This window comes from Nonomuraea sp. bgisy101, assembly GCF_057708945.1.
On sequence record NZ_JBYITD010000018.1, the window covers coordinates 1 to 230,686 of the forward strand.

The window sequence follows — 230,686 nt, forward strand, 5'->3', positions numbered from 1 at the left end:
TCGACATCGAGCCGCAGCTTGGGCATGTGGCCGTGGGCATCGCTGAGCCGACTGTGAACACGACCGCACTCTTCTCGACCTGCACGGACTCCACCCGGGCTGATGCAAGGTGCGGCAGAAGTAACTCAAACTCCTGATTTGTGCACGCGAATCAGCATCGCCAACCTGCGCACCTCGATGCGGGAGCGACACGAACCTGACCGGCACCGCAACAAGATCAGCGCCAGAGCCGGAACCTGTCAGTGGTCGGCGACATCAGTGACTCGCTGTGGCGGGCCCGAGTTTGTAGCAGGTCACGACGGCGGCAAGGCTTCCCCCCTGTGGGGGGAAACATTCCCTCGCACAGGGGATGAGCGGCATTCGGGGCAAGGGCGATCCTCAAAGGCACCAACCCGTGACGTTCGTTTGAGGAGAGCCCCCCATGGCCACTCACACCCTCTGGAGCAGACTCCATGGCCGGACCGCAGCAGGTGTGCCGCGCTGGGCCGTGCTGGCCGCCTACGCCATCCCGCTGGCGGTGCTGCCCTCCAGCCTGTGGCGTATAGCCGCCTTCCTCTTCAACGCGCCGCTGCTGGAATTCGGTCCCACATCCGCCGGAGGATTGGAGGGCCTGGCAGGTGGCTGGTGGTACATCCTGCTGCTCAGCGTGGTCAGCGAGGCGGCGGCCTTCCTCGCCGTCGGCCTGGTGAGCGAGTGGGGCGAGGTGTGGCCGCGTTGGGTGCCGGTCTTGCGCGGCCGTCGGGTGCCGGTCATGGCTGCGGTCATCCCCGCCGGTCTAGGTGCGCTCGCATTGCTGATCTTTCCGTACGCGATGACCATGATCAGCCTCGGACTGAAGATCAACGGCGATCCCGTCGAGTTGGTCACGCACGGCTGGCAGACGGTGATCTTCAACATCATGTACTGGCCACTGGCAGCCTGGAGCCCTCTGCTCGCTCTGGTGGCCGCGCACTACTACCGCCGCCGCACCGCCTCACCCCGCGACCTCTCCGTAGGGTCGCGTCGCTAAGGCCTGTACAGAGTTCGGATCTTCAGGCGGGATGGAGACTTCGGATCCACATGACGGCTCCGCGGAGATGAAGGCCGGCGAGGTAGTTGTCGGAAGTCTTGTCGAAGTGGAAGGCCAGGCCCGCGCTTCTTGCGGTTGGCCGCCTGGTCTGCATGTCTGGGATGACGGCTTTGACCCCGCGTTGTCGTAGATAGGCGCGGTTGCCGCGGGAGGAGTACGCCTTGTCGGCGGCCACCGCATCCGGGCGGGTGCACGGGCGGCCGATGGGATGGAGCGTCCACCCTTGCCGGTTCGGGTCGATCGCCTGGGTGGCCTGCTTCAACAGGTACTCGGCGCGCGGGTACGACAGCAGGCCCCGTCCCGTGGCCGGGCACAGGTCGGCGACTGCGGGGCGCGGGAGCCTGAGTTGGGGCGGGCCGGTCGGCCAGGAAGAGCGGACCGGAGGTGCGGCCCTTGATCAGGCGGGGCAGCAGCCGGGCGGTGCCGGTGCCCCAGCGCACGTACTCGGTGGCGCCGCCCTTGGAGACCACGCGGCCGCGGCGGACTCCGGGGCCAGATCCTCGATGTCCAGGCTCAGCACCTCTCGGCGTGCGGGTCCCCAGCCTGGTCCGGGGTCTGCGACCCGTGAGTCTACGGGCCCTGCCTCCTGTGGATGGAGTCCTCAAGGGCCGTGCCGAGTCGCTTATGTGAGGCTGAGCGGGGCCGGTTCCACATCGAGCTCCCTCATCGCCTCGGCATAGAGCCGGTAGCGTCGACGCGCCTCACCATGGCGGCGAGCCCCGGTCAACGTTCGAACCAGGTCCAGGTGGGCCGCCTCGTCGTAGGCATCCCGCTCGAGCAATCGAAGCAGGTAGCGAACCGCTCTGTCGGGGTCATCGGCCTCCTCCGCGAGTGAAGCCAGTTCTCGAAGCAGGGCCTGGTGTACGGCACGGGCCTCTTCACGAAGAGGCTCCAGCCACTCGGCATAAGGAGAGTCCTCGCAGACATCCCCGGTGTAGCGAGCTTCAGCCGCGACAAGGAGATCCTCATCTTGAGAGGCGAGCGCCTCAGCGGCAGCGGAGAGGAACTCCTCGACATCGGTACGGAGTCCGACCAGCTGGATGCTGTACTTGTCGGCGCGAACGAACTCCCCCGGGCCGAACTTCCGTTGCGGATCCAGGACCGAGCGCACGGTGGACAGCGCGACCGAAAGCCGGTTGGAGCAGGACGCGGGGTCCTCGCCCGGCCAGAGGATCTCCATCGCCGCTTCCCGGGCGACAGGGCGGCCGCGCTGGCACGCCAGCCAGGCCAGCAGGTCACGCGCCTTACGGGACTGCCATTCGACAGCGCTGCCGCGGCGGCTGAGCCGTACTCCACCCAGCATGCAGAACCGCACAGCGCCATGGTCGAGCAGCGTGATCCCGCGAAGCAGGCCGGCGCCGGAGCTGTGCGGCCCGCGGATGCCGACGCGACGGAGCTCCTGCTCCGCCTCGTGAAGGCCGAAGCCGTTGAGCCGCGCCCGGGCGAAAGCGTTACGCGCGATGTTCACAGGGTTGCCGATCTGCGCCCAGATCTCGGCTGCGGACGCTAGCAGGTCTACTCGCTCGTCAGGGGATTCGGCCACAGTGAAGGCCGATAATTCCAAGGCTTCCGCCATCATGGCCCGGTCGCGGCGGCCGACGGCCGCCTCGCGGGCGGATTGGGCGTAGGCGCCGGCTTTGGTCCGGTCGCCGGTCTCTGTCCAGACCCAGCCGGCGGCCAGGAGCGCGTCCACCCGGCTGGAGCCGCCGCCTGCCGCGACCGCGCGTTCGGCCAGCTGTACGGCGAGCGCCGGATCGTCGACCGCGTGGACACGGGCCAGTCCGGCTAGGGCTGTCTGGGTTAGATGGGCGTTCTGGAGTTGTTCGGCGTGCTTCAGGGAGTTTTCGAAGCTGATTCGTGCATGCATCAGCTCCCCGCGCTCCAGATAGACCTTGCCGAGCCCGGCCAGTGGGTGGCCGAGCTTGTCGCTGCCTACTCGGCTGAAGATGTCGCGTGCCCGTTGGAAGTCGGCCAGGGCTTCGTCGAGTCTGCCCAGGCCCATGAGTGCCTCGGCACGGTTGTGCAGGGCGATCGCGGCGTTGACGGGGGCTCCGACCAGGTCCGCTCGCCGTACCGAGAGGTCCGAGTCGGCGATGGCCTCTTCGTAGCGGGCCTCCTCCGCGCGGCTCGCGGCGCGGTTGGCCAGGACGCGGGCGGACAGCAACAGGTCTCCTGAGCTCTCCGCGGCGGCGAGAGCGAGGGCGCTGTGCCGCTCGCTTCCCGCCCCGTCGCCGGCGTCGTGGGTGACCATGGCCAGCGCGGTGTGGGCGCATGCGGCAGCGCGTTCGTCCTTGCAGAGGGTGGCCATCGCCAGGGCTTGTTCGGCCAGCCGGGTCGCCTCCGCGCTTTCGCCGACCAGCCAGCGAGCGCTGGCGGACCAGGCAAGCAACATCGCCCGGTCGGAGGTGCGAGAAGAGGGTGAAGGGGAGTGGGTGAGGGTGGGCGATGGAGGAGGCGAGAGGGAGGGGGTCGACGTGGGCAAGGGTAACCCTGAGCTGTCAAAGCCGCCAGCCAGCTCAAAAGCCGACAACGCCGCCTTGTAGTCCCCCCGCTGGTAATAGATCATCCCCATCCGCCAAGCCACCGCAGGGTCAGTGGCATCGGCATGGCGAAGGCATTCCAACGCGCCAGCCCAATCACCCTGAACCTGGCGAGCCTGACCCTCGGCCAGATCCACGGCACACGTCCGCGACTCCTCTGGTACGGCAGCGCAAGCCCGAACAAGCTCAGCCGCGTGACCCTCGGCAAGCAGCGATGCATGCCACCTTTCGATCATCCCCACCCGATGGCCGGGATCCTCACAAACCGCCAGTGCCTCCCGGACAAACCCCTGCGACTCATACCAATGGGCCGCCACCGACACCCGGCCGACATCACCCATGAACTCCCGGACCAAGGTCGACACCACATAACCTTGATCGCAGGGCGTGATCAAGATGTGCTGGGCGGCCAGAGCGCGGAGCTCCTCGCGGGAGACAGCGACCCCCATCGCCTGGCACAGCTCGTAGGTGAACCAAGGCAGCCGAGCGGTCGCGCGAAGGAATTTCTCATGCTCATCCTTCACCACCTCCTCGACCAGGTAGTCGAACAGCGGCGTGGCAGCGACCCGCTTGGCACGGTCCGACAAGGGCAAGCCGCTCAGCCAGCTCAGCGTGAGCCGTACGGCGACCGGCCACCCCTTGGTGAGCTCGTGAACCTCCTCCGCCAGGTCATCCGACCCCAGAACGATCGAGGAGAGTGAGCGAGTCTCGGCACGTGTGAAGGCCAGTTGTTCCGCCGACACCTGGAAGACGTGCCCCAGGCCGCGCAGGCGTTGGATCGGGAAGGGCACGGCGGAGCGTGAGATCAACACCAGGTGAAGGTCGTCGCCGCCGTGGTGACAGAGCTCTTCGAGCAGGCGCGCCCCAGGGGTGCCCGGCTCGATCCGCTCCACCTCGTCGATGACGAGGATGGTCGGCCGGGAGACGGCGGCGGCCAGCTCGGCGGCGAGTCCGGCGGAGCGGATCCACCCAGTCGGCGCGCCCAGGGCTTGGCAGATCTCTTCGATGAGGGTGGCGTCGTCAGCCCATGTCAGCCACGCCACCGGATGATCAGGCCTGGCTCGCGTCCAGCCGCGTACGGCCGAAGTTTTGCCGCCACCCGGGCCGGCGGTCACCACGGTGAGCCGGTGTCGCAGGATCTGATCGAAAAGGCCGGTGAGTTGCGCTCGTGGCAGCAGAGGCTCGGTCGCCTTCACAGCGAGAGTATCCGCCGAGCTGGACTCTAAGGCAACTCAAAGATCCATTTTTAACGTTGCCCTCAGTCCCGAACAACGAGGAGAAAATCAGCCGCGGATGAGTACAACTGGGTGAAGCCTGTCTGCGCGGGCGGGCAGATTCCCGTCGGCGGCCCGGTCGCGCGCACTGTGGCACAAGGGGATGAGCAGGGCATGACGGTTGCGAAGCCGGTGGTGACCTTGGAGCATCTCCTTACCGACGCGTGCGACGTTCTAGGAGTGTTCTGTGATCATCGAGGATCTGTCCGAACCGGAACTCGCCCTCTGGGAGGCGTTTCCCGCAGCGCGCCCTGTAGATCTTCCCGACGCCCCCGTTCGGGCTTCGGTCATCGCAAGGATGCTGCTCGGCGCCCGGGAACGGGCTGAAGGGCAGACGCCCCGCATGTACCTGTCCGGAGCCCGGATCACCGGCCGGTTGGACCTGTCGTACGCCGAGGTACAACACCCACTGATCCTGACCAGGTGCGATTTCGAGGAAGCGCCGGTCTTCACCGGAGCCCGCACCGGCCTGGTCGACCTCGCGGCCTCCCGGGCGCCTGGACTGCAGGCCGTAGACGCCGAGATCGGCGGAGGCCTGCGTCTGGAAGGCTGCGTGATGGATGGCCCGATTCGGCTTGGTGGAGCCCACGTGTCCGGGACGATGAATCTCAGCGGCACGGTGATCCACGCAGATCTGGCCGTCCATGCCGACGGCCTGATCGTCGACCGCGATCTTCTGTTTGCGAACGCCGTCATCGACGGCGAGATACGCGTCGCAGGCGCCAGGATCGGCGGGACGATGACCCTCGATGGCGCGCGTGTCGGGCGGTCAGGCGGCTTGAGCCTCACCGCCGAGGGGATCGTCGTCGACGGCGGGCTGTCGTGTGGACACGGCTTCCACTCCTACGGCGAGCTGAGCGTGCAGGACGCCCGGGTGGGACGTCGGTGCGTGTTCAGCGGAGCCCGGCTGTCCAACCCCGACGGCATCGCCCTGAACGCGGAAAGACTCACCGTCGAAGGCGGGCTGCTCATCAATGGCGGCTTCACGGCCGAGGGCGAAGTCCTCTTGCGCGGAGCCCACATGACAGGTTCGCTCTCCTTCGCTCATGCGACCCTCACCAATCCGGGAGGACGCGCGCTGAACGCGTCGCTGATGGAGATCGGCAGCGGACTGCGAGCCACCCCGGGCTTCGTGGCGACCGGAGAGGTCTTCCTGGACTCCACGCAGGTCCGCGGATCGGTCAACCTTGACGGCGGGCGACTGTCCAACCCGGGTGCGACGGCGCTTTCCCTGCGGCGGCTGGGGGTAACCGGCAGGCTCAGCTGTAGTGAGGGCTTCAGCGCCGATGGGGAGATCGTGCTCATCAACGCCAAAGTCGAGGGCAGCGTGGAGTTTCACGGTGCTGCCCTCAGCAATCCCGGGGGGCGGGTTCTGGCCCTGTGGGAGGTGATCACGGGCGGTGGCGTCGACTGCTGCGAAGGCTTCACGGCCAAGGGAACCCTCTCCATCAGAAATACCCGGATCGCCGCCACACTGTGCTTCGCGGAGACCACCATCGACGGTGACCTTCACCTTCGTGGTGTCGAAGCGGCTTCGCTGAAGATCGGGCCACAGACCGTACTGCTCCGCGCCGTCGACCTTCGCCACACCCGAGTCGGCGTGCTTGATGACATCCCTGACCGGTGGCCTGCTCAACTGCAGACAAATGGGTTCACCTACGACAGCCTGGAGGCTCCCCTGCCTGTCCAGGAGCGTCTTGGCTGGCTGGCCAAGGAGGCCTACCAGCCCCAACCGTATGAGCAGTTGGCCGCCGTCTACCGCAGGCATGGTCACGATGAGGCCGCTCGGGACGTGCTGCTGGCCAAACAGCGTCGCCGCCGGTCGGGGCAACGGCTCGGGGTCCGGCTGTGGGGGTACATGCAGGACTTGACCGTCGGGTACGGCTACCGCCCCTACCGTGCCGCGCTCTGGCTCGCAGCCCTTCTCCTCATGGGCGCGGTCGTTTTCACCGTCCACCAGCCACCGGCCTTCAAGCCGGGCGAGGCGCCACCCTTCAACGCCTTCCTCTACACCCTGGACCTGCTCCTCCCGATCATCAGCTTCGGCCAGGAGACCGCCTTCGGCCCGCGCGGCTTACAACAGTGGCTCGCCGCCGCGATGATCACTGCAGGGTGGATCCTTGCAACGACCATCCTTGCAGGCCTCACTCGCGCACTCTCCCGCCAATAACCCCGACCAGAAGCGTTCACCTCGGCACCCTCAGCAGCCAGGCCGCCACCGTCAGGTTGATCTACTTCGGGGCCGGGGTCACGGTCGGGAGAGCACCGCGTAACCGTCGTCACTCAAAGTTACTTTGCCCCTGGTGACGGGGCCCGTGGTGGCAGCGGCATGGCCCCCAGACCCACTACGAGGATCTCCACAGCGCGCTCCAGCGCCTTCTCCAGGTCCTTGCCCGAGGTCGCCGCCGGGCCCTTGCGCCGACTGCCGTACCGGATTATCGATCATCACGCTGGCCGGCATCCGCACCCGGGCGCTCTTTCTGAGCCGGCAGACCGGAACGGACGTCGCTCCCGAGGCACCTGTCACGGCCACGTTCGGCGAGCCGGTCACAGGCCCGCAGATCACCGTCAAGGACGCCTCCGGCACCGCGGTGGCCCGAGAGTGCGCCGGTCTGGGCACGGACCATCCGCGCGTACCACCCGTGCCGGTCGCCGAGCAGGTCGAGGCGATCTCCGTGTTCCGCTACCCGGCCCTCGTCCAGGGCCACGACGGTGTCGAAGGACTCGAACACGCCGAACCTGTGGGTGATCATCACCGTCGTCCGTCCCGCCCGTTCGGCCAGGAGCGCCTCGACGACCTCCAGCTCGGTCATCGGGTCGAGCGCGGAGGTGGCCTCGTCGAGTACCAGCACTGACGCGTCGGCCAGAAGCGCGCGGGCCAGGGCGATGCGCTGCCGTTCGCCGCCGGACAGCAGCGCCCCCCGCTCCCCCACCAGCGAGTCGTAGCCGTCCGGGAGTGCCATGATCCGCTCGTGGATGCGGGTGAGCCGGCAAGCGCGCACGAGATCGTCCGCGGTGGCGTCGGGGGCGGCGTATCGGAGGTTGTCGGCGATCGACCCCTGGAAGAGGAAGGGCTCCTGCGTGGCGATGCAGACCTGCCCGGGTGACGGACGGCCGATCTTCGCCCCGTCGATCAGGACCGACCCCTCGATGGGCGCGTGCAGGCCGACGAGCAGGTGGCCGAGTGTCGTCTTGCCCGAGCCGCTCGGGCCGACGACCAGCGTGGTGGATCCGGCCGGGAGGGTGAGGTTCACGCCGTCCAACGCCGGACGGTCCCGCTCCCCTGCGGCGTACCGGAACGTGGCCTCGCGGACGGCGAGCGCGCCGGGCCCGGGGACGGGGACGGGGTCCGGCCGCGGATCAGGCCCGGGCTCCGGCCCGGGCCCGGGCTCCATGTCGAGGTAGTCGAAGACCCTCTCGAAGGCTCCCTGGGCGGAGCGGAACTCGGTGGAGATGTGCAGGAGCTGCCACAGGGGCTGGTAGAGCCTGGCCTGCAGCACGGTGAAGGCGACCAGTGTGCCTGGGGTGATCCCGTCGGACAGTCCCGCCGCCACGAACACCAGGTAGGGGGTCAGCACGAAGAAGACGTGTCCCGCGCTCAGCACCCCTTGGGCCACCAGTCCGGAGCGCACCCCGAGCCGGATCAGCCGCCGGCTTTCCGCGGCGAACCCGGTGGCCTCGTCCGCGCTTCTGCCGTGGACTCTGGCAAGGATGACGGCGCCCAGGCACAGCCGCTCCGCCACGATGGACGACAGTTGCGCGCGGGAGCGCTGGCTGACCTCCGACAGGTTCTTGAGCGCTCGCCCGGATCGGGAGGCCACCCAGACGACGATCGGCGCGAGGATCAGGGCGGCACCCGCGAGCAGGGGTGACAGTGCCGCCATTGCGCCGGCGGCGGCCACGAATCCGATGACGCCGGACAGCGTGCTGGGCAGGGTGTCCTTGACGGCGTGCTCGATCTGAGCGGTGTCGTTGGCCAGCCGCGACTGGATCTCGCCGCCGCGTGTGGCGGCGAAGAAGGCCAGCGACATGCGCTGGAGACGCCCGAACAGCTCCACGCGCAGCGCGTGCACCACGTGCTGCGCGACGCGGGCCGACACCCACGTCTGGCCGAGGTCCACCACGCCCACCGCGCAGGCGGTGGCCGCCGCCAGGCCGGCGATCAGCGCGAGCAGCGGCAGGTCGGGGCCGCCCGCGCCGAACAGCGCCCGATCGAAGACCAGCTGGGTCAGCAACGGGACGGCGGCGTTCAGAGCGGAGTAGGCCACGACGAGCAGGACGACGAAGCAGATGGCGAGCCGGTGCGGCATGAACAGCCGCACGACCCTGCGCCAGGTCCCGGGGGCGGGAGGCTTCTCCGAGGCGGAGAGGGGACGATCGTGCACGGGCCTGGCCTGTCCTTGTCATGGTCGAACACCTGCTGATCGAACGCTTGGTGATCGACGCCTGGATCGAACGTGATCGAACAGAGCCCCGCCCGCCCGTGTCCGGGCGGGCGGGTTCGGCTGTCAGCCGTCGGTGCAGCCGAAGTGCTTGATGCAGTGGGTCAGCCGGAGCGCCTCGTTGGCGCCGGGCTCGAGCTCCTGGAGCGCCTGCAGGTCCTGAACGTCGAAGGACATGGTCGTTCACCTCCTTGTGAATGCCGGGGCCGCCCGTGGTGCGGCCGTCTGTCATCGCCGTCCCGCTGCGGGAGCGGCGAGCCTGGGGGCCTCCTCCGGCATCCACAACCGGGCGGACCGGTCGCGCATCCGGAGGAGGAAGGCGACGATCCCCGCCGTGCCGGCGAGAAAGGTCGGTGGGAAGTCTCCATGGGGTCCGGGGACGAGCAGGCGGCCGCGACGGTCGACCGCGCGGATCTCCAGGCATCCGGCCAGATCTCGCGCCCACCGCCGGTAGCGGTCCTCACCGGTGAGGTCGGCCATGTCGAGCAGGAATTCACCGTCTCCGGGCAGCCCGTGACACGGCACCGGCCCTGACTGCCATCGGGTACGGTGCACGGCCGCCGCGGCCTTGCGCGCCAGGTCCAGCGCGGGCGGGTCGCCGGTGGCGCGCCAGTACCTCACGAGGAAGGAGCCGATCCCTGAGGAGCCGCTGCACCAGTACGGCCGGCGCGGGCGCACCGTCGACAGGTCGCCGCGCTGCGTCGGCCACCAGGCGGTGTCGCCGTCCACTTCGGCGTGTTCGTAGAGGGTGCGGGCGATCTCGTGGACGGTCGCCGTCCAGTCCGGCTGGTGGAGGGCCCGGCCCGCCTGGAGCAACGCGGTCCCGATGCCGGCGATGCCGTGCGCGAAGCCGAAGTGGTTGGCCCCGGCCAGGCCCGAGTCGAACGTCTGCGGCGTCGGCCACTGCGGGTGGCCGTCGCCGTATGACCGCGCCTGGTGCAGGTTCTGGAAGGTCTCGGCGGCGCGGTCTCGCAGCGCGAGATCACCCGAGGCCAGCGCGATGTGCAAGAGCGCCATGCCGCATCCGGCCAGTCCGTGCGTCACGTCGGAGCTAGGGTGGTCGGTCGGCAACTGCCGCGCTGTCCGCACCGCGAACCGTGCCAGCTCGGCGTCGCCCATGGCCCTCGCCGCGTCGTACAGCGCCCACACCGCGCCGGAGCGCCCGAAGTGAAGGCCGGGCGGCCAGACGTCCTCGGTCGCCAGCCGCCGCCTCAGCCAGCGGGCGAGTTCGGCGACCGCTTTCGCCTGCGGGTCGGCCCGCGTCAGGACGCCGAGGATTCCCGCCGCGCCGCCGTTGATCGAGCACGGATCGGCCTCGATGCCGTCGGCGGCGTTGGGCCACGGCGACGGGGCGTCCTCGCTCGTGTCCATTGTCTCCACCAGGTGCGCGGTCCCATCGTCGATCAGGCGGTCGATCCGCTGCGGTGGCCGGGCCCGGTGGTGGGGGGCGGCCCGCTCCGGTGTGAGCGCGGCGAGGAAGCGCCGGCATCTGTCCAGCGACCAGCGCCGCTCCGGGTCTGTCGCCAGCAGGCCTTCCACGAGCGGCCGCAGCAGAGCGAGCGTGGGGTTGGCCGCTGCCACCGCTGCCACCCCGGCCGCCCGGTCGGGGGCCGGCGGGTCCAGGTGGGCGCCGACCGCCAGGAAGTACACCATCGCGCCGAGGCTGTAGAGGTCGGCGCCCGTGTGCGGGGCGGGCCTGAACTCCCCCGTGTGGCCCGCCAGCTCCGGGGCGAGGTAGCCCGGAGTCCCGCCCACCATGACGGTGGTGCCCGGCACGGTCGCGTGTTCCAGGTCGATGAGCCGTAGTTCGCCGCCGGGCGAGAGCATCACGTTGTTCGGCGACAGGTCGCCGAACACGTAGCCCCGGCTGTGCAGAGCCTTCAGCAACTCGGTCAGGCGGCTGACGACGGGCAGGACCTGAGCCGCCGCGTTGCCGAACCCGTCCTCGCCCAGCGGTCCTGCGTTCTCGTCCGACCAGCGCTGCAGCGTGATCCCTGGCACGAACTCTTCGACGAGGAAGGTGTGGCCGCCCTGCTCGAAGAAGTCCACCACGGCCGGCGTGATCCCGGCCGTGGCGAGGTCTTCCAGGCAGGAACGTTCGGCCGCGATCCGATCTCGCGCGTCGCGGCCGCTCAGATCGGCGCACGCGTGCGGACGCCCCTCTTTGACGACCACGTCGTGACCGGTGGTGGTGTCCTCGGCGAGGTAGACGCCGCCGCGGTTCGCATGCCGTACGGCTTCGCGGACGACGAACCGGTCGTTGAGCATGACCGCGGCCGCCCGCCGGCGCGGGCTCGCCGCCTGAACCTCGAACGGGCAGGTCGCGAACGATGGCGGGGAGAAGCTCGGCCGCCTTTCGTCTGGAACGAGCCTGCCCTGCGGCGAACGCAGCCGGATCTCGTAGAACCCGTCGTTGCCGAGCACGCGGTGCCCGCTGAAGGCGCCGTAGCGGTAGTGGACGATCCCACCTGTCCGGTACGGACGGTCGGAAAGGATCAACGGGCCGGGAAGTCCCCGGGTGGCGTCGTCGAGCAGGGCGGCCAGGCGCACCGACTCGGCGTCGTCGAGGGGATAGACGGTGATGAACTTCCCGGCCTGCGCACGGCTGCAGTGCGGTTCGAGGAGTTTCCAGTAGTCGCTCAGCCGGGCGGGGAACTTGAAGGCGCAACGGGCCTCGGTGAGTACCCGTGAGACGCGGGCGAGCGCCAGCGGGGCGGAGAGCATCGTCGCGGAGACGTGCAGCTTCCATCCCTGGTCGGGCATCCGGTAGGCGTCGGGGGTGACCTTGCACCAGAGGTCGTCCTCGGCGATCGACCAGTCCTGCGCGCCCGCGCGCCCGAGTTCGGCGGTCACGATGTCGCGCAGAATGGCCGCGTCTTCCGAACGCATACCCACGTGAACCCGCTTCCGCTCGTCGCCGCTTTCCTGCGGAACCGAGAGTCGCGAAGCGCCCTTGCAAATGAATGGAAAATGAATTGAATGCGAGGTGAAAGCGGGTTTCCCGATCGAAGTGGGGCGTCGTCCCATTTATCGGTCATGTTTCTCCGCTTTTTTGTTCCGCCCGTTGAATGGTCCGGAAATCGGGTTCACGGACGTGTGTATGAAGCGGTCCCTCGCCGAGACGCGCATGCTGACGTTGACAAGCGGAGCAAACTGCCGGGGAGCCCGATGAGGCCGGTGTTCGTCAGAGAAAGTCTCGAACTCGCGCAGCGCATACAGAAGGTGGCGCCGATCCAGATCAAGGTTCGATCCAGCAGCTCGCGTCGACAGGTCCGGATCCATCGCTCCATGACGGAGTTCATTTGCGCCGGTTCATCGCCCGGTCCCAACGGCACGCGCCGATGTTGGCCGGTCCGACAGACCCGCGCCCGCCGCGCTTCGCCATGCTGGAGCGATGCGTCGATCAGGAAATGAAGATCCCGCCGCGGCCGCGATGATCGCCGACATCGATCGGCTCGTGCGCTGCGAGTCCCCGTCCGAGGACCTGGCCGCGGTCGCCCGCAGCGCGGAGGCGGTCGCCGAGGTCGGCGCCCGGCTCCTGGGCGCGGAGCCGGAGCGGGAGGTGGTGGACGGCTGCACCCACGTGCGCTGGCGGTTCGGCGGCGAGCCCCGGGTGCTGCTGCTCGGGCACCATGACACGGTGTGGCCGGTCGGCTCGCTGCGGACGCATCCCTTCGAGGTCAGCGACGGGCTGCTGCGCGGGCCCGGGTGCTTCGACATGAAGGCCGGGCTGGTGATGGCCTTCCACGCGCTGGCGGCGCTGGACGACCTGGACGGCCTGACCCTGCTCGTCACCGGCGACGAGGAGACCGGGTCCGCCTCCTCCCGCGAGCTCATCGAGGACGAGGCCCGCGGGTGCTCCGCCGCGCTGGTCCTGGAGGCCGCCGGGCCCGGCGGAGCCCTGAAGACCGCACGCAAGGGCGTCTCGCGCTACGAGGTGCTGGTACGGGGACGGGCCGCGCACGCGGGACTGGAGCCGGAGCGCGGCGTCAACGCCTCGGTGGAACTGGCCCGCCAGGTCGTCGCCGTGGCCGGGCTGGGCGATCCCAGTCTGGGCACGACCGTCACGCCGACCCGCCTGGAGGCGGGCACCACGGTGAACACCGTGCCCGGGTCGGCGCGCTTCGAGGTCGACGCCCGGGTTTGGGAGAACGCCGAGCAGATCCGCGTCCACGCCGCGATGCTCGGCCTGCGACCCGCGCTGGAAGGCGCCGAGCTGGAGATCAGGGGCGGTCCGAACCGGCCGCCGCTCCCGGCCAAGGCGTCGGTGGAGCTGTTCGAGCGGGCCCGCCGGCTCGCGGCGACGCTCGAGCTCGGCCGGCTCGCCTCGGTCGCCGTCGGCGGCGCCTCCGACGGAAACTTCACCGCGGGAGTGGGCACGCCGACCCTCGACGGGCTGGGCGCGGTCGGCGGCGGGGCGCACGCCGACGACGAGCACGTGGTCATAGCGGAGCTGCCGGGGCGGACGCGGCTGCTCACGGCCCTGGTCGCCGAGCTGCTCGGGGCGCGAGGTTGTCCGCCCGGACGAACCGGAGCCCGTCCTCCCGTGCTCGCCGACCAGCTACAGGGCCCGACCGGCTGGAACCATGACCGGCGTGACTGATCTCATCCGCGACCGTCGCGGGTCCCGGCCCGTCGACCTGGCGTACGGCGCAGCCGAGGCGGCCGCGCGCAGCGCGGGCATCGACATCCGCCCCCTGGACAGCGTCGCCGAGCTCGAGGCCGTCCGCAGCCTGTACGAGCGCATCTGGCGTACTGGTGACAACAACCCGCCGGTGACGGCCGACCTGCTGCGGGCGATGGCGAAGGCGGGCAGCTATGTCAGCGGCGCCTTCGACGGCGACGAACTGGTGGGCGCCTGCTTCGGCTTCTTCTCCCCGCCCGCGCGCGAGGCCCTGCACAGTCACATCGCCGGGGTGCTGCCGCGCGTGCAGGGACGCAACGTCGGCTTCGCGCTGAAACTGCACCAGCGCGCCTGGGCCATGTCGCGCGGCGTCGGCGAGGTCTGCTGGACCTACGATCCGCTGATCCGGCGCAACGCCTATTTCAACATCACCAAGCTGGCCGCCGACCCGGACGAGTATCTCCCGAACTTCTACGGCCCGATGGACGACGACATCAACCGCAGCGACGACACCGACCGGGTTCTGGTGCGGTGGCGGCTGGAGTCGCCCGCCGCCGTGGCGGCCTGCGCGGGCGCGCCCAGGCCGGCCGACGCCGCCTCCGCCCGCGCGGCGAAGGCGGCCGTGGCGCTGGACGTCTCGCCCAGGGGCGGGCCGGTCGCCGGCCGCGCCGGCACGCGCACCGTGCTGGTCGGCGTCCCCGGGGACGTCGAGACCATGCGCGAGCACGACCCGGGGTTGGCCGCGCAGTGGCGTACGGCGCTGCGGGACGTGCTTGGTGACCTGCTCGCCGAGGGCGCGCGGGTGCGCGGTTTCGACCGCGCGGGTTGGTACATCGTGGACAGGCGGGAGTCGCTGTGAAGCTCATCGGGGTAGAGATCCGCACCATCCGGATGCCACTCGTGTCGCCCTTCCGAACATCGTTCGGGACGGAGACCGTGCGGGAGGCGCTGGTGCTGCGCGCCGTCACCGCCGAGGCCGAGGGGTGGGGCGAGTGCGGTGCGGGGAGCGCGCCGCTGTACTCCTCGGAGTACACGCACGCCTCGGCCGACGTACTGCGCCGCTATCTGATCCCGGCGCTGGCCGGGGTGGCCGACCTGGACGCGCACCGGGTCGCTCCGGTGCTGGCCGGGTTCAAGGGCCACCGGATGGCCAAGGCCGCGCTGGAGACGGCGGTGCTGGACACCGAACTGCGCGCGGCCGGGGTCTCGTTCGGCCGGGCCCTCGGCGCTGTCCGCGAGAGCGTGCCGTGCGGGGTGTCCGTGGGGATCACCGGGTCGATCCCCGAACTGCTCGACACCGTGGCCGGCTACCTGGAGGCAGGCTACCTGCGGATCAAGCTGAAGATCGAGCCCGGCTGGGACGTCGAGCCGGTCCGCGCGGTGCGCGAGCGCTTCGGCGACATCCTGCTGCAGGTGGACGCCAACACCGCCTACGGGCGCGGCGACGCGCGGCACCTGGCAGGGCTCGACCCGTTCGGGCTGCTCCTGCTGGAACAGCCGCTGGCGGAGGACGACCTGCTCGGGCACGCGGAGCTCGCCGGGCGGATCAGCACACCCATCTGCCTCGACGAGTCGATCGTCTCGGCTCGCGCCGCCGCCGACGCCATCGCGATGGGTGCCTGCCAGGTGGTCAACATCAAGCCGGGCCGGGTGGGCGGATACCTGGAGGCCAGGCGGATCCACGACGTCTGCGCGGCGCACGGCGTGCCGGTGTGGTGCGGCGGCATGCTGGAGACGGGGCTGGGCCGCGCCGCCAACGTGGCGCTCGCCGCGCTGCCCGGGTTCACCCTGCCCGGCGACACCTCGGCGTCCACGCGCTACTACCGGACCGACCTCACGCCGCCGTTCGTCCTGGAGGACGGGCACCTCTCGGTGCCGGCCGGCCCAGGGCTGGGCGTCACCCCGATCCCCGAGGTCCTGGACGAGGTGACGGTCGCCACGGAGTGGGTACCCCTGCCCTGAGATCGGTCCGGGCCGACGAACCGGGTAGCATCCTTTCGTCATGCAGAACGAACGCCGACCCTCCCGCGCTGCGCTAGCTTCGGGCGCGTGCTTGTCCCCGTGACCAGCCTCCCGCGAGCCAGCCTCGCCCGCGTCCTGGAGGAACTCGGCTCCACCCTGCTCGATGTCGTCTGCGGCGACGTCGAGCAGGCCGGTGACGTCGGCGGCGTCGTCATCTACGACCCACTCGACGAGCCCGAGCTGCCGAGCCGCGCGCTGGTGTTCGGCGTCGGCCTGCACGACTCGGCCGACCTCGCCCAGGTGGTGACCCAGCTCGGCCGGCACGACGCCGTCGGCCTCGTGGTCCGTGCGCCGGTCGTACCCGACGAGGGTCTGGTCGCGGCGGCGCGCGAGGCGGGGGTGACGGTCCTTTCCTTTGCGCGCGGCGCGTCATGGACGCACCTGGCGGGGATGCTCCGGTCGCTGACCGCCGAGGGCGGCGCGCTGGACGACCGGGACGCGCACACGGTCGGCCGGATCAGATCCGGCGACCTGTTCGCGGTCGCCAATGCCATCGCCGCGCTGCTCGACGCGCCCGTCACCATCGAGGACCGCAACTCGCGGCTGCTGGCCTTCTCCAGCCGTCAGGAGGAGGCCGACCGCTCGCGTGTCCAGACGATCCTGGGCCGCCAGGTCCCGGAGCACTACACGCGCATCCTGGAGGAACGCGGGGTGTTCCAGGCGATCTACCGCAGCGACCGGCCGATCTACGTGGCGCCCCTTCCCGAGCCGGTCGACCCGTCGCTGCCGCCGGAGCTGCCCCGGGCGGCGATCGCGGTGCGGGCCGGGGACGAGATCCTCGGCACGATCTGGGTGGTCGTTCCCGAACCGTTGGACGAGGAGCGCAGTGAGGCGCTGTACGAGGCGTCCAAGCTGGTCGCGATGCACATGGTGTGGCAGCGCGCCGACGCCGACATGGAACGGCGGCTGCGGGCCGAGTTGCTGAGCAATGCCCTGGAGAGTGGGCCGTGGTCGCTGGAGGCGGTCCGCCGCCTCGGACTGAAGGACGAGCCCGCGGTCGTCCTGGCGCTGACCGTCGTCGGCTCGGCGGCCGAGCACCCGCTGCCCGCCCAGCTGGCCACCGAGCGCAAGCGGCTGGCCGATGCCTTCGCCATGCACCTGTCCGCGGCGCACCCGAGGGCCGCCGCGGCGCTCATCGGCGACGTCGCCTTCGGCGTACTGCCCCTGCCGCAGAACCGGGAGCAGAACCGCGAGGACGCCGAGGAGCGCGCGATGTGGGTCGCCACCGAGTTCCTGGCGCGCGTCGGCTCGCGGCTGCGCCCGCTGATCGGGGTCGGGCCGCTCGCCGCTGACAGCTCGGCGCTCGTCCGGTCGCGGACGGGGGCAGAGCGCGCCCTGCGCGTGCTGCGCTCAGGGGTCGGCGGGCAGCAGGTGGCCTGCCTGGACGACGTGCACGTCGAGGCGCTGCTGCTCGAACTCGCCGATCTCGTCCCGCGCGGCGACATCCCCAGCGGGGCCGTCGCCCGCATCGTCACCTACGACAGGGAGCACCAGACCAGCCTGGTCGAGACGCTCCGGGCCTGGCTCGACGCCTTCGGCGACGTCGTGGTGGCCGCGGGCGCGATGTACGTGCACCCCAACACCTTCCGCTACCGGCTGCGCCGCGCCGCCGAGGTCGGCCGGCTCGACCTCGGCGATCCGGGCGCGCGGCTGTCGGCCATGTTGCAGCTGCGCCTGATGTCGATCAGGTCGGCCCCGGACGGCTGACGCCCCGCAGGCCGAGCGTGCCGATCAGGAACGCCAGCCACTCGGCGTCCTGCGCGACAGCGACGTCGCGGGCGGTCGCCGCGCCGTGGCCGGCGTCCTCGAAGACGTGCAGCAGGATCGGCGCCTCCCCCCGCTGCGCGGCCTGCAGGCGAGCGGCGAACTTGCGCGCGTGCCAGGGCCGGCACCGTGGGTCGGTCGCCCCGGCCTGCAGGTAGACCGCCGGGAAGACGCCGGGCTCGACCAGCTGGTACGGCGAGAGCCCGAGGAGCCGCCGCACCTCGGCGGGGTCGTCAGGGTCCCCCCACGCCTTGCGTATGACGAAGTCGAGGTAGGGGTCGCGGGTGCCGCCGATGAGGTCGAGCAGCGGGGCCCTCGGCAGGACCGCACGCCACAGCTCGGGCCGCCGGGTGACGGCGATCCCGCACATGAGGCCGCCGTCGGAGCCACCGGTCAGCGCGAGCCGGTCGGGGCTGGTCAGGCCGGTGGCGAGGAGATGCTCGGCGACCGCGACGAGGTCGGCGTCGCGGACGTGCTTGCGCTCCCGGTGCGCGGCCAGGTACCAGTCGCGGCCGAACTCGCCGCCGCCACGCAGGTACGCCTGGACCAGCACACCTCCGGCGGCGACGAAGGCGGCCAGGTCGGGCTGGTACTGCGGCAGGAGCGGCACGTTGGCCGCGCCGTACGCGGAGATCAGCACCGGCGCCGGATCACCGCCGGCGCCGCGCACCACGTGGTACGGCACGGCGACGCCGTCGGGCGCGATGGCCTCGCCCTCCTCCAGCACGGCGTCGAGGACGATCGCGGGGGGCGTCAGCGTCTCCGGTTCCGACTCGCCTGGCCGGTGCCGGTAGACGCCCCAGGAGCTGGTGAGGGTGGAGAAGGCGAAGACGAAGTCGGCCGCGGGCGTGCCGGTGGCCAGGGCGGTCAGCGGGAAGAAGGGCGCGGCGAGCGCTCCCCGGCCGGGGAGGGGGACCTCGCCGGTGACGGCTCCCGAGCGGTCGAGGATGCGCACCCTGGCGAAGGTCCGGTCGAACTCGCTGAGGTAGAGGTGCTCGCCGACGGGGGTGAGGGAGCGCAGCACCGTGTCCCCCTCCGGGACGAGCTCGGTCCACCCGGCAGGGTCGCCGGGGTCGGCCGCGTCGAACGGGATGGCGACCACCCTGCCGCGCGGGGCGTCGACGTCGGTCACCGCGATGTAGCGGTCGCCCACGACGTGCCCGGCGATCGTCCCCGTGCACCCGGTGACGAAGGGCCGCCAGGCCGTATCGGGGTCGGACAGGTCGCGCACCGCGACCGGGACGGGGCTGCCCACCCGGTGGGCGGCGACGGCCCAGCGGCTGCCGGTCGACATCTGGACGAGCGTGTACTCGCGGGAGCCCTCGCCGACCGGGATCGGCTCCGGTTCGGTTCCGCCGCCGAGCCGGTGGAGGAAGACCGCCTGCCGGAACTCCTCCGGCGTGCCGGTGAGCGCGAAGAAGTAGAAGCCCGTGCTGTCCGGCAGCCACGAGACGCCGCCCGCCCACGCGCTGTGCAAAACCTGCTCGGGCGCGCCGTCGAACTGCCTCCCTGAGGCGACGTCGACGAGCCGGATGGTGTTGTGCTCGCTGCCGTCGGTGCACAGGCCGAGTGCCAGGACGCGGCCGTCGGGCGCGGGCGCCAGCCAGGACACGACCGGCGGGTGCTCGCCCTCGCCTGATCCGGCCAGGGCGACGACCTTCCGCCCGTCTCCGAGGGGCTCGTCGGAGACGACCACCACGGGCGCCGAGCCCCCGGGCGGGGTCACGACGCGGAACCAGCGGCCGGAGGCGTACTTCGGCAGGTCCGGGCGGGAGCCGGCGTCGCAGGCGCGGATCAGGTCGCGGACGGCCTCCGGATCCTGGCCGGCGTAGACGGCGGCGGTGGCGAGCTCGGCCTGCCGCCGCTGCCACTGCCGCACCTCCTGGGTCTCCTTCTCCAGCCAGCGGTAGGGGTCGGGCACGCGCACGCCTGCGACGTCCTCGAAGACCTCGACGGTGCGGGCGGGCGGGTAGGCGGCGGTCACGGTGACTCCGGCTCTTCTGGGGGCTGGGCTACGGACTCGAACTCCGCGCGGAGCCGTTCGAACGCGCCGGGGACCCTGGTCACCCGGCGGACGTGGATGAGCGCGTCGTAGGCGGCGGGGAAATCGTCGACGGGTTCGAGGCCGCCGGCGGCCAGCGTGCCGTCCACCCCGTCGAACAGCCCGGCCGGCGCGTGGCGCAGGTCTACAGCGGCGACGGGCGGGCCGAGGCGCTCCAGCCGCGACTCGATGGCGTTGGGCGGCAGGGTGCGCTCGTGGAGGGAGACGTCGCAGTCGAACGGGCGTGGCGAGCGCTGTGTGAAGCGCACCTCGGGGCCGGAGCCGTACGTCATCCCGATGACGACGGACCCCTCGCCGAGCAGGCCGCCGAGCATCGGCCGGCCGTGCAGCGGCGTGCGCCTGACATGCGCGTTGTGCGCGCTCACGACGATCCGCTCCTCGCGCTCCAGGATCCAGCGCACAGTGTCGGCCATGAACACGTCGCGCGGGTACGGCCCGGCCCGCGGCACGTCCAGCTCGGCGAGGAAGGCCCCGATCGAGGCCCCGCACCGGCGCACGACCCCGTCGTCGTGCGCCGCCGTACGCTCCACCAGGTGGCGGAGGCCGTCGAGCAGCCGGGCCCGCTCGGCGGCGGGCATGGCCCGGTAGCGGATCGCCGCCTCGGTCCGGCCGCCCAGGTCGCTGAGGCGACGGAGCTCCTCGTCGCCAGGGAGCTCCGGCAGCCGGTCGAGGCAAGCGCGCACGGCCGGTCCTGGCGAGGTGGAGGAGCCGGGCAGGTCCATGCCGTAGAAGCTGACCTTCGCGAGGTTCGCGGCGTTCCACCCGCGCATCCACGTCAGCTGCCGCCGCATCGGCTCGCACTCGCCGAACCGGTAGGTGATGCCGTCGCGGGCGACCGTCTCGACCTTGCCGGGCCCGCCGTGGATCCACGCGTCGACGGCCAGCCCCTCGGCGAAGCCCGACTCCATCACGAAGGCGGTGAACCCGTGCTCCTCGACGAGCAGGCGGAACAGCTCGTCCTTGAGCTCGTAGAACTCCGTGACGTTGTGCGCGCCCTCGCCGAGGGCCACCACCCTGGCGTCGCCGGCCAGGTCTCGCGCTAGCCGTGGAAGTACCATAGTTCCGGCGTGTACAGGAAGCTGATCAGGGCGTTGAACGACGACTGCGGGCCCGACAGGGTGTTCTTCCACACCACCAGCGTGTGCGGGGTCGGGAGGAAGAGCACCGGCAGGTCCTGGGCGAGGCTGGTCACCTCGGCCGAAAGCGACTTCTCGTCCGCCCCGAAGGTCGAGGCGCCGATCAGCTTGTCCACCTCGGCGTTCTTGTAGCTGCCGAGATTGAAGCTGCCCTCGGTGTTGAACACCGTGTTGCTGCTCGGGTAGCCGGCCGCCAGGTAGAGAGGGCCGTAGTCCTGCATCGCCCACTCGTTCTTGGTGGCGGGAGCGAAGGTGTTGCCGTAGTTGGCGTACATGTAGTTGAGCGACTTGGTCACGATCTTGACGTCGATGCCAAGCTTCTTGGCCGCCGAGGCGAAGGCGACGTCACGCGCGCCGACGAAGGCCGGCGAGCTGGCGGAGGCCAGGGTGAAGCTGATCTTCTGCCCCTGCGGGATGTCCGCGCCGCACTGGCCGGGCCCGGTGCCGGGACGCTGGCAGGTGGTGGAGCCGTTCGGCGCCACCTTCCAGCCGTTGTCGGTGAGCAGCTTCTCGGCGGCGGCCGGGTCGTAGGGGTAGGGCGGCTGGTCGCCGAAGGCGGGCGGGTAGGGGGATCCGGTGCCCGCGGTGCTGTAGTTCGGGGAGCCGGCGCCGTTGTAGATGCCGCGGCCGGCGATGTAGCCCTGCTGGTCGATCAGCCGCTGCAGGGCCTGGCGAACGTACGGCTGTGCGATCACCTTGTCGAAGTTGTCGACGGTGTTCGCGAAGTTGATGACGAGCGAGTCGAACCGGGCGGGGGCGGGCGCGCCGTACACGTTGTAGCCCTTGGCCTTCAGCTCGCCGATCTGGGTGGCGAAGCTGGAGTCCAGCGTGCCGACGGTCAGGTTGCCGGCCTTGAACTGGTTGAGCACGGCGGCGGCGGAGGTGAAGGCCTTGAAGTCGATCTGGTCGAGCCGCGACTCCCCCGGTCCGCTGTAGGACTCGTTGCGCGCCAGGGAGAACGAGCCGGTCGTCGGGTCGAAGCTCTTGAGCCGGTAGGGGCCGTTGACGACCTGCCAGAGCGGGTTGCCGGCGAAGGTGGCCTGCGACTCCGACTCCTTGGTGAGGTACTTGTAGATCGCCTTGGCGTTCTTCGGCTGCTTGTAGTCGAGGTGCGGGCCGCCGGTTGCGGCGATGTTCCACTCGGTGGAGGGCAGCACGTACAGCAGCGTCAGCATGGACAGCAGGTACGACGGGTTGTACGCGGTCTCCAGCTTGAGGGTGAGCGTGTCGGGCGCGGCGGCCTCGGCGCTCACGCCGTCGGGGAACTGGCCGGGGGTGTAGAAGCTCCAGTTGGCCGGGCTCTCCGCGAGGGCGGCTTTGAGCAGGGCGAGGGAGAAGACGACGTCATCGGCCGTGACCGGCTTGCCGTTGGACCACTTGTAGTCCTTCATCTTGATGGTCACGGTGTCGCGGCCGGGGTTGTAGACGGGCGGCTCGGCCAGGCTCAGCTCGGCGTCGGCGACCTGGTCGCCCTCGCCGCTGGGCCGGTAGAGGGAGCGCCACAGCTGGCCGCGGGCGATGACGGTGCCGTTGGCGGCCGCCGGCGGGTAGGGGTAGATGTAGTTGGGGCTGAGCCCGGGGGTCAGCGCGACCGTGGCGGTCCCGCCCTGCTTGGGGGTGCCGGTCTGCGTGGGCTTGGCGGTGTAGCTGTCGGCGATGTCCTTCGTCGTTCCCCCGCCGCCGCTGCACGCTGTGGCCAGCACGGCGACGGCGGCGACGAGGGCCACGGAGAGGCGGCCTCGGTGCTTCATAGATGGCTCCCTGAAGAGGTGTGCGGGGTGCGTCGACGATGCACCAGCGGCTTCGGCCCGTGTTCGGCGGTGCGGACAATTCCGCGCGCCCGCCTCCGTCCTGGTGAACAGGTCATCAGTCGGCCCGCCGCCCGACCGCGTCGCGGAGCGCGTCGGCGAGCAGGTTGAGCGCGAGCACGGTGAGGATGATGCAGCCGCCGACCGGGTAGATCAGCCACCAGTAGTCGGCGGAGATGTAGGTGACGCCGCTGGCCAGCTGGCTGCCCCAGTCGGCGGTGGGGTAGGTCAGGCCGAAGCCCAGGAAGCCCAGGGCGGCGACGACCAGGACGGCGTCGGCGACCTGGAAGGTGATGTTGACGATGATGACGCCGAGCGCGTTCGGGATCAGGTGGGTGAGGATGATCCGCCGACGGGAGGCGCCCATCAGCTTGGCGGCCAGCACGAACTCCCTCACCCGTAGGGTCAGCACCTCGCCGCGCACCAACCGGGCGGAGACCAGCCAGGAGAACCCGCCGATGACGAGGCTCAGCGACAGCGCGTCGGCGTGGAAGCGGGCCGACAGGATCAGTACGAAGAACAGGAACGGGATCGACAGCATGACGTCGACCAGCCGCATCATGAACCCGTCGACCACGCCCCCGGCCAGCCCTGCCACGGCCCCGTAGACGGTGCCGATCGTGGTGGCGAAGAGCGCGGCCAGCAGCCCGATCTGCAGCGACACCTGGCCGCCGGACATCAGCCGGCCCAGCACGTCGAAGCCGTTGGTGTCGGTCCCGAGCGGGTAGCCGGGGCCGGGCGGCAGGGCCGCGTTGACCAGGTCCACGTCGGTCTGGTTGGTCTGGTAGAACAGCGGCCCGAGGAAGCAGAACCCGGCGATGAGCAGCAGGAGCAGCCCGCCGGCCAGGCCGAGCGGATGCCGGCGCAGCCCGCGCAGGACCGACCTGATCGAGACCGGATTCCTCTCCGCCGGCGTCTCGGCCTCGAGGGATGGCGCGGCGGTCACGTCTGGTGCGGTCATGTGCTCAGCTCGATTCGGCGGTCGGCGGCCGCCACCACGACGTCGGCGATGAAGTTGCCGGCCACGGTCAGCACGCCGCCGATGAGGGTGTAGGCCAGGAGCACCGGGTAGTCCTCGCGCTGCAGGCTGTTGAGGAACAGCAGGCCCAGGCCGGGATAGTTGAAGAGAGACTCGACGATCAGATTGCCCGCCAGCAGCGTGGGGACGAGCGTGCCGACCAGCATGACCAGCGGCAGGCAGGCGTTGCGCAGCAGATGGCGGGTGAGGATCAGCCGCTCCGGCAGGCCCTTGGCGCGCGCGACCCGGATGTAGTCCTGGCCGAGCTGGTCGAGGGCGGCGGAACGCTGGTACTGCGCGAAGACCGCGACGCTGGTGACGGCTAGCGTGATGACCGGCAGCGCCATCGCCCGCGGATCGGTGAAGACCACCCACGGCGAGTGCGACTGCGACGCCTCCGCCGGGAAGATCGGGATCGTCTGGCTGAAGACGGCGATCAGCAGCAGCCCGACCAGGAACGACGGCGTCGCGTAGAGCACGTACGACGCGGCGGTGGCGACCCGGTCGACGACGCTGTTGCGCCGGACCGCCTGCAGGACGCCGAGCGGGACCGCGATCAGCAGCGCCAGCACCAGCCCGGCCAGCGACACCATCGCGCTGCGGCCGGCGTTCAGGGCCAGTAGCGTGCCCACGTTCTCGTTCAGCTTGTACGACCGGCCCAGGTCGCCCTGGAGCAGCTGGCCGAGGTAGCTGACGTACTGCACGACGACCGGACGGTCGAAGCCGTGCGCCCGGTTGAAGTCCGACACGGCCTCCGGCGAGGCGCGCTGCCCGAGGACGACGCGTCCCGGGCTGTCCGACACCAGGTGCAGCATGAGGAAGACGACCGCGGAGATCCCGAGCAGGACGAGGAGCGAGACCGCCAGGCGGCGGAGCACGTACCAGGTCATGAGCGCGACTCCTCTCGGCGCAGTGGGTGGTGGCAGGCGACGTGATGGGTGCCGGTGACCGGCGTCAAGGGGGGCTCCTTCTGGGCGCACAACTCGCTCGCCAAGGCGCACCGGGTGCGGAACCGGCAGCCGCTCGGCGGGTCTATGGGGCTCGGCAGCTCGCCGCGCACCCTCGCGGCCGCCGGGGCTCGCGGCGCCTCGGGGTCGGCGTCCGGGATCGCCGCCAGCAGCCCCGCGGTATAGGGGTGCGCGGCTGAGCCGTACACCTCCTCGGTGGTGCCGGTCTCGACCAGCTTGCCCAGGTACATGACGCCGACGCGGTCGGCGAGGTACCGCACCACCGCGAGGTCGTGCGAAATCACCACGCTGCTGAGCCCGCGTTCGAGCTGGATGCGGCGCATCAGGTTGAGGACCTGCGAGCGGATGGAGACGTCCAGCGCGCTGACCGGCTCGTCGGCGACCAGCACCTTCGGGTCCAGGGCGAGCGCGCGGGCCAGGCCCACCCGCTGCCGCTGCCCACCGGACAGCTCGTAGGGGTAGCGCTCCAGCACGCTCGCCGGCAGGCCCACGTCCCGCAGCAGCTCGCCGGCGCGGGCGGTGCGCTGGGCGCGGGTGCCAACCCCCTGGATGGCCAGGGGTTCGCGCAGGATCGCGCCGATGCGCATGCGGGGGTCGAGGGAGGCGTTGGAGTCCTGGAACATCATCTGCAGCTGGGTACGGCGGGGCCCCAGCGCACGGGCGCTCATCCGGGTGACCGGCTCGCCGTCGAAGATCACCTCGCCGTAGGTGGGCCGGTCGAGAGCGACGAGCATGCGGCCCAGGGAGGACTTGCCGCAGCCCGACTCGCCGACGAGCCCGAAGGTCTCCCCCGCCGCCACCTCGAAGCTCACGCCCGAGACCGCCTTGACGGTACGGCGGCCGCCGAGCAGGCCCGCGCTGCCCGCCGGGTACTCGCGCCGGAGGTCGACCACGCGCAGGCGCGGCTCCGTGACGGCCGGCGCCGGGACGACCAGCCGCGCGCGGCCCCTGACGGCCGGGCCGTCGGCGGGGTGCCAGCAGGCGTAGGCGTGGTCATCGGCCTCGGCCGCGGGCGGCGGGGGCTCCTCGCGGCACCGGTCGGTCACGGCGGCGCAGCGTGGCGCGAAAGGGCAGCCCGCCTGGACCACGGTCAGGTCCGGCGGCGCCCCGGGGATGCTGTAAAGCTCCTCGCGGCGGTCCTGCGTGAGCGACGGGATCGAGGAGAGCAGCGCCTGGGTGTAGCGGTGCCGCGTCCGGCCGAACAACACGGGAGTCGGCCCTGTCTCGGCCACGCGCCCGGCGTACATCACCCCGACGCGGTCGGCGTGCCGGGCGATCACCCCCATGTCGTGGGTTACCAGGATCATCGACATGCCCAGCCGGGACCTGAGGTCGTCGAGGAGGTCGAGGATCTCCGCCTGGATGGTGACGTCGAGCGCGGTGGTCGGCTCGTCGGCGATGACGAGCCGGGGCTCGCAGACCAGCGCCATCGCGATCATCACGCGCTGCCGCATGCCGCCGGAGAGCTGGTGCGGGAAGTCGTCCAGCCGCTCGGCCGGCCGCGGCAGCCCCACGAGGGCCAGCATCTCCTCGGCGCGGGCGCGCGCCTCCCGCTTCGAGGCGCCCCGGTGCAGCCGCACCGGCTCGGCGACCTGCTCGCCGATGCGCTTGGTCGGGTTCAGCGCGGTCATCGAGTCCTGGAAGACCATCGCCACGTCGTTGCCCCTGATCACGCGGTACTGCGCGGCGGCCAGCCCGACGAGTTCCCTGCCGTCCAGGTCGATCGAGCCGGCGGTGACCCGGCCGCCGGCCGGCAGCATGCCCATGATCGCCAGACCGGTCATCGACTTGCCGGACCCGGTCTCGCCGACGATCCCCAGCGTCTCGCCGCGGTCGAGCGTCAGGCTGACGCCGGAGACGGGGCGGACGACCCGATCGCCCCGCCGGATCTCGACCGACAGGTCACGGATCGTCAGCACGCGACCGGCATCCGCTTTCCTGGAACCATCGGCCGTGCTCAGGGCCGTGCTCTCCCAATCCATTCGACGATAGTGGGGCGCGATCACCTGGCGGTGTTCGTCGCTTCGATCGAACCTTGAAGTCCGCGTTCGTCCAGTTCGACGAACTGATCGCCGGGAGCCGTCGCGGCGGAGCGGGAACCGTGAACGGCTGGACGACTGATTCCAAGACAGACGGCTGAGCGTCAACGGTCATAGGCGGTGAGGGGTCGGGGCGGTGGGCCGGCCGGTCTTGTCGTGTGCCGGATCGCGGTAGTCAGAGCATGATCCGGATGATCACTCTGATGGAGACGCCGGCTGGAGTGTGTGCGGAGACCTGACCGTCGGCCCCGGGTGGACACACCGTCGTCCTGGGGCGGCCGCAAGCCGGCGGCACCCGAATCGCGCGGTTCAAGAAGTAGCGCAGGTCAAGAAACGGTGCATCGAATGCCCGCTGCGGGCCGATACACCACCACCACGAGCGGACGCGGCGTCACCGACGAGGCCTGGTTACACACCCGCCGCACGCCGTCCACCGTGGACTCACCCACACGGCGGCGTCTGGACCCTCGAGCCAACCACCGTCTGACGGCAGGACGCCGATCCCACCTCTTCAGCGATCCTTCTACGCGTTCAGGACGGCACGCGCCGGTCGGCCCGGCCGGTGTGCAGGTAGAGGGCGCGCCCTTGCCCGTCGTCTCCGAGGAAGGCGAGCGGCGCGCCGACGCCCCCTTCGGATTCGGTCGGGAGCACCGAGTCGCCGCGCCAGGCGACCAGCTCAGTGCGGTACGGCGCCTCGTCCAGGTCGGCGGTGACGCCGAGGGGGACGCGGTCCAGCCACAGCCGCCCTTCGGCGTCCTGGCTCACCGTGGTCCGCGAGGTGCTCGACAGGTAGGTGCCGACGTAGCGGGCGGCGTCCAGCAGGCGCGCGGCCAGGTCCGGCCGGGGCACCTCGCCCGGCTCAACTTCGGCGAGTTCGCCGAGCAGACGTCCGGCGAGCTCGCGGAAGACCGGCTTCGGGGAGCCGCCGTTGGTGAGGATCACCAGCGCCACGTCGCGCTCCGGGACCACGCGCAGGAACGCTGACTGGCCGATGGTGTTGCCGTCGTGACCGAAGATCGCCCGGTCGGGGCGGTAAAAGAGCTCCCAGCCGAGGCCCCAGCCGGTGCCCTGGTCGAGGTCGGGCTGTGCGACCTGCGGCTGCCGCATGGCCCGGACGCTCTCCTGGCTGAGCACGGCGCGGCCGTCCGGTCCCCGGCCGCCGGCCAGGTGCATGCGGGCGAAGGCCAGCAGGTCGCGGGCGCGCATCGCCAGCATCGAGCCGGCCGGCGCGTTCGATCGGGCCAGCGCCCAGACGCGGGTGGGTGCGAGCGGGCCTCCGGGCTCCTGCTCGATGTGCCCGACCGCGGTGCGGTGGAGGATCGCGTCGTACGGGTCGTTCGCAGCGTGCGTCAGGCCCAGGGGCTCGAACAGGTGCGCCCGCATGCAGTCGTCGAACGGCCTGCCCCGGACAACCTCGACGATTCGCCCCAAGACGCAGAAGCCGGCGTTGTTGTAGGAGAACATCTCCCCTGGCTCGAACAGCTGCGGCACGTCGTGCAAGAGGTCGACGTACTTCTCGAGGCAGTCGTCACCCTTGCCGGTGTCGGTGAAGATGTCGCCCTCGAAGCCCGAGACGTGGCACAGCAGCTGCCGCACGGTGATCCGCGCGGCCGCGCGCTCATCGGCGATCACGAAGCCGGGCAGGTAGGCGCGCACCGGTGCGTCGAGGTCGAGCCTGCCCTCGTCGACCAGCTGCATGGCCAGCGTCGCGGTCAGCACCTTGGTGATCGAGCCGATCTGGAAGAGCGAGCCGGTCGTGGCCTCGACGCCGGTGGCCGTGTTCAGCACCCCGGCCGCGACGTCCACCGACTCGTCGCCGGCGCAGACCGCCACCGCCGCCCCTGGCACCCGGTTCTCGGCGAGCAGGTCCGGCAGCCGGCTTCGCAGCCATGCGCTGACCTCATCGAACTTCGACACCGGCATCCCTCCTGACTCCATCTCCGCTGGAGCATAGGCCAGGGCGAACGGACCGCGTTCGTCCGCTTCCACCACAGGCGGCCCGCCGGTTCGTCCCGGCGGACGATCAACCGTCGAGATCGCCCACCCGAAGCACCCCGTGGGACAGGTCATAGCCGGCCGCGACCCTAGACCTGGCCGGCGGCCACGGTGTAAGCACGCCGACCGCTGGGCCCGTCTTGCGGCATGACGCCACACCGCATATCGTGCCGATGTATCAACTCGATATATCGGGCCGATTGCCATAGCCCGGATGACGCGGCGGGAGCTGCGATGAGGCGGATCGACTACAACACGGAGCAGTACCAGGACTACGCGCGTGGCCGCGCGCTTGCCGAGCAGCAGCTGCAGGCATGGATCAGCGCCTTCGGAGCGGTACTGCCCGAGCGGCGTCCGCTGGCCGGGCTGGACGTCGGCTCAGGGACCGGCAGGTTCACCCCCGCGCTGGCGCGAGCGTTCGGGCCGGTCACCGGCGTCGAGCCGTCGGTCCGCATGCGCGAGACAGCGCAGGCGCAGTCCCTGCATCCCGATGTGCGGTATCTGGCAGGCTCGGCGGAGGACATGCCAGTGCCGTCCAGAAGCGCCGACTACGCTCTCATGTTCTTGTCCTGGCACCACGTCCAGGACAAGCCGCGGGCGGCCCGGGAGCTGGCCAGGGTGCTCAGGCCCGGCGGGCGGCTGCTCCTGCGCGCGAACTTCAGCGACCACCATCCCAGGCCGTGGTGGCTGGAGCACTTCCCCCGCGGCTTCGAGGCGGACGCCTCGCTGTTTCAGCCGCTGCACGAGGTCATCGCGATGTTCACGTCGGCCGGCTGGCGCGTTGCCGGCTTCGGCACGGTTACCGAGCCGTCCTCCGGCACCCGCGGTGACATGCTCGAACGGCTGCGCCTGCGCACTCTTTCGTTCTTCGCTCAGCTCAGTCCCGACGAGCTGGAGACCGGCTTCCGCCGGCTGGAGCAGGCTGTCGCCGCAGATCCCGACGCACCGGCGCCCGTGTTCTCTGAGCCGCTGCTCACGCTCGAACGGAGCTGGTAACGCCAACGGCGCCTCGTTGACAGGCGTTGCGACGAACCAGCCGACGCGTGCGGGTCCGGACCCTTGTTCCAGCCGGCGGGGATGACGACCTTGCGAGCGAGGTCGGCCACGGCTGCACCGCGCTCGCGCGCCCCGTCATGCAGCCGGGTCAAACCGATATCGAGGTGAGATTCGCAGGCGGCCGCCGTCCGCGGCCACGGGGGTGCTGCCGTTCCCCCACGCCTGGGACATGTCCAGCCGGGCGTGCGCGTTGACCACGTCCGCGACCGCCTCGTTCGGCTTGCCCGATGGAAAAGTACCGGCTGGCGGCCATGGACAGCTCGCGCCCGCCCACCCAGGGGATGTGCCGGGCACCCTCGTACGGGCTCATGTTGCCACGAACGTGGTGATGGCCGAGGGCATACACGTTGGGGCCGGGTCGGGACAGGTCCCCGTTGCCGGGACAGCCGCCGTCAGCCGCGGCCGGCGGTAGGCGCGTGATCGCCAGATCCGTTCCCGGCATCGTGCGCGTCCGGCACAGAACCCGCCCAGGAGGCGGTAGTTCGTCCCACGAATTTGTTACTCTGGCCAAGTGAGTAAGCATGATGACGGTCAGATCGGGACGGTGGCCGCGCTGGTGCGGTCCACGTTCCTGGTGAATGCCGTGTACGCAGATTCCGCCCGCGAGTACGGCCTCACCCAGCAGCAGGGCCAGTTGCTGTGCGTCCTGATGGCGCAGCCGTACGGCATGAGCGAGCTGGGCGCGGTGCTCGGCCTGGCCAAGTCGAGCCTGACCGGCCTGGTGGACCGCACCGAGCGCAACGGTCTGGTCCAGCGCGCATCCGACCCGCAGGACTCGCGTGCGGTACGAGTGGCGCTCACCAGGCGGGGCGCCAAGCTCGCCGACGAGTTCTACACCGAGACCTGCCGCCGCGTCGAAGAACTGACCTCGGGGTTCGCCCCAGCGGAGCGCGACGCACTCGCCGCCCTGCTCGGCCGCGTCGTGACGGACAACAAGGTTCCCACCGTCTTCCTGGAACCGGATCCCGCACGCTGAATCAAAGAAGGAGTTGCAGTTCGTGCTACGAACCAATATTGTTCGTGACACGAACTGCAACCCTTTTTGTTGGAGCGTGCATCATGAGTCGTACAGTCGTGGTCATCGGCGGAGGTTACGGTGGTTCCGCAGTCGCCAAGGCGCTGGACCCCGAGGCCGACGTCGTCCTCATCGATCCGCGTGACTCGTTCATCAACTCGGCCGGCTCGCTGCGGGCGCTGACCCAGCCCGACTGGGCGCACAACATGTTCTTCCCCTACGACCAGTGGCTCAGGCACGGCACGGTGGTGCGCGACCGCGCGGTCTCGGTGGACCCCGGCGGCGTCACCCTGGCCTCAGGCCGGCGGGTCGAGGCCGACTACCTGGTCCTGGCCACCGGCTCCAGCTACGCCTACCCCGCCAAGCCCACCTCTGACTCCACGGACGGCGTTCTGGACGACCTGCTCAGGACGCACAAGGAACTGGCGGGTTCCGAGCGGGTGCTGATCCTCGGCGCCGGGCCGGTAGGCCTGGAACTGGCCGGGGAGATCAAGGAGGTCTGGCCGCACAAGCACGTGACCCTCGTCGACCCGGCCGAGCGACTGATGGACACCTTCCCTGCGGAGATGCGCGAGGAACTGCACCGCCAGCTCGACGAGCTGGACATTCACCTGCGGCTGGGCACAGGCCTGACCACGCCTCCGGCGACCGAGCCCGGCCAGGCGGCGACGTTCACCGTCACGACGACCGGAGGGGAGGAGATCACCGCCGACATCTGGTTCCGCGCGCACGGGGTGCGCGTCAACAGCGACTACCTCGCCGGCGGCCGGCTGACGACTCGTACGCCGCAGGGGCAGGTTCCCGTCAGCGAGACCCTCAACGTGCACGGATACGACCACGTCTACGCCATCGGCGACATCACCGACGTGGCCGAGGCCAAGATGGCCGGGTACGCGATGCAGCATGCGGAGGTGGTGGCCCAGAACATCATCGCCCAGCTGCGCGGCGAGCAGCCGACGGCCACCTACCAGCCGCTCCCCCACCCCATGATCCTGCTGCCCCTCGGCCCGCGTAGGGGTGTCGGCCAGTTGCCCACCCCCGACGGACCGGCCGTCGTCCCGGCCGAGACCGTCTCGGCGTACAAGGGGGCCGACCTGTTCACCGGCCGCTTCACCGAGCAGTTCGGCGCCGCCTGACATGGACTACACCCGGCTCGGCCGCAGCGGCCTCTCCGTGTCCAGGCTCGTCCTGGGCACGATGAACTTCGGGACGGAAACGTCCGAACAAGACAGCCACACGATCATGAACCGTGCGCACGAGCACGGCATCAACTTCTTCGACACCGCCGACGTGTACGGCGAAGGCCGCACCGAGCAGATCATCGGCCGGTGGTTCGCCACCGGGGGCGGCAGGCGCGACAGGACCGTCCTGGCCACCAAGCTCTACCTCCCGACGGGCGAGTGGCCCAACGACAGCCGCCTGTCCGCGCTGCACATCCGGCGCGCGTGCGACGCCTCGCTCCAGCGGATGGGCACCGACCACATCGACGTGTACCAGATGCACCACATCGACAGGAGCACGCCGTGGGAGGAGATCTGGGAGGCCTTCAGCGTCCTGCGCCAGCAGGGCAAGGTGCTCTACTTCGGCTCGTCCAACTTCGCCGGCTGGCACCTGGCACAGGCGCAGGAGGCGGCGCGCTCGCGGCACATGCTCGGTCTGGTCGCCGAGCAGTCGATCTACAACCTGATGAACCGCTGGGCCGAACTGGAGGTGCTGCCCGCGGCGCGGCACTATGGGCTGGGCGTGATCCCGTGGTCGCCGCTGCACGGCGGTGTTCTCGGCGGCGTCCTGCGCAAGCAGAAGGAGGGTGGCGCCTCCCGCGGCGATTCCGGGCGGTCGGCCCGCACCCTCGCCGAACACCTCGAAAAGATCGAGGCGTACGAGAAGATGTGCGCCGCCATCGGCGAGGATCCCGCTGACGTCGGGCTGGCCTGGTTGCTCACGCGGGACGGCGTGACCGGGCCGATCATCGGGCCGCGCACGGTCGGGCAGCTCGACGGCTCGCTCAGGGCCCTGGCGATCACCCTTGACGAGGGCACGCTGGCCAGGCTGGACGAGCTGTTCCCGCCGCCCGGGCCGAACGGCGCCAAGCCCGCGCCGGAAGCGTACGCCTGGTGAACATCTCCCTTTGCACAGAAAGGCAGAACATTGTCCGCGCATAACGTCGTCTTCGGCCTTGGCACGCATCCCGGCATCGACGACATACCCGAGCTGCTGCGCATGGCCCAGCAGGCCGACCGGGACGGGCTCGACATCTTCACCCTGTCGGACCATCCCTACATCGGCGGGCGCCTGGACGCTTACGCCGCGCTCGGCTTCATCCTCGGGCGTACGGAGCACATCGCCGGCTTCGCCAACGTCACCAACCTGCCGACCCGGCCTCCTGCCATGCTGGCCAGGACGGTGACCTCGCTGTCGGCACTGTCGGGCGGCCGCGTCGTGCTCGGCATGGGCGCCGGCGGGCTGTGGGATCGCATCGCCGACATGGGAGTGCCGCGGCTGACGCCCGGCGAGGCCGTGGACGCCTTCGAGGAGGCCATCGTCCTGGTCAAGCTGCTGTCGGGCGGCGGCCCTCCGGTCACCTACGAGGGCAACCACTACCGGGTGAACCAGATCGAGCCCGCTCCCGTCGCCGCGCCTCCCGTATGGACAGGATCGGTCGGCTCGAAATCACTGGCCGCCACCGGCCGCGTGGCCGACGGCTGGATCCCCGGCCATGCGGCCGACTGGCTCAGCGAACGCTACTGGGCCTCGCGGCCCATCATCGACGAGGCCGCAGCGTCCGTCGGCCGCGATCCGAGCGAGATCCGCACGGTCTTCAACCTCCCCGGCCGCATCACCGACCGGCCGCTGCCCGCCACCCGCGACCGCGACGGCCGCTGGCTCGGCGGCTCCGTCGACCAGTGGGTCGAGGAACTGACCGGAGCCGTGCTGGAGCACGGCGCGTCCGGCTTCACGCTCTTCTCCGCCGGCCACGGCGCCCCGGACCTCACCGTCCTGGCCCGCTGGGCCCAGGAGATCGTCCCGTCCGTACGCGAGGCGATCGCGAAGTAGCGCGACACCGGACCGACTGGGACATCCGGTCCGCCGGTCAGCGGGTGCCCGTCCCCGGCCGACGGCCGGACCGGTGGCCAACGTGGCGGCGCGCTGCTGGGAGATCGCCCTGGCGCTCGCCGAGGAGCGCCCCGGCTTCCACGCCGCCGCGCGCCATCACCCACCGGGTACTCGCACCCGCCGAGCAGCGCTTCGCGACCTACCTGACCACCACCCTGGCCACGATGGTCCACGACATGGACGCCTCCGGCTTCTTCGCCGGCGGCTGGTGGCGCAACGGTCACCGGTGTGCACGTACAGGGCACCATCGAAGGCGTCAGCGTCCGCGTGGCCCAGCGGTGCCTCGACGTCATCGAGCCGCTATCGCGCGACTTCCACCTGGTGACCCTCCATCCCGGGGTACGGCTTCTCCGGGCCGACCCACGAGCGCGGCTGGGACATCGTCCGGGTCGCGCGGGCCTGGGCCGAGCTGACGCGCCGTCTCGGGTACGAGCGCTACGGCGCGCGGGGCGGCGACTTCGGCTCGGGCGCCTCAATGGCGCTCGGCGCGGTGGCACCCGAGCGGCTTGTCGGGGCGCACGTCAACTTCCTGCCGACCCGGCCGGTCCCGGACGCCGATATCGACCTGTCCGCAACGCACGAGTTCCCGGCTGAACAAGGTCAGACAACTGATGGCGAACCGGCCGCCGTTCCAGGCTTTGCAGGCCCTCACCCCGCAGACCATCGGCTACGCGCTGACCGACTCGCCGGTCGGCCAACTGGCCTGTATCGCCGACGGCTCCGCGCAGTGGACCGGCCCTCGCTCGCCGATCAGTGACGAGCGGATGCTCACCAACATCTCGCTGTACTGGCTGACCGCCACCGCGGCCTCCTCGGCGCGGCTGCACCACGACACCTCGCGGGCGCTCGAGCCGTACCCGGTACCGGTCGGCGTGGCGGTGTTCACGCACGACATCACGCAGCCGGTGCGACCACTGGCCGAGCTGCTGTACGACATCAGCCACTGGTCGGAGAACCATCGAAACCCTCCCTTTCCAGTGCAGAACGTGATGACACGCCCTACCAGGGCCGAACGTCACACTGATGTCAGGACTATGGCCGTGACCAGGTGGATCGCAACGGTATCCCTGCGGGACCGTGGTCGAGGGGTTCGTCGTGACAGCATCGGCTGACCGCGCAGCATGTGGCGCGGCACCAGGCCTTGGGGCGAACGACCCGTATGTGAGGGACCAATGGCTCTTCGAGCGATCCGCGCTGACCGTCACTGTGGAGGGGTGGGGAGGGCATGCACTCGGGGCCACGGGGTTCGCGCTGTCCCACGCCGCTGCCTGACCTGCCGCGCCGATGGTCATGCCGGTTTCGCCGTTAGAGATCTGCTCGGTGGGGCCGCCATGACCGTCATCTGGGCGACACCGGCCTTGCGATGGTCCGGTTAGGGGGAGGACATGAAGATCAAGAGCGTGATGTCCACGCCGGTGGTCGTGGTGCCGCCATACACGGCGGTGTGTGACATCGCCCGGCAGATGGACCATTCCGGGGTCGGCAGCGTCGTCATCAGCGACGGACGGGAGGTCATCGGCATCGTGACCGACCGCGACCTGGTGCTGCGGGTGCTCGCACAGGGAGGGGACGACCAGGCCCAGGTGCAGGAGGTCATGACCAGGGATCCGGCCACCGTGCGGCCTGATGACGACCTGGACGTGGCGGTCGAGATGTTCCGGCGGAGCGCTTTCCGCCGATTGCCCGTGGTGGAGGCAGGCACGGTGGTCGGCGTCCTGAGCGTGGACGACCTGCTGCTGCGGGTCAACCAGCTCACAGCCAATCTGCTCGGGCCGCTGGCCAGGGAGATCAGCACGCCCGAACACTTCCAGGAAGGATAGTGCGGTTTCCACGAACGTTCACGGCTTGAGTGATCAGGCAGCTCGGGCGAGCGGCCGGCCCGGCATCGCTGTTTCTCGCTGCGGGCACGGCACGTTCGCGGCGTGGGCGGCCAGTTCCTCGAGCCGGTGAACCTATGTGGTCCCCGCACTGGCAACCGTGCGACTCGGGCACGTTATCGCCGGAAGTCTCCTGGGATCGGACGGCCAGCGAATCGACGGCAAGATCCCGGTGTCGGTATCGCGTCAGAAACAGGCCGCCGGAAGCGTCGGCGGGGCCGGCGGAGGAGTACGCGGCCAGCACGTCAGGTGGTCTTGGCGGTGTACCGCTCACGCCATCGCGGCGCAGGGCCGGACGGTTCGCTTCGGAGGGCCTTCGACTTCTTCAGTCCAGGACCTCCGTCAAGGAACGGCGCACTCCCCGGCTGTCGTCGAAGACGACCCCCAGGCGCATGATCATCTGGGGATAGTCGCCCGAGCATAGCTCGTGTCGGAGGAACTCGCGCAGCTGGTGCATCTCGAGCGCCTGGGTGTGGAAGGCAGCGCTGACGCCGTAGGCGGAGGCGTGCAGCAGGACCCGCTGCAACGCCTGGCCTGTGGCGATCCACTCCTCGCGGCTGTCGCCTGGCGTCGTCATGATCGTCACGATGCCGGTCGAGGTCGCCATGCTCTGGTCGGTGTTGGCGCCCCAGTCGTGTCCGTGCGCGTAGTCACGCTGTGGGAAGCGACAGACCGCCTTACGTGGGTAGGCATCGGCGGGCACCCCGTCGCGGCGGGAGCTGCCCGGCGGGCGGGACCATCGGATCACCTCCAGGTCGAATGTCCGGTCCCGTCTTTGCACGCTCTGCGCGGCCTGTGTGAGTGCGACGAGCACGTCCACTCCCTCGGGGGAGCGGATCTGCGCCAGCCTGACCTTCTCGGCCGCCGCCTGCTGGACCAGTCGCTCGATCACCCGGTCAGGCACGGGCAGATTGGTGAAGCCGCCGCGATGGGTACGACGCCGCTTGATCTCGCCGGCCAGCATTGTGACGGTCTCGTCCGGCGTCACCGAATCGCCGAGCCGTACGGTGGCCAGCAGCGACGGGCGGTCGAGGTCTGGCAGGATCCGGACGACGGGCTCATAGCCTGCGGCCCGCACCGCCATCCGGAGGGTGTAGAGCGCGGCGCCGCAACTGATGATCAGTTCACGAGCGGACGGGTCGCTCACGGGGAGCTTGCGTTCGACGTCGGCGCGCAGACTGATCTCGTCCCCGAACACGCCGAAGGTCCAGGGCTGCGTGTTGTGGACCGAGGGGGCCCAGGTGGCGGCCTCGATCGCCGCATGGATCGCCTTATCCTTCATGGCGGTACACCTCCAGCATGGATGAGACCAGCGGACCATGCTGGAAAATCCCTTGCCAGGGCCGAAAGCCCCCTGTGGCAGGCCGTCGGCCCTCTTGTCTGGTTGCCGGGAGATGTCTGCGCCAGAACCAAGGCCCTCCCTCATTCGGGTTCTCCGGCCCCAGAGTGATCCATCCATTGATGCAACGCTTGTCATTTTTCTCGTACATACGAAAGGACCCGACGCCATGGGAGTCATGCAATGAAACGGTCTAAGCCCGTGAAACCCTGCGTTCGCGGAGGATCTACCCCGGATAGGTCAGCGCCACGGGAATAAAGAAGATGGCCGCCCGAGTGATCGATTGATCGTCAACTTGTTGCCATTGAGGTTTCTCAATGAAGACTTGCGCCAGTACTTACATCAGCAAGGCGTAGGGACATCGAAGACCCGGACAAGGTCAGCATCATGTCCAGCTACCCGCAGGGCTGTAGCGTTTGATGCATGCGCGATGACCCAACCGCCGTCCTCCTCGAGCCGGGTGCCACCCAGGAGGAGCTTCTCCGGGCCGTTGAGGAGGTCCCCGTCGGCCGCCTCATCTACCACGGTCCATTGAGGGTTCGCCAGATCTCCCCAGAGGTGTCCGACCATACCGCTGTGCTGCGGTTCGAGCGCCGTCACATCTCAGCACTCATTAAGATTCTCTCCAGCATGGACGTAAGGGTCAGGGGGCTTTTCTGGCTTCACCAGGAACCCGAGTCCTTTGTCCGGGTTCATACCGACTGCGTGTACCACCCCTACCAAGACTATGTGCGATGTATTGCCGCATTGGCTCCGTTTCTCGCCGACGCTGACTTCTTCCTGTGCCTCCGGTACGAAGATGATGACGGGGACTGGACTTACCTCGTCGACCGTTACCGCATCACCGATGGGAAGCTGCGGTGGTTGCGCAGCCGGACGCCGGACGACGACCTGGATACGTACCTTGCGTCGGCCCGATGACGACTTCGGCCCTCGGCAACGGCGTCCGGTGTCTGCCGCGATCACCGGTTTGCCAGCCGCGTCATCCTCGCAGAGTGCCCGGTTGACAAGTAATCAATTGGTGAGCGGAGCGTGCCCGGCGACGCCTTCTCGGGGTAGCCATCTGCGCGAAGCTCCGGAGCACGCGAAGCGCCTGGTAGGAACAGGTCTGCCAAGATCATGTCCGCTGAACCAGAGGCTTCACGTTGGTTACCTACGCTGCGCTGCTTGACGTCCCGCGCCATGTCGTGGAGCATCTCGCCCGGCTGCTAGTGCTGTGACCGGGATGGTTCACCGTGATCGGGAGACGGCTCACGGGCCGACCGCGTTTCGCGAAGCGACTGGTATTACTGGCATATGCAGGAAGAGACCGCGCGGTCCGCGATCGACACGTTCATCTCCGCGTTCAACGCCTCGGACGACAGCTATGTGACTGCGCTGCTCTCCCAGGCCCTGACCTCGGACGTGATCTTCTGGGGGCCGTTGGGCCGCAGCGAAGGGATCGAGGCGGTCGAGCGGTTCGTGCTGGACATCCGGCGCCACCCGGCGGGGACCGGCACGATGGTGCGCTGCTCGGCGGTAGACATGCCTGACGAGTGGGCCCGGTACCAGTGGGTCTTCACCACGCCGGATGGAGGTCCCCGCCTGGCGGGAACGGACGTCGTCCATCTGCGGCGGAGCCTCATCGACCAGGTCATCGTCTTCGCGGGGGAGATCGAGCCGTCCGCCTCCTAAGTCATCCTTCTCTGGCGCCGTCCTTCTCCTGAACCGGCCCGTTCGGCGCTCCGGGGCTGCGGTTCGCGGTTGGCCAGGCTGCGGTATTGAGGGGGCGTCCGCCCCAGCGGATGCCTTTCTCGCTGCGGATGCGGGCGCGTTCTTTGCGTTCGGCGGCCAGGACGTCGCGGTGGCGGGCGTTGGCGTTGCGCCAGCGCAGGTAGGCGTGCAGGGCTCGGGTCTGCACGGTGTGGTTGGGGTGGTTGGAGTTGGCGATGGTGAACTGCCTCAGGGGTCCGAAGTGCGCCTCGATCGGGTTGGCCCAGGACGCGTAGGTCGGGGCGAAGCACAGCTCGACCTTGTTCGTCTTCGCCCAGCGGCGGACGTCGGCGCCTTTGTGGGCGGACAGGTTGTCCAAGATCACGTAGATTGGGGCACCGTCCGGGCGGGCGGCGCGGATCGACTTCAGCGCGGTCAGCGTGTTCGCGGCACCCTTCCTGCGGTGGTTGACGCCCCACAGCCGGTTGTCGCCGATCGAGTAGCAGCCGTGGAAATACCGGACGCCATGGGTGCGGTGGTAGGTGGCGGGCAGTCGGTCGGGGCGTTTGCGCTCGGCCCAGCCCAAGCCCGCGGTGGGACGGATCCCCAGTGGCCCGAACTCGTCGAAGGCGAACACCCGGTCGGGGAAGCGGTCAAGGACCTCCTCGATCCGGTCCAGCTTCGCCTCGCGGTCGGGGTCGGGAGATTCCTTCCAGGTCTTGGTGCGCTGGAAGGTGATGCCGCGGCGGGCGAGTAGGCAGCGTAACGCCTCGCGGCCGATCCGGATGATCCGGCCGTGGACTTTGCGCAGGTAGGCGACGAGCTTGCGCAGGGACCAGCGGGTAAAGGGCTGGCCGAGCTTGGTGAGGCGGGTGGTGGCCGTCTGGATGACGAAGTCCTCCTCGTCAGAGCTGAGTTGGCGGGGACGGCCTCCCGCCCACCGAGGGTCCAGGCAGGCCAGGCCGATCTCGTTGAAGCGGTGGATCACATCCCGGACGGTGTCCTCGTCGGCCTGCACCAGCTGGGCAATCACAGGCACCCCGGTTCCCGCCAGCCGAGGCCAGCAGCATCATCGCGCGCCGGTAGCGCACCGAGCTGGTGCTGCCCCGACGCACGATCTGCTGCAGCTTCTGCCCCTCCTGGTCGGTCAGTCTGCGCACACGGACAGGCTCGGCCACCGCGCCTCCAGCGGTCGGATCGGACGTCACCGCCCATCAAACCGCCACGATCACCAAACCGGCGAACCTATGCGGTCAGAGCACTAGCCTCCCGCCGGCGCCGGATCGGGACGCCGAAGGGCTCGCGGGCGCTGGGCCCGTTCCGGCAGGCGGTGCTGGTGCTGCGCTGGTTCTGCGAGCGTGGCTGCGTGCACTGCCTGGCCCGCGACGCCGGGATCTCCCAGGCCACCGCCTACCGATACCTGCACGAGGGCATCGACGTCCTGGCCGAGCGGGCCCCCCGACCTGCACCAGGTCCTGGACCGCTGCCGGCAGGAGGGCATGATCCACGTGATCCTGGACGGGACGCTGATCGAGTGCGACCGGGTGGCCGGGGTCCGGGACAACGGCAACGACCTGTGGTTCAGCCAGAGACACAAGGCATTCGGCGGGAACGTGCAGTTCCTGTCCGCTCCCGACGGCACGTCGCTGTGGGTCTCCGACGCCGAGCCCGGCTCCACCCCGGACATCACCGCAGCCCACCTGCACGCGCTGCCAGCCCTGTACAAGGCGGCGGCCGACGGCCTGCCCACCCTGGCGGACAAGGGCTACATCGGCGCGGGCATCGGCATCCTCGTTCCCCACCGACGCCCCAAGGGCCAGTCCGAAAAGGCACTCCACACCGACAACCGCGCCTTCAACACACTCGTACGACACATCCGGGCCCTGGGCGAGCGCGCCGCCGCCGAACTCAAGCAACGCTGGCGCAGCCTGCAGCACATCACCCTCAGCCCGAAGCGGATCGGCGACATCGCCCGCGCCGCCCTCGTCCTCAACAGAATCTGGAAATGATCAACGCTGAGAAAACCTCATTGACCAGGGCTGAAAGCAAGGGATCTTCTGGTCGCACTGGCCATACGGATGCGGGCGTCAGGGCGGACGGTCCGATGGCGGCCAGATATCGGCGAACGCGTCGTACGACGCGCTCATACGAGGCTTTACCGGCCATCGGCCCCGGATCATAGGACATCGGCCCTGCCGTACAGCGGGCTATGAGCGAAGGCTGACCGCAAGCGAACCTCAACTCTGCCCTTTTCGGCGGAACGGGACCGTCACCGGCAGTACGTTCCTCCTTGAGCGCCCAAGTGGCGAGCGACTCCTGCTGTACTGCGCCCTTCTTCAAGGTCACCGCGCATCGGGGGCCGTGGATGCGCCTTGCGGCGTCTCGGCGGCATGATCACGACGGTCATGTGCCGTGGCGAGGTCGATATCGCCACGGCAGAACAACTTGAGCGGCTTCTCGTCGACGTGCTCAGCCGGTCGCGTCCCGATGTCGTTCTCGACCTGCGTGAGGTCACCTTCCTGGATGCCGGCGGTTTGACCGCGCTGATCCGCGCCGACGATCGGGCGCGCCGCCTCGGCGGGCGGTCGAGCAGAACGCGGACATCTCGTCGTTCGGGAAAGGTCATTTCAGCCTCCTCCTGCGAGGTCGGTTGCAGGCCTCTCCAGCACACGCCCTGAACGGATGCGGGGTCAGGGTCACGCTCCGGTAAAGGACCGATGTCACCTGTCGGTGCGCGTCCAGGGCGGGCGTCGATCAGTCCACCAAGGGTTGCGGCATATCCGGGGGACAGTGTCGTTGGTCGCCCTCCACCGGGCCTTTCGACCCTGCTCTTTCTTCTCGAACGGCCGCACTGTGGAGACTGAAGGAGGACGTGACATGGACACGAAGATCGTTGTCGGGACGGACGGATCACCAGAGGCGAACGTCGCTGTCGACTGGGCCGCCGAGGACGCCGAGCGCAAGGGATCATCGCTGCGCGTCGTCCACGTCGTCGACCACGCCCGCTACAGCGTGCCTCGCTTGTCGCCCTTGGACCTCAAAGACCAGTTGATCAAGGCTGGCCAGGAACTGCTCGAGCACACCGCCCAAGGTGTGCGCGAGGCTCGGCCCGGTCTCAAGGTGATGACCCAGTTGATGGTCGGTCACCCCGTGGCCGGACTACGGGTGATGTCCGAGGACGCGATCGAACTCGTGGTGGGCACGCGCGGGTTGAGCGGCCTCACCGGCGCCGTCCTCGGCTCCGTAAGCGTGGGGGTCGCGGGCCATGCGAACGGAGTAGTGGTCGTGGCGCGCCAAGCGCCTGCGGGCGAAGAAGTCGTGGTCGGGGTGGACGGCTCGCGGGCCGGCGGGCCCGCGCTGGCGCATGCCTTCGCCGAGGCCGAGCTGCGCGGCCGGCCGCTGCGTGTCGTGCACGCATGGGAGGTCCCCATCCACTTCATCTCCTTCGACAGGGACGCGGCGCTCGACGCCCACAGCCGCACCCTGCGAGAACTGCTCGCCCCATGGCGAGAGGAACGGCCCGGCGTCGACGTGATCGAAGACCTTGCGTGTGCCCCGCCGACCTCTGCCTTGGTCACCGCGTCCAAGCGGGCAAGCCTGCTTGTGGTGGGCAGCAGAGGTCGTGGCGGCGTGAAGTCGGCGGTGCTCGGCTCGGTGAGCCATGGCGTCCTGCACCATGTGCCCACTGTCCGGTGGCCGTGGTCCGCTGACCGTGGCTGCGAGGCAGCCGGTTCACCGGCATGCCGGCAGGCCCACCCTCTTCAGTCGAGAACCTCGGACAACGGACGCCGGACGCTGCGGCTGACGTCGAACGTGAACCCCAACCGCATGATCATCTGCGGGTACGCGCCCGAGCACAGTTCCTCACGCAGGAACTCGCGCAAATGCGGCAGCTCCAGCGCCTGGGTGTGGAAGGTAGCGCTCACCCCATAGGCGCACGCGTACAGCAGCACTCGCTGCAAGGCCTGACCGGTCGCGATCCACTCTTCCCTGGAATCCCCTCGTGTCGTCATGATCGCCACCACGCCCGTCGCGGCATTGGACTGATCCGTTTCGGTCCCCCAGGCGTAGTCGCGCTGAGGGAAACCGGTATCGGCCGGCTCACGCGGATAGGAGTCGGCCGGCACCCCGTCTTTGCGAGGACTGTCCGGCGGGCGTGCCCACCGGCGGACCTCGGGGTCCTGGGGTCTCGCACCCTGGGCTACCTGCGTGGCGGCGGCGAGCATGCGGAGAGCCGCCTCGTCTCCGGCGGGCACGAGCTTGACGTTCTCGGCGGCCGCCTGCCGTACCAGGGCCTCGATCAGCTTGTCGGGGACCGGCAGGGTGGTGAACCCCGCGCGGTGGGTGCGCCTGCGCTCGATCTCGCCGCTGAGCAGGCGGGTGGTCTCGTCCGGTGTCACCGCCTCGCCCGACCGTACGGTCGCCAGCAGGTTCGGCCTGTCGGGGTCGGGCAGGATCCGCGTCACCGGGGCCCATCCCCTGTCTCGCAGCACAGTGCGGATGTTGAACAGCGCCGCGCCGCAGCCGATCAGCATCTCCCTGCCCGCGTGGTCGCCAACGCGCAGCTTGCGATCGGCGTCCGCACGGACGCAGATCTCCTCGCCCGCCACGGCGAACGTCCACGGCTGGCTGTTGTGCACGGACGGAGCCCAGGTCGCGGCCTTCAACGCCGCGTGTATCGCCTCTGACCGCATGGCGATCACCTCCAACGGTGTCCACTCCAGCGAATCACCCGGCTCTCGCCTCCGGTCAGGGCCAAAAGTCCCGTGCCATCAAGGCGTTGGCCCCATGCACAACCCGTGCAGCACCTCAGGATGCGACTCGCGGGTCCTCTGCCCAGCGGTGCGACCGCCCCGTCCACTTCCGCTTCAGGGTGGTCGTGATGGTGTCGGCGCTCTCGCCGGTCTGGGCGTTTCAACTCGGGGCAGCCGGCCTGACGTGATCGAACGGGCTTGCGAGGGCTGCACCCGCTTGTGCCCCCGATGGGAGGAAAGCGCTGGCTAGGGCCGCTGGTGCCCGCCCACAGCGCTACAACCCCATCTTCAGGTTGATGAATTGCGCATCTACGCAATTCATTACATCATGGACGTGGACGGTTGGGGATCGGGACCAAGGGGTGTTGTGAGCGGGTCTTTCGCTGCGGCGGTCAGGGAACGGGCACTTCGGGCGGGCATGGCGTTGGAGGCGGCCCGCCATGACGATGACGCCGACGCGCTGGCGCTGGCCCAAGCCGAATGGGAGCACGTGACCCGGCTGGCGCGCACGCATGGCGTGCAGATCAGCCTGGGCGAGATCGAACCGGATGAGCCCGAGGGGCGCGAAGGGACGGCGCTGTGATGTCGGTGCCGTTGTACGAGGCCAAGGCTGAGCTGTTCCGTCTACTGGGCCACCCGGTCCGGATCCGTGTGCTGGAGCTGCTGCAGGACGGGCCGAGACCGGTGCGCGACCTGCTGGCCGCCATCGAGGTGGAGCCGACGGGCATGTCACAGCATCTGGCAGTACTGCGCCGCTCGGGGATGGTCAGCGCCCACCGCGACGGTTCCACCATGGTCTACGCCCTGGCCGGCGGAGACGTGGCCGACCTGCTGCGCGCGGCCCGCAAGCTGCTCACCCAGAAACTCACCGAGCAGCACGAGCTGCTGAGTGAACTGATGCAGGCGGAGGCCGGCTCCTCGTGACCTCCCTGTTGTCCTCGGGCTGGGCCCGTCTTGTTTCGGTGCTGCCCGAGCGTGGGGAACTGACCGCGATGGTCCGTCGCCCCCGGCGTGACCTGCTGGCCGGGCTCACGGTGGCGATCGTGGCGTTGCCACTGGCGCTGGGCTTCGGCATCTCCTCCGGTTTGGGCGCGGAAGCGGGTCTGGCCACCGCGGTGGTCGCAGGTGCGCTGGCGGCGTTGTTCGGCGGCTCGAGTCTGCAGGTGTCGGGCCCGACCGGTGCGATGACGGTGGTGCTGGTGCCGATCATGCACGCCCATGGCGCGTCGGGGGTGCTGACGGTCGGCGTGCTCGCCGGGCTGCTACTGATCGCGCTGGCACTGGGTCATGCGGGCAAGTACATGGCCCTGGTACCGGCCCCGGTGGTGGAGGGCTTCACCATCGGCATCGCCTGCGTGATCGGCCTGCAGCAGATCCCGGCCGCGCTGGGAGTGCCGACCCCGGACGGGGACAAGGTCATCGGTGTGGCCTGGCGGGCCATGCAGGACTTTCTCGCCAGTCCACGGTGGTGGGCGCCGGCGATCACGCTGGTCGTGGCTGTGGCGATGCTGCTGGGCGCACGCTGGCGGCCCACCGTGCCGTTCTCGCTGCTGGCCGTCGCGGCGGCCACACTCGCCGTCGAGCTGGCCGGCCTGCCGGTGGCGCGGATCGGCGACCTGCCCGCCGGGCTGCCCGCGCCGTCTGTGGCCTTCCTCGATGTGAGCGCACTGGGTTCGCTGATCGCCCCGGCGATCGCGGTCGCCGCCCTGGCCGCGCTGGAGTCGTTGCTGTCGGCTGCGGTGGCCGACGGCATGAGCGTCAACCACAGGCACAACCCGGATCGGGAGCTGTTCGGTCAGGGGTTGGCCAACCTCGTCGCGCCGCTGTTCGGCGGGGTGCCGGCCACCGGCGCCATCGCCCGCACCGCGGTCAACGTCCGCTCCGGCGCCTCCTCGCGGCTGGCCGCGCTGGCGCACGCGGGCATCTTGGCCGTCATCGTCTTCACCGCCGCCGGCGTGGTGGCCCGCATTCCGCTGGCCGCGCTGGCCGGCGTTCTGCTGGCCACCTCGGTCCGCATGGTGGAGGTCGGCTCGGTGAAGGCGATGATGCGCTCGACCCGCGGCGACGCCGTGGTCCTGGTCCTGACCGCGATCGCGACGCTGGCGCTCGACCTGGTCCAAGCCGTCATCCTGGGTCTGATCGTGGCCGGGGCGCTGGCTCTTCGTGCCGTCGCCCGCAACGTCCGCCTCGATGAGATGCCGCTCACCCACGACCTGCCCGGCGACCACAACCGGCAGGAACACGACCTGCTCGCCGAGCACATCGTCGCCTACCGGCTGGACGGGCCATTGTTCTTCGCCGCCGCCCACCGCTTCCTGCTGGAGCTCTCAGAGGTCGCCGCCGTCTCCGCGGTGATCTTGCGCATGTCCCGCGTCACCACCATCGACGCCAGCGGCGCCCTGGTCCTGGGCGACGCCATCGAACGTCTGCAGCGCCGCGGCATCACCGTCTATGTCTCCGGCATCCGCGACGGCCACCACCAGCCCCTGCACGCCCTTGGCGTCATCGCTCACCTAGACCAGGCGGGTCGCGTCTTCGCCACCACCCCCGAAGCCATCGCCGCCGCCCGCGACCAACTCCGCCATGCTGGAATCCTGCCGGTCCCCGCCGGCCCCCCAGCTGCGCCCCGCTGAGGAGAGTCCCGAAAGCGCACGGACCTGCCGGCCCGGGGTGGTCTCAACTCTCAGGCGGCCTACGGAGTCCACCATCGGGACGCGCAGATCGGCCTTCTTGCTGAAGTAGACCTTGCCGGTCTTGGCGTCGATCACATGGGCGGCACGGCCGAGCACCGCGGGGGCGTCAGCGGAGGGGGCGGGAACGTGGGCGCGGGGGCCGGCGAAACAACCGAACCGGCCGGTGGGGCGGCCTGTGCGACAGAGGCGACGGCGGTCACGGCGCCTGCGGTGATGGCGACGCCGAGCAGCGCGCGGCCCAGCCGGTTCTTGAGGTACGTGGGCATGAAGGGGTTTGCTCCTAGCTTCCATTCGGCCTACCGGGTTAGCCGCTGGTCACCGTCGGCGCCTCCGACGGCGGCGGCCGCAGCGGCTGAAAGCAGGGATCGACATGTCAGACGGATACCCGACCGCGGCTCAGAAGGAGGCCTTGCGCCTCATCTGCGACCACGGCCGGTTGCACACAGAAGAGTTGGGCCGTCAGTTGGTCAGCGCCCGGCGATCCAGCACCAACCCCGGCTTCGCGTCCGCCATCGCCCGCATGGCCGGAACCCTGACCTGACGGCTGGAGGCCCACGGCTTCATCGCCGAGGCCGGGAATGAGTGGACGACGACCGCGGACGGCCGTCGCCTGATCGCCTGCTCCAGCGAGCCCGAGTGAGCGCAGACCTGGGGCCACGGCTGGCGGATCATCGCCGCACTGGCCGGCCAGCTCGTCGTAGATGCCGTACGGGATAGCCCCTGCCCAGGTGCGGGTCGGGGAGTCATGGGTGGCGACCGCGACCGGCTGACCCGCAGGGCGCCACTCCCGGCCGGCGTTCTTGAACGCGCCGATGAGCTCCTTCTTCTTGGTATCGACGCTCACCATGGGATCCCCGGCCGCCTGGTGCTGCTTGACCTGTTCGTTGATGTATCGGAACTGGGCGTCTCGATCCGGGTGCCGACGGCCCTCCAACGTCTTGGCGTTGCCCTGCAGGCTGAATCCCTCCAAGCGCGGTAAATCCCCGACGGTATCGGCGCTCACCTTGCGCCCTTGGCGGGTGAGCTCCACTGCGAGCTTGCGAGTCGAGATGGTCGTCCACCGCAACGGCGACATCGGATCGCCACGGGTGTCCGGCTCCACCAGAGCCGGCAGCGCCGGCCGCAGTCCGGGATTGACGTCGGCCACCCGCTTACGTCCCCCACCGGGGCGGCGAATCCAGCCCAGCGGCTCGGGCCCCGACTCCAGCTCATTCACCCCGGTGGCTACCATGGCCTCACGAACTTCGGCAGCACGAGCCACCGCGCGGATCCCGCCATGCCCCAGCGCGCGGGCTTCAGCCCCCATCAGCAACCGCCGCTGCCGCTCATCCAGATGGGGAAAGACCGCCTCGAACGTCGCTGCCCAGCATGGTCACAGTCCCGGCCGCCATGCCCGTACCACAGCAACGAGAGCCATCCTTGATCGTCTGCAATCCCTAAGTCTCGCCGAGGGTGTGAGCGACGGTGTGGTCGGCGCTGCCCCACACGTCCTCTTCTTCGACCAGCCAAGTCGAGTGATCCTTCTGCCGCTCCTCCTGTCCGCCCATGCCGGTCATGGGCATTATCGGCATGCCGGCCGTCCCCTGCGAGCCCAGGAGGTCAGCCGTAAGGTCGCCCGACCGGCTCAAGCTGCCCCGCTCGGCACCAGCGCGCGGCCCCGTGCCGATGCTGACGCCGTCCCCGGGGCCGAGGCCGCTACCGATCGGCAGCCCGGACTTGGTGTCGATCGGCAGATTCACCGAGTTGTCGATCTTCGGCGGCTGGTGGTCGGAGAGGCGCGTGGTGCCCGCGTCTGGGGTGTTCACTCCGGGCGCCCGAGCCGACCTCGCGTCGTCACGATGAGGGCGACGGCCAGTGCGCCGAACACAACGTCCTGCACCACCAGATAGCTCAACGAGTTGTCGACGCCGGGGAAGAACACCGGCAGCAGTGAGGCGTTGAGGAAGGTGTGGGCGAGGATGGCCAGCACACCGCTGCGGGTGTGGTTGGCCAGCCAGGCCAATGGGATGCTGATGGCGATGGTGAAGATCAGGAACGCCGCGAACGGCACGGCCATGCCGATCAAGTCGGCACCGGCGTGGTTGTAGCCCTCGATCAACGACAGCGGCGCGTGCCACAGGCCCCAGAGCAGGCCCAGCAGCAGCGCTCCCCGAACCGGTCCGAACCGCTGCTGCAGGTGCTGATGGGCGAAGCATCGCCACCCGGGTTCCTCGCCCAGCGGGCCGCCCAGCACAAGCACGATCCCGAAGCCGAGCAGCCACGGGAGTACCTCGCTGCCGACCGGTCCGGCGTGCTGCCATGCCCCGGGCAGCGGCAGGACACAGGCCATCAGGATCACCGGGAGACCGAGACAGACCGCCAGGTACCAGCGGCCGGGCACCCGCCATCGCACTACCTCGCCGAACAGCGCGCGTACTCCCGCGCGACCCCGTCCGGCCCAGGTGACCAGGACCGCGGCGAGGGTCGGCCCGAGGAAGGGTGTCACGAACATCCAGGGGGCTACGGGCAGGTCGAAGACCAAGATGCCCACCAGCTCATAGGCCCACACAGGGACGAAACACAGTCCGAAGAACGCGATGAGCGGATGGCGGGTAAGCAGTGCGCGCGCTCGGGAGGGCGGATGGGGCGCGGCGAGGGTCATGACAGCTCCTGTCCTGAAGGGATTCGGTCGTCAGGAAGGGTGGGCCAGCGGCGGGTAAAGCCGGTATCGGCCGAAGGACGGATCCGGGGCCGTGGTCGGGCGCTTTCCGACTTTGGTAGGGCGCTTTCCGACTTTCGGATGAGGGTGCGGCGACGCCGTGCTGCACTAGCCTCGCCGGCATGTCCGAGATGGCCGCACAGCGGCAGCAAGCACAGTCCTGGGCGTCCGCACTCATGCTGGCCTCGGTGGCCGCCTCGTCCGTGGTCGTGGTGAGCGGTGCGGGTCCCGTTCAGGGTCTGTGGGGGGCCTGGCCGCTGGTGGAAGGGGTGATTCTGCTCATGCTGACCGCCTCCGTCGTGCGCCGCGCACCCCGGGAGCGGGCAGTACTCGGCGGTGTGCTCGGACCGGCTGCCCTGCTTGCGCTGCCGCTGCGCATGCTCGTCGGCTCCGACGCGAGCGGGACCGAGTGGGCGTTCTTCGAGATCGCGTCCGTGCTTGCAGCTGCGGGCGCGACGGGGTGGGGCGCGCTGCGCCGCGCTCGGGATGCAAGCCGGGTGCGCCGCGAGGCCGAGATCCGGCGCGGTGAGCGGATCGCGCTGGCCGGGGAGCTGCACGACGTCATCGCCCAGGACCTCACCGGCATGGTCCTGGAGGCCCAGGCCAGCCGCGCGGAAGGGGAGACCATCGGACCCGAGACGCTCGACCGGATCGAGCGCGCCGGATTGTCGGCGCTCACCTCCATGGACCGGACGGTGGCCATGCTCCGCTCGGCGAACGGATTCCCGGCCCGGGTCGCGCACGTCGACGAACTCGACGAACTGCTAGACCGGTTCGAGGCGACCGGGCGGGTTACCGTACGGCGCACCTTCGAAGTCTCCCCGGCCGCACTGCGCGGGTCGATCGGCGACGAGGTCGGGGACACTGTGTACCGAGTGGTCGACGAGGCGCTGACCAACGTCCGCCGGCACGCGGCCGGTGCCCGGACGGTGCAGGTCGGCCTGCGGTACGCGGCCGAAGCTGTGCAGGTCCGGGTGACCGACGACGGCGGCACGGCGGCGATGTGCCGCGCCACCGGGGGATCGGGCCTGCTCGCGATCACAGCCCGGGTGGAGGCCCTGGGCGGCACGGTGCAGGCCGGACGGCACGGGCCGGGATGGCGAGTCCAGGCGCAGTTGCCCGCGCGGGAGGAAGCGTGACCATACGAGTGGTCGTCGCTGACGACCAGGATCGGGTGCGCCGTGGACTGCGCCGGATCGTGGACGCGAGTTCGGGGATGAGGGTCGTCGGAGAGGCTGCGGACGGGGTGCAAGCCGTGATGATGTGCCGTGCGCTGCGGCCCGACGTCGCGCTGGTCGACATTCGGATGCCCCGCCGCAACGGGCTGGAGGTCACCCGGCTGCTCGCCGGGGCCACGGTCGCCGAGCCCATCCGAGTCGTCATCGTCACCACTTTCGACGACGACGAGTACGTGCATGCCGCCTTGCGGGCCGGGGCGTGCGGGTTCCTGCTCAAGCGGTCCGGTCAGGCGATGATCACCGAGGCGATCCGAGCCGCTGTAGCCGGTGAGGCACTGGTGAGCCCGGCGATCACGGTCCGGCTGCTCGATCAGTTCGCGGCCCGATCGCCGGTCGCAGCCGCGGCATCGGACGCCTCTCCGCTGTCGCCGCGCGAAACAGAGATCGCTGGGCTGGTCGCACGCGGGCTGTCGAACACCGACATCGCCGCCGAGCTGGTCATCTCGCTCGGCACCGTCAAGACGCACCTGACGAACATCACCGGCAAGCTCGGCGTTGCCAACCGGGTCGGCATCGCCGTGTGGGCCTGGGACCGCGGACTCCTCGCCGACCGTGAACGTTTCTGGGCCGGCGACGCCGAGCGCTGAAATGAATGGATCATGATGTGGAAAGGTGCTTCATGCGCAAGATTCTTCGGGTTCTTGGCTTCATCGTCGGCGCCTATCTGATCGCCCGCGCCCTCGCCGAACCGTTCGTCATCGATATGTTCGATTCAACGACATACCGAAATGATTGGGGTGGCCCCAGCCTGGCCGGCGTTCTCCTGGTGCATTGTGGTCCAGGTGCCGTTGCAGCCGTGTTGATGGCCCGCGCTTTGATACGCCGTCGGAGAATTCGCGGCCAGGAATATTGAAACAGCTGCCGCCGGTCGACCGCGTTCGGCTTGTGTCGCGAAAGTCATGTGGTTATTGAATGTGCTCCGATCATGATTTGTCATGGAAAGGTGGGTCATGGACGCCTTGTCGCCAGGAGACCCTGAGCGCTTCGGGGACCACGCCATCGTCGGACGCCTTGGCGTGGGCCCGCGCGGCGCGGTCTACTTGGGGCGCGACTCCGATGATGGAGAACTGCGCGCCATCAAACCGCTGACGGATGAGTCCGCGGATGACAGCGAGACCCTGGATCGGCTGCGCAGCGTCAAGCGCGTCTCCAGCTCCTATGTGGCCCGCGTGTTCGACGTGGGCGTCGAGGACGGCACGCCGTACGTCGTGCGCGAGCACGTCGAGGGCCGCAGCCTCGCCGAGACCGTCGAGGCCGACGGTCCGCTCACCGACGACGCGCTGGAGCGCGTCGCCGTCGGTGTGCTCACCGCGCTCACCTCCGCGCATCTGGCGGGGGTGACCCACAGGGGCCTCACTCCGCACAACGTGATCCTCGGCGCGGACGGCCCGAGGGTGACCGGGCGCCGCTGGGCACGCAGCAGGGCCAGGCCAAGGTGGCGGTGCCGTGGGCCAAGACGCCGGGGCCCGAGTCGACCGACGTCATGCCGTTCGAGCAGCCGACCGAGACCAGGACCGTCGATCCAACCCCCGGTCAGCGGGCACCAACACCGCCCCTCACCGGCTGCAGGCGTGCCACCCGCGTCGTCGTCGATCCACATGTCCCTGACCTGCGCCAGCGGACGATGCTGTGCAATGTCTTTCGGCCTACCGTCATTTTCACCGATCCGAGCACTGAGTCACCCGCTGGGAGTCCTCAGCCCGGGTTCGGCGCTGGACTCTCCTGGTTCATTTGCCAACGTCAAGGTGGCGAAAATCCTCATGCGGAAACCCGCTCGGGGTTCATAGCTCGATAAATACTGGCTGCGAACCATGGGCGACAACGGAACGTGGGGCTGGGCCCCTGCCACGCACGTCTCGGGCGGTGATAACTATGCGCCGATACCAAACTTGCCCGACTGCGGCAACGGGCCATTTCCCGCCTAACCTCGATCCGATGAGAGCCAGTGCCGCATCAGGCAACGTTAGCCTCATATCGGGCCTCGGAGTGTTCTTCGCCGGCGTTGTCATCGGGGCGAGATGTCCGTTGGCGAACTCGAAGCGGCGATCAGAGGTCAGGGGCGCCAGCCGCCTTCGACTGACCGGCGGCATTGTGCGGGATTGTCGCCTGCGCTGATGAACCGAGCGGTCAGCGGCGGCACGCCATGGGCTAGCGACTGACGGGGTAGGGGGCCGGTGGCGACCAGGGATGCCAGTCCGTGTCCGGTGATCCAGCTCGATGTGCCCACCCGACACCTGGAGGCACTGGCACCAGGTGCGCGTCGTGTGCACCTTCATCGTCGGCGTCGAGCAGCACGGACCCCTGGTGGACGGGACCAGCGTGTCACAGGTCCTCTACCCCAAGAACACCCAGACCCTGACGAGTGACCGCACGGGCTCCGGGACCGCCATCTCGATCAACACGCTAAGCATCCTTGTGATTACAATGCGTTGTGCCGTTCGAGTTCCGGATTCTGGGGCCCGTCGAGGTGGTGCGCGATGGTCTTCCTCTGGCCGTCCCCGCGGCCAAGCTCAGGACCTTGCTCGCCGCCCTGCTCGTCGACGCCAACGACGTCGTCACCGTCGACACGCTGATCGACCGCCTGTGGGGCGCGAGGCCGCCCGACGGCGCCCGCAACACGCTGCAGAACTACGTGCTGCGCCTGCGCCGCCTGCTCGGCGCGGGCAAGGAGTGCCCCCTGGTGACGCGTCCTCTGGGGTATGTGATCGACGTCGACCCCGAGGCGCTGGATCTGCTCAGATTCGACGTCCTGGTACGGCGCGCCAGGATCGCCGCCACCGCCGATGAGGCCGACCATGCCGCCACACTGCTGCGGGAGGCGCTGCGGCTGTGGCGGGGAGAGGCGCTTGCGGACATCAGCTCGGCCGTCCTGTGCCGCGACGTCGCCCCCGCGCTGAACGAGCGGCGACTGGACGCGCTGGAGTTGCGGATCGAGACGGATCTCGCACTCGGCCTGCACCAGAGTCTGCTGACCGAACTGCACGAGCTGACCGCTGCCCACTCCCTGCGCGAGCGGTTCTGGGCCCAGCGCATGCTGGCTCTGTACCGGTCGGGACGGCAGAGCGAGAGTTTGCGCTGCTACCACACGATCAGGCGGCTGCTGGCTGCGGAGCTCGGCGTGGATCCGGGCGCTGAGCTGCGCGAGCTGCACCGGCAGCTGCTCGCAGGCGACCTCGCGACGGTCTGCCCGAGCCGCCCGCGGGCGCGCGGCAACCTGCCTGCTGAGGTGACCACGTTCGTCGGCCGGAAGCGGCAGCTGACCGAGGTCGGCAGGCTGCTCGCGACCAAGCGGCTGATCACGCTGACCGGCGTGGGCGGCGTGGGCAAGACCAGGCTGGCGCTGCGGGCGGGGGCCGAGCTGTCCGGCGAGTTTCCGGACGGGGTCTGGCTGGCCGATCTGGCCGCGCTGTCGGAGCCGCGGCTGCTGGATCGGTTTGTGGCGCAGGCGCTCGGGATGCGCGACCAGTCGACGCGCCGTCCCACCGACATCCTGACCGAGTTTCTGCGGGATAAGCGGCTGCTGCTGGTGCTGGACAACTGCGAGCACGTGGTGACGGCGGTGGCGGCGCTGGTGGACGTGCTGCTGAAAGCCTGTCCGGGGTTGAGGGTGCTGACGACCAGCCGCCATCGGTTGAGCCTGGCCTGTGAGCACGTCCTGCTGGTCCCCTCGCTCGCCCTTCCTCCCGCACCCGCCTCCGATCTCTCCCCGACGCCCACCGGCCTTCCCCGTGCGCCCGCCGCCGAGGGAGACGCTCTCCGGCCGCTGACCGATTACGACGCCGTCGCGCTGCTGGTCGACCGCGCTGCCGCAGCGGCGCCCGAGTTCGCCGTCACGAGGGACAACGGGGAGCGCGTCGCGCAGCTGTGCAGGCGGCTGGACGGCATCCCGCTGGCGATCGAGCTGGCCGCCGTACGGCTGGGCACACTGTCCGTCGACGAGATCCTGGAGCGCCTCGGCGACAGGTTCAGGTTCCTGGCCACGCCCGCCATGACCACACCCCCCTACCACCAGACGCTCAACGACGTGATCGAATGGAGCTACGGGCTGTGCACCGAGCCCGAACGCCTGCTGTGGGAGCGGCTTTCGGTCTTCGCCGGCGGGTTCGATCTGGAGGCGGCAGAAGCCGTGTGCAGCGGTACCGGCATCGCTCGGACGGACGTCTGGGACCTGCTGGCCGGGCTGGTGCACAAGTCGGTGCTGCTGGCGCGCGCCCATGGGCGCCGCACCCGCTACCGGCTGCTGGAGACCCTGCGCCAGTACGGCAGGCAGCGGCTTGCCGAGGCCGGCATGGAGGAGCCGCTGCGCCGCCGCCACCGCGATCACTACCAGTGGATGGCCGCCGAGGCCGCGGACCGCTGGTGCGGCGAGCAGGAGATCGAATGGCTGTCCAGGCTCCGGCGTGAGCTGCCGAACTTCCAGGAGGCGCTGAACTTCTCGCTCGCCGATCCTGGCGAAGCCGTCCACGGGCTTGACATCGCCGTCAACCTCACCAGGACACGCGTCTGGTTCTTCGCGAAGATCATCGGTGAGGGGCGGCACTGGCTGAAACGGGCCTATGACGCGGTTCCCCCGCACCCGCCCTCCTACCGCGCCAGCGCCGCCGCTCTGCTGGCGTGGAGCGCGCTGGTCCAGGGTGACCGTTCGACGGCCGAGGCCTACATGCCCGCCGTCGAGCGGCACGCGGCGGATCCGGCCGTGTCAGCGATCACAGCCTACGTCGAGGGCAGCCACGCGCTGCTGGTGCACAGCGACCCGCACGCCATCCCGACGCTGGCGCGGGCCAGGGCCGCCTTCCATCACGCAGGCAGGTACGGCGACGCCCACATGGCCACCATGATGTGGGCGATGAGCTGCGCCGTTCTCGGCGACGTCGAGCAGGCCCGCACCGCCACCGGCGAGTATGTGGCTGAGGCGGAGACCAACGGCGCCGGATGGGCCTACTCGTGGGCTCTGTGGACGCTCGGCCTGGCCGAGCTCCGGCACGGCGACGTCGGCAGGTCGGCCGGGTTGTTCCGCGAGGCGCTGCGCAGGCAGTACGACATCGACGACTGCTGGGGCCCCACCTGGGCCATGGAGGCACTCGCCTGGTCCACCGCGGCGGCCGGGCACCACCACCAGGCGGCCGAGCTGCTGGGCGTCGCGCACCGGCTGCGGCAGGTCACCGGCGTCTCACTGACCGCGCTGCGGCCCTTCCACGACCTGCACACCGCCGCCGAGCAACGGACGCGGGCCGTCCTCGGTGAGGAGGCCTACACGGCGGGCTTCACGCGCGGAAGCCGGATCGAGGACATCCAACGGTTCGCCCTCACCGACGCGTGAGCTTACTCCCGGGCGACGGCGGGCGAACGACGGTCCCGATTGGACGGCCACCGGCGGTGGCCGTCCAGCTGGACCGCGAATACATCCGCGAAAGGACGCTGTGAGGCCGGCAGGCCACCGCCGCCAGGGGCGACTGCGGGGAACAGGCCATCACCCTGTGGGGTGATGGTGGCGCTGTCCGCTGTCGTTCGGGCCGGGGCGGGATCCACATCGGCGCTCAGCGCGGGCGACCATGGTGCCGAACGGGATCCGCCGGTCCAGAGCACCGTGGATCGACAGGGTCTCGGTCCGATCGAGCGCGCCTGTCACCTCGGGTTCCCGCCGACTGTCGTGAGCCAGTCCGCCAGGCTCGCGTAGGCAAGCGCGGCCCCGGTATCGGTGATGATCCCGTGTCCTTCGCCTGCCAGTTCAACCAGCGTGTAAGCGGGGTGATCGCCTGCGTCGGCGACGATCTGCGATATGGGGATGCGGTCGTCGGCTCGCCCGTGGATGGCAAGCAGCGGGATGCGTGCGAGACGCTCCTGACGCGGTTCAGGAAGCGGGAGTGCCTCACGGAACGCCTTGACCGCCTGGTGCGACGACGCCTCCAAGCTCTTCGGGCTCAGGAAACCCGACAGCGAGACCAGGCCCGCGTACTGGCCACCCGCGGACACCGCCCTTCCCGCCAGATACGCACCATAGCTCCAACCGGCCAGCACCACGGGGAGTCCGTCGTCGGCGGAGTCCACCAGGTTCACCACATCAAGCGCGTCGTCGACGCCGTGACGGCACGAGTTCGGCAAGAACCTGGACCCCAGGGAACTGCTGCGCGGATTGACCGCGACGACCTCCCAACCGAGGCGGCAGAGGAAGGCGACGAGCGGCGAATAGACGGGCCACACCGAGGAGTGCGGCCCGCCGTGCAGCATCACGATTCTGCCGGTCGGGCTGCCCAGCGGCGTGTGCACGATCGCGCAGGCATCTTCGACGAAGGCGGTGCGCGCGGTGTACGGCTGGTCGGCCGGGCACGGGCAGTGGCGGTTCAGCTCCGCGACGAGCTTCGGCACGCTGTCCGCTGTGACGACAGACGAGGGGGTGTACGCGTCGCTCCACACGGCGACGGCCCGCCCCGGAGACACGGTCAGGTTCGAGAGGGCCCCCTCGGGAAGGGGCAGTCGTTCAGTGACCTCGCGAGAGCGGAGGGACCAGCCCACCACCTCCTGTCGCGGCCAGGCCTCGTACAGGAGCCAGAGCGTCTCGTCCTCCCACGCCGGGTCTCCCATGGTCGGGGCCCGCCATCTCCCGATGACCTCGTCGCTCTTGGTGTCGCTGACCTCGCAGACACTCATCCCGGGATAGGAGCGCCGCGCACGGTAGGCGAACGGCGCGTCCGGGTGGAGGATCAGCGGCGGCCGAGGTTGCGCGGCCACAGCCGAGGCCGTCCAGCTTTGGCCGTCATAGGCGGACCCCGACAGGACGTTCCCCGAGATGGGATCGCCGTCCCATGCCTGCAGCGAGGCGCCGCCCTCGAGGTGATGGAGCCAGCTGCCGGCCCGCGTGTGTCGCCGCCATCCGCCGGGCGTGTGCTCGTAGAGCCAACGGCCGGAGTGACGGTCTCCGACGGCGAACAACCGTCCCTGGAAGACCGTCAGGCAGCGTTCCGCGCCCGAGAGCGCCCCCACCCGGGCCCGGTCGAAGTCGGGACCGAGCGAGGACGCGGCGTTGGGTGCGCGCTGTCCCAGGGACAGGATCATGGACACCTGGCCGTGGGCGCGTGGGCGGCCGCGGCCAAGCCGGCGATCGCGGCCGCCAGCTCGTGGCGCAGTTCCTCCGAGGAGCCAGGCCGGTCCGTCGTGGCCACGATTCTCTCGACCGAGCCCACCGTGCCCGTGCCTCCGACGAAGGTCATGCCGACCGTTGCGATCGCCGCTTCGGTGATCAGCCCGCATCGCGCCGCGTTCGTCGTGATGTCGCGCCACGTGCCGGGGTCGTCCGGGTCGATGGACAGCATCGTCGTCGCCCACCTCACCACCCCCGAGGTGTCGCCGACACCGCCGGCGGCTTTGAGGTGCGACTCCGCGACGATCTTCATGTTCTCGGCGCTGACGAGCCGGTTGTACCGGGAGCGCCTCCGGCTGATCCGTTCCAGCTCCAGGGCCGTCTCCAGCGAGCGTTCCATGGCGGCCGACTGGCCGTCCGTGTCTCCTACGCGCATCGCGACCAGCGCGGTGAGGCGGGAGGCGCGGCTCTGCAGCAGAAGGCGCAGGAAGCCGTCGAAGCAGGCCTCCGCCTCCGCGTATTCGCTCCACGTGGCGCTCACGTGTGCGGTCGCGCTGTCCATGTCTCCCTGCAGACGTACGGCCATCGCGCCGAGCTGGACGCGGGCCAGGACTCGCAGCATGGGTTCTTCGCTCAGGTCAGCGATACGCTCGAAGACCTGGCGCGCCTGCGGGTTGTACATGCGGAGAAGGACTCTTCCCACCTCGTACAGGACTCGGCATCCAGGAACGGTCAGCAGATGGTCGGACCTCAACTGACGGACAAGAGAGACGGCGACCGCCTGCTCCGTCAGGCAGTTGAGGCAGGCGAGCACCTCCGCCTGTCTCGACAGGGCCAGGTCGTCGAAGGCGGCGATGTCGGCTCGCAGGGTCGAAAGCCCCGTGCTCGTCCCGCCGCGTGCTTCCTCGGGGCGCAGCCCGACGTCAGCGTCCGCGAGCCTGAGGGACCGTACGAGCGACGCCCGCAGCCCCGAGGGCATCAGGATGGACGACATCGGGACACCGCCGCGGAGATCTCCGGAGGCGAGGAGCGGCGCGTGCCGGACGTGCAGGGGGCCGCGCTCGCTCTCGCGAAGGGTGATCATCGTCTCCCAGACCCTGTGGACGACCGCTGGCGGCGGTGCCTCGACGATCGTGCCGACGGCGTCCGGGGCGCTCACCGTCTGAGCGTCCACTGGTCCCCCTGCTTGATCAGCAACCGGTTGCGAGCGTCCTCGACGCTCTCGACCGTCACCTTCACCGTGCGGTCGGCCAGCTCGAACTCGCCGCTCTCGCCTGGCTTGCGCTCGTCGATCCAGTCGTGGAAGTCGTCGAGGGAGTGCAACGCCATCCCCTCGACGGACCTGATGATGTCGTTGGGACGAATGCCGGCCTGCTCAGCGGGCGAGCCCTGGATGACGTCGTAGACCAGCAGCCCCAGGTCGGGTGCGCCGCCGACGAACTGCAGTCCCGCTAGCGCGTACGGAGTCGGCTTGCCCGGGCGCTCCTCGAGGTGGGCGGCCAGGTCGCCGACGCCTTGCCGCCAGTGACGCGAGTGACCGTCGAACTCGAAGAACCCGACGCCCTGTGTGGGAAATCCGGAGTGGATGAGCCACAGGTCGCATTCCGGCCCGACGTCCACCCCGAACATCGAGAACGAGGGTTGGACCTGCAGGGACAGGTGCGTGACGTCTCCCCCGAAGGGGAGGATCCAGTCGAGGGCCAGCAGACGGTTGGGGATCACTTTGCGGACCGTGCCGGTGAAGCGGAGGAACTTCTCGCCGCTGACCTTGCCGCGAGCCTCCCAGGTCAGGTGGAACGGCGCGCCCTCCTCCAGCGGCATGCTCGCGCTGGTCAGGCCGAGCCACCGTGTCAGCCCCTCCTCGGTGGTGAGCTCGCGCCAGATGACCTCTGGGGCCACCCGAATGTGTTGGATGAAGTCGATGGTGTTCTCTGTGCGCGGCCATGGGTGCAGATTCGCCATGTGAGCCTCCTCAGGGTTGTTTTGTTCGGCAGGTGGTCGTCTGGTAGGCATGCCAGCCTTCCGGTCGGATGGCCGGTGAGCCGGTACCGGTCTGATGGCGGAATCCCGTCGTGCCGCCACCGGGCAACCGGCCTCGGATGATCCTGGGGCCAGTGATGGGTGACTGCGTCCGGACGCCGAGGGCCACCACGTCGCCTTCGGCGACCGCGATCCAGTCGGCGTCGGAGTCATCGAGACGGACCCAGCGCCGGGCGGCAGCGACGCATATCTCCGTCCGGCAGGCGCGGGCCGGCAGGTCGAGGCGCAGGCCGTACTCCAGGTGAAGGGTCCAGTCCATGGGGTGCCCGCCCGCGACCGCGTCATCGATGAAGGCGTCCGTCGAAGGCTCCAACTGGTCGGCTAGCGCGGCCCTGATGTTGGGGCATGCGCCGTACAGCTCGTGCCGGAGTATGCGCAGGGCTGAGAGCGCCAGGACACGCTCTCGCGAGTCCTGCAACGCCGTGATCCGGCCGGGGGTGGGGAATGTGGCCTGCGCGCTCATGCCGTGGCCGCCACGCCGCGCGCCCGTCGCAGGTCCGAGCGCCACTCGTCCAGGTCCTCCACGCGGTCTCGCTCCACGGTCAGCGTCGCGATGCGCCCGCCCTCGGTCCACGCCCGCTCCAGCAGCAGCCACGACTCCACGGAGACGGGCTGGTCGTGGGAGTCGATGATGAATGAGGGATCCAGGTCGGACGGGCGGTATCCGCTGATGTGGCAGTGGGCGATCTCCATGCCGGCGGTCAGCCATTCCGCAGCGGCGTCACCGCCGTTGCGCTCGGCGACGATCGCGTTCGACAGGTCGAGGAGGGGCCGGACTTCGATGGCGCGCGCCATTTCAGCGAAGAAGGCGGCTTGCCCCTTGCCCGACGAGGAGCATGACGGGAAGTTCTCCAGCAGGAGGTCGTACCCGATGAGGTCGCGCCACTGCTCGATCGCGGTGATGAGCGGCCGGGGCCGGTCGTAGTCAACCTCCACCATGTCGGGCAAGAACTGGCTGTCGACCATGTGCAAGCCGAGGTGGTCGGATACGTAGACGGGTTGGATGGCCGCGAGAACGCGGCGCATCCTGCCGGCCAGCTCGGATAGTTCGTCCTGGGTGCGGTGCAAGAACCGTGACGACATGATGTGGATCCCCGTGGGCCGACCGTCCATCTTGCGCGCGAGCAGATCGGGATCCACTCTCAGGAAGTTGTCGAGCATCAGCTCGAAGTAGTCGACCAATCCCTCGGCCCAGTAGGCCTCCGCGTGGTCGAATCCTCGTGGCGAGGTGACGTTGACACCGATGATCACTTCTGCTCCTTGGACATCGACAGGACGTATCTGCGCGCGGTCCGACGCAACGCGCCGTCACTCAGCAGCCAGAGGCTCAGCGTCACCAACAGCAGCACGCCGGCCAGCAGGAAGGGCCTGGCCCCCGCCACGGCAACGACGGGCGCCATGATCAGCGGGCCGACCGGCATCAGGCCGCGGATGAGCATGCGGTACGCGCCGACAGCCGTGGCCTTGGTCTCCGGCTCGAAACTGGCCTCCAGGTAGGACATGCGCGCAATTCGGGCCATCCCTTGGGGGAGGTAGAAGAGCACGATCCCCGCCAGAAGGCCGGACGTCGTCTGGGACAGCGCCAAGATCACCAAACCGACGGATCGCAGGGCCGGCTCCAGGACGACGGAAACCAGGAGCCGGCGCCCATGGCGGGCGTACGTCCCCAGGATCGAGCCCACGAGTGTGGCGGCGATGCCTGCCGAACCGGCCCAGGCGATGCGGTCGAGCGGCAGGCCGCGTTCGACCACCAGGAGCGGGATGGCGAAGAGGACAGCGACAGCGAGAAAGTTCATGATCGCCAGGGCCAGCGCCGGTGATCGGATCAAGGGCGCGCGAAGCACCATGCCCAGCCCCATGGACCGCGATAGGCGCGCGGGCCTCTGGCTCGGGCTCTCTCCTGCGGTCGCCTTCAGCCGCCAGGCGATCGGGATCATGAGGGCGAGCCCTGCACCGAAGCTGAGGGCATCGAAGAGGATCAGAGTACGGTGACCCCATGCCCCGACGAGGATGCTCGCCAGGACGGGTCCGACCGCGAGGCCGGCGCTCATCAGCGTGCTCGTCCAGCTCAATACCCGGGCGACGAGCGCTGGTCTGCCCGGCGGCACGAGTTGGGACACGCGTGCCTGCCAGATGACGGCGATCGCCAGGCCCAGCACACCCAGAGCGAATGCGGCGACATAGGCTGCGATCGCCGCGTACTCCGACGTCCATGACGCCCACAGGGCAAAGCAGCAGGCGGCGGAGCCGGCGAAGGAGCCGAGCAGGACGTGGTGGTTACGCGCGCGGTGGCGGTCCAGCCAGCCGCCGACGAGGCCCCCGAACGATGGCGGCAGGGCGATGAGAAAGCCGAGCAACCCGATGGAAAGCGGATGATCTCCGTTTACGGCTTGCACGAGAAAGACGTAGTGCAGCAGCTCGTCGCCAACCACCGAAATCGTCAGCGCCGCCGAGCCGAAAGCGATGTACGGCGGAAAGGCGCGCAGCATCGATTTTCCTCCGGGTGCGCAAGATAAGGGGAAAGGAAAGCCCGGGCCGCGGTGCGGCCCGGGCATCACCTCAACCGGTACGGCGAGCCTTTACCGATTCAGTAGTGCCTCATGCAGATGACGACGTTGAACTCGTCCTCGACGACTTCCTCGGTGATGATGACGGCGTCCATGGCGATTACCTCCATTGGTTGTCGCCGGGCGCCCGGCACGTGCTCTTGCGTTCCGGCGGACCCGACTTCCGACAGGGAAGACATTGCCATGGACGTTGCGCCGAGTCACCATCTTTCGACTGGCATCAACCTGCGGGCAACATGCTGCCAGGAACACGGCACTGAGCTGCCAGGACCATTCCTGCCACTACCGGTGCGGCGATTCACTCGACACAACGTGTAGTGTTCACGCGAAAGATCCGCGACAACCATCACGAGGTGAAGGAAATGCCCTTCCACTACGCGCACGAACTCATCGCGCCCTGCTCGCGGTTCACCGACGGATTTTCCTGGGGATGGTGCCGGCGTGCATTTAGTGCTGATCAATCTGACATCTGAGGGCGTGCATCCCATGACGCCTCCGATTCAGCAGATGACGGACGCGTTCTGGGCGCACTCCCGCGCCGACGACCTCCTCGGGCACGTCTCCGTCAATGTCGGCGGCAGCGTGCTCGGCATCGCGATGTACCTGTCCCATCCGGATTGGTGAGGGGCACGTACGGCTGCCGTCACCGTATGCAACCGGGTATTCGAGCACTGCCCGATGCTGTCACCGTGGACCCTCGACTGAAGGAGCCCTCATGACCCATGCGTACTCCGTCCGGCCCGGGGTGGTGTGGATGGACGGCGAGCGCTACCGTCGCTTGCTGCGGGATCATCCGGCCGGCGTGGTGATCGTGAGCTTCCAGCACGGCGGGCGGCCGCACGGATTCACCGCGACGTCGTTCACCTCCCTCTCCCTCGACCCGCCCCTCGCGGCAGTCGCCGTACGGGAGGGCAGCGCGTCGAGCAAGGCGCTTGCTGCGGCCCCGAGCTTCGCCGTCAACTTCCTGGCCGCAGGGCAGGAGCGGCTGGCGCGGACCTTCGCGTCGTCCGTCACCGACCGGTTCTCCCCGCCCACGCTCGCCCGGCGCCTGGCCAACGGCGATCCGGTCATCCTCGGCACTCGCGGATGGCTGTCGTGCGCGACGCACGACAGGATCGCCGTGGGGGATCACTTGCTCGTCATCGGCGTCACCCTGGACGGCGAGCAGAACGACCTGCGGCCTCTGCTCTACGGCGGCCGCCGGTATCAGACGATGGCACCTCTCGATCCGGGACCGGCGGGGTGAGCCACCGTCACAGCCACTTGTTCTGGGTCGCGCGAACCCCGGCCTCAAAGCGGCTGCGGGCGTTCAGCTTGACCATGAGGCCGGCGGCAAGCCGGCGCACCGAGCGCAGCGAGATGCCCAGTGCCCGCCCCGCCGCCTCGTCCGTCATCCCGTTGGACAGCAGCCGTAACAGCTCGCGCTCCTGCGTCGTCAGCCCATCGGCGTCGAGCCTGTGCTCGCCCCACGGTGTGGCCGTGTCCCACAGCAGCTCGAACAGCACCCGAGCCACCGCGACCGCGCCAGGGCTGCTCAGCGACATAGCGCCGCGCCGGCTCTCCTTGACGTCGATCGGCACGAGGGCCACCTTCTCATCGACGATGACGAGCGGCAGGGGCAACGTCGGCAACGTCCTGTTCTCGCCACCGCGCGAGGCCAGCCACTCCACGTAGGCGCGCGTGGCAGTGTCGTTGCGGCAGCTGCTCTGGTAAATGGTCCGCAGGCTTATCCCTCGATCAAGGGCGCCCTTGTCGAGCGGGCGGCTGGATTCCAGCGCGTCCGAGCTCTGCGGCCCGCCGGGAAGCAGGGACCAGCAACTCTCGCGCACGGACGCTGCGAGCTCCCGCAGCCGGGCCCTGACCGCCACAAGACTGTCGAGACGCTCGGACTCGCCAACCTCCTTGTGGGACAGCTCGCTGGCCAAGGTGTTGATCGCCGCCCTGGCGGCGTCGAGCTCACGCTGCCGGTTGATCAGATCCGTCTCGCGTTGAAGAAGGAGCGAGCGCAGCGCTATGCCGGGGTCGATGACCTTGATCGGCCCAGCCTCCGACTTGCATGTGACCAGATGCAGCTCCGCCAAGTGATCGAGGTCGGCCCTTACCCGAGTCTCGGGCAGGCCGAGATGGTTGGCCAACTGGGCCACTCCCCAGGCCGGACGCTCACAAATCGTCCGGTAGATCACTTCGCTGGTGGCGTTGAGCCCGATGACTTCAAACAATACGGCCTAACCTCCGCTCATGTCGGGCGACGTCGCCGCGCCCTCATCCGAAAGTCGCAACCTGTTGCCAGCCCCGGCTCAGGTACTTGCTGTGGTTCTTCTTCTCGCAGTCATGGGGAAGGGGCAGTCGGGATCGGCGTGCGCCGGCAGCCCGCTCAGCGGCGCCGCTCCAGCCGCCGAGACGCCAGTGACTCTCAGGCGTGCGTTCATACGGATCTCCTTTGCCCGTGTCGGGTTCACATGGCGGCGGACGATCACTCGGACCGCAGCGGCGTCCGCCGTCACCCCGATACGGTGCGGCACGGCGCTCACTTCTCGTTCGCCGCCCGGTCACGTGCGGCGTCATCGCTCCGGACCGATCCAAGCGAACCGTCGGCACCCTTGACGGTGCCGATCGGGGCGTGGCTGAAGAGTCGTGCTGCCGGGAGATGTCGCCTATTTCGCGCGAGCGATTCTTTTCCGGCGAGGCGGTGGTCTGCATAGGTGAGGGCCCGAGGACGGAAGGGGGAGCACCATGACCGCCGGACGTTGCGCTCCCTACCGGTCGGCACCGCCACCGCAGTCGACTATGTCGCCCAGCACGATGCGGACAAATCCGCCGACCAAGTGATCGAGGACGACATGACGCTGGCCGGTCCCCGCTAGAAGGACCCCATCGTGCGGCTGCGGCGCGCATTCGTGCACTCCTCGGCCCGGGCCCAGGCCGCAGCCACCACCAGGGCCAAGCAACCCGACCGCGCTCGCGACGACCTGCGGCGATGGGACCGACCTCCAACTCCGTCTCCTGACTCTCCTCGATATCGATCCTCGAGACCTCCGCTGACGATCACTCACGTGCGGAAGACAGGGCTGGCGCGAGGCCGGCCCCGCCACGTTCTCAGCGTGTGGGCACGGTGACCGCGTTCATGATCAGCGGGAGGAACAGCCGCTCGAGCCGCCCCGCAGGCAACACGTCGGGCTCGACGTAACTCTGCGCCCTGGCCCCGTCGATCACCGCGATGACCAGGCGGGCGAGCTCGTCGAGCGGCACCGTCGCCGTGACGCCGACGGCGGCGAACAGTTCGCCCAGCAGGCCCGCCAGCGCCTCACGCACCCGCGCCTCGTGCGCGGCCAGCGCTCGGGCGGCGTCGGAGTGGCGGATGGCGTACAGGTTGAACTCCGCCGACACCAGGTGCCAGCGCCGCTCGTCCTCTGAGGTCTCCACGGCGGCCTCGACCACGCGGGTGAAGGCGTCGTCGCCGCTCGGCGGATCGATCCGGCGCAACCGGTCGAGCACGCGCTGCCCCTGCAGGTCGAACAGGGCGAGGAAGAGCTCGTCCTTACTCGCGAAGTTCGAGTAGAAGGCCCCTCGGGTGAAGCCCGCCTGGGTGCAGATGTCCTCGATCGAGGTGCTCTGGAACCCACGCTCAGCGAACGCGGTGAAAGCCGCTTCGAGCAGCCTGGCCCTGGTCTGCGGGCGGCGTTTTGTCGGTCCTCGCGGCACTCGTCACTCCCTCTTCGCTGTTGACAGGCTCGCGCCTCTGCGTAAATGATACAGGAACGTATCCGATACATAGATGTATCCGTTTGAAGGGGAACGTATGAGCAACGACGAAAGACTTCAGCGCAAGCGCGAGCTCGCCGCCGCCTTCCGGATCTTCGGCAGTTTCGGCTTCTCCGAAGGCGTCGCGGGCCACATCACCGCCCGCGACCCCGAGAACCCGTCGACCTTCTGGGTCAACCCGTTCGGGATGAGCTTCTCGAGGATCAAGGTCTCCGACCTGATCCTGGTGAACCACGAGGGCACCGTGCTGGCCGGCGACGGCCCGGTGAACAGGGCCGCCTTCGCCATCCACTCCCAGGTGCACGCCGCACGCCCCGACGTCATGGCGGCCGCCCACGCGCACTCCCTGTACGGCAAGGCCTTCGCCGGCCTCGGCGTACAGCTCGATCCGATCACCCAGGACGCCTGCGCGTTCTTCGAGGACCACCACCTCTACGCCGAGTACGGCGGGGTGGCCGACGACCTCGAAGAGGGCAAGCGCATCGCGGTGGCCCTGGGCGCGGCCAAGGCGGCCATACTGCAGAACCACGGCCTGCTCACCGTCGGGCGGTCGGTGGCCGAGGCCGCCTGGTGGTTCGTCACCTTGGAACGTTCCTGTCAGGCGCAACTGCTGGCGATGGCGGCCGGGACGCCGAAGCACATCGACAGGGCGACAGCACTGGACGTGCGCGAGCAACTCGGCACCCCGATGGCCGGGTGGTTCCAGTTCCAGCCGCTGTGGGACCAGATCCAGGCCACCGACCCAGACCTCTTCGACTGATGGAGGACCCAGGAATGAACGCGCGAGCGAGCTTCCACGCGATGACCGACTCGACCGCCGCTGACTACGAGATCATCGTGAGCGAGACGATCGAGCACATGGCGGGCCTGCCCGAGCGGATCCTGGCCCACCTGCGCTTGCTCTCCGGCGACCACGGCGGCTTCGCCGTAGACCGGCTGACCCACTGCCTCCAGGCCGCCACCCGCGCCCAGCGCGCCGGCAAGGACGACGAATACGTGCTCTGCGCGCTGATCCATGACATCGGCGACACGCTCGGCTCGTTCAACCACGCCGACGTCACCGCGGCCGTGCTCAAGCCGTTCGTCAGCGAGCGCAACCACTGGATGGTCGCCAACCACGACGTCTTCCAGGGCCGCTACTTCTTCCACCACCTCGGCCTCGACCCCGAGTTGCGGGAGAGGTTCAGAGGGCACGAGCACTTCGAGCACACCGTGGAGTTCTGCCATGAGTTCGACCAGACCTCCTTCGACCCCGGCTACGACACGCTGCCTCTCGAGCACTTCGCCCCGCTCGTGCGCGAGCTGATGAATCAGCCCAGACGCAGCCTCTATCTGGGGTCGGGATGAGCGCGCAGGTCCTGACCACGCTGCTGCCGATCGCGGTGGTGATGTTCGGGCTCGGCCTGACGCTCACGCCGCGGGACTTCCTGAGGGTGGTCGAGGCGCCGAGGGCGGTGGCCGTCGCACTCGCCGTCCAGGTGCTGGTCCTTCCGGCGCTCTGCTTCGCCCTTGTCGTCGCCTTCGACCTGGCCCCGGCACTGGCGGTCGGCATGATGCTGCTGGCCGCCTCGCCGGGCGGTACGGTCGCCAACCTGTTCAGCCATCTGGCCGGCGGGAACGTCGCGCTGAACGTCACCCTGACCGCGATCAACTCGGTCCTGGCCGTCGTCACCATGCCGCTCGTCGTCAACCTCGCCGTCGGCCACTTCCTGGGCGGACATCCGAGCCTGGGCCTCCAGCCGGGTGAGACGCTGCAGGTCTTCGCGTTCGTGCTGGTGCCTGTGGCGATCGGAATGGCGCTACGGCGTCGCGCTCCCGGCTTCGCCGAGCTCATGAAGCGGCCGGTGAAGGTGGCCTCGGCCGTCCTCCTGGTGGTGTTCGTCGTGGTCGCGCTGGCGGCCAACCACCGGATGCTGCTCGGCCACTTCGTCACGGTCGGCCCGGTGGCGCTCCTGCTCAGCGTGGCCGGCCTGGCCCTCGGCTACTGGGCGCCGCGGCTGGCGCGGATCGGTCACGCCGAGGCCGTCGCATCGGCGTTCGAGATCGGGCTGCACAACGTCACGATCGCCCTCGCCGTCGCGGTCACCCTGCTGCCCGATCCGGACATCGTGATCCCGGCCGCGATCTACGGGGTGGTGATGTACGTGCCGGCGCTGGTCTGCTACCGATTGCTCGCACGCCGTGGCGGCGGGTCCGGCGGACGGCGGGCCGGGCCGCTTGCCGTAAACGCTAGGAGAGCTCTTCGAAGAGCGTCAGTCGGAGTCCGACGGGACCCTCCAGGTGGGAGCTCAGCGAGTTCCCCGGCGTGCGGGTCGGCTCGGCGATCAGCGTGGCGCCCGCGCCGGTGAGCTCACCTGTGACGGCGGCCGAGTCGTCCACCTCGAAGGCCAACCGGATGCGGCCGGCGCCCCTGCGCCCGACCTCCACCTCGTCGATACTCGACTCCCCTGCCCGGTGTTCACCCGGGCGTCGTCCCTGCTTGCTCAAGTCTGCCCCGCACACGACCCACGCCCCGCGGACAGGGTGGCCGTATATTCTTCGTGATCTATCTCTGACACGGCTCCGCGACGCGCTTCGCGGCCGTGCCGCCGTTCCTTTCCCAGCATGACCTTTCAGAGGGAAGATCAGCATGTCCGAACACTCGACCTTCGTCTTCGTCCATGGCTCGGGAAGCAACTCTTTCCTGTGGACGCCGCTGATGCGCGAGCTCGCGCTGCTCGGGCACCGCACGCTCGCCGTGGACCTGCCCGGCCACGGTTTCGGCGCGCAGTACCCCGCCTCCTACCAGGCGCCCCAGGACCTGGACGCGCTGGCTACCGAGCCCTCCACGCTCGCGTCGGTCACGCTCGCCGACAACGTGAACCACGTCGTCGACATCGTACGGCGGGTGGCTGAGCACGGTCCGGTAATCCTGGTGGGCGCCAGCCTCGGCGGCCTCACGATCAGCGGCGTCGGCAACATGGTGCCCGAGCTGATCGGCCGGATCGTCTACATCTCGGCTTGGTGCTGCGTGGAGCTCCCGAGCCTGGCGGCCTACGTGCAGACGCCGGAGTTCAGCGAGCAGATGACCGTGGCCGTGCCGCCAGTCGGTGACCCGGTCGCGCTCGGCGCGGTCCGCGTCAACTGGCGTACGGCGGACGCCGACTTCCTCGCCGACGCCAAGCACCTGTTCATGGCCGACGCCACGGACGATGAGTTTCGCGTCTTTCTCAACACCCTGCAGCCCGACTCGTCGATGGCGGTGCTCACCGCCGACGCACGGGTGGACGCGGCGACCTGGGGCACGATCCCGCGCAGCTACATCCGGCTGACCAAGGACCGCACGACCCCGGTGGTCTTCCAGGACCGGATGATCGCCGAAGCCGACGCCCTGACTCCGGACAATCCGTTCGACGTGCACAGCGTCGAGTCGAGCCATGCCGGGTTCGTCCTTAGATCGGCCGAGGTCGCGAAGATCCTCGCCGGTCTCGCCTGATTCAGAATGTGCTGGGCCGAGATGCCAAGGACGCCTGGGACAGGTCGGTCTTGACCGTCGCCCGGGTGACGTGCCCGAAGCTAGTCGAGGCCCCTGACCGCGGAGAGAGTGTCGAGCGTGGCCAAGGCCGCGGTCACACTAGGGCGTGCATCGGTGCCCGAGCGGATGGCTGCTTCGATGACACGTCCCGCCCCTGGCAGGGGCAGTATCGCCGTTCCCGCGGGCCGATCCCCGCAGAGCATCCTTGGCAGGATCATCACCCCGAGCCCGGTCGAGACCAGGGACAACGCCGCGCGAAGGTCGCGAAAGCTGTGCTCGATCACGGGGGTGAACCCGGCGCTGCGGCACGTGTGCAGCAAGACCTGGCGACACCGGCTCGGCTCCGGGCTGGCGATCCAGGGAAATTCCCGAACACCGGCGGGTCCCTGCTGTTCGACCGCTGAGCGCAGTCGTTCGGGTACGGCCAGCACCAGGGGATCGTCGAACAGGTGGCGGATCGTCACGCCAGCGGGCAGGGGGATGCCCAACTGGTTGTATCGGTAGATCACCGCCAGGTCGAGGTCACGTCGTTTGAGGAGGGGAAGGCTTTCCTCGGGTTCGGCTTCGATGATGCGGGGACGTAGCCGCGGGTATCGCTCGTGCAGTGCGGCGGCGAGTGGGATCGCGATGTGATTCAGCGCGCTCGGGAAACAGCCGATGACGAAGTCGCCGCTGATCTGATCATCCAGCGCCCGGACGGTGCTGTGGGCGCGTTCCAGCGCGGCCAGCACATGCTCGCACTCGGCGGCCAGAGCGACGCCGGCAGCGGTGAGCCTGACCGTGCGGCCTTCCCTGATCAGCAGCTCAGCTCCCGCTTCGGCTTCCAGCGCCCGCAGCTGCTGGGATACCGCCGACGGCGTGACCCTGTGGATGCCGGCCACGGCGGTGACGGTGCCGTATTCGGCCAGATCCCGCAGCAGCACCAGCCGGTTCACATCAAGCATAAGTACATCTTAAAAGCATTGAAAATATAGGTAGCTGGACTTGGCAAAGACAGGCCGGTCATAGTTGGCCTGGCGGTCGGGTCTCGGGTACGCCACCGCCCGGTTGGGCCTGGCAGTGCCGGACACGGGTCTCTGGCGCAGGAGACATGCGCGCCACGTCGGCCGCTAAGGAAGGAATGTCATCGTGCACCACCCAGCATCAGAAGCCTTCGACACGCAAAGGCGACGGACCCGGAGAATCGGCACGTGCGTTGTCCATGCTCTCTGTGACGGAGCCGGCACATTCTTCGAGCCGCTCTCGTCGGCTTTCCCTGACGCCGGCGCCACCGACCTGGCCTCGGCCGCAGCGCTCGATCCGGATGCGTTTCTCCCTGACGATCGCTGGCGATTGCACTTTCACGCGTTCCTGATACGTCCCCGTGAGGGCGGCGCCATCCTCATCGACGCCGGGATCGGTCCTGCGAACGCGCCCGCGGCGGCCTGGGCGCCGACACCTGGGCGGATGCCCGAGAACCTGACGTCATGGGGAGTGGCCCCCGACGACGTGGACGTGGTGCTGCTCACACACCTGCATTCCGACCATGTTGGTTGGTCGGTGGTCGAAGGCCGGCCCTATTTCCCCAACGCCCGTTACGTGGTTCCCAAGGCCGACCATGACGCTGTGGAAAAACTCAACCCGCGCGTACGTGAGGCGATCCTGATGCCATTGGCCGCAACGGGGCAGCTCGATCTGGTCGAGGAGAGCGTACGGCTCGGCCCCGGAGTCACCACCGTGCCAACGCCCGGTCATACGCCCGGCCACACCTCGGCCCTCCTGCAATCGGGCAACGACGCGGTCCTGTTCTCGGGCGATGCCGTACTGAACGCACTGCAATTGGTCGCACCGCGAGTGGCCTACCTCTTCGATGACGCCCCTGAGGCCGCCCGCGCCGCCCGCCTCGCCCTTCTCGAGCAGGCGCGTTTGCGTGGCGCATGGCTCGCCACCTCGCATCTGACGGATCCGTTCGTCCGGGTGTGATTCTCGTACATGAGCAAAGATCAGCAGGAAGGAGATGAGATGGTGAGCACGTCTGAAGCGCGCGTCCTGGATGCCATTGACGACGCCGAGGTTGTGAACCTGTTGGCCGAGGCCGTGCGGATCCCGAGCATCACGGGGACCGCCGCCGAGTCCGAGCTCCAGCACTGGTGCGCCCGCCTGCTCACCGAGGCCGGCCTCGACGTCGACCTCTGGAAACTCGACCTCGCCGCGCTGAAGAGCATGGACGGTTTCCCCGGAACCGAGGCGCCACGCGTCGAAGGGTACGGCGTGGTCGGCGTCACCGAGGGAGAGGGACGGCCCGCCCTCATCCTGCAGGGACACGTCGACGTGGTCCCCACAGGCGATCTGGCCCAGTGGGAAGGGGGCGCCCCCTTCACGCCGAGGTTCACCGGAGACACGCTCCACGGCCGGGGCACGTGTGACATGAAGGCAGGCCTGATCGCGAACCTTGCCGTGGTCCGTGCGTTGAAAAGATCGGGGGTACGGCTGGCCCGCCCCATGGCCGTGCACTGCGTGGTGGGCGAGGAGGACGGGGGCCTCGGTGCGTTCGCCACCCTGGCCAGGGGCCACACCGGCGAGGCCGCGGTCATCACCGAGCCCACCAGCGGCAAGGTGATCATCGCCAACGCGGGGGCGTTGACCTTCCGCGTCGAGATCGCCGGCCGGGCAGCGCATGGTGCCACCCGGCAGGAAGGCGTCAGCGCCGTCGAGATGTTCTGGCCCGTCTTCGAAGCGATCAGGAAGCTGGAAGCGAGGCGGAACATCAGGCCGCCTGCCGTCTTCGACCGCAACGCCCTGCCCTATCCGATCGAGATCGGCACCGTACGCGCCGGAGATTGGCCCAGTAGCGTGCCGGATCTGCTGGTGGCCGAGGGCCGGATCGGAGTGCAGTTGGATGAGGACCCCGCCGACGCCCGCGCCGCGTTCGAGGAGGCGGTCCAGACAATCGACCATCCATGGCTCCGGGCGAACCCGCCCGCCGTCTCTTGGCCAGGCGGCCAGTTCGCGAGCGGAAGCCTGGCGGCGGATCATCCGCTGCTCGACGAGATCACCAGGGCGGTGGTCGACACCACCGGGGGCACGCCCGCGGCGGGGGCCGCGCCGTACGGAAGCGACCTGCGGCTGTACACGGCGGGAGGGATTCCGTCGTTGCACTATGGACCAGGCGACGTGCGGTTCGCGCACGCGCCCAGGGAGCAGGTCGACCTGCGGGAGTTGAGGGAGACCACCCGCGCTCTCGCGGTGCTCGCCGTGCGACGCTGTGGGGAGCGCTGAACGGTCGGGACGCGAGACCGCCGACCGCGGCGGCGCGCCACCATCGACCTGGACGCCCATCCCGGTCACCTGCCCTGCCGGGGCAACTGTGACCATCCGCTCCAGCGGCACGCCGCCACAGTTATGTCGAGCGGCACGTGCAGCGCGCCGTCCTTCTGGTGAACGAGCCGGCCGTCGACCGGGGGAACGCGCCGTCTCCGTGATCGAAGGTCTCAATCAGCTCCTGGTACGGCATGCGGCCGTCCCCAACCTGCACGGCCATCCGGACGAGCCCCGTCCTGGCCTTCCATCGCGCGGACGTGAGGCTGGTCGACGTCTGGACCGCGGACGCCCTTGCGTGCGACGTCCACAGGACCGCCACCCGAACCGCGGTCGCCGCCCACGTGGTCGTCGATCCGTTCGAGGTCCAGCTCCAGCACTTCGGTAAGAAGAGGGCGCGGAGGACGCCCATGACTCCAGCTCGGCTGACAACGAAGGTAGCGGGCTCGATTCCGAACAGGTCCGTGGCGCGGGTCCGTACAGGGCGACCCGCGCCCACAAAACTGTAATGCGTTCTACTCTGGAACCTATACTTGTACTGGCGGGTAACAAATTTCTAGAACTCGTTCTCATTAGGTACGGCGACGACTGCCGGCGGGCATGAAAGAAGGGGCCCACTAAGGCGTGGGCCCCTTCCAGAAGGAATGCTCAGGCGGCCCGGCGGCGGGCCACCAAAACGCCGGCCAGGACGAGGGCCACCCCGACGATGAGCAGCACCAGCGGGATGATGTTGCGCAGCAGGTTGATCTGGCTCTTGCTCTTCTCCGCGGTGGAGACCAGGTCCTTGACCGTCTGGTCCGTCATCTTGGCGGTGGCGACGAAGGCGACCGAGCGCTCCACCCCGTCCTGAGTCTTGAGCACCTCGTGCCGCTGCTGCTCCTGGCGGACCGGCGCCCCGCTTACCGGCTCGATCCAGTACGTCGTCTTCCCGTCGTACCACCGGTCCACCTGGACCTCGCCGGTCTGCGTCATGCCCAGCACGGCGGCGGGCACGCTCCGCGTCGAGACCTTCGTCGGCGGCACGTCCTGCTCGAAGACGTAGACGGGCAGCCCGTTCACCTTCTCCTCGCGGACGAACCGGGCGTCGAAGGCCTTCCGGGCACTGGAGTTGAACACCTTGTAGGTCTTCCGCTCCACGTCGAACGGGAACTTGTAGATCTGCCCCTCGAGCTGCACCGGAGTCTTCTGGATGTTGACGCCGCAGCAGTTCACGCCGACCCCGGTGTACTTGTCGAAGGCGCTGCGCCGCTCGGACATGTCGATCTGCGGCCGCCTGTTGGTGATGTCGTTGACCACCGTGCCCTCGTTCCACACGACCCGGTTCTCGGTGGCCTCCTTCACGTCACCTTGGGTGGTGACGATGATGTCGAGGTCGGCCGTGAGCACCTTCAGGTCCTGCGTCGAGAAGTACTGCGCACCCGCGGCGTGCAGTCGCGAGATGCCGTACTGGTCCGCCGGCGCGGCGATGATCTTTTCTGCCGCCCAGAATTTGAGCAGCGGCGCGAGCGCGATACAGAACGCGCCGACCCCGATGAGAACGAGCGTGGAGATGCGACCCATCCAAGGCCTCCGCGATCTAGAACCTGTTATGTAATGTCCGAGCATCCGGCAACAAAGTATGACAATGAGTGACATGCGTCACTGGCCGGTATGGAGCCGCAATCAAATCGATAGAAACAGGTTCTATCGTGGGTTCGCCTATGGAAGCGGAGAAAATGCCTATGCGTGCGGACCTGGCGCGGTCGATCAGGTTGTTCCGCGCGTTCCGGTCGGAGCAGGCCGACCAGCGGGCCTACTACACGACACTGGCCACCGACACGGCCGCGCAGCTCATGGAGCACGTCGACCTCGACGGCAAGGTCGTGCTCGACGTGGGCGGCGGCCCAGGCTACTTCGCCACAGAGTTCCGCCGTCACGGCGCGCGGTGCGTCTGCGTCGATGTCAACGCGGGTGAACTGGCGGGCGGCGGGCTGCTGGGCAGCGCGCTCGAGCTGCCGTTCCTGGACGACGGCGTGGACGTGTGCTTCTCTTCCAACGTGCTCGAGCACGTTCCTGAGCCGTGGCGGATGGCCTCCGAGATGGTCAGGGTGACCAAGCCCGGCGGCCTGATCTTCCTGGCCTACACCAACTGGCTGTCGCCCTGGGGCGGGCACGAGACCTCGCCCTGGCATTACCTGGGCGGCGAACGAGCTGCCCGAAAATATCACGACAAGCATGGCAAGCCGCCCAAGAACCGCTACGGCGCGAGCCTCTATCCGGTCTCCGTCGCCGCGGGCCTGCGCTGGGCGCGGACCACCCCCGAGGTCGAGCTGGTCGACGCGCTGCCGCGTTACCTGCCGTGGTGGTACCGCCCGATGCTGAAGATCCCGATCGTCAGGGAGTTCGCCACGTGGAACCTGGTGCTGGTGCTCAGGAAACGCAAGTGAAGAACAGGGATGCCGCCCTCGACGGCATCCGCGGGCTGGCCGCGCTCGGCGTGTGGCTGCTGCATGTGGGCGGCAACACCGGCGTGATCTACGGCGACGGTATGTTCGCCTGGATGGCGGCCCGGCTGGGCATCGCCGTACCGATCTTCTTTCTGCTGTCCGGGCTGCTGCTCTACCGGCCGTGGGCCGAGGCGGTCATCGAGGACACCGACCCGCCGAAGGCCGGGAGGTATCTGTGGCGGCGCGTGCTGCGGGTCATGCCCGCCTACTGGGTGGTCACGGCGGTCGCGCTGTGGGCGTGGAGCTCGCTCGACGTCTACGGCTGGGCGAAATGGCTGCTGCTGCTCCAGAACTACACCGAGCAGACCCGCGCCCCCGACGGCCTGTACCAGATGTGGACGATGCCCATCGAGATGGCGTTCTACGTGGCGCTGCCCGTGCTCGCCTGGCTGCTCGGCCGCTGTGCGCGCGGCGGCAACCGGCCGGTCAGGCTGCTGGCGGGCATCGCCGTGCTGCCGGTGGTCTCGATCGCCACGGTCGTGCTGAGCCACGTCTACGACCAGCCGCAACTGGCCCTGTGGCTGCCGTACCATCTGATCTTCTTCGCCGCCGGCATGGCGATGGCGGTGCTGTCCGTCTGGATCAGGCAGTCGGAGGTGGTCGATGCGCTGGCCTCCCAGTTGCTGGTCCTGGCGGTGCTGCTCTATGCGGTGCTGAGCACCGAGCTGGCCGGGCCGCGCACGCTGACGCTGCCGACCATGTCCCAGTCGCTGTGGCGGATGGTGCTGGAGGCGACGGTGGCCGTGCTGGTCGTCGCGCCGTTCGCGCTCGCGCCCAGGCACGGCACGCTCAGGTACCGGGTGCTCGGCAACCCGGTCTCCGCCTATCTCGGCCGCATCTCCTACAGCGTGTTCCTCTGGCACGCCGCGGTGATCACGCTCTTCTACAAGGTCACCGGCAGTGCCCCGTTCGCGGGCAACTTCGTGCAGGTCGCCGTCTTCACATTCGTCGGCACGATCCTGGTGAGCATCGCCAGCCACCACCTCGTCGAGGAGAGCGCGCAGCGGCTCAGCGGGCGCCGGTCAGCACCTGCCGGTCAGCTCCCTGAGGCTCCGGTGCCGCAGCCGGCCCCTCCGGGTCCGTGACCAACTGCCCGAACAGCGCGCCCATGGCCGCGCACGAGACCAGCTGCGGCACCTGATCGGTCAGCCACCCGGCATCGAGCGCCTGCCCCACGGCCATCGACACCGCCGAGGCGCCGAACAGCCCGGCGGCTGTCCACGGCGAGGCAAGCGCCCGCGCCCGCCGTACGCGTGCCCAGAGCACGATCACGGTGGCGGCGAGCATCACGAGCATGCCCGGCCAACCCGCGGTCCAGCCGCCGAAGCCGAACCCGAGCACGATCACGTACGGCACGCGCCACCGGGACAGGCGTGCGCCGCCGGCCGGTGCGCTCTGTCGCACGTTCTCGGGGAGCGGGCCGCGCAGCAGCAGACCGAGCAGCCCGAGCAGGCCGATGCAGGCCAGCCCGAGGGCGAGCGCCAGCCAGTAGGGCCGGTCGGGCGCGTACTCCAGACGCACGATGCCATCCGTGCCCGCGGGCAGGTCCCAGGCCTGCTTCCAGCCGTCGAGGCGGACCGGGGTCAGCGTCCGCCCGTTCACGGTGGCCCGCCAACCCTCGTTGAAGTTCTCGTTGACGACGAGGAAGGAGTCCTGAGGCGCGCTCACCCGCACCTCGCGCGTGGACCCCGTCCAGGCGCCCATCACGGCCGAGCCCGCTTCCCGCGGGGGTGCGGGCGCGAGCGCGCCGACCACGAGGTTCGAGACCGCGAACGGCTCCCAGCCTGCGGCCCTGACCCGGTTGTCCCCCGCGGCGAGGGGCGCCTTGGCGCAGCCGGTGAACCGCACGGGCCGCTGCTCGAGCAGGTCGGCGTAGGTGCCGGTGACGCGGGACTCGATGGTGGTGCCGTTCACGTGCAACCGCGGCCCCTGCCCGCAGGGCAGCCCGAACGGGATGCCCTCCGGCCGGCTCGCGGGGGCGATACCGGGAATGAGCAGCTCGGTGACCTGCAGCCGCCGCGACGTGGGAAAGAAGCGGATCTTGAGCTTGCGCGTGGTCATCGGCGCGAACCTGAAGTGGCCGCCCGCCTCGACCCTGCTGCCTCGGGCCACTCCCTTGTCGCCGGTCACGATCACGTCGAGCGGCTGCTTGTCGCCGCCCGGCCGGGCGATCTGGATCTGGGACACGCGGTGCGGACGCTTCCAGTCAATCGTGAGAGTGGGCTCGGGGTCGCTCGGGGAGGCGATCCAGGTGGTGGAGGCGTCGGCGTCGAAGGCCGACCTGGGCGCGGCTACCGGGTCCTTCGCCACCTGGGAGGATCCGGTGACGGCGGGCAGGTCGCCGGTGAGCCGCGTGTAGCGGTCGACGAGCGTGGAGTCGCGCAGCACGGCCGATCCGCGCACCTCCGCCTTCATCGCCGCCCCGGCGGTGAAGGTGCGGTCGAAGCTCGCGCCCTCCTCGCCCGGCCTGGCCAGCAGCGGGTTGCAGATCCAGCGTGCCTGGTTGCGCATGCACCACGGGCGCTCATCCAGGCCGCGGTCCATCACGTACGCGTCGCCGCGCTCGTCGGGGAGCTTGATCGTACGACCGGGCAGCACCCCCGGGATGGTGATCTCGGTGATGCCGACCCGCTGGACGAAGCTCCAGGTAGGGCTCACGGTCGCCACGATCTTGATGCGCACCCAGCTGGTGGCCCCGGCGGGCACGCGCAGCGGCTGCGGTTCGTCCGTCCGCCGCACGTCCTGCACCAGCCGCCCAGCCTCGGTTTCCACGGCCACCCGCCGGGGCGACTGGCCGAGCAGCACGTTGTCGGTGAACGTCACCTTGAGGCCGGGGATCTCGCGCTGGCTGGGCAGGTCGACGCGGAGCCACTCACCCACCGGGCTGGTCCAACCGCCGCTCTCCCAGTTCGTCTCGTAGTCGCCGTCGATGGCCGCCCATGGGCTGCGGCCGGTGGTGCTGAGGCCGGGCACGGCGTCGGCGTCCGCGACGGAGGAGGAGGCGGTGACCGCGGAGACGCCGTCGAACTCGGCGGTGGCGGTGTTCTCCAGCCAGCCGTCCTCGAGCAGGTCCAGGGCTCTGACCCCGGTGAAGTCCTCGCGCCTGTCCGCGGTGAGGGTCTGCGTCCAGTTGGATCTGAGCTCGCCGAAGTTCCTCTCGCGCAGCCGGAGCGCGTCGGTCACCACGGTCGGGGCCTCGCGGCGGCCGGCGTCACCGTTCACCAGCACCGGCCCCTCGCCGAGCAGGCCGAGATCGCCCATGGTGAGCAGGGAGTCGGGGCCGCCGGTGACCCGTAGCGCGTCGCCCGCCGACTGCACGCCGACCATCGGCGCGTTGCCCGTCACCTCGTAGAGCTCGAGGGCGGGGAAGGGCCAGTCCACCGAGTCGATCACGTCGTCGGTGAAGCCGTCGCCCACCTCGCCGCCGAACGACCGCAGCTTGGTGATGCCCGGCGACTCGAGCAGCGCCTCGTGGATCCGGGCCGGCCAGGCGCCCTCCAGGTTCGCCCGGATGAGGTCGTTGCGGACGACCAGGTAGCGCACGCCCATCCTGCGCAGTACCTCGGTCAGCCCCTGCGAGCCGTGTCCCGCGGCGAGCCGCTGGTCGATCGCATCGAGCAGCCGGCTCAGGCCGACCGAGCCCGCTGCGGTCACCTGCCGGGTGGTCCAGCGCGCGGTGAACATCGGCTGCATGGGGTCGTCCATCGGCCTGCCCCAGAGGTACTCGCCGAACTTGGCGCCCGGCACGACCAGCACGCCGTCGTCGCCGGCGTTCTTGTTCAGCCAGGCGGCCGCCTCGCGCCAGTAGGTCGGCACGTCCTTGAACTCGCCGGGCGCGGCCAGCCCCTGGTTGAAGGCCGGCAGCACGAGCGCGGCGAACGCCACCAGGGTCACCGAGCGCAGCGCCGGCCTCGGCCGGGGCAGGCGCACCATGGTCAGCAGGTGGGCCAGTCCGAGCACGAGCGGCAGTCGTACCAGGGGGTCGAACTTGCGCAGGTTGCGCAGCGGCGCGAGCGGGCCGTCGAGCAGCCATCGCACGGGCTCGGCCACGACGGGCTCAAGGGCGCTCACGTGCCCGGCTGCCATCGCGGCCGTGCCCACCAGGAACAGCACGATCAGGAAGCCCTTCGCGGGCAGGTCATGGCGGGCCAGCCCGGCCAGGCAGAGCGCGGCGAGCACGCCGGTGACCACGATCATCGCGGTGGAGGTGGCGATCGTATGGCCGACCGGCTGCGTGGTCACGCCGTTCACCGTCAGGTAGCGCACCCAGTCGGCGGCGCCGCGCAGCACGTTCGTCAGCGAGGTGACCTGCGTGGTGACCGAGGAGGTCTCGGTGTACGGCAGGAACGAGAACGCGTAGCGGCCGACCAGCAGCAGCGGCAGCCACCAGAACAGGGTGGCCAGCGAGACCGCGGCCGCCCACCAGCCGAGCATCCGCCAACGGGGCACCGGCCGGGGCCGGCTGAGGATGTAGATCACCGGGGCGACCAGGACGGCGAGCACGGCGACCGCGTTCACCCCGCCGCACAGCGCCACGGCCAGCCCGGACCTGACGGCGGCCCTGGCCCGCTGGCCGGTCTCCGACGCGGTCAGCAGTGGGATGAGGATCCACGGCAGCATCGCCGCGGGCAGCCACTCGGCGGAGGTCTCACCTATGATCGACAGCGTCCGCGGCGCGAGGGCGTAGGCCAGTGCGCCGACGATCCTGGTGGCCGGCGCGCCGATGCCGAGCTGCCTGGCCAGCCGTTCCACACCAAGGAACGCCACGCAGAGGAGCAGCGTGAGCCAGAGCCGCTGGGTCACCCAGGGCGCCATGCCCACCAGGTCGCCGAGCGCGAAGAACGGCCCCATCGGGAAGAGGTAGCCGGCCACCTGGTTCTGCAGCTGGCCGAAGTGCTGCAGGTCCCACAGAAAGGCGGCGCGCTCAAGGAAGCCGATCGGGTTCAGCGCGAGGTCGATCTTGGTGTCCGAGATGATGCTGCCCGGCCTGGTCGTGAACGACATCACGGCGAAGCCGAGCAAGCAGATCACCAGCCACAGCCGGTGCCGTGCCCGCTCGCTCACCTTTCCTCCCGACCAGAGCTCACGGGCCGTCCTCCCAACCGGAGCTCACGGGCAGGCCGAGCAGCAGGCGGGCAAGCCGCTCGGCGCTGTGGTCCCAGTCGAACCCAGCAGCCCATTCCCGGCATCTGTCGCTACAGGTTTCGGTCAGCTCGTCCAGCGCGGTGGCGATGCCCTTGGCCAGCTCCGTGCCCTCGGGCAACAGCCAGCCCGTCTCGCCGTGCCGTACCGCGTCGCGCAGCCCGTCCACGTCGAAGGCCACCGTCGGCACGCCCAGCGCGGCGGCCTCGAGCACGCACAGCCCCCAGCCCTCCCCCTGCGAGGCGTTCACCTGGAGCCAGGCGGCGGCGATCAGCCGCTCCTTGTCCCCCACCTGCAGGTAGCCGTGGAAGGTGACGCCTTCGGGCAGCCTGGCCCGCAGCCGCTCCTCCTCCGGTCCCCTGCCGATGATGTCCACGGTCAGGTCGGGCCACCGCTCGCGCAGGTCGCCGACCGCGTCGAGCAGCAGGTCGACCCGCTTGTGCGCGACTAGCCTGCCCACGCAGACCAGCCGCGGCGACGGGCTGCGCGGCTCCCGTGGCCGCGTGGCGAGCGAGACGCCGTTGGGCACGATGTGGATCGCACCGGTCCAGCCGAGACGCTCCCGCATCGCCAGCACGGTCGACGGCGAGACGGCCACGCTGGCGCACCGGCGGTAGGTCCACCGGGAGACCGGCCCTTCGAGGAAGCACCCGAGCACGGCCAGCCAGTGCGGCAGGTGCACGGCGAACTGCCGGTCGTGGACATGGTGCACGACACAGAAGACCTCGGTACGGCGGGGCAGCACCCACGGCGTGAAGAACGGGATGCCGTTCTGGCAGTCCAGCACCGCGTCGAAGCGGCCACGCCTGCGCAGCAGCCACCACAGCACCAGGATGTAGACGGAGAACGTCCCGCCCATGCGCGCGAGCCGTACCGCGTCGATGGTCTCCGCCCGTTTCTGCCCCGGCGCCCGTGCGGTGACGAAGTGCACACGGGCGCCGGCGGAGGCGAACCTGGTGGCCATTTCCCAGGCGTATGTCTCCGCGCCGCCGGCGGCGGGATGCCATGGATCACGCCAGTTGACGACGGCGATACGCCGACCGGACAGTTCCGCAGGGATCACGGGTATCCGATGGGGTTGAGCAGCGGGTCCCAGGCTGGCTCCGCGCCCGCGCGTGACTCCGCCCGCAGCCGTATCCAGATGCTGCCGAGCTCCAGCAGGATGCCGACGCCGTGCCTGGCAAGCGAGAAGCGGGAGCCGGGCACGTCCCGCCACTGGACGGGGATCTCCAGCACCGCCGCGCCCAGCCCCACGCAGCGGGCGAGCAGCTCGACGTCGAAGGCGAACCCCGGCGTGCGCAGCCCGGCTACGGCCTGCCTGACGAGCGCGCCGTCGAAGAACTTGAAGCCGCACTGCGTGTCGCTCACCCCGCGCACGATCATCCTGGCCAGCGCGCGGAACCCGACGGCGCCCAGCTCGCGCGCGGTGCTGTGCCTGTTCTCCACGTCGGAGCAGGCGTGCGCACGTGAGCCGATGACCACCTGCTCACCGGCGATCAGCAGGCCGACGGCCGCGTCCAGGGCGTCGAGGCCGGTCGCCATGTCCGCGTCGCAGAACCCGACCAGCGACGCCTTGGTCGCGAGCAATCCCGCTCGCACCGCGGCCCCCTTGCCTGGGGTGGCGCAGTGGATGAGCCGGACCGGGACCGCGCCCTGCGGCCAGGCACTGACAATTTCGGAGGTGAAGTCCGTGCTGTTGTTGTCGACGACGATGACGGCGGTCGGGAACGGCATGCGGGCAAGCTTCGCGCACAGCTGCAGGAGGCCCCCGGGGAGTCGCTCTTCCTCGTTGAACGCAGGAATGACGATCTCAAGCAGTGGTGTTCGGCTCGTCCTCTCGTCCCCTCGGGGGGAGGGCGGCATGGCAGCCGGTTACCGGTCGCCGTAGTTGTAGAGCGGCTTGTTGACCGGCGTGGCAGTGGCGCCGGTGAGGGAGACGGTGGTGACCGTCGCAACCAGTGCGGCCACGGCGACGCCGATGATCGCGGCCAAGAGGATCTTGATCACGGGGGGCTCCTCCTCGGACGGACAGATGTGGTGGCCGTCACAAAGTTAGAACCAATTCTTGCTACTCGGAAGTAGCTACATGAAATTTTATAAATCCACCGATCGGGTGACTTAGTGTGACGCAACCGACGCTACTGGACCCTCGAATCGATACAGTCGCAGCTCGCGACGGTCAAGCAGGAGGCTGGCAGCGCCCAGTCGGGCCGCGAAGCCCGCCCACTCCTCCGGGGTTCCGGCATCGACGACGACGTACCGAAACCCTGCTGTAGCAAGGCTTTCCGACGGCCTTTTTAGTACGCGTTCTACTTGTTCCGCACGGGGATCTTCCGCGGCGACCACCATCGAGCCGACCCGCACGGAGTCGTCGGCGACCACCTCCCGGCCCGGCGTGGCGAAGAACCGCTGCGCGGGATCGAGCACCGCGCGCCCCCCGTTCCAGGAGAACCTGCGATACGACTCGAACGGCAGCACCAACACGTCCCCCGGCTCCCGGTCCTGCTGGATGATCGCCCGCGCCTCCATCCAGGCCCTCGGGTACGGCACGGCGTCCAGCGCGCCCCACGTCAGCGTCGGCAGCGCGGCCAGCGGCGCCACCACCATGAGTGCCGCCCATCTCGCTGTGACCCTGGCGGTCAGCTGACCGAGGCCGATGGCGACGAGCAGCGCGAGCGGCGCGACGAACTGCTGCGCGTCACGCAGGACGGCGAACCCGCCCCAGACCCCGACCAACCACCTGAGCAGGTCGCGCCCCGGCTGGAACACCCCGAGGCAGGCGATCACGAACCCGGCGACGGCCGCGACCCCCAGCCCCCTCCTCAAGGCCACCCCCTCTCTCGCCGCGCCGGAGGGGGGCGTGGCGAGACAGAATCCGGCGATACCCGCCAAGGCCAGCGACAGCCTGGCCACCGCGCCCAGCCAGGTGTCGTAGCCCGCCGGGACCGCGTTGGCGTTCCATACCCCGCCAAGAGACAGCAGGCTCCCTACGGCCCCGAACGGCCCGTCCGCCCTGGCGGCGAACGCGTCCACTCCCACCGGATCACCGGCGAGCACCCTCGGCCGCACCACCGCGAGCATCAGCCACGGCAGGCTGAACAGCAGGACAAGCGCCCCCACGCGCACCCACCGGCGGCACTGCGCGGCGACGGGCAGGACCGTCAGCGCGGAGATCGACATCGCGGCGAAGCCCCCCACGGCGGCGGGCACCAGAGCGAGCGCGAGGCGCCGGCCGCAGGCGGCACGCACCACCCACGGCAGGCCCGCGTATCCGAGCAGCAGCGCCCACTGTCCCATCAGCAGGCGCTCGGCGACGTACGGGTTCCAGGCGTAGCAGGCGCCCGCCACCAGACGCGGCACCACCGACTCCGACGGCACGAGGCGGGCCGCGCCGGAGCAGCCCAGCACGAAGATCCCCAACAGGATCGCCTTCTGCACCAGCTCGGCGGGAAGCACCTGCGCCAGCGCGGTGACGACCGCGTCGCTCGGCACCACCCGCGGCGCCCCGCCCGACAGCCCGAACGTGAACGTGGAGAACACTGGGTCCGGCACGAACACCATGTCCTGCACCAGCACGAAACCCCAGCCCAGGGCCGGCCCGAGCGCGAGCGCACCGAGCGCGAGCCCGAGCAGGGCGGGGAGCAGCGACCGGTGCATCCCGATATGACACCACAACCAGACCACCGGTCCCGACCGGGCACTTCGCGGTGCAGGGTTGGCCGCCGCACGGCGTGTGGCTAATGTTCGCTTGAATCAAGGGGGCGCGCAGTGGCGGCGGTGACCGAGAAGAGCGTGGTGGCCGAGTGGAGACACTGGCTCCGCGGCGACGTCGTGGTAGGTGCCGCGCTGGCGATGATCGCCGCCCAGCTCGTCTGGAAGTACGATCTGGTCCGGCGGACATACTTCAGGCAGGACGACTTCACGTTCATCGCCAGGGGCCTGGACAACGACCTGACCTGGGACTACCTGATGCGGGTCGACTATGGCCACCTGATGCCGGGCCCGTTCGCGATCCAGTGGGCGATGGGACGGCTGGGCGTCTACAACGACGTGCTGGCCCATGTGATCGTCATCGGGCTCCAGGGCGCGGCGGGCCTGGCTCTGCTGCGGTTCCTCCGACTGCTGTTCGGCTCGCGACCCGCGATCCTGGTGCCGCTCGGGTTCTACTTGATCACGCCGATGACGATCTCGGCGTTGTCGTGGTGGGCGGTGGCCATCGAGATGCTGCCGTTCCAGATAGCGCTGCCGATGGCGTTGAGTTCGCACGTCCTGTTCGTCAGGACCGGCCGCTACCGGCACGCCGTGGCCGCCGCGGCCTGGGCGGTGTTCGCGATGACCTTCTACGTGAAGGCGCCGTTCATCCTGGTGCTGGCGTTCGTGCTCACCGCGTGGCTGGGGTTCGACAGACGGCAGTGGCGGGCTTGGCTCCTCTACGCGGGCGTCCTCGCCGCCTACTCGGCGATCTTCTTCCGTCAGCTGTTCACCTCCGTGCAGCTGACCAACGACACTGTGCGGCCGACGCTGCCCGACGCCGCGCTGGCGGCGCGCTTCGCCTGGAACCTGCTGTCCGGCTCGCTGGTGCCGACCTCACTCGGCGGCCCGTGGCGATGGCTCCCCATCGGCGACGACTACGCGATCGCCGCTCCGCTCGGGGCGCTGGTCTGGGTCTGCGTGGCAGTGGCGGCCGTGGTGGTGCTCTTCTCCGCGTTCTACCGGCGGCGAGCCTGGCTGGCATGGCTGACCCTGCTGGCCTACGTCGCGCTGGCCGACGTCGTGCCCGTGATGATCGGCCGGATCCAGCAGATGGGACCCGACCTCGGCGGCTTCGAGTTGCGCTACGTCGCCTCCAGCGCGTGCGTGCTCGCCATCGTCATCGGGCTGGCGTTCGTCCCCCTGGCCGGTGAGGAGCGGCCTTGGCGGCGGCGCCCGCCGACGCTCGCCAAGGTCGCCGCCGCGGCGCTGGCGTGCGCGTTCGTGGCCGGCTCCGTCTGGTCGGTCGCCGCCTACGCGCGAAGGCCGCTTGGCGAGCCCGTGGAGAGCTACATCGAAACCGCCAGGCTGGCGCTGAAGCGGGCGCCGGGCGACGCGGTCGTCCTCGACCGGTATGTGCCCGGCAAGGTGGTCTATCCGATCTTCTTCTATGACTACGCGCTCGCCTCGCGCGTGCTCGGCCCGATCGCGCCGCAGGGAACGGCCTGGGCGAGACGGCTGAACGGGCCGATGCGGAACGTGCTGGCCTTCGACGACGCGGGCCGGTTACGCCCGGTGAACATCGAGGGCCTGACGATCCCGCGGCCCACCGCGTGCCAGGAGGTCGGAGCCAGGGAAGTGCGCTTCCGCCTTCCGCTGTCGCTGCCGAAGGGCGAGTGGACCGTGCAGGCGGCATACCTGAACCCTGCCCCTGCGCGCCTTGCCATACGACTTGGGAGCGCCGAGGCCAACGTCGAGGCGGGCAAGGACTTCGGCTGGACGTTCGCCACCATCATCGGCGAGGCCACTGAGGTCGGCATCCGCGCGCTCGGCGGGAGCAGTGCGTGCGTGGGCGAGATCAAGGTGGGCGTGCCGACGCCCGCGAAGAACGGCACGCCCGTTCCGCTCCAGCCGGTCGAGCCCTGACGGCTGCGCGGGCGAGATCTTCTGAACGCGTATCTGTACGTGAGCAGGCAGCGGCTGTCTCGACGGCTCCGGTGCTCTGTTCGACGTGGCATGGCCGACACTCGCTCCCGCGCTGGGCGTGCTCGCAGCTGCGCGCGCTGGTGGCGGCCGTGGCCGTGTACGCGATCATGTCGGTCACACCGGTGGTCGACACGATGACGCACTATCCGTACCACGTCATCAGGTGCGGCGGCCTGCCCGTCGTCGCCAGCGGCTTCGCTGCGGCCATGAGCTACAACGTCCCCGGGGACAGGGACTACGCGGTGACGCCGTTCGACGGGCCGTTCTTCTGCACGGAGAAGGAGGCCAAGGCCGCCGACTTCCACCACTACGACGACGACTTCCGACCCGGGGAGTCCGCGCCGACCCGCGGCCGGAGACAACCTGTCGACGCTAGCCCTGGTGCACGCCCTGTACCGCTCCTTTTGATCCGTAGGTTCCGGATTCGAGCCCCGGGCGCCCCGGTAAGGCAGCGCCCCGCGCCGGCAGTAGCGCGGGGCACCCGAACCGGTCAGCGCACCTCGAACCGGAACAGCGAGTAGCCGAAGGTGGTGGCCCGTCTGAGACCCAGCATCCGCACGTAGCGCGCGGAGATGGGGGCGAAGGCGAGGCTGTCCACGCCGACCCCGGTCTTGCCGCGCACTTGCGAGACGGTCTGCCAGGTCGTGCCGTCGCCGGAGACCTGGACGTCGTAGTCCTGGCCGCGCGCGGCCTCCCAGTCCAGCAGCACCCGGCTGATCTGCTGTGTCGAGCCCAGGTCCACCTGGAGCCACTGGTTGTCGCTGTACTGCGAGGCCCAGCGCGTCTTCGGGTCGCCGTCGGTGGCGTTGGCGGGTCCGAAGTAGTCGACCTCACTGGAGGACGCGGTGGTGGGTTTGCCCTTGGCCAGGTCGGGCGCGTCGAAGACCTGCACGCTCCACAGGGCCGAAGCGCCGGAGACGCGGACGTAGCGCGCCGTGACGCCGGGACTCGCCTTCACCCAGTTGCCGCCCGTGGTCGAGACGGTGACCTGGTAGTCGTCGTCGCCGTCGACCGCGATCCGCTGGACCGGCATCGCCTTGCCCAGGTCGAGCTGGACCCAGGGAGCACGGTCGCGGCGATCGGCCTGCCAGCGCGTCAGCCGCGAACCGTCGGTCAGGACGGTGGGGTCACCGCCGGATGAGGCGGTGACCGAGGCGCCGAAGGACAGCTCGTCCGGCTCGGGCGCGCCGATCGTGGAGCCGAGGCTGGTCAGCCCCGGGCCGGGGGCGAGCTCCCGCAGCTGCTTCATGAAGGTCCCGTAGGGCACGCCGGTCCCGGCACCGCTCCACATCTTCTGCCCGAGCAGGCCGAAGGTCGGCTCCACCAGCCGGTGTACGTCGCCCTCGGTGTAGGTGGCGCGCACCAGGTCGTTCCAGACCGCCGACATGGCGCCCTTCAGCAGCGGCTCGCCCGGCTGGACGCTCTTGCCGCCGGGGAAGACGTGCGGCTCCCAGTTGTCGTAGAGCCACTGCCCGCTGAGGCCGTTGCCGTGGTAGTAGTCCGCGAACGGGACGATGTAGAGGTAGGCGTCGTTGGTGTTGATGAAGGAGTAGCCGTCGCGCACTGCGGCGTCTGGTCCGTACCAGCCGTTGTTCCAGCTGTTGATCGTCACGTCTCGGTCGTAACCGTCGGCGGTTCCGGTCATGGCGGTGGCGCTGCCCCAGGCGCGCGGGTGCTTGCCCAGCGTGCGTAGGTGTGCGGCCATGTCGTTGAAGAACGTGCGGTACAGCTGCCGGTCGGCGGTGTACTCGTCGGTCCCGTAGTGCACGTCCTTGCCGCGGAACCAGGGCGTGAACTCGTCGAAGACCGACTTCATGAAGGCCGTGGACTCCGGCTTGGACAGGTCCAGGTGGTCGGAGTCGCCGCCGTTCAGGCCGAGCTCCGGTTTGAAGGCGATGAAGGCTCTCGCGTGTCCCGGCGCATCGATCTCGGGGACGAGCGTCACCCCGTTGGCGGCGGCGGTCTCCTCGAAGGAGTCCCAGTCGGCCCGGGTGTAGGCGCCGTCCTGGGCGGCCAGCCCTGCGAACGCGGGGTTGTCGCTGGCCAGCCGGAAGGCCGAGTAGGCCTTGCTCCAGTCGTCGCCGGGCGCCTTGATCTCGTTGTCGTTGAGGTGCAGCTGCAGCTCGTTGACCTTGTACCAGCCCATCATGCGGATGTAGTCGCGGATGAACTCGGGGGTGAAGTAGCGCCGGCCGACGTCGAGCATGAAGCCGCGCGAGGGGTAGTTGGGCCAGTCGGCGGCGGTCCCGACCGGGAGGCTGGACCGGTCGGCGTCCCTGGCGAGGATCTGCAGCATGCTGCGGCTGCCGTAGAACAGGCCCCTGGCGGTGGGCGCGGTGATCCGGACCCCGTCCGTGGAGACGTCGAGCCGGTAGCTCTCCGGCCCGGTCGTCAGCGAGGGGTCGAGCTCCAACTCGACATCGGCCCGGCCGCTGGTGGCCCTGGCCTCCTTGCCGGTGACCTCGCTCAGGTCGGCGGCGACCTGCTCGGCCAGCTCGCCCGAGACCTTGGGCCGGTCGGGCAGCTCGAAGGTGCCCGTCCCGCCGCTCCAGCTCTGCAGGGCCGGCACGACGACGGGCGGAGGGTTGGCCCCATCGGAGGCAGCGACCCTCGATGAGGCGGCGGAGGCGGGGAGGGGGGCGATGACGCTCAGTGCGAGCGCCATGGAAATCACAACACGCATGCCCATTGTCTACCGAACCCGGACCAGACCGGTCTAGACCCCCTCTTGCCGAATTTTGTCGCGCCACCATACGGTGTGAGCACAAACGCGCAGCACTCACCCCCCGGAGGCATCGCGAATGCGCAAACCCGCGACCTGGTTAGCCGCCCTGGTCCTGGGCGCGTCGGCCGTCGTGGCCATCCCTGCCACGGCCCACGCCGATACCCTCGACTCCATCACCGGATTCGGCGCCGACGACGGCGCCTACACGATCACGGCGGGCAGCGCCAAGCTCCGCCTCACCTTCCAGCGTGACGACGTCTTCCGCCTCGAACTGGCCCCCGACGGGGTCTTCACCGACCCGGCCAACACCGGCGAGGGAGCCAAGCTGGTCGTCAAGACCGACTACCCGGCGGTCCAGAGCAGCAGCAAGGAGCTGGACGACCGCTACGAGATCTCCACCGGAGCGCTCACCGTCGCCGTCACCCGCAAGCCTGTCCGGTTCAGCGTCAGGAGAGCCGACGGCAGCCTGGTCTGGGCCGAGAGTGCCCCGCTGAGCTGGGACGCCACGGGCGCGCGCCAGGCCCTCGAGCCCGCGGAGGGTGAGCGTTTCTTCGGCGGTGGCATGCAGAACGGCCGCCTGGAGCACACCGGCAGCACGATCCGGATCACCCGCGACTTCGACTGGGACGACGGCGGCAACCCCAACGCGGCGCCGTACTACATGAGCACCGCCGGCTACGGCGCCTTCCGCAACACCTTCGCCCCTGGCGGCTACGACTTCCGCCGCCCGAGCGTCCTGACCCACCAGGAGCAGCGCTTCGACGCCTACTACTTCGTCGCGGCGCAGCCGTACGACCTGAAGACCCCGCTTGACCGCTACACCGAGCTGACCGGCCGGCCCATGATGCCGCCGATCTACGGCCTGGAGCTGGGCGACGCCGACTGCTATCACAAGAACGCCAACCGCGGTCAGCGCACGCCGGAGGATGCGGTCAAGGTCGCCCAAGGCTACGTCGACCACGACATGCCGCGCGGCTGGATGCTGGTCAACGACGGCTACGGCTGCGGCTACGAGCGGCTGGACTGGACCGGGCAGCAGCTGCGCGAGCGCGGCATCCAGCTCGGGCTGTGGACCGAGTCGAGGCTGGACAACCAGCAGTACGAGGTCGGTACGGCGGGCGTGCGCGTGCGCAAGCTGGACGTGGCCTGGGTCGGCGCCGGATACCGGCACGCCCTGACCGCCTGCGAGGACGCGCACGGCGGCATCGAGCGCTACTCCGATGCGCGCGGTTACGCGTGGATGGTCGAGGGTTGGGCGGGGTCGCAGCGGTGCGCCGTGCAGTGGACCGGCGACCACGACGGCACGCTCGACGCGATCCGCTGGCAGATCCCAGCGATCACCGGCGCCGGGATGTCCGGCATGCCGTTCACCGCGGGTGACATCGATGGCATCTTCGGCGGCACGGACGAGTCCTACGTGCGTGACCTGCAGTGGAAGGCCTTCACCCCGGTGCTGATGAGCATGTCCGGGTGGGCGGCCAAGGACAAGCAGCCCTGGGCCCGCGGCGAGCCGTACACCTCGATCAACCGGCGCTACCTGAAGCTGCGCGAGCGGCTCCTGCCGTACCTGTACACCTACGCCGCCGAGGCGCACCGCACCGGTCTGCCGGTCAACCGGGCGCTGGCCCTGGAGTACCCGCGCGACGAGAAGGCCGCCGCAGCCAAGGACCAGTTCCTGGCCGGGCGGGACTTCCTGGTCGCGCCCGTCTCCACTGCGGGGCAGGTGCGCAACGGCATCTACCTGCCCGAGGGGCGCTGGGTGGACTACTGGAGCGGCCAGGTCCACGACGGGCCGAAGACGATCGACGGCTACCACGCGCCGCTCGACCGGCTGCCGCTCTTCGTCCGGGCCGGGGCGATCGTGCCCATGCACCGCGCCGGGATCAACAACCACTCCGAGGTCAAGCCGGGCGACCCGCTCACCCTCGACATCTATCCGCTCGGCGACTCCGCCTTCGACCTCTACCTTGACGACGGCAAGACGCGTGCCTACCGCGAGGGCGTCTCCGCCACGCAGCGCTTCACCGTGGACGCGCCGGACAAGGGGATCGGCGTCATCAAGATCGGCATTGCCGCGGCGACTGGTCCCTACCAGGTCGCGGCGAAGCCGTACGAGCTGGTGGTCCACACCGGACGGGCGCCGGCCGCGATCCTGTACGGCAAGCGGCCCTACGAGAAGATCACCAAGGCGGCCTACGAGGACGGGACGCCGGGCTGGTACGCCGAGGGCACCCTGGTGAAGATCAGGCTGGCGGCGGTGGAGCCGGCCGAGGTCGAGCTGATCGGCGCGGGCGTGGTCGGCGGGCTCTTCCCTGGCGACGGCGACGTCACGGTCGCCGCGGAGCTGCCCGCGCTGATCGCCCCGGGCAGCACCGTCGAGGTGCCGGTCACCTTCACCAACCGGACTGGGCTGCCGGCCCGCGACGTCGAGCTCGGGCTGACCTGGAGCAGTCCTACCAAGGTGGGCATCGTAGGCGACAGCGTCACTCGCAGGATGGCTGTGACGGTGCCCGAGAACGCCAAGCCGGGTGCGGTCACGCTGATCGCGTCGGCCTCCTACAAGGCCCATGTCGAGCAGCGCACGGCCACGGCCGCTGTCGCCTCGCGCGTGCCGCACCGGAACCTGGCCGCGGCCTTCGACAACGCCGGCATCACCGACGACGCGGACACCGCGAAGGGCAACATCGACGGCGGCGGCTCCAGCTTCTCCTGGCAGCGGCTGGCAACGATCGGGCTCACCCCCGGCGCGCGCGTCCAAGCTCAGGGCGTCTCCTTCACCTGGCCCAACGGCTCCCCCGACAACGTGACCGGGCGCGGGCAGACCATCGCCGTCGAGGGGCAGGGCAACACCCTGGCCTTCCTGGGCACCGGCACCAGCGGCTCGGCGGCGGGCACCTTGACCCTGCACTACGCCGACGGGAGTGTTTCGACGGCCCAGCTCGGCTTCGCCAACTGGTGCTGCCTCAACCCCAGTGCCTACGGCTCCGTGACCGCCTTCGCCACCATGGGGAAGAACACCGCGGCCGGTCCCAACCAGTACCCGACAGTGGAGTACCGGATCTTCTACCAGCAGGTCCGGTTGAACCCCGACAAGCAGGTCGTGGCCATCACGATGCCGGACAACGGGGCGATCCACGTCTTCGCCGCGACCGTCGCCACCAAGCAGTTGCCCGCGCCTCCCCAGGGGGAGGTCTGGGCCTCCGACCACCCGTGGTTGTCGGCCACCAACGGGTGGGGGCCGGTGGAGAAGGACCTCAGCAACGGCGACAGCGGCGCCGGCGACGGCCGCGTGCTGAGCCTCGGCGGCGTCGTCCACGCCAAGGGCCTGGGAACGCACGCGCCCTCCACTGTCTCCTACTACGCGGGCGGCCGCTGCGGCTCCCTCACCGCGACGGTCGGTGTGGACGACGAGATCCCCGACTACGGGTCGGTGGTCTTCAAAGTGGTGGCCGACGGCAAGGCCGTCTACACCTCACCGGTCCTCACCGGTACCTCCGTGCCTGTCCCCGTCACCGCCGAGCTGACCGGAGCCCAGTACGTCGACCTGGTCGTCGAGGACGCGGGCAACGGCAACACCGGTGACCACGCAGACTGGGCCTCGGCCCGCTTCACCTGCTGACCCCCTAGCGCAGGACACGCACCGGCGTGTCCCGCGCTGATACTGCAACGGCACTTGTTCCGCTTCGCCCTCTTCATGATCATTGATCCCTGTGACAGCGGTAGATCCCGAGACGTGGTCGGCGGGTCTGGCGGAAGTGCACCACCCAACCATGACACCCGTACGGCCGAGGCCGATGTGGTGATCGCCGGTGCGCGCAACCGACCTGGGCGCGACATGGGCCTCGCCGCATGGGTCAGGGTCGACGGAAGACGAGGACGGTGATGTTCTCCTGGCCGCCGTTGTCGTCCCGCTTGGGGTCGTTGACCTGGAACCGGAGGCGACCGCTCGACGAGCCCTGGTAGATGTAGCAGGGGCTGTTGGACCCGACGGGCCGCCACGCGGTCGTGCTGAGCTCGCCGTCGTCGAGCCGGATCGGCCGGTTCGTGACCCGCGAGAACGCCTTCACCATCAGCATGTACGGTGCGAGCGTCGGCGCCGGCCAGCCGGGCCCGGCGATCCGGCCCTCGTCGCCGTCCGGGTCCTTCGTGGTGCCCCACCAGTCGATGCGCAGGATGGAGAAGTTGTCGGTGCTCGCGGAGAAGACGTCGCCGGGGAGGAGCGTGCCGACACTCACTCCCCGCGGGTCCTCCCCGTCGAGGGTGGCGTGCAGGACGCGGTCCGGGGCGTCCCCGCCGTCGCAGTGATCGAACGGGGTGCGGACGGTCGCGCTCGCCGGCATCGTGGCGAACCCGGCCGCCAGGGGCAGCGCGAGAGCCAGCGCGGCGGCGAGCAGTCGGCGTGCTTTCATGGTGATCTCCTTGCCTGTCTTGGAAAAGTCGATAGGTGGTACGGGGCGGGGGCGGAGCAGAGGGCGGCCACGAGCGCGCTCAGGAGCCTCATCCGCCGACAGGGTTGGGGACGACGTCGTCGCGCAGGGACACGCAGCGAACCGAGACGTCGACCGGGTTGGAGTAGTGGACGCCGTCGTCGTAGTGGACGGCCGCGCTGATGCGCCGGACGCTCTGGTGGACGATCAGGTTGGTCTGGGGCGCCATGCGCTGGCCGCCGCCTTCCAGCGTGAAGTCGAGCTGGTGCCACCGGTAGGCGCGGTTGGCCGCGTAGAGCCGCCAGCGCAGCGAGACCGGCGCCCGCCGCACCTCGACCGAGAGCGTGAACCGGAACGGCACGCGCCGCCCGGTGCTGTCCGCCGGGTAGCCGTTGACGCAACGGCCGGTGAAAGAGGTGCGGTCGGCGCTGAGCCAGAGCCGGCTGATCGGGCTCGGGTCGGCCGTCGCCTGCGCCCGAGCCGGTACGGCAGGCAGCAGCACGCTCGCTGCGACGGCCGCGGCCACCATCTTCGTCGTTTTCATGGTCCCCCTTACGGAGTGAGGTGATACGACCATGAGTGAGAGGCGGGCGAAAAACCTTGAAGAATCCTTGAATGGGAGAGCGCGTGGAATTCAGGCTGCTCGGCTGGGTCGGACTGGAGGACGGTGGCCGCGAGATCGACACTGGGCACAGCCGGCAGCGCTGCGTTCTTGCGGCGCTGCTGATCGACGCCCGCGAGCCGGTGATGACCGCCGAACTGGTGTCCCGCGTGTGGGGCAGCGACCCGCCCGACTCGGCGCTCAACGTGCTCTACGGCTACGTCACCCGGCTGCGCAAGATCCTCGCCCCCTCCGGGGTCCGGCTCCTACGCCGCGGCGGCGGCTACCTCATCGACGTCGAACCCGCCCTCGTCGACGCGCTGCGATTCAAGCGCCTGCAGGCCACGGACCCCGCCGCGGCGCTGGAGGCCTGGCGGGGCAAGCCGCTACCCGGCATCGAGGGCGAGTGGGCGGATCAGGTCCGTGCTGGTCTGATCGCGCTCCACCTGTCGGCGCAGCTCCGGCTCGCCGAGGAGGAGACCGCGCGGGGCCGTCACACCGCCGCCGTGGACAGGCTGACTGGTGTGCTCGCCGAGCATCCGCTGGAGGAGCGAGTCGTGACGGTGCTGATGACCGCGCTGTTCCGCGCCGGGAACACGCCGCAGGCCCTGGACTGCTACCTGGCCTTCCGCCGGCGTCTGTCCGACGAGCTCGGCATCGGGCCGGGACCGCGGTTGCGCCGGCTCCATCAGCGCATACTCGAAGGTGACAGCGCGCTGGACCGGCAGGAGGCCGCGCCCGTTCCTGCCGGCCTGCCGTACGACGTGCCGGGATTCGTCGGGCGCGCCAGGGAGTTGACGGCGATGAACCAGGTGCTGGGCAGCCGGACGCCGCTGGTGATCTCCGCGATCGAGGGCATGGCGGGCGTCGGCAAGTCGGCGCTCGCCGTGCGCTGGGCGCACCGGGTGCGCGAGCGTTTTCCCGACGGCAGCCTCTACGCCGATCTCGGCGGCCACGCACCGACCGGCCCCGCGGACCCGGCCCGCGTGCTCGGCGACTTCCTCGCCGCACTCGGCACCGCACCGGCCCGCATCCCCGGCGGGCTCGACGCCCGTTCGGCGCTCTTCCGCGCCCTGCTTGACCAGCGCAGGATGCTCATCATCCTCGACAACGCCCGCTCCGAGCAGCAGGTGAGGCCGCTACTCCCGACGGCGGACAGCTGCGCCACGGTGATCACCAGCCGCGTGCCGCTCCATGGCCTGGTCGTCCGCGAGCGCGCACAACGCATCGTCATCGGCACGCTCACCCCGGCCGAGGCCGAGTCACTGCTGCGGACCTTCGTCCCGTACGGCGACGCCGCATCGTTACGAGAGCTGGCGCGGCTGTGCGCCCACCTCCCGGTGGCGCTGTGCGTCGCGGGCGAGAGGGCAGCGCGTGGCGACCGCCCGTTGCCTGACCTGGTGGCCGAGCTCCGATCGGCGAGCAACAGGCTGGACCTGCTCGAGGTGGCGGGCGATCCGCTCAGCAGCGTGCGGGCCGTGTTCTCCTGGTCCTACCGCACGCTGCCGGAGCCGGTGGCCTTGATGTTCCGCCGGCTGGGCGCGCACCCGGGTCCCGACATCGAGCCGGGCGCCGCGGCGGTGCTGACAGGCTGCTCGACCGGCGAGGCCGCCGACCTGCTCGGAGCGCTCGCCGAGGCGCGGCTGATCGAGCCGTACCAGCCCGGCCGCTGGCGCATGCACGATCTGCTGCGCGCCTACTCGGCCGAGTGCGGCGGCGAGCAGGACGAGGCCGTGACGCGGCTGCTCGACCACTACCTCGACCGCCTGTCCTCCGCCATCAGTCTCGCTCTGCCGGGAGAGGTCGTCATCCGGCCCGACGCCGAACCGTTCCCCGATCCGGCGCAGGCGCAGGCATGGATGGAGGCCGAGCGCTCCAACCTGGTGGCAGCCGCCGACATGGCGCTCATCCGGTCACCCGCGCTCGGCAGGGATCTCGGCCGGATGCTGGTGCGGCACCTCGACATGGCCGGGCAGCAGGAGGAGGCCAGGCGTCTCTACCGCAGTGCGGCACGTGCCGCGCACGCCACGGGCGACCTGATGGGAGAGGCGTCGGCGCTCACCGCGCTCGGCGTGGCGCTGATCCGCAACGGCGAACTGGACGAGGCGCACGAGAGCTTCCGCCGTGCCGTTGAGCTCTGGGAGACCCTGGACGACCCACACGGCCAGGGCCGCGCGCTGGGCAACCTCGCGATAGTCGAGGTGTTCCGGGGGCAGTACGCCGCCGCGCTGACGAATCTGGAGCGGGCGGCCGCCCTGTTCGAGCGCAGCGGCCACCTGTCCGGGCAGGCCAACGTGCTCAACCACATCGGCGAGATCCACTGGCGCACCGGCGCCTACCGACTCGCCGTCCCCCTGCACGAGAGGGCGATGGAGATCACCGCCGAGATCGGAGACCGGGCGGGCGTGGTCGTCTCGCACGGCGGCATCGGCAACGCCCTGTTCAGGCTCGGCGAGTACGGCGAGGCCCTGGAGCACCTGGAAGCCGGCCGGGACCTGGCCAGGTCGATCTCCTACGTCTACTCCGCGCTGAACTCCATGGTCAACATCGGCCGCGTGCATGCCGCGACCGGCGACCTCCAGGCCGCCTACGACCTCTACCAGGAGGTGCTCCTCGCGCTACGCGAGACGGAGGACCGTGACATGGAGGCGGAGACGCTCGACTGTCTCGGCGAGATCTACCTGGCCTGGGGGGAACACGAGCGCGCACTCGACCACCATCAACGCGCCCTGGAGCTGCTCCGCGCGTCAGGCAGCCGCACGTTCGAGGCAAGCGCGCTCAACGGGCTCGGCGAGGTGGAGCGCGCGCTCGGGCATCCGAAGGAGGCAGGTGCCCGGCATCAGGAGGCGCTGGAGCTCACGCAGGCCATGGGTGACCGGTTCCAGCAGGCCCGTGCGCTGGTCGGCCTGGCCAGGCTCCGCGCCGACCAGGGGCTGCCGGCGGAGGAGTGGCGGGAGGCTCTGCGGCTCATGGACGACATGGAGGTCCCCGAGGCGGCCCAGCTACGAGGGGAGCTGAACGCCCCGCTCTGAGGCGGCGGGACGGACAGCAGCCCGCGTGAGCCGACGCCGCCTGGTTCGGCCCGGCCCGCTGGAGTACCGGCGCGCGCTGTCCGAGGTTCGCAGCCTCGTCGCTGATGAAGTGCTGAGCATCCCCCAAGGCGAGCCGTTCCCGCACGAACGCTTCACCGAAGCCATCTCGTTCGCCTGCGGGGTGAGCGAGCCGTCCGCGAGCCGAGCTATGGATCCGTGAGTTTGGCGCGGACCTGATCGGCGTCGGGGTGACCGAGCACCTCGAGGATGACCAGCGCCTCGCGCCAGACATGGCGGGCGACGTCGAGATCGCCGGCGGCGTCATGGGTGTCGCCGAGCCGGGTAAGGGTGTCGGCTTCGTGATAGTGGTGGCCCGCCTCGCGGAACAGCTCCCTGGCGTGCTGATAGCAGCCGATGGCCCGCTGGTGGCGGCCCAGATGGTGGTGGACGTAGCCGAGGCTGTCCCACACGTGCGCCTGCCCGCGGCGGTCGCCGAGTTCCTCGAGCACGGCGAGTGCCTGCTCGCAGTAGTCGAGCGCCCGGTGGTGGTCGCCGAGCAGCGCGTAGTGCCAGCCGACCGCGTTCAGTGCCCTGGCCTGACCGGCTCGGTGGCCGGTGGCCCGGCACAGCGCGAGGGCCTGCTGCGCGTGGTCGAGGGCCTCCTCGTAGCGGCCCTGCATGTCGAGCGCGCTGGACAGGTTGCCGTGGGTGTGGGCCTGGCCGCCGCGGTCGCCGAGCTGGCCGTACAGTTCGAGCGCAAGCTGGAAGTGGGCGTGGCCGTCGTCGTGGCGGCCCAGCCGGGTGTATGCCCAGCCGAGGTCTCGGTGGGCCTGCGCCTGTCCGAGCCGGTCGCGCCGACGTCGCGCGGCGTCCAGGGCGGCCTCCTGGGTCAGTGCCTGATCGTGCCAGCGGCCCCGGCGGTCCAGATAGTCGGCGAGTGTCCAGGCCAGGTGCCAGGTGTGGCCGTCGAACCCGGCGCTCGAGGCGTGAGTGATCGCGGCGAGCAGTACGGCGTGCTCAGTGGTGAACCAGGCCAGGGCCTGATCGTGATCGGCGAGCTCCGCGCAGACGGCCCCGGACAGGGGTGGGGTGGGATCGACCCCATCTCGGTGCGGGTTGAGCAGCCGAGTGGCGGCATGCGCGGAGTGCACGTAGTGGTCGAGCATCCGGTGCACCGCCGCCTGCCGTTCGACCTCCGGCTCGCGGGCGCCGGCCAGTTCGGCGGCGTACGCACGGAGCAGGTCGTGAAGGGCGTAGCGGCCCGGAACGTGTTGCACGACCAGGTGGGCGTGGATCAGCTCCGCCAGCAGCGGGCGCAGCTGCCGCCCGGGGACATCGGCCAGGCTCTGCGCGGCCGGCAGGGCCAGGTCCGGGCCCGGGTGCAGGCCCAGCAGCCGGAAGAGCCGGGCGGCGCCAGGGGTGAGCGCGTTGTACGACCAGGAGAACATCGCCCTGACCTGCGTGGCCGGATCCCCGCAGTCGAACACGTCCAAACCACCGCCCGCCTCACGCAGCTCGGCGGCGAGGGCGGCGAGCGGGAACCCCGGGTAGGTGGCGGCGCGGGCGGCCACGATCGTCAGCGCCAGCGGCAGCCGTGCACACCTGGCGATGATCTCCTCCACCGCGTCCGGTTCTGCCGCGACCCGCTCGGCGCCCAGGCGGCGGGCAAGCAGCTCACCGGCCTCGGCCACCGGCAGCAGGTCCAGCGGTAGCGGGTGTGCGCCTTCCGCGGCGACCAGTCCCGCCAGCTGGTTGCGACTGGTCACCAGGACCAGGCAGCCGGGAGAGCTGGGCAGCAGCGGGCGGACCTGCTCGGCGTCACGCGCGTTGTCCAGCACGATCAGGACCCGCTGACCGGCCAGCAGGCCGCGGTACAGGCCGACCTGGGCCTCCAGCGTGGCAGGGATCCGTTCCGCCGCTACCCCGAGCGCGTCCAGGAACCCGCGTACCGCCTCCGCCGCCGACATCGGAGATCCGCAGGGGTCGAAGCCACGCAGGTTCACGTACAGCTGGCCGTCGGAGAAGCGGTCGCGGACCCGGTGAGCCCAGTGCACGGCCAGTGCGGTCTTGCCCACTCCGGCGGTGCCCAGCAGGGCGGAGATGACCACCGCGGTGGGCTGCCGCCCGGCAGCGGCGAGGATCGCGTCGAGCCGGGCGAGTTCGCCTTCTCTGCCGACGAAGCCGTACACGTCCAGCGGCAACAGGGCCGCGGCCGGCCCAGGCAGCGGTGGCGGTGGCGGTTCCGGACGCGTGTCGGCGCCGAGTATCTGCTCGTGGATCAGCCTCAGCTGTCGGCCCGGCTCGATACCCAGCTCGACCACCATCAGCTTGCGGGCCTCGTCATACTCCCGCAGCGCCTCGGCCCGTTGCCCACAGGCGCTCAGGGCGGTCATCAACTGCCCGCGGAAGCCTTCGTGCAGGGGATGCGAGGCCACCAGGGACCGCAGGGTGCCCAGGAGTTCGACGTGACGTTCCATCGCCAGCTCGGCGCGGACGTGGCATTCCATGGTCTGGAGCCAGACGTCCTCCCATGCTCTGACGTGCCGCGAACGCAGGACCGCGGAGTTGACGTCGGCCAACATCGGCCCCCGCCACAGGTCGAGCGCCTCCCTCAAGATCGTGGCGGCGCCCTCGGGACTCCGGCCCTCCGCCTGGCTGCGCAGTGCCTGCACCCGGTGTAGGTCGATGCCGTCCGGCTCGATGTCGAGAAGATAGCCGGGCGCGCGGGTGAGCAGCGGCATCCGCCCGCTCCCGGCCAGCGCCTTGCGCAGCCGCATGACATGACTGTGCACGGTCTCCCGCGCGGTCGCCGGTGGGGACTCGTCCCACAGACAGTCGATCAGCTCCTCGACCTGCACCACCTGCCTGACCCGAAGCGCGAGCGCGGCGAGCACCACCCGCTGCTTGGCCGAGGTGACCGGGATGAGCGCACCCTGCTGATCCCGCACCTCCAGCGGGCCCAACAGCCGGATTTCCAACCCTGCCGCTCCTTCGTGACCTGTATCGGTGCTGTGGCGGCCGCCAGGGTCCTTCCAGCGGCCTGCCATCCGTCTGCCAGGCGCTCGTGGCAGCCTGCAGATGTCATCGGGGACTAACAGCGCAAAGCCGACCTCCTGATGAAGCTGTGACGAATCGCAGCGACCGATGGGCCGTCTCCGCGCATCCCCCCAGCAGAAGGAGACCAGGATAATGATCAAGAAGCTGGCCGTCACGTTATTCCTGACAACATCCCTGGCCGCCACAGGAATTGGCCAGGCGTTCGCCGCCGATTCACCCGCCGGCGACCCGACCGCACCTCCCCCTGCCGCATCCCCCGAAGAATTCAAGAACCAGTTGCTCGGCAAGCTGGAAAAGCAGGCGATCAGGGACATCGAAGTCATCAACAAGACAGCCGCGGCCGACCCCCGTTATGCCAAGGCCGTCGCCACCGAGATGAAGGTCGAGAAGGGGACCGGGCCCGCCGATCCCCGCACCACCCTGGCCAACCCCGACGGGGCTCTGGCGGGCTGCAACGCGGCCTGGGTCACCGTCTACATGAACAACGTGAGTGGAAGCACCATCTGGCGCTACCGCCAGCAGGTCGACTGGTGCTCCAACGGTAGCCAGGTGACGTCCATCAGCCCGGCCCAGATCAGCGGATACGTCTATGGATGGGCTGCCGCCCTGGGTTGGTCCTACGAGGGCGTCCGGAACAACGCGCAGTGGGACTACTACGGCAACCGGTGGGTGTACCGGACCTACACCCAGGGCGCCTTCCACTACTGCCCGCCGCGGGTCATCTGCGTCCAGAAGGTGTACCCCAACATCACCATCGACACGTACGGCAACGGCAACTGGGACTACTACTGGAGCAGGGGCTGATCTCCCGACCATCTAGATAGGTGAGGACCCCTGGAATCCAGGGGTCCTTTCGTTGCCCCGATCGCCGCTACAGCCGACCTGTGAGTGAAACCGGCGCGGCCCTCGAGGAGGGCGAAGAGGTCCTGCAGCGGGCTGCTTTCGGCGGCAAGCAGATCGGGGGCGACGGCGGCCTCGTGGTGGTCGGCGCCCGATCCAGGCCGTAACGTCACCGCGGTGAACAGGCCGGTCTCCGGTACGACGGCCAGGTGGGCTTTGTAGCCGTCGTCGCTACTGCCGGCTCTGGTGAATATGGCGGGCCTCGGGGTCGACGGTGGAGATGATCCGGTCGGGTGCGGTGCGGCGGGCAATCTGCCCACCGCCCGTCGCTGCCGTCGGCGGGTTCGACGTCTTGGCCGGCGATCAAGGCCGGCAGGCCGACCGCGCGGGCAGCGGACTCGTCCAGGTCCTGGCCGACCAGATGGTCCAGCAGGGTGAGCGCGTCGGTGACCAGGGCGCTGACCAATTCTGGCGAGCTGGTGCGTGCGCAACCCGCGGCTGGTATGCCGACCCGCCGCCGTCTCGGCCCAGCCCGGTGCCGCGCGGGCCGCGCCACCCGCTGATCGACTACGACGGCGTCGAACCCGCCTGAGCCGCCCAGGTCCGGAGGCCGGGAGCGGCGGCCGCCGTGACGTTGATCTAAGACTTCCGGTGCAGTTGAATGAGCGGGTGCGTGCAGGGCGGGTGGTCTCCCCGGTTCTGGTGGGGCGGGAGAGGGAGCTCGCCCGGCTCGTCGCGCTGGTCGCCGGGGCGCCCGCCGTGGCCGTCGTCGAGGGCGAGGCCGGCATCGGCAAGTCCAGGCTGACGGCCGAGCTGCTCGGCGGTCCCGCGGTGGCGGGCCTGCGGGTGCTGAGCGGAGCCTGCGTGCAGATCAGGGAGCCGTTCCCGCTGGGGCCCGTCGTCGAGGCGTTACGCGGACGCGCGCCCGAGCTGGCCGGGGCGGCCTTGTCACCGGTCGCGGGGGCGCTGCGCGAGCTGCTGCCCGAGCTGGCCGGGGTGCTGCCGGAGACGCCGCCGCCGCTCGACGACCGGGCGGCCGAGCGGCACCGGGTCTTCCGGGGGCTCGCCGAGGTGCTGACCGCGCTCGGCCCCGCCGTCCTGGCGGTGGAGGACCTCCACTGGGCCGACGGGCAGACGGTCGAGTTCCTGACGTACCTGATGTCCGTGCTGCCGGGCACGTTGCGGGTGGTGCTGACGTACCGGAGCGAGGAGGCGTCCGGGGCGGTACGCGCGATCACGGCGCGCGCCCCCGACACGATCACGGCCGAGCATCTGGTGCTGCCGCCGCTCGACGCCGCCCAGACGCGGGTGATGGCCTCGGCGATCCTCGGGGCCGAGGAGGTGACGGCCGAGTTCGCCGAGCACCTGTGCCTGCGGGCCTCCGGCCTGCCGCTCGCCGTGCAGGAGCTGCTGGCGCTGCTGCGCGACCGCGGCACGCTCATCCGGTGGGAGGGCGGCTGGGCGCGGCGGGCGCTGGAGGACCTGGACGTGCCGAGCGGCGTGCGCGCCTCGGTGCAGGAACGGGTGGCCCGGCTCTCCCCCGACGCCAAGGAGGTGGCGGAACGCGCCGCCGTGCTGCAGCTCCCCGTGCCCGTCGCCCTGCTGTCGGGGCCCGACGTTGGGGCGATCGACGAGGTGCTCGGCGCCGGGTTGTTCGCCGACACCGGCGGGCTGGTGGGGTTCCGTCACGTGCTGGCGGCGCAGGCGGTCTACGAGGCAATCCCGCTCGGCCGCCGGCAGGCCCTGCACGCCGCCGCCGCCGACACCGTACGCGGGCTGCGCCCGGTGCCGCTGGGACGCCTGGCGCACCACCTGCGCCAGGCGGGCCAGGCCGGACAGTGGGTGGAGGCCGCGATCGAGGCGGCCGAGCAGGCCTCGAGGCTGGGCGACGACGCCGAGGCCGCGCGCCTGCTGGAGGACGTGCTGCGCGATACAGACCTGCCCGCGCCCCGGCGGGCCGAGCTGACGGTGAAGCTCGGCTGGGCCGCTCTGGAGCTGCTACGCCCACCGCCGGTCGCCGACCTGGTCACCGGCGCGCTGGAGCAGGACGTGCCGCCCCCGCTCCGCGGCCACCTGCGCCTGCTGCTCGCGCTGCACCTGGAGCGCACCCGCACCGACGGCGCCCGCATCGGCGAGGCCTTCGCGCGGGCCGCCGACGACCTCGCGGGCGAGCCGGGGCTGGCCGCGTGGGCCATGGCCGGGGTCGGCCGCCCGCCGAGCGACCTGCCGCCCGAGGAGAGCAGGTCCTGGCTGGAGCGGGCGCTCGCGACCCTGCCCGCCGTCGCCGACCCGGCCATGCGGATGCTGGTGCTCGGCAAGATCGCGATGATCTTCGTGGTGATGGGCGATCCGCGCTGGGCCGCGCTCGCCGGCGACCTGCTGCGGGAGACCGGCGGGCGGCGGCTGCTGCGCCGCGAGGTCAACGCCTACCGCTCCATCGGGGGCGCGGCCCTGTTCAGCGGGCACCACCGCCAGGGCCGCCGCCTGCTGACCGCGGCCGTCGAGGACGGCGCCGAACCCGACCTGCGCGAGCGGCTCGAACTGCGCTGCCTGGTCAACCTGGCCGCGGCCGACTACTTCGAGGGCTCCTGGCACGGGCTGCCGGCCAGGCTCCAGGAGCTGCGCGACCACTTCGGCGACGAGCCGCACGAGCGCATCCTCGTCGACATCGTGACCGCCTGCCTGGCCGCGGTGCAGGGCCGCCAGGAGGCCGCGCTGCCGCCGCTGCTCGACGCCGCCGCCGAGGCCCGTACCCGGAGGCAGTTCGACGATCTTGTGCTGCCGCTGGCCATGCTGCTCAGGCTGGCCGCCGCGCGGGGCGAGCCGGAGCCGGCGATCGAGGCGGCCGTCGAGGCGGGCCTCCGCTGGGAGGCGAGCGAGCTGTGGCCGGTGGCGGTCCGCGCACTGCCCGCGCTGACCGAGGCGCTGCTGGCGGCGGGCCGTCCGGACGAGGCCGCCGACGTCGTCGCGCGGCACGCCGCCCGGCTGGCCGGGCTCGACGCGCCGCTGGCCACGCCCGCGCTCGCGCAGGCCCGCGGTCTGCTGGCCGCCGCCGACGGGCAGTGGGCGCGGGCCGCGGCGGAGTTCGCCGCCGCGGCCGACGCCTTCGAGCTGATCCCTGCGCGGTACGAGGCCGCGCAGGCCGGCGAGCAGGCCGCCGCCTGCCTGTTCGCCCTCGACGACCCCGAGGCCGCCGGGCGGCTCGGCCGGGCCGTCGCGGTGTACGCCGACCTCGGGGCGCGCTGGGACCTCGACCGCGCGACCGGGCTGGGCCGCAGGTGGGGCGTCCGCCCTGCGGCGCAGAGCGCGCCCGCGCAGGCGGGGAACGACCACGCGCTGTCGGCCCGGCAGGAGCAGGTGGCCCGGCTGGCGGCCGAGGGGCTGACCAACCAGGAGATCGCAAGGGAGCTGTTCCTGTCGCCGAAGACGGTGGACAAGCACGTGAGCGCGGCCATGCGCAAGGTCGGGGCGCGGTCGCGGACGGAGCTGGCCCGCCACCTCCCCCCCGGCGGCTGAATCCCCAAATTGGGGATTTTTCCCCATAGGGCACCCCATACCCCACCCCATACGGCTGCCGCGACACTTTCGGCATGTCCGAAACCACCGAAGATCCCGGCCCGCCGGAGGACCCCGTTCCCGGTGGCCCCTCCCTTCACCATGAGCCCCCGGAGCCCCCTCGCCCCCCGGACGGCTTCGAACCCGTCTGACCCCCTCTCCCCGCCAGAAAGGCCACCATGGCACTGCCCCGCCCCCCGCTGGCACGCCGGACAGGCGTCCTGCTGACCGCGGTCACCGTACTCGCCGGCGTGCTGACCGCCGGACCGGCGACCGCCGCGGCGCCCGGCACCCCCGCCCCCTCCCCTGCCGCTCCCGCCGCCCCCTCGCAGGCCGCCAAGGACGTCACCCTGTCCGGGGTGCGCGCCCAGAAGGTCGTCGTCACGCTGATCACGGGCGACAAGGTCCAGCTCACCCGGTCCGCCGCCGGCCAGTACCGCGTCGAGACGGCCCCCGGCACGCGCCAGGACGGCCGCCGGATCAACCTGTTCACCCAGTTCACCCCGGACGGCGTTTTCGTGCTACCGGACGACGTGGTCGCCGCCGTCCAGGCGGGGCTGGTGGACAGGCGGCTGTTCGACGTCAAGTACCTGGCCGAGAACGGCTACTCCGACGACGTCGCCAAGCGGCTGCCGGTCATCGTGCAATACCCGAGCGACCAGCCCGAGGCCGCGGTCAAACGCTCGGCCGCCGCCGTCCCCGCCAGCGACCCCACCCGGACGTTGGAGAGCATCCACGCCTCCGCCCTCGACGTCACCAAGGCCGAGGCGGGCACGTTCTGGGAGGCCGTACGCGGCGCGCGGACCGCCGGGCAGGGCCTGGCCAAGGCACCCGGCACGCTGCGCGGCGGCATCGCCAGGCTCTGGCTGGACGCCAAGGTCAAGGCCGACCTGGACGTCAGCGTCCCCATGATCGGCGCCCATCAGGCGTGGGAGCGCGGCCAGGACGGGACCGGCGTCAAGATCGCCGTCCTGGACACCGGCGCCGACACCGGCCACCCCGACCTGGCCGGGAAGATCGCCGACAGCAAGTCGTTCGTCCCCGACCTGCCCGTCCAGGACGGGCACGGACACGGCACGCACGTCGCCTCGACCATCGCCGGCACCGGCGCGGCCTCGGGCGGCAAGTACAAGGGCGTCGCCCCCGGCGCGCAGCTCATCGTCGGCAAGGTGCTCGACGACACCGGCTCCGGACAGGAGTCGTGGATCATCGAAGGCATGGAGTGGGCTGCGCGCAGCGGTGCCAAGGCCGTCAGCATGAGCCTGGGCGGCCCGCCCAGCGACGGCACCGACCCGCTCAGCCAGGCCGTGAACGACCTGACCGCCGAGACCGGCACGCTGTTCGTGGTCGCCGCGGGCAACCTGTACGAGACGGAGACGATCAGCATGCCCGGCGCGGCCGACGCCGCGCTGACAGTGGCCGCGGTGGACAAGAAGGACCAGCTCGCCGGGTTCTCCAGCCGCGGGCCGCGCCCCGGCGGCGGGCTCAAGCCCGACATCGCCGCGCCCGGCGTGGACATCGTGGCCGCGCGGGCGGCCGGCACCGCCATGGGCTCCCCGGTGGACGAGCACTACACCGGCGCCTCCGGCACCTCCATGGCCACGCCGCACGTGGCCGGCGCCGTCGCGATCCTGGCCCAGCAGCACCCGGACTGGACGGGCCGGCAGCTCAAGACCGCCCTGATGTCCACCTCCAAGGACGACGGCTTCACGGTCTACGAGCAGGGCGCCGGCCGGGTGGACCTGGACCGCGCGACCCGGCAGCAGGTGTTCGCCGACAGCGGCGGCGTCGACTTCGGCCTGCTGGAGGGCGGCAGCGCGCCGAAGACCGGCCAGATCTCCTACCGCAACCTGGGCGACCAGCCCGCCACGCTCACGCTGAAGGCCGCGATGAACGGCGGTGCGAAGCCGGTCCTCGCCGACGCGACGCTGACCGTCCCCGCCGGCGGCACGGCCGGCACCACCGTCACCCTCGACCCGGCCGAGCTCTCCGTCGGGACCTACAGCGGGGCCGTGACGGCCGAGGCCGACGGCGTGCGGCTCACCACGCCGCTCGGCGCGGTACGTGACGTCCCCACGTACGACCTGACCATCCGCACCCTGGACCGGGACGGCAGGCCGCGCACCCCGACGGCCATGAGCGTGCTCGACGTCGAGGGCGCCAAGGGCGAACTCGGCCCCAGCCGCATCGACGACGAGGGCCTGGTCGTCACCCGGGTCCCGGCGGGCACCGTCAGCCTGCTGCAGGTGCTCGACTGGGTGGACGGCGACGACCGCGCCAACCGGGCCTGGCTGTTCGAGCCCGAGCTGACCGTCACCGGCGACACCGAAATCACTCTCGACGCCCGCAAGGCCACCGAGATCAGCTTCAGCGCCCCGAAGACCGCGCAGCCGCTGAACAACACCTACGACGTCTTCTTCCAGCGCACCCTGCCGAACGGCAAGGTCTTCGGCGGCACGCTCCTGGCGGGCCGCCCGCTCGGCGGATGGGAGAAGGTGTGGGCGCTGCCGACCAAGAAGGTCACCAAGGGCGGCTTCCGCTTCACCGGCCAGTGGGAGCTGGGCGTGCCCGAGGTCACCATGACCATGCGCACGCCCAGGCGCACGACCCTGCACCCGGTCTCCCGGGTCCACACGATCGACGCGGGCGAGATACACCCCGGGTACGTCCCGTTCGAGGGCACCAAGGACCTGCGGGTGGTCGACGCCGGCAAGGGCCGTCCCGAGGACCTCGCGGGCAAGGACCTGCGCGGCGCGCTCGTGCTGATCGACGCCGAGCCCGCCGAGGGGATCTTCGGGACGGCGTGCGGCCTGCAGATCGAGCGCGTGGGCCCGATCAGGGACGCGGGCGCCGCCGGCGTCCTGGTCTTCAACGAGCGGGCCTCCGCCTGCCCGATCCCGTTGCAGATCACGCAGAAGCCGTTCAGCGGGCCGTTCAAGCCGGTCAACATCCCCGTGGCCTACGTCTCCAACGCCGAAGGCACGAAGATCCGCCAGGAGGCCGGTCGCGGCCCGGTGACCATCCGGGTCGAGGGCACGCCGAACACGCCGTACTCCTACGTGTTCAAGCCGTACGCCAACGGGCGCGTCCCGGACTCGATGCGGTACAAGGTGACCGAGCGCCAGTTGCACCGGGTCGATTTCGATGTGCACGCCGGGCCGTACACGAAGTACATGAACTGGCGCAGCACGTGGAAGACCGACGACATCTCCTACGCGGTGACCAACACCAACATCCTGCAATGGGCCTCCCCCATGCCGGAGCGCAGGTCGCAGTGGGTCTGGCCGCTCGACCCCAAGATCGTGAGCGAGGCGGGCATGTCCGCTCTCGTCACGTCCGAACCCGGCGCGGAGGTCCAGGAGACCCGATACCGCGCCGACGTCTTCGACCGGCCGGGCAGCACCCGCCAGCAGTGGTTCGCCACCCCGAGCACGCCGGGCGCCTCGACGGCCTCCGACAAGCTGTACGCGCTCGGCGGCGACCCGGACGCGGCCCCGCTCCAGCAGCTCGTCATCGGGGTGCCGTGCGCGATCTGCATGCACGACGGCAACCTGTGGGTGACCCCGTCCATGGTCAGCGGGGTCGGGGAACGGCGCGACGACGGCGTCGCGTTCGGCGACCTGGCGCCCCGGTACGACCTGCACCTGTACCGCGACGGCAAGGAGATCCCGAACGCCCCTCTGCCGGGGTTCGACACGCTGCCGCGCTACCCTCTGCCCAAGGAGCAGGGCGTCTACCGGCTGACGGCCAAGAACGACCTGCAGGACATCGAGTGGACGTTCACCGCCCCGCCGGCAAAGGAGCAGCTGAGGCCGGGCTCCAACTGCTACGCCTGGTTCGTGGACGGGCTGGTCGAGCAGTGCCGCACCACCCCGGCGGTCTACGTCAGCTACGACCTCGGTGACAGCCTGTCCGCCGCGAACACGGTCGCGGCCGGGCGCAGGCACACGTTCGAGCTGGAGGCCTACCACGGGCCGTCGGCGGCGAAGATGCCGGCGATCTCGGGCGTGCGGCTGTGGACCAGCACCGACGACGGCGCCACCTGGCAGCCCGCCGACCTCAAGCGGAGCCGGGATGGCGTCTACACCGCCGGCGCGGGATACCCGGCCTACCGCGCCACCAAGGGCGCGGTGAGCCTGAAGGTGGAGGCGTGGGACGCGGCGGGCAACCGCGTCAGGCAGACCACCCTCCGCGCGTTCAACCTCCGCTGACCGAGGTGACCGCGGCCACCCGCCCGGCGGCCGCGGTCACCAGCCCAGCGTGACGGGCGATCCGCAAGAATCCGGGTTGTCAAGAACAACAAAACCGGGAAAGTGATCTCGGTCGGCCGAAACAGCAGTAGCAAGAAGAAGCGGTAGACGCTGAATGGGTCTCGGCGTCGCCGTAGCCGGCGGGCTACTCGCCGCAGTTACTGTCGGGTCAGTCGCACCTGTCGGCGTCACATACACAACCGCACTCGCCGTGTGCATGATCGTGCAGGCCGCCTTCGCCGTCGCCTTCGCGCTTTGCGCCCTCGCCCTTCCACGCCGCTGATCCCACGGCTCCCTGAGCGGGCGCGCAACACGGCAGTCCGAGCCCGCTCGCGCACGGTCGGCGTCCGCGAGCGGCACCGAGGCGCTTCCACAACCCAGCCACGTCCGGGGCCACGACCTGACCGCCGACGCGTATCGGGCGGCCTCGGACTGTTCGCCACCAAGGCGTTTGTCTGACGAGCACTCCGGCGCGCGCAGCGCCACGCAACGACGCGTCTACCGGAGTTCACCTCGCACCCGCGACAACCTCGAACCCGGTCGCCGGCTGGCCCGCACCGGCGCGCTCAACGCTCGCCCGCCGGACAAGCCCGCAGGGCCGTACCGCCCAACTGGATGACCTGCAAGCCGGTAGGGCACGTAGCGGGAAAGCATTATTATTCGACGCGTTTATCGCTCAATCCCGCGTCTTTCCGGATACGCGCGCTCATGTGTTGAAGTAAAGGGCAGTACTCCCTTTACGCGAACAATGGCCGCACCGGCGAGTCGCGGCTACCCGAGGCGACGGCGCGACAGCGAGTCGGGGTGCTGGTAAGAACCGAGTCACGCGCCCCAAACGAGCGGCATCTTCGCAGGTGACTGCACGTGACCCGTGACCGGTATCCCGACCGAGATCCCCAGGCCGGTGGTGCCAGGCGTTTTCACGCCCGGTCTGGGGCACGTCATCCGCCCGCGGGGTCCTCGGCCTCCCAGCGCAGCAGGTCGCCCGGCTGGCACCTGAGTACCTCGCAGAGCGCGGCGAGCGTCGTGAAGCGCACCGCCTTGGCGCGCCCGTTCTTGAGTACCGCCAGGTTGGCGGGCGTGATCCCCACGCGGTCCGCGAGGTCGCCCACGGACATCTTCCGCCTGGCCAGCATCACGTCGATGTCGACGACGATCGGCATCAGATCACCTCGTCCAGCTCGGCCTGCATCTGCGCCGCTTCGACGTCGCGCGCGACAGCCTGGGCGAGCAGCATCCGCAGCACCATCACGATGAGCGCGACCCCCAGGATGGCCAGGCCAATCCCGCCCATGATGACGGTGACGCCCGGGTCGGCCCGCTGGCCCGGCGCGTTGAGGGCCGTGACCGCGAACCACAGGAGGGCAGCCGCCACGATCGCGCCGATCACGGCGTCCACGTACCGGAAGGCGGCGTGGGAGAACACGGTTCCGCGTCGCACCATCGTCACCAGCCGCCATACGCTGACCAGGGCGACCTGGACCGAGACCATGCCCAGGATCGCGATCACGCGCAGCGGGGTCAGCGGGAGCGACCCGTCCTCCGGGTCGCTCCCGCTGACCAACACCCACACCATCAATGCCTGTACGAACACGGTGCCGGCGAGCACCACCACGAGCACAGCGCGAAGCGCACGCACTGCCAGCTTTCCCATGACCTACCCTTCCATCGAGTTACGATGAGAATCTATCGAATCTCGATAGGTAAAACAAGGGCGAGGCCAGACACCTAGCCCTCCGGAGCCCTGGTAGCAATGAGGAATTTCCAACGGATATCCAGGTCAGAGCCCCAGTCGAGGGTCACTGAGAGTCTGGAAGACGGGCCACCGACCTGGATAGCCGTTGTTCCCTGCACCGTTGCTACCGATGTTCCTCAGACCCCTGACCCGCGACGATGCCGCGCGCTTGGGGCGTGTGACTCGGTTCTTACCAGCACCCCGAGTCACACCGCCGCAAGATCACGTAGCGTACCGGGGGCGCGGGAATTTCCGGGGCGAGCACCTTGTCGGGTGCCAAAACTCGCTCATAGCGCTGGCCTGCGGTTTCACGCGGTGTCAGGCGGCTCTGCGATACTCGTGGATCAGGCCGCAGACGGCGCTCGGTCGCTTTATTCGAGCCGTGAGATCGACCACTTCGGCCGGATCGTGCGTGGGTTTACGGAGTGACAGGGCCTGATGCGGCCTGTGCCAGACGTAGTGGCGCTCATACTCGGCCAGCAGTCGTCGCAGATGACGCTCACCCGTGAACCAGAAGGTGATCGAGGCATTCGCGCTGAAGTGTCCCGACGAACCGCTCGGCGAACGCGTTCGCCCGCGGTGAGCGCGGCGCCCCTTGAGGACCCGCACACCTGCACCGGCGAACACCGTGTCTAAGCCTCCGGTGAACTTGGCGTCGCGGTCGCGGATCGAAACCGAAATCGATCGGATCGTGCGCCCAGCTCCATCAGTAGGTTGCGCGCCTGCCGCGCCGTCCAGGCACCGGTCGGATCAGCCGTGACACCGAGAATGTGCACGCGCCGCGTTTCGATCTCCATGATGAACAACACTTCAAACTCATCGAGTCCGCCCAGGCCCGCTGGCGCGTGGTCAACGCACCCCACCTCGTCGAACGCGAGCCGGCGACCGCAGCCTGACGTGCGGTGCTAAACAGAGACACCGTGAGAGAGGCAGCAATGGACCAAGGCACCCGCGGCGAGCTCATCAGTCGGCTGGCCGAGGCGATCGGGTCCGTCACGGCCGCGCACCCGCTGCGGGTCGCCATCGACGGGCCGCCCGCCGCCGGTAAGACCACGCTGGCCGACGAGCTCGCTGTCGTCCTGCGCGCGCAGGACCGCGACGTCATCCGCGCGACCATCGACGACTTTCTCTTCCCCCGTGCACAGCGCTACCGACGCGGCCAGTACTCGGCCGAAGGCTGCTACTTCGACGCCCACGACCACGTCGCGCTGTGCCGGGTCCTGCTCGATCCGCTGGGCCCAGGCGGAGACCGAAGGTTCCAGCACGCGGTCTACGACAGAGACGCCGACACCCCATCGTCCCCGCCGGCCACGACCGCCCTCGCAGATGCGGTACTGCTCTTCGACGGCGTCTTCCTCCTGCGCCCAGAACTCATCGACCGGTGGGACCTGCGCATCTTCGTGTCCGTCCCATTCGAGCAGACGGTAGATCGCGCCCGGGACCGAGGCACAGCGCTGGCCGGATCCACCGCCGACACCGCCGACATCGAACGGTCCTGGCGCAACCGCTATATCCCCTCCCAACAGCTCTACTTCGCCACAGCTCGCCCAACCGACCATGCCGACATCATCGTGTACAACGATCAGCTCCAACGGCCGACCTGGGAAGTCCGACCACACTCATCGATACACAGGATTTGACAATCGCTCTCACCGGTCGTGAGGCAACGAGACAACCGGCTGGGCGGGCTTCGAGCCCCCGGGTCATCTCGTGTCGCTCCGACCGCGCAGGATTTCGACGCCGTCACCGTCAAGTTCATCGCAGTACACCGAGCGTCCGGTCGTGGCCATCACCAGTGCCAGGGTGGTGCCGGACACCAGCGGGCCGGAACCCGTGGCGAAAGGGGCGTCGGTGGCAACGAGTCGCAGGCCGACGATCCGTCTCTTCGCGGCGACGACCAGGTCCGAGCCCCGGTAGTACTCGGCTACCCGAGTGAGGGTCTCGATCGGGTAGTCATGACGAATACCCAGCGGTCGCCGAATGTCCTCGGCATGCACGATCGTCTCACCCAGCATCGCGATGACCGGGAGAGGCGGTTTGGTGGTGCTCGCGACGACACTGCGGAACCCGTCATACGTCTCGGCCGCAGTCGCGCCCAACTGCTCGGCCAGCCGCATGGCGACCTGCTTGTCGAAGTCGAACCGGCAGCAGATCACCCCCGCCAGCCACCGCACACCGTTAAGGCTCGCCCCTGCGGCGAGATGTGACCGGGCACGAACCGCTCTGGTACCGCAACCTACCGCCGACTGGCGATGGCTGCGCCGCTGGGCGCTCGACCCGGGCAGGCAACCAGTGCGCACGATCATGCCAGCCGCGTCCCCCCGCGCCCCCAGCCGATGAGGGGTCGGCCTCCTTGAGCAGGGGTCTGGCGAGCGGCCTGCGCCGTACTGGACGCTGGCGCACAATCTGAGCACTGGCGCTCCTTAGCACTGTGACCTCTTACGGCGGTCGAAGCGGGTGAGAGCGGGACCGTAGACGAAGTCGCGTGACATCTCGATGAAGTCCTGGGGAAAACCGAGCTCGATCTGGCTGACCTGATCCAGGCGCCGCACCGCGTCCTCGGGGAGTTCCAGCTCGAAGGCGGCAAGGTTGTCGGTGAGCTGGTCCAGGGTGCGGGCGCCGAGGATCGGGTGCACCCACGGGTGATGGGCCTGGATCCAGGCGAGCGCGACCTGGGCGGAGGTGATACCGAGGTCGTCGGCGACGATGTCGACCTGCCGCGCGATCTCCATGCCTTGCTCGGTGACGGCGTCGCGGTTGATTCGGGATCCGGTGGTGGCGTCGGTGCGGGTGAACTTCCCCGAGAGGATGCCGCGGGCCAGCGGCGCCCAGGCCGCGACCGACAGGTCGAGCGCGTCGGCCATGGGTAGCAGCTCACGTTCGATGTCGCGCTGGATGAGGCTGTAGGACAGCTGCACGCCGACGAAGGAAGTCCAGCCGCGCAACTCCGCCAGGGTGTTGGCCCGGGACACCACCCAGGCGGGGGCGTCGGAGATGCCGAGGTAGAGCACCTTGCCGGCCCGAACCATGTCGTCAAGGGCGCGCATCGTCTCCTCGATGGGGGTGTCCTGATCCCAGATGTGCACCCACAGCAGGTCGATGTAGTCGGTGTTCAGCCGCCGCAGGCTCTGCTCCAGCGAATGCGTCAGGTTCTTGCGATGGTTGCCGGAGGCGTTCGGGTCATTGCCGTCCATCGACACCGTGTACTTGGTGCTCACGACAAACCGGTCGCGATCGGCCCCGAGCAGCTCACCGATGATGCGTTCGCTGGATCCCTCGGTGTACTTGTTCGCCGTGTCGATCACGTTGCCGCCCGCTTCCGCGTAGGCGGTGAGCATCTTGCGGCACTCCTCCGGTGACGCGCCCCAGCCCCAATCCTCCCCGAAGGTCATCGTGCCCAGAAACGCCTGCGAGACCCGCAGCCCGCTGCGGCCGAAAGTGGTGTATCTCATGAGACGACCATACATAGTGTTTATACATAGTGTCTATATGAGATGTATAGACGATGCGTTCAGGGCTTGCGTTACGATGAACGCCATGAGAGACCGGCGTGCCAACCGTCCCGCGCGCGACGATCGCGACCTGCGCGAGGTGATCCTGGACGCCACCCGCCGGCTGCTGGACGAGCGTCGCTTCGACGAGGTCAGCGTCGCCGACATCCTGAGTGCGGCTCAGATATCGCGGGGCAGCTTCTACTTCTACTTCGCCGGCAAACACCAGGTCCTCGCCGAGCTGGTCCGCCGGGCCGTCGACCGAGGGCACAAGGCGGCCCAACCATGGCTCGGCCACTCCGGGGAGCAGGAGCAGCGGGCCACCGTACGGCACGGCATCGCCGAAGGAGCCAGGCTCTGGCGCGACGAGGCGCCCGTGCTGCGCGCGATCGTGGAGAACTGGCGCAGCGACCCCGAGCTGAGCGAGCTCTGGCTCCAGTTGATGAACGGCTACACCGGCGTCACCGCCGAACGCATCGGCACCGACCGCGCCTCGGGCGTCGCCCCGCACACCGCGGTCGACGCCACCGCACTGGCGACCGCCCTGACCTGGCTCGGAGAGCGCCTCTACTACCTCGCCGCCATCGACGTGGCCCCCTTCGACGACCAGGACACGCTCGTCGACGTCCTCACCCACATCTGGATGACCTCCCTCTACTCCACTCCGCAGGCCATCGAGGACTCAGGCGCCTGAAGCCGTCCGCACCCTACGGGCGAGGGCGCTCCGTCATGCCGGGCCTGATGCTCGCCGCCGCCATGGCGGCATCGCGTATCAAGGCGTCCCACTGATAGAGCTTGTCACCTGAAGCGTGTAAAGATCGTTCCTGGTAGACAGGTAGGCGATGTCGAGTTCGTTGAGGCTTCGCGCCATCCCACCAGGTCGTTGGGCGGAAGGTCGTCAGAGTCGGCCGCAGCTCGTCGTCGGACATGATCCCCGCCGCGATCACGACCCTCCTCCGTAGGAGTGGCCCCGCCGTAGGGCGAAGTCGTCCACGCCGAGCACCCGCGGGCCCGCCGCGAGAGCAGGGTCGGGCAGGGCGCGAATCAGCCTGATCAGCGTCATCCGACTCACCGAGGCCGCCAGCCGATCCGCGAGCCGGGCACCGGCGCGGCCGCCCAGGGCAAGTGCGATGGCCTTCAACGCCTGTGCCGCTCGGATGCTGCGGCGGCCGTATCGGACGGTCAGCCCCGGGATCTGCTCGGCGAACGTCGTCTTCGCGCAGGTGTCAGCACGGCGAAAGAATCGGTGCACCCGCAGGTGGATGAGCAGTTCTTGGCCCCCGACCGCGGTATCGGACAGCCGCCGGTTCATAGTCCCGCTGCGACGGTGTTCCACAGTCCGGACATGTGGCCTCCACGGTGCCGGTCCTGGCTCGGATCCGCACCGTCCCGACCGGAACACCTGGTCAACGCACACGCTGGCCAGGTGAGGGAACAAGACGGCGACCAGCTCCTTGATCAACACGCTGCAGATGTTCGTGATCAAGGAGCCGGCTACCGGCCAGGTGGTGAGTGGCAGGGCCCGTCTTGTCTGCTGTTCGGCAGGGGTCTGCGTGGCGACCCGCCTTCTCTCAGTCAGCCCGCGCGTCGCCATACGTCATCAGCTCAGCGGCCTGCACATGATCGACGGTTTGCCCCCTGGCCGCAGAGTTCTTACTAACGCCCCAGGTGGCTCGCTAGAGGCGGCGGCAGTTTCCGGGCCGCTTCGGGCGGTCGTCAGTCCAACGTGTCACGGAGGTCCAGACCTCGGAGTCCATGGTCCCGCCTTTGGCGAGGCCCACGGTGCTCTCTCCCGCCTTCGTGACCTTGGCCAGGATCTCACCGGTCAAGGGGTCCAGGATGGTCGTGTGGTCCTCGGCCACCTCGTCGTCCTCACCGAACTCCCTGAAGTACTCGCTGCCCTTGTCGAAATCCACAGCGAGGCCGCTGCGGCCCAGAGGGTCTTTAGCCAGCCCTCGAACGCTGGTCGTGGGCAGGTCGGCGAGCAGGCGCAGGACGGCGGCCCTGGCCGCCGGGGTGAGAGGCGTCGCCAGCAGGGTGTCGGAATTGGCAATAGCCTCCTCCAGCGTTCGCGCCGTCTCCGTCTTGGTCCGGTTGGACTCCCAGCGGGCACGCAACCACACGCGCAGCCCCTTGTCATCGGCGGGCAGCGCCGAGATCTCGGCCAGCGTGTACGGACCGAGCGGGTGAGCGCCGGGCCCGTGGTCCGGCGTGACCCCGTGGGTGAACTGGCAGTCTCTGCTCTCCGCACGTATCTGCAGCTTCACGCAGTCGGCCGCTGTCGTGCCGGGGGTGCACACACGCTGAACCTTGGCGGGCGATCCCGCGGCCCGCCAGGCGCGTTCGTCGGCCGGAGTCGCCGGGCGCAAACTCGGTTCCCCGCCCTGTGTCTGCACAGGATCCTTGAGATCGCGCGGCAGCCAGAGTTCTGTCCTCGACGAGAGCACCGCGTTGAAGGCGCGCCCCCCGGCCTGCACCCGTATCAGATGGTCGTTCTCCAGCGACCTGCGCCAGTACGCGCCGCGATCGTCCGGCAACCGCGCGACCTGGGCGGCCAACTGGCGCAGTGCCTCGTTCCCCTCAGAGGGCACGAGCATGGGAGGAGACACGGGGGCGGGCACGGCGATCATTTTCGAGACAAGCGCGACCATCGCGAGGATGACGACGACCGCCGCGGCCGTCAACATCGGCAGCCCTCGAAAGCCCCGACGCGGACGGATCGCAACAGGATCCGCGACAGACCCTAGGCTCTCCGGGGCCACCAGTTCCGCGCCGGCGGAGAAAGCGTCGCGGAGTCGGTCTTCAACGCTTCGAGTCATCGCTCCTCCTGCAATTTCACGGCGAGCACCTTCAGCGCCCGGGATGCTGTCGATTTGACCGTTCCGCGGCTGACCCCCAGCACCTGGGCGATCTCTACTTCCGACAGGTCGAGGTAAAAACGCAGCACTAACACCTCGCGCTGGCGTCGCGGCAGAGCACGGACGGCCAGGAAAACCTGTCGCCGGGTCTCCCCGAGCAACGCCGCCGCCTCTGCTGACCAGAAGGGGACCTCAGGTCGACCGCGGAAACGCCCGATGATCGCTCTGCGCCGCAGGATCATCCGGCACCCATTGACCACTGCTGTGCGCAGGTACGGCAGCACCTGCCCTCGGTCGGCCAGCTTGCTCCACCTGCGATACACCGCGGCGAACGCGTCCTGGACGACGTCCTCGGCAGTTCCCTGGTCACCCAACAGCAGGAATGCCAACCGCACAAGGGCGAGCCGGTGGACGACGAATAGCTCGGTCACGACCGTATCGGCCGATGCCTCGGCGCCCGGGGAACCGGGTGGAGCGTGGATGATCTCGGATTTCATGTCTTCTACATGCACAAGCCATCGAGGAGGTTGCGTCACGCCACCACCTTCTTCTCCGCCCGAGCTCGGCACTGCCCTGCTCCAGCACCCTTGAGGTGTCTTCGATCTATGAGAAGCGCGTGCGGATCAGGCTGCCCTGGCTGCCACGCCTATCTCCCCCGTGTGGCCGGCATCAGCGTCTTCATAGCGGTGCTCGCCGCCACGCCGCCATCACTCGCATCAACACAGGCGCCGGCCTACGACGGCCGCTCCTGGCCGGGGCCGTCGCCACACTTTCCACCGGCACGCTCTGGCGCCTGATCGACGAAGGTGTGAGCGTTACCGAGGCCGCCCGCACGTTGAAGAAGGCCGACCCACCGCTTACGACCCCTCCGGCGCGGTGTCGCCTGACGCTGTCTTTCGACGCGCGAAGTCGCGCCGGACGGCGCCCGGGCTCGCTGGACGCGAGGGACTCGACCGTAAGCTGGGCCGCCATCGGTTACAACGCGCTCAGCCGACCCTGCCGCCACTGGCCGTACGGTTGCTGCTCAGCCCCGCTTCCTGTCGCGGCCGATGCCCCAGTCGCCCTCGGTTGCGGCAGGGCCCGGTGCCGCTGCCCCCTTTCCTGAATTTTCTTCGGCGCGGATGTCAAGACTGACGCTGTTGTTACGACTCTGCTGTGAGGCGCTCCCATCAGGGGAGCGGCCGATGGCAAGGAGTCGACATGGGAACGCTGGAGAAGAAGACGGCTCTGGTGACCGGCGGGTCGCGGGGGATCGGGCGAGCGATCGTGGTGAGGCTGGCTCGTGAGGGCGCGGCAGTGATGTTCAGCTTCAACCGCGACCAGGCGGCGGCTGAGGACGTGGTGGCTGAAGTGGCGGCCTTTGGCGGGCAGGCGATCGCGGTACGAGCGGACCAGGGGCGATTGGAGGACGTGAAGTACCTGTTCGGTGAGGTCGACCGGAGCCTGGCCGGTTTGGACGTGGTGGTCAACAACGCGGCGATCAATCCGATGGGGAACATCTGCGACGCCGCTGAGAGCGACTTCGACGAGGTGATGGCCGTCAACGCCAAGGGGCCGTTCTTCGTTATCCAAGCCGCTGTCGAAAGGCTCGGCGAGGGTGGGCGAATCATCAACATCTCCTCTGCCGGTGCGGTGCCGGGTCTGGCCTTGTACTTCGCCAGCAAGGCGGCGCTGGAGTCGATCACCTCGGTCGCCGCCCGCGAGTTCGGTCCCAGGGGCATCACGGTCAACAGCGTGTCCCCTGGTGCCACCGACACAGACATGATGCGCGCCGCAGCCGGGGAAAATCTGGAGCAGGCCATCGAGCACGTCGTGGCCCTGACGCCACTGCAACGGCTGGGACGCCCGGAGGACATCGCCAACGTCGTTGCCTTCCTGGCCGGGCCCGACTCGCAATGGATCACAGGTCAGAACCTGCGTGTCTCTGGTGGCCTGATGATCTGACCGGCGGTCGGCGGCGAGCCGGACGCATCATGGGGCCACTACGCCCTGAACAAGCCCTGCCGTCCGTCGATCCGTCGCCCCGCGGCGCGCATCGCGTCCACGACCAGGCCGGCGGCAGGGCCAGACGCCAGATCGCGGCTGGTGAGCATGTCGAGCCGCGCTGGCGGTCACGGCGGCGCGAACCAGCGTCGGCCGACCCGCGCGATCATCCACCGCCGCCTTGTCGGCGCGCCTCCCGCAGCGAGCCCCGGTGATTCGCGAACGGCCGTGTACACGAGTCGGGAAATCGATTACTTTCTTGGCAAGGAGGCTGTCATGAGAGCTGCGTTAGCGGGAGTGTTAGTCGCGGCCGGACTGGCGGGGATCTCCTCGCCGGCCGCGGCCGCCACCTGCGACACCAAGATGATCTTCGAGGTGGGTGGCCACCTCGATCCGGACGCGAACGTCTACGACCGGACGAACGCCACCCTGCCCCCCGGCGTCGGCTTCACGAAGATCCACTATTCGGCGTCCATCGCCCCTTACCCGGGCGACCCGGTCGCGCTGGACGACTCGGTCGCCGAGGGCATCGCCACCCTCGACCGGGCGGTGCGGGCCTTCCACGCGGCCTGCCCCGGCAGCCGCATCACGATCTCGGGCTACTCCCAGGGCGCGATCGTCGCGGGCGACGTGCTCCACGCCCTGTCCGGGTCCGGCGACATCCCGGACGACCTGATCAACGGCGTCCTGTACGGCGATCCGCGCAGAACCGGTGTCAACGGCGGGCCCGGCGGCATCGCGACCAACCTGCCCACCGTGGTGCCCGGCATCACCATGAAGGGCCCGCGCGGCTTCGGCGGCCTGCGGGTGAAGGAGATCTGCAACCAGAACGACGGCATCTGCCACTCCGAGAACCCGATCACCAACCTGCTGGGCTTCGCCAACGGCGTCGCCGGCTACTTCCTCGGCGACCACGCCTACGACATCGACCCCGACGCGGTGACCGGCTCCGGTGACGTCGTCATCGCCCAACCCCCGAGGGTTCCGTACGGTCCCCCGCTCCCGCTGCCGATCCCCACCCCGTACGAGCTGTTCAACGGCGATCACCGGCGGGCCACGGACGCCGTGGCCGGTTACCGGGCGGCGATCGGGCCCGTCCTTCCGCCGGCGGTCCGGGACCGCCTCCACGAGTTCCCCTGGTTGCCGGTCTCCTAGGAGTCGCTCATGCGTTCCGCGCGTCTCGTCCTGTCGGCGGTCGCCCTGCTGCTGGGGCTGTTACCCGCCCTTCCCGCCCACGCGGCGCCGCTGTTCAAGGCGCCCTTCCCCTGCGGTCAGACCTGGACGTACAGCCACCACTCCACCGAGGTGCGCCTCGCGCTCGACTTCGTCAGGTCGGACGGCGGCGCGACGGGCGGCACCCCGGTGCTGGCCTCGGCCTCGGGCACCGCCTACCGCTACTGGGAGGCCGGGGGTGCAGGCAACTACGTGGTGATCGATCACGGCGGTGGCTGGAAGACGTACTACTTCCACCTGGCCTCCTTCTCGGTGCCGCACGGCGCCTTCGTGTCGCAGGGCCAGCAGGTCGGCGTGACGGGCACGACCGGCGGCTCCAGCGGCCCGCACATCCACTACGAGCAGCTCTACAACGGGGCCGGGCAGACGATCGTGATCAACGGCCAGTCGCTGGCGCCCTACCCCCCGTACTACAACCAGCGCTACCTCACCAGCGACAACGGGTGCTCGGGCGGTGGCCGGTCCTGGGTGGACACGTTCGCCGACGCCACCGGCTACGCGGAGCCGAACACCGCCGACGCGCAGGGCGTGCTCAAGGCGGGCACCAACTACGTGTACTGCAAAGTCTGGGGCCAGGAGATCCGCGACGGCTCGGGCAACTACAACCACTGGTGGCTGAAGACCGACCTCGACATCGTGTACGCGGGCAAGAACGGCTGGGGCGCCTATGTGTCGGCCTACTACCTCAGCCGGTGGGGCAACGACGAGGCCAAGGACAACAGCGGCGCCGTCATCCCCGACTGCTGACCGTGAGGAGCCGCTCGGCCATCCGGGTCAGCGGCTCCTCCAGCGCCACCAGGCCGTCGAGGTCGTCTGCCATGAGGTGCGCGGTGACGAGCTGGGCGACGGCGGCCACCAGGGTCACGCAGGCGAACGTGTCGTCGTCGGTCCGCGCCTCGAAGATGTCGCCGATCTCGGCGGCGAAGCGCCGCTGGATCGCCATGCGCCTGGCCACCGCCTCGGGACCGGCGGCGTAGACCTCGATGAGGAAGAACCGGGCGCGGGCCGGCTCGGCGGCCAGGGCACGCAGATACGTCCGCAGCAGCACGCGGAAGCGTTCGAGCGGCTGGAGCCGGGGATCGCGCGCGGCGTCGAGCAGCGCGGCCAGCAGGTCTATCGCCTCGTCGAGGCCCTGGACGAAGCAGACCTGTTTGGAGGCGAACTGCTGGTAGAACGTCTCCCGCGACACCCCGGCGCGGCGCACGATGTCGGTCACCGACGTGCCGGCGTAGCCGCGTTCGAGCATCGACTCGCGCATCGCTTTCAACATGCGGGCGCGCTGGGAGGACACGACCTCCTCGCGGGTCAGCTGATGCCGTCCGCTGGGCAGGGGCCGCAGGTCAGTCACGAACGCTCCGTTGCGCGCCGGGCGCGATGCGCAGGTCCCGATGAACGTCGCCAGCATCTCATAGCGGCCGACCGGCATCACCGCGATCCCGTGCCTCATCACTCAGAGGCCGGCAATCACGAACACTCCTGTACATGAACCTTCAGGTCCCCGTGGGAGCATGAGACGCGAACGCCGTCGTCGTCGCGGATGAGGGTCCCCCATCCCGTCGGAAGCAGCAGTGGCCACCGTCCGTGCCCGCGGGGCGTCACGGTGAGCCGCTGGGTGGCGGCGTCGTAGGTGGCGCCGGCCAGCGCGTCGAGCACCGACCAGCCGGCCATGGCGCGCACGTAGTGGTCGCCGCACTCGATCTCGTTGTACGGGTTGCGCCGCCGGCCGTCGTATCGGGCCCACACCCCGTCGAGGATCGCGCCGGCCTCCTCCTCCAGCCCCTCCCACAGGCAGTGGGCCGCGACCTGGTACTCGCTGCCGGTCCACACCTCGTCGCAGTAGCGGGTCGGCACCCGCGGCCTTCCGCCGCGCGGCCAGGTGCACATGAGCAGGCCGGTGTCGGCGCCGTCGGCGAACACCCGGTACGGGTGGCCGAAGCCGTCGAACCCGGTACGCAGGTTGTGCCTGACGACCGCGCGCAGCGCGCTCACCACGTGCTCGCGCGGCAGCACGTGGCCGAGGCCGAGCTGGTGCGCCCACCACTGGCCGATCAGCTGGTCGGCCAGGCAGCCCTCCAGCCACTGGAACTCGGCCGAGTCGCCCTCCTCCAGCACCTGCGCGTAGTACTCCCCGTTGAACAGCGCCTCGTCGTAGCGCGCGCCGCCCTTGGTGAACAGCTCGCGCAGCTCCGCCGCCATGGCGGGCTCCCCCATCAGGATCGCCATCTCCTCCGCGGCGCGCAGCGCCGCCAGCCAGAGCGTGCCCATGAACGGGTTGAGCCCGCACAGGTCGATGTCGTGGGTGGAAGGCTGGACGCCACGCAGCACACCGCTGCCGTCCGGGTCCCATTTCTCCCTGACATGGGCCAGCAGGCGCTTGACCTGCGGCCAGTACCGCTCCAGCCAGTCCGCGCCGTGCCGTACCTCTCTGTAGGTCTTGAGTATCGTGCCGAGCATGCCGTCGAGTGCGGGTTCGACCGGGCCGCCGATGGGCACCTCCCAGAGCTGGCGCAGGTAGGTGGGCGCGATCACCCGGTGCGGGAGGTAGCCCTCCGGTGCCTGCATGACGTCGAACTCGGTGGTGCGCATGCTCCTTTCGAGCGATGGGAAGAGCCTGGCCACCGCCTGCGCGTAGTTCCACACGTGGGTGCAGTTGAGCGGGCAGGAGCCGCCGACGTCGCCCGACCACATCACGGTCGAGGCCCCGAGGACTCCCTCGAAGCCGAAGAACGCGCCGTCGGCCGTGCGGAAGCAGGACGGGCTGCGTGGGATCGCCGCCTGCGCGGCCAGGTGCTCGACCGCGGTCGGGGACAGACTGCTGCCGGCCAGCGTGTCCACCCAGCTCAGCGACGTGTCACGCAGCCGCGCCCACTGCTCGCGCACGTGTCCTGCGACGTCGACGGCGTCGGCGAACCTGGTCGCGTAGGCGTTGCCCAGCCAGAACCTGGTCGGCCCCCACTGCGGGTTCGGCGGCCCGAACTGCACGAAGTTCGCGTAGCGATTGGGGAAATACCACGCCAGACAAATCCGGATATTTCGGGACTCGCCGGGTTGGAGGATCATCGGGGCGACCACGCCCCCGTTCCACGTCTGACCGGCCGGGCTGGGGCCGTACCCCTGCTGCGGCCCGCTGCCCTGGTAGTCCGCCGGCCACGGCGCGTGCCGCGCCTTCTCGGCGTCGGCGTAGACCGCGCGCCCGGCCAGGAAGGCGAGGAACTCGTCCGGATGCGTCCACTGCGGCAGCGCGGCGACATCCGCCGCGTCCACGGCCAGCACCGCCTGACCGGCGCCGGGCGCCGCCGGGTCGATCGCGGTGTTGTCCATGACCAGCGAGGTCCACCCGCGCTCGCGGCGCACCCGGTTGGTGTTGCCGCCGTAGCCGAGCGCGCGCACGCCGTCGACAGGGGTGGTGCCGTCGTGCCCGACCGGGTTCTGCACGGCCGCCGCCAGCCACACCTGCGCGGGAAGCGGCCCCGGGTTGGCGATCGTGAAGGTGAACAGCGCGGCGGGCAGCGAGCTGTCGTCCACGTCCAGCGGGATCAGCGGGTTGAACGCCTCCAGCCCGACCTCGACGGGCAGCCCGTGGTACTCCACGTGGGCGAAGGGGTAGAGCCCGCGGAAGGTCGTCCCGGCCGCCCCCCGATGCCTGCGCAGCAGCTCGCGCTGCCACTCCGGCACATGGTCGTCGTCGACCAGCGGCGTCGCCGGGGCGTCGACAGCCTGCGCCTGCAGGACGAACACCTCGTTCGCGGGCGGCTCCCACGTGCTCACCCGCAGGGCGAAGAAGGTGTACGGCAGGGCGCCGCGATGGTTGCCGGCGTTCTGCAGCTGCCACTGCCGGAGCGCGCCGTCGGCGCAGATTGCCAGATTGCCGGTGCCGATCCCGCCCAGGGGCATGGCGACATGCCTGCCCTCGTCGTGGGGTATCGGCCGGGCGTTGCCGAGGTTGGCGTTCACTTGAGTCCCGAGATGCGCACGCCGCGGATGATGTGCCGCTGGAAGATCAGGAACAGGATGACGACGGGCAGGGCGGCCAGTGTGGATCCGGCCATGAGCAGGCCCTGCTCGCTGGTTCTCTCGGAGCGGAAGGTGGCCAGGTACTGCTGGATCGGGAACAGCTCAGGGTCGGTGATGGTGAGCACCGGCCAGACGTAGGAGTTCCAGAACAGCAGGAACGAGGTGGCGCCGACCACCACGAACGCGCCCTTGGACAGCGGGACGAAGATGTGGCGGAAGGTCCGCCACGGCCCCGCGCCGTCGAGCTGCGCCGCCTCCTCGAGGGCGGTCGGCACCGCCAGGAAGAACTGGCGCAGGAAGAAGACCTGGACGGCCGAGGCCGCGCCGGGGACCACCAGGACCGCCATGCTGTCCAGCATGCCCAGCTCGGTGACCACGATGAACGAGGTCAGCATGATCGCGATGCCGGGGATGAACATGGTGGTGATCACGATGGCCCAGATCGTCCGCTTGAACGCGAACTCCAGCCGGGCGAAGGCGTAGGCGCCGAGCGCGTTGACCACCAGGCTCAGCGCCGCGAACAGGGCGGCCCCGGCGAAGGTCACCCCGAGCGCGCGCACGAACGCCTCGTCGGCCAGCAGCCGGGCGTAGTTGTCCCAGCGCCACACCTCGGGGAAGAACTGGAACGGTGTGGCCACCACCTCGGTCTTGGCCTTGAAGCCTGCCACCGCCAGCCAGGCCAGGGGGAACAGCGCGGCGACGATGATCGCCACGGCCAGGCCGTACCGGGTGATCCAGCCGAGCGCGCCTCTCATGCGCCCATCGCCTTCTCTGATCTGACCAGCCGGAAGATGACCGCCGACACCGCGCCGAGCACACCGAACAGCAGCAGCGCCGCGGCGATCGAGTAGCCGACGTACAGGTCGGTGTTGAAGTGCTGGAGGATGAACAGGTTCGGCAGGTTGGTGGAGTTCACCGGCCCGCCCTGTGTCATGAGCCACGGCAGGATGAGGAACTGCAGCGACGCGGCGAAGCCGGTGACCAGCAGGAACAGGATGACGTTCTTCATCAGCGGCAGCGTGATCCGCCACATCTTGGTCCACGGCCCCGCCCCGTCCAGCGAGGCGCACTCGTAGTACGCCTCCGGGATGTCGAGCAGGCCGGCCAGCATGATCAGGGACGCCACGCCCATGCCGATCCAGATCGCCGGGATCGCCACCGCCGGCAGCGCGGTGGCGGCGTCGCCGAGCCAGGGGATCGCCTCGATGCCGAAGAAGTCGAGGAACCAGTTCAGCAGGCCGCCGCGATGGGTGTAGATGAGCGCGAACACGATGGCGGCGATCACCTCGGAGATCACGGCCGGGACGTAGATCGTCACCTTCATGACGGCGGCCATCCGGCGGCTGACCGTCTTGACCAGGTTGGCGAAGACGAACGCGATCGTGACCTGGACGGGGACCACCATGGCGGAGAACAGCAGACCGCGCACCACCGAGTTGACGAACTCCTCGTCGGTGACCACGTTGATGTAGTTCGTCAGCCCGACGAACACCGCAGGGTCGTAGAAGCTCCAGGTGAAGAAGCTGATGTAGACCGCGTGAATCAGCGGCCAGATCACGAAGACCGCGAGAAGGACGAGCAGCGGCGCCAGCATGATGAACGCCGCCCTGCTCTCCCGCCTCGGGCGGGCGCGGACGCCGGCGCGGCGTTCCACGCGTGCGGCCCGCAGTGACGTGACAGCCACGGGCGCTCCTTTCTCCGCCGCCGGTCCTGTGCGGGACCGGCAGCGGGCTCACTCGTCAGGAACCCTGTCCGGCCAGGTTGTTCTTGGCGATCACGTCCTTGATCTCGGCGTCGGCCGCCTGGAGCGCCTGGTCGATGTCCTTGCCCTGCAGCGCCTTCTCGATGGCCTTGCCGAAGGCCAGGCTGATGGCCCAGTCGTAGGCGGGCTCCGGCTTGGCGTACTTCACGACCTGCTCCTCGATCGTCCGGGCCCAGGGGTTGTCCGCCGCGGCCGGGTCGTTCTTGATCGCGTCGGCCACGGCCGCCCGCGGCGAGTACTTGGAGAACTTGGTGTTCTTGAAGAACTCGACCAGCAGCGTGGGGTCGCCGGCCAGCAGCCAGGAGACGAAGTCGGCCGAGGCCTTGGCGTTCTTGGACTTGGCGTCGACGACCAGCGTCCAGCCGCCGAGCGTGGCGGTGGGCTTGGTGGCATCGCCGTCGAAGGAGGGCAGCGCGGCGGCGCCGATGTTGGCGACCAGCTTCGGGTAGTCCTGGAGCAACACGCTGGCCGCCCACGAACCGCAGACCATCATCGCGGTCTTGCCCTGGCCCAGCGGGTTGGCGTCGGCATAGGGCGCCAGCGGCTGCTTGGGCATGATCCCCTGCTGGTACAGCGTCTGGTAGACCTGCAGCAGTTGCTTGTACTTCGCGTCGGTCGCCTGCGGGGTGGACCAGTCGTCGCTGATCGGCAGGTGCCCGGCGGCGTTCCACTGCAGACCCCAGCTCGACCAGGCCATGTCGATCTGGTTGGCGGCGGTGACGACACCCGCGACGTCCTTGGTGGTCAGCTTCTTGCCGTAGTCGATGAGCTCCTGCCAGGTGGCCGGCGGCTTGTTCGGGTCGAGCCCTGCCTTGGCGAACAGGTCCTTGCGGTAGTAGAGCACCGCCGAGGGCTCGACCAGCATGGGGTAGCCGTACTTCTTGCCCTTGTGCTCCACCGAGCCGACCACCGACTCCTGCAGCCCGGCCCACTTGTCGGCCGGGATGAGCGGGTCGAGCGCCTGGATCTGACCGGTGCGGGCGAAGCCGGGCACCTTGCTGTAGTTGACGGTGTAGACGTCGGGCGCCTTGCCGGCGGCCTGGGCGGCCTTCATCTTCTGGTCCCACACGTCGGCCGGCACGATCACGTGCTTGAGCACGACCTTGTCCTGCGACTTGTTGAACGCGGCGACCGCCTTCTTGTACCAGGTGTCCTCCTGGTCGGTGAACTTCTGCTGCCACAGCGTGATCTCGGCCTTGCCGCCTGCCGCGCCCTGGCCCGTGCCGCCCGACCCGCAGCCGACGGCCAGTACCGCGGTGCCGGCCACGGCCGCGATCAGCCGGATGAGTTGTGTGCGCACGTCGTCTCCTTCGGTGACGTGGGGGGTGAGCCCTGTCGATGCGCCGCGGATCGAGGTACGGCTCGCAGAGCGACAGGTTGGAGGACACCCGGCCGCCGGTGTAGGAACGGCGCCGGGTGCGGGAAGCGCGCGGCCCGGGTGATCACAAGATGGGCAGCCGCGCGCTCACGGGTGGGAGCGTGAACGGCCGGTGCGGGAGTTCCTGGTACCAGTAGGCGACCGAGGACAGGTCGTCCTGGCGGCGGTTGGCGTGGCCGTGCTCGATGGTGACCTTGATCGAGGTGGTGAACGGCACCGGGTCCTCGATGTGGAAGCGGTACATCGAGATCTGTCCCGACCAGTTCTCGCCGCCCTGCAGGGTGAGCCCGTGGTAGGGGGCGTGGTAGGGCTGGCTGGGACACCACGCGGTGTTGAAGTAGTCCTCGGTCCCTGTGCCGTGCAGGCTCGGCGGGAACGCCTCGCCGTCGATGAAGATCATGTCGTCGCCCTCGCCGTACCAATTCCAGTCGGAGGTGCGGCGGAGGTTGGTGACGTTCAGGACGCAGCCGACGTAGTGGCCGCGGCCCTCGGCCTCGAGGATGACGTAGTTGCCGTCGCCGTCGAGGTTGGTCCCGCCGAACAGGTATTCGGCGTTGGACATCTGCCCCTGGTCGAGACCGTCAGCGGGGCATTCGCGCCGCCACTGGGCGTGGAAGCGGCCCAGCCCTTCACCGAGCTCGTCGAACTCGTCGTAGTCGATGTAGTAGTAGAACCAGAGCACCTCCTCCTCGCACTCGCTCGTCAGCTCGAACCTGGCCCGGCTGCCGAACGGCATGTGGAACCAGCAGTTGAAGGCCTTGCCGTCCTGCGGGCTCATCTGGAGCGGGGCCGAGACGAAGTTGGCGGTGCGGGCGTGGCCCATGCCGAAGAAGTCGCCCAGCGGCACGAGCACGCTGGGGTGCTCGTTATCGTCCCAGAAGACCCGCAGGACGAGCTTGCGGAGGAAGTCCCGGTCGTGGGTCTCGGGCGTTCCGGGATCGCGGGGCGCCACGGTCATCCAGATGTGGTTGATCGAGCCGGCGCCACGGATGTCGGCGAGGGTGACCGTCTCCCCCGGCGCGACCGTCACACGGTCGTCGTTGCCGCCCGAACGGTCCCAGCTCGACGCCCTCCTGCGGCGGTGCGAACGCAGGCGCGGAAGGTCGCGCAGGCTGCTGCCGTGCTGACCGTAGGTCACGGGTCCTCCTATGAGAAGCGAGATGATGACTGTTACGTCGACGAGTTCAGGTCCTGGTCAGGGCGAAGTCGTCCAGTTGGAGCCACATGTCGCCGTTGTCGGTCCAGATTCCGGCGAAGACCTCGACGGAGCTGCGGCTGCCGCTGTTGAAGGTGACGGTGAACTTCGTCCAGCCGCCGACGGCCCCGAAGTTGACCTCGGCGAACGGCGGGCCGCCCGGGTTGCGCACGCCGAAGAACCCGTTGTCGTTGTCGGGCGAGGTCCTGAGCCAGCCGCTCAGCGTGTAGGCCGTGTGCGGGGTGACGGGGACGGTCTGGTGCAGGTCGTGCCAGCCGCGGTCGTACCTGACGAAGCCGTTGCGATCCGCGGTGAAGGCCCAAGTCGCCTGGTCGATGCCGCCGTTGCCGTGCACCGCCCACGGCGCTGACACCGTGCCCGTGGTCTGGCGTTCGAAGCTCGGATCCCGGACGAGGTTCGGGTTGGTGATGCTTCCGTCGCGGTTCAGCGTGACGCGGATCAGATAGACGTTGTACGGCGTCCACTCCGACAGCGCCAGATACAGGTTCGGCCCCGACGACCAGGGATGCATGAAGCCGCCGTACAGGCCGGGGAAGTCGGCGAAGCCGGCCACCACCGCGGGGCCGCTCCACGGACCGGTGGGCGCGGGAGCGGTCCTCAGCACCACGTCGCTGCCCTTCAGATAGGTCATCAGCCACCTGCCGGTGAAGGCGTTGAACTGCACCGACAACTCAGACACGGGCGCCGCGACCACCGGGGAGGCCAGCGTGTCAGGGCCCGGCTGCCAGGCGCTTCCCGTCCAGTACCGGTAGGCGGCCTTGTCCAGCACGGCGGCCTCGGGGACCCTGGCCAGGTAGGCGGCGCCGTTGCGGCCGTTCGGCGTGCCGTACATGTAGACGAAGCCGTCACGCCGGACGAACGCCGCCATCTGGAAGTGGTTGTCACCGCCGAGGTTGTCCCATCGGGGGCCGCCGGTGACCCAGTTCTGGCCGTTGTCGTCGGAGTAGGCGATCGAGGAGTGGTTCGTGGTCCAGACTCCGGGCTCGCCCCAGTGCCGTACCGACATGTAGGCGAGGTACTGCCGCGTCCCCACCGACACGCCTGCCGTGGGGATCACGGTGATCTCGTCACCGTCGATCTTCTTGCTCGGGATGAGCTCCTTGGCGTGGCCGGGAGCGTCGGTGGCCGCGCTGCTGAACGACATGCCGTCGGCGAGGTTGCGGTCCGTGCTGCGCAGGAGCACCTGGCTGCGCCAGTCATCGCCGTTGGCGCCAGGAGGTTGCCAGGTGTCGCCGAACGTGTCGCCGAACGCGGCGAGGATCTCGCCGCTGCCGTTGTCCCACATGACGCCGAGATCGGTGGCCTTGATCTTCCAGTTCGTGTCGGTGGCGCTGACGGAGCCCGGTCCGGTCATCTTGCTCACCACGATGGCCGGTGAGTGGGCCGACGAAGCCTGGGCGGGTCCGGCCGACACCAGACCGGACAGCAGAACCATGACGATCGGGACGCGTAAGAGCTTCACCGCTCTTCCCCTCCTGGGACTGGCGCGGAGATTCCGCACAGGTGCACGTGCACGCCGAGCTCGGCGAAGGCCGCGGCCTTGGCCGCCAGCGCCCTGTCGGCGCTGTCCGCGTCGTGGGCGTAGGCCACGTTGAGGTGGTTGGCCCGGTGGCGGGCCATGAACTGGTTGCGGGTGACGCCGTGCAGCACCGCGTGCATGATCGGCCACTGCGGGGTGGTGGCGTCGAGCCTGCGCCTGGTCTCCTCCTCCGGCAGCTCCACCACGCTCGCCCGGCCGAGGTCGACGTGCAGCTCGCCGTCCATGATGAACACCCGCGACCAGACGATCTCGCCGGGCTTGGAGACGCCGCTCAGCGTGCCGCCGCCGAGGGGGAAGTACATCGGCGGCTGCCGCATGCTCCACGACTTGTCGTAACCGCCGTTGTGCGACGCCGGCACCGACCCCGAAATCTCCAGAACCCAGATGAACCGCCCCTCGTACTCCTCGCCCCATCGAATGTCGTGCAGCGTGGTGGCCGGGTCGAGGCCCATCGCGGTCCACACCCTGTTGGTGATCAGCGAGTCGACCGCGACCCCCTCGTCCACCTCGTTGAAGTGCGGCAGCGGACGGCCGGCGTAGAGCTCGCGGGAGCCGTCGCGGCTGCGCACCGGCGGGCGCTCGACGTTGTTGAGCAGCCCCTCCACCAGGTCGCTGGCCGGGACCACGTCCTTGAGGCCCTGCTGGTACTGGATGCCCACGGCGTCCAGGCCGAAGTCGTCGGCGATGCGCAGCGCCGCGACGTACATCTTGAACTGGCTGATCAGCTGCGACTCGGTCAGCTCGGTGGCCTCGTCGGCGCCGGTGTGGAAGGTCAGGCCCGCCTCGTCGAGCCACGCGCGCACCGCGAGCGCCTCGGCGTCGCCGACCCGGTGCATCTCGGCGACGAGCGCGCTCTGCGACAGCCGCTCCTTGTAGATGCCCAGCGGGTTGAGCAACTCGTCGTCGATGATGGCGTTGTACATCCCCATGCAGCCCTCGTCGAAGACGCCGATGATCGCCTTCTCCGTGGCGAGCCGGCGGGCGAGCGCCCGGCCCAGCTCGGACTCGGGGGTCGAGGGCAGTTCGCCGAGCCTGGTGACGTGGCTGGTGTCGTGGGTCAGCTCGCCGCTCTCCAGCCAGGTCTTGAGCCCGTGCCTGGCCCACTCGTCGGTGAAGTCCTCGCTCCACAGCACCGAGTACGGCCTGCCCGCCTTGGTCAGGCTGCCGGCCAGGTTCAGCAGGCCGACCAGGCCCGGCCACTGACCGCTCCAGTTGGCCACGATGAGGATCGGTCCGCGGTGGCTGCGCAGCCCGGCCAGCACGTGGTGGCTGTACTGCCAGACCGCCTCCACCACGATCAGCGGCGCGTCCGGCGGCAGGCCCTTGAACACCTCGATGCCGGCCCGCTGGCTGTCGATGAAGCCGTGTCCCTTGGCGGGATCGACGTCGTGGCCACGCCGGACCGACCAGCCCAGGTCGCGCAGCGTGGCCGCGAGATCGTTCTCCAGTTTCTCCTGCACCGGCCAGCAGGTCTGGTTGGCGCCCTGACGCAGGTCGCCGCTGGCTACGGTGTAGACGACGCCGGGCTCCGCCGCGGGCGGTTCGATGAGCTCGGGGAATCGGTACATGGGCTGCCCTTCACGTGGGGGGATCAACGATGCTGACGGCCGGCCAGGGCGTGCGCGATGCCGGCCGTGCTCGGGTAGAGCTGCCGGTAGAGGCGGTAGAGCTGGTCGTACTGGGTGACCGCGTCCGGCCGCGGGTTCACCAGGTGCCGGACGGGGTTCCACGTGTCGATCGACGCCTCACCGACGAGCCGGGCGGCCAGGAAGGCGCTGCCGTACGAGGCTCCGATCGAGGTGGCGCGCACTTCCTGGGGTGTGCCGGTGATGTCGGAGACGATCTGCGTCCACAGACCGCCCTGGGTGCCGCCGCCGACGGCGACGATGCGCCGGATGTCGCCACCGGCCGCCCGCATGGTCTCGATGTTGTGTCGTACGGCGAAGCCGGTGGCCTCCAGCGCCGCCCGGTAGAGGTCGCCTCGGGTGTGGGAGAGGGTGAGCCCGGCGATCACGCCTCTGGCCTGGGGGTCCATGACCGGGGTGCGCTCTCCGGCGAAGTAGGGCAGCATCAGCAGCCCGTTGGCGCCGATGCCGGACGCGTCGGCCTCCTGGAGCAGCTCCTGGTAGGCGCCGCCGAACAGGTCGCGCAGCCAGGCGGTGATCGCGCCGGAGGTGGCCATGCCGCCGGCCAGGTTGTAGGTGCCGGGCAGGGCGCCGACGGTCCCCCACAGGCCGGGCCAGGTCCGGTGTTCCGGCGTGGTGTGGACCAGGAACATGGTCGTGCCGTACATGAGCATGAGATCTCCCGGGTGGTGGGCGTCGACGCTGAGCGCCTCGGCCCAGGCGTCGACCGTCCCGGTGATCACGGGGATGCCTTCCGGGAGATCGGTTTCCCGGGCGGCCTGCCGGGTGAGCGTCCCCGCGGGCTCGCCCGGCCAGCGCAGCGGGGGCAGCTCGATGCCCGGCGCGATCGTGTCCGCCCACGGCCGGTGCCAGTCGAGGCGGCCGACGTCGTAGAGCGGCGTGCACTGGCTGGCCGAGTGGTGGTCGAGCACGTACGCCCCGGTGAGCCTGCGCACCAGCCACGAGCTGGGCATGTACAGCCGCCGCGCCTTCGTGTAGAGCTCGGGCTCCTCGTCGGCCACCCATGCGATCTTCGCGCCTGCCGCCTGGCTCGACAGGTCGGAGCCGCCCCTGCTGCGGATCTCCTCCGCTCCGAGCTCGCGTTCGAGCCTGGCGATCTGGGCGGTGGAGCGGGTGTCGACGCCGTAGAGGATGGCGGGCCGCACCGGGAGGTCGTTGGAGTCGGCGAGCAGGACGCAGGGCCCCATCCCGCTCACCCCGACCGCGACCACCTCGGCGTCCTGGCCCAGTTCGCGGGCCAGCTCGCGGAACTCCTCCCACCAGAGCCGCCCGTCCATCTCGAAGCGCCCGGGGCCAGGGCAGTCCACCGCGTGCTCACGGACCGCTGACCGCATCAGCGTGCCGTCCAGGCCGACCAGCACTCCCTTGCTGCTGGACGTCCCGATGTCGACCCCGAGCACGACGGGCACAGACATGCGCACCCCTGAGAAATCGATTGCTGATTGCCCAGAAGGTAATGAACGCAGCCACCGGAGTCAATGGTGTCGGCGGCAGTTCGCTGGGGTCAGCGACAGTTCGCTGGTGCAGCGACAGTCGATGGGGTCAGCGGCGGGAGCTCTCGCGGACGTGCAGCTGGGTGTGCAGGGTGACGCTGCTGGCCGGGCGGGACGGCTCGGCGATCCGCTCGGCCAGCAGCAGGGCGGCGGTACGGCCCAGCTCGTAGGTGGGCTGCCCCACGGTCGTCAGCGACGGCCTGACCAGATGCGCCCACGGGATGTTGTCGAAGCCGACCACGCCGACCTCCTCGGGGATGCGCACCCCCTGGTCGACCAGGCACTCCACGGCGCCGACCGTCATCAGGTTGTTGGCGGCGAACACGGCGTCCGGCGGGGAGTCCTGCCGCAGCAACGCCTCCATCGCCGCATACCCGCCTTCCTCCCGGAAGTCGGCATATCTGATCAGCTCTTCCCGTACGGCACGGCGGTGCCCGCGCAGCGCACGCTGGTAGCCGCGCAGCCGCTGGGCGGCCGTCGACAGCCTGCGCGGCCCCGTGATGCAGGCGATGCGCTCGTACCCCGAGTCGATGAGGTGAGCGGTGGCCAGCTCGGCGCCGTGCTCGTTGTCCACCAGCACGGTGTCGACGGCGATGCCGCGCAGCTGCCGGTCGATGACCACCACCGGCACCCGGGCGTCGACCAGCCGGTTGACATGCGTGGCCCGCCCGGACGGTGAGATGATCACACCGGCCATCTGGTCGTCCAGCGCGGCGGAGACGTACTTGCCCTCCTTGGTGGGGTCCTCGTCGCTGTTGCACAGCACGACCGAGAAACCGGCTTTCTGAGCGACGTCCTCCACGCCCCTGACCATCGCGGTGAAGAACGGGTTGCCCACGTCGGAGATGATGACGGCCCACAGCGTGGTCCGGCTCTTGCGCAGGTTGCGCGCCACGGCGTTGGGGCGGTACTCGAGCTCGGTCAGGGCCCGCCTGACCCGCTCGGCCAGCACCGGATCCACGTTCGGCCGGCCGTTCACCACCCGCGAGACCGTCGCGGCGGACACCCCCGCGTGCCGAGCCACATCGTAGATCGTCGTCATCCTGTCCCCGTTTCGGATCCTCTGGAGGGAAAGAGTAGCTGCAATCGATTCCTCACAGCAGATCCGTGCGCTCTCCGGGACTTGGGGAGGCCCCGTGCGGCCCCATCGGGCCCGGGACGCGGAGGTGCCGGAGGTCCTCAGCGGGCCCGGGGTCGCCGGAGGTTGCGGGTGCCAAGAACTCGGCCGCCCTATGCGACCTGCGCGTATTCGTGGATCAGCCCGCCGAGGCGGTCACGTCGGATGACCTTGATATCGCCCTCGACCAGGTCGGTAAGGGCAGGGCTCGCAGCGGAGCGGCCTGGCCCAGGGAGCGATACGGGCGATGCTCATTGAAGTGGGTCTCGTAGATGGCCCCGCTCCCCGTCACCGGATCAGCCTCACCTGGCCCGGCCTCGGGCGAGCCGATCGTTATGCCGTGGGTGCGCGCCAGCCGTGTCACGTGCTCCCATTCGGCTTCGGCCAACGCGAGCGCGTCGGCGTCATCGCCATGGCGGGCCGTCTCCAACGCCATGCTCGCCCGGCGTGCCCGCTGTCTGACCGCCGCAGCGAAAGACCCGCTCACAGCACCCCTATCCGTCGAGCAGCCCTATCCGTCGAACGGTGAGCTTTGATCCGGCCGTGGCGGCGGAGTTAGGCTGAAGGTTCTCCCAGTAACTGGGAGGTGCGGCCAGAATGACACAGCAGTACCTCGCCGGCGAACTGTCGCTGCTCTTGGGGCGCTTGCAGACCGCCACCGCGAACGACGTGTCCGCGCGGGCGGTGGGTCGGCTGCGCCACGAGGCCGAGACCCAGCCGATCATCGCCCTGACGCTGGTAGCACGCCGAGCCTTGGCGCTGACCGACACACTGTGCTGGGAATCGCTGGCGCGTCAGGACCCTGCGGCCTTCATCCGACAGGCGGAGATCAGCGCGGCCCTGCACGAACTCGGCGTCTGCGCCGGCTGGCTGGAGCAGGACTGACCGCTGATCACGATGCGACAGATGCCGGCCCTAGTTTCAACGGAGGTTCAGCGATGACGACACAGCAGCCCTCCGAGTCCCAGATCGCCGTGCACTGGCGAGAGGAGGAGTACTACCAGCCCCCGAGCAGGTTCATCGGGCAGGCCAACGCCTCTGATCCGGTCATCATCGAGCGTTTCAGCGAAGCGCATTTCCCCGAGTGCTTCAAGGAATACGCCGACCTGCTGGACTGGGACACCTACTGGCACACCACGCTGGACACAGCCAATCCGCCGTTCTGGAAGTGGTTCGTCGGTGGGCGGCTGAACGCCTGCTACAACTGCGTCGACCGGCACCTGGCCATCGACCGCAACAAGTCCGCGCTCATCTGGGTGCCCGAACCGGAGTCCGAGCAAACGCAGGCGATCACCTACCAGGAGCTGTACCAGCGGGTCAACGAGTTCGCCGCGCTCCTTCGCGACTTCTGCGGGCTGAACGTCGGCGACCGTGTCACCTTCCACCTGCCGATGGTGCCCGAGCTGCCGGTCTCCATGTTGTCGTGCGCCCGCGTCGGTGTGATCCACTCGGAAGTGTTCGGTGGTTTCAGTGGCGTGGCGTGCGGGGACAGGATCGCCGATTCCGGCAGCCGCGTCCTGGTGACGATGGACGCCTACCATCGCAACGGCGAACTGGTCGACCACAAGGCCAAAGCCGACGAGGCTGTCGAGGCGGCGAGCAAGCTCGGCGTCCAGGTCGACAAGGTGCTCGTCTGGCGCCGCTACCCAGGCCGCAGTTCCTCGCCGACGCCCATGGTGGCCGGGCGTGACTTCTTCGTCGACGAGCTGCTGGCAGCCTTCCACCGGCAGCGGGTCGAGCCCGTCTCCATGCCCGCCGAGGCACCGCTGTTTCTCATGTACACCAGCGGCACCACCGCCCGCCCCAAAGGCTGCCAGCACAGCACCGGCGGCTACCTGGCCTACGTGACCGGCACCGCGAAGTACTACCAGGACATCCATCCCGAGGACACCTACTGGTGTATGGCCGACATCGGGTGGATCACCGGCCACTCCTACATCGTCTACGGCCCGCTGTCCCTCGGGACGACCAGCGTGATCTACGAAGGCGTGCCGACCTACCCGGACGCGGGACGCCCGTGGCGCATCGCCGAGCAGCTCGGTGTCACCATCTTCCACACCGCGCCCACCGCGATCCGCATGCTGCGCAAGCTCGGCCCGGACGAGCCGCACAAGTACGGCTACCGCTTCAAGCACATGACCACCGTCGGTGAGCCGATCGAACCGGACGTATGGCGATGGTATTTCCACACCGTCGGCAAGGGCGAAGCGGTCATCGTCGACACCTGGTGGCAGACGGAGAACGGCGGCTTCCTGGCCAGCACGCTGCCCGCCGTCCATCCGATGAAGCCCGGCAGCTGCGGACCCGGCGTCCTGGGCATCTACCCGGTCATCTACGACGAGGACCGCAACGTGATCGAAGCGGGCAGCGGGACAGCGGGCAACATCTGCATCCGCAACCCCTGGCCCGGCATCTTCCAGACGATCTGGGGCCAGCCCGAACGGTTCGTCGAGCTCTACTACAGCAAGTACAACACCGATCCCGAAAGCAAGGACTGGCGCGACTGGCCCTACCTTGCCGGGGACGGCGCCACGCTCGGCGCCGACGGCTACTTCCGCATCCTGGGCCGCATCGACGACGTTATCAACGTGGCCGGGCACCGGCTCGGTACCAAGGAGCTGGAATCGGCAGCCATCACCGTCGCACAGGTTGCCGAGGCGGCCGCCGTCCCCGTCATGGACGAGTTGCGCGGGCGGGCGGTGGAAATCTATATCGCCCTCAAGCCCGGCATCACCAGCAGCAAGGAGATAGAGGAGAAGGTCGTCGAGGCGATCGAGAACCAGATCGGCAAGATCGCCCGGCCGAAGAACGTGTGGATCGTCGCCGACATGCCCAAGACCCGCTCTGGCAAGATCATGCGCCGAGTCATCGCGTCGATCTCCAACTTCGCTGACGTCGGTGACATCACCACGCTGGCCAACCCGGAGATCGTCGACGACATCCGCCACCAGGTCCAGCGCGCGAAGAGCGAACGCGGGGAAGCACCCCGCGAACTGTCAGCAGAGGAGCTGGAAGAGCTGAACGCCTTCGGGCAGAGCGGCTGAGGTTGTCACCGACCCCCGGATCGGGTGGGGGATCCGTGTCAGGGGGTTCACGAATGGCGCCGGTCCGGGGTGGAGTGAACCCAGGGAGGATCGCTTCCCGCGATTCCTGTGTGGTCCTTTCCCGGTCTTTGGAGGTTGCCTCTATCCCCCCTTCCGGCGATCTTGCGGCCGTCTCCCACCCGAGCGGCACCACGTAGATCAAAGAGACGTCGGCGCCCCGCAGGTAGCGCACCGTCGAACGTCGCCACCACTGATCAAGCGAGGATACGCAGGCTTGCAGCCCAGCCACGGTCGTCACCGCGGTGGAGGCCACGGGCCGACGCATCCAGTCCACCTGACCGTCCAGATCCGACACGAGCTCACCGGGAGTGGACGGCCTCCGGCATGTCCGGCGGGCCCGCCGGTTCTTGCGGCTCTTTCCTGCCGGAGATCTGTCAGCACGGGCATCCAGGGACTTTCGTCCCTGGAACGACGGCCTTCGGCCCCATCCCCGACGCGCCGCCGCCGATTAGCGTGAAGCGAACCAGCCCCCGTGACGACTTGCGGAGAGAACGGTCGTGTCCGCAGAACAGACGACGGTGCGCTCCCCGAGTCACCGCCCGCTCCCGAAGCCGGGTCCCAGCGCCGCGCGGCTGCGAGCCCGCCCGGCCGCGTGGCGGTTGCCCATGCTGGCCGGCGCCGCCTGCGCCCTGCTCGCCGGCCTCTACGGGGGTCTTGCACTCTTGCTGCCCGCATCCCCCGCGCCCGAGGCGCTGACCCGCGAGCACGGGCCGCTGATGGCGTTGGGTTTCCTGGGCACGCTGATCAGTCTGGAACGCGCGGTGGCGCTGCGCCGATCGTGGGGCTACCTCGCCCCAGCGCTGTCGGCGCTGGGTGCGCTCTGCCTGGCCGCCGGCGCCGAGCTGCCAGGACGGCTGGCGCTGACCACCGGCGCGGGCTGGCTGGCGGGGGTCTACCTGACGCTGCTGCGGCGGCGGCTGAGCCGTGAGACGCTCATGCAGCTGGGCGGCGCGCTGGCCTGGTACGCCGGTGGGCTGCTGTGGCTGGCCGGCCGCCCGGTGCCTGAGCTGGTCGCCTGGTTCGCCGCCTTCCACGTTCTGACGATCGCCGGGGAGCGGCTGGAACTGGCCCACGTGGGCGATCTGCGGCCCGGCGCGGCACACGCTTTGACCGCCGCGGCTGCGCTGCTCGGCGCCGGTGCTGCCTGCTCGGTGTGGCAGCCCGCCGCGGGCGCGCGGGTCACCGGGACGGGCCTGCTGGTGGTGGCCGGCTGGCTGGCCTGGCACGACGTCGCCCGGCGTACGGTGCGCGGGCGGGGGCTGCCCCGGTATGCGGCCGTGTGCCTGCTGGCCGGGTACGGCCGGAGCGCTGTGGGCGACCACGGGCCTGGCGGCCGGCTCGTACCTGTACGACGCGGCGCTGCACGCGCTGTTCCTGGGCTTCGTCATGTCGATGGTGTTCGGGCACGCCCCGGTGATCCTTCCCGCCGTGCTGCGGATCCGCCTGCCGTACCACCCGGTGCTGTACGCGCCGGTGGCGCTGCTGCACGCATCCGTGGCGGTCCGCGTGGGGGGCGACCTCGCCGCCGCCGGCCGCATGCGCACGGCGGGGGGACTGCTCGCCGAGGTCGCCCTGCTCATGTTCGCCGGCTGCGCCGCCGCAATGGCGCTCCGCCATACGACTGGAAGGAAACCGCGGTGACACCGGTCGAGGTACATATCGAGAAGGGCCCGCCCGAACGACCCGCTGTGCCCGTGCGCCGCCGCTCCTCCTGGCATCTGCGGGCCAACGCGCTGGTGGTGGCCTGGCTGGCCCTGACGGTCGCCGCCGCCTTGATGGGGGAAGCGCTGCCGGCGCCGCGCTGGCTGCTGGTCCACGTCTTCCTGCTGGGGGCGGTGAGCACCGCCATCCTGATCTGGAGCGAGCACTTCACCATCGCGCTGCTGCGCGCCCGCACCCCGGAGCCGCGCTGGAGCCTGACCCGGCTGGGCCTGCTCAACGCCGCCACCGTGGCCGTGCTGTTCGGGGTGGCGGCCGGACCCTGGCCGGTGGCGGCGGGCGGAGCGGCCGTGGTCGTGGCGGTCGCGGTGTGGCACGCCGCCGCCATGGTCGGGATGGTACGGCGGGCGCTGCCTGGCCGGTTCGGCCACGTCATCGCCTGGTACGTGTGCGCGGCCGGCGCGCTGGCGGCCGGCGCCGCCCTGGGAGGGCTGCTGGTCTCCCCCGCCGGCGGCGGTCTCCTGCACGAGCGGCTGCACGCCGCGCACGCCCAGGTGAACCTGCTCGGTTGGGTCGGCCTGACCGTGCTCGGCACCCTGTTCACGCTCTGGCCGACGGTGCTGCGCACTCGCATGTCGGACCGGACCCGCAGCGCCTCCCTCGCCGGCCTGCGGCTGGCCGTACCCGGCCTGGTGCTGATGACCGGCGGCCTGCTGGCGGACCTACGCTGGGTCGCCGCGGCGGGACTGGCGGCGTACGCGGCCGGCGCGCTCGCGGCGCTGCTACCGCTGGCCGAGGCCCTGCGCCGACGCCGCCCGCACACCGGCGCGGCCTGGATGCTGGGGGCCGGCGTCGTCTGGTTCGAGATCACTCTCACAGCCGACGTGGTGATCGTCGCCACCCGGCCGACGAGCGCGGTGGCCCCCGCGCTGGAACCGCTGCTGCCGCTGGTGCTGGCCGGGTTCGTCGCCCAGGTGCTGCTGGGATCGCTGCTCCACCTGCTCCCCGCCGTGCTGGGCGGCGGACCGGCCCGTTTCAAGCAGAACATGGCACTGCTGGAACGCGGCTGGCCGGTCCGGCTGGCGGCGTTCAACCTCGGCGTGCCGCTGCTGGCGCTGCCGGTGCCGGAGCCGCTGAATCTGCTGGGCTGGGCGCTGGTACTGGCACCGGCCGCGGTGTTCGTCGTGCTGGCCGTGGCGGCGCTGCTCCGGACCTGGGCCGCCGAGCACCCGACGTCCCGGGCAGGCAGAGCGATCGCCTCGCCCGTGCTGGCCGGAGTGGCCGCCGGATGCCTGCTGACGGCCGCCGCGGTCGTCGTGGCGACGGCCGGCGGCTCCCAGGCGGGACAGACCGTCACCGCCACGGGCGCCAGAACGGTCGAGGTGACCCTGTCGGGCATGCGCGTGCGACCGGCCGTGATCGAGGCCCCGCCTGGCACCGTGCTGACGCTGCGCGTCACCAACACCGACGCCCAGCGGCACGACCTGCGGCTGGCCACCGGCGAGCGCACCCCGACGCTGGCGGCAGGGCAGCGCGCCACGCTGAGGCTCGCCCCGCTCGGTGGGACGGTCGACGGCTGGTGCACCGTGGCAGGGCACCGCGCCGCGGGCATGACGATGCGCATCGTCCCGGCCGGTGCCGTGGCCGGTTCAGACCATGGCACCGGCGTCGGGCACGGGGCACACGGCGCCACAGGGCAGTCGCCGACCGGCACCGGGCACAGCTCGGCGACCGGTGACGGCCGGCCCGGGCTGGACCTGGCCGCGCCGATGTCGCCGACGTGGAAGCCGTACGACGCGGCGCTGAGGCCCGCACCCGGCGGCAGCGAGCACGCCGTTGAGATCCGCGTCGACGACCGCGTGGTCGAGGTCGCGCCCGGGGTGCGGCAGCGGATGTGGACGTTCGGCGGGACCGTGCCAGGACCGGTACTGCGCGGCAGGGTCGGTGACGTGTTCACCGTCACGTTCGTCAACGGCGGCACCATGGGGCACGGCATCGACTTCCACGCCGGCGCCAACGCCCCCGACAAGGTGATGCGCACCATCGAGCCGGGGCAGCGCCTAACCTACCGGTTCCGGGCCGAGCACGCCGGGGCCTGGCTGTATCACTGCTCGACCATGCCGATGAGCCAGCACATCGCGAACGGCATGTACGGGGCGGTGGTCATCGACCCGCCCGACCTGGCACGTGTCGACCGCGAGTACCTGCTGGTCTCCGGAGAGCTGTACCTCGGTGAGCCGGGAACCGACGCCCAGGTCGTCAAACTGCGCGAGGGACGTCCCGACGGCTGGATGTTCAACGGCACCGCCGCCGGCTACGACCATGCCCCGCTGGCGGCCAAGGCCGGCGAGCGGGTGCGGATCTGGGCCGTGGCGGCCGGACCGAGCTCCGGTACGGCGCTGCACGTCGTCGGCACGCCGTTCGACACCGTCTACAAGGAGGGCGCCTACCTGCTGCGCGCCGGCGATCCGGGCGGGGCGCAGGTGCTGGACCTGGCGCCGGCGCAGGGCGGCTTCGCCGAGTTGGTCTTCCCCGAGCCGGGCAGCTACCCGGTTGTCGACCACACGATGCGCCACGCCGAGGCCGGCGCGCACGGCCTGTTCACGGTGGGCACGCGGTGACCTGGTGGACGGGGGTGCGTTTCCCCCACGTGCTGTCGGCGGCGCTGTGGGTCGGCGGGCAATTGACGGTGTCGCCGGTGGTGCTGCCGCCGGCCCGGTCCCGGCAGACTTCGGGCCTTTCGGAACCCGAGAGTGGGACCAAAGACCCTGACAGGTCCCTGATGTCGGCCGCAAGGATCGAGATGTCCCACTGGGCATCCGGCGCCGACACGGATCGGCGGGTAGTGCACCGGGTCGAACAGGCGCATGGTTTCCCGCGCGGATCAATGGTCACGAAAACGCCGATGGAGGGCATGTCCGGTTCGACATGTGAGATGAGGAGTCATGCGTATGGCGGGTATGGACGGTCCGGTCAGTGACGCCCTGCTGAAACTGGGCCGGCATCTGCGGTCCGGCTCCGTCTCTGACGATCTGAGGACCCTGCACCAGATCGGCGGCCGCCAAGGCGACGTTTTCTACCGCGACCGGTGGAGTCACGACAAGGTGGTGCGCTCCACCCACGGCGTCAACTGCACGGGCTCGTGCTCGTGGAAGGTGTACGTCAAGGACGGTGTGATCACCTGGGAGGCGCAGCAGACCGACTACCCGAGTGTGGGCGGCGACCGGCCGGAGTACGAGCCGCGCGGCTGCCCGCGCGGCGCCGCGTTCTCCTGGTACACCTACTCCCCCACCCGGGTGCGCTTCCCGTACGCCCGCGGCGTGCTGGTGGAGATGTACCGCGAGGCGAAGGGGCGGCTGGGCGACCCGGTCGCGGCCTGGGCGGAGATCACCACGGACCCGGGCAAGCGCCGCCGCTACCAGTCGGCGCGCGGCAAGGGCGGCTTGGTGCGCGTCACCTGGGACGAGGCATGCGAGATCATCGCCGCGGCGCACGTGCACACCATCAAGACCTACGGTCCCGACCGGGTGGCCGGCTTCTCGCCGATCCCGGCCATGTCGATGGCCTCGCACGCGGTGGGCGCCCGGTTCATCTCGCTGATCGGCGGGGCGATGCTGTCGTTCTACGACTGGTACGCCGACCTACCGGTGGCCTCCCCGCAGGTGTTCGGCGACCAGACCGATGTGCCGGAGTCGGCCGACTGGTGGGATGCCGCCTACCTGATGCTGTGGGGCTCGAACGTGCCGGTCACCCGCACGCCCGACGCCCATTACATGGCCGAGGCTCGCTACCGGGGCCAGAAGGTGGTCGTGCTCTCCCCTGACTTCAACGACGCCGCCAAGTTCGCCGACGAATGGCTGGCCCCGCACCCGGGCACTGACGGCGCGCTGGCCATGGCCATGGGACACGTGATCCTCAAGGAGTTCTTCGTCGACCGACCGACGGCGTACTTCACCGACTACGTCAAGCGCTTCACCGACCTGCCGTTCCTGGTGCGGCTGCGCGAGCGGGACGACGGCGGATACGTGCCGGACAAGTTCCTCACAGCGGCCGATCTCGGCCAGGACGGGCAGGAGGCGGCGTTCGCCACGGTGCTACTGGACGCGCGGACCGGCGAGCCAGTCGTGCCGAACGGCTCGCTCGGCTTCCGCTACTCCGAGCAAGGCCAGGGCCGCTGGAACCTCGACCTCGGCGACGTGGACCCACTGCTCACCGCCATGGGACAGGAGGCAGTGCCGGTCGCGCTGCCTCGCTTCGACGGCCACGGCGACGGCGTGCTGGAGCGCGGCGTGCCGGTGCGACAGGTCGGCGGTCACCTGGTCACCACGGTGTTCGACCTGATGCTCGCCCAGTACGGCGTGGCCCGCGGAGGGCTACCGGGCCGATGGCCGTCCGGCTACGGCGACGCGGCCGAGCCGTACACGCCCGCCTGGCAGGAGGCCATCACCTCCGTCCCGGCCGCCGCGGCGACCCGCATCGCGCGGGAGTTCGCCCGTAACGCCGAGGAGTCAGGCGGCCGATCCATGATCATCATGGGGGCGGGGACGAACCACTGGTTCCACTCCGACACGATCTACCGCTCGTTCCTCGCGTTGACCACGCTGACCGGCTGCCAGGGCGTCAACGGCGGCGGCTGGGCGCACTACGTCGGCCAGGAGAAGTGCCGGCCGATCACCGGCTGGGCTCAGCTCGGCTTCGGCCTGGACTGGTCGCGCCCGCCACGGCAGATGATCGGCACCGCCTACTGGTACCTGCACACCGACCAGTGGCGCTATGACACCTACTCGGCCGACGTCGTCTCCTCGCCGCTCGGCGACGGCGCGTTCGCAGGCAAGGCCACCGCCGATCTGCTGTCGCAGTCGGCGCGGCTGGGCTGGATGCCGTCGTACCCGACGTTCGACCGCAACCCGCTGGACCTGGCCGACGAGGCCGCGGCCGAGGGCCGGGAAGCCGGACCGTACATCGCCGAGCAGGTCGCCGCAGGCCGGCTCGGGTTCGCCTGCGAGGATCCCGACGCGCCGGCGAACTGGCCACGCGTGCTGACGGTGTGGCGGGCCAACCTGCTCGGCTCCTCAGCCAAAGGCAACGAGTACTTCCTGCGCCATCTGCTGGGCACCGACTCGGCCGTCCGCGCCGAGGAGGCTGCGCCCGGGCAGCGGCCGGAGAGCCTGGCCTGGCCGCAGGAGGCGCCCAGGGGCAAGCTCGACCTGCTGCTGTCGCTGGACTTCCGGATGACCTCCACCACGCTGTTCTCCGACATCGTGCTGCCGGCCGCCACGTGGTACGAGAAGCACGACCTGTCCTCCACCGACATGCACCCCTTCGTGCACGCCTTCACCCCGGCGATCGACCCGCCCTGGCAGACCCGCACCGACTTCGTCGCCTTCCACGCCATCGCTCGCGCCTTCAGCGACCTCGCGAAGACCCACCTGGGCACCCGCACGGACGTGGTGGCCGTGCCGCTGCTGCACGACACGCCCGACGAGCTGGCCACCCCGCACGGGCGGGTGCGTGACTGGCGCGCGACGGGCCAGGCACCCACGCCGGGCGGTGACTTCCCCAAACTCGTCACGGTGGAGCGCGACTACGGGGCGATCGCGGAGAAGATGGCCGCCCTCGGCCCGCTGCTGGAACAGCTCGGCGCCACCACCAAGGGGCTGACGTTCGACGTCTCCGGCGAGATCGAACGGCTGGGCCGGATGAACGGCATCGTCCGCGGCGGCGTCGCCGAGGGCCGTCCATCCCTGGTCCGCGACGTCGACATGTGCGAGGCCATCTTGGCCCTGTCGGGCACCACGAACGGGCACCTGGCCGCCCAGGGGTTCGCCACGCTGGCTCGCCGCACCGGGACGGCCTTCGACGGGCTGGCCGACGAGCACAAGCAGATCACCTTCGCCGACACACAGGCCCGCCCGGTCCCGGTGGTCACATCGCCGGAATGGTCGGGCAGCGAGAGCGGCGGGCGCCGCTATTCGGCGTTCACCATCAACGTCGAGCACCGCAAGCCCTGGCACACGCTCACCGGGCGCCAGCACTTCTACCTCGACCACGACTGGATCCACGAGGCAGGGGAGGCGCTGCCGGTCTACCGGCCGCCACTCAACATGACGGCGCTGTTCGGCGAGCCCGGCATCGGTGAGGGCGGCGAGCAGGGCATCACGGTGCGTTATCTCACCCCGCACTCCAAGTGGTCCATCCACTCCGAATACCAGGACAACCTCCTGATGCTGACCCTGTCACGGGGCGGGCCGACCATCTGGATGTCCCCGGCCGACGCGGCCAAGGCGAAGATCGGCGACAACGACTGGGTGGAGGCGGTCAACCGCAACGGCGTGGTGGTGGCCCGTGCGGTCGTCTCGCACCGGATGCCCGAAGGGACCGTGTACATGTACCACGCCCAGGAACGCGTCGTTGACGTGCCCAAAGCCGAGGCTTCCGGGCGGCGCGGCGGCATCCACAACTCGCTCACCCGGCTCCTGGTCAAACCCACCCACCTCATCGGTGGGTACGCCCAGCTGAGCTTCGCCTTCAACTACCTCGGGCCCACCGGCAACCAGCGCGACGAGGTCACCGTGATCCGCCGTCGCAGCCAGGAGGTGGATTACTGATGCGGATCATGGCGCAGCTGGCCATGGTGATGAACCTGGACAAGTGCATCGGCTGCCATACCTGCTCGGTCACCTGCAAGCAGGCCTGGACCAACCGGGCCGGAACCGAGTACGTCTGGTTCAACAACGTCGAGACCCGCCCCGGCCAGGGCTATCCGCGCACCTACCAGGACCAGGACAAGTGGAAGGGCGGCTGGGAGCTGAACCGGCGCGGCCGGCTGCGACTGAAGGCGGGCGGGCGGCTGCGCAAGCTGCTCACCATCTTCGCCAACCCGCTCATGCCCTCGATCCAGGACTACTACGAGCCCTGGACCTACGACTACGACCGGCTGTTCTCCGCGCCCGCCACCGAGGACACGCCCGTCGCCCGTCCGAAGTCGCTGATCAGCGGCGAGCCGACGAAGATCAGCTGGAGTGCGAACTGGGACGACAACCTGGCCGGCGCCCCGGAGCTGGCCCCGGCCGACCCGGTGCTGCGCAAGGTGTCGGACCAGGTGAAGCTGGAGTTCGAGCGGGCGTTCATGTTCTACCTGCCGCGCATCTGCGAACACTGCCTCAACCCTTCATGCGTGGCCTCCTGCCCGTCCGGCGCGATGTACAAGCGCTCCGAGGACGGAATCGTCCTGGTCGACCAGGACCGCTGCCGCGGCTGGCGGATGTGCGTGACCGGCTGCCCGTACAAGAAGGTCTACTTCAACCACCGCACCGGCAAGGCCGAGAAGTGCACCTTCTGCTACCCGCGGGTCGAGGTCGGCATCCCGACCGTCTGCTCGGAGACGTGCGTGGGCCGGCTGCGCTACATCGGGCTGATCCTCTACGACGCCGACCGCGTCGCCGAGGCCGCCTCCGTCCCGGACGAGAAGGACCTGTACGAGGCGCACAAGAGCGTGCTGCTGGACCCGCACGACCCCGAGGTGATCGCCGCCGCCCGCGCCGCCGGCATCCCCGAGGACTGGCTGGAGGCGGCACGCGACTCCCCCATCCACAAGCTGATCTTCGAGTACGGCGTGGCCCTGCCGCTGCATCCGGAGTACCGCACGATGCCGATGGTCTGGTACATCCCGCCGCTGTCGCCCGTGGTGGACGTGCTCGCCGGTACCGGCCACGACGGCGAGGACGCCGCGAACCTGTTCGGCGCGATCGACGCCCTGCGGATCCCGATCGGCTACCTGGCCGAACTGTTCACCGCCGGCGATGCCGAGCCGGTGCGGGCTGTGCTGCGCCGTCTGGCCGCGATGCGCTCCTACATGCGCCGCCTCAACCTCGGCCAGGACGCCGACGAGTCGATCGCCGCCGCCGTGGGGATGAGCGGCAGGCAGGTCGAGGGCATGCACCGGCTGCTCGCCCTTGCCCCCTACGGCGAGCGGTACGTCATCCCCAAGGCGCACGCCGAGCAGGGCGCGGAGCTGGAGGAACTGGCCACCGGCTGCAGCCTCGACTACGAGGGCGGCCCGGGCATGGGCGGCCCGTTCGGCGAGGCGTCCGGCATGCCCGCTCCGGTGGCGGTGGAGAACTTCCACGCGCTGCGAGAACGGCAGTCCGGTGAGGACCTGAGCGACGCCGGCGAGCTGCGCGGCCGGATCAACCTCCTCAACTGGGATGGCAAGGGCACCCCCGACGGACTGTTCCCGAAGAGGAACGGGGGTCCTTCCTCCGACCACGGAACGAAGGGGCGATCATGAAGGCTCTGGACGAGGGCCGGCTGCGCACCGCCCACATGATCGCGTCGGTGCTGCTCGGCTACCCCGACGACCGGTTGTACGGCTCCCGGCAGGTGTTGACCGAGGCGGTGGCCGCGCTCCCCGCCGGAGAGGTCCGCGACCGGCTGACCGCCTTCCTCGACCACGCCGCCGTGACCGCCCAGGCCGACCTGGCCGCCCACTACGTGGCGACCTTCGACCTCAAGCGGCGCTGCTGCCCCTACCTGACGTACTACGCCTACGGCGACACCCGCAAGCGCGGCGGGGCGCTGCTGCGCTTCAAGCACGCACTGCGTGCAGCAGGTTTCGAGCTTGCCGACGGCGAGCTGCCCGACCATGTGGCGGTGGTGTGCGAGCTGTCGGCCCGCGGCGCCGTGCGGGAGGCCCGGCGCCTGCTGCAGGAACACCGGTCCGGCCTGGAGCTGCTGCGCACGGCGCTGGAGGACGAGCGCTCGCCGTACGCCGACGTGGTGGCCGCCGTTGCGGCCACGCTGCCCCCGGCCGGGCGGCGCGAGAAGGAAGCCGCACTGCGCCTGGCGGCCGAAGGACCGCCGGTCGAAGAGGTCGGACTGGAACCCTACGCCGTCATGGAGGCATCCCGGTGAACGCCATCGACATTCTGCTGTGGGTGGTGGCACCGTACGTGGCGCTCACCGTGTTCGTGCTCGGGCACATCTGGCGCTACCGCTACGACAAGTTCGGCTGGACCACCCGCTCCTCGCAGATGTACGAGTCGCGGCTGCTGCGCATCGGCAGCCCGCTGTTCCACTTCGGCATCCTGGTCGTGCTGCTCGGCCACATCGGCGGCCTTGTGATCCCCAAGAGCTGGACCGAGGCTGCGGGCGTGAGCGAGCACACCTACCACATCGCCGCTGTCGTGCTGGGCACCATCGCCGGCATCGCCACCCTCGGCGGCCTGGCGATCCTCATCTACCGCCGCCGCACCGTCGGCCCGGTGTTCACCGCCACCACCCGCAACGACAAGCTCATGTACGCCGTCCTCGCCCTGGTCATCGTGCTCGGCCTGGCCGCCACCGTCGCCGCCAACATCATCGGCGGCGGGTACGACTACCGCACCACCATCTCGCCCTGGTTCCGCTCGATCTTCTACCTCCAGCCCGACCCCGAGCTGATGGCCGGGGCGCCGCCACTGTTCCAGCTGCACGCGCTCAGCGCCCTGCTGCTGTTCGCCCTCTGGCCCTTCACCCGGCTGGTGCACATGCTCACCGCCCCGATCGGCTACCTGACCCGGCCCTACATCGTCTACCGCAGCCGAGACCAGCACCCCAGAACCCGGCCGATCCGACGAGGCTGGGAACCCACCAGCCGTCCATGAACCCCGTCCATGAACCAAGGTCGTGAGGGCATCGCCTGCGCACGGCCTGCTACTTGCTCCTCTTCCAGGTGCTCACCGAACGCGAGGAGAAGAACAGCGTGGCCATCGTCTCCAACGAGTCCTTCTCTGGCTGGACCCGCACCTTCACCGACCCACGTCTCTGCGCCGCGATCGTCGACCGCCTCACCTTCGCCGGCAACCTCCTCGAAACCGGCACCGACTCCTACCGCCTGGCCCAGACCCGTGCCCGAGCAGAACAGACAGGCTGACCCGAGCTCGGTCCGTCCCGATCGCGGATTCCCCTCCCCGTCACAACCGCGCGATCATGCAGCCAGGGAGGGGCCTGCAACAGCCTCGAAATCAGGACGTGTGCGGCCGATGAGCTCGAATGGCTAGGACCCAGGGGACGGGTTCGGTTCTGGGCTCGGTCACGCGGCTAATGGCCAGGCCGGCTTCGAGGAAAGCATTCAACAGGTCGGGCAGAGTCTGGTGGCGCATGCCGACGCGGCGCCTGATGTTGTTGCCCCACCACGGTGCGTCGTGGTGCCAGCCCGTCGCCCGATAGACCGGATGGACGATGCGGGCGCCGTCCTCGCGGGTCTGGGTGTGGGGGCCGTTGAAGCACGGATGGACGCCGTAGTAGGCCAGCAGGCCCCCGGGGGTCAGCACTCGCGCTGCTTCCTTCACGACAGCGGCGAAGTCGTCGACGTCGCTGGAGACCCACAGCGCCGTGACGGCCGAAAAGACCCCATCGCCGAACGGCAGCGCGGCGGCGTCTGCCCTGACCAGCAGGTCGGCATCTCTACCTCGAGCGATCCGTAGCTGATCAGCGGAGTAGTCCAAGCCGACGACCTTACGGCCCGTCGACCGGATCGTCTCGAAATACTGGCCACCGCCACAGCCCAGGTCCAGGCAGAGACCATCACCAGGACCCATGAGCTCGCGGATCGCGTCCTGGTTCGCTGCCGCCGCGGGCGCGTTGTACTCCTCGTACCAGTCAGCCAGCCCGTCATACCGTGCGAAGGATGCCACTCCCAAGTGAACCTCCAAGAGGGCGTACAGGGCCTGGCTTGGCTCATCACCCAACAGTCACCGATCCCAGGCGGCAGGCCAAGAACGTTCGCTGAGGACGGACACCAGGCAGAGAGCAACGCGGACAATCGACGGGCGCTGAAGAACTCACACGCAGAGTGACCGACCAGATAATCTCCCGCACTCCAGCGTGGCTCTCAGTCTCATCGACATCTCAGCCGAGATGATCACTTGATGGCTCTCGAACTCGCTTACATCTGGCTCTGGGCTCCACCGGCATAGCCGACCTACGTTGAGCACCGAGACAAGCACGACGGCCGCTCCAGGTCCGACCCGGAGCGGCCGTTCCTTCGCCGTGCGGCTCGCACCTCCCGTGGACTCCGGTTCTCACCCGGTGAATTCGGCTACCCACGTCTCGCGCAAGGTGCGCTCGTCGGGCGGCTGGTCCCCATAGTCGTCGGCCACCATCACGATCCGAAAGCCCGCCGCCTCCAGAGCGGCGCGCACTTCGTCGTGAGCGAACCAGCGTTGGGTGTGCTGCTCACAGACACGCCGGTAGAGACCGTTCTCCGGAACGAACAGCGAGATGAGATAGTCGCAGCGCCCGGTCTCGGGGTCGTGGCGAGTGCGCCAGACGTAGGCGAGATCCTCTCGGTCGTCGCCGGTTCCCGTGGCTGTCGCCAGCGCGTACCGGGTGGTGAGGTCGAAGACGAACACCCCGCCGGGGCGCAGCCCTTCCGCCACCATTTGTACTGCAGCCTCGAACTGGCCCTCCTCGAGGAGGTAGTTGAGGCTGTCTGCGCAGCACATCACCCCGTCGAAGGAGTCAGCGCGAATCGCTCCCGGTGCCGGGAGGACGGCGTGTATCAGCTCGGTGCCGGGCAAGGTCCGCTCGTGGGCGACGGCCAGCATGGCAGGCGACCCATCCAGGCCGGTCATGCGGTAGCCGTACCCGGACAGCATCCGGGTCATCGTGCCGGTGCCGCAGCACAGGTCCAGCACGTCGCGCACCGGGATGCGGGCCTCCGTGAAGCGTGCATGCGCGAAGTCGCGCCAGCACTCGTACGGCGTGCCGGACATCCAGCGGTCGTAGAACAGTGCCATCGACTCGTACGGCTGAGCGGCTTCCATCAGCGCGGTCGCGAGGCGTAGGGGAGCAGGGCCATCTCGCGGGCGTTCTTGATGGCCTTGGCGAGCTGTCGCTGCTGCTGGACGGTGACTCCGGTGACGCGGCGGTTGCGGATCTTGCCGCGGTCGGAGATGAATCTGCGCAGCAGGTCGGTGTCCTTGTAGTCGATATGGTTCACGCCGAGCAGCGGGTTGGTCTTCTTGCGGGGCGGGCGGCGGGTTTTCACGCGGGAGTCTCCTTGAGGTCGAGCACGAAGGCGAAGGGATCCTGGTAACCGGCCCAGACGTCGGAGCCGGCCAGCGCCTCCTGTTCGGTGAGGAGGCAGGAGTCCAGGAGTGACAGGATGCGGTCCCGGTCGAGGTCGGGGCCGGTGAAGACGAGGTGCTGGACGCGGTCGCCGAGGATGTCGTTCCAGTCCAGGGCGGCGGCCATCCGCCGGGCTGGGCTCTCCAGTTCCCACGCCGCCTCCGGCAGGGTGACCAGCCACGGCCCGGCGTCCTCGACGGAGACGATGCCTGCCACGGCGTCCCAGGCGAGCAGCCGCTCGTGCCGGTTGGCCAGCCAGAACCTGCCGCGGCTGCGGACGGTCTCGGTGACCAGCTCGTCGACGGCGTCGAAGAACCGCCGCGGGTGCAGGGGGCGTAGCCGGTGCCAGACGACGGTGGAGATCTCCCCGGTCTGGGCGTCACACGGCAGCTGGGCGGTCGCGGGGTCGACGCGGGCGGCGAGCGTCTCCACGTCGACTCCCGCGCCGGTGACCGACGGCAGTGCCAGGCCGAGCACGTCGGCGGGCGTGGTGGGGGTGAGGTGGCCGAGCACGGTGAGCGCGAGCTCGACGTCCTCCTCACCCGAGCCGGACACGACGACGCCGGTGGCGTACTCGATCTGCCGGGCGAGCACCTCGGCCAGGTACCGCTCGTCTCCCGCGGCGGCGGGCTTGCCGCGGTCGGCCAGATGCTCGTCGCAGCAGAGGTCCTCGGTCAGGCCGGCGGCGTCCACTGCGGTCAGCACTCCGGTCAGGCGCAGGACGTTCACCGTGTCCTCGTGCCAGGCGAGGGCTTCGGCGACGGCTCGCGGCTCCACCGAGTCCCACAGGTCCGCGATCAGTAGCGACGCCGAGCTGGTGCGGGAGAGCAGTTGGGGGATCAGGTCCTCGCGCACGGTGCACGTGACGCAGCCGTGCGCGAGCCGTACCTCCTGCAGGTCCAGCACCCCCGTCGCGTCGCGCACGACGCGCCGCACGCGCCCGGTGGTCACCTCCTCCAGGTCGTGGTGGATCGCCACCGAGCCTGGATGCTCGGCGAGCAGGCGATCCACCAGGGCCGACCGCGCCGCGGCATACAGCCCTGCGACGATGACGACGGGGACGGACATGAAAACTCCTTTGCTGACGGATCGGTCAGGGCGTGATGAGGCCGCGCTCGTAGGCGCGGACGAGCCTGCGCGGCACCAGCAGTTCACGCCCGGCGACGGTGATCGGGACGAGCTCGGGGGCGGTGGCCTTCCACTGGGAGCGGCGGTGGCGGGTGTTGCTCCGGGAGGTCCTGCGTTTGGGGACTGCCATGTGTTTGCTCCTACCAGCTGGACTTGGTGACGCCGGGGAGCTCTCCCCGGTGGGCCATCTCGCGGAACCGGATCCGGGAGAGCCCGAACGTGCGCAGGTGGCCGCGCGGACGTCCGTCGACGGAGTCGCGGTTGCGTACGCGGGTGGCGCTGGCGTCGCGCGGCTGGCGGCTCAGCTCCCGCACGGCCCGCGCCCTCTCCTCGGCAGAGCCGGTGCGGATGATCTCCTTGAGCACGGCCCGTCGCTCCGCATAGCGGGTGACGGTGGCCTTGCGCCGCTCGTTGGCCGCGATCTTGCTCTTCTTGGCCATCAGATCCGCTCTCCCCTGGCACGGATGCGGGCCACGGCCCGCTCGATGCCGATCTTGTCGACCGTTTTGACGGCTCTGGCGCTCAGCGTCAGCCGTACGTAGCGGCCTTCGCTGGGCAGCCAATAGCGCCGGCGCTGAATGTTGGGGTTCCACCGGCGGCGGGTGCGCCGATGGGAGTGGGAGACGTTGTTGCCGAACACCGGCTTGGTGCCGGTGAGCTGGCAGTGGGTAGACATGAGCTCTCGTTCCTGGAAGTGGGGTCAGGCCTTGCCGTAGCGCTGGTTGAACCGCTCGACCCGGCCTGCGGTGTCGAGCACCCGGCTCCGGCCTGTGTAGAAGGGGTGGCTGGCCGAGGAGACGTCGACGTCGACGAGGGGGTAGGTGTTGCCGTCCACCCACCTGATCGTCTTGTCGCTCGTGACGGTGGATCGCGTCAGGAAGGCGAAATCCGCGCTCGGGTCGCGGAACACCACGGGGTGGTAATCGGGGTGGATGTCCTTCTTCATCGAGCTATCGGTCCTCTCGGAACGGCACGTGCCGGCGGATGATCGGGTCATATTTGCGCAGGGTGAGCCGGTCGGGGTCGTTGCGCCGGTTCTTACGGGTCACGTAGGTGTAGCCGGTGCCGGCCGTGGATCGCAGCTTGATCACCGGCCGTACGTCGTTTCTGGCCAACCGTCTTCACTCCCTCGTCGTGGATGGGTTGAGCCATGATAGCGATAACCGTTTTCATTTGCGAGAGGAGAGCCGGTGACAGCCCGCCTATCCGCCGCAGGCCTTCCCGCGACGCTGCTCGAACTCTGCCTGTCGAGAACTCCGTCCATGCAGTTCAAGCGGCATGTAGGTATTCGTGGAGAACTCCGCCGAGCCGGTCTCGTCGGCGACGTCGAGGTTGGCCAGCCTGGCTGGATCGGTGACGGGATCCGGGACGGCGCATAGTGGAGCAAGGCATGTGGACGCCTGTGAGCACCAGGTGGAAATCGGCGTCGGTGAGGATCTGCTGCATGAGGCACCATCGCTCACCCGAGCGCCTCCTGAGTCGTTCAGGCGATCAGGAATCTCGTGATGGACCTGGAGGACGTCGGCTGCCGGGCGCTATCCGATCTGAGATCGGGCCGGGAAGTTCCCGGCCCTCGTTTCAGGCGGTCAGGGCGGGTTCGAGCCGGGCCAGGCGGCTGGTGCGTTTCCGGTTCAGAGGGCGGCCGTTCCACCAGGCGTCCAGGCGGATCAGGTCGACGGCGACGGCGGAGACGATGTGTTCGAGGTGGACTTTCTCGATGCCGCGGTAGCCGGCGCGGCACAGGCCGGTGACCGTGACGGCTTGGTGGATGGTCGCTTCGATGACCTGTCGGCGGTCCCAGTCGATGGTGACGGCGGTGCGGTCGTAGCCGTTGCGGGTGCGGGCTTGGACGGAGTTGTCGGTCCGCAACGGGGTGATCAGGTTGATCTGGTGCTGCTCGCGGGCGGCGACGATGAGCTCGGCTGAGGAGTAGCCGGCATCCAGGTAGTGCTCGACGGGTAGCAGGTCGCGCCGGGCCAGGTGCTGGTGGATGGTGGCGGTCATCGCCGTGTCGGGCACGGGGGCGTCGGTGGTGGCCATGTTCGTGATCAGGTTCGGCGGCCTCGTGCCGCGGTCGGTGGCTGCGCCGTCGGCGAGGATGTCTTGGGTGTCGGCTGCGGGGTGGCAGGTTTCACTGATGCCTCCATCCCGGCAGCCAGGACGAGCCGATGGTGGCTGCTGACACAACGGGCATGATCCAGGACAGGCACCATCAGATCACGAACCATACCCGCAAATCCGAGTTGACCAGCAGAGTCCTACACCGTCCCGCCGGCAGCCGCACGAGGCTCTCGCGCAACAGGGCGGAGTCCTCGGCCGGGATCACATGCATGGCAACTGCACCGTGATCGTGGTGGTCTCGCCGGCCGGGTTGGTCACGGTGAAACGGCCGTCCAGCGCGGCCACCCGCCGCGCCAGCCCTGACAGGCCACCGCCCGCCGGGTCCGCCCCGCCCACACCATCGTCGTGAACTCGAAGGTTGTCTCGCAAGAGGGGCAAGCGCCGCTCCCTCCCCGCGCCGTTCACGCCCCACTGCCTCAGCAGGTTGGGGCCGGCTCGTCCACCCGGAGGTGGAGCCCGTCGAGCATGACGGTTAGAAGCTGATCGCGGTGTGCGGGGGTCCGCTCCGCCGCCCAGGCGATTGATGCGATCAAGGAGAAAAGGGCTGAAGCGTCGATATCGGGCCGGATCGTCCCTGTGTGCTGAGCTCTGGCCAGTAGTTGCGCCCCAGCGGCCTTGATGGCCTGGCAGGTGGCGTGGAGTTCGGATGCGGGGTCGGCGAGGCTCTCGACGAGGGCGTCGACGAGGCCGCGATAGGTCATGGCGTGCTCGACCGCAGCCGTCAGCCAGGTGGCCAGGGCCTGGTGCGGGGATGGGGAGGCGAGCAGCTCATCTGAACGTGCGTTCAGGCCGCGCAGGCTCTCGCCCAGCAATGCCTCCAGCAGTGCCTGGCGGGTCGGGAAGTGCCGGTAGAGGGTCACGTTGCCGACGCCGGCGGTGCGCGCGATGTCGTTCAAGGAAGCGCCAACGCCGTGCTCGGCGAAAGCCGTCCGGGCGGCCGTCAGGAGCCGTTCGTAATTGCGTCGCGCATCTTTGCGCCCTACGGGCCGGGTCTGCGTTGATCGATCCGTCACGGGACTCCCCACACGGTTGCTAAAACGAGGAACCTCCTCATATCTTAGCTCACCAGAAACCGAGGAGCCTCCTCGTTTCGTTGCCCACCCTCCTGAGGAGTGCCATGACCGACCAGAGCACGCACGTGGCGTCACCGGGTTCCGGGCCCGCCGGCGCCTCCCGCCACCAACGCCACCCCGGCTTGATGCTCGCCATCGTGCTGATCTGTCAGACGATGTTCATCCTGGACACCAACGTGGTCAACATCGCCCTCCCTGACATCCAGGACGACCTCGGCTTCTCTGCGGCCGGCCTGTCCTGGGTGCTCAACGCCTACATGCTGGCCTTCGGCGGTCTCCTGCTGCTCGGCGGTCGCGCGGGCGACATCTTCGGCCAACGCCGGGCTCTCATGGGCGGGGTCGTCATCTTCACCGTCGCCTCACTGGCCGGAGGGCTGTCCACATCGGCCGAGATGCTGCTTGCGGCCCGTGCCGGTCAGGGGATCGGCGCAGCCATTGCCGCCCCGACCGTGCTCGCCCTCATCACCGTAGGCTTCCCGGACCCTGCACGCAGGGCGCGGGCGCTGGGGGCTTACGCGGCAGTTTCCGGCTCCGGCGCCGCGATCGGCCTCATCGCCGGTGGCATGCTCACCGACTGGATCTCCTGGCGGTGGGTGCTGTTCATCAACGTGCCGATCGGCATCGTCCTGCTGATCCTGGCCCCGCTGTTCATCACCGAGACCGATCGCCACCCAGGCCGCTTCGATCTGGCGGGTTCGCTGACCTCGACACTTGGCATGACCGCGCTCGTCTACGGCTTCATCCGCGCCGCTGAGCAGGGCTTCGGCGACGTGGTCACCCTCGGCGCGCTCAGCGCGGCCGCCGTCCTGCTGGCACTGTTCGTAGCCGTCGAGTCCCGTGCCCGGCAGCCGATCGTCCCGCTGCGGCTGTTCGCTGACCGCAACCGCGCCGGCGGCTACGTCGTGCTGCTCTTCGTCCTGGCCGCGGGCAACGGCATGTTCTTCTTCCTCACCCAGTTCCTGCAGCAGGTCCGCGGCTACAGCCCTCAGCAGGCGGGATTCGCCTTCGTGCCGCTGGCCCTCGTGATCCTGGCTTCTTCCGGCGTAGCGGCCCGGCTGCTGCCACGCCTGGGCGCCAAGACGCTGATCGCCGTCGGCGCCGCGGCGATCAGCCTGGCCCTCCTGTGGATGACACAGCTGACGCCCCAGGCCGACTACGCCACGGCGCTGCTCGGCCCCATGATGATCGCCGGTCTCGGCATGGGCATCTTGCTGGTCGGAGCCACCACCGTGTTGTCCTCCGGGATCCGAGCCGAGGATGCCGGCGCCGCCTCCGGCCTGCTCAATGTCATGCAGCAGATCGGCGGTGCGCTGGGGCTGGCCATCCTCGTCACGGTGTTCGGCGCAGCCACCCGCGCTTCGAGCGGACCGGCCCACCAGGTCCTCACCGAGGGAGTCACCACGGCCTTTACCGTCGCAGCCGTCTTCACCGCCTGCGCAATTCTCCTGGTCCTGACCATGAAGAACCGGCAGGCTCCCACAGCCGAATCCGCGGCCGCGGAGGAGCTCACCCGATGACATAGGGATTCGGCCGACGCAAGGCGGGACCAACCTCATCCGTGCCCCTGCGATTCAAGGTGTCAGTCCCATCTCACGCAGGTGCCGCGGTTCGACGTCGGCTGTGTGGCGGGGTTGGTGAAGCCGGGCGGGCATCTGGTGGTGGTGACCGGCCTGCACTGCCAGGCCCGCGTGGTCGATCCGGTGTCGGAGATCATCGCCCAGGCCCGGCGTGCGGGGCTGGTGTATCCGCAGCACGTCATCGCCTTGCGCCGGCCCGTGCGCGGGGAGCGCATCGATCCCGACCTGTCTCGCCGCGTGTGGCCGCGTTGCAGGAGCTGCCGGAGTGCGCTGGGTCGCCGGCGAGCGCGAGGGTGCGCTCGGACGTGCTGCTGTCCGCGAAGGCGGTGAGCCACGGCCGGGCCGGCTCGCCCTTATCGTCGAGCACCCAGATGTCCAGCTCGGTGTGGTCGGCCTGCCAGATCTCGTTCGGCCTGGTGGCCTCGCGCCGGTATACCAACTCGAAGGACTCCCGATACTTCTACGTGCCATCCGCGCCGAGGGTGACCAACGCACCGCTGCAGCGTCCGGTAGGAGAGGCCGTCCTCACCCAGCCCGGTCGCCGGCCGCGCCGGCGGCACCCCGTCATGCAGGTGCGGCGCGCACGCCGTCACTGACCACCACCGCACCCGATCTGACCCCAACATCCAGCTGGCCAACGCCACTGCTCCGCGGCAGTGGCCGCATCGTCACGATCTCGTCCGTGGCGACCCGGATGGCCAGCCCCCCACCAGATGTCCTTCGCCCATGACGAAGAGCGCGCGACAACCGTCACGTCGCCCTCAGCCCGATCGGCTGGCAGCTCTTCGACGAACTCCAGCTTGGGGCTGATCAATCCACGATCGCAGTGAGGACGGCAAGCACGATGAGTACGAGCGCGGCGAGCAGCAGCGTCGGGTAGTGGCGATACAACCACCGCTCCCAGCAAGCATCACTGGAAGCTGCAGAGGCATCATCCGCCTCGATCCTGTTGATCGCGTTGATGCGTTCGACGAACTCCGCGTCGTCCCTGGCCAGTGCGTCCTCGATGTCGAAGAGGGAACGACGCTCCTTCCAGGTCATGCTCATGACGATGATCACCAGCCATTCCTACCCGGCACCTCCAACATAGTGATACGCCTGTTCGCGGCCCTTCGCCACCTGCGCGGTGTTCCGCCGCCTGCTGCCCGCGATGATCTCGAGCGACCCAGCCGGCTACGCCAGACAACCCCCGCGCACCTGGCCGGCGCCACGAAACCGGCCTCGGCCCATCACACTCCACAATTCCCGTTCGGCTTACCGGCCGGCGAACCGGTCGAGCGCGCCGCGCATCTGCTCGCGCATCGTGTCGCTGCCCGTGTGCCCCGAGTCACCGATAACGATCAGCTGCGCGTCGGGCCAGGCGCGGGCAAGTTCCCAGGCGGTGTCGGGCGGGCTGCTCAGGTCGAGGCGACCGTGGATCAGAACGCCGGGGATGCCGGCCAGGCGGCCCGCGTCGCGCAGCAGGACGCCCTCCTCCAGCCACGCGCCGTGCGCGAAGTAGTGCGCGCAGATCCGCACGAACGCCAGCAGGTCGGCCGGTGCGCCGTCGCTATAGGGGTTCGGCGCGCCGTTCGGCTCCAGGGAGACGGCCGCGTCCTCCCATGTGCACCAGTCGATCGCGGCTTTCGACCGCACTTCGGGGTCGGGGCTTTCCATCAGGCGGGCGTAGGCCGCGACGAGGTCGCCGTCGCGGTCGGTCTCGGGGAGTCCGGAGCGGAACCGGTCCCATTCCTCGGGGAAGAACCGCCCAACGCCCCGGTAGAGCCAGTCGATCTCCGAGCGCCGGGTCGTGGTGACGCCGGAGATGACGATCTCCGACACCCGCCCCGGGTGGCGCTCGGCGTAGGCGAGGATCAGGGTGGAGCCCCACGAGCCGCCGAACAGCAGCCAGCGGTCGATACCGAGGTGCTCGCGCAGCCGCTCCATGTCGGCGAGCAGGTGCTCGGTGGTGTTGCGGCTCATGTCGGCGGCGGGGTCGCCGGCGTGCGGCGTGCTGCGTCCGCAGTTGCGTTGGTCGAACAGGACCACCCGGTAACGACCGGGGTCGAAATACCGGCGGATGCCGGTGGAGCACCCTGAGCCGGGCCCGCCGTGCACGACGAGCGCGGGCTTGCCTTCCGGGTTACCGCAGACCTCCCAGTAGACGAGGTTGCCGTCACCGGTGTCGAGCATGCCGTGGTCGTACGGCTCGATCGGCGGGTAGAGCTCGGCCATGCCATGATCCCTTCTTCGACCAAAATACAACAGCGCTGTTACATTATGGGGGTGGATTCCCCCGACCCCGCCACCTCCGCGGCCGGCCCCGCCACCCCCATGGCGGGACACGCCGCGGCCGCCGTACCCCCACGGATCCTCACCAGGACCCTGGCCATGGTCTTCCTGTCCAGCTTCGGTGCGGGGACGAGCTTCTCCCTGCTGCTGTCGGTCGTCCCGCTGTACGCCTCCTCGATCGGCGCGGGCGGGATGGGCGCGGGGCTGACCACCAGCGTCCTGATGGCCTCCACGGTGGCCGCCGAACTGTGCGCCCCCCGCCTGACCTCCAGGTTCGGGTACCGGGCGGTGATGGCGGCAGGTCTGGTGCTCCTCGGGATTCCGGCGCTGGCGCTGCCCGGCTCGGCGAGCACGGCGACAGTCATGGCCGTGTGCGTCCTGCGCGGCGCGGGGTTCGCGATCACCGCCGTTCTCAGCGGCGCGCTGGTGGCCGCGCTGGTCCCGCCCGAACGCCGCGGTGAGGGGCTGGGTCTGCACGGCGTCGTCGTCGGGGTGCCGGCGGTCATCGCGCTGCCGCTGGGCGTCTGGCTCGCCGAGAGGATCGGGTACGCATCGGTGTTCACCGCTGGAGCACTGGCCGCCCTGGCCGGGCTGGCGGCGGTGCCCGCCCTTCCCGGGCGCATGCCACGGCCAGGATCGCGGACACGGGTACTGCAGCCGCTCGGCATCCTGGCCGGGCTGCGCACCCCCGCCCTGGTCCGGCCTTCGATTGTCTTCTCGGCCGCCGCGATGGCCGCGGGGATCGTCGCCACCTTCCTGCCTGTCGCCCTGGCCCCCGGGTTCGGCGATCTCGCGGCGGCCGCCCTGCTCGCTCAGGCCGCCGCGTCGACCCTTGCCCGCTGGTGGGCCGGGCGGCATGCGGACAAAAACGACACGGGCCGGCTGCTGGCACCCGGCGCGCTCCTGACCGCGGCCGGCGTGGCCGTACCAGCCCTCACCACCGACCCGGTCGCGGTGGTGGCGGGGATGGCGCTGTTCGGAGCCGGTTTCGGCGTCGCCCAGAACGCCAGCCTGATGCTGATGTTCGAGCGGGCCCCCGCCTCCACGTACGGCACGGTCAGCGCCGTATGGAACCTCGCCTACGACGCGGGGATGGGACTGGGCGCCGCTGCCTTCGGCGTGCTCGCCGCACGGACCGGCTACCCGGCCGCCTTCGCGCTGACCGCCGCGTTGATCCCGATCGCGCTCGTCTTCGCCCGGTCACCGCGATCAGCGCGAGGGGGCGGCCGCGTTTGACGGTTTTGTCCATGTCGTGGCGGGGAGTGGGGCGGCGGTTGGGAATGCCGGGTGGGCGTCCAGGGCCGGGTCTGGCAGGTTTGGGTGCGCCGGCCGGTTGGGCGAGTGCGGGACGGAGGGTCCGAAACCCGCGCCGGACCCGAGCGGGAGCGAGCTGACCGTGTGCCGCTTGAGCAGGATCGTCTCGACCGCCAGGAGTCACACGCGATGATCGCCTGGGCCTCAGTAGTCAGGGACTACCGCCAGGTCGGCCCGTTTCGGCGGGGCGCCGGATCGATACCGGCCGCGTGCAGGATCTCCCACCTGGTAGAGGAAGCGACCGTGTAACCCAGGCGGGCCGACTCCCCCTGGATTCGGCGATGCCCCTGGTCGGGTTCTCTCACGCCAACCGCACGATCAATGCCTTGATCGGCCGGCGCGTGCCCGGGCGTCCTGGGCGCCGCCTGTCCGTGAAGGTACACTTCCGCGCGACCGCGAGGCCAGCGCAAGATGGTCGCCGGGGTGACCGGAACACCCCGCCCACCGGCGGCGCCGGACCAACCGCGACAGCACCGTGAACCAGCCCGGTCTGCATGACCCCACCGCGGCCGGCAACCGAGCTGCCGACGAAGCACCTGGTTCTCGTGCCGTAGCACCAGCAGCTCAGCCTCGTTGGACAGATCAGAGCGGACCAGCACTGCCACAAGACCGTACAAACACCGCTCCAACCGATAGACCAGGGACATCGAAGCCGCTCCACGGTACTGATCGATGACGCCCCTGACCTAGCGTGGCATCGCCACGGCTTTCCGGCCGCTTGCCTTCACCCAGATCCAACTCCAGGTGCCGGCTACCCCAGGACCGGCGCGTTGGCTCTCACGGTCAGCTTCCCCATGCCGCTCAGGAAGGCAGCTGCGCCCCTGTGGGAGCGGCCTGACAGGCCGCGTGTCGCTCGGCGAGATGTGGGGCCGCCGGCCGACGGCGGCTGAACACAACCGGACACTCGAGGGCAGCCGCGCGATCGCCGCCTACGGGCAGCACAGTTCGGTCGGATAAATGCCTGGAAGTAACCACGAAACACCCCGGCCGCATCCACATCGTTCCCATCCGCCAGCGTGTCGACTCATGGCCAATCCGGTCCGGCGGTATTGACGTTGTGAGAATGACCCTATGACCGGAGGCACGGATGGATATCGGGATAGGCCTGCCCAACACGGTTCCCGGGACTGACGGGGAAGCCCTCATCGACTGGGCGCGGCAGGCCGAGGAAGCAGGGTTCAGCACCTTGGGCACGATCGGCAGACTCGTGTACCCGAGCTACGAGGAGCTGATCGCCCTCACCGCCGCCGCGGCGGTCACCAGCCGGATCCGGCTGACCACCAGTGTGCTGCTCGCACCGTTGTATACGAACAGCGCGCTGCTGGCGAAGCAGGCCGCCTCGCTCGACCGGCTCTCCGGGGGGCGGCTCGTGCTGGGCCTTGGCCTGGGAGGACGTGACGACGACTTCACCGCCAGCGGGCTGACCACCGAAGGCAGGGGGCGCCGCCTGGAGGAGCAACTCGCCGAGATGAAGCGCATCTGGTCCGGCGAAGAGCGCGGTTTCGCCGGCGCGATCGGACCGGAGCCCGCCCGCGGCGGCGGCCCCGAGCTCATCCTGGGCGGAGCGTCCGAGGCGAGCTTCCGCCGAGTCGCTCAGCTGGCCGATGGCTGGATCATGGGGGGAGGCACGCCGGAAATGTTCGCGCAAGCTGCGGCAGGTGTCGATGCCGCCTGGCAGAACGAGGGCCGGCAGGGCAAGCCACGCAAGCTATCACTGGCCTACTTCGCGCTCGGGTCCGATGCCCGCGCGCAGGCGGATGCCTACCTTCTGAACTACTACGCCTGGCTCGGCGACGTCGCCGGGCAGATCGCGGCGAGCGCCGCGGTGAGCGCCGAGATGGTCAGGTCCTACGCCGCCGCGTTCGAATCCAGCGGCTGTGACGAGCTCATCTTCGTTCCCACGTCATCACGGCTCGACCAGGTCGAGCTGCTCGCCGAAGCGACGGCCTAGTGCGGCTTGGCCAGGGTTGTGCGGTCTGGTCTGTGATCAGCTGAGGTCTAGTTGGCCAGGTAGTCGCGCACACTGGCCGCCGTGCTGTCCATCGGCTCGGCGGGGCGGGCCTGCCGCGGGCGGTCCCGCCGCTGCTCGCAGGCGCCCAGTGCACCTCGTGGGTGCCGTCCTGCAGCTTGGGGTGTTCCGGCCGGATCCCGCGCGACTTCGACCTCAAACCGCACCGGGCAGAAACCTTCGAACTCTCCACCGATCCGCTGTTCGTGGAGAAGGTCGTCGACGTCGTCGGGCTGTATCACGATCCTCCTGAGCGGGCGGTCCCAGATCCGGGCGCTGGATCGCTCGCAGCCGGGTCTCACCGATGATGCCGGGGATGCCCGAGCGGCGCACCCACGACTACGGGCGCCACGGGATCACCAGCCTGTTCGCCGCGTTCAACATCGCCGACGGGACCGTCATCGGCGAACTGCACCGCCAGCACCGGGCCACCGAGTTCGAGAAGTTCCTGATCACCATCGACAAGGCGTTCCCGGCCGAGCTGGACATTCATCTCATCTGCGATAATTTCGGCACCCACAAAGCAGCTTCTCGCCGCACCCCGCCCGCCCCTATCCCTCGGTGGGGATGTCCAGGGCTGTGCCGTACAGACGTGAGACTCGCAGTCGGATCACCACGCGGCGTTCGTTCACCAATTGCCTGAGGAAGGCGGCCTCCTCCGCCGTGTCCGTGAAGCCTGGGGTGAGCGCCAGCAGTTCCCTGCCGGTCTCGTCCCCTGGTTCCGTGGTCACCTCTGACACCTCCGCATCCCCCTCGGCGACTGCGAACGACCAGATGTCCGGCCCGTTCACGTGCAGGGACAGGCGGGGGTTGTTACGTACGTGACGCGCCTTGAGCCGGTCGTCCGTGGTGGAGATGCGGACGATCCGCTCGACGGGGTCCCAGTGGTAAAGGACGGTGGACAGATGGGGGTGGCCGCTGCCCTTGACCGTGGCCAGCACGCCGAACTGCTGGTCGCCGAGCAGGCGGGTGAGTTCCTGGTCGGTGAGAATGCGGGGCGCGGGGCCGGAACTCGTCTCGTTCTCGGTCATGGGGATCAGATCCTGTCTGTGCTGGTGGTGTGAGCTGGGTGATCAGGTGGCGGGGCCAACGGGGCAGCGGCGTCTGGCTTGGGTCGTCGCAGTGTGAGGAGCGCTACGGTGAGAGCGGCCACAAGCAGGGCGGCGATGGCGAAGGCCAGGCCCGCATCGTCGGCCTTGGCGCCAGATATACCGAGCGCGTCAGCGCGGGAAGTACCAAACCACCGCCCACGATGAGCAGCTTCACCGGGAGCAGATCAGTGACGTAGTCCGCCTGCACCGGGATACGGGCAAACCAGCCCATCGCCCCGAGCAGCAGCACCAGGCCTGCCTGCAGGGCGGCGCGCTCTCTGAAGCGAGTGTTGAGCCGGGCCGAGACGAACAGGGAGACTCCGCCGATGGCCAGTGCCGCGGGCAGCATCGCCAGGCCGGTCTCGAGCGCGACGAGGATCTGGAAGGCGAACATGGCCGACAGCGTGAGGAACTGCACCAGGTTGGCGCCGGACACGCTGCGGGAGTGGAAGATCCGCAGCGGCATCAGCGGTGCCTTGGCGGTCGCCTGGCGCAGGACGAACACGGCCAGCGCGATCGGGGGGTATGCGACATGGGCTTTCTCCTGCTCCATTAGAGGGACAAGAGAACCGTAGCAGATAGTTTTATTGCAGACGATCCGTTGCAGATCTATTTATGCTGCCGAGCCCGCCGTACCGCCCGCGGCGCCTCGGCAGGGACCGCCAAATGCCCCGCGACCAGGCGATTCATCGCCCGCAGGAGTGCCTCGCGCTCATCCTTCGGCAGCGCGTCCAAGGCCGCCTTGTGCACGCCGTCGACAATCTCCTGGCTCCTCGCGGCGATCTCCGCCCCTTTCTGAGTGACCGCGATGATCCGGGCTCGCCGGTCCGTGCCAGACGGGCGGCGCTCGGCCAGGCCCGCCTTCTCCAGGGCGTCGACGGTCACCACCATGGTGGTCTTGTCCATGTCGCCGATCTCGGCGAGCTGGATCTGCGTGCGCTCCTCCTCCAGGGCGTGAACGAGCACGCAGTGCATGCGAGCCGTCAGCCCGATCTCGGCCAGAGCGGCCGCCATCTGGGTTCTCAGGACGTGACCGGCACGATCCAGCAGGAACGACAGGTCCGGCTCCGTGCGCGCGGGCGCCATGGCAGTCATCCCCATAGCCTAGCAACTAGTTCCATTCCGGATTATCTACTTCCTTCCCATATAACGGCGAGAGATGGCGCGCAGATTCGTATCCGGTGCGGGCTCCCGCCTCCTCCAGGCCGCCAAGAAGGCGGTAGCGGAGGTGAACGAGCGACTGTTCGACCCGGAGGCCGACCCCGTCCAGCGCCGAATCGGCCAGGCGGTCCTCCCCGCGCTCCTAGGCGAATCGGCGGGCTGACGGGTCCCCGTACCCCAGCCTTCGACGAATCGGCGGGCTGACCGTCCGCGTACCCCAACCTTCAGAGCGACTGAAGCTGAGACTAGGCTTCAGTCATCCTGAAGGTTGGAGCTAGAGACTTGCTGGAACATGTCCTGCTGTCCGTGCACGTGCTCGGCGGCATCGTCTTCGTCGGGGGCTCAGCCGCGGCAACGAGCCTGTTCCCCCGCTACGCGCCCGCGGCGGCTGGAGAGGGGCGCAGCCGGTCCGTCGCCGTCGCCCTGCACCGCATCACGCGCGGGTACGCCGTTCTCGGCCTCATCGTGCCACTGGCCGGGATGATCCTTGCCGGCGTACAGGGCCGGACGGGCGAGATCTGGATCACCATCTCGATGATCCTCACCGCCGTCGCGGCCCTGCTGCTGGCCACGCAGATCCATCCGCGCCAGCGCCAGGTGCTCGCCGACCCCGGCGACTCTGGGCGGCTGCGGCTGCTGTCCATGCTCGCGGGCGTCTACAACCTGGCCTGGGCGGTCGTGGTGGTCCTGATGATCGTCCGACCCGGCACCGGTCAAGGGGGATGAACCCGATGCGCCTCCTGCGAGTCGCCGCCAGCGTGGAGCTGACCACGCTCGTAGTCCTGATCGCCAACCTGCTCACCGTGCACGCCAAGGCCGTCACGACCTTCGGTGGCCCCCTGCACGGCATCTCCTACGTGGCCGTCATCGCGGCCGCCTACCTCGCCCCATCCACCTCGCCGAACGGTGCCAGGTGGCGGGCCTTCATTCCCGCAATCGGCGGGCTGCTCGCCATGCGAGCCCTCCGCACACAGGAAGGATGACACGATGGACGCCTACGACGGCCTGCCGTTCCCCTGGAGCGGCCTGACGCTCGACGCCATGCGGTATGTCCGCTCCATCGAGGAGCCGGCGATCTTCAACCACAGCATGCGCACCTACCTCTACGGCCGCTTCATCGGCGAGAGCCAGGGCCTGCGCTCCGGCCGCGACTACGACGACGAACTACTGTTCCTCGCCTGCGTTCTGCACGACTCCGGCCTCAGCGAACCCGGCAACGGGGACCAGCGCTTCGACATCGACGGTGCCGACCTGGCCGCCGCCTGGCTCGCGGAGCGCGGCATGCCGTCCGAGAAGACGATGATCGTCTGGGACGCCATCGCGCTGCACCTCGTCCCCGAGGTCGCGCAGCGCAAGCGGCCCGAGATCGCGCTGGTGACCGCCGGCGCCGGCTACGATCTCGACGCGGACGGGCCCGCGCTGCCCGATGGCTACGCCGAGCGCATCCACGAGGTGCTGCCGAGGCTACGCGCCGCCGTGGTGCTGCACGACGCGGTCGTCGCCCAGTCCCTGGACAAGCCGCACAAGGCGCCGCCGTTCAGCATTCCCGGCGAGATGCTGCGGCAGGCGAGCGGACAATCCTGGCCCACGTGGCGCGAGCTCACCGGATGGGGCGACTACGATGCCTGAATCCGTCTCTCGCCGGGGCGCGATCGCCTCGATCGTCGCGACTGCGGGCGTCGCCGCGACCGGCGGAGCACTGCTGACCGGCGGCCTGAACGGTGCCGCCTCCGGCCACGCGGGCGCGAGCGACGCGGCGACCCCGGCCACGCCCTCGCCCGCCGGGCTGCACGGCGTCCACCAGCCGGGCATCGCCACCCGGCAACAGCACTACGCGATGTTCGCCGCCTTCGACCTGCAGACCGCGAACCTGCCCACCGCCAAGATCGCCACCAACCTGCAGCAACTGATGACGCGCTGGACGACCGTCGCCCAACGCCTCATGCTCGGCGACCCGCCCGGCCCGATCCCGGGCAACCGCCCCGACGCACCCGCCGGCTCCGGCGTCGCCGACGGCCTGAACCCTGCGAGCCTGACGCTGACCTTCGGCCTGGGCCCCGAGGTGTTCGACCTGATCGGCCAGAAGGAGCGCAGGCCGGCGCATCTGCGCCCGTTGCCCGCCTTCTCCACCGACCGGTTGGAGCCCGCCTGGAGCGGCGGCCACCTGATCGCCCAGATCTGCGCCGACGACCCGCAGGTCGTCAGCCACGCCTTTCGCTCGCTGCGCGGCCAGGCTCCTGGACTGGCACGGCTGCGCTGGAGCCAGCAGGGCTTCCTCGGCACCTTCGGCGGCTCCACCCCGCGCAACCTCCTCGGCCAAAAGGACGGCACCAGCAACCCCAAGCCCGGCACACCCGAGTTCGACCAGGCCGTGTGGGCGGCCGACGGGGAGCCGGAGTGGTTCACCGGCGGCAGTTACCTCGTTTTCCGCAAGATCCGCCTGGACCTGCCGAAGTGGGACCTCGCCGCCGCCCGCGACCAGGACCTGGTCATCGGCCGCCGCAGGGACACTGGCGCGCCGCTCAGCGGAGGGAGCGAGTTCACCGCCGTGGAACTCGGCAAGAAGGGCCCGGACGGTCGGCCCGCCATTCCGGCCGACGCGCATGTGGCGTTGGTACGCGCCATCCCGATGCTGCGCCGCTCGTACAACTACGACTACGCCGTGCAGGGCATCACCGAACCGATCATCGTCGAGCACGGCCACGCGAACCAGGACGACGGCCACCTGCACGAGCACCACAGCGGCAACAGCCACGGCAGCTACGACAGCGGCGTGCTGTTCTGCGCCTATGTCCGCGACCCCGAGGCGTTCATCCGCGCCCAGCGCAAGTTGGCGGGCTCCGACCGGCTCAACGCGTTCGTCAAGCACACCGGCAGCGCCGTCTTCGCCATCCCGCCCGGCAGCCAACCCAGCGAGCACCTGGCCGCCGCGCTGTCCCCCTCAGGCTGAGACCCCGCTCGATGGTGGCGGAGGCGCGGGGTCCAAGTCCAAGGCCTGGCTCCGGTACAGCCGATGAGCGCGGTCGCCTCCCCATGGGTTGTGTCGTTCCGCTGCGACACAAGGGTGAAGCTACCGGAGGGCATGAGAGCGTCGCCCTCAGCTGCAGCGGCTTCCATACAGCACTGTGTGGTACGTGGGACATCCTCGAGCGGGAGCGGCGTTATGAAGATCGCTCGCGGTGACGCTGGGCGGACAGGGTCGTCGGCGGCGTCGGCCCTTACCGCGTCAGGTGCGCCGAGATCGCTGCCAACGGCCACGAAGGCTTCGCAGTGACTTGACCGACTGTGTGACATTAAGGAGATCTTGCCAGCAAACGCTAAGGTGAGATCTTGTGCAATCGCTCACGCCGGAAGATTTACGTCAGATCGGCCCTTATCGGCTCGCTGGTGTACTGGGGCGGGGTGGCCAGGGAACGGTTTACCTGGGCCAGGGACCGTCCAACGAGCAGGTCGCGGTCAAGGTGTTACACGCTGGAGCCGCGGCGGATGAGAACGCGCGCCGCCGGTTTCTGCGCGAAGCCGAGGCGGCTCGCCAGGTTGCTCCGTTCTGTACGGCGCGCGTGCTGGACACGGGCCTGGTGGGCGGCCAGCCATTCATCGTCAGTGAACACATCCCAGGCCCGTCGCTCGACCTGCTGGTCAGGACCGAGGGTCCGCGTTCGGGCAGCGGGCTGGAGCGGCTCGCTGTGACCACACTCACCGCACTGGCGGCCATCCACCGGGCCGGGATAGTCCACCGAGACTTCAAGCCGCACAACGTGATCATGGGGCCTGAGGGGCCCGTGGTGATCGATTTCGGGATTGCCAGGGTGACCGCCCAGACGGCCACGCACAGCGTGGTGGGAACCCCCGCCTACATGGCGCCGGAGCAGTTCGGCGGGGCGCCGATCACCCCGGCGGCCGACCTGTTCAGCTGGGCGACCTCCATGATCTACGCGGCCACCGGGCAGCAGGTCTTCAGTGGAGACACCTTGCCGGCGATCATGCACGCCATTCTGACCCGCGAACCCGACCTGTCGGCCGTGCCGCAGGAGTTACGCCCGGCGCTGGCGGCCTGTCTGGCCAAGGACCCCGCGGCCCGGCCGAGCGCCGCCGCCCTGCTGCGCCGCCTGACCGGCGACGAGGCTCCCGCCCCCCTCGCGCAGTGGCCCACGGCGCACGCCACGATGGGCACGCCGGAGGCCGAGCAACTCACTCTCCGGCCGCACCCGTCGACGCAGGAGAACGGGCCCGCCGGCTGGGCGCAGCCGCCTGGGCAGCCTGAAGGAGGCGTCCCTCCCCAGCCTCCGCCCAGCGGCGGCGGCCGGTCGAAGAAGATCGGCCTCGCCGTCGGCGCTGGAGCAGTCGCCCTGGTGCTGGCCGTGGTGGGCGTGCGGGCCGTAGTCAAAAACACGGTCCGGGGAGCGCTGTCGGGCGGTCAGCCCTCCACCTCCCAGCCCGTCTCCACCTACACCCCCGGACCGAGCCCTTCCGACACGCCTTCTCAAACAGCTTCGGAGGAGCCGACCGAGGAGTCGTTCAACCCCGCGGACCTCAACAAGGAGAGCACCGACCCGACCCCGATCACGGCCGACGCCCTGCTTCCGCAGTCCTTCACGAGCGCCGAGGGGGTGCGTTTCAGCCGCAAGGCGTTCGGGGTGGAGGACTGCCCGAGCCCGTGGCCCGACGCCAGAGTCAAGTCCGCCCTCCGCAAGGCACGCTGCGACGACATGGCGGTGGGTGCCTATATCAGCTCGGGCGCTCCGAACGGGCGCATCATGGTGACCGTCTGGGTCGTTCCGCTGAAGGACTCGGGCAGGGCCGACACCGCGTACTCGAGGCTCAAGAACGTCTACGTGCAGGACTGGGGGATCCGGTGCCCCCAAACGGGGCCGGGATCGACCGGCATCTGCTACACCTCGAACTGGTGGAACGTGCAGTTGTACTCGTGGACCGGGCAGACCGGCCGATATGTGATCCGTACCCTGGCCGTCTACACGAACCTCACCAGAGACTCCAGCGCGACGAAGTGGCTCAAGGACGCCTCGCGTGCGGCGTTCAAGGAGTCAGGCCCCATGGTCTACCAGGACGGACAGTGATCGGACGGCGTGGGGCCGGAACCCGGTGTCTGGAGCCCTGAAGGCAGTTGCAGCAGGCCCGTCCCCAGTCGACCGAGGACGGACCGGCAGCAAACACCACCTGATCACCGGCGCAGGTGGCATCCCCTGGCCGTGATCTTGACCGGTGGCAACCGCAACGTGTGGGTGCCGAAAATGGTGTCACCCTAAGCGACCTGCGCGTACACATGGATCAGGCCACCGAGGCGGTCTCTGCGAACCAGCCGAGTGCGGCCCGTCGGTGGGGGTGGATCCGACCGCCCGTTCGGCGATGCCTGGTTCAGAGTCCGGTGAGGTCGATGGCGGTTTGCGGCGCGGAACCGTCCAGCGGCGCTTGACCAGATCGGCGTGCCGGCGCAGGAGTGTGCGTGTTCGAGCGAACCTCGGACCGGATCCGGGCGCGCTATGAGCCCCGGTTCCCACACGTTTATCTATCCCCACCGGCTCCGCCACAACTTCTCCATGCGCACGCTGGAATACCTGATCAGCAGCCACTACCGGCAGGCCGCCAGGCTGGTCGCGGCGACCTGCCACCCGGCGGCAAGCGCGACATCAAGGCCCTCGCTCGCGAATCCGGCATCGACCGCACAGCCTTCTACGGCACACTCCCCTATGCCCACCTTCGCGAAGAGTTCGAATCCCGACTCGCGGTCATCCTCCAAACCGGAGACACCCCCGACCCCTGCATCGGCTCAAAGAGCAGATCGCCACCCTCGAACAACGCCTCGCTGACCGCGATCAGACCATCGAGGAACTCACTGACTTCCGCAACGAAGCGCTCTCGCGCCTCGCTGCCCAACACGAAGAGATCCTCCAACTCCGCCGCCAGCACGACCGCGACACCCGAGTACGTCGCTGCCAGCCGGGGCTGAGGGAATCGGGCCATGCAGCTGAGCCACCCACTCGACATGATGCAGCCGATCAGCCAGCCGACGGATGGCCCCCGTTCCCGAATACCGAATATCGGCGCACCGCCTCTCGCCCACCGGGAACGAAAGGCCATCGACCAACGACCTCCCGCAGTTCGAGCTCTGTGAGCCAGGCATGCCAAGCGATCTCGGACGGATCTGGTACCAATGGCTCAGTGATCACGGCCTCGTGCACCCCGAACCAGACAGGGCTGACCCCATCCCGGCACAGGAACGTGAACATGAAACGCACCGGGACGCCGGCGCCCAGTTCCTCTGACAGCTCGCGGGCTGCCGCGTCCTCATACGACTCGCCCACGTCCACGGCACCGCCGACCATCACGTCATAGTGGCCGGGAAAGCGAGTGAGCTGCTCCGCTCGGCGCAGCACGAGGATCCGCCGCATCGGATCGCGACAGATCGTCGTCGCGATCCGATGCATCCATCGCCGACGCTCCGCCTCTGCGCGATCCACGACTCCCAGCACGCGGTCCAGTTCATCCACTCGCTCGACCAGCTCGCCCATGCAGGACACGATCGCAGGCACCACCGACAACCTGCTCTACGAGCACCCCAAGCTAGTGATCTGCGTCACATGACCTGCCCGGAATCGCAACACAAGCGACGACCCCCAGCGCGAACATGCCGATGGAAAGCCGCCTACTCGATCGCCACACGGACACAACCACACACAGCGAGTACGGACAGAAGGCGCCTCTTCGTCACCGACGACACCGCCGCACATCGCCCATGTGATCTGCGGTCATAAGGGTATTGATACAACGATGGACTAAAGGCCGTTTACCCGGCCGAGTCGATCGAGGCGCACAGGGCGTTCATCGCCCGCCGTCGCGCTACCAGGCCCAGCGAAGAGTACCGGGCCCCCACCGAGAACGAATGGGACGCGTTCTTCGCTCACTTCGAGAAGCGCAAGGTGTCCATCGGCACCTGCGACCGAGCCTTCTCAACTCCTAGTGTTCATGAGCATGCATGTGTCAGATGTTCGCTCCTGCGGCCGGACTCGGCCCAACGCTTCCGACTGGAGGAGATCCGCGACAACCTCATCGCCCGCGTTGCCGAGGCCGGACGTGAAGGCTGGCTCGGCGAAGTCGAAGGGCTCCGCGTCAGCCTGGCCGGCGCCCAAGACAAGCTCACCCAGCTCGGTCGAGGCCACGGGCAGCATATGGCCGTGGACCTTGCCATCTCCACCACGCGTGGTGATCGATGAACCCACGAAGGTGGGCTGCCACATGGCCCTCAACCAAGATCGAGAACAAGTTCAAGAAGCGTGCGTCAAACGCCCTTCAGAACACGATCAAGAGCCGCCCGGCCTGCAGGTCCCCAGTTCGGCTTACCGCCGGGGAGGCCCCGATCTCCGTTCTGCCCCATGAGCATCAGGAAGAGGCTCTTCATAGCTGCCAGCCCGCGGGCGCGCCGGATCGCCGCCTCATCTGCTTGCGCGTACATCTCGAAGAACCGTGAGGCCGTGCCCGCGGGTAGCAGCACCCATGCGGCGGCGAGATCCCACGCCGGATCGCCGGCGAACATGCCACCGAAGTCGACGATGCCCGAGAGCGTTCCGTCCGAGACGACGACGTTCGCGGGATGGAGGTCGCCGTGCACCCACACCGGCGGGCCCTCCCACGCGTGGGCCGCAACGGCGTCGTCCCAGACGGCCCGGACGTCGGCAGCGATGTCGTCGAGAGCAACGGCCTGGAAGAAGTTCTCGAAGCCGTCCGTGCAGTTCCTGGGATGGGCACCGCGGTCCGTAGCGATCGGCGCATCGGCGGGCGCCTCCACATGGAGCGCCTGGAGGAAGCCCGCCAGCGTGTCGGCCGCATGGGCGCCGCGGCTGATCGAGCCGTGGTCCAGCGGCTCGCCGGGAACCCACGTCATCACGGTCCAGTGCTTGGGGAAGCGCTCGGACGGTTCGCCGAACCGCACCGGGGTCGGCACCGGGAGCGGCAGGCGCGGGGCCAACACGGGTAGCCACCGCCGCTCCTTGAGCTGGAGCTCCGGGGTGGGGTCCATGCGCTGCATGCGCACGGCCAACTCGTCCCCGAGGCGCCACATTTGGTTGCCCCAACCGCCCGCCACCTCGCGGATGGCCAGCCCCGCAAGGTCTGGATGTTGCTCCTGCAGCAGGTCGCGGACCAGGTCTGCGGTGATCTCGATCTCGGTGTCGGTCATGCGAAGTCACAGTACTGAGGCGGCAGGCGGCGCGGCTCACACCGTCCCACGCACTCCAAGCACTGAAGAGGACAACTCCCACCATGCGGCACGTCCCCGCTGAAGTTCCCCTGACCGGAGGTCGCATCACCGCAGGTGTCGTCCATGTCGCCGATACCGTCCGACGACCCGCCACGGCCACTTCCGCCTTCGTCGCTCAACTGCTCACACACCTTGAGCAATGCCAGTTCGCGGGAGCGCCGCGCTATCTCGGACGCGACGAAGCCAACCGTGAGATCTTCAGTTACCTGCCCGGCTGGGTGCCTGCCAAGTTCCGGCGCTGGAGCGACACTCAGGTCGCTTCGGCTGGGGCGCTTCTTCGCTCGCTGCACGACGCCACCCGCAACAGCGGCCTCACCGGGGAGCACCCCGTCGTCTGCCATCACGACCCCGGACCCAACAACACAGTGTTCCGCGCCGGGCTACCAGTCGCCTTCATCGACTTCGACACCGCTTCCCCGGGCGATCCGCTCGAGGACATCGGATACATGGCCTGGACGTGGTGCATCTCCTCCAAGGCCACCGCGCCGCCGGCCACCGCGCAAGCCGCCCAGGTGCGGGTGCTCGCCGACGCCTACGGACTCACCGCTGCGCGCCGTGCTGATGTCCTCGACGCGATTCTCGATCGCCAATCCCGCAATGCCCGATGGTGGGCAGAACGCCGGACCGACCCCGGCAGTTGTCCGGCCAGTCCCGAACAGATCACCTCCCGCATCGCATGGTCCGAACGTGAACACGCCAACACCAGCACCAACCGCCTGGTCTTCGCGGCGGCCCTGCGATGACACCACGTTCCCCGGCTACTCGAAAGCCCTGGCCCTGAAAGTTCAGAGAACAGATCACCGTGCGCACCAACCGCTCTTCGGTGTCGATCAGTCTGGCCTGCCACCAGGTGCGCGTGATGCCGTTCGCCTCCCACCCGGTCGCCTACCACAAGGGGACCGAGGTTGTCCGGCACGAGCGGTTGATCGCCAAGCGCGGATCTCGGCTCGAGCTCGACCACTACCTTGAGGCGCTGGTGCACAAGCCCGGCGCGCCGGCCGGGGCCACCGCGCTGGAACAGGCCCGCCAGGCCGGCATGCGGCCGCTGCGTGGCCCAGTCGCGCCTGGCCGGGACGAGGGCTGATCGAGCCCGGCCCCTCGGCGCACCGGAACCCGCTCAACTCCGCGATGCCGTCCTGCGGGACTACTCCCGGCGTCGTAGTCCGGCCGGTCGCTGGTCCCGGAACGGTAGCGGCAGATGCCTCCGCTTGTACGACGCCCCAGAACAGCAACTGGACGACGATTGCCGTCATGAGAACCCCAGTCAGTCCATCCTCGGGGCGGCGCCGCCGGCCACCGGGCTGCCCGGGGGCGCGCCTGCTGCAGCTAGGCGTGCCGGTCGAGCGCGGCAGTGGTCCGGCAGCTTCCACGAGTCGCGGTCGACGCTGTCCGCCGCGGTGTCCCAGCGGCTGGATCGCCCAACTCGGCGCCGCGCCGTCGCCGAGCGAGGCGGGGATTCCGGAGAGCGAGGGGAGAGTCCCCGTCGCAGTAATTGATCATGAGGACGAGTGTTGTGAAGATCCGACTGGCGGCATGTGCGAGCGTGGCCGTGCTGGGTGTCGGTACCGGCATGCCGGTGCCAGGTGCCGCGCCTGAAGAGACGAAAGTCGTGCGGGCCGACGGCTTTCCGCAGACCCACCGATCGACGACGCGCTGTCGACCTTCATACAGCAAGCGCTGTGCGGTGACGGAAACTCCCCTATCGACACTGCCTCCGGCTCAGAGGACTGAGTTGCGTTGACGAACAGAAAATCCGCCGGAGGAAGCGTGGTCATCAAGTCGGGTGCTCGGCCGAGGATCATCCTCGCCGCCGTGGCCGTCGTGCAGTTCATGGTGTCGCTGGACCTGTCGGTCGTGAACGTCGGACTTCCGCAGATCGCTGCCGGCCTCGGCTTCAGCGCGGTGGGGCTGACGTGGGTGATCCATGCCTACGCGCTCACGTTCGGCGGGCTGCTCCTCCTGGGCGGCAAGGCCGCCGACCGGTACGGCCGTAAGCCGGTCCTGCTGCTCGGGCTCGGCCTGTTCGGCCTCGCCTCACTCGTCGGCGGCTTCGCCCAGGAACCCGGCCATCTTGTCGCCGCTCGTGCCGTCCAGGGCATCGGGGCCGCCGCACTCGCTCCGGCCGCGCTGGCGCTGCTGACCGCGACCTTTCCCACGGGCAAGGTCCGCGTCAGGGCCATCGGCGTATGGAGTGCGATGAACGCCGCCGGGGGCGCCTTCGGCGTCCTGATCGGCGGCCTGCTCACCGAGTACGCCGGCTGGCGCTGGGTGATGTTCGTGAACGTGCCGATGGCCGCCTGCGCGCTGGCCATGGTCTGGCGCGTCGCCGCCGGCCCGTCCCCGGTTCGCAGCGGCCGTCCGGACGTCCTCGGTGCCGTGCTGGCCACGTCGGGCATGACCCTGCTGGTGTTCGGCATCGTCCGCACCGACCGGTATTCGTGGGCCTCACCGATCACCGTGACGACTCTGGCGGTCGCCGCCGCGCTGTTGGTCGCATTCATCCACGTCGAGCGGACCACCGCTCGTGAACCGCTGATCCGGCTCGGCCTGCTCACCAACCGCTCGGTCGCCGGCGCGAACGCCTACAGCCTCCTGGTCGGTGCGGCCATGGCCGCGGCCTTCTACTTCGTGTCCCTCTACCTGCAACGAGTACTCGGGGTCGGGCCGGCCCTTGCAGGGGTCGAGTTCCTGCCGTTCGCCCTCGGCGTGATCGCCGGCTCCGTGCTCGCCGTCAAGCTCGGCTACCGTCTCGCGCCGCGGACCCTTCTGGTCATCGGCGGACTACTGACCGCGACCGGGCTGGCCTGGTTCGGCCTGATCAGCCCGGACGGCGCTTTCACCACCGACGTCCTGGGGCCCTCGATCGTCGCCGGCGTCGGCTTCGGGCTCTGCCTCGGACCGGTCGTCTCCACCGCCACCGCCGGCGTCGCGCCCCACGAGGCCGGCGCCGCATCGGGCCTGCTCAACAGTTCACGACAGCTCGGCGCCTCGCTCGGACTGGCCGCTCTCGGCACCGTCGCGCACGACCGCACCGGCCAGGCCATCACGCCCGAGGCCCTCAACGACGGGTACGCGCTCAGCCTGACGCTCGGCGCCGCGCTCCTGGTCGCCGCCGTCCTCGTCGCCCTCACCGTCCTACGCCGGACCAGCCCGCCATCACAGGCCGAGCAGAGCGATGACCGCGATTCGCTCCTCGCCCGGTGACCAGCGATCCGCCTCGGGCCGCATCCCCACCAGTTGACAGATCACCGCAGGAAGGCCATTTCGGCATGACAGTTACTCCGATCGACCTCTTCGCGTCCGCCATCCACCTTCACCAAGGCGGCCAGATTCACGCCGGGAAGAGAACAACGGACTTCGACCAGGACGGCTGGCGGCTGCTGGCCTTCCACGCGAAGACCGGCGCCGACGTCCACGCCGACCACTGGGAGGTCCACCCCGAGGCCGAGGAGATCGTGTCCTGCCTCATCGGGAAGATGCGCCTCTACCTCCGCCCGGAGCGGCCGGGAGGAGAGGAGGAGGAGATCAGGCTGATGGCCGGAACCGCTGCCATCGTCCCGCGCGGGCGATGGCACCGCATCCAGTTGGACATCCCCAGCAACATCATGGTCGTCACCCTGCCGCGTGGCAGCCGGCTGGAGAAGCGAACCGAAACCTAGGCCACACCCTCGAACCTGTCCTCATCAACCAGCGGCCTAAAGACTTGTTCAGTCGCCTTCAGGTTCGCTTCAGCATGCACTCGTGACAGTGAAGCCCCATGACCGACTCCCGAGTGCCGCTCGCGATCGCCGCGGCCATCCTGGCGACCCTCACGGGCTGCGCCTCGTCCGGCGGGACCGAGGCGGCCGCGGCACCCTCCGCGGATCCCTCCGACCAGCAGCGCCAGGCCCAGGCCCAGCTCGCCACCTGCATGAAGGGCAAGGGGTTCACCTACCACCCGATCGTGTCCATGCCGGAGCTGCCGGATGCCGTCAAGCAGGAGATGTCCGGCGACTATCCCGCGATGAAGAAATATCGCAGCAAGTACGGTTTCGGGTTCGCCGCCTCCTTCGTCTACCCGAACGACGGGGTCGGCCGGATGGCCCGCCTGATGGCGGACGATGACACCGGGGACGACCCCAACGGCAAGGTCATCGCCGGGCTGTCGAAGCCGCAGCGGGAGGCGTACTTCGAGGCGATGAACGCCTGCCATCTCGAGATGATCAACAAGACGACCGGCAAGAAGCACAAGTCGATGCAGGAGGCGGCCAAGGCCCAGAGCGAGATGATGGAACAGATCATCAGCCGCGAGATCGACGGCGATCCCAAGCTGGCGGAGCTGGCGAGCACGTTCGCCGACTGCCTCAAGGGCAAGGGCTACAGGGTCACCTCGCAGCGCCCCTCTGACATCGCGCGCAGCACCGAGAGCTCGTTCATGACGGAGTTCGGCAAGCTCGGCAGGAAGCAGAACCCGACGGCTGACGAGGCGCGCCCCATGTTGCAGCGCGAGATCAAGGCGGCCCTGGACGACCTGGAGTGCGGCAAGGAGTTCTACGCCGCCTACCGGCCCAAGGCGAACGAGGTCTACAAACAAGCCGAGTTCCTACCCGGCCTGGGCATGGCCGTCACGGTCAAGGGGTGACGTGGGCAGGTCGAGAGTGCTCGCCCTCGTCGTGGCGGGAGTTCTGGTGATCGCCGGAGTGGGCTGGGCGGTCGGCTCGCGGCTGCGTTCGCCGGCCGACGAGGCGTCCGCGCGCCGCCCGCCCAAGCCCTCCCTGGTCACGGCGCCGGCCGAGCGGCGCAAGCTCACCAGTACCGTCACGGTCAGCGGCACGCTCACGTACGGCTCGCCGCTGCCGGTCACTCTTGCCGGCACGGTCGGCGGGGCAGGCGGTGCCGTCGGTGCCGTCGGCACGGGCGGCACGCCGCAGCGCGTCACCACGGCGCCCAAACCCGGCCCGATCCGTGCGGGCCAGGTGCTGATGCAGGTCAACGGGCGGCCGGTGTTCGCCATGGAGGGAAAGAAGCCGATGTACCGGCCGCTCGTGCCGGGCACCGAGGGCGACGATGTCAAGCAGCTCCAGCGCGCGCTGCGGGTGAAGGTGACCGGCGTCTTCGACGCGGCCACGGTGGCGGCGGTGAAGCGCTGGTACGCCAAGCGCGGCTACAAGGCGCAGGAATCCGACCTGGAGTCGCGCAAGACGCTGCAGCAGCTGCGCCAGGCCGTGCAGACGGCCGAGGAGACCCTGGCCGCCGACCGCAAGGCCCTGAACGAGGGGCTGGACGTGCAGCCGCTGCGGATCCGCCTCGACAACGCCCGCCGCGACCTGCGGTCCGCCGAGAAGGCGCTGGAAGAGGAGTCGGAGATCACGCCCGAGCAGGAGACCCAGCTGGCCGCGTCGCGGCGTGCCGTACGAGCCGCTGAGGAGCAGGTCCTCGCGGCCGAGCAGGCGTTGGCGGAGGCCAGGAAACCGGCCCCCACCCCGACCACGACGCCTGCGCCCACGCCCAGTGCGGTGGACACGAGCCTGCTGGAGATGAAGCTGGCCAACGCCCGGCAGGATCTCTATGAGGCCCAGCAGGCGGTGTCCGCCTACGAGGAGCAGATCCGCGTCGAGCGGGACAAACGGCTGGAGGAGCTGCGCAAGGCCGTGCGCACCGCGAAGGAGGCCGAGGCCACCGCCGCCCAGGCGCTCAGCCGGGCCAGGAAGGTCTCGCCGCTGCGGATGAAGGTCGCCCACAGCAAGGCCAACCTGGCCGACGCCAACGCCATGCTGGCCGAGTACCGCAAGACCTACGGCGTGAGCGTGCCGGCCGGGGAGATCGTCTTCCTGCCGACCCTGCCCGCCCGCATCGACAAGGCGGAGGTCAAGCCCGGCGACACCATCGAGGGCAAGGTCGCCACCGTGACGAGCTCCGCCTTCGCGGTCACCGGGTCGGTCGACGCCAAGGAGGCGAAGCTGCTGCGCCCGGGCCAGGAAGCCGGCATGGAGACCATGGACGGCACCCAGCTGCCCGCCACGCTGACCGCGACCGGTGAGGAGGCCCGCCTGACCCCGGCGCAGGGCGAGGAAGGCGAGGAGGACGACGGGTCGGACACCGGCTCGGTGCCCGTCCTGCTCACGCCCGGCTCGTCCAAGGGGCTCAAGTCGCTGGTCGGCTCGCCGATGACGGTGCGGATCTCGGTCGGTTCGACCGAGGGCGAGGTGCTGGCCGTGCCGGTGTCCGCCGTGGTCACCTCCGCCGACGGCCGGCCGCGGGTCCGGGTGGCGCTGGACGGTGACCGTACCCGCGAGGTCGAGGTCCGGACCGGGCTGACCGCCGACGGGGACGTGGAGGTCACTCCGGTGCGTGCGGGCGAGCTCAAGGAGGGTGACCGGGTCGTGGTGAGCGATGTCTGAGCCCGTCATCGAGCTGACCGCCGTCTCCCGCGAGTTTCCGACGGACCCGCCGGTGTGCGCGCTGGCCGAGGTGGACCTGCGCGTCGATCCCGGCGACTACGTGGCCATCATCGGACCGTCCGGCTCCGGCAAGTCCACCCTCCTCAATATCCTGGGACTGCTGGACCGGCCGACCTCCGGTTCCTACCGGCTGGACGGCGTCGAGACCACGACGTTGCGCGACGGCGCGCGGACCCGGCTGCGCGGCACCCGCATCGGCTTCGTCTTCCAGTCCTTCCACCTGCTGTCCCACCGGACGGTCGTGGAGAACGTGATGCTCGCCGAGGTGTACGGCAAGCATCCGCGCGCCGACCGGCGGGCACGTGCTGAGCTGGCGCTTGATCAGGTCGGCATGAGCCATCGCGTCGGCTTCGTGCCCGACCGGTTGTCGGGCGGCGAGCGCCAGCGTGTGGCCATCGCCCGCGCGCTGATGGCGCGGCCCGCCCTGCTGCTGTGCGACGAGCCGACCGGCAACCTCGACAGCCGCAACACCGAGGCCATCCTCGACCTGTTCGACGGCCTGCGCGCCGACGGCCTCACCGTCCTGGTGATCACGCACGAGGACGAGGTGAGCGCCAGGGCCGAACGCAGGGTGCGCATCGGCGACGGCGTCCTCACCGAGCAGGGGTGAGCATGGATCTCCGCGACCTGTGGGCCGAGTCCCTCGCCGGGATGCTCGCCCGCCCGGTGCGCTCCGCCCTGACCACCCTCGGCACCGTTCTGGGCATCACCACGCTGGTGGTCACCCTGGGCATCGCGGCGACCGCGGGCAACCAGATCGTCGGCCGCTTCGACGAGCTGCTGGCCACCAGCATCACCGTCGAGGTGCCGCGTGGCGGCCACAACCCCCTGGTCACCTGGGAGGCGGCCAAGGAGCTGCGGCGCCTGCGCGGCGTGACGTCGGCGACGGCGCTGGCACAGAGCGACACGAGCTCCAACCTCGTCGTGACCGCCAACAACCTGCTCGACCCCACCCGGGTGACCGGGCAGACCCTCGCGGTCGTCGCGGCCACCCCCGACCTGCCGGAGACCACCCGCGGCCGGATGGTGGCCGGGCGGTTCTACGACGCCGGCCACGTGGCCCGCCGCGACCGGGTGGTCGTGCTGGGCGAGCAGGCCGCCGAGATGCTCGGGATCACCAGCCTGGAGCACTCGCCGGCGGTGTTCGTCAAGGATCGGGCCTACACGGTCATCGGCGTCATCGGCGGCCTGCGGCGCGAGCAGATCCTGGCCAGCGCGGTGCTCGTCCCGCCTGCTCTGGGTGCCGACTTCGGCCTGAAGGACGTCACCCGCGTCCTGGTCGCCACCCAGCTGGGCGCCGCCGAGCTCATCGCCCGCCAGGCGCCGCTCGCGCTCAGCCCCGACCGCAGCGGGGAACTGCAGGTGATCGCCCCACCCAGTCCCAAGCGGGCGCGGGACGGCGCCCAGGACGACGTCAACGGCCTCTTCCTCGTCCTCGGCCTGGTCTCCTTGGTCGTCGGGGCGGTGGGCATCGCGAACGTCACCCTTGTCACGGTCATGGAGCGGGTCGCCGAGATCGGCCTGCGCCGTGCGCTGGGCGCGGCCCGCCGGCACATCGCCGCCCAGTTCCTGCTGGAATCCAGCCTGATCGGGCTGACCGGCGGGGTGATCGGGGCCAGCCTGGGGATGGTGGCCGTGGTCGCGGTGGCGGCCGTGCGCCAGTGGACCCCGGTCCTCGACGTACGGCTGGCGCTGGCCGCGCCGGTGGCGGGTGCGCTGGTGGGGCTCCTGGCGGGCCTGTATCCGGCGCTGCGTGCGGCTCGCATGGAACCGGTCGACGCACTGCGATGACCGTTCTTGGAGGGTCTGGCACGGGAGAACACCCGGTGACCCATGATGAGGAGGTGAAACCCTTTGATCGCTTACGCGCGGACCTCGCAGCCGGACGCAACCTCGAGATCTACGTGACCGCGTTGATCGCCTTGGGCGTGGGCATCCTCGGCGTCGTCGACGCCGTCGACATCCGTGTCGTCAGCGCCGCGACCCTCGCCACCCTGGCGCTGCTGGCCGTCACCGCGCTCGGGCCGCGCCAGCAGGCCGACGAGCTCAAAGAGCAGGTCGGCCGGCTCAACCGGCTGGTCCAAGAGAAGATCGCCGGAACCGTCGCGGCCGACGCCTTCCTGGCCACCACCCGGGCCGGTCTGGAGGAGCAGATCACCCACGCGCACGACATCCGCCTATCCGGGGTGACCTTGAGCCGCACGATCCGCAACCTCGTGGGCGAGCTGGAGGACCGGCTGCTCCAGGGCGCGTCTGTGAAGATCCTCCTCATCGACTCCGAACCCGACGTCCTCGACCAGGCAGCCAGGCGCAGCACGATCCCCGACCATCCAGAGGTGTTCGGCCACCGCGTCCGCGCGACCATGGACATGCTGCGCCACCTCGCGACCCTGCCCAATGCCACCGGCTCGCTCGAGGTGCGCCTGACGCCGTTCGTTCCCGCCTTCGGTGTCGTGCTGATCGACCCGGACACCGCCGGTGGGGTGCTCCACGTCGAACTGGGCACGCACAGCTCGGCCAGGCCCGACCCTGTCTTCACGCTCACCGCACAGCGCGACCCGCGGTGGTTCCGGCACTTCAACGGCGAGTTCGACCGCATGTGGGAGGCCAGCCGCCCGGCCACGGCCGAGGACGGCTTTCCGGCGCCCGCCTGAGGCGTGCCTCGCTTCGGTCGTGGCATGCACGGCCCACGGTCCGTCGTCGTAAGGCCTACGTCCCCGCCTCCCCTGAGCGAGGGATTTGGTCTGGGGGTGCCACTCCCCCCACCATGAGGCGGGAACGTAGGCGGCATGAAGGCAGATGCCGAGCCTCCTTCATTCCCTACGCCTGAGAGCGGCGTCCGGTTGCCCGCGGGTTTGCCAGATGATGCGGCCGGCGGGCCGTCGCGGTGGAGCGGATCTTCGCCGGGGAGGTCGACTCGCAGGCGTCGCGCTCGACCCGCCGGGACCGGCGGCACTTCGAGGACGGCAGAGCCCACACCCTCCCGGCGGACAAGACCATGACCTGGGCGGATAACGCCATCGGCGGACGCCGTGCCGTCAGGGTGACGGCATCCGCACCTCCGCGTGTGGATGCCGTCGCTCAAGCCTCGGTCACTCGGCGGGGAGCTGGTCCGTCCATTCGGTGTCGATCGTGACGGGGCTGCTGGAGCGCATGGTCCCGCCCAGGAGCGGCGCCCAGACGGAGGTTGTGCGGAGCTGCCCTGTCTCCGGGTCGATGGTGGCCGGCAGCCCGTACGGCGCGTGCCACTGCATCGAGCTTCCGTTCGTCGTCGGCGATCCCGCGCCGTGGCGGCAGGCGCCCATGCTCGGCGGCGAGATGCCCGATGCGCTCGTGGCCGAGGTGCAACGCGCGTGGAGCGGGTTCGTCCATCACGGCGATCCCGGCTGGGGACGTGGGACGGCATCGGCGCACCGCTTCACCGCCTGACGTCCCGGCCGTTCCAGACAGTCGTCCTGCCGGTTCTCGGTCGTCGGGAAACCGCGCCGGCGTGTCCGTCCCGCCGGTCCGCTGGAAGCGGCCGGCGGAGCCGGAGGGGACGACGCCGACCTGACGATGTTCGCCGAACCCGCCCTGGACGTCTCGGTGCCGCGCGAGCGCTACATGGAGGCCGGCACCGCTTCAGCGTGAGGGGCGACGCGCCGGCGTACCGCGAGCCCGAAGAGCACCACCAGCAGCCCGCACGCGCCGGACAGGGCGAAGGGGGCGGCGGGCCGCCACAGGTCATACAGCCAGCCGCCCACTCCGGAGATGACGAAGATGCCGATCGCGCCGCAGAGAAGCTGCACGCCGAACGAGGAGCCGCGGTAGCGGGCAGGGACCTGCTGGGCCAGCAGCGGCCCCGCCGTCGTGATGACGCCGATCTCGCCGAGGCCGATGAAGGCGGCAACCAGCATCATGCCGGGCCCGAGCGGGTCGCTGACCAGCAGGGTCGACAGGTAGGCGGCCGCGGCGACGGCCTGGGCGAGGATGACGACGTTCTGACGCTTCATCCGGTCACCGAGCCAGCCGAACAGCGGCGCGCCCACCACGATCACCGTGTAGGCGATGCCGACGATGGCGCCGCTCCTGGCCAGGGCCTCGGTGGCGGACATGCCGCGCACGGCCCTGGCGTAGTCGACGATCCACAGCGACAGGAAGCTCGCCACCAGGGCCAGGTCGGCCCTGGCCACGAAGGAGGCGGCGTAGGACAGCGCCACGCCCGGGTCGCGGGCCAGTCTGACTCCCTCACCGATCAGCTGCGGCAGCGGCACACGCGGCGTCTCGGCCACGCCCCAGCTCGGTGAGAGCGTGTAGCGCAGCGCCAGCGCGCCGAGCAGCACCATCGCGGCGACGATCAGGAACCCGGTCCTGGCGGCCGCGACAGGCGCCATCCCGCCCTTCTCCAGCATGCTGGGCAGCCTGACCAGCACCAGTACGGCGATCACCGCCCCGACACCGCTGAACAGCCCGAGCCAGCCGTAGGCCTTGCCACGTGCCGGGTCGCGTACGTAGTCGGCGGTGATCGCGGACATGGTGACGTGCAGAGCTGCGATGCCGAGAGCGAAGACGATCCGCAACGCGATGAGAACGCCCGCGTTGCCCGCGAACGGGTAGAGCGCCGCCCCCACCGCGCACAGGACGAGGCCCGCGACCGCGATGGGCCGCCGGCCGATCCGGTCGGCGAGCGCGCCGTACCAGATCAGGCTGAGGATCAGCGCGACCTCCGCGGCGATCTGCAGGTAGCCGGTGGTCCTGCCGAGGTCGTCGGAGGACAGCCCAAGGACCTCGCTGAGGATGTACGGCTGGCCGGCTGGCAAGAAGGTGATGACCGCGGTGCCCACGAATCCGAGCCCCATACAGGCCCACAGGTTGGTCTTGCTGATGCCGGGCGCCGCGTCGAGACCTAACATGGAGCGATCATCGCAACCTTCGCTATAGATCGTCTAGGTTTGGGCCATGACCAGTGAGCGAGTGCCGCCGGGTATCAGCGCTGCTGTCCCCAACGTGGCGCGGATGTACGACTACTACCTGGGCGGCAAGGACAACTTCGAAGTGGACCGGCAGGCCGCGGAGAAGGTTCTGGCCATCATTCCCGAGGTCGAAGGCGATGCCCGCAACAGCAGGGCCTTCCTGCAGCGCGCAGTGCGCCACCTCAGGGAGCTGGGCGTCGACCAGTTTCTCGACATCGGCTCCGGCCTGCCGACCGCGGGCCACGTCCATGAGGTGATCGACGGCGCGAACGTGGTCTACGTCGACAACGACCCCGTCGTCCTCACTCACTCCCGCGCCCTGCTCGGCCACTCCCCTGGCGTCACGGTCCAGGAGGGTGACCTGCGCGAGCCGGAGGAGGTCATGGCGCGGGCGGCGCAGGTGCTGGACCTCGAACGGCCCATCGCCCTGCTCGTGGTCTCCCTGATGCATTTCATCACCGACGAGGAGAACCCGGCCGACCTCCTCCGCCGCTACCGCGAGCTGCTGCCCGCCGGCAGCTACCTGGTACTGACCCACGTCGCTCCGGACACCATGCCGAAGGAGGCCGACGAGGTCAGCAACGTCTACCAGCGCGCATCCTCCCCTTTCACCACCCGCCGTCGCGCCGTGTTCGAGGGCTTCCTGGACGGCTTCGACCTGCTGGAGCCCGGCATCGTCAACACCCGCGAGTGGCGTCCGGACCCGGACACCGCGAGGTCGCAGGTCAAGGGGGACTACCACCTGTGCGCGGTAGGGATCAAGCGGCGCTGACGTGGGAAGTCGGCCTCTGAAACCTTCGCCAAGCGCGCGCCGCAGACTGCGACTGATGGTGGGCCTGCCGCTGGTGACCTGGCCAGGCGAGGTATTCGCCAGGCGTGATGGCCGCGGGCATGCGCGCGTGGGCGCGGAACGGTTGTTCCGCGCCCACCGTCGATCCACCTGTTTCAGCAGCCGACCGGCACGTCCACCGCGACGGACGTAGGGCCGTAGAAGCCGGGCCCGCCGGGACCCGCGGGGCCCTGGGACAGCTTGACCTCGGCGCGAACCGTAGATCCGCAGGGGGCGGTCGCGGTGACGCCCTCGACGGTCACGGTGTTGTTCCAGATGCTCACCGGCTGCCGCCGGGAGCCGAGGAACAGGCCACCGACGACCTGGCCGGATACCTCCACATCGGCGCGCTGCGGGGTGATGACTCCGCCGGGTCCGGGCTCCGCGATGCCGGGCGCGCCGACGGTGCCGTAGAACCGCGCCTGGGTACCGGTGACCTCCACGCAGGCCTTGGTGGTGAGGCCCGAGATCAGGACGCTGTCACTGCAGGTGGTCGTAGTCGTGGCGGCGGATGCCGGGCTGCTCACCGCGAGCGCCCCCGCCATCGCCACCCCCGCGGCGAGTACTGCGGCTCCACGCTTGACGATCTGCTTCAACGATTTCCCCTTTGGTGATCGGGCGTGCGGCCCCGTGCCACCCGCCTGTAAGTAATATGTCACACGTGACATGACCTTACGCTGATCGCCGGGAAAACTGCGCGAGAACCAAGGAGGAAGTTTGGAACGTTCAAATCGGACAGTCCACAACCGGGAAAAGGGCTGGGCGAAGATAGGTCCGGCAGGCGGGGTGAGCTGCACCAGCGCAGGGCGTTCGGCCGCTGAACGCTCGCCGGAAGGCGTCCGAGCCGCTCACACCGTGCGTTACCTCATGGGTAATCGACTACATGACCTCCTCTCGGCGACAGTCGTCACGCATCCCGCAACAACCGTGAGGAGACCTTCTGATGCCGTACATCGTGCGCCCCGACGGGACCAGCTTGTTCCACACCGACTGGGGCCAGGGCAAGCCGGTGGTGTTCGTGTCCGGCGCCTGGCTCAGCAGCAGTTCGTGGGAGTTCCGATGCTGCCGCTGTCCGAGCAGGGCCTGCGCTGCGTCGCCTTCGACAAGTGGGAGCACGGCCGCTCGGACCGGGTCGGCCACGGGTTCGACTACGACACGCTCGCCGATGATCTCGCGGCGCTGCTCGACCACCTCGACCTGCGCGAGGTGACGCTGGTGGCGCACTCGATGGGCGGCGGGGAGGTGATCCGCTACCTGTCCCGCCACGGGTACGACCGGGTGAGCCGGATCGTGCTGATCGCGGCCACCGCGCCGTTGGCGATGAGGACGCCGGACAATCCCGAGGGCGTCGACCGGGCCGTCTTCGACGCCATCATGGCGGATCGGACCAAGGACCGCCCGCGGTGGACGGCTCAGAACGCGCAGGCGTTCTTCGCCACGCATCTGGGCAACCAGGTCTCCACCGAGCTGATCGAGTGGACCATACAGAGGTGCCTGGACTGCTCGGCCAAGGCCGCCGTCGAGGTGGTCAGGACGGGCTTCCGTACCGATCTGCGTGAGGAGTGCGCCGCCGTCCAGCTGCCGACCCTGATCATCCATGGCGACGCCGACGCCTCCGCCCCCATCGATCTGTGCGGGCGGCGGCTGGCGAAACCGGTGCCGGGCAACGTGTACAAGGAGTACCCGGGCGCGGCGCACGCCATCTTCATGACCCACGCCGAGCAGGTCAACCGCGACCTGCTCGACTTCATCGGCGACGGCTCGTCCTGGCATCCACCGGCGGTGTCAGCCGAGGTGGCGGGCGAAGAACCGTAGCGTGCTGTCCAGCTCGAATGCCGGGATCTCCCCGTGCTTGCCGGGGTTGGCGTGCAGCGTCTTCTCAGGTGAGGCCAAGGCCTCGAACAGCGCCAAGCTCTGGGCTCGTGGCACCCGCTCATCGTCCCACTGCAGCAGGAACTCCACCGGGACGGTGATCCGCGCGGCGGCCTCGGCTGACGCCAGTGCCCCGCCCAGGCCCAGTACTGCCGCGCGAACGCGGTGTTCGGCGGCGACGAATGGAACGCCGAGTCCGCAACCCAACGACACGCCCCAGTAGCCCACCGGGCCGGCGCCGACGTGCTCGAGTTGCTGGACCGCGTCCAGGACCGCCTGCCATTCCGGGATGGTCTGGCGGGCTACGAGCGCCTGGAAACCAGCGATCAGCGGAGCCGGCTCTTCTCCGGCATCCACGCGAGTCTGGTTCTCGGTCGCGATCCGGTTGTACTCCTCGTCCATCGGCCGGTCACCATGACCGGGGACGTCGACTGCCACCACCGCGAAACCACACTCGGCCACGAAGCGGCGCGCACGGGCCACGATGTCGGGGGCCTTCTTGTGCTGACCACCGCCGTGTCCCATCAAGATCAGCGGACGGGCGCCGACGGCACCCACTGGGGTCCACAGCACGCCGGGAATCTCACCGAGGGTGAAGAGCTGTTCGCAGACACCGTCGGACGACGTCTCAGAGGTGAAGTGCATAGCGTTCCAAGCCTTTCGGGATGCCTTCTGCGGGCACTCCCTAGGCCATACGAGGGAGGGAGGCCCGACCTGTCACAGCGTTGATCGGTCTCACCTCCTCAGTTCGCAGCAGCGCACGGCGACGCCGAACCTATCACAACGGGTTTCACCCGCGTCCGGGCAAGGATGTCGCCCGGGCGGCACTAGGCAGATATGGGAGACCCGCAGACCCCAGCCGTGAGACAGCCGCGACCAGGTCAACCGGTCACACCTCGGCGAGCCGGCAACAGCCACCGACGCGGAACCTTTAGCTCGCATCTCATCCGGCGCCGGTATGGAGCACGAAGGTACGGCCGCACGACCTGGCGGCGAGACCAGAAGCAGCAGCCGCGCCGGACCGGTCGCCTGGCGCAGATTTCGGTCAGGGTCGATGGTTCCCGGATATGGGCAGGGCGCCGTCGGCGGCCGGCGCGACGGTGCCCTGCCCGTTCTGGGACACGTTCAGGCCGTGACCGTGGCGGAGGCGTTCGGTTTCGTGCCGATACGCGCGGGCTCGTCGCTGCTGTCGGCTGCGGCGACGTGCACGATGCAGCCACGCTCGTCGCGCTCGTCGGCGTCCGGCTCGTCCAGCCATACACCGCCTTCGGCCAGGTAGCGGAAGCAGATGGTGGCCCCTGCAGGCAGCGCGACCACGGCGGTGTGGGGGCCCTGCTGGGTGCGCGTCATGGGGTGGGCGTAGGGGTCCCAGTGGTTGAAGTCGCCCACGACCGAGATCGGGCCGGGGATGTCGGCGGGCAGGGTGAAGGCGAGCTGGACCAATCCGGCCTCGGTCGGAGTGTCTTGTCTGATCATGGTGCGTTCTCCTTTCGCGTCCGCCCGGCAGGTGCGCTCGACGGGCATCGTGCCGGGCAGCCAGTGCCGCAGCGAGCCGCAAGAAGCCACGGAAAGTGGCATGTTGGCGCGCTTTCGGCCATTGCAGAGCGCGGCAGGCGACGGCGGCAATTCGCCACGACGCAGGGCGAACACATCTTGATTCGTGTTTGCCGGTCACCTGGTGCGAGCGCCCCGGATTCGGAGCTCTGGGAGTTGATCGGCGCGGGCAGCGCGTGATGACGGCCGGGCCGGGCCCGGTGGCGGCCTGCAGCAGTTGCCGGGCGGCCGCGGACGAGGCTCGAGGCGTCCGGCAGCCGGTATCCGGCGCGGCCTGTCGGTTCGGTCCGGGACACCAGGCCCACCAGCATGTGGAAGGTGGCCGCCGGCCTGCATCCCTCTCGGGGGCTTGCATGCGAGTTACCGGAGGCAGGGGACGTAGGGTGAGAAGCAACCGGTGAGGAATCGCACGCGGCTTGCGTGTCTGTCAGCACCGTGGAGGGAGGTCCTGATGGACGCCCTGACCCTGCGGCTGGTTCACCACCCTCCCGTCAGCGATCTGATCCTGACGGGAGACCTCGACGTCATCTCCTCGCCCCGCCTGCCGTCAGCCGTCGAGGCCGCGCTCCTCAGCGGCTGCAGACTCCTCATCGTCGACACCGCCGAACTGGCCTTCTGTGACGCCAGTGGGCTCCGGGCGCTGCTCCAGGCGCAACGCCGGGTGGTCGATGCGGGCGGCAGCATGCGGCTGGCACACGTGCATGGCGTGCTGCGCCGCATTCTGGAGATCACCGACCTGGCCGTGGTCTTCCCCACGACGCTCCCCCATGAGGCCGGCCCCCGCATCGAGGCGTGAGGGAGTACTGGCGTTACCTCCTTCACTCCTGCGACCTTGCATACCCTGGGGGCGACACGGCTACGGAACGCGGGCCGCACGCCGGAACAGCTCGCCGCGACCCTGACCGACACGGTCGGTCGGGCACTGGACATCTTGGACAGCGGCATCGGCGCAGCCGCAGCACCGACCGAGTAGGCGGCCCGTCGCCAGGTGACGTCGTTGCGGCCGGCGCCGCCCTCCGCCGTACCGAACCGCCGGCCGCGGATGAGTGTCATGCCGAATCCGTCGCCGCAGGGGACCCGTCGTGCCGATGAGAGCGGGCACCCACCCGGACGCTCTTCCTCCTCATCTACGTGGCCGGCTGCGGCACGAGGTGAATGTCGGCAGCCGGCAGGGGTAGCGAGGCGCGTGACGAGAACGCGCACCCTTCGGGGGACATCGATGGCGATGACGGCATCGGGCAGTTCATCGCCCCTGAGATGAGTCGACCGAGGGCGGCGCTCAATGTGATGTGGTTCACATCCGCGACCTGTCACGACCGGAGCGGGTTGTTTGTCCCATGGGCATCACCGGCACCGAAACCGGTGCCCGACCTTGGGAGAACGCAATGAACAACGGCCACCGCATTGTGGTCCTTGGCGCCGGCTACACGGGCATGTTCAGCGCCGTCCGGCTGTCCCACCGCACCCGCCGGACCGGCGTGAAGATCACACTGGTCAACCCTTCGAGCCGGTTCGTCGAGCGGCTACGGATGCACCAGATCGCAGCCGGGCAGGAGCTGGCCGACCACCGGATCCCCGAACTGCTCGCCGGGACCGGCGTCACGTTCGTCCAGGGCGCCGCCACCGCCATCGACCCCGAGGCTCGGCAGATCACCGTCGACGGTGCCGAGACCCTCGAGTACGACACGCTCGTCTACGCGCTGGGGAGCTCGACCGACACCAGCAAGGTCCCCGGCGCCGACATCCACACGTTCACGCTCAACAACCCGGAGATCGCCGGCCGGTTCGCCGAGCGGCTCACCGAGATCGCCAAGGCCGGCGGCACCGTGACCGTCTGCGGCGGCGGCCTGACCGGCATCGAGGCGGCCACCGAGATCGCCGAGAGCCACCCGAGCCTGAACGTCACGCTGATCAGCTTGGACGAGCCAGGCGGCATGATGGGTGCCGAGGCCCGCGCCTACCTCTACCGCGCGCTGGACCGCCTCGGCGTCACCCTGGAGACCGGCGCCCGGGTCACCAAGGTGCTGCCCGACGCCGTCGAACTGGCCGACGGCCGGCTCGTCCACTTCGACGCCTGCCTGTGGACCACTGGCGTCAAGGTTCCGCCGCTCGCCGCCGACGCCGGGATCGCCACCGACGACCGCGGCCTCATCCTGGTCGACGCCACGCTGCGATCAGTGTCCCACCCGGAGATCCACGCCGTCGGCGACGCCGCAGCGGTCCGCCTGGCCTGGGGGCAGATCCACGGGACCTGTCAGAGCGGCCTACCCACCGCCCAGTACACCGCCGACACCATCGCACGGCTGCTGCGCGGCAAGGCCGTCAAGCCGTTCCGCTTCGGCTACTTCCACCAGCCGGTCAGCCTGGGCCGCCGCGACGCGGTCATCCAGTTCACCAAGGCCGACGACACCCCCGGCCGCTGGTACCTCACCGGACGAGCCGCCGTCGCGTACAAGGAGATGGTCAGCGGCAGCCCCCTCAAGACCTACCGGCTCAGCAAGCACATGAACGTCACCACCATCGTCTCCAAGGGCGGCCGCGCCACCCGCAAGATCGAGGCATGACGGGCACCGACTCCCAGCGCCGTGATCTCGGACTTGCCGTCCAGGTGACGGCGCTGGAACATGAGCCGGTGATCGTGAGCGACGGCAGGGCCGAGCATGACCCGTACATCGAACACCGGCGGCTGCTGTTCGCCACCGCCTACCGCATGCTGGGCAGCGTCACCGACGCCGAGGACGTCCTCCAGGACGCCTGGCTCACCTGGAGCACCGCCGACCGCGACGCGATCCACCACCCCAAGGCCTACCTGGTGCGAACGGTCACCAACCTCTCGCTGAACCGCCTCACCTCAGCGCGGGCCACACGCGAGACCTACGTCGGCCCGTGGCTCCCCGAACCGCTCCTGACCTCCCCCGACATCGCCGCGGAGACCGAATTGGCCGACACCGTCTCCATCGCGATGATGGTCGTCCTGGAAACCCTCAACCCCGTCGAACGCGCCGTCTTCCTGCTCCGCGAGGTCTTCGGCTACTCGCACGCCGAGATCGCCGAGACCCTCGAACGCCCCGAAACGACGGTCCGCCAGATCGCCCACCGCGCCCGCGAGCACGTCCAGGCCCGCCGCCCCCGCTTCGACACCGACGAGGCACAGCGCCGGCAGGTCACAGCGCAATTCATGAAGGCCTGCGCGGGCGGCGACCTGAACGCCGTGATGGAACTGCTCGCCCCCGACGTCACCGCCTGGTCCGACGGCGGAGGCAAGGTCACCGCCGCCCGCCGCCCCCTCCACGGCACCGACCACGTCGCGCGCTGGCTCGTGGGCTTCCTGGCCAAGCCCGAGCTGGCCGCCCTGACCATGGAGCCCGCCGTCATCAACGGCGAGCTTGGCATCCTGGCCACCCTCGACGGCTATACCGTCGGCGCCCTGTCGTTCGACCTCGTCGACGGCCACATCCAGAATCTGCGCTTCCAGGTCAACCCCGACAAGCTCAGCGGCCTCACCCCCGCCAACGGCCTGGCATTCCCCTGATGCCCGCCGGGCTTCTGGCCGAGCTGGTCAGTGCGCTGGAGGGCGCGTCGATCTCCTCGGGCACGGCACATCCCGGCTTGCGTCGTCATGAGGGAATCGGCCACGTGGCGGCGGTTACCCTTCCTTGATCGCCGCCTCCAGGACGCGTGCGGCCCATCTGATGGTCTCCTGTTCGGCTTGGGAGCCAAGGCTGCGGACGTCGGGCCGCCCACCGGGCACGAGGGCCGCCGAGGCCGAGCCTCCGACCGGGTGGGAGAGCGAGATCGGAGATCTGGCCCGCAGCTTGACCAGGGGTGTCGTCCGGGACCCGGTGATCGTGGGCCTCCCCGTGCACGAATAGGCTCGAAGTCCGAGCGCACGTGGGGGGCACCTTTGAAAACGCCGGTTTCGCGGAGAGTGCGCGATCTTGTCTATGAGACGTTCGCCTCGGAGGGGCGCGCACCGTCAGTGGCCGAGCTGGCGCGCAGAACGCAGAGCACTGTCGATGCGATCCAGAAGATCTTGCACGACCTGGCGGAGGCCCACGCCCTGGTCCTGACGCCCGACGGGGATGCGGTGCGGATGGCCCACCCGTTCACCTCTGCGCCGATGGCGTTCGTCGTGACACCGCTGGACGGGCATGACGACCGCCGCTGGTGGGGTGGATGCGCGTGGGATTCCTTCGGTATCAGCGCCGCCCTTCATCTGGACGTCCGTATCGACACGGCTTGTCCGCAGTGCGGAGCTCCGATCAGCTTCCAGGCAGGCCCGCAGCTCCCGCCTCCCGCGGGGCTCGTGGTCCGCTTCCCCCGGCCTGCCAGGGAGTGGTGGGACGACGTGGTCAGCACCTGCACGATGATCCGCGTGTTCTGCGACCGCGGTCACGCCGAGCGGTGGACGACGGACAACGCGCCGGGCACCGGCTACATCGCCGAGGCGGCGGCCGTGTGGCGGCTGGCCGGCCCGTGGTACGGCGATCGCCTGGACCCCGAGTTCCAACCGCACAGCCGCGAGCACAACCAGGGGCTCCTCGATGAATGCGGCCTCACCGGCCCGTTCTGGCAGCTGCCGTAAGCGATCAAGACGAACCGGACCGCGCCCGACGGAGGTGTAGCACAACGCGCCGACCCTCCAGGGGGGCAGGCCAGGTACGCCGGAAGGGGGGTACGCCGCAGGTCGTCACCCCTTCAATGGCAGACATCGTGGCACTACGGCTTGGGCGGGAGGTTCCGGCGGCTACGGCCGGTAGGGTTCGGCGAACAGCCGTCCGACGAGCTCACCACGGCTGGAGATCTCCGCCTTGCCGAAGACGGCCTTGAGGTGACCGCGAACGGTGTGCGGGGAGATGAACAGGGCCGCTGCGATCTCTGTGGTGGGCAGGCCCCGTGCCACGAGCTGAGCGACCTCGAACTCGCGCGGCGTCAGGCCGTATGCCTGGGCGATCATGACCGCCAGGTCGCCGGGAGCGGCGGGCTCGATGACGAGCGCGATCGGACCTGGCTGCCCACCGGGACCGCTCAGGCATGAGGCGTGGCAGGTCAGCCACTGCCTGTCGAGGGTTCGGATGCGAATCCGAGCGCTGCCGCGATCGCGACCTCGGGCGATGGCCCGCGCCTGCAGAGCCGTGCCGACCAACCAGATGGGCAGCCTCAGCCCGAGCGTCGACGGGATGGACGGTCCGTCCGGCAGCAGAGCGAGATACCGCCGAGCCTCCTCGTTGATCGACGTCGCTTCGCCGTACACGTCGAAGAGCAGCAGGCCGGGTGCGGAGGCGCCAGGTCCGCCGTCTGATTCGGACGGACGGGCGAAACGGCGCAGCCGATCGGCGAGTGGTCCGGACAGGCCCGCGAGCAGCGCGACCTCGTGCGGGCCGAACGCCGGGCCTCCCCGCATGCGGAAGAGGCTCACCACGCCCCACGGCCGGTCGCCGGTCCGCAGCACGGCCCGCAACTCGTCGTCCACGCCCTGACCGCCGAGCAGGCGGCTGAAGCGGGCGCTGCGCTCGGGTAGGTCGCCGGTGGCTGCGCGTAGGCCGGCCACGGGGACGGCGGCGCGGGCGAGGTCACGGAACGACAGGACGTTCTCCTCCAGGAGCTCGCTCTCCCAGTAGTCGGCGCACCCTTCTCCGGAGCCGAGGTTCTCCACCAGCATGGGCGCGGTGACCAGACCCGTCTCCGGGTCGGTGGCCGCCCACACGGCCGAGTCGAACGGCATCTGCCGCCTCAGCTTGGCCGAGGCGCGGCTGAAGAGGTCCAGCGCGTTGTCGGCCCGCTCGGCAGCCGACAGGATCTCGGAGTGGCGGTGCGGGTGAATCATCGACCCTCCTGGCGTGTGCAGCCGTTCTCATGGGCTCCTCCGAGGGCTGCACGCCGGTTAGCTTGCCCGCTTTCTTCTCCCTCGCCAACCCCTCGTTTGAGGGGGTCATTCCTCGCGATTCCCCCGCAAGCGGGGGATGGAGCCTCGTTCCAGCCCTCACGAGACTCGAAGGGACCCTTTGCACGAAACACTGGAGAACGTCATGCGTATCGCGATCGTCGGAGCCGGCGCCGCTGCGGTCGGCCTGCTGGACGCGCTGGCCGTCAGCGAAGCGGAGGCCGGAGAGGTCACCGTGTTCGAGCCGTCCGCGCACCTGTGGCGGGGACGCCCGTATGGGCCGGATCTGGACAGAGTGCTGGTCAACGTCCCGCCCGCGGTCATGTCGATCCGCCACCTGGACTCCGGGCACTACTCCTCCTGGCTGGGTGCCGAGCGTGCCGCTACCCACATGGACGACCTGTTCGGACAGCCACTGGTGCCCCGTGCGCTCTACGGCGAGTACCTGGCCGACAGCGCCGAGACCGCCCTGGCCACACTGCGCGGGCGGGGCTGGCGGACCCGCGTCGTCGCCGCCCGGATTGTCGCGGTGACCCGTTCCCGCGGCCTCCGGCTGGCGCTGTACACCGAGGACGGGCACGAGCACATGGCCGACCAGGTGGTCTTGTGCGTGGGCGGGGGGACGCCGCAGGATCACTATGGCCTGGGCGGTGCCCACGGGTTCGTGGGCGATCCGTATCCCCTGGCGTCCACGCTCGACCAGATCCAGACTGGGGCCGACGTCGCCGTGATCGGCAGCGGGCTGACCGCTGTCGATGTGGCCGTGTCGCTCGCGGCGCGCGGCCATGCCGGGCGGATTGCGCTGGTGTCGCGAACCGGCATGCTCCCCCACGTCTACCAGCGCCCTCTCGACTATCGACCCAGGCACGTGACCGTCGAGCGGGTAGAGGCGCTGGGCCGTGAGCACGGTGGCGTCACCCTCGACGACCTCGCCGGGCTGCTCCGCGCCGAACTGGCGGAGAAGGGCGAGGACTTCGCGCGCTTCACCACCGAGCTGCTGATGGCCAGGTCCGAGGAGCCCGTACGGTGGCTACGGGCGCAACTGGCCGCCATCGACGATCCCAGGATCGGGCGGCGCGTGCTGCAGCAGAGCGCATACACCGTCGCCCCGTACGCGTGGCGGCTGCTGCCCGAGTCCGACCGCGAACGGCTTCGCCGCTACCTCCGTCTGGCCACAAGCGTGGCCGCGCCGATGGTGCCGGTGAACGCCGCGGCCCTCCTGGGACTGTTCGACTCCGGGCAGCTCACCACGGCCCCGGGTGTACGCAAGATCGAGGCGGTGGAGAGAGGATTCCGGGTGCGAGGCGACGGCGGCGACCTGAACGCCGACGTCGTCGTCAATGCCCTGAACCCGCCTCCCCAGACGGTACCCCGCGCGGCCGAGCAACTGGTCACGTCCCTCCTCACCGACGGGCTGGCCGCGCTGTACCCATCAGGCGGCCTGGCCCCCGCCGACCCGCGCCTGCATGTGGTGGGCGACTTCGCCGCGGGCGGCACGTTCATCACCTCGGGCATCCTCGGAGTGGCCGCTCGGGCCGCCCGTACCGCTGGCGGGCTGCTGACCGTGCAGGCCGGCTGATCGGTGGCAGGCGTGGGCGGAAGCCGGTACAGGGTGCACTCGTGCAACGGCAGGAGGCCGAGCATCGTCCGGTTGGTCAACCACCGGCGATGCCGGCGTTCTTCGCTCATCCCTACCTGACGAGCAGCGGCTCGGACGCCTGGTCCGCGGCCTTGAGCCGACGGTTCTCCTTGACGAGGAAGTAGATCAGCAGCCCGCTCATGACCAAGTGGCCCGCCGCAGTGTACAGGCCGGGGAAGTAGCCGCCCTTGATGATCGGGAAGACGAAGTGCGCGATGCCGTTGAGCAGACCGGCGCCCAGGGCGTACCACCACAGGAAGAAGTTGGCCACCCTGATCCTGTAGAGCGCACCGGCGCCGGCGAAGAAATAGAGCGCGCCGAACCCGAAGACGAAGACCAGGAGGAACTCATTCTCCGGCCAGTCGCGCGGCGAATCGAACAACTCGACGATTTCGTGCGGGAAGCCGCCGGTGTACTCCTCTGCCATGTGGATGAGCTGGAAACCGACCGCGCACAGGTAGATGGCGATCACCTTCCTGGACTTCACCGGGCGGGTGTAGCTGAAGGCGATCCAGCCGCTCCAGCCGAGCACGCTGGCCACCACAAGGATCACCGCGCCCTGGACGGGGAGGGTGAACAGGGCCCAGGCGCAGAAGACGAGGGCCAGAATCGCCATCACGGTCGCCGAATAGGGTTCAGGTCGTTTGGTCATGGCCGGAACCCTAGGAAGATCGCGATGCCGGCCGCCTCGGTCAGGTGACTGATGGGTGTGCTGAGCAGATCAGTCACCTGACAGAGGCGCTGTGCGAGGGCCCCGGCCTAGCGTCTCCGTCATGAAGTCGACAATCGTGATGGCGCTGGTCGCCGCAGCGCTGCTGGCGCTGTCGCCGACCGCTCCGGCCCTGGCGCATGGGGTGGAGGCCGGAGCGGACCTGCGGGTGACGCAGACCTTCGGAGCGGGCGAGGTCACGCTCGTGATCGCCGGGGTCTCGCAGGCGCCGGCGCCGCTGCTCGTGAACGCCCAAGCCGTCCACCCCATAAGCCTGAAGCTGGAGTTGCGCTCGCTGACCGACGGGAGCACGTCAACCGGTTCGGTGAGCGTGGGACGGGAGCCCGCCGTGTTGCAGGCCGGCCACGCCGGCCCGTACGAGCTGCGTGTTCGCGCCGGTGACGAGGTCTCGGTCATCCCGTTCCGGGTGCTGGTGCCCGGCAGCGCGTGGTGGACGATGGTGGGTGACGGTGCGGTCCTGGCGCTCGGGCTGCTGCTGGTGGGCGGCGTGCTGGCCAACAGGATGCCCCGTCCCCTGGTGGGCGCCGCGAGTGCGGCCGCGGCGGTCGCGGTCGTCGTGATGCTGCTGAAGCCGTACCTGCCACCCGTCCAGCAGCCGGGCGCCACGCCCGTTGCCGAGCCCGGCCGGCCGTACGCGCAGGGCCGCTTCTCGACGCAGCCCGCCAGGCCTGCCACGGGCGCCGAGTTCACCCTGACCCTGCGCCTGGCCGACGGCTCGACTGGACGGCCAGTGGACGACCTCGCCGTCCACCACGAGGCCCCAGCCCATCTCGTGATCACCAGCCAGGATGGTGCGGTCTTCCGGCACCTGCACCCGCTGCGCACCGCGCCGGGAGTGCTGACGGTACGGCTGAGCCTCCCGCGGCCGGGCCGCTACCTCGCCCACAGCGAGATCGAGCGGCAGCAGTCCGGCGGGCAGCTCCTCTCCGGCGCCTTCGAGGTTTCCGGTACGGCCCGGCCCGTCTCCCAGGAGACCGCCGTGCCCCGGCTCACCCCCGCCGCGCCGGTCGCCGGAAGCCCGGTGACCATCGAGATCGGCACGCAGGGGCCGATCCGGCCCTGGCTGGGCATGCCCGGCCATCTGATCGTCAGGAGCCAGGACGGCGCCCACCTGGCGCACGCCCACGGGACGGCGGACAGCGCTTCGGCGCTGCGCTTCACGCTCACACTCCCGGAACCGGGCCGCTACCTGGCCTGGGCCCAGTACCTCGAAGGAGGCGGGCTTCTGACGCGGTCCTTCACCCTGGAGGTGGATCGATGAAGTACGCGGCTGTCTGCCTGCTGGTTGCGGGCGTGCTGTTCGCCGTCACAGCGCGTTGGTTCGGGGGCGGCTCAGAGAGCGTGCAGGCGGCAGGCACACGCTACACCGTCACCGTAGTGCCGGCCGATCGTGTCGAGGTTCGGGTGACCTCGGGCGAAGCAAGGGCGGTCACGCTGGCGGCGGCCATGCCGAGCATGGGTCACGCCCTGCCGCCGGTCGGCACCGTCCAAGCCGATCCCGGCAGCTTTGTCGCCACGCAGGACGTGTTCACCATGGACGGCGTTTGGGAGCTGTCGATCACGCTGTCCGGGGATCAAGGCCAGGAGCTGATCACCGTCACCATACTGGTGTGACAGGAAGAAGCATCAGTCACGTGACGGAGGCGGCGAATGAGGGTCCCGGACTAGCGTCGACGACATGAAGCTGATCAATGGCCACGTGGCCGTCAAGGCCCGCGTGCTGCCCAAGACGGGCGATGGCTTCCTCATGCTGGCCGGCGAGGTCGGCACCTGGCGCGGCGGCTACTTCGCCTCTCCTCCCATGCAGACGGCCGCCGATCTCAAGGCTCTGGCCTCAGGCATCGAGGCGTGTGAGGCGAACGTGTTCCGCGCTGTCCTGCGCACACCCGGCGAGGGCGACGAGTTGCTGGCCGCCCGCGGAATCCGGCCGGCACGCTATGACATCGTCGTGCTGTTCCGCACGGCGTCCGTGGAGGCCGCGCAGGCACTGAGGGAGAACGTCACCTACAGGGAGATCGCCAAGGCCATGGGCGCCGCGGCACGCCGTACCCACGAGATCGTCGCCGCCAACGCCGGACGGCTCGGCGACGTGGATCACAGCCAGGACCATTGCTTCCTGTTCAACTACTTCTACGCCGACGATCACGAGACTCTGCTGAAGGTGTGGGAGTACACCGCCGGCTGGTTCCAGGCCAAGACCGCGCTGCCCAACTCCGCGCTGATGCAGCCGCTGGAAGGCGAGTCCTGCGACTACGGGCTGGTCAACCATGCGAGCTGGCCGGGCTGGCGGACCTTCCTGCCCAGCCTGATGTTCCGGCCGACCTTCCGCAGCTTCGTGCTGGCCAACTTCAAGGCCAACGGCGTCGCCGCGCAGCCGATCATCTATCGCCGCGTTTGACCTTGCTCCTGCACCATCCCTCGCCGAGCTGGACATTCCTGCACGCCTACTCCTGACTTGGAAGGAATACTCATGTCGAAGACCGTCCTGGTGACCGGCTCCTCCACCGGAATCGGGCGGGCTACCGCGCTGCTGCTGGCCCGAGAGGGTTTCACCGTCCACGCCGGGGTGCGCAAGGAAGCCGACGGGGAGGCGCTCGGCTCCGGCGTCACCCCGATCATTCTCGACGTCACCGACCCCGGCCAGATCGCCGACGCCGCCGAACGCCTCGGCCACCTCGACGCCCTGGTCAACAACGCCGGCATCGGCGTCACCGGCCCCCTGGAATGTGTGCCCATGGACGCCCTACGCCGGCAGTACGAGGTCAACGTCTTCGGCCAGGTGGCCATCACCCAGGTCATGCTGCCGAAGCTGCGCGCATCGAAGGGCCGCGTCGTCACCGTCGGCTCGGTGGGCAGCTGGATCACCCTGCCCTTCGGCGGGCCGTTGTGCTCCTCCAAGCACGCCATCCGCTCGCTCAACGACGCGCTGCGCATGGAGCTCAAGCCGTACGGCGTGGCCGCGGTTCTCATCGAACCCGGCTCCATCCATACCGACGCCGTCGACAAGCTCGAAGGCGAGGTCGAACCCCGCCTGGCCTCCCTCGGCCCCGAGGGCAGGCGCCTGTACGGCGCTGCCTACCGCACCATGGTCGCCAGCGGGCTGAAGGAGGAGCGCTCCGGCTCCAGCCCCGACGTGGTCGCCCGCGCCGTCCTGCACGCCCTGACCGCTCGCAAGCCCCGCTCCCGCTACCCCGTCGGCAAGAAGTCGCGGCTGATGAGCACGCTCGGCCGCGTCGTCCCCCAGTACACCCTCGACCGCCTGCGCCTGCGCGCGCTCGGCCTGTCCTGAACGGAGCCCACCGTGACACAACTCGCCGGGGCCGACGCTCTCATCTCGCTCGATCCCGTCTTCGCCAGGCTCGCTGTCGGCGCCGGCCACAACCTGTGGGGCCTGGCCCACCTGACGACGCGCGAGAAGGCCTTCGTCTGCCTGACCGCCGACCTGTGCCATCCCCACCTGGACCTGCCCCTGGCCATGCATGTGCAGATGGCCCAGGCCAACGGCGTGGACCCCAAGTCGATCCGGGAGCTCTACCGCCACCTGGCGCCCTACGTCGGCTACCCCATCCTCGTCCCCGCCTTCCAGCGTCTGGTCGCGCTCGGGCTGCCCGAGGCACTGGACACCGAGCCGATCGAGCCGGTCCCGCTGCACGGTGCGCTGGCGCATGCCGTACGTGAGCTGGAGGAGGTGGATCCGGGGCTGGCCGCCTTCACTGAGGACCAGCTGGCCCAGCGCTGGGCCAGGCCCGGCCTCACAGTCCGCGAGCGGGCGATCGCCTGCCTGGCCGTGGACGTCCTCTACCAGACCCTGGATGAATCATTGCACCTGCACGCCGAGCTGGCCAGGGGCGCGGGGGCCACCGACGAGACCCTGCGCGACCTGCTTCGAGGCATGGCCGAATTCGGTCTCCCGCGCGCCTGGGCCGCCGCTCGCGCTCTGGGCCTGCAGCCGATCCAGCACGAGGAGGGCACCGGATGAACGGTGTCGCCGCGCGACCGATCATCTGTCGCCGAGTGTTAGCCGCGCCAGCTCGGCTCGGGAGGTGACGCCCAGCTTGGGGAAGGCTTTGTAGAGGTGGGAGGCGACCGTACGCGGGCTCAGGAACAGCTGCGCGCCGATCTCGCGGTTGGACGCGCCCGTGATGGCCAGCCGTACCACCTGGAGTTCCTGCGGAGTCAGCACAGCCAGCGGATCCGCGGTGCGGGAACGGTCCGGAAGGGAATACCCGGCCGCACGCAGCTCGGCGGCGGCGCGGGCGGACCAGGGGGCCGCGCCGAGCCGGTCGAACGCCTCCATGGCGGCCAGAAGCTGCGGGCGGGCCTCGGCGCGACCCCTGTGCCGACGCAGCCACTCCCCATAGACCAGCCGGGTCCGTGCCTCGTCGAAGGGCTGTTGCTCCTCGGCGTGCAGGGTCAGGGCCCGCTCGTAGAGTCCGGCTGCAGCGTTCTTCGGGGCCAGCAGCGCGCGAACCCGATGGAGTACGGCGATCGGCGTGGCCCGGCCCGTGGCCTCGGCCCACTCCGCGTACGCCTTCAGGCGGTCCCGCGCCCGCTGCGGATCCCCCACGCGGACGGCGGCCTCGATGTAGTCCGGCCAGAAATAGCGCCAGATGAAGGCGTGGCGCGTGGGACCTGCCATCGTCCGGTCCAACCGGGCGAGCACGGCGTCGTAGCGGCCCAGCCCGAAGTCGAGGATCACCCGCGCGCACTCCGCCCAGCAGGCTCCCGGCATCCAGTTGCGGTGGTCGGCCGCGCGGATCGCCTGATCCGCCAGCGCCGACACCTCCTCTTCCGCCCCGGCGACCGCGGACAGCCAGGCGTGGACCCCGGCCAGGTAGCCACGCCAGAACGGCTGACCCAGGTCGGCGGCTAGCGCCATCCCCTCGGCCACCGTCGCGCGCGCGGCAGGGTGCCTGCCGTCCAGCAGCTGGGCGATGGCGAGAAGCGTCAGCACCTGGGGCATGCGTCCCAGCCGTCCCTGTGCCCGACAGTCCGCGACGAGCTCGGCCGCATCCGTGAGCATGCCGACCCGGTCGGCGCGGTGGAGAGCCTGGAAGGCGATGATGAACCGCAGCTCGGACGGCACGTGCTCGGCCGGGTCCGGTGCGAGGTGGGCCTGCGTGGCCACCGAGCCGCCCTCGAGAATCAGGCGGAACGCTTTGTTGATCGCACGCACCACGGCGGGGAGCCCCTCACCGTCCGGGGCCAGTTCTTCAGTACGGCGAGCCAGGGGCACCTGGTCGGGGTGGGTGGCGCTGGCCCAGGTGTAGTAGCCGGCCAGGCCGAGCAGCGACAGCCTGGTGGGCATGTCGTCGGCCGCCTCGGCGCCTTCGTGCAGCAGGCGGACGGCCTCCAGCGGCCGGTCGGCTTCGATCGCCAGCTTCGCGCGCACGGCGGCGAGCTCGGCCTGGACGGCGCCCTCCGCGGTCGTCGTCTCGGCCAGGCGCAGCGCCTTGTCCACCAGGTCACCCGCGCGACGCCACAGGCCCGCCTCCACCGCGGCCTCGGCTGCTGCCGTCCATCGGCGTACGGCTTTCGCGGGTTCGACTGACAGTTCCGCCGCGCGCGCGTAGGCCGCCGACACCGCCGTCTGCCCGCCACGCAGCCGGGCGCGCACGGCCAGGTCCACCAGGTGCCCGGCCACCTCCTCGTCGGGATGCAGGGTGACGGCGGCCAGGTGCCAGGCCCGCCGGTCATCGTCGACCGCCTCGGCCAGCGCCCGGTGGGCGGCCATCCGGGCGGCGATGTCGCAGGCCAGCAGCACCGCCCTACGCACCAGCGGATGATGGAAGACGACGCTCGCCGCGGTGACGCGGACCAGGCCGGCGTGCTCGGCCGGGGCGAGGTCGTCCAGCGAGGCACCGAGGACGCCAACGGCGCGGGCGAGCACGTCGAGCTCGTCGCGGTGATCCAGGGCCGCCACCAGCAAGCAGGAGCGGCTGGTCTCAGGCAGCGCTGCGATCCTGTCACGGAAGCCGCACAGCACCCGATCCGTCACCTGCATTGCCGTACCGAGGGAGAAGAACAGCGGGACGAGGGCGCCCGCGCGCTGCTCGGGGGTGAGCATGCGGGGCAGTTCGACCAGGGCGAGCGGGTTGCCCTGGGCCTCGGCGACGAGCTGGTCGCGGACGGCGGGCGGCAGGTCCGCCGCCTGCTCGGCCAGGAGCTTCCGGGCGGCCCCGGGCTCCAGCTTCCCCGGCCGGAGCTCGGGCAGGTCCGTCATGGGGAAGGCTTCTCTGGCGGCGAGCAGGACCATGACGGGCTCGGTGTACAGGCGGCGCGCGGCGAACAGCAGCGCATCGGCCGACTCGCCGTCCAGCCAGTGAGCGTCGTCGATCAGGCAGAGCACCGGGCCTTCGACCGACAGCTCCACGAGCAGGCTGAGGGTGGCCAGCCCGACGAGGTAGCGGTCGCCCCGGGCCGGCCGGCCGAGCCCCAACGCCCCGCGCAACGCATCCGCCTGCTGGGCCGGCAACGACTTCACGTGGTGGAGGACCGGACGAAGCAGCCGGTGCAAGGCAGCGAACGGCAGGTCGGCCTCGGACTCCACGCCGGTCACTCGCAGGACTCTCGCCTGGGCTTTCGCTGCGGCGTGCCCCAGGAGGGCGGACTTGCCGATGCCCGCCTCGCCGCGCACGATCAGCACCCCCGATCGGCGCTCGAGCAATTCGTCGATGACGGACAGTTCAGCCTGACGCCCGACCAACACAGCACTCCGCCCCAAACCGATCACACTCTCGCCGATGCGCGGCGGTAGAAGTCGATCTGGTCGGCGACCACACGATCCCGGAACCTGGGGTCGGTGTAGAAGGTGAAGTGGGTGCCGGGGTAGCTGCGCAGTTCGCCTCGCGGAGCACGCTCGGCCAGCTCCCGGGTGGTTTCCAGCGGAGTCTCCCGGTCCTCGGCGGCGACGCAGACCAGCAGCGGGCAGGTCAGGCGTGCGGCAGGACCGGCGGGCCGGTAGCGCATCATCGTCAGCAGCCCTCTGGGCGCGACGCTGTTGCGCCATAAGGTCGACGTCTGCCCACCGGTCAGCGTCTCGATATGGCGGTCGGCCTCAGGGGTCGCGGTCACGGCGAGTTCTCCCGGATTTCCCACCATCGGGATGTAATACGGTCGCAGGCCCAGCTTCCCCCGGATCGTATCCCAGATGATCGCGCCCAGCAGCCGCAGCGTGTCACCAGTCGAGCGACCCTCGACCTTCTTCGGGAAGCCGTTGAACGGAATCTGCGCCACCACGGCCGCGATCCGGGGATCGCCGGCGGCCACGGTGATGGCATGCGCGCCGCCCAGCGAGTTGCCCCACAGCAGCACCCTGTCGGGGTCGACCCGCTCATGCCCGCGGGCGAAGGCCACGGCGGCGCCGACATCGACGAGCTGGCCGTCGATGTCGGGAAGCTGGCGCGGCTCGCCGTCGCTCTCGCCGAAGCCTCGGTAGTCGAAGACCAGCGCAGCGAAGCCCGCCGCGGCGAAGCGCTCGGCGTAGTCGAAGAGCCGGTCCATCGTCCCGCTGAAACCGTGGCACAGCACTACGCACGGCGCCGGTCCGGGATCGGCGGGCAGGTAGAGGTAGCCGGCGCACCGGACGCCGGCAGCGGTGAAGGACACCTCGGAACGCATACAGATCATCCTCACGCCAAATAGACTGACTGCCGGTAAGCACTCTAGCGACCCAACTGACCGTAGGTAAGTGAGATCCATGACACCCCAGCGGATTTTGGAGGCGGCGCGCGCCCTGTTCGCCGCCCGCGGCTACCGCTCCACCTCCATGCAGTCCATCGCCGACCAGGTGGGCATCACCAAAGCCGCCCTCTATTACCACTTCGACTCCAAAGAGGAGATCCTCCGCCAGCTCACTGTGCCGCTGTTGGACGAACTGGAGGAGGTCCTGGCCGGCGCCGAGTCGTGCGACAGCGCCGAGGAGGTGCGGTGGCGGGCGATCGAGGGCTATGTCGATGTGCACCTGCGGCACCGCCACACCCTCACCATGCTGGTCAAGGACATGACGCTGCTGGTGCAGGCGCCGATCGCCGACCGCTTCCGCAGCGCGATCACCCTGGCCAACGAGCTGGTGGCCGGCCCTGGCCGCGGGCTGGAGGAGCGGGTGCGGGCTTGCCAGGTGGTCGCCGGGCTGGCCGATCCGGTGCTCCTGTTCCGCGACGAGCCGGCCGAACGGGTGCGAACCCTGATCCTGGACGGTGCCAGGGCGCTGCTGGACGCACCGCCCGTACCCCGGACGGGCGGACGCGCCCGAGGCCGGAACGGCGGACGACGCGCCATCCTCACCGAGGACCAGATCGCACAGGCGCGATCCCTTCACGCCGAAGGTCATGTCGCGGAGGAGATAGCCGCCCGTTTCCACGTCTCCAGAGCGACCATCTATCGCCATCTCAAAATCTAAAGATAGTGAGATTTGATTTTGAGACGGAGTCGGAGGTTGACGGTCTTCTTGACCCGCCCGACTCCGGCAACGCCCACCAGACCTTCCCAGACCTCTCCCAGATAGCCCGGCCGGCCTTGAGCGCGGCGGTCGCGCGGCCCTTCAGGCGCATGCTGCGCATCCGCGGTTCCCCCGCTCGTGTGACGCAGAGCACCGCCGCCGATGTCACAAGCCCGTCGCCTGCCCCGTCCTGGCGTGTGACGGCTTCCCAACGATCAGGGACGATCATGGTTCATCTTGAAGAGACCTCTCAGACCCCTCCCGAGCGGCCCATCCGGCGCCGTCGGCGCCGGCCGCGGTGGGTGGCGGCGATAGTCGCGTTGCTGGCGGCTGTGACGTTGTTCGGCGCGTACGGCTGGCAACCGGCCGCCGTGGACGGCTACCGCTCGCCGTACGAAGGCAGCTATCTCGACACCTCCCTGGCGCGCTTCCACTACAGCAAGACGGGCAGCGGCTCGCCGGTGGTGCTGGTGGCGGGCGGTGCGCAGTGGCTCTACTCCTACCGCGACACGATCCCGGCTCTGGCCCGCGACCACACCGTTTACGCCGTCGACCTGCCCGGACAGGGCTACACCACGGTGAAGGGGGATTTCGCCTACGACATCCCTGCCATGGCACGCGCTCTCGGCGCGTTCCTGGATGCGGCAGGGCTGTCCACCGTCTCCCTGGTCGGGCACTCCTGGGGCGGCGCCTGGTCGCTCTACTACGCCGAGCAGAACCCGGACCGCGTTGACCGGCTCGCGCTGCTCGACTCCCCCGGTCTGGACAAGCCGCTCGCATCGCAGACGGCGTTGTTCTCCATCCCCGTCGTCGGCGAGCTCGCGGTCAAGCTGATGGGCCGCGCCGATTTCGAGAAGAGCCTGCGCACCGCCTTCGCCCACCAGGACCGCGTCACCCCCGAGGTCGTGGATGTGACCTGGCACTGGATGTCTCGCCCAGACAGGCGAGAGGCGTTCGTCCAGCTCGTCCGGACCCAGGATTACACCGCCACGGACGCCGGTCTCACCCGGCTTCGCGCCCGCACCCTCGTGATCTGGGGCCAAGCCGACCAGTGGCTGCCCGCCTCCTACGCGGAGGAGTACGGCAGGCGCATCCCCGCCGCCACGGTGCACGTCGTCCCCGGCGCCGGGCACAACGTCCACGAGGACGCCCCCGAACAGGTCAACCCGCTGCTCGCCGCCTTCCTCAAGCGCTAGGTCAGCACGGCGGCGGGGTCGGCCACCGTGCGGTAGCGGACCCCGGTCATGCCGAGCGCTCCGGCCGTCTCCACGTTCTCGAGAAGCGCCCTGACGTCCTCGTCCACGGCGAACGGCACGGCGATGAACTCGGCGACTGCCCACCGCGCCCGATCGTCCCCGCCCAGGGCCGCTGCCACTGACTCGGCCCCCTCCTCCTCGGTGGCCGGCCCGATGAGGGCGGGGTCGAAGGCGGTGCGCATCTGCGGCAGGCCGTGCAGGCCGTAACGGGCCTCGATCTCGGCCCCAACGGCATGATCGAAGTGGCGGAGCACGGCGTCGAAAGTGGTCGTGGCCCCTCATCGTGTGGGAAGGGCGGACGTTGATCTTCACGGCCGCCGGGTGGTATAGGTAGATTGGTGCGATTCCAAGGTGCGGCGGTGACAGCCCGCCGGTTCCGCTGATTCCGGCGGGACGACTCGGTGCGACTCCGGGCCACGCGGTGACACCCCGCCACCTCTCGGGTCTGCTCACGGCCCCTGGTTCTTCTTCGTCGAGAGGTGGTCTCGCATGTTCACCGGGCACATTCACGAGGTCGGCACGGTCGTCGCCGTCGACCAGGCTCGCATCGCGGTCAAAGCGCCCAAGGCCGCTGCGGGCGCGCATGACGCGATCTGCCTGAACGGCGTCGGCCTGATGGTCGTCCCATCCGGGCACGACGTCCTGGAAGCGAGGCTCACGGCCGAGACCCGCCGCAGATCGACCTTCGACCAGCTCCTGCCCGGCACGAGCGTCAACGTGGAGACGCCCTTGGCGGTGGGCGACCCGCTGGGCGGCCACCTGGTGCAGGGCGCCGCGGACGCCGTGGGCAAGGTCGTGAGAGCCGACGACGAGGGCGCCACCCGACGGCTGTGGATCAAGCCGCCGGAGCGCTTCCTGCCGCTGGTCGTCGCGAAGGGGCAGATCGCGGTCGACGGCGTCAGCCTGACCGTCGCCGAGGTGTCCCGCGACCGGTTCTCGGTGATGCTGATCCCCGCCACGCTGAAGGCCACCGCGCTGTCGCGGCTGTCAGCCGGCGACCGGGTGAACCTGGAGCCCGACCTGCTCACCCGGCTGGTGCGCCGCTGGCCGTCCGACCCAGGGCAAGCGGTGACCGAGGTGGTCGCCGCGCTGCCCTGGGCGGGACGGGTCTCGGGCGGACGGGGCGTGCAGAAGGCGCTGGCGCAACTCGCGTCGGGCGGCGCCGTGATGGTCTGGGACCCCGACCGGGAGGGCGAGGGCGACGTGGTGTTCGCGGGGGCACGGCTGCGTCCTGAGGCGTTCACCTTCCTGCTCACCCAGGCGTGCGGCCATCCGACCGTGCCGTGCGCGCCCGAGATCCTCGACCGCCTGGAGATCGGGCCCATCCCCGGCCCCGGAGACCGGCACGGCACGGCGCCGCACGTCCCGGTCGACCTGGCCGCCGGGACTGGCACCGGCGTGTCGGCGGCCGAACGCGCGGCGACCGTACGCCGCCTGGCCCACCCCGAGGCCCGGCCGTCCGACTTCCTGCGGCCCGGACATGTCTTCCCGCTGGCCGCGCGCCCGGACGGGCTCGCCGAGCGCGCCGGTCACACCGAGGCCACCGTGGCGATGTGCGCGGCGGCGGGGCTGGCGCCGGTCGGGGTGTGCTGCGAGGTCATGAACCCCGACGGAACGATGGCGAAGGCCGCCGACCTGGAGATCGCCGCGCTGCGGTGGGGCCTGCCCATGCTCGACATGGCCGACCTCAGGCGGCATCTGTGAACCCCAACCCATACGAGAGGATCGGCGCCGGCTACGCCCGTCACCGGCGGCCCGACCCCCGCATCGCCGGCCAGATCAACCGGGCTCTGGGCCCGGCCAGGACGGTCGTCAACGTGGGCGCCGGAACCGGCTCCTACGAGCCGCACGACCGGAGGGTCACCGCGGTCGAGCCGTCCCTGGTGATGACGCGCCAGCGTCCGCGCGGATCGGCGCCGGTCGTCCGTGGGTACGCCGAGTCCCTCCCCTTCCCCGACCGATCGTTCGACGCCGCGATGGCCGTTCTGACCGTCCACCACTGGACCGACCCGGCGGCCGGTCTGGCCGAGCTGCGCCGGGTGTCCGGTCGGCAGGTCGTCCTCACCTGGGACCCCGCCGTCACCGCCCGGTTCTGGCTGGTCGAGGAGTACCTCCCGGAGATCGCCGAAGCCGACGCCCACCTCGCCTCCCTCGACCTGGTCGCCGCCTGGTTCCGTCGCGACGGCGCGCGGGTACGCGTCGACCCGGTCGGGGTGGCCGCCGACTGCGCCGACGGATTCCTCGGCGCGTACTGGCGGCGCCCGCACCACTATCTCGACCCCCGCGTCCGCGCCGCCGTCTCCGCGCTGGCGACCCTCGACCCGCGCCTGGTCGAGCCCGCGATGCGCCGCCTCGAGACCGACCTGGCCACCGGACACTGGCACGAACGTCACCGGGACCTCCTCGGCGCCAGCACCCTCGACCTCGGCTACCGCCTGGTGACCGTCACCCCGCCCACGAGAAACGGGAAATAGCCGTGCCGATCATCGACGCCTGGGCACAACACCCGACCCAGCGTTTCCTCCAGGAGGACATGCTCGAGTGGCTGCCCCGGTGGGGCGGCACCTCGATATCGGACCAGCAGCAGCCGGACGAGGCCGCACAGGATCCGGCGCGTTAACGGACAGCGGTTATCCCCGGCTCGACTCAGGTCGGCAGGGGGCGAGGGGATGGCGACTTGGCAGGTCGGGGAGTCTGTTCGATCAGGGTTTCGATGGCTCGATCGAGAAGGTCGCCGAACTGCCTGTGCTCAGCGGGGGTGAACTTGTCGATGAGGGCCTTCTCGAGCACGTTGACTTCTTGGTAGGCCCCGTCGAGGAGGTGCCGGCCGGCGTCGGCGAGGGTGGCGATCATGACCTTGGCGTGCACGGGCGACGCCTGCCGGTCGATGAGGCCCTTGGCCTGCATGCCGGTGAGGACCGTGGCCATGCTCTGCTGGGTGACGCCGCAGGCGCGGGCCAACTGGGCACCGGACATGCCGTCATCGCGGGAAAGGGCGAGCAGCACCGTGTACTGGGTCATGGTGAGCCCATAGGTACGCAGGACGGCTTCGTGATGGGCCATCAGAGCCTGTTCGGCGCGGCGGATCCTGGTGCACAGGTATTCCTCGGCGGACACATCGGCCATGTTTGTCACAGCTTCCTCACTTGGCTCAGCTTCCTGAGACTCACTACCGTTCGAGTATCAGGATACTGAGTCAACCAAGAAGGTTGTGAATGATGAAGGCTGCAGTGCTCGCCACCGACGACCAGTTCCGCGTGACCGAGATCGCCGAGCCCGTCCCCGGGCACGGGGAGGTGGCGATCCGCGTCGCCTACGCGGGTGTCCAGTGGGGGGATGTGCTCGTGCGTGAAGGTCACTTCCCGACCCCTCGTCCCTTCGTACCCGGCTTCGAGGCGGCCGGGCGGATCATCGCGGTCGGCGAGGGGGTCGATCCGGCACGCGTCGGCGAGCAGGTCATCGCACTGACCAGTTCGGGCGCCTTCGCGGAAGTCGTTGCCGTTTCCTCGGTGCTGGCGATCGCGGCGCCCGCCCTGGACCCGCGGACCGCCGCCGCGTTCGGCTGGGTCACTCCCACCGCCTACGACCTGATCAACACAGTCGCGGGTGTCGGACCGGGCCAGAGCGTGCTGATCCACGCGGCGGCCGGCGGGGTCGGCACGCTCGCGGGGCAGTTCGCCAGGGCCGCAGGCGCGGGGCGGGTCGTCGGCGTCGTGGGCGATGCGGAGCAGGTCGACTACGCGCGACGGCTCGGTTATGACCAGGTGCTCAGCCGTGAGGACTTCCCCCAGGCTCTGGACGGGGAGCACTTCGATGTGATCCTCGACCCCATCGGCGGCCAGACGCGGCTGGCCTGCCTGGAACGCCTGGCGCCGCACGGCCGGCTCGTGGTCTACGGCAACATCGCCACCTTCGAGCCCGTCTCGGTCTCGGCCAACGATCTGCTGATGCAGGGCACCTCGATGCTGACCTACAACAGCAACCTGCTCAGCCGGACCCATCCCGAGCGGCTCGCCGGCAGCGCACGCCGCGCGCTGGAGCTGGTCGGGGACGGCAGGGTCGGCATCGACATCACCGCCGAACACGAGCTGGCCGACGTCGAGACCGCCATCGCCGATCTCGCCGGTGGAGCGACCCGCGGCAAGAGCATCGTCCGGATCGGATGACGTCAGTCAACCGTCATCGCGTGGCGGACCTGCGCTCCATCATCCGGGAAAGTGACAGGCCACCTGCCGTTTCTCGTGGATCCGCAGCACCGGTTCCTCCTGCGCGCAGAGCGGGGCGGCCATCGGGCAGCGGGGATGAAAGGTACAGCCGGCGGGCGGGTTCGCCGGTGAGGGCAGATCTCCGCGCAGCACGATGCGCTCCCTGTTGCGCTCGATCTTCGGATCGGGCACGGGCACGGCCGAGAGCAGGGCCTTCGTGTAGGGGTGAGCGGGACGCCGATAGACCTCGTGCTTGTCCCCGATCTCCACGATCCGGCCCAGGTACATCACCGCGACCCGGTCGCTCACCCGGCGCACGACGGACAGATCGTGGGCGATGAAGACGTAGGTCAGCCCGAGTTCGCGCTGCAGACCTTCCATCAGGTTGACGATCTGCGCCTGTACGGAGACGTCCAGCGCCGACACCGGCTCGTCGGCGATGACGAGTTTGGGCCGGGTGGCCAGGGCGCGCGCGATGCCGATGCGCTGGGCCTGGCCGCCGGAGAACTCGTGCGGGTAGCGGTCGATGTGCTCGGGGATCAGGCCGACCAGGTCCAGCAGTTCCTTCACCTTCGCGCGCACCTCTGAGAATCCCTGGACGATCAGCGGGTTCGCGATGATCTGGCCGACGGTCTGCCTGGGGTTCAGCGATGAGTACGGATCCTGAAAAATCATCTGAAGGTCGCGGCGGAGCGGGCGCATCTCCCCCTGGCTGACGTGGGTGATGTCCCTGCCCTCGAAGGTGATCGAGCCTGCGGTGGGTTCCAGCAGCCGCACGATCATGCGGCCAGTCGTGGACTTGCCGCAGCCTGACTCCCCGACCAGGCCGAGCGTCTCGCCCTGCCGTACCTCGAAGGACACTCCGTCGACCGCCCGTACCGCGAGGTCGCGCCGGCGGGCGAAGGGAACGGTGAGGGGAAAGCTCTTGCGCAGGTCGGATACCCGCAGCAGGTCGTCCATCAGGCGCTCCCAAGGTGACAGGCGGCGAGGTGGCCGGGAGAGGTCCGGGTGAGGAGCGGCAGGTCCCGCTCGCAGACCTCCATACGCTGCGGGCATCGGGGATGGAAGGCGCAGCCGGACGGCGGCGCCAGCAAGGACGGCGGGGAGCCGGGGATCGTGCGCATGGGTGTGTCGTCGTCCTCGTCCAGGCGGGGCAGCGAGTCGAGGAGGCCGCGGGTGTAGGGGTGCCTGGACCTGTCGAAGATCTCGTCGGCGGAGGCCTGCTCGGCGACACGCCCGCCGTACATGACCAGCACCTCGTCTGCGACCCGCGCCACCACGCCGAGATCGTGGGTGATCAGGACGACCGCGAGCCCGCGGTCGTCCTGGATCTTCTTGATCAGTTCGAGGATCTGGGCCTGCACGGTCACGTCGAGTGCGGTCGTCGGCTCGTCCGCGATCAGAAGGTCCGGCTCGCAGGCCAGGGCCATCGCGATCATCACTCGCTGGCGCATGCCTCCGGAGAACTGATGGGGGTAATCGCCCACCCGATCCTTCGGTGACGCGATGCCGACCTCGGCGAGCATCTCCATCGCGCGTTCCCTCGCGGCCCGGCGCGAGGACCCGAAGTGGAGCCGGTGGGCCTCGGCGATCTGCTCGCCCACGGTGTAGTGAGGGTGGAGCGACGACAGCGGATCCTGGAAGATCATCGCCATCCGGCGGCCCCGCAGCCTGCGGAGGCTCTCCGGCGGGGCTCCCACGAGCTGCTGCCCGTCGAACAGGATCTCACCGGAGACCTCGGCCTCACGATGCAGACCCATGATGGCGAGGCTGGTGACCGACTTGCCGGAACCGGACTCGCCGACGATGCCGAGCGTGCGGCCCTTGTCCAGGCGGAAACCGACGTTGTCGACCGCCCGCAGGCCCCTGAAGGCCACCCCGAGCCCCTTGACTTCAAGCAGCATGTCTCACCCTGGGGTCCACGATGCCGTAGAGCAGGTCCACGACCAGGTTGGCGATGACGATGAAGAACGCGGCGAGCAGCGTCGTGCCGAGCACCACCGGGTGGTCCTGGGCGGTGATGCTGTTCACGGTGAGCTTGCCGATACCGGGCAGGCCGAAGATGGACTCGGTGATGATCGCGCCGCCCATCAGTCCGCCGAGGTCCATTCCGAAGATGGTCACGATCGGGGTGAGCGCGGCCCTGAGCCCGTGCTTGACCACGACGGTCCGCTCGCGCAGGCCCTTGGAGCGGGCGGTGCGGATGTACGGCTCGCCCATCGTCTCGATCATGGAGGAGCGGCTCTGCCTGGCGTACATGGCGGCCGACAGGACCGCCAGCGCGATCCAGGCGAGCACCAGGTTCTGGGCCCAGGTCAGGGGGCCCTCACCGAACGGGGTGTAGCCCGGGTACGGCATCAGCTGGAGCACCTGGACCACCACGTAGAGGAGCATCGGCCCGACGAAGTAGATGGGCAGGGCCGCCGCGGCGACGGTCGACACGACCAGCGTCCGGTCCAGCAGGGTGTCCTTGCGCAGGGCCGATACGACGCCGACGCCCAGCCCGCCGATCAACCAGAGTGTGGCGGCGCCGACGGCCAGGGAGAAGGTCACGGGCAGGCTCTCCAGGAGGAGGTCCCAGACCGGCTGCCCGCTCTGCCAGGAGTAGCCGAGGCAGGGAAAGCCGCATGCGATCGCGTACTGGCCGGTGCCCAGGGTCCGCCCGGCGAAGATGCCCGTCACATAGTCGTAGAACTGGGTGGGAAGCGGCCGGTCCAGGCCCATCTGGTTGCGGATCTCGGCGATCCGCTCGGGAGAGCAGCTCTTGCCGCAGGCGGTGACGGCCGGGTCGGTGGGCAGCAGGTAGAAGATGGCGAAGGTCACCGCGCAGATCACCAGCAGGACGCCGGCGACCGCGGCCAGCCGGCGCGCGAGGTAAATGATCATTTGCGGGCGCCTTTGGGGTCGATGGCGTCCCTGAGCCCGTCACCCAGCAGGCTGAATCCCAGGACGACGAGGAACAGGCACAGGCTGGGGATGACGAAGTACATCGGGTCGACCTGGTAGTACGTCACCGCGTTGGAGAGCATCTCCCCCCACGAGGGCGTCGGCGGCCGGATGCCGATGCCGAGGAAGGACAGCGCCGCCTCGGCGCTGATCAGCCCGGGGACGAGCAGCGTCACGTAGGCGATGATCGGCCCTGAGACGTTGGGCAGGATCTCCTTCAGCAGGATCCGGTGATCGCGGGCGCCGCTCGTCCTCGCCGCGTCCACGAACTCACGTCGTTTGACCGAGAGCGTCTCGCCCCTGACGATGCGCGCGATTCCGGGCCAGCTGAAGAACCCGATCACGGCGATGAGCAGGACGATCCGGTTGGCGTCCGGAGTCACCGACATGATGGCGATCATGAAGATGAGACCGGGGAAGGACATCAGCAGGTCGATGAGCCGGCTGATCACCGTGTCGACCCAGCCGCCGAAGTAGCCGGCCGCGATGCCGAAGAACGTGCCGAGCACCACCACGACCGCCGCGCTGGTGAAGGCGATGAGCAGGGAGACCCGGGCGCCCTGGACGATCCGGCTGAAGATGTCCCTGCCGCTGACCGGCTCGACGCCGAACCAGTGCTCGGCGCCGATCCCGCCCAGAGCCCCCCGGGGGATCCCGGCGAGGTTGGCGTCGATGGCGGTCTTGTCCGGCTGGGCGGGATCCCAGCCGCTCAGCGCGGTGATCAGCGGGGCCGCCAGGGCGACGACAAGGAAGAAGGTCACGATACCGAGGCCGGTCATCGCGGCACGGTTCGCGCGGAGACGGTCAAGGACGAGCCCCCATGGGGAACGCCCTGCCGGGGTGGCGGAGTCCGCCGCCCCGGCCGTCTCCGCTGCGTCGAGCGGAGTCTTCATGCGTGTCCTCTTGGTGGGAGGGCCCGTTACCGGGAAAGGCTCGGGTTCTTCAGGCCGATCACGCCGAGATCGGGGTTGCCCTCCCAGATGGGGTGGCCTACGGCGCCCGCGACGTTCGAGCCGTACAGGTTGTTCTGCTTGGCCCACTGGTACGGCACGGCGGGCGACTTCGACATGATCAGGTCCTCGAGGTCGAGCCATGCCTTGTTCGCGGCCTCGGCGTCGGCCATCGCGTTGATCTCATCGATCTTGGCCATGACCTCCTTGTCCTTGAAGAAGGAGTTGTTGCCGCCGCTGGAGTTCTCGGTGATCGTGCGGCCGTCGAAGATGATCGGCAGGAAGGTCGAGCCCGAGGGGTAGTCGGGGCACCAGCCACCGATCTGGATGTCCGGCGCCTTGGTGGGGTCACTGGTGATGCCGCCGACGGCCGAGGCCTCCACCAGGTCGATCTGCATGTCGATGCCGACCCGCTTGAGCGCGGTCTGGAGTGCCTCCGCTCCGGGCTTGGCACCGTTGGACGTCACCAGCCTGATCTTCAGGCCGCCGGTGACTCCGGCCTCGGCGAGCAGGGACTTCGCCTTCTCGACGTCTCCGGTCGGCGGGATGCGCAGGATGTCGCGCTTCACGCCGCCGGTGAGGCCCGGCGGCAGGATCGCGCCCGCGATCTCGGTGATCTGGGGGCCGCCCGACGCCGTCTGCAGCGCCTCCTTGTCGACGGCGTACTGCACGGCCATGCGGACCTTCGGGTTGTCGAAGGGCGCACGCGAGGTGTTCAGGTACAGCATGCCCGTGCAGCCGTCCATCGAGCTGACCATCCGCTTCTGAACCTGCGGGTTGGACAGGACCTTGGGCAGGCTCGCGAGTGCGACGTCGACGTAGCCCACCGCCGAGCGGTCAGCACCCTGGTCGGCGATGAGCCGGGTGTCGATGGTCCCGCCGCCCACTGTCTGCTTGACGACGATCCTGTCGGGATAGGCCTTGCGCACCTCGTCGGTGGCGGGGTCCCAGTGCTCGTTGCGGACCAGGATCAGTTCGGTCTTGCGCTGATACTTCTCGATCTTGTAAGGGCCCGAGGAGAAGGGGCGGCTGTCGTAGTCGACGCCCTTGTCCTGCGCCTGCGGCACCGGCGCGAACGTCGGCAGCGTCACCGTCTGGCCGAATTCCGCGACCGGGCGTTTGAGCTTGAAGACGATCGTCTTGTCGTCCGGGGTCTCGATCGAGGACAGGTGCTCGCCCTTGAGCGGGCCCTTGTACTTCTCTCCTCCCGCAAGGTAGAGGATCGCGTAGTTCGGGCCGCCGGGAAGCTCCGGAGAAAATGAACGTTCAACATTGTATTTGACGTCCTGGGCCTTGATGGGCGTTCCGTCCTCGTATTTCACGCCGTCCTTCAGCGTGAACGTCCAGACCTTGCCCCCCTCGGAGGGCGTGCCGAGGTCGGTGGCCAGGTCGGGCACGATCTCCGAGCTGCCCGCCTTGTAGGTGGTCAGCGTGCGATAGAGGAGCCGGGTGCCGAAGCCCATGTCCCGCATGGTCCAGTTGCGAGCGGGATCGAGATGCACGAAGTCCTGGTTGGACAGGATGTTGAGGGTTCCGCCCTTGACCGGCCCCTGGCCGGATGTCGCGGTTCCCGCGGGGTCGTTCTTACCCGAAGTTCCGCCGCCGGAGCAGGCGGCGAGCCCGAGCACGAGCGCGGTGGCGAGCGCGAGTAAGTGTCCGCCGTCCTTGGTACCAGCCATATGTCACCCCAAGTGGATCGCTTGAACGATCTGAGTGACCCGTAACATAATAATGTGAAATAGCACTATCAAGTGGCGTTACCGACTCGTAGCCTCCGGGCGCAATGGGTCTCGGCCATCTCACATTCACCCCTATGCCAGATCATTAACATGTGACATATTACGCGCGACCACCCGTGCGGCCGAAGATCGGCCCATGTCGGAAGGAACCCCCCGCGTGCGTAAACTCACCGCAATGCTCGCCATCGGGCTGGCCGGAACGGTCCTGGGCGCCTCGGCGCTGCCCGGACTCGCCTCCGCCGATCCGGGACCGACGCCCACCCCCTCCGCGAAGGTCACCGCCACCCCGCCGGGCGAGGGACGTCACCAGGAGGACGTCCTCAACCCGATCGCCGTGCAGGAACGTTCCTTACGCGACAAGGCCATGGAACACGTGCTCTCGAACCCCAAGGTGAGCGCGCGAGCTTCCGGCAAGGTGAAGATCGGCGACCGGTACGTCGAACTCGCCCTCGAACGCAAGGACAAGATCTTCACCGTCCTCGCCGAGTTCGGCGACAAGATAGACAACCAGACCCTGCACACCGGCCAGATCCGCTACGGCGGCGTGCCCGGCCCGCTGCACAACCAGATCCCGAGGCCGCAGCGAAGCTACGACAACCACACCCTCTGGCAGCGGGACTTCAACCGGGCCTACTACCAGGACATCTACTTCAACGACGCCGAAGGCGCCAACTCGCTGCGCAACTTCTACCGGCTGCAGTCCTCGGGCCGCTACGACATCGACGGCTACGTCTCCGACTGGGTGAAGGTCCCCTACAACGAGTCCCGGTACGGCACGCCGCGCTGCGACAGCGGCCTGGACTGCGACACTCCCCTGTTCGACTTCGTCAAGGACTCCGCCAACGCCTGGTACGACGTCGAACGCGCCAAGGGCCGCAGCGTCGAGGACATCACGGCGGAGCTCAAGAGCTTCGACGTCTGGGACCGATACGACCACGACGGCGACGGGAACTTCGACGAGCCCGACGGCTACCTCGACCGATTCCAGGTCATCCATTCCGGCGTCGACCAGACATGGGGCGGGGGCGCGCAGGGCGCCGACGCGCTCTGGGCGGTCAGCCACGACGCCTACTGGAACCTGCGCGGGCGCACGGGCCCCGCCGGCAACCTGCGCGGCGGCACCCAGATCGGCGACACCGGCCTCTGGGTCGGCAAGTTCCTGACCGCAGGCGAGAACAGCGGCGTCGGCCTGATCGCCCACGAGTACGGCCACGATCTGGGCCTGCCCGACCTGTACGACGGCGGCGGCAGCAACAGCGTCGAGTTCTGGTCGCTCATGTCGAGCGGCTCCTACCTGGGCACGAAGAACGGGCAGACCGGGGAGTTCCCTGGGGACCTGGACGCGTGGAGCAAGCTGCGGCTCGGCTGGCTCAGCCACGACAGGGCCAGGGCCGCCACCGCCTCCACCCACACCCTCGGAGTGAGCTCCTACAACACCGCCGATCCGCAGGCCGTCATCGTCGACCTGCCGGCGCACACGGTCACCACCGAGCTGGTCGACCCCGTCCAGGGGTCCTTCCAGTGGTGGAGCGGCAAGGGCGACTACCTCAACGAGACGCTCACCCGCGAACTCGACCTCACCGGGCTGACGACGGCCAGGCTCGACGCCAAGGTCTGGTACCAGATCGAGCAGGACTTCGACTATCTCTACGCCGAGGTCTCCGAGGACGGCACCTCATGGACTCCGATCGGCGGCACCGTCGGCGGGCAGCCGATTCCCTCCGTCGACGGCGTCCCCGGCATCACCGGCCGCAGCGGCTGGACCGACCTCAGCCTTCCCCTGGACGCCTACGCGGGCAAGAAGATCCGGTTCCGGTTCCGCTACGTCACCGACACCAACACCGTCGAGAACGGTTTCCTCATCGACTCCATCACCGGCGTCGTCCAGGACGACGTCGAAGCCGGCGACAACGGCTGGACCGCCGTGGGCTTCAGCCGTACAGGGAAGACCGGCAGGAAGGACCACCCGCGCGCCTACATCGCCGAGAACCGGCGCTACGCCGGTTACGGCGCCTACCTCAAGACCGGTCCGTACAGCGCCGGCTTCTCCAACGACCCCGCGCGGCGGGAGATCTACGAGCACTACCCCTATCAGGACGGCCTGCTCATCTGGCTGTGGGATACCGCCTACACCGACAACGCCACCCGTAACCACGTCGGCGAGGGCATGATCCTGCCGATCGACGCCCGTGCCGTCCCGCTGCTCTGGAAGGACTACACCAAGGTCAACAGCCGGATCCAGGTGTTCGATTCAGCCTTCGGCCTGACCCCGACCGACCGGGTGGCGCTGCACAAGGACAGCACGAAGACGATCTTCCCGGCGCTGCCGGGGGTCTCCTCCTTCAACGACCGCACCGGCGTCTACTGGTACAGCACCAACCCCCAGCAGGGCGTCATCCCGCCCGACACCAACACCAGGATCGACGTGGTGAAGGAAGCGAACAAGGGCCTGCGAACCACCATCAAGGTGGGTCCTGCCTCCTGAACAACCCGGGTCCGCCGCGCGCAACGAGCCCCACTTGCGCGGCGGACCCGGCCACTCGCCCATGCGCTTTCTCTCCTTGAGCGCCAGAACCGGCTCCTCCGGGCGCCGGGAATCGGCTTGCACCGTCTCGCTCGACGAGCCCAACGGGTCGGCAGGCGCGTGACGACCGGGCATCCAATAACAATCACCACATTCACCCGGTAGCGGGCATCGGCGGACTTATCATGATCGTCACAGCGCTGACGAAAGGGGAGGTGCGCCCTGTGGCGGACACATTCAGCACATCGTTCGACGACCTCGCCGACACGTGCACGCCGTTGTCGCGCAGGCTCGGGTCCGGCGCCTCCGGACTGGGGACAGCGTGAGCGACCAGGGCTATTCCGCCTCGTCGAACCGGCTCCGCGGAGGAGGTGCCATGGCCCGCGACCACCACGACAGCGTGGCCGCGGCCAAGCGCGACCTGCGCGCGGCCCTCGACAGGGACAGGGCCGCGCTCGGCGACGACCAGTACGGCGTCGAGTTGCACCGGAATCTCCCCACCATCGAGCGGGAGGTCTACGCCGCGTTCGACGCCTACCTCGCCGAACTCGACGACATGGACACGGGCCTGCAGGCGAACGCCACGCTCTACGAAGGCGTCGAGCACGTCAACGGGGGCACCGGGTGATCCCTGCCCGGCTCCACGGCTGACGATCGCGTATGGGTTTCGACGGATGCGTGGTCCCCGAGTTCCTCCGGCCGCACATCGACTGGGTCACCGGCATGGCCTGGCCGGAGGGGGACCCTGAGGGATGCTTCCGGATGGCCGACGCCTGCGTGGTGGCGGCGCACCGGGTGGTCGCCGGCACCGAGGCGGCCGACCCCGCCGTCGCCAGTATGATCGGCGACTCCTGGAACGGAGCAGCCCAGCAGGCGTTCGTCCGCCACGTCGAGCAGACCGTGGGCGGACGGCGGGCCGAACTGGTGCAGCGGCTCATCCGCGCGGCGATCTCGCTGAACGGCGTCGGCGTCACGATCCAGCACGCGCAGCGCATGATCACGTTCATCGTGGTCTTCCTGCTCATCGTGCTGCCGCTGGTGCTGTGGCAGGCGCCGTGGCTGCTCCGCCCTGTCCTGCAGGTCTCCAGGATGAGCGCGCTACAGATCCGCAACACCACCCTGATGCTGATGGGTGTCTTCGCCGGCTTCGGCGGTGCGGTGGAACTCCTGGTGCAGGCGACCCAGATCGAGGGTGGGCGGCGCGACACGTTCGACACCGACCAGCTGCTGATGGCCGTGCGGGACGGAGCCATCAACGGGCTGCTGACAGGGCTGCTCGGCTGCGGGCTGGGCCGCCTGGCGCCACCGGCGCTGCACGCCGGGGTGGCGCGGGCCGAGGCGGCCTTCGGCGAGCGGCTGCTGGCGGGGTTGATGCACACCCTTCCCGGCCAGGCGTTGCAGTACGGCGTCGCGGGGTCGGCCACCACCGCGATCAGCCTGAAGATAGACGGCCGGCCACTCGACTGGGACCTCATCCTCAAGAGCGGCACCGCGGGGGCGCTGGGCGCGGACGGCCAGCACCTGGCGTCGCCGCTGCTCCTGGGACGCCGTGGCGAAGGCGGCGCCGTACCGCCTCCAGACCACCTGCCGCAAGATCCGCCATCCCCCGGCTCCGCGCCACCGAAAGACCCGCCGGGCTTCGGACCGGTGCCCGATCCCAGGCGGGTGCCGCCGGACCCTGGACCGGCGACGCCCCTTCCGGCCTTCGACGCGCCTGGCGACCGGGGACCGGCCGCTGAGAGGCCCGCGCGCCAGGACGGCGAACGCGCCAGCCACCTCGCGGAAGCCCCGCCGAACGTCGGCACCCCACCGGACGTGCGGTCCGGCACACCTGAGCCGCCCTTCCGCGACGCCCATGCCGGGACCGGCCTGCAGGCCACCGCCGCGCGTCATGACGTGCCCGCGGTCGCGCCCGTGCGCGGCGCCGAACCTGTCGCCGGAGCACGCCCCCCGGGAGCCGTGCCGGACTCCCTCGCGCACCCTCCTCGGCAGGCCGTTCGGGAAGGCGCTCCCGCGCATCGAGGCGACGGCGGCGGCAGGGCGGCGGGGCCGGACGAGCCCGCCGTGCGCAACGGGCAGGGCCAGACACCCCAGGACCGGGCGGAAGCGGGTGGCCCATCGCGGCCGTCGATCGACGACCTGATCAACCAGCCGTCCGACCCACCCGAGGCCCACGGGCCGGTGCACAACGACACGCCCGGCCGCGAAGGAGGGGACGGCCGGGACCGGCCGGATCCGAGCACGCTTCCTGCGGACGAGACCGCCGGCGGGCCGCAGGTGCGTGACGCGCCGCCGACCGGGGCGGACGGCATCCGGCCGCTCCACGACGCCAGGAACGCGCTGGCCGAAGGCGACGTGGCAGGCGCACGTGCGGCGGCCGACGCGGCCGCGGCCGACGCCTTGAGAGCGCGGCGGTCCCCCGACGTCTCCGATGCCCTTCGGGCCCGCGCTGACGCGGAGGCCGTACAGGCGGGGCGAATCGCCGACATGGCGGAAGTGATCCATCGCCATGGAGACGCTCCCGCGGAGAGGCTGGCACTGCTCAAGCGATTCGACATCACCATCGAGGTCAAGCTCTTCCACGAGCACGACGGCAGGTCCGGTGGAGCCTCCTACGACCCCGCGACGAACACCCTTCTGGTGCGTCAGCGGGTCGAGGGGAAGCCACCAGGTGAGGAACTCGTCGCCGGTCTCAACCGGAACTTCTGGCGGATGAGCGAGCGCCACTTCCTCAGCCAGGAGATCACCGGCTGGAACGGCCTCTCCGGATGGAGTGACGGGGCAGCCCGCTTCCATGCCGACAGTGATTACGCCGCCTGGGTGGAACGCCACATGACCCCGCAGTCGGAGCGGTTCACCACGGCCTCGCGGGAGGCGCTGCGCGCCTATCGGCGGAACGATACCTTCCCCGAGATCAACCAGCCGCTCCGGCAGATGACCGAGCCATCGCCGGAAGCGGCGGCGCACATCGCCGACATGGACGCCGCGATGCTGCAATCAGTGGTCCCCGAGGACATCGTGGTGTCCAGGCAGGTGCTTGTGGACGCCTTCGACCGGCCGATGGACCGTCTCGAGGGCACGACCCAGGAGGATCTCGCCTTCCTGTCCACGTCCACCAACAAGCATCCTCCCCCCTATGAGCACTTCGTCCAGCGCTACACCATGGTCAAGATCTGGCTCAGGGTCCCCGCCGGCACGCACGCCGTCCACATGCGGGGGCTCTTCCCCGACATCGAGCGGTCGGAGGGGCCGTCGAGCGAGCTCCTGCTGGCCAGGGGAAGTCGGTACAGGGTGGACAAGGTGCTGGTCGAGAACAACCAGTACAAGGTGTTCGCCACCGTCCTGAGAGACGAGGACTGATCATGGATTCGCCGCGTGACAACCCCGCCTTCCACACCATCAGCGTTCCTGACGAATGGTCGTGGACGGCGTCCGGCGCGATCTCCTTCGTCCCGGTCACCCTGTCTGGCATGACGCTGGGCTACCTGTGGGCCGCCGCCCGCGAGGAGTCGGCCGGATTCGTCCCCGCTGAGTCCGCCGGAGCGGAGGGCCGGAACGCGGCCATCGCCTGGGTCGGGCGCCTGCGCGAAGCCAAGGCCGCGGGCGACCTGCCGCTCACGGCCCTGCACCGGTGGGCTGGTGAACCGGAGGACCAGGTCTGCGGCACCGTCCAGACGCAGGCACAGAGCGAGCTGCCCGCGCTGACGGCGCTCGACGAGCTGGCCCGGCGCGACTGACGCACGCGCACGTGCAGGTCGACGCCGCCGCCGGCGGAGATGAGCGTGGACAGGACCTTCACCATGGTGGTCTTGCCGGCTCCACCGGGAGGAAGTCCTTCCAGGCTGAGGGAGGCCGGCCGGTCGACGATGACCGCACAGGGGCGGGAGCCGGTGAAGGTCCCGGTGCTGCCGCTGACCTCGACGTTTTCGAGCGTCAGCGCGGAGTGGCCGCTGTCGGGGTGAAGGGTGCGCCGTGCCCGGGGACGATGAGGTCGGCGACGGCCAGTACGCGCTCCCTGCTGGTCCGGAGGAGACGGCGATCGATGGTGACCGGGTCGTCGGCGGGGCCGTCGGCCCGCCACCACAGGTCGCCCGCGAAGGCCACGACGCCCTGGGCGGTGCCGGCCAGCAGGGTGATGTCCTCGGCGCTGTGGCCGGGGGTGGCGATCAGCCTGATCGACGGGGAGAACGCGTAGCCCTCAGCCTCCCTGCTCGTCCACTCATGACCACGGTAGATCGCCTTGTGGTCGTGGATGCGCGCCTGGCCGAACAGGCCCACGTTGAGGATGTTGTCGGGGTGGTGGTGGCTGAGCACGACGTCGGTGATGTCGTCCGTCTTCAGGCCGAGATCGGCCAGCGCGTCGGTGATCAACGACTGGCTCGCGACCATGCCGGGGTCCACCACGATTCTGAGGTCGCCCTCGGTGACGTAGGACACGGTGGCGGCCACGCCGGGTCCCGTGGAGGTCGTGTATCCGGTGGCCAGGACATGGAAGGCGGCCGAACGGCCGCTGGGTGCGTCGGTCATGGGAGCCAGGAGACGACCGACCTGCCCGTCGAGCACATCGCTCGTCACGTCGGCTACGGCAGCGCCGCCGTGTTCAGAGAGCGGTTCGCGCTGCGCCGCGGCGTGCCGCCCCGCGACTACCGCAGAGCCTTCAGGCAGCGCTGAGACCTGGAATCGGCAGGCCACGCCGAGGCAAGGCGCGCCCGGGTCGTTGCAGCGCATGCGAGGAGGTGGCCGGCCGTCGAGGCGTAGCCGCCCGGCCTGATCCCCAAGCTGCACCTCGGCCGCAACGGCGCCGCCGGAGAGATCGGCGTGATGAGCGCCTTCGGGTGGTACACCGCGTTGGACCGGTTCTACGCCTACGGCCAGGACGAGGGCTCGACCGCGGAGGCCGCCGAGCGGGTCTTCGTGGCGGTGCGCAGGGGCGACCACAAGGCGGGCGCCATCGTCCGGGACTTCGCCCGCGACCTGGCCAGAGGTGTGGGCGCGGCGATTCTCACCATGGACCCCGAGCTGGTCGTGCTCGGTGGCGGCATGTCAGGTGCTGGTGACCTGCTGGTGGGACCCCTGCGTGAGGAGCTCGCTGAGCTCTGCCTCTTCCCCGTGCGGGTGGAGGCGTCGACGCTGGGCAGCGAATCGGTGGCATTGGGAGCGGTACGGCTGGCGCTCGACCACGTGGAGAGCGCGCTGTTCGACGTGTGACACGGCGGACGTCGAGTGCCGCGGCCGGCGCAGGACCGCCATCGTGCGCACGGGGCTCCGATGTCCCCCGACGGGCAGCCCCGATAGGGCCTCGGCTGTCAGGTCAGGACGCGTTTCACGGTGCTGAAGGGGGTAGTTTCGGCAGAGGGCCGGCTGGTTCACGCAGCAGGCCGCCACCACCTGAGCAGAAGAGACCATGACGTCAACACCGGCCACTCCCACGGCCGCCGAGGTGCGCGAGCTCGCCACCCACGCCGAGGAGCTTGCGGCCGCCATCGACAACCTGGCGGGCGTACTGTCGCAGGCCGACCCCCAGGGCCGGGCCGGATTCCGGCTGCCGGACGCCGCCGGCCTCGTCCGCCAGGCCGCCTACGAGCTGTTGGAGACCGCCTGCGATCTCCGGCCCGCCTACCGGCTGTTCACCTTCTGCAGCATGGGCTGGGGAGTATGCCCCGAACACGGCAGCACCCTGATCGCGGCCGGCGGCACAACCCACTGCGCCACCCCCGGCTGCGGCCGAACGTGGGGTTACCGGCGCGAGATCGCCCCGTGCGCCGAGCTCGCCACCCACCGCCTGATCGACATCGCAGGCGAGACGCTCCTGTGCGCGGGGCATGCCGTCGATGCCCGCAACAGCGGCGGCCGGGTGGAGCCTTTCACGCCCTGAAGGCAGCGGAGACTTCTTCCTCTCCGTGCCCGGCGCCCGGCCGAGGATCTCCGTACCGCGATCCGCGACCTACCCCTGATGGGAATCTCGGCGTCGAACGGCCACGCCGGCGGCCGCGTGGACCGTACCGCTGCTCTGGGACGGTCAGCCCCGGAGCAGTTCGGCGAGCACCTCGGCTTCGCTGATGTCGGGATGCCTGGTCGCGGTGAGCAGTGTCAGAGTTCGGCCCTTGGCGAGGTCGCGCAGGTGCTCCAGCGCGGCCGCGCGCTGGGGATCCTCGAGCTCGGCCCGGTAGCGGAGGCTGAATTCCGCGAAACGCTCGGGGTCGTGGCCATACCACTTGCGCAGTTCCGTGGACGGTGCGACCTGCTTGCACCACTCGTCGAGGTGGGCTTTCTCCTTGGTCATTCCGCGGGGCCAGATCCGGTCGACCAACACTCTGGCGCCGTCAGCCTGCTCCGGAGCCTCGTAAACCCTGCGGACGTGCACCGTCCTCTTGTGTGCCATGGTGGGCCCCCTCGCGAGTGGGTGCTCGGCTTCTTGCGGCATCTGCCGTGGAAACGAGTGATGAGCTCGCCGCTTCGCCCTGCCAGGGGCCTTCCGGCTGGGTCCGCGGCGCGAACGCTTGGCATGTGCGGGTCAGAGGGGTTGCCTCCCACGCTATCCCGTTGTTCGTCACAGCCTGGCCCTGGCCCGGCCCTTCACGACGACGGCGATCGCCGCGCTCGACCGGTCGGCGGTCATGCTCGATCGGCGCAGGCGGGTTGGAACGCGCAGGCGCCGGGCGGCGGTCAGCGGGTCAGGAGGCTCCGCAGGGCCTTGATGACCTCGGCGGGGTCCTCCTCGGCCATGAAGTGCCCAGCGGTCACGGTGTGGTGCTCCAGCCGGGGAGCCCAGGCACGCCAGAGGTCCGCGGCGTCGAACCCGAGCATCGCGCCCCAGTCCTGTTGCAGGACGGTGACGGGCATCCGCAGGGTGTTGCCCGCCTCACGGTCGGCCCGATCGTGTTCGACGTCGATGCCGGCCGAGGCCCGGTAGTCGGCGACGATCGAGGGGACCGCCTCGCGGGACGCTTCCAGGTAGGCGGCGCGGATGTCGGCCGGGATGGCGCCGGGGTCGAGGGTCCACGCGTCCAGGAAGTGGCCGAAGAAGGCGTCGGCGCTCGCGCTGATCATCTGTTCGGGCAGGCCGGGGGGTTGCGCCATCAGGAAGAGGTGGAAGCCGACGGCGGCCGAGGTTCCTCGCATGACGTTCCACATGTCCAGCGTGGGCAGGACGTCGAGGCAGGCCAGGTGGGTGACGGTGCCGGGGTGGTCGAGCCCGGCGCGGACGGCGACCAGGGCGCCCCTGTCGTGTCCGGCCAGGGCGAAGCGGTCGTGCCCGAGGGCGCCGGCGAGCGCGACGATGTCGGCGGCCATCGTCCGCTTGGAGTAGGCGCTTCCGTCGGGCTCGGCAGGCTTGTCGCTGTCGCCGTACCCGCGCAGGTCGGGGCAGATGACAGTGTGGTCGGCGGCCAGGTCGGCCGCGACGTGCCGCCACATCAGGTGGGTCTGCGGGAAGCCGTGCAGCAGCACGATCGGGCTGCCCGAGCCGCCCACGGCGACGTTGAGCGCCACGCCGTCCGCCACGGTGATCCGCTGACGGTCGAATCCGGTGATCATGAGGTTCTCCCCTTCGGTTGACAGGAACAGCCTGGGCGAGGCGACTGAGCGCCTGGTCAGCGGCCACTGAGCAGGACGAAGCGCAGCTAGGATGGGAGAAGTGATCGAATTCGGGGTGCTCGGGCCGTTGCAGGCCCTCGACGGGCAGCGGAGGCCCGTCGAGCTCAAGGGGCCCCGGCACCGGGAGCTCCTGGCCAGGCTGCTGATCGCCAGGGGCAGGGTGGTCCCGGTGGACTGGCTGATCGCTGACCTGTGGGACGACCCGCCCGAGGGCGCGCTCGGGACCGTGCAGACCTTCGTGTCCGCGCTTCGACGGGCCCTGGAGCCCGACCGCCTGCCTCGCGCGCCGGCCGAGCTCCTCGTCACGGCCGCGCCTGGGTACGCGCTGCGGGCCGAACAGCAGAACGTGGACGCCTGGCGGTTCGAGAAGGCGGTCGCCGACTCCCGTGAGCTTCCTCCCGAGCGGGCCATGGCGCTCCTCGACGGGGCGCTGGCGCTCTGGCGGGGGCCTGCCTACGCCGAGTTCGCCGACCGGGACTGGGCCCGTGGCGAGATCACCAGGCTCGGCGAGCTGAGGCTCCTCGCCATCGAGCGGCGAGCGGAGGCGGCGCTGGCGCTCGGCCTGGCCGCCGACGTGGTGGCCGATCTGGAAACCCAGGTCGGCGGGCACCCGTACCGTGAGGACGCCTGGCGGCTTCTGGCTCTGGCGCTGTACCGCTCCGGCCGCCAAGGCGACGCCCTCGGCGTGCTCCGCAGGGCCAGGGAGAGCCTGGTCGAGGAGCTGGGCGTGGATCCGGGTCCCGAGCTGCGCAGGCTGGAGGCCGACATCCTGGCCCAGGCTCCGCATCTGGCCCTGCCCGCGCGGGAGGGGCATTCCTCGCCACGCCCCTTCTTCGGCCGGACCGAAGAACTGGCCGCCCTCCAGCGGCCTGCCACCACCCTGGGACTGATCTCAGGCGAGGCGGGAGCGGGCAAGACCGCCCTCGCGGAGGAGCTGGCGCGACGGCTCCGGGCGCAGGGCTGGACCAGCGTCCGGGGAGCCGGCTCCGAAGGCGGTGGTGTGCCGGCGGCCTGGCCGTGGAGCCGGATCCTCGCCGCGCTCGGTGCCGTCGCCGACTTCCCAGCCGACAGGTTCGCCCTGCGCCGTCACGTCGCGGCCGCCGTGGCGCGGGCGGCCGAGCGGGCACCGCTGCTGCTGATTCTTGACGACCTGCAGTGGGCCGGCGAGGAGACGTTGGACCTGCTGGTCTCTCTGTCCGCCGAGCCGCCGCGGGGGCGCGTCCTGATCGTCGGAACCTACCGCTCCACCGAGCTCACTCCTGCGCTGACCGCGGCGCTTGCCAGGCTCGCCCGGGCCGAACCCACCCGGGTCCATCTCGGCGGCCTGCCCGAGGAGGCGGTGGCCGACCTCGTCGCCGCCGTCTCCCACCGGAAACCCGAGCCCGCCTCCATCAAGATCATTTATGGCCGGAGCGCGGGAAATCCCTTCTACGTCCGCGAACTGGCCAGCCTCTATGACGCCGAGGGCGTGGCGGGCCTGTCGGACGTGCCCCACGGGATCCGCGACGTCGTACGCCACCGGCTGTCCGGGCTTCCCGAGCGGAGCCGCGACGTTCTGCGTCAGGCCGCGGTGCTCGGCCAGGAGGCGGATCTGGTGGTGCTGACCGAGTTGACGGGCGACGAGGAGACGGTTCTGCACGCGGTCGAGGACGCGACGCGGGCCGGATTCGTGGTCGAACCAGGGGCCGAACGGGTGGCCTTCGCCCATGCCCTGGTCCGCGACACGCTGTACGACGACATGACCCGCAGTCGTCGGGCCCGCTTCCACGCCCGGACAGCGGAGATCGTCGAGCGGCTCAGGCCGTACGACATCGAGACCATCGCTCACCACTACGTGCGCGCGCAGAGCCGCGCCACCGCGCCGCGCGCCGCCCACTACGCGAGGGCCGCGGCCGAGCGTGCGGAGCGGCGCTTCGCTCCGCACCTGGCGGCGCGGCTGTGGCGGGACGCGTTGGGCGCTCACGACCTTCGGGAGGATCAGGACGTACGGGCGCGGCTGGAGATCGTGATGGGGCTGGTGCGGGCGCTGGCGCTCATCGGCGACCTGGACACCGCCAGGACCTTCCGTGCCCAGGCCCTCGCCGCGATCGGCGAGCTCGACGACCCGGACCTGTCCTCGCAGGTGCTCGGGGCCTTCGACGTCCCCGCCGTCTGGACGACCAACGACGACGAGCCCCTGTCCCGCCGGGTCGTCGCCGCCGCAGAGCGCGCCCTGGCCGCCCTTCCGCCCGAACGGCCGGCCGAGCGAAGCCGGCTGCAGAGCACCATCGCCCTCGAATCCCGGGGCGCCGGCAGCGCGCGAGCGCACGACGCGGCGGCGGAGGCCGAGGCGCTCGCCCGCCGCGCAGGGGATCCGGTACTGCTGGCCTTCGCGCTCAACGGCCGTTACATGCAGTCCTTCCACCGCACAGGGCTGGCCCCCGAGCGGATCGGCATCGGGACCGAGCTGCTGGCTCTGGCCGTTCAGAATGACCTGCCCGGATTCGAGGTCACCGGACACCTGATCCTGCTGCAGGCGCACTCCGCCCTGGCCGACTTCGAGGCCGCCGACCGGCACGCCGCCGCGGCCGACGCCTTCGCCGAGTGGCACGACATCCCCCTGGTCGGCGTCTTCACCCAGTGGTACGCGGCGCTGCGGCTCGCGGTCGAAGGCCGTACGGCCGAAGCCGAGGCCGCCTACCGCTCCGCGGCGTCCCGCCTGAACAGCACCGGCATGCGAGGGATGGCACGTGGTCTGCTGCCTCTCGCGCTGCTCTCTCTCGACAGGGACACGGTGGACTGGAGCGCCGACTTCGGCACCTGCCGCGAGTGGGCGCACGCACTGCGGCTGCTGGTCTCGGGCAGGTCCGAGGAGGCGGCCGTGGCCCTGCGCACGCTCCCGGCCTCGCCGCGCGACCTGCTCTACGAGGCGCGGCTGGCCCTCGAAGCCAGGGTCGCGATCGGCGTCCGCGACCACACCGCGATGAAGCGGCTCAGGCGGGAGCTCCTGCCTGCCGCGAACGAGCTGGCCGGCGGCGGAACGGGGCTGCTCAGCCTCGGTCCCGTCCGGCACTATCTGGACGGGCTCGCGGAGGCGTCGGCCTGAGGCGAGGAAGTTGCGCAACCGCGGTCACAGCAGCCTCATGCCACACCGCACCGCCGGGTGCGTTTGTGCGATCCCCACAACTCCGGCCGCGAAGCCCGCTGAGTCGCCGCCATTCCGATACCGGGGGGCAGCCGACAGTATGTACCCGGTCAGGGCGGGGACGGCCGCCGTGTTCACTGTCTTCGAAAGGCCCGCTCAGTGTTCAGTCGTGTCGCCATCGTCAACCGCGGTGAAGCCGCCATGCGGCTCATCCACGCCGTTCGGGACCTAGCCGCGGAGACGGGGACACGGATCGAGACCGTCGCGCTGTACACGGACTCCGACCGGACGGCCACGTTCGTCCGCGAGGCGGACATCGCCTACGACCTGGGGCTCGCCGCGAACCGGCCCTACCTGGACCACGCTGTCCTGAGGAAGGCGCTGGTCGAGACCGGCGCGGACGCGGCCTGGGTCGGTTGGGGCTTCGTGGCGGAGGATCCGGCGTTCGCCGACCTGTGCGCCGAGATCGGCGTGACGTTCGTCGGCCCGAGCTCCGCGGCGATGCGCAGACTGGGCGACAAGATCGGCTCGAAGCTGATCGCCGAAGAGGTCGGCGTGCCCGTCGCGCCGTGGAGCCGCGGTCCGGTGGACACGCTGGAGGACGCGAAGGCGGCGGCCGACCGGATCGGCTACCCCTTGATGCTGAAGGCGACCGCGGGCGGCGGTGGTCGCGGCATCCGGATGATCTCCGACGCCGACGAGCTGGCCCAGGCCTACGAGCTGACGCGCCAGGAAGCCGCGCGCGCGTTCGGCAGCGGCGTCGTGTTTCTGGAGCGCCTGGTGACGGGCGCCCGGCACGTCGAGGTGCAGGTCATCGCGGACGGGCAGGGCACCGCGTGGGCGCTGGGCGTGCGCGACTGCTCTGTGCAGCGGCGCAACCAGAAGATCATCGAGGAGTCCGCCTCCCCGGTGCTCAACGCCAGGCAGGTCGCCGAGCTGAAGGCGGCGGCCGAGCGGCTCGTGCTCGCGGTGGACTACCAGGGCGCGGGCACCGTCGAGTTCCTCTACCACCCCGGTGAGCGGCTGTTCGCGTTCCTGGAGGTCAACACGCGCCTGCAGGTCGAGCACCCGATCACCGAGGTCACCACCGGCGTGGACCTGGTGAAGGCCCAGTTGCACGTCGCGGCGGGCGGCAAGCTCGAGGGTGACGCGCCCGAGGAGTGGGGTCACGCCGTCGAGGCGCGCCTCAACGCGGAGGACTCCGACCGCGACTTCGCTCCTTCACCGGGCCGGATCGCCCGGCTGGTGCTGCCCAGCGGCCCCGGTATCCGGGTGGACACCGGGTTCAGCGAGGGCGACGTGATCCCCGCTGACTTCGACTCGATGATCGCCAAGATCATCGCGCACGGCCGTGACCGCAC

The 230,686-nt window shown here is 69.7% G+C and carries 190 protein-coding genes and 9 pseudogenes (1 of these 199 cut by a window edge); 105 read left to right on the top strand and 94 right to left on the bottom strand.

Features of this window, described 5'->3' with window-relative positions:
- The first annotated feature begins 421 nt into the window (after positions 1–421).
- Entirely contained in the window at positions 422–1,009 is a 588-nt protein-coding gene (locus tag AC3EO4_RS30350; RefSeq protein ID WP_431898783.1) for a hypothetical protein, read from the top strand.
- A 22-nt stretch (positions 1,010–1,031) separates the two neighbouring features.
- On the opposite strand, the pseudogene AC3EO4_RS30355 reads toward AC3EO4_RS30350, so the two are convergent.
- Positions 1,032–1,277 (bottom strand): annotated as a pseudogene (locus tag AC3EO4_RS30355) (hypothetical protein); the annotation flags it as partial.
- Positions 1,278–1,691: 414 nt separating this feature from the next.
- Positions 1,692–4,805, bottom strand: coding sequence for a tetratricopeptide repeat protein (locus AC3EO4_RS30360; RefSeq protein WP_431898784.1), 3,114 nt, complete (start codon positions 4,803–4,805; stop codon positions 1,692–1,694).
- A gap of 265 nt (positions 4,806–5,070) precedes the next feature.
- Here AC3EO4_RS30360 and AC3EO4_RS30365 point away from each other — a divergent pair, with 265 nt between their 5' ends.
- Positions 5,071–7,053, top strand: a complete 1,983-nt coding sequence (locus tag AC3EO4_RS30365; RefSeq protein ID WP_431898785.1) for a hypothetical protein — start codon at positions 5,071–5,073, stop codon at positions 7,051–7,053.
- Positions 7,054–7,318: 265 nt separating this feature from the next.
- Here the strand turns inward: AC3EO4_RS30365 and AC3EO4_RS30370 are convergent, their stop codons facing one another.
- Both AC3EO4_RS30370 and lanL read right to left on the bottom strand, forming a co-directional pair.
- A complete protein-coding gene (locus tag AC3EO4_RS30370) occupies positions 7,319–9,268 on the bottom strand; it encodes an ABC transporter ATP-binding protein (RefSeq protein WP_431898786.1) in 1,950 nt (649 codons plus the stop codon).
- 285 nt (positions 9,269–9,553) lie between these two features.
- Entirely contained in the window at positions 9,554–12,214 is a 2,661-nt protein-coding gene (lanL, locus tag AC3EO4_RS30375) for a class IV lanthionine synthetase LanL (protein ID WP_431898787.1), read from the bottom strand.
- Between the two features lie 505 nt (positions 12,215–12,719).
- Between lanL and AC3EO4_RS30380 the strand changes: the two genes are divergently transcribed.
- From AC3EO4_RS30380 to AC3EO4_RS30395, 4 genes are all read left to right on the top strand, one after another.
- Positions 12,720–13,928: a M20 family metallopeptidase gene (locus AC3EO4_RS30380; RefSeq protein WP_431898788.1), complete on the top strand. Its 1,209-nt coding sequence runs from the start codon at positions 12,720–12,722 to the stop codon at positions 13,926–13,928.
- Positions 13,921–14,808 carry a GNAT family N-acetyltransferase gene (locus AC3EO4_RS30385; protein WP_431898789.1) on the top strand — a complete coding sequence of 296 codons (888 nt, stop codon included), beginning with the start codon at positions 13,921–13,923 and terminating at the stop codon, positions 14,806–14,808. Before AC3EO4_RS30380 ends, AC3EO4_RS30385 begins: the two co-directional genes overlap by 8 nt.
- Positions 14,805–15,911 (top strand): o-succinylbenzoate synthase, encoded by a 1,107-nt coding sequence (menC, locus tag AC3EO4_RS30390; RefSeq protein WP_431898790.1) that lies wholly within the window; start codon positions 14,805–14,807, stop codon positions 15,909–15,911. Before AC3EO4_RS30385 ends, menC begins: the two co-directional genes overlap by 4 nt.
- Positions 15,912–15,998: 87 nt before the next feature.
- Entirely contained in the window at positions 15,999–17,678 is a 1,680-nt protein-coding gene (locus AC3EO4_RS30395) for a PucR family transcriptional regulator (RefSeq protein ID WP_431898791.1), read from the top strand.
- Here the strand turns inward: AC3EO4_RS30395 and AC3EO4_RS30400 are convergent.
- From AC3EO4_RS30400 to AC3EO4_RS30430, 7 genes are all read right to left on the bottom strand, one after another.
- Positions 17,656–19,719, bottom strand: coding sequence for a prolyl oligopeptidase family serine peptidase (locus tag AC3EO4_RS30400; RefSeq protein ID WP_431898792.1), 2,064 nt, complete (start codon positions 19,717–19,719; stop codon positions 17,656–17,658). The genes AC3EO4_RS30395 and AC3EO4_RS30400 overlap by 23 nt on opposite strands.
- The gene (locus AC3EO4_RS30405) at positions 19,716–20,855 is read right to left on the bottom strand and encodes an erythromycin esterase family protein (protein WP_431898793.1); all 1,140 of its coding nucleotides are present in this window, start codon (positions 20,853–20,855) and stop codon (positions 19,716–19,718) included. The genes AC3EO4_RS30400 and AC3EO4_RS30405 overlap by 4 nt, the downstream gene beginning before the upstream one ends.
- Positions 20,837–22,684 (bottom strand): ABC transporter substrate-binding protein, encoded by a 1,848-nt coding sequence (locus AC3EO4_RS30410; protein WP_379577289.1) that lies wholly within the window; start codon positions 22,682–22,684, stop codon positions 20,837–20,839. The genes AC3EO4_RS30405 and AC3EO4_RS30410 overlap by 19 nt, the downstream gene beginning before the upstream one ends.
- A 115-nt stretch (positions 22,685–22,799) precedes the next feature.
- Positions 22,800–23,702, bottom strand: coding sequence for an ABC transporter permease (locus tag AC3EO4_RS30415; RefSeq protein WP_379577287.1), 903 nt, complete (start codon positions 23,700–23,702; stop codon positions 22,800–22,802).
- Positions 23,699–24,649: an ABC transporter permease gene (locus tag AC3EO4_RS30420; RefSeq protein WP_379577285.1), complete on the bottom strand. Its 951-nt coding sequence runs from the start codon at positions 24,647–24,649 to the stop codon at positions 23,699–23,701. Before AC3EO4_RS30420 ends, AC3EO4_RS30415 begins: the two co-directional genes overlap by 4 nt.
- Positions 24,646–26,646: a dipeptide ABC transporter ATP-binding protein gene (locus tag AC3EO4_RS30425; RefSeq protein ID WP_431898794.1), complete on the bottom strand. Its 2,001-nt coding sequence runs from the start codon at positions 26,644–26,646 to the stop codon at positions 24,646–24,648. The genes AC3EO4_RS30420 and AC3EO4_RS30425 overlap by 4 nt, the downstream gene beginning before the upstream one ends.
- A gap of 651 nt (positions 26,647–27,297) precedes the next feature.
- Positions 27,298–28,683 (bottom strand): serine hydrolase domain-containing protein, encoded by a 1,386-nt coding sequence (locus AC3EO4_RS30430; protein ID WP_431898795.1) that lies wholly within the window; start codon positions 28,681–28,683, stop codon positions 27,298–27,300.
- A gap of 312 nt (positions 28,684–28,995) precedes the next feature.
- Between AC3EO4_RS30430 and AC3EO4_RS30435 the strand changes: the two genes are divergently transcribed.
- The 7 genes from AC3EO4_RS30435 (at position 28,996) to AC3EO4_RS30465 (ending at position 35,766) form a co-directional block, all read left to right on the top strand.
- Entirely contained in the window at positions 28,996–29,757 is a 762-nt protein-coding gene (locus AC3EO4_RS30435; RefSeq protein ID WP_431898796.1) for a class I SAM-dependent methyltransferase, read from the top strand.
- Between the two features lie 571 nt (positions 29,758–30,328).
- Complete coding sequence (locus tag AC3EO4_RS30440; protein ID WP_379577278.1) at positions 30,329–30,793, top strand: MarR family winged helix-turn-helix transcriptional regulator; 465 nt, start codon at positions 30,329–30,331, stop codon at positions 30,791–30,793.
- An 83-nt stretch (positions 30,794–30,876) separates the two neighbouring features.
- Positions 30,877–31,968, top strand: a complete 1,092-nt coding sequence (locus AC3EO4_RS30445) for an NAD(P)/FAD-dependent oxidoreductase (protein ID WP_379577277.1) — start codon at positions 30,877–30,879, stop codon at positions 31,966–31,968.
- 1 nt (position 31,969) lies between these two features.
- Positions 31,970–32,950 carry an aldo/keto reductase gene (locus tag AC3EO4_RS30450; RefSeq protein WP_431898797.1) on the top strand — a complete coding sequence of 327 codons (981 nt, stop codon included), beginning with the start codon at positions 31,970–31,972 and terminating at the stop codon, positions 32,948–32,950.
- A 30-nt stretch (positions 32,951–32,980) separates the two neighbouring features.
- Complete coding sequence (locus AC3EO4_RS30455) at positions 32,981–33,886, top strand: LLM class flavin-dependent oxidoreductase (RefSeq protein ID WP_431898798.1); 906 nt, start codon at positions 32,981–32,983, stop codon at positions 33,884–33,886.
- 671 nt (positions 33,887–34,557) lie between these two features.
- A complete protein-coding gene (locus AC3EO4_RS30460; protein WP_431898799.1) occupies positions 34,558–35,058 on the top strand; it encodes a hypothetical protein in 501 nt (166 codons plus the stop codon).
- 273 nt (positions 35,059–35,331) lie between these two features.
- Positions 35,332–35,766, top strand: coding sequence for a CBS domain-containing protein (locus AC3EO4_RS30465; protein ID WP_379577272.1), 435 nt, complete (start codon positions 35,332–35,334; stop codon positions 35,764–35,766).
- 382 nt (positions 35,767–36,148) lie between these two features.
- Here the strand turns inward: AC3EO4_RS30465 and AC3EO4_RS30470 are convergent, their stop codons facing one another.
- The gene (locus AC3EO4_RS30470; RefSeq protein ID WP_431898800.1) at positions 36,149–37,105 is read right to left on the bottom strand and encodes an Acg family FMN-binding oxidoreductase; all 957 of its coding nucleotides are present in this window, start codon (positions 37,103–37,105) and stop codon (positions 36,149–36,151) included.
- Between the two features lie 480 nt (positions 37,106–37,585).
- On the opposite strand from AC3EO4_RS30470, the gene AC3EO4_RS30475 reads away from it, so the two are divergent.
- Together AC3EO4_RS30475 and AC3EO4_RS30480 are read left to right on the top strand one after the other, a co-directional pair.
- Positions 37,586–38,083 (top strand): hypothetical protein, encoded by a 498-nt coding sequence (locus AC3EO4_RS30475; protein ID WP_431898801.1) that lies wholly within the window; start codon positions 37,586–37,588, stop codon positions 38,081–38,083.
- A gap of 375 nt (positions 38,084–38,458) precedes the next feature.
- Positions 38,459–38,836, top strand: coding sequence for a nuclear transport factor 2 family protein (locus tag AC3EO4_RS30480; protein ID WP_379577267.1), 378 nt, complete (start codon positions 38,459–38,461; stop codon positions 38,834–38,836).
- 76 nt (positions 38,837–38,912) lie between these two features.
- Here AC3EO4_RS30480 and AC3EO4_RS30485 read toward each other — a convergent pair.
- Positions 38,913–40,032 (bottom strand): annotated as a pseudogene (locus AC3EO4_RS30485) (IS630 family transposase); the annotation flags it as partial.
- Positions 40,033–40,067: 35 nt separating this feature from the next.
- On the opposite strand from AC3EO4_RS30485, the pseudogene AC3EO4_RS30490 reads away from it, so the two are divergent.
- The 3 genes and pseudogenes from AC3EO4_RS30490 to AC3EO4_RS30500 all read left to right on the top strand — a co-directional run.
- Positions 40,068–40,863 (top strand): annotated as a pseudogene (locus tag AC3EO4_RS30490) (transposase family protein).
- A gap of 381 nt (positions 40,864–41,244) precedes the next feature.
- Entirely contained in the window at positions 41,245–41,532 is a 288-nt protein-coding gene (locus AC3EO4_RS30495; protein ID WP_431898802.1) for an STAS domain-containing protein, read from the top strand.
- 199 nt (positions 41,533–41,731) lie between these two features.
- A pseudogene (locus AC3EO4_RS30500) lies at positions 41,732–42,478 on the top strand (universal stress protein); the annotation flags it as partial.
- A gap of 137 nt (positions 42,479–42,615) precedes the next feature.
- On the opposite strand, the gene AC3EO4_RS30505 reads toward AC3EO4_RS30500, so the two are convergent.
- Positions 42,616–43,548 carry an Acg family FMN-binding oxidoreductase gene (locus AC3EO4_RS30505; protein ID WP_431898803.1) on the bottom strand — a complete coding sequence of 311 codons (933 nt, stop codon included), beginning with the start codon at positions 43,546–43,548 and terminating at the stop codon, positions 42,616–42,618.
- Positions 43,549–43,975: 427 nt separating this feature from the next.
- On the opposite strand from AC3EO4_RS30505, the gene AC3EO4_RS30510 reads away from it, so the two are divergent.
- The 3 genes from AC3EO4_RS30510 to AC3EO4_RS30520 all read left to right on the top strand — a co-directional run bounded on the left by AC3EO4_RS30510 (position 43,976) and on the right by AC3EO4_RS30520 (position 46,241).
- On the top strand, positions 43,976–44,191 hold the full coding sequence (locus AC3EO4_RS30510) for a hypothetical protein (protein ID WP_379577261.1): 216 nt from the start codon (positions 43,976–43,978) through the stop codon (positions 44,189–44,191).
- Positions 44,191–44,532: an ArsR/SmtB family transcription factor gene (locus tag AC3EO4_RS30515; RefSeq protein ID WP_379577259.1), complete on the top strand. Its 342-nt coding sequence runs from the start codon at positions 44,191–44,193 to the stop codon at positions 44,530–44,532. Before AC3EO4_RS30510 ends, AC3EO4_RS30515 begins: the two co-directional genes overlap by 1 nt.
- Positions 44,533–44,600: 68 nt before the next feature.
- The gene (locus tag AC3EO4_RS30520) at positions 44,601–46,241 is read left to right on the top strand and encodes a SulP family inorganic anion transporter (protein WP_431898902.1); all 1,641 of its coding nucleotides are present in this window, start codon (positions 44,601–44,603) and stop codon (positions 46,239–46,241) included.
- A 131-nt stretch (positions 46,242–46,372) separates the two neighbouring features.
- Here the strand turns inward: AC3EO4_RS30520 and AC3EO4_RS30525 are convergent, their stop codons facing one another.
- The 4 genes and pseudogenes from AC3EO4_RS30525 to AC3EO4_RS30540 all read right to left on the bottom strand — a co-directional run bounded on the left by AC3EO4_RS30525 (position 46,373) and on the right by AC3EO4_RS30540 (position 48,942).
- Positions 46,373–46,567: a hypothetical protein gene (locus AC3EO4_RS30525; protein ID WP_431898804.1), complete on the bottom strand. Its 195-nt coding sequence runs from the start codon at positions 46,565–46,567 to the stop codon at positions 46,373–46,375.
- A gap of 407 nt (positions 46,568–46,974) precedes the next feature.
- Positions 46,975–47,692, bottom strand: a pseudogene (locus AC3EO4_RS30530) (ISAzo13 family transposase); the annotation flags it as partial.
- Positions 47,693–47,737: 45 nt separating this feature from the next.
- Positions 47,738–48,106, bottom strand: a complete 369-nt coding sequence (locus AC3EO4_RS30535) for a hypothetical protein (RefSeq protein WP_431898805.1) — start codon at positions 48,104–48,106, stop codon at positions 47,738–47,740.
- A complete protein-coding gene (locus AC3EO4_RS30540) occupies positions 48,103–48,942 on the bottom strand; it encodes a CPBP family intramembrane glutamic endopeptidase (protein WP_431898806.1) in 840 nt (279 codons plus the stop codon). Before AC3EO4_RS30540 ends, AC3EO4_RS30535 begins: the two co-directional genes overlap by 4 nt.
- Before the next feature lie 179 nt (positions 48,943–49,121).
- Here AC3EO4_RS30540 and AC3EO4_RS30545 point away from each other — a divergent pair, with 179 nt between their 5' ends.
- The 5 genes from AC3EO4_RS30545 (at position 49,122) to AC3EO4_RS30565 (ending at position 55,557) form a co-directional block, all read left to right on the top strand.
- Positions 49,122–50,138 (top strand): sensor histidine kinase, encoded by a 1,017-nt coding sequence (locus AC3EO4_RS30545; protein ID WP_379577250.1) that lies wholly within the window; start codon positions 49,122–49,124, stop codon positions 50,136–50,138.
- Positions 50,135–50,824, top strand: a complete 690-nt coding sequence (locus tag AC3EO4_RS30550) for a response regulator (protein WP_431898807.1) — start codon at positions 50,135–50,137, stop codon at positions 50,822–50,824. Before AC3EO4_RS30545 ends, AC3EO4_RS30550 begins: the two co-directional genes overlap by 4 nt.
- A gap of 32 nt (positions 50,825–50,856) precedes the next feature.
- A complete protein-coding gene (locus tag AC3EO4_RS30555; protein WP_379577247.1) occupies positions 50,857–51,090 on the top strand; it encodes a hypothetical protein in 234 nt (77 codons plus the stop codon).
- 97 nt (positions 51,091–51,187) lie between these two features.
- Entirely contained in the window at positions 51,188–52,024 is an 837-nt protein-coding gene (locus AC3EO4_RS30560; RefSeq protein WP_431898808.1) for a serine/threonine protein kinase, read from the top strand.
- 644 nt (positions 52,025–52,668) lie between these two features.
- Complete coding sequence (locus tag AC3EO4_RS30565; RefSeq protein ID WP_431898809.1) at positions 52,669–55,557, top strand: AfsR/SARP family transcriptional regulator; 2,889 nt, start codon at positions 52,669–52,671, stop codon at positions 55,555–55,557.
- Positions 55,558–55,862: 305 nt separating this feature from the next.
- Here the strand turns inward: AC3EO4_RS30565 and AC3EO4_RS30570 are convergent, their stop codons facing one another.
- Genes AC3EO4_RS30570 through AC3EO4_RS30595 form a run of 6 tightly spaced genes read right to left on the bottom strand, consistent with a single transcriptional unit; the run spans position 55,863 to position 61,844 of the window.
- On the bottom strand, positions 55,863–57,290 hold the full coding sequence (locus tag AC3EO4_RS30570) for an alpha/beta hydrolase family protein (RefSeq protein WP_431898810.1): 1,428 nt from the start codon (positions 57,288–57,290) through the stop codon (positions 55,863–55,865).
- Positions 57,287–58,474: a hypothetical protein gene (locus tag AC3EO4_RS30575; RefSeq protein WP_431898811.1), complete on the bottom strand. Its 1,188-nt coding sequence runs from the start codon at positions 58,472–58,474 to the stop codon at positions 57,287–57,289. Before AC3EO4_RS30575 ends, AC3EO4_RS30570 begins: the two co-directional genes overlap by 4 nt.
- Positions 58,471–59,277: an SRPBCC family protein gene (locus AC3EO4_RS30580; RefSeq protein ID WP_431898812.1), complete on the bottom strand. Its 807-nt coding sequence runs from the start codon at positions 59,275–59,277 to the stop codon at positions 58,471–58,473. Before AC3EO4_RS30580 ends, AC3EO4_RS30575 begins: the two co-directional genes overlap by 4 nt.
- 10 nt (positions 59,278–59,287) lie before the next feature.
- Positions 59,288–59,818, bottom strand: a complete 531-nt coding sequence (locus AC3EO4_RS30585) for a hypothetical protein (protein WP_431898813.1) — start codon at positions 59,816–59,818, stop codon at positions 59,288–59,290.
- Positions 59,815–60,606: a multinuclear nonheme iron-dependent oxidase gene (locus AC3EO4_RS30590; protein WP_379577234.1), complete on the bottom strand. Its 792-nt coding sequence runs from the start codon at positions 60,604–60,606 to the stop codon at positions 59,815–59,817. Before AC3EO4_RS30590 ends, AC3EO4_RS30585 begins: the two co-directional genes overlap by 4 nt.
- Positions 60,603–61,844, bottom strand: a complete 1,242-nt coding sequence (locus tag AC3EO4_RS30595; RefSeq protein ID WP_431898814.1) for an MFS transporter — start codon at positions 61,842–61,844, stop codon at positions 60,603–60,605. The genes AC3EO4_RS30590 and AC3EO4_RS30595 overlap by 4 nt, the downstream gene beginning before the upstream one ends.
- A gap of 564 nt (positions 61,845–62,408) precedes the next feature.
- Between AC3EO4_RS30595 and AC3EO4_RS30600 the strand changes: the two genes are divergently transcribed.
- A complete protein-coding gene (locus AC3EO4_RS30600; RefSeq protein ID WP_431898815.1) occupies positions 62,409–62,546 on the top strand; it encodes a hypothetical protein in 138 nt (45 codons plus the stop codon).
- Positions 62,547–62,637: 91 nt separating this feature from the next.
- Complete coding sequence (locus AC3EO4_RS30605; RefSeq protein WP_379577229.1) at positions 62,638–63,168, top strand: flavin reductase family protein; 531 nt, start codon at positions 62,638–62,640, stop codon at positions 63,166–63,168.
- 7 nt (positions 63,169–63,175) lie between these two features.
- Here AC3EO4_RS30605 and AC3EO4_RS30610 read toward each other — a convergent pair whose 3' ends face one another.
- Both AC3EO4_RS30610 and AC3EO4_RS30615 read right to left on the bottom strand, forming a co-directional pair.
- Positions 63,176–64,141 (bottom strand): LuxR C-terminal-related transcriptional regulator, encoded by a 966-nt coding sequence (locus AC3EO4_RS30610; protein WP_431898816.1) that lies wholly within the window; start codon positions 64,139–64,141, stop codon positions 63,176–63,178.
- 877 nt (positions 64,142–65,018) lie between these two features.
- Positions 65,019–65,624: a TetR/AcrR family transcriptional regulator gene (locus AC3EO4_RS30615; RefSeq protein ID WP_431898817.1), complete on the bottom strand. Its 606-nt coding sequence runs from the start codon at positions 65,622–65,624 to the stop codon at positions 65,019–65,021.
- Positions 65,625–65,721: 97 nt separating this feature from the next.
- Between AC3EO4_RS30615 and AC3EO4_RS30620 the strand changes: the two genes are divergently transcribed.
- The 4 genes from AC3EO4_RS30620 (at position 65,722) to AC3EO4_RS30635 (ending at position 69,159) form a co-directional block, all read left to right on the top strand.
- Positions 65,722–66,444 carry a class II aldolase/adducin family protein gene (locus AC3EO4_RS30620; RefSeq protein WP_431898818.1) on the top strand — a complete coding sequence of 241 codons (723 nt, stop codon included), beginning with the start codon at positions 65,722–65,724 and terminating at the stop codon, positions 66,442–66,444.
- 14 nt (positions 66,445–66,458) lie between these two features.
- Positions 66,459–67,031 carry an HD domain-containing protein gene (locus AC3EO4_RS30625; RefSeq protein ID WP_431898819.1) on the top strand — a complete coding sequence of 191 codons (573 nt, stop codon included), beginning with the start codon at positions 66,459–66,461 and terminating at the stop codon, positions 67,029–67,031.
- Complete coding sequence (locus AC3EO4_RS30630) at positions 67,028–68,032, top strand: bile acid:sodium symporter family protein (protein WP_431898820.1); 1,005 nt, start codon at positions 67,028–67,030, stop codon at positions 68,030–68,032. Before AC3EO4_RS30625 ends, AC3EO4_RS30630 begins: the two co-directional genes overlap by 4 nt.
- A 281-nt stretch (positions 68,033–68,313) precedes the next feature.
- Positions 68,314–69,159 carry an alpha/beta hydrolase gene (locus AC3EO4_RS30635; protein WP_431898821.1) on the top strand — a complete coding sequence of 282 codons (846 nt, stop codon included), beginning with the start codon at positions 68,314–68,316 and terminating at the stop codon, positions 69,157–69,159.
- Between the two features lie 80 nt (positions 69,160–69,239).
- On the opposite strand, the gene AC3EO4_RS30640 is transcribed toward AC3EO4_RS30635, so the two are convergent.
- Positions 69,240–70,142 (bottom strand): LysR family transcriptional regulator, encoded by a 903-nt coding sequence (locus tag AC3EO4_RS30640; RefSeq protein ID WP_431898822.1) that lies wholly within the window; start codon positions 70,140–70,142, stop codon positions 69,240–69,242.
- Positions 70,143–70,326: 184 nt separating this feature from the next.
- Between AC3EO4_RS30640 and AC3EO4_RS30645 the strand changes: the two genes are divergently transcribed.
- Both AC3EO4_RS30645 and AC3EO4_RS30650 read left to right on the top strand, forming a co-directional pair.
- A complete protein-coding gene (locus AC3EO4_RS30645) occupies positions 70,327–71,160 on the top strand; it encodes an MBL fold metallo-hydrolase (RefSeq protein WP_431898823.1) in 834 nt (277 codons plus the stop codon).
- Between the two features lie 39 nt (positions 71,161–71,199).
- Positions 71,200–72,456: an ArgE/DapE family deacylase gene (locus tag AC3EO4_RS30650; RefSeq protein WP_379577212.1), complete on the top strand. Its 1,257-nt coding sequence runs from the start codon at positions 71,200–71,202 to the stop codon at positions 72,454–72,456.
- A gap of 687 nt (positions 72,457–73,143) precedes the next feature.
- On the opposite strand, the gene pgfA is transcribed toward AC3EO4_RS30650, so the two are convergent.
- Positions 73,144–74,055 (bottom strand): cell envelope lipid trafficking protein PgfA, encoded by a 912-nt coding sequence (gene pgfA / locus AC3EO4_RS30655; RefSeq protein ID WP_379577210.1) that lies wholly within the window; start codon positions 74,053–74,055, stop codon positions 73,144–73,146.
- 155 nt (positions 74,056–74,210) lie between these two features.
- Between pgfA and AC3EO4_RS30660 the strand changes: the two genes are divergently transcribed.
- Together AC3EO4_RS30660 and AC3EO4_RS30665 are read left to right on the top strand one after the other, a co-directional pair.
- Positions 74,211–74,921 (top strand): class I SAM-dependent methyltransferase, encoded by a 711-nt coding sequence (locus tag AC3EO4_RS30660; RefSeq protein WP_379577208.1) that lies wholly within the window; start codon positions 74,211–74,213, stop codon positions 74,919–74,921.
- Positions 74,918–76,066, top strand: coding sequence for an acyltransferase family protein (locus tag AC3EO4_RS30665; RefSeq protein WP_431898824.1), 1,149 nt, complete (start codon positions 74,918–74,920; stop codon positions 76,064–76,066). The genes AC3EO4_RS30660 and AC3EO4_RS30665 overlap by 4 nt, the downstream gene beginning before the upstream one ends.
- Here the strand turns inward: AC3EO4_RS30665 and AC3EO4_RS30670 are convergent.
- The 5 genes from AC3EO4_RS30670 to AC3EO4_RS30690 all read right to left on the bottom strand — a co-directional run bounded on the left by AC3EO4_RS30670 (position 75,990) and on the right by AC3EO4_RS30690 (position 83,780).
- Positions 75,990–80,045, bottom strand: coding sequence for an alpha-(1->3)-arabinofuranosyltransferase domain-containing protein (locus AC3EO4_RS30670; RefSeq protein ID WP_431898825.1), 4,056 nt, complete (start codon positions 80,043–80,045; stop codon positions 75,990–75,992). The genes AC3EO4_RS30665 and AC3EO4_RS30670 overlap by 77 nt on opposite strands.
- A gap of 19 nt (positions 80,046–80,064) precedes the next feature.
- Complete coding sequence (locus AC3EO4_RS30675) at positions 80,065–81,186, bottom strand: glycosyltransferase family 4 protein (protein WP_431898826.1); 1,122 nt, start codon at positions 81,184–81,186, stop codon at positions 80,065–80,067.
- Entirely contained in the window at positions 81,183–81,986 is an 804-nt protein-coding gene (locus AC3EO4_RS30680) for a glycosyltransferase (RefSeq protein ID WP_431898827.1), read from the bottom strand. Before AC3EO4_RS30680 ends, AC3EO4_RS30675 begins: the two co-directional genes overlap by 4 nt.
- Positions 81,987–81,995: 9 nt before the next feature.
- Positions 81,996–82,130, bottom strand: coding sequence for a hypothetical protein (locus AC3EO4_RS30685; protein WP_358129965.1), 135 nt, complete (start codon positions 82,128–82,130; stop codon positions 81,996–81,998).
- Between the two features lie 111 nt (positions 82,131–82,241).
- Complete coding sequence (locus AC3EO4_RS30690) at positions 82,242–83,780, bottom strand: MmpA family trehalose lipid delivery protein (RefSeq protein ID WP_431898828.1); 1,539 nt, start codon at positions 83,778–83,780, stop codon at positions 82,242–82,244.
- A gap of 111 nt (positions 83,781–83,891) precedes the next feature.
- Here AC3EO4_RS30690 and AC3EO4_RS30695 point away from each other — a divergent pair, with 111 nt between their 5' ends.
- A complete protein-coding gene (locus tag AC3EO4_RS30695) occupies positions 83,892–85,739 on the top strand; it encodes a hypothetical protein (protein ID WP_431898829.1) in 1,848 nt (615 codons plus the stop codon).
- Positions 85,740–85,810: 71 nt separating this feature from the next.
- On the top strand, positions 85,811–86,320 hold the full coding sequence (locus tag AC3EO4_RS30700; protein ID WP_488186360.1) for a hypothetical protein: 510 nt from the start codon (positions 85,811–85,813) through the stop codon (positions 86,318–86,320).
- Here the strand turns inward: AC3EO4_RS30700 and AC3EO4_RS30705 are convergent.
- Entirely contained in the window at positions 86,290–88,482 is a 2,193-nt protein-coding gene (locus tag AC3EO4_RS30705; RefSeq protein WP_431898830.1) for a discoidin domain-containing protein, read from the bottom strand. The two genes, AC3EO4_RS30700 and AC3EO4_RS30705, sit on opposite strands and share 31 nt — an antisense overlap.
- Positions 88,483–88,600: 118 nt before the next feature.
- On the opposite strand from AC3EO4_RS30705, the gene AC3EO4_RS30710 reads away from it, so the two are divergent.
- Entirely contained in the window at positions 88,601–92,143 is a 3,543-nt protein-coding gene (locus AC3EO4_RS30710) for an NPCBM/NEW2 domain-containing protein (RefSeq protein WP_431898831.1), read from the top strand.
- Positions 92,144–92,378: 235 nt separating this feature from the next.
- On the opposite strand, the gene AC3EO4_RS30715 is transcribed toward AC3EO4_RS30710, so the two are convergent.
- Together AC3EO4_RS30715 and AC3EO4_RS30720 are read right to left on the bottom strand one after the other, a co-directional pair.
- Entirely contained in the window at positions 92,379–92,933 is a 555-nt protein-coding gene (locus AC3EO4_RS30715; RefSeq protein ID WP_431898832.1) for a hypothetical protein, read from the bottom strand.
- Between the two features lie 88 nt (positions 92,934–93,021).
- On the bottom strand, positions 93,022–93,495 hold the full coding sequence (locus AC3EO4_RS30720) for a hypothetical protein (protein WP_379577186.1): 474 nt from the start codon (positions 93,493–93,495) through the stop codon (positions 93,022–93,024).
- Positions 93,496–93,578: 83 nt separating this feature from the next.
- Here AC3EO4_RS30720 and AC3EO4_RS30725 point away from each other — a divergent pair, with 83 nt between their 5' ends.
- Both AC3EO4_RS30725 and AC3EO4_RS30730 read left to right on the top strand, forming a co-directional pair.
- Positions 93,579–96,584 carry an AfsR/SARP family transcriptional regulator gene (locus AC3EO4_RS30725; RefSeq protein WP_431898833.1) on the top strand — a complete coding sequence of 1,002 codons (3,006 nt, stop codon included), beginning with the start codon at positions 93,579–93,581 and terminating at the stop codon, positions 96,582–96,584.
- 25 nt (positions 96,585–96,609) lie between these two features.
- Positions 96,610–96,804 (top strand): hypothetical protein, encoded by a 195-nt coding sequence (locus AC3EO4_RS30730; RefSeq protein WP_379577182.1) that lies wholly within the window; start codon positions 96,610–96,612, stop codon positions 96,802–96,804.
- Here AC3EO4_RS30730 and AC3EO4_RS30735 read toward each other — a convergent pair.
- Positions 96,791–99,562, bottom strand: a complete 2,772-nt coding sequence (locus AC3EO4_RS30735) for an AfsR/SARP family transcriptional regulator (RefSeq protein WP_431898834.1) — start codon at positions 99,560–99,562, stop codon at positions 96,791–96,793. The genes AC3EO4_RS30730 and AC3EO4_RS30735 overlap by 14 nt on opposite strands.
- A 211-nt stretch (positions 99,563–99,773) precedes the next feature.
- Between AC3EO4_RS30735 and AC3EO4_RS30740 the strand changes: the two genes are divergently transcribed.
- Positions 99,774–100,445 carry a hypothetical protein gene (locus AC3EO4_RS30740; RefSeq protein ID WP_379577178.1) on the top strand — a complete coding sequence of 224 codons (672 nt, stop codon included), beginning with the start codon at positions 99,774–99,776 and terminating at the stop codon, positions 100,443–100,445.
- 125 nt (positions 100,446–100,570) lie between these two features.
- Here AC3EO4_RS30740 and AC3EO4_RS30745 read toward each other — a convergent pair.
- Positions 100,571–100,947 (bottom strand): annotated as a pseudogene (locus AC3EO4_RS30745) (IS5/IS1182 family transposase); the annotation flags it as partial.
- Positions 100,948–101,150: 203 nt separating this feature from the next.
- Here AC3EO4_RS30745 and AC3EO4_RS30750 point away from each other — a divergent pair.
- Complete coding sequence (locus AC3EO4_RS30750; protein ID WP_431898835.1) at positions 101,151–103,997, top strand: ATP-binding protein; 2,847 nt, start codon at positions 101,151–101,153, stop codon at positions 103,995–103,997.
- Between the two features lie 218 nt (positions 103,998–104,215).
- The gene (locus AC3EO4_RS30755; RefSeq protein WP_431898836.1) at positions 104,216–108,247 is read left to right on the top strand and encodes a S8 family serine peptidase; all 4,032 of its coding nucleotides are present in this window, start codon (positions 104,216–104,218) and stop codon (positions 108,245–108,247) included.
- Positions 108,248–109,227: 980 nt separating this feature from the next.
- On the opposite strand, the gene AC3EO4_RS30760 is transcribed toward AC3EO4_RS30755, so the two are convergent.
- Positions 109,228–109,449, bottom strand: coding sequence for a helix-turn-helix domain-containing protein (locus AC3EO4_RS30760; protein ID WP_389473562.1), 222 nt, complete (start codon positions 109,447–109,449; stop codon positions 109,228–109,230).
- Positions 109,449–109,940, bottom strand: coding sequence for a DUF2975 domain-containing protein (locus AC3EO4_RS30765; RefSeq protein WP_379577168.1), 492 nt, complete (start codon positions 109,938–109,940; stop codon positions 109,449–109,451). Before AC3EO4_RS30765 ends, AC3EO4_RS30760 begins: the two co-directional genes overlap by 1 nt.
- A gap of 1,016 nt (positions 109,941–110,956) precedes the next feature.
- On the opposite strand from AC3EO4_RS30765, the gene AC3EO4_RS30770 reads away from it, so the two are divergent.
- Positions 110,957–111,661, top strand: a complete 705-nt coding sequence (locus tag AC3EO4_RS30770; RefSeq protein ID WP_431898837.1) for a cytidylate kinase family protein — start codon at positions 110,957–110,959, stop codon at positions 111,659–111,661.
- Between the two features lie 63 nt (positions 111,662–111,724).
- Here AC3EO4_RS30770 and AC3EO4_RS30775 read toward each other — a convergent pair whose 3' ends face one another.
- Positions 111,725–112,195 carry a maleylpyruvate isomerase mycothiol-dependent enzyme family protein gene (locus AC3EO4_RS30775; protein WP_431898838.1) on the bottom strand — a complete coding sequence of 157 codons (471 nt, stop codon included), beginning with the start codon at positions 112,193–112,195 and terminating at the stop codon, positions 111,725–111,727.
- A 249-nt stretch (positions 112,196–112,444) separates the two neighbouring features.
- Positions 112,445–113,473: an aldo/keto reductase gene (locus AC3EO4_RS30780; RefSeq protein ID WP_431898839.1), complete on the bottom strand. Its 1,029-nt coding sequence runs from the start codon at positions 113,471–113,473 to the stop codon at positions 112,445–112,447.
- Between the two features lie 85 nt (positions 113,474–113,558).
- On the opposite strand from AC3EO4_RS30780, the gene AC3EO4_RS30785 reads away from it, so the two are divergent.
- Positions 113,559–114,206: a TetR/AcrR family transcriptional regulator gene (locus AC3EO4_RS30785; protein ID WP_431898840.1), complete on the top strand. Its 648-nt coding sequence runs from the start codon at positions 113,559–113,561 to the stop codon at positions 114,204–114,206.
- Positions 114,207–114,455: 249 nt separating this feature from the next.
- Here AC3EO4_RS30785 and AC3EO4_RS30790 read toward each other — a convergent pair whose 3' ends face one another.
- The 3 genes from AC3EO4_RS30790 to AC3EO4_RS30800 form a co-directional block, all read right to left on the bottom strand.
- Positions 114,456–114,764, bottom strand: a complete 309-nt coding sequence (locus tag AC3EO4_RS30790; protein WP_488186361.1) for a hypothetical protein — start codon at positions 114,762–114,764, stop codon at positions 114,456–114,458.
- A gap of 424 nt (positions 114,765–115,188) precedes the next feature.
- A complete protein-coding gene (locus tag AC3EO4_RS30795) occupies positions 115,189–116,199 on the bottom strand; it encodes a hypothetical protein (protein WP_431898842.1) in 1,011 nt (336 codons plus the stop codon).
- A gap of 128 nt (positions 116,200–116,327) precedes the next feature.
- Positions 116,328–116,867 carry a SigE family RNA polymerase sigma factor gene (locus AC3EO4_RS30800; RefSeq protein WP_431898843.1) on the bottom strand — a complete coding sequence of 180 codons (540 nt, stop codon included), beginning with the start codon at positions 116,865–116,867 and terminating at the stop codon, positions 116,328–116,330.
- Positions 116,868–117,570: 703 nt separating this feature from the next.
- Between AC3EO4_RS30800 and AC3EO4_RS30805 the strand changes: the two genes are divergently transcribed.
- From AC3EO4_RS30805 to AC3EO4_RS30815, 3 genes are all read left to right on the top strand, one after another.
- Entirely contained in the window at positions 117,571–118,314 is a 744-nt protein-coding gene (locus AC3EO4_RS30805; protein WP_431898844.1) for an SDR family NAD(P)-dependent oxidoreductase, read from the top strand.
- Positions 118,315–118,629: 315 nt separating this feature from the next.
- A complete protein-coding gene (locus AC3EO4_RS30810) occupies positions 118,630–119,508 on the top strand; it encodes a cutinase family protein (protein ID WP_431898845.1) in 879 nt (292 codons plus the stop codon).
- Between the two features lie 9 nt (positions 119,509–119,517).
- Positions 119,518–120,333, top strand: coding sequence for a M23 family metallopeptidase (locus AC3EO4_RS30815; RefSeq protein ID WP_431898846.1), 816 nt, complete (start codon positions 119,518–119,520; stop codon positions 120,331–120,333).
- Here AC3EO4_RS30815 and AC3EO4_RS30820 read toward each other — a convergent pair.
- The 11 genes from AC3EO4_RS30820 to AC3EO4_RS30870 form a co-directional block, all read right to left on the bottom strand.
- Positions 120,317–120,934, bottom strand: a complete 618-nt coding sequence (locus AC3EO4_RS30820) for a TetR/AcrR family transcriptional regulator (protein ID WP_379577148.1) — start codon at positions 120,932–120,934, stop codon at positions 120,317–120,319. The two genes, AC3EO4_RS30815 and AC3EO4_RS30820, sit on opposite strands and share 17 nt — an antisense overlap.
- A gap of 116 nt (positions 120,935–121,050) precedes the next feature.
- The gene (locus AC3EO4_RS30825) at positions 121,051–123,540 is read right to left on the bottom strand and encodes a GH116 family glycosyl-hydrolase (RefSeq protein ID WP_431898847.1); all 2,490 of its coding nucleotides are present in this window, start codon (positions 123,538–123,540) and stop codon (positions 121,051–121,053) included.
- On the bottom strand, positions 123,537–124,355 hold the full coding sequence (locus AC3EO4_RS30830; protein ID WP_431898848.1) for a carbohydrate ABC transporter permease: 819 nt from the start codon (positions 124,353–124,355) through the stop codon (positions 123,537–123,539). The genes AC3EO4_RS30825 and AC3EO4_RS30830 overlap by 4 nt, the downstream gene beginning before the upstream one ends.
- Positions 124,352–125,284: a carbohydrate ABC transporter permease gene (locus tag AC3EO4_RS30835; protein ID WP_431898849.1), complete on the bottom strand. Its 933-nt coding sequence runs from the start codon at positions 125,282–125,284 to the stop codon at positions 124,352–124,354. The genes AC3EO4_RS30830 and AC3EO4_RS30835 overlap by 4 nt, the downstream gene beginning before the upstream one ends.
- 55 nt (positions 125,285–125,339) lie before the next feature.
- Positions 125,340–126,662: an extracellular solute-binding protein gene (locus AC3EO4_RS30840; protein ID WP_431898850.1), complete on the bottom strand. Its 1,323-nt coding sequence runs from the start codon at positions 126,660–126,662 to the stop codon at positions 125,340–125,342.
- Positions 126,663–126,804: 142 nt separating this feature from the next.
- Positions 126,805–127,878, bottom strand: a complete 1,074-nt coding sequence (locus tag AC3EO4_RS30845; RefSeq protein WP_379577138.1) for a glycoside hydrolase family 172 protein — start codon at positions 127,876–127,878, stop codon at positions 126,805–126,807.
- A gap of 46 nt (positions 127,879–127,924) precedes the next feature.
- The gene (locus AC3EO4_RS30850; protein ID WP_431898851.1) at positions 127,925–129,418 is read right to left on the bottom strand and encodes a glycoside hydrolase family 183 protein; all 1,494 of its coding nucleotides are present in this window, start codon (positions 129,416–129,418) and stop codon (positions 127,925–127,927) included.
- A complete protein-coding gene (locus AC3EO4_RS30855; protein ID WP_379577134.1) occupies positions 129,415–131,064 on the bottom strand; it encodes a hypothetical protein in 1,650 nt (549 codons plus the stop codon). The genes AC3EO4_RS30850 and AC3EO4_RS30855 overlap by 4 nt, the downstream gene beginning before the upstream one ends.
- Positions 131,065–131,087: 23 nt before the next feature.
- On the bottom strand, positions 131,088–132,557 hold the full coding sequence (locus tag AC3EO4_RS30860) for an FGGY-family carbohydrate kinase (RefSeq protein WP_431898852.1): 1,470 nt from the start codon (positions 132,555–132,557) through the stop codon (positions 131,088–131,090).
- Positions 132,558–132,684: 127 nt separating this feature from the next.
- Positions 132,685–133,677 carry a LacI family DNA-binding transcriptional regulator gene (locus tag AC3EO4_RS30865; RefSeq protein ID WP_431898853.1) on the bottom strand — a complete coding sequence of 331 codons (993 nt, stop codon included), beginning with the start codon at positions 133,675–133,677 and terminating at the stop codon, positions 132,685–132,687.
- Between the two features lie 214 nt (positions 133,678–133,891).
- The gene (locus AC3EO4_RS30870) at positions 133,892–134,188 is read right to left on the bottom strand and encodes a hypothetical protein (RefSeq protein WP_431898854.1); all 297 of its coding nucleotides are present in this window, start codon (positions 134,186–134,188) and stop codon (positions 133,892–133,894) included.
- 161 nt (positions 134,189–134,349) lie between these two features.
- Between AC3EO4_RS30870 and AC3EO4_RS30875 the strand changes: the two genes are divergently transcribed.
- The 9 genes and pseudogenes from AC3EO4_RS30875 to AC3EO4_RS30915 form a co-directional block, all read left to right on the top strand.
- Positions 134,350–134,637: a hypothetical protein gene (locus AC3EO4_RS30875; protein WP_379577126.1), complete on the top strand. Its 288-nt coding sequence runs from the start codon at positions 134,350–134,352 to the stop codon at positions 134,635–134,637.
- 53 nt (positions 134,638–134,690) lie between these two features.
- On the top strand, positions 134,691–136,796 hold the full coding sequence (acs, locus tag AC3EO4_RS30880; RefSeq protein ID WP_431898855.1) for an acetate--CoA ligase: 2,106 nt from the start codon (positions 134,691–134,693) through the stop codon (positions 136,794–136,796).
- 665 nt (positions 136,797–137,461) lie between these two features.
- Positions 137,462–138,497, top strand: a pseudogene (locus AC3EO4_RS30885) (hypothetical protein).
- 1,064 nt (positions 138,498–139,561) lie between these two features.
- The gene (locus AC3EO4_RS30890) at positions 139,562–141,136 is read left to right on the top strand and encodes a multicopper oxidase domain-containing protein (RefSeq protein ID WP_488186363.1); all 1,575 of its coding nucleotides are present in this window, start codon (positions 139,562–139,564) and stop codon (positions 141,134–141,136) included.
- Between the two features lie 324 nt (positions 141,137–141,460).
- On the top strand, positions 141,461–145,123 hold the full coding sequence (locus tag AC3EO4_RS30895; RefSeq protein WP_431898857.1) for a nitrate reductase subunit alpha: 3,663 nt from the start codon (positions 141,461–141,463) through the stop codon (positions 145,121–145,123).
- A complete protein-coding gene (gene narH, locus AC3EO4_RS30900) occupies positions 145,123–146,805 on the top strand; it encodes a nitrate reductase subunit beta (RefSeq protein ID WP_431898858.1) in 1,683 nt (560 codons plus the stop codon). Before AC3EO4_RS30895 ends, narH begins: the two co-directional genes overlap by 1 nt.
- Positions 146,802–147,428 carry a nitrate reductase molybdenum cofactor assembly chaperone gene (gene narJ / locus AC3EO4_RS30905; RefSeq protein ID WP_379577112.1) on the top strand — a complete coding sequence of 209 codons (627 nt, stop codon included), beginning with the start codon at positions 146,802–146,804 and terminating at the stop codon, positions 147,426–147,428. Before narH ends, narJ begins: the two co-directional genes overlap by 4 nt.
- Entirely contained in the window at positions 147,425–148,159 is a 735-nt protein-coding gene (gene narI / locus AC3EO4_RS30910) for a respiratory nitrate reductase subunit gamma (protein WP_431898859.1), read from the top strand. Before narJ ends, narI begins: the two co-directional genes overlap by 4 nt.
- A gap of 56 nt (positions 148,160–148,215) precedes the next feature.
- A pseudogene (locus tag AC3EO4_RS30915) lies at positions 148,216–148,428 on the top strand (ATP-binding protein); the annotation flags it as partial.
- A 91-nt stretch (positions 148,429–148,519) separates the two neighbouring features.
- Here AC3EO4_RS30915 and AC3EO4_RS30920 read toward each other — a convergent pair.
- The 12 genes from AC3EO4_RS30920 to AC3EO4_RS30975 all read right to left on the bottom strand — a co-directional run bounded on the left by AC3EO4_RS30920 (position 148,520) and on the right by AC3EO4_RS30975 (position 154,900).
- Positions 148,520–149,191 carry a class I SAM-dependent methyltransferase gene (locus tag AC3EO4_RS30920; protein ID WP_379577108.1) on the bottom strand — a complete coding sequence of 224 codons (672 nt, stop codon included), beginning with the start codon at positions 149,189–149,191 and terminating at the stop codon, positions 148,520–148,522.
- Between the two features lie 387 nt (positions 149,192–149,578).
- Positions 149,579–150,295 carry a class I SAM-dependent DNA methyltransferase gene (locus tag AC3EO4_RS30925; protein WP_431898860.1) on the bottom strand — a complete coding sequence of 239 codons (717 nt, stop codon included), beginning with the start codon at positions 150,293–150,295 and terminating at the stop codon, positions 149,579–149,581.
- A 26-nt stretch (positions 150,296–150,321) separates the two neighbouring features.
- Positions 150,322–150,546 carry a 30S ribosomal protein S18 gene (gene rpsR / locus AC3EO4_RS30930; RefSeq protein WP_379577104.1) on the bottom strand — a complete coding sequence of 75 codons (225 nt, stop codon included), beginning with the start codon at positions 150,544–150,546 and terminating at the stop codon, positions 150,322–150,324.
- Positions 150,543–151,694 (bottom strand): CobW family GTP-binding protein, encoded by a 1,152-nt coding sequence (locus AC3EO4_RS30935; RefSeq protein ID WP_379577102.1) that lies wholly within the window; start codon positions 151,692–151,694, stop codon positions 150,543–150,545. The genes rpsR and AC3EO4_RS30935 overlap by 4 nt, the downstream gene beginning before the upstream one ends.
- 25 nt (positions 151,695–151,719) lie before the next feature.
- Positions 151,720–151,884 (bottom strand): 50S ribosomal protein L32, encoded by a 165-nt coding sequence (gene rpmF, locus AC3EO4_RS30940; protein ID WP_379577100.1) that lies wholly within the window; start codon positions 151,882–151,884, stop codon positions 151,720–151,722.
- Between the two features lie 10 nt (positions 151,885–151,894).
- Positions 151,895–152,194, bottom strand: coding sequence for a 30S ribosomal protein S14 (rpsN, locus tag AC3EO4_RS30945; protein WP_379577098.1), 300 nt, complete (start codon positions 152,192–152,194; stop codon positions 151,895–151,897).
- Complete coding sequence (gene rpmB, locus AC3EO4_RS30950; RefSeq protein ID WP_379577096.1) at positions 152,194–152,430, bottom strand: 50S ribosomal protein L28; 237 nt, start codon at positions 152,428–152,430, stop codon at positions 152,194–152,196. The genes rpsN and rpmB overlap by 1 nt, the downstream gene beginning before the upstream one ends.
- A gap of 24 nt (positions 152,431–152,454) precedes the next feature.
- Entirely contained in the window at positions 152,455–152,700 is a 246-nt protein-coding gene (locus tag AC3EO4_RS30955; protein WP_431898861.1) for a type B 50S ribosomal protein L31, read from the bottom strand.
- Between the two features lie 4 nt (positions 152,701–152,704).
- Positions 152,705–152,869 carry a 50S ribosomal protein L33 gene (gene rpmG, locus AC3EO4_RS30960; RefSeq protein ID WP_379577092.1) on the bottom strand — a complete coding sequence of 55 codons (165 nt, stop codon included), beginning with the start codon at positions 152,867–152,869 and terminating at the stop codon, positions 152,705–152,707.
- 463 nt (positions 152,870–153,332) lie between these two features.
- The gene (locus AC3EO4_RS30965; protein ID WP_431898862.1) at positions 153,333–153,794 is read right to left on the bottom strand and encodes a transposase; all 462 of its coding nucleotides are present in this window, start codon (positions 153,792–153,794) and stop codon (positions 153,333–153,335) included.
- A 282-nt stretch (positions 153,795–154,076) separates the two neighbouring features.
- Positions 154,077–154,253, bottom strand: a complete 177-nt coding sequence (locus AC3EO4_RS30970; RefSeq protein WP_379577088.1) for a hypothetical protein — start codon at positions 154,251–154,253, stop codon at positions 154,077–154,079.
- Positions 154,254–154,291: 38 nt separating this feature from the next.
- Complete coding sequence (locus AC3EO4_RS30975) at positions 154,292–154,900, bottom strand: TetR/AcrR family transcriptional regulator (RefSeq protein WP_431898863.1); 609 nt, start codon at positions 154,898–154,900, stop codon at positions 154,292–154,294.
- A gap of 92 nt (positions 154,901–154,992) precedes the next feature.
- Between AC3EO4_RS30975 and AC3EO4_RS30980 the strand changes: the two genes are divergently transcribed.
- Positions 154,993–156,465 (top strand): MFS transporter, encoded by a 1,473-nt coding sequence (locus AC3EO4_RS30980; protein WP_431898864.1) that lies wholly within the window; start codon positions 154,993–154,995, stop codon positions 156,463–156,465.
- Between the two features lie 870 nt (positions 156,466–157,335).
- Here AC3EO4_RS30980 and AC3EO4_RS30985 read toward each other — a convergent pair.
- Entirely contained in the window at positions 157,336–157,584 is a 249-nt protein-coding gene (locus AC3EO4_RS30985; protein ID WP_379577081.1) for a hypothetical protein, read from the bottom strand.
- Positions 157,585–157,779: 195 nt separating this feature from the next.
- Positions 157,780–158,739 (bottom strand): prolyl aminopeptidase, encoded by a 960-nt coding sequence (gene pip / locus AC3EO4_RS30990; RefSeq protein WP_379577079.1) that lies wholly within the window; start codon positions 158,737–158,739, stop codon positions 157,780–157,782.
- A 51-nt stretch (positions 158,740–158,790) separates the two neighbouring features.
- Between pip and AC3EO4_RS30995 the strand changes: the two genes are divergently transcribed.
- Positions 158,791–160,032 (top strand): MFS transporter, encoded by a 1,242-nt coding sequence (locus AC3EO4_RS30995; RefSeq protein ID WP_431898865.1) that lies wholly within the window; start codon positions 158,791–158,793, stop codon positions 160,030–160,032.
- 1,165 nt (positions 160,033–161,197) lie between these two features.
- Positions 161,198–162,061 (top strand): LLM class flavin-dependent oxidoreductase, encoded by an 864-nt coding sequence (locus AC3EO4_RS31000; protein ID WP_379577076.1) that lies wholly within the window; start codon positions 161,198–161,200, stop codon positions 162,059–162,061.
- Between the two features lie 47 nt (positions 162,062–162,108).
- Here the strand turns inward: AC3EO4_RS31000 and AC3EO4_RS31005 are convergent, their stop codons facing one another.
- A complete protein-coding gene (locus tag AC3EO4_RS31005) occupies positions 162,109–162,360 on the bottom strand; it encodes a hypothetical protein (RefSeq protein ID WP_431898905.1) in 252 nt (83 codons plus the stop codon).
- On the opposite strand from AC3EO4_RS31005, the pseudogene AC3EO4_RS31010 reads away from it, so the two are divergent.
- Positions 162,271–162,641, top strand: a pseudogene (locus AC3EO4_RS31010) (transposase); the annotation flags it as partial. The gene AC3EO4_RS31005 and the pseudogene AC3EO4_RS31010 overlap by 90 nt on opposite strands.
- 28 nt (positions 162,642–162,669) lie before the next feature.
- On the opposite strand, the gene AC3EO4_RS31015 reads toward AC3EO4_RS31010, so the two are convergent.
- The 3 genes from AC3EO4_RS31015 to AC3EO4_RS31025 all read right to left on the bottom strand — a co-directional run bounded on the left by AC3EO4_RS31015 (position 162,670) and on the right by AC3EO4_RS31025 (position 164,304).
- Entirely contained in the window at positions 162,670–163,149 is a 480-nt protein-coding gene (locus tag AC3EO4_RS31015) for a TIGR03618 family F420-dependent PPOX class oxidoreductase (protein WP_379577074.1), read from the bottom strand.
- A 103-nt stretch (positions 163,150–163,252) separates the two neighbouring features.
- Positions 163,253–163,762 (bottom strand): MFS transporter, encoded by a 510-nt coding sequence (locus tag AC3EO4_RS31020; RefSeq protein WP_379577072.1) that lies wholly within the window; start codon positions 163,760–163,762, stop codon positions 163,253–163,255.
- Positions 163,763–163,818: 56 nt separating this feature from the next.
- Positions 163,819–164,304, bottom strand: coding sequence for a MarR family winged helix-turn-helix transcriptional regulator (locus AC3EO4_RS31025; RefSeq protein WP_379577070.1), 486 nt, complete (start codon positions 164,302–164,304; stop codon positions 163,819–163,821).
- Between the two features lie 64 nt (positions 164,305–164,368).
- On the opposite strand from AC3EO4_RS31025, the gene AC3EO4_RS31030 reads away from it, so the two are divergent.
- From AC3EO4_RS31030 to AC3EO4_RS31055, 6 genes are all read left to right on the top strand, one after another.
- Positions 164,369–164,533: a hypothetical protein gene (locus AC3EO4_RS31030; protein ID WP_431898866.1), complete on the top strand. Its 165-nt coding sequence runs from the start codon at positions 164,369–164,371 to the stop codon at positions 164,531–164,533.
- Between the two features lie 119 nt (positions 164,534–164,652).
- Complete coding sequence (locus AC3EO4_RS31035) at positions 164,653–165,096, top strand: hypothetical protein (protein WP_379577066.1); 444 nt, start codon at positions 164,653–164,655, stop codon at positions 165,094–165,096.
- A 5-nt stretch (positions 165,097–165,101) separates the two neighbouring features.
- Complete coding sequence (locus AC3EO4_RS31040) at positions 165,102–165,353, top strand: hypothetical protein (RefSeq protein WP_379577064.1); 252 nt, start codon at positions 165,102–165,104, stop codon at positions 165,351–165,353.
- 4 nt (positions 165,354–165,357) lie between these two features.
- Positions 165,358–165,999, top strand: coding sequence for an HD domain-containing protein (locus AC3EO4_RS31045; RefSeq protein ID WP_379577062.1), 642 nt, complete (start codon positions 165,358–165,360; stop codon positions 165,997–165,999).
- Complete coding sequence (locus AC3EO4_RS31050; protein WP_431898867.1) at positions 165,992–167,320, top strand: Dyp-type peroxidase; 1,329 nt, start codon at positions 165,992–165,994, stop codon at positions 167,318–167,320. The genes AC3EO4_RS31045 and AC3EO4_RS31050 overlap by 8 nt, the downstream gene beginning before the upstream one ends.
- A 382-nt stretch (positions 167,321–167,702) precedes the next feature.
- A complete protein-coding gene (locus AC3EO4_RS31055) occupies positions 167,703–169,448 on the top strand; it encodes a serine/threonine-protein kinase (RefSeq protein WP_431898868.1) in 1,746 nt (581 codons plus the stop codon).
- 939 nt (positions 169,449–170,387) lie between these two features.
- On the opposite strand, the gene AC3EO4_RS31060 is transcribed toward AC3EO4_RS31055, so the two are convergent.
- Positions 170,388–170,900, bottom strand: coding sequence for an NUDIX hydrolase (locus tag AC3EO4_RS31060; RefSeq protein WP_431898869.1), 513 nt, complete (start codon positions 170,898–170,900; stop codon positions 170,388–170,390).
- A 408-nt stretch (positions 170,901–171,308) separates the two neighbouring features.
- Between AC3EO4_RS31060 and AC3EO4_RS31065 the strand changes: the two genes are divergently transcribed.
- Positions 171,309–171,602 carry a hypothetical protein gene (locus AC3EO4_RS31065; protein ID WP_431898870.1) on the top strand — a complete coding sequence of 98 codons (294 nt, stop codon included), beginning with the start codon at positions 171,309–171,311 and terminating at the stop codon, positions 171,600–171,602.
- A 65-nt stretch (positions 171,603–171,667) separates the two neighbouring features.
- On the opposite strand, the gene AC3EO4_RS31070 is transcribed toward AC3EO4_RS31065, so the two are convergent.
- Positions 171,668–172,564: an aminoglycoside phosphotransferase family protein gene (locus tag AC3EO4_RS31070; RefSeq protein WP_431898871.1), complete on the bottom strand. Its 897-nt coding sequence runs from the start codon at positions 172,562–172,564 to the stop codon at positions 171,668–171,670.
- Positions 172,565–172,647: 83 nt separating this feature from the next.
- Between AC3EO4_RS31070 and AC3EO4_RS31075 the strand changes: the two genes are divergently transcribed.
- From AC3EO4_RS31075 to AC3EO4_RS31120, 10 genes are all read left to right on the top strand, one after another.
- Positions 172,648–173,388: an aminoglycoside phosphotransferase family protein gene (locus AC3EO4_RS31075; protein ID WP_431898872.1), complete on the top strand. Its 741-nt coding sequence runs from the start codon at positions 172,648–172,650 to the stop codon at positions 173,386–173,388.
- 80 nt (positions 173,389–173,468) lie between these two features.
- Positions 173,469–173,729 (top strand): hypothetical protein, encoded by a 261-nt coding sequence (locus tag AC3EO4_RS31080; protein ID WP_431898873.1) that lies wholly within the window; start codon positions 173,469–173,471, stop codon positions 173,727–173,729.
- 683 nt (positions 173,730–174,412) lie between these two features.
- Entirely contained in the window at positions 174,413–175,849 is a 1,437-nt protein-coding gene (locus AC3EO4_RS31085; RefSeq protein ID WP_431898874.1) for an MFS transporter, read from the top strand.
- Positions 175,850–175,914: 65 nt separating this feature from the next.
- A complete protein-coding gene (locus AC3EO4_RS31090) occupies positions 175,915–176,304 on the top strand; it encodes a cupin (protein WP_379577042.1) in 390 nt (129 codons plus the stop codon).
- Between the two features lie 98 nt (positions 176,305–176,402).
- Positions 176,403–177,266, top strand: coding sequence for a hypothetical protein (locus tag AC3EO4_RS31095; RefSeq protein WP_379577040.1), 864 nt, complete (start codon positions 176,403–176,405; stop codon positions 177,264–177,266).
- A 1-nt stretch (position 177,267) separates the two neighbouring features.
- Positions 177,268–179,025, top strand: a complete 1,758-nt coding sequence (locus tag AC3EO4_RS31100; protein WP_431898875.1) for a peptidoglycan-binding protein — start codon at positions 177,268–177,270, stop codon at positions 179,023–179,025.
- Positions 179,018–179,695 carry an ABC transporter ATP-binding protein gene (locus AC3EO4_RS31105; protein WP_431898876.1) on the top strand — a complete coding sequence of 226 codons (678 nt, stop codon included), beginning with the start codon at positions 179,018–179,020 and terminating at the stop codon, positions 179,693–179,695. The genes AC3EO4_RS31100 and AC3EO4_RS31105 overlap by 8 nt, the downstream gene beginning before the upstream one ends.
- Positions 179,696–179,697: 2 nt before the next feature.
- The gene (locus tag AC3EO4_RS31110) at positions 179,698–180,876 is read left to right on the top strand and encodes an ABC transporter permease (protein ID WP_431898877.1); all 1,179 of its coding nucleotides are present in this window, start codon (positions 179,698–179,700) and stop codon (positions 180,874–180,876) included.
- Between the two features lie 53 nt (positions 180,877–180,929).
- Positions 180,930–181,739: a hypothetical protein gene (locus AC3EO4_RS31115; protein WP_379577033.1), complete on the top strand. Its 810-nt coding sequence runs from the start codon at positions 180,930–180,932 to the stop codon at positions 181,737–181,739.
- A gap of 469 nt (positions 181,740–182,208) precedes the next feature.
- Positions 182,209–182,514 (top strand): hypothetical protein, encoded by a 306-nt coding sequence (locus AC3EO4_RS31120; RefSeq protein WP_431898878.1) that lies wholly within the window; start codon positions 182,209–182,211, stop codon positions 182,512–182,514.
- Between the two features lie 170 nt (positions 182,515–182,684).
- On the opposite strand, the gene AC3EO4_RS31125 is transcribed toward AC3EO4_RS31120, so the two are convergent.
- Positions 182,685–183,977: an MFS transporter gene (locus AC3EO4_RS31125; RefSeq protein WP_379577030.1), complete on the bottom strand. Its 1,293-nt coding sequence runs from the start codon at positions 183,975–183,977 to the stop codon at positions 182,685–182,687.
- Positions 183,978–184,023: 46 nt separating this feature from the next.
- Here AC3EO4_RS31125 and AC3EO4_RS31130 point away from each other — a divergent pair, with 46 nt between their 5' ends.
- Positions 184,024–184,809, top strand: a complete 786-nt coding sequence (locus tag AC3EO4_RS31130) for an SAM-dependent methyltransferase (protein WP_379577029.1) — start codon at positions 184,024–184,026, stop codon at positions 184,807–184,809.
- A 173-nt stretch (positions 184,810–184,982) separates the two neighbouring features.
- Here the strand turns inward: AC3EO4_RS31130 and AC3EO4_RS31135 are convergent, their stop codons facing one another.
- Positions 184,983–185,462 (bottom strand): hypothetical protein, encoded by a 480-nt coding sequence (locus tag AC3EO4_RS31135; protein WP_431898879.1) that lies wholly within the window; start codon positions 185,460–185,462, stop codon positions 184,983–184,985.
- 463 nt (positions 185,463–185,925) lie between these two features.
- Here AC3EO4_RS31135 and AC3EO4_RS31140 point away from each other — a divergent pair, with 463 nt between their 5' ends.
- On the top strand, positions 185,926–186,681 hold the full coding sequence (locus AC3EO4_RS31140; RefSeq protein ID WP_488186362.1) for an alpha/beta fold hydrolase: 756 nt from the start codon (positions 185,926–185,928) through the stop codon (positions 186,679–186,681).
- On the opposite strand, the gene AC3EO4_RS31145 is transcribed toward AC3EO4_RS31140, so the two are convergent.
- Positions 186,652–187,383, bottom strand: a complete 732-nt coding sequence (locus tag AC3EO4_RS31145; RefSeq protein WP_431898881.1) for a dienelactone hydrolase family protein — start codon at positions 187,381–187,383, stop codon at positions 186,652–186,654. The genes AC3EO4_RS31140 and AC3EO4_RS31145 overlap by 30 nt on opposite strands.
- Positions 187,384–187,863: 480 nt before the next feature.
- A complete protein-coding gene (locus AC3EO4_RS31150) occupies positions 187,864–188,214 on the bottom strand; it encodes an isoamylase early set domain-containing protein (RefSeq protein ID WP_431898882.1) in 351 nt (116 codons plus the stop codon).
- Between the two features lie 529 nt (positions 188,215–188,743).
- Between AC3EO4_RS31150 and AC3EO4_RS31155 the strand changes: the two genes are divergently transcribed.
- The 4 genes from AC3EO4_RS31155 (at position 188,744) to AC3EO4_RS31170 (ending at position 192,877) form a co-directional block, all read left to right on the top strand.
- Positions 188,744–189,088, top strand: coding sequence for an STAS domain-containing protein (locus AC3EO4_RS31155; protein ID WP_379577019.1), 345 nt, complete (start codon positions 188,744–188,746; stop codon positions 189,086–189,088).
- Between the two features lie 589 nt (positions 189,089–189,677).
- Positions 189,678–190,856, top strand: a complete 1,179-nt coding sequence (locus AC3EO4_RS31160; RefSeq protein WP_431898883.1) for an NAD(P)/FAD-dependent oxidoreductase — start codon at positions 189,678–189,680, stop codon at positions 190,854–190,856.
- Positions 190,853–191,824, top strand: a complete 972-nt coding sequence (locus AC3EO4_RS31165; RefSeq protein ID WP_431898884.1) for an RNA polymerase sigma-70 factor — start codon at positions 190,853–190,855, stop codon at positions 191,822–191,824. Before AC3EO4_RS31160 ends, AC3EO4_RS31165 begins: the two co-directional genes overlap by 4 nt.
- 396 nt (positions 191,825–192,220) lie before the next feature.
- Positions 192,221–192,877 carry an alkylmercury lyase family protein gene (locus AC3EO4_RS31170; RefSeq protein WP_431898885.1) on the top strand — a complete coding sequence of 219 codons (657 nt, stop codon included), beginning with the start codon at positions 192,221–192,223 and terminating at the stop codon, positions 192,875–192,877.
- Positions 192,878–193,039: 162 nt separating this feature from the next.
- On the opposite strand, the gene AC3EO4_RS31175 is transcribed toward AC3EO4_RS31170, so the two are convergent.
- A complete protein-coding gene (locus AC3EO4_RS31175; RefSeq protein WP_379577009.1) occupies positions 193,040–194,119 on the bottom strand; it encodes a helix-turn-helix transcriptional regulator in 1,080 nt (359 codons plus the stop codon).
- 202 nt (positions 194,120–194,321) lie between these two features.
- On the opposite strand from AC3EO4_RS31175, the gene AC3EO4_RS31180 reads away from it, so the two are divergent.
- Positions 194,322–195,755, top strand: coding sequence for an FAD/NAD(P)-binding protein (locus AC3EO4_RS31180; protein ID WP_379577008.1), 1,434 nt, complete (start codon positions 194,322–194,324; stop codon positions 195,753–195,755).
- 112 nt (positions 195,756–195,867) lie between these two features.
- Here AC3EO4_RS31180 and AC3EO4_RS31185 read toward each other — a convergent pair whose 3' ends face one another.
- The gene (locus AC3EO4_RS31185) at positions 195,868–196,467 is read right to left on the bottom strand and encodes an HXXEE domain-containing protein (RefSeq protein ID WP_431898886.1); all 600 of its coding nucleotides are present in this window, start codon (positions 196,465–196,467) and stop codon (positions 195,868–195,870) included.
- 121 nt (positions 196,468–196,588) lie between these two features.
- Between AC3EO4_RS31185 and AC3EO4_RS31190 the strand changes: the two genes are divergently transcribed.
- From AC3EO4_RS31190 to AC3EO4_RS31210, 5 genes are all read left to right on the top strand, one after another.
- A complete protein-coding gene (locus tag AC3EO4_RS31190) occupies positions 196,589–197,806 on the top strand; it encodes a hypothetical protein (RefSeq protein WP_379577004.1) in 1,218 nt (405 codons plus the stop codon).
- Positions 197,803–198,159, top strand: a complete 357-nt coding sequence (locus AC3EO4_RS31195; protein WP_379577002.1) for a hypothetical protein — start codon at positions 197,803–197,805, stop codon at positions 198,157–198,159. The genes AC3EO4_RS31190 and AC3EO4_RS31195 overlap by 4 nt, the downstream gene beginning before the upstream one ends.
- Positions 198,160–198,223: 64 nt before the next feature.
- Positions 198,224–198,943: a hypothetical protein gene (locus AC3EO4_RS31200; protein ID WP_431898887.1), complete on the top strand. Its 720-nt coding sequence runs from the start codon at positions 198,224–198,226 to the stop codon at positions 198,941–198,943.
- 72 nt (positions 198,944–199,015) lie between these two features.
- Positions 199,016–199,834, top strand: coding sequence for an SDR family oxidoreductase (locus tag AC3EO4_RS31205; RefSeq protein WP_379576998.1), 819 nt, complete (start codon positions 199,016–199,018; stop codon positions 199,832–199,834).
- Between the two features lie 12 nt (positions 199,835–199,846).
- Positions 199,847–200,524, top strand: a complete 678-nt coding sequence (locus AC3EO4_RS31210; RefSeq protein ID WP_431898888.1) for a carboxymuconolactone decarboxylase family protein — start codon at positions 199,847–199,849, stop codon at positions 200,522–200,524.
- Positions 200,525–200,545: 21 nt separating this feature from the next.
- Here AC3EO4_RS31210 and AC3EO4_RS31215 read toward each other — a convergent pair whose 3' ends face one another.
- Positions 200,546–203,278 carry a helix-turn-helix transcriptional regulator gene (locus tag AC3EO4_RS31215; RefSeq protein ID WP_431898889.1) on the bottom strand — a complete coding sequence of 911 codons (2,733 nt, stop codon included), beginning with the start codon at positions 203,276–203,278 and terminating at the stop codon, positions 200,546–200,548.
- Positions 203,275–204,165, bottom strand: a complete 891-nt coding sequence (locus AC3EO4_RS31220; protein WP_379576992.1) for an alpha/beta hydrolase — start codon at positions 204,163–204,165, stop codon at positions 203,275–203,277. The genes AC3EO4_RS31215 and AC3EO4_RS31220 overlap by 4 nt, the downstream gene beginning before the upstream one ends.
- A 79-nt stretch (positions 204,166–204,244) precedes the next feature.
- On the opposite strand from AC3EO4_RS31220, the gene AC3EO4_RS31225 reads away from it, so the two are divergent.
- Together AC3EO4_RS31225 and AC3EO4_RS31230 are read left to right on the top strand one after the other, a co-directional pair.
- Positions 204,245–204,946 carry a TetR family transcriptional regulator gene (locus tag AC3EO4_RS31225; protein WP_431898890.1) on the top strand — a complete coding sequence of 234 codons (702 nt, stop codon included), beginning with the start codon at positions 204,245–204,247 and terminating at the stop codon, positions 204,944–204,946.
- Positions 204,947–205,287: 341 nt separating this feature from the next.
- Positions 205,288–206,181, top strand: a complete 894-nt coding sequence (locus AC3EO4_RS31230; RefSeq protein WP_379576988.1) for an alpha/beta fold hydrolase — start codon at positions 205,288–205,290, stop codon at positions 206,179–206,181.
- Here AC3EO4_RS31230 and AC3EO4_RS31235 read toward each other — a convergent pair.
- Positions 206,178–206,495 carry a hypothetical protein gene (locus AC3EO4_RS31235; protein ID WP_431898891.1) on the bottom strand — a complete coding sequence of 106 codons (318 nt, stop codon included), beginning with the start codon at positions 206,493–206,495 and terminating at the stop codon, positions 206,178–206,180. The genes AC3EO4_RS31230 and AC3EO4_RS31235 overlap by 4 nt on opposite strands.
- A gap of 235 nt (positions 206,496–206,730) precedes the next feature.
- On the opposite strand from AC3EO4_RS31235, the gene AC3EO4_RS31240 reads away from it, so the two are divergent.
- The 3 genes from AC3EO4_RS31240 to AC3EO4_RS31250 are packed head-to-tail and all read left to right on the top strand — an operon-like array spanning position 206,731 to position 208,861.
- On the top strand, positions 206,731–207,945 hold the full coding sequence (locus AC3EO4_RS31240) for a riboflavin synthase (RefSeq protein ID WP_379576984.1): 1,215 nt from the start codon (positions 206,731–206,733) through the stop codon (positions 207,943–207,945).
- Entirely contained in the window at positions 207,942–208,715 is a 774-nt protein-coding gene (locus tag AC3EO4_RS31245) for a class I SAM-dependent methyltransferase (RefSeq protein WP_379576982.1), read from the top strand. The genes AC3EO4_RS31240 and AC3EO4_RS31245 overlap by 4 nt, the downstream gene beginning before the upstream one ends.
- A gap of 2 nt (positions 208,716–208,717) precedes the next feature.
- Entirely contained in the window at positions 208,718–208,861 is a 144-nt protein-coding gene (locus AC3EO4_RS31250) for a hypothetical protein (protein WP_379576980.1), read from the top strand.
- Positions 208,862–208,887: 26 nt separating this feature from the next.
- Here AC3EO4_RS31250 and AC3EO4_RS31255 read toward each other — a convergent pair whose 3' ends face one another.
- Positions 208,888–209,367, bottom strand: coding sequence for a MarR family winged helix-turn-helix transcriptional regulator (locus AC3EO4_RS31255; protein ID WP_379576978.1), 480 nt, complete (start codon positions 209,365–209,367; stop codon positions 208,888–208,890).
- Between the two features lie 89 nt (positions 209,368–209,456).
- Here AC3EO4_RS31255 and AC3EO4_RS31260 point away from each other — a divergent pair, with 89 nt between their 5' ends.
- The gene (locus AC3EO4_RS31260) at positions 209,457–210,407 is read left to right on the top strand and encodes a quinone oxidoreductase family protein (RefSeq protein WP_379576976.1); all 951 of its coding nucleotides are present in this window, start codon (positions 209,457–209,459) and stop codon (positions 210,405–210,407) included.
- A 39-nt stretch (positions 210,408–210,446) separates the two neighbouring features.
- Here the strand turns inward: AC3EO4_RS31260 and AC3EO4_RS31265 are convergent, their stop codons facing one another.
- Genes AC3EO4_RS31265 through AC3EO4_RS31285 form a run of 5 tightly spaced genes read right to left on the bottom strand, consistent with a single transcriptional unit; the run spans position 210,447 to position 216,021 of the window.
- The gene (locus tag AC3EO4_RS31265; RefSeq protein ID WP_379576974.1) at positions 210,447–211,406 is read right to left on the bottom strand and encodes an ABC transporter ATP-binding protein; all 960 of its coding nucleotides are present in this window, start codon (positions 211,404–211,406) and stop codon (positions 210,447–210,449) included.
- Entirely contained in the window at positions 211,406–212,350 is a 945-nt protein-coding gene (locus AC3EO4_RS31270) for an ABC transporter ATP-binding protein (protein WP_379576972.1), read from the bottom strand. The genes AC3EO4_RS31265 and AC3EO4_RS31270 overlap by 1 nt, the downstream gene beginning before the upstream one ends.
- The gene (locus AC3EO4_RS31275) at positions 212,340–213,332 is read right to left on the bottom strand and encodes an ABC transporter permease (protein WP_379576970.1); all 993 of its coding nucleotides are present in this window, start codon (positions 213,330–213,332) and stop codon (positions 212,340–212,342) included. The genes AC3EO4_RS31270 and AC3EO4_RS31275 overlap by 11 nt, the downstream gene beginning before the upstream one ends.
- Positions 213,329–214,285, bottom strand: coding sequence for an ABC transporter permease (locus AC3EO4_RS31280; RefSeq protein ID WP_379576968.1), 957 nt, complete (start codon positions 214,283–214,285; stop codon positions 213,329–213,331). Before AC3EO4_RS31280 ends, AC3EO4_RS31275 begins: the two co-directional genes overlap by 4 nt.
- A 26-nt stretch (positions 214,286–214,311) precedes the next feature.
- Entirely contained in the window at positions 214,312–216,021 is a 1,710-nt protein-coding gene (locus AC3EO4_RS31285; protein WP_431898892.1) for an ABC transporter substrate-binding protein, read from the bottom strand.
- 217 nt (positions 216,022–216,238) lie between these two features.
- Here AC3EO4_RS31285 and AC3EO4_RS31290 point away from each other — a divergent pair, with 217 nt between their 5' ends.
- From AC3EO4_RS31290 to AC3EO4_RS31305, 4 genes are all read left to right on the top strand, one after another.
- Positions 216,239–218,566 carry an immune inhibitor A domain-containing protein gene (locus tag AC3EO4_RS31290; RefSeq protein WP_431898893.1) on the top strand — a complete coding sequence of 776 codons (2,328 nt, stop codon included), beginning with the start codon at positions 216,239–216,241 and terminating at the stop codon, positions 218,564–218,566.
- Positions 218,567–218,981: 415 nt separating this feature from the next.
- Positions 218,982–219,233 carry a hypothetical protein gene (locus tag AC3EO4_RS31295; RefSeq protein WP_379576962.1) on the top strand — a complete coding sequence of 84 codons (252 nt, stop codon included), beginning with the start codon at positions 218,982–218,984 and terminating at the stop codon, positions 219,231–219,233.
- A 32-nt stretch (positions 219,234–219,265) separates the two neighbouring features.
- Positions 219,266–221,965: an ADP-ribosyltransferase gene (locus AC3EO4_RS31300; protein ID WP_431898894.1), complete on the top strand. Its 2,700-nt coding sequence runs from the start codon at positions 219,266–219,268 to the stop codon at positions 221,963–221,965.
- Between the two features lie 2 nt (positions 221,966–221,967).
- Positions 221,968–222,342 (top strand): hypothetical protein, encoded by a 375-nt coding sequence (locus tag AC3EO4_RS31305; RefSeq protein ID WP_431898895.1) that lies wholly within the window; start codon positions 221,968–221,970, stop codon positions 222,340–222,342.
- Between the two features lie 196 nt (positions 222,343–222,538).
- Here AC3EO4_RS31305 and AC3EO4_RS31310 read toward each other — a convergent pair whose 3' ends face one another.
- Positions 222,539–223,132, bottom strand: coding sequence for an MBL fold metallo-hydrolase (locus tag AC3EO4_RS31310; protein WP_379576956.1), 594 nt, complete (start codon positions 223,130–223,132; stop codon positions 222,539–222,541).
- Between the two features lie 294 nt (positions 223,133–223,426).
- Here AC3EO4_RS31310 and AC3EO4_RS31315 point away from each other — a divergent pair, with 294 nt between their 5' ends.
- On the top strand, positions 223,427–223,813 hold the full coding sequence (locus AC3EO4_RS31315) for an ROK family protein (RefSeq protein ID WP_379576952.1): 387 nt from the start codon (positions 223,427–223,429) through the stop codon (positions 223,811–223,813).
- Between the two features lie 196 nt (positions 223,814–224,009).
- Complete coding sequence (locus AC3EO4_RS31320; RefSeq protein WP_379576951.1) at positions 224,010–224,480, top strand: hypothetical protein; 471 nt, start codon at positions 224,010–224,012, stop codon at positions 224,478–224,480.
- A gap of 144 nt (positions 224,481–224,624) precedes the next feature.
- Here the strand turns inward: AC3EO4_RS31320 and AC3EO4_RS31325 are convergent, their stop codons facing one another.
- Entirely contained in the window at positions 224,625–224,987 is a 363-nt protein-coding gene (locus AC3EO4_RS31325; protein WP_379576949.1) for a DUF488 domain-containing protein, read from the bottom strand.
- A 284-nt stretch (positions 224,988–225,271) separates the two neighbouring features.
- Entirely contained in the window at positions 225,272–226,141 is an 870-nt protein-coding gene (locus tag AC3EO4_RS31330; RefSeq protein WP_379576947.1) for an alpha/beta fold hydrolase, read from the bottom strand.
- Between the two features lie 100 nt (positions 226,142–226,241).
- On the opposite strand from AC3EO4_RS31330, the gene AC3EO4_RS31335 reads away from it, so the two are divergent.
- Together AC3EO4_RS31335 and AC3EO4_RS31340 are read left to right on the top strand one after the other, a co-directional pair.
- Positions 226,242–229,286: an ATP-binding protein gene (locus AC3EO4_RS31335; protein ID WP_431898896.1), complete on the top strand. Its 3,045-nt coding sequence runs from the start codon at positions 226,242–226,244 to the stop codon at positions 229,284–229,286.
- A gap of 198 nt (positions 229,287–229,484) precedes the next feature.
- Positions 229,485–230,686, top strand: partial view of an ATP-binding protein gene (locus AC3EO4_RS31340; RefSeq protein WP_431898897.1) — the beginning only. The gene runs 4,288 nt beyond the window's last position; only the first 1,202 of its 5,490 coding nucleotides appear in the window; it begins with the start codon at positions 229,485–229,487; the stop codon falls past the right edge of the window.

What these genes read in the sequence shown, in the direction of transcription:
- AC3EO4_RS30415 (WP_379577287.1), bottom strand. Translation starts at nt 23,702, where the DNA reads ATGACCGCACCAGACGTGACCGCCGCGCCATCCCTCGAGGCCGAGACG.
- AC3EO4_RS31020 (WP_379577072.1), bottom strand. Translation starts at nt 163,762, where the DNA reads ATGGAGCAGGAGAAAGCCCATGTCGCATACCCCCCGATCGCGCTGGCC.
- AC3EO4_RS30875 (WP_379577126.1), top strand. Translation starts at nt 134,350, where the DNA reads ATGACACAGCAGTACCTCGCCGGCGAACTGTCGCTGCTCTTGGGGCGC.
- AC3EO4_RS30595 (WP_431898814.1), bottom strand. Translation starts at nt 61,844, where the DNA reads ATGCTGCGCGCCTTTCCGCCGTACATCGCTTTCGGCTCGGCGGCGCTG.
- AC3EO4_RS30465 (WP_379577272.1), top strand. Translation starts at nt 35,332, where the DNA reads ATGAAGATCAAGAGCGTGATGTCCACGCCGGTGGTCGTGGTGCCGCCA.
- AC3EO4_RS30460 (WP_431898799.1), top strand. Translation starts at nt 34,558, where the DNA reads ATGGCGAACCGGCCGCCGTTCCAGGCTTTGCAGGCCCTCACCCCGCAG.
- AC3EO4_RS30640 (WP_431898822.1), bottom strand. Translation starts at nt 70,142, where the DNA reads ATGCTTGATGTGAACCGGCTGGTGCTGCTGCGGGATCTGGCCGAATAC.
- AC3EO4_RS30555 (WP_379577247.1), top strand. Translation starts at nt 50,857, where the DNA reads ATGCGCAAGATTCTTCGGGTTCTTGGCTTCATCGTCGGCGCCTATCTG.
- AC3EO4_RS30630 (WP_431898820.1), top strand. Translation starts at nt 67,028, where the DNA reads ATGAGCGCGCAGGTCCTGACCACGCTGCTGCCGATCGCGGTGGTGATG.
- AC3EO4_RS31185 (WP_431898886.1), bottom strand. Translation starts at nt 196,467, where the DNA reads ATGACCAAACGACCTGAACCCTATTCGGCGACCGTGATGGCGATTCTG.
- AC3EO4_RS30650 (WP_379577212.1), top strand. Translation starts at nt 71,200, where the DNA reads ATGGTGAGCACGTCTGAAGCGCGCGTCCTGGATGCCATTGACGACGCC.
- AC3EO4_RS31320 (WP_379576951.1), top strand. Translation starts at nt 224,010, where the DNA reads ATGACGTCAACACCGGCCACTCCCACGGCCGCCGAGGTGCGCGAGCTC.
- AC3EO4_RS31310 (WP_379576956.1), bottom strand. Translation starts at nt 223,132, where the DNA reads ATGACCGACGCACCCAGCGGCCGTTCGGCCGCCTTCCATGTCCTGGCC.
- AC3EO4_RS30515 (WP_379577259.1), top strand. Translation starts at nt 44,191, where the DNA reads ATGTCGGTGCCGTTGTACGAGGCCAAGGCTGAGCTGTTCCGTCTACTG.
- AC3EO4_RS30795 (WP_431898842.1), bottom strand. Translation starts at nt 116,199, where the DNA reads ATGTTGACGGCCGCGGCGGTCGTCGTCATCCTCGCGATGGTCGCGCTT.
- AC3EO4_RS31050 (WP_431898867.1), top strand. Translation starts at nt 165,992, where the DNA reads ATGCCTGAATCCGTCTCTCGCCGGGGCGCGATCGCCTCGATCGTCGCG.
- AC3EO4_RS30560 (WP_431898808.1), top strand. Translation starts at nt 51,188, where the DNA reads ATGGACGCCTTGTCGCCAGGAGACCCTGAGCGCTTCGGGGACCACGCC.
- AC3EO4_RS30660 (WP_379577208.1), top strand. Translation starts at nt 74,211, where the DNA reads ATGCCTATGCGTGCGGACCTGGCGCGGTCGATCAGGTTGTTCCGCGCG.
- AC3EO4_RS30570 (WP_431898810.1), bottom strand. Translation starts at nt 57,290, where the DNA reads ATGATCCTGTCCCTGGGACAGCGCGCACCCAACGCCGCGTCCTCGCTC.
- AC3EO4_RS30755 (WP_431898836.1), top strand. Translation starts at nt 104,216, where the DNA reads ATGGCACTGCCCCGCCCCCCGCTGGCACGCCGGACAGGCGTCCTGCTG.
- AC3EO4_RS31160 (WP_431898883.1), top strand. Translation starts at nt 189,678, where the DNA reads ATGAACAACGGCCACCGCATTGTGGTCCTTGGCGCCGGCTACACGGGC.
- AC3EO4_RS31150 (WP_431898882.1), bottom strand. Translation starts at nt 188,214, where the DNA reads ATGATCAGACAAGACACTCCGACCGAGGCCGGATTGGTCCAGCTCGCC.
- AC3EO4_RS31175 (WP_379577009.1), bottom strand. Translation starts at nt 194,119, where the DNA reads ATGATTCACCCGCACCGCCACTCCGAGATCCTGTCGGCTGCCGAGCGG.
- lanL (WP_431898787.1), bottom strand. Translation starts at nt 12,214, where the DNA reads ATGCGTTCGGAAGACGCGGCCATTCTGCGCGACATCGTGACCGCCGAA.
- AC3EO4_RS30480 (WP_379577267.1), top strand. Translation starts at nt 38,459, where the DNA reads ATGCAGGAAGAGACCGCGCGGTCCGCGATCGACACGTTCATCTCCGCG.
- AC3EO4_RS30495 (WP_431898802.1), top strand. Translation starts at nt 41,245, where the DNA reads ATGATCACGACGGTCATGTGCCGTGGCGAGGTCGATATCGCCACGGCA.
- pip (WP_379577079.1), bottom strand. Translation starts at nt 158,739, where the DNA reads ATGGCCGAGCTCTACCCGCCGATCGAGCCGTACGACCACGGCATGCTC.
- acs (WP_431898855.1), top strand. Translation starts at nt 134,691, where the DNA reads ATGACGACACAGCAGCCCTCCGAGTCCCAGATCGCCGTGCACTGGCGA.
- AC3EO4_RS31155 (WP_379577019.1), top strand. Translation starts at nt 188,744, where the DNA reads ATGGACGCCCTGACCCTGCGGCTGGTTCACCACCCTCCCGTCAGCGAT.
- AC3EO4_RS30870 (WP_431898854.1), bottom strand. Translation starts at nt 134,188, where the DNA reads ATGGCGTTGGAGACGGCCCGCCATGGCGATGACGCCGACGCGCTCGCG.
- AC3EO4_RS30520 (WP_431898902.1), top strand. Translation starts at nt 44,601, where the DNA reads ATGGTCCGTCGCCCCCGGCGTGACCTGCTGGCCGGGCTCACGGTGGCG.
- AC3EO4_RS30855 (WP_379577134.1), bottom strand. Translation starts at nt 131,064, where the DNA reads ATGTACCGATTCCCCGAGCTCATCGAACCGCCCGCGGCGGAGCCCGGC.
- AC3EO4_RS30815 (WP_431898846.1), top strand. Translation starts at nt 119,518, where the DNA reads ATGCGTTCCGCGCGTCTCGTCCTGTCGGCGGTCGCCCTGCTGCTGGGG.
- AC3EO4_RS30895 (WP_431898857.1), top strand. Translation starts at nt 141,461, where the DNA reads ATGCGTATGGCGGGTATGGACGGTCCGGTCAGTGACGCCCTGCTGAAA.
- AC3EO4_RS31090 (WP_379577042.1), top strand. Translation starts at nt 175,915, where the DNA reads ATGACAGTTACTCCGATCGACCTCTTCGCGTCCGCCATCCACCTTCAC.
- pgfA (WP_379577210.1), bottom strand. Translation starts at nt 74,055, where the DNA reads ATGGGTCGCATCTCCACGCTCGTTCTCATCGGGGTCGGCGCGTTCTGT.
- AC3EO4_RS30780 (WP_431898839.1), bottom strand. Translation starts at nt 113,473, where the DNA reads ATGAGATACACCACTTTCGGCCGCAGCGGGCTGCGGGTCTCGCAGGCG.
- AC3EO4_RS31075 (WP_431898872.1), top strand. Translation starts at nt 172,648, where the DNA reads ATGCGGCACGTCCCCGCTGAAGTTCCCCTGACCGGAGGTCGCATCACC.
- AC3EO4_RS30475 (WP_431898801.1), top strand. Translation starts at nt 37,586, where the DNA reads ATGCGCGATGACCCAACCGCCGTCCTCCTCGAGCCGGGTGCCACCCAG.
- AC3EO4_RS31145 (WP_431898881.1), bottom strand. Translation starts at nt 187,383, where the DNA reads ATGCACTTCACCTCTGAGACGTCGTCCGACGGTGTCTGCGAACAGCTC.
- AC3EO4_RS30860 (WP_431898852.1), bottom strand. Translation starts at nt 132,557, where the DNA reads ATGTCTGTGCCCGTCGTGCTCGGGGTCGACATCGGGACGTCCAGCAGC.
- AC3EO4_RS30470 (WP_431898800.1), bottom strand. Translation starts at nt 37,105, where the DNA reads ATGAAGGATAAGGCGATCCATGCGGCGATCGAGGCCGCCACCTGGGCC.
- AC3EO4_RS30890 (WP_488186363.1), top strand. Translation starts at nt 139,562, where the DNA reads ATGGCACTGCTGGAACGCGGCTGGCCGGTCCGGCTGGCGGCGTTCAAC.
- AC3EO4_RS31040 (WP_379577064.1), top strand. Translation starts at nt 165,102, where the DNA reads ATGCGCCTCCTGCGAGTCGCCGCCAGCGTGGAGCTGACCACGCTCGTA.
- AC3EO4_RS31140 (WP_488186362.1), top strand. Translation starts at nt 185,926, where the DNA reads ATGCTGCCGCTGTCCGAGCAGGGCCTGCGCTGCGTCGCCTTCGACAAG.
- AC3EO4_RS30450 (WP_431898797.1), top strand. Translation starts at nt 31,970, where the DNA reads ATGGACTACACCCGGCTCGGCCGCAGCGGCCTCTCCGTGTCCAGGCTC.
- AC3EO4_RS30760 (WP_389473562.1), bottom strand. Translation starts at nt 109,449, where the DNA reads ATGCCGATCGTCGTCGACATCGACGTGATGCTGGCCAGGCGGAAGATG.
- AC3EO4_RS31225 (WP_431898890.1), top strand. Translation starts at nt 204,245, where the DNA reads ATGACACCCCAGCGGATTTTGGAGGCGGCGCGCGCCCTGTTCGCCGCC.
- AC3EO4_RS31190 (WP_379577004.1), top strand. Translation starts at nt 196,589, where the DNA reads ATGAAGTCGACAATCGTGATGGCGCTGGTCGCCGCAGCGCTGCTGGCG.
- AC3EO4_RS30545 (WP_379577250.1), top strand. Translation starts at nt 49,122, where the DNA reads ATGTCCGAGATGGCCGCACAGCGGCAGCAAGCACAGTCCTGGGCGTCC.
- AC3EO4_RS30765 (WP_379577168.1), bottom strand. Translation starts at nt 109,940, where the DNA reads ATGGGAAAGCTGGCAGTGCGTGCGCTTCGCGCTGTGCTCGTGGTGGTG.
- AC3EO4_RS30585 (WP_431898813.1), bottom strand. Translation starts at nt 59,818, where the DNA reads ATGAGCGCGCAGGCCACATTCCCCACCCCCGGCCGGATCACGGCGTTG.
- AC3EO4_RS31300 (WP_431898894.1), top strand. Translation starts at nt 219,266, where the DNA reads ATGGGTTTCGACGGATGCGTGGTCCCCGAGTTCCTCCGGCCGCACATC.
- AC3EO4_RS30720 (WP_379577186.1), bottom strand. Translation starts at nt 93,495, where the DNA reads ATGAAAACGACGAAGATGGTGGCCGCGGCCGTCGCAGCGAGCGTGCTG.
- AC3EO4_RS31000 (WP_379577076.1), top strand. Translation starts at nt 161,198, where the DNA reads ATGGATATCGGGATAGGCCTGCCCAACACGGTTCCCGGGACTGACGGG.
- AC3EO4_RS30810 (WP_431898845.1), top strand. Translation starts at nt 118,630, where the DNA reads ATGAGAGCTGCGTTAGCGGGAGTGTTAGTCGCGGCCGGACTGGCGGGG.
- AC3EO4_RS30680 (WP_431898827.1), bottom strand. Translation starts at nt 81,986, where the DNA reads ATGCCGCCCTCCCCCCGAGGGGACGAGAGGACGAGCCGAACACCACTG.
- AC3EO4_RS30740 (WP_379577178.1), top strand. Translation starts at nt 99,774, where the DNA reads ATGATCAAGAAGCTGGCCGTCACGTTATTCCTGACAACATCCCTGGCC.
- AC3EO4_RS31200 (WP_431898887.1), top strand. Translation starts at nt 198,224, where the DNA reads ATGAAGCTGATCAATGGCCACGTGGCCGTCAAGGCCCGCGTGCTGCCC.
- AC3EO4_RS30785 (WP_431898840.1), top strand. Translation starts at nt 113,559, where the DNA reads ATGAGAGACCGGCGTGCCAACCGTCCCGCGCGCGACGATCGCGACCTG.
- AC3EO4_RS30350 (WP_431898783.1), top strand. Translation starts at nt 422, where the DNA reads ATGGCCACTCACACCCTCTGGAGCAGACTCCATGGCCGGACCGCAGCA.
- AC3EO4_RS30420 (WP_379577285.1), bottom strand. Translation starts at nt 24,649, where the DNA reads ATGACCTGGTACGTGCTCCGCCGCCTGGCGGTCTCGCTCCTCGTCCTG.
- AC3EO4_RS31275 (WP_379576970.1), bottom strand. Translation starts at nt 213,332, where the DNA reads ATGATCATTTACCTCGCGCGCCGGCTGGCCGCGGTCGCCGGCGTCCTG.
- AC3EO4_RS31330 (WP_379576947.1), bottom strand. Translation starts at nt 226,141, where the DNA reads ATGATCACCGGATTCGACCGTCAGCGGATCACCGTGGCGGACGGCGTG.
- rpmF (WP_379577100.1), bottom strand. Translation starts at nt 151,884, where the DNA reads ATGGCAGTCCCCAAACGCAGGACCTCCCGGAGCAACACCCGCCACCGC.
- AC3EO4_RS31125 (WP_379577030.1), bottom strand. Translation starts at nt 183,977, where the DNA reads ATGTTAGGTCTCGACGCGGCGCCCGGCATCAGCAAGACCAACCTGTGG.
- AC3EO4_RS31205 (WP_379576998.1), top strand. Translation starts at nt 199,016, where the DNA reads ATGTCGAAGACCGTCCTGGTGACCGGCTCCTCCACCGGAATCGGGCGG.
- AC3EO4_RS31240 (WP_379576984.1), top strand. Translation starts at nt 206,731, where the DNA reads ATGTTCACCGGGCACATTCACGAGGTCGGCACGGTCGTCGCCGTCGAC.
- AC3EO4_RS30710 (WP_431898831.1), top strand. Translation starts at nt 88,601, where the DNA reads ATGCGCAAACCCGCGACCTGGTTAGCCGCCCTGGTCCTGGGCGCGTCG.
- AC3EO4_RS30405 (WP_431898793.1), bottom strand. Translation starts at nt 20,855, where the DNA reads ATGGTACTTCCACGGCTAGCGCGAGACCTGGCCGGCGACGCCAGGGTG.
- AC3EO4_RS30445 (WP_379577277.1), top strand. Translation starts at nt 30,877, where the DNA reads ATGAGTCGTACAGTCGTGGTCATCGGCGGAGGTTACGGTGGTTCCGCA.
- AC3EO4_RS31060 (WP_431898869.1), bottom strand. Translation starts at nt 170,900, where the DNA reads ATGGGCGAGCTGGTCGAGCGAGTGGATGAACTGGACCGCGTGCTGGGA.
- narJ (WP_379577112.1), top strand. Translation starts at nt 146,802, where the DNA reads ATGAAGGCTCTGGACGAGGGCCGGCTGCGCACCGCCCACATGATCGCG.
- AC3EO4_RS31110 (WP_431898877.1), top strand. Translation starts at nt 179,698, where the DNA reads ATGGATCTCCGCGACCTGTGGGCCGAGTCCCTCGCCGGGATGCTCGCC.
- AC3EO4_RS31325 (WP_379576949.1), bottom strand. Translation starts at nt 224,987, where the DNA reads ATGGCACACAAGAGGACGGTGCACGTCCGCAGGGTTTACGAGGCTCCG.
- AC3EO4_RS30965 (WP_431898862.1), bottom strand. Translation starts at nt 153,794, where the DNA reads ATGGCCACCACCGACGCCCCCGTGCCCGACACGGCGATGACCGCCACC.
- AC3EO4_RS31180 (WP_379577008.1), top strand. Translation starts at nt 194,322, where the DNA reads ATGCGTATCGCGATCGTCGGAGCCGGCGCCGCTGCGGTCGGCCTGCTG.
- AC3EO4_RS30525 (WP_431898804.1), bottom strand. Translation starts at nt 46,567, where the DNA reads ATGCCCACGTACCTCAAGAACCGGCTGGGCCGCGCGCTGCTCGGCGTC.
- AC3EO4_RS31260 (WP_379576976.1), top strand. Translation starts at nt 209,457, where the DNA reads ATGATGAAGGCTGCAGTGCTCGCCACCGACGACCAGTTCCGCGTGACC.
- AC3EO4_RS31220 (WP_379576992.1), bottom strand. Translation starts at nt 204,165, where the DNA reads ATGCGTTCCGAGGTGTCCTTCACCGCTGCCGGCGTCCGGTGCGCCGGC.
- AC3EO4_RS30865 (WP_431898853.1), bottom strand. Translation starts at nt 133,677, where the DNA reads ATGACGACGATCTACGATGTGGCTCGGCACGCGGGGGTGTCCGCCGCG.
- AC3EO4_RS31255 (WP_379576978.1), bottom strand. Translation starts at nt 209,367, where the DNA reads ATGGCCGATGTGTCCGCCGAGGAATACCTGTGCACCAGGATCCGCCGC.
- narH (WP_431898858.1), top strand. Translation starts at nt 145,123, where the DNA reads ATGCGGATCATGGCGCAGCTGGCCATGGTGATGAACCTGGACAAGTGC.
- AC3EO4_RS30830 (WP_431898848.1), bottom strand. Translation starts at nt 124,355, where the DNA reads ATGAGAGGCGCGCTCGGCTGGATCACCCGGTACGGCCTGGCCGTGGCG.
- AC3EO4_RS30635 (WP_431898821.1), top strand. Translation starts at nt 68,314, where the DNA reads ATGTCCGAACACTCGACCTTCGTCTTCGTCCATGGCTCGGGAAGCAAC.
- AC3EO4_RS30605 (WP_379577229.1), top strand. Translation starts at nt 62,638, where the DNA reads ATGACCCATGCGTACTCCGTCCGGCCCGGGGTGGTGTGGATGGACGGC.
- AC3EO4_RS30715 (WP_431898832.1), bottom strand. Translation starts at nt 92,933, where the DNA reads ATGAAAGCACGCCGACTGCTCGCCGCCGCGCTGGCTCTCGCGCTGCCC.
- AC3EO4_RS30800 (WP_431898843.1), bottom strand. Translation starts at nt 116,867, where the DNA reads ATGAAATCCGAGATCATCCACGCTCCACCCGGTTCCCCGGGCGCCGAG.
- AC3EO4_RS31285 (WP_431898892.1), bottom strand. Translation starts at nt 216,021, where the DNA reads ATGGCTGGTACCAAGGACGGCGGACACTTACTCGCGCTCGCCACCGCG.
- rpsN (WP_379577098.1), bottom strand. Translation starts at nt 152,194, where the DNA reads ATGGCCAAGAAGAGCAAGATCGCGGCCAACGAGCGGCGCAAGGCCACC.
- AC3EO4_RS31280 (WP_379576968.1), bottom strand. Translation starts at nt 214,285, where the DNA reads ATGAAGACTCCGCTCGACGCAGCGGAGACGGCCGGGGCGGCGGACTCC.
- AC3EO4_RS30935 (WP_379577102.1), bottom strand. Translation starts at nt 151,694, where the DNA reads ATGTCCGTCCCCGTCGTCATCGTCGCAGGGCTGTATGCCGCGGCGCGG.
- AC3EO4_RS30620 (WP_431898818.1), top strand. Translation starts at nt 65,722, where the DNA reads ATGAGCAACGACGAAAGACTTCAGCGCAAGCGCGAGCTCGCCGCCGCC.
- AC3EO4_RS31015 (WP_379577074.1), bottom strand. Translation starts at nt 163,149, where the DNA reads ATGACCGAGAACGAGACGAGTTCCGGCCCCGCGCCCCGCATTCTCACC.
- AC3EO4_RS30625 (WP_431898819.1), top strand. Translation starts at nt 66,459, where the DNA reads ATGAACGCGCGAGCGAGCTTCCACGCGATGACCGACTCGACCGCCGCT.
- AC3EO4_RS31295 (WP_379576962.1), top strand. Translation starts at nt 218,982, where the DNA reads ATGGCCCGCGACCACCACGACAGCGTGGCCGCGGCCAAGCGCGACCTG.
- AC3EO4_RS30505 (WP_431898803.1), bottom strand. Translation starts at nt 43,548, where the DNA reads ATGCGGTCAGAGGCGATACACGCGGCGTTGAAGGCCGCGACCTGGGCT.
- AC3EO4_RS31105 (WP_431898876.1), top strand. Translation starts at nt 179,018, where the DNA reads ATGTCTGAGCCCGTCATCGAGCTGACCGCCGTCTCCCGCGAGTTTCCG.
- AC3EO4_RS31070 (WP_431898871.1), bottom strand. Translation starts at nt 172,564, where the DNA reads ATGACCGACACCGAGATCGAGATCACCGCAGACCTGGTCCGCGACCTG.
- AC3EO4_RS31265 (WP_379576974.1), bottom strand. Translation starts at nt 211,406, where the DNA reads ATGGACGACCTGCTGCGGGTATCCGACCTGCGCAAGAGCTTTCCCCTC.
- AC3EO4_RS31045 (WP_379577062.1), top strand. Translation starts at nt 165,358, where the DNA reads ATGGACGCCTACGACGGCCTGCCGTTCCCCTGGAGCGGCCTGACGCTC.
- AC3EO4_RS31315 (WP_379576952.1), top strand. Translation starts at nt 223,427, where the DNA reads ATGAGCGCCTTCGGGTGGTACACCGCGTTGGACCGGTTCTACGCCTAC.
- AC3EO4_RS31270 (WP_379576972.1), bottom strand. Translation starts at nt 212,350, where the DNA reads ATGCTGCTTGAAGTCAAGGGGCTCGGGGTGGCCTTCAGGGGCCTGCGG.
- AC3EO4_RS31095 (WP_379577040.1), top strand. Translation starts at nt 176,403, where the DNA reads ATGACCGACTCCCGAGTGCCGCTCGCGATCGCCGCGGCCATCCTGGCG.
- AC3EO4_RS30770 (WP_431898837.1), top strand. Translation starts at nt 110,957, where the DNA reads ATGGACCAAGGCACCCGCGGCGAGCTCATCAGTCGGCTGGCCGAGGCG.
- AC3EO4_RS30690 (WP_431898828.1), bottom strand. Translation starts at nt 83,780, where the DNA reads ATGCACCGGTCGCTGCTCCCCGCCCTGCTCGGGCTCGCGCTCGGTGCG.
- AC3EO4_RS30435 (WP_431898796.1), top strand. Translation starts at nt 28,996, where the DNA reads ATGAGGCGGATCGACTACAACACGGAGCAGTACCAGGACTACGCGCGT.
- AC3EO4_RS30580 (WP_431898812.1), bottom strand. Translation starts at nt 59,277, where the DNA reads ATGGCGAATCTGCACCCATGGCCGCGCACAGAGAACACCATCGACTTC.
- AC3EO4_RS31165 (WP_431898884.1), top strand. Translation starts at nt 190,853, where the DNA reads ATGACGGGCACCGACTCCCAGCGCCGTGATCTCGGACTTGCCGTCCAG.
- AC3EO4_RS31130 (WP_379577029.1), top strand. Translation starts at nt 184,024, where the DNA reads ATGACCAGTGAGCGAGTGCCGCCGGGTATCAGCGCTGCTGTCCCCAAC.
- rpmB (WP_379577096.1), bottom strand. Translation starts at nt 152,430, where the DNA reads ATGTCTACCCACTGCCAGCTCACCGGCACCAAGCCGGTGTTCGGCAAC.
- AC3EO4_RS31195 (WP_379577002.1), top strand. Translation starts at nt 197,803, where the DNA reads ATGAAGTACGCGGCTGTCTGCCTGCTGGTTGCGGGCGTGCTGTTCGCC.
- AC3EO4_RS30925 (WP_431898860.1), bottom strand. Translation starts at nt 150,295, where the DNA reads ATGGCACTGTTCTACGACCGCTGGATGTCCGGCACGCCGTACGAGTGC.
- AC3EO4_RS30980 (WP_431898864.1), top strand. Translation starts at nt 154,993, where the DNA reads ATGACCGACCAGAGCACGCACGTGGCGTCACCGGGTTCCGGGCCCGCC.
- AC3EO4_RS30540 (WP_431898806.1), bottom strand. Translation starts at nt 48,942, where the DNA reads ATGACCCTCGCCGCGCCCCATCCGCCCTCCCGAGCGCGCGCACTGCTT.
- AC3EO4_RS30380 (WP_431898788.1), top strand. Translation starts at nt 12,720, where the DNA reads ATGCGTCGATCAGGAAATGAAGATCCCGCCGCGGCCGCGATGATCGCC.
- AC3EO4_RS30410 (WP_379577289.1), bottom strand. Translation starts at nt 22,684, where the DNA reads ATGAAGCACCGAGGCCGCCTCTCCGTGGCCCTCGTCGCCGCCGTCGCC.
- AC3EO4_RS31030 (WP_431898866.1), top strand. Translation starts at nt 164,369, where the DNA reads ATGGCGCGCAGATTCGTATCCGGTGCGGGCTCCCGCCTCCTCCAGGCC.
- AC3EO4_RS30955 (WP_431898861.1), bottom strand. Translation starts at nt 152,700, where the DNA reads ATGAAGAAGGACATCCACCCCGATTACCACCCCGTGGTGTTCCGCGAC.
- AC3EO4_RS31025 (WP_379577070.1), bottom strand. Translation starts at nt 164,304, where the DNA reads ATGACTGCCATGGCGCCCGCGCGCACGGAGCCGGACCTGTCGTTCCTG.
- AC3EO4_RS30600 (WP_431898815.1), top strand. Translation starts at nt 62,409, where the DNA reads ATGACGCCTCCGATTCAGCAGATGACGGACGCGTTCTGGGCGCACTCC.
- AC3EO4_RS30805 (WP_431898844.1), top strand. Translation starts at nt 117,571, where the DNA reads ATGGGAACGCTGGAGAAGAAGACGGCTCTGGTGACCGGCGGGTCGCGG.
- AC3EO4_RS31305 (WP_431898895.1), top strand. Translation starts at nt 221,968, where the DNA reads ATGGATTCGCCGCGTGACAACCCCGCCTTCCACACCATCAGCGTTCCT.
- AC3EO4_RS30705 (WP_431898830.1), bottom strand. Translation starts at nt 88,482, where the DNA reads ATGCGTGTTGTGATTTCCATGGCGCTCGCACTGAGCGTCATCGCCCCC.